The organism is Rhodococcus sp. X156 (assembly GCF_004006015.1).
GTDB lineage: Bacteria > Actinomycetota > Actinomycetes > Mycobacteriales > Mycobacteriaceae > X156.
Map to the genome: position 1 here is coordinate 2,983,475 of NZ_CP034766.1, position 230,686 is coordinate 3,214,160.

The following is a 230,686-nucleotide window of genomic DNA, read 5'->3' on the forward strand; positions in this document are numbered from 1 at the left end:
GGGCAGCTCGACGGTGCCGTTGGTGCCACCGTCGACGGTGCGCACGGGCACGGTCAGGGACGCCTCGGCGGCGTCAGCCTTCTTGGTGTCGATAGCCATCAGAGGGCACCACCCTTCACTGCGGACTTGACGAACACGAGTCCGCCCTTGTTGCCGGGAACGGCGCCCTTGATGAGCAGCAGGCCGGCCTCGGCGTCGACGCGGTACACGGTCAGGTTCTGCGTGGTGACCCGCTCGTTGCCCATCCGACCCGCCATGCGCATGCCCTTGAACACGCGACCGGGGGTGGAGGCGCCACCGATGGAGCCGGGCGAGCGGTGCACGCGCTTCACGCCGTGTCCCGCACCCAGGCCGTGGAAGCCGTGGCGCTTCATGACACCGGCGGTTCCCTTGCCCTTGCTGGTGCCGGTCACGTCGACCACTGCGCCATCGGCGAAGAGGTCGGCGGTGATCTCCTGGCCGACCTCGTAGCCGGAGACGTCCTCCATGCGGAGCTCGACGAGGTGGCGACGAGGCGTGGTGCCGGCCTTGGCGAACTGGCCCGCAACGGGCTTGATCACGCGGCGCGGGTCAATCGCGCCGAAGGCCAGCTGCACAGCGTTGTAGCCGTCGTTCTCTACGGTTCGCACCTGGGTGACGACACAGGGCCCAGCCTGCACGACGGTCACCGGGACGATCCGGTTGTTCTCGTCGAACACCTGGGTCATGCCGAGCTTGTTGCCCAGGATGCCCTTCATCTTGTTCTCAGCCATCGGTCCTGTCTCCGCCGTCACTGGATGTTGACGTCGACGCTCGCCGGAAGGTCGATGCGCATGAGCGCGTCCACCGTCTTGGGCGTCGGGTCGAGGATGTCAATGAGGCGCTTGTGGGTGCGCATCTCGAAGTGCTCGCGCGAGTCCTTGTACTTGTGCGGCGAGCGGATGACGCAGTACACGTTCTTCTCGGTCGGCAGCGGCACAGGACCGACCACGCGTGCACCCGTACGGGTGACGGTCTCGACGATCTTGCGCGCGGACGCGTCGATCGCCTCATGGTCATAGGCCTTGAGCCGGATGCGGATCTTTTGTCCCGCCACGCTTGCCCTCTTCCTTGCTTGCCGCTTTCGCGGCAACTCACTGTCGTATGAACGCCATGCGGTGTGTCAGCGCCGACCAGCAGGCTGCGCTGTTGTTCTCGAACTGTCGGTACGACGAGCCCATGCCCGACGACATCGACCATCCACCAGCACGGGAACCACGCGCAGGCGCAGCACCGATCCACTCGCGATGTTCAACTGTCGGGCCCGCCGGTACACGCGGTCGGGTGTGTCGCGTTCACGCCCGAGGACTGAAGTGCCATCCTACGGGGATCACCCGGCGCCAGCTCGGCGTCTATAGCCGAAGCTCACACATACCCTGCCCACCACGGACAGCCATGGGATCCGCGAGGAACCCACGACCCATCACGTCGTGTCAAGGCAACCGCACCAGTATGCACGACGCGCCCTCGCACATCAAACCGCCTCCGGCCGCGGCACTCACGCCGGCGGCACCGCGCCGGATCGGGGTCAGCACACGGTCGTGCCTGCTCAGCCGGTGCGGCGCCCGGTCTCGTGGATAACATCTGTGGGCCCACACGCGATGAGACAGGATGTCCGCTTCCCTACCCCCTGCTGCGTCCGGAGGACCCCGTGCCCGTCGCGACGCTGAACGGCATCCGGCTGAGCTACGCGGTGTCCGGCGAGGGGCCGCTGGTGGTCCTGGTGATGGGCAGCGGAAGCCCGGGGCGAGTGTGGGACCTGCACCAGACGCCCGCCCTGGAGGCGGCCGGCTACCGGGTGGCCCGGGTGGACAACCGAGGCATCGCGCCCAGCGACGAGTGCCCCGAGGGCTTCACCATCGCCGACATGGCTGCCGACACCGCCGCGCTGATCGAGCACCTCGGCTCCCCAGCGGCGGTGGTGGGCACCTCGCTGGGGGCCCGGATCACCCAGGAGCTGGCGCTGACCCGCCCCGAGCTGGTGTCCCGGGCGGTGCTGTTCACCGCGCACGCCCGGCTGCGTCCCGCCCAGGCCGCCCTGTCGGCGGCGGAGGCGGAGCTGGCCGAGACCGGGCAGCGGGTGTCCCCGCGGTACTCCGCAGCGGTCACTGCGGCGCTGAACCTCTCTCCCCGCACGCTCGCCGACCCGTCCACCTGCCAGGAGTGGCTGGACGTCCTGGAGTTCTCCGCCGCCACCGGCGGGCCCGGGACGGCCGCACAGCTGCGGCTGGACAACGGCTTCGACCGCCGGAGCGCCTACCGCGGCATCCGGGTGCCCACGATGGTCGTGGCCTTCGCCGACGACCGGGTGATCGACCCCCAGCTGTGCCGCGAGGTGGCCGACGCCATCCCCGGCTGCCGTTACGAGGTAGTTGCCGACGCAGGGCACTTCGGCCTGCTGGAACGCCCCGAGCCGGCGAACGCCCTGCTGCTGGAATTCCTTTCCGGCCGCTGACCACAGGAGGAAGCGACATGCCCGATCCGACCGACGGTGTGACCGTGCAGGGGGTCGAGAAGCGCTTCGGTGACGTGCGCGCCCTGCGCGGCATCACCTTCTCCGCCCCGCGCGGCTCCGTGCTGGGGATTCTCGGTCCGAACGGCGCGGGCAAGACCACCGTGGTCAACGTGCTGACCACGCTGCTGCGCCCCGACGCCGGCACCGCCACGGTGGCCGGTTTCGACGTGGTCCGCCAGGCCGCGCAGGTGCGGCGCGCCATCATGGTCACCGGCCAGTACGCCGCGCTGGACGAGTCGTTGTCCGGCCGGGAGAACCTCGTGCTCTTCGGCCGCCTGATGGGGCTGGACAAGCGGTCCGCGCGGGTCAGGACCGCGGAGCTGCTGGCCGACTTCGACCTGGTGGAGGCGGCGGGACGCAAGGTGGGCGGCTACTCCGGAGGCATGCGCCGACGCATCGACATCGCGTGCGGGCTGGTGGTGCGACCGGACGTGGTGTTCCTGGACGAGCCGACCACCGGTCTGGACCCGCGGAGCCGCCAGTTCGTGTGGGACCTGGTGAGCCGGCTCAAGGACGACGGCATCACCACCGTCCTGACCACCCAGTACCTGGACGAGGTGGACGTGCTCTCGGACAACATCGTGGTGATCGACAAGGGCACGGTGGTGGCCGAGGGCACCGCTGACCAGCTCAAGGAGCGCACCGGCACCAGCTACTGCGAGATCGTCCCCCTGCACACCACGGACCTGCCGCAGCTGCTGGCCGCGCTGGGCCCGCTGGTTCCCGCGGGCACCGCGGCGGTGCCCGCGGGTGACCGGGTGTCCATCCCCGCTCCCCAGGGCGCCACCACCCTCGCCGAGGCGCTGCGCCGGCTGGACGCAGCGCAGGTGGAGATCGCCGACATCGCGCTGCGGCGGCCCTCCCTGGACGACGTGTTCTTCGCCCTGACCGCGCCGACCGACGCCGAGACAGACCAGGACAGCGCCGCCACGGACACCCCCGCCGCGCCACGGGCCCGCCCAGCGGGGTCCAGCCCAGCGGGGTCCAGCCCAGCGGGGTCCAGCCCAGCGGGGTCCAGCACCGGAAACCTGGGCGACGGCGACCCCGGTGACGCACAGGTCAGCGATCGCGCGGCTGGTGGCGGTGAGGTGTCGGCGGAGGTCGGCGCGGGTGCGTCCCCGCCGTCGGGGCGCCGCGACGGCGGCGGCCCGGCGTGAGCGCCCCGGTGGCTTCCCGCGACAAGCCCGCCCCCTCCCCCCGCCCGCTGCACCACCACGCTCGGCCGGCGCCCGGCGGGCTGTCGCAGTGGCTGACCCTGGCCGGTCGGCACACCCGGGCCATGGGCACCAACGGCGAGCTGGTGGTCTCCCTGGTCGCGCCGCCGATCTTCGCGCTCGGCTTCGACCTGCCGCTGCGCTCCATCATGGATTCCCAGGGCGTCGACTACGGGCAGTTCATCACCCCGATCATCGTGCTGCAGGCGATGAGCTTCATCGCGGTCTCCTCCGCCGTGCGGGCCGCCTACGAGTCGGTGAACGGCATGACCACGCGGATGCGGACGATGCCGGTGAACCCCGCGGCTCCGCTGGCCGGGCGAATGACCGCCTCGGCCGTGCGGGTGGTGGTGTCACTGCTGTCCGCGCTGCTGTCGGGCTACCTGTTGGGCTTCCGCTTCGAGAACGGCGTGGACAACGCGGTGCTGTTCTGCGGCTTCGCCTTCGTCATCGCCCTGGTGCTGTCCATCGGGGCTGACGCGCTGGGGACCCTGTCGCACAACCCTGAGGCGACCAGCCAGATCCTCACGCTGCCCCAGCTGGTGCTGGGCATGCTCTCCACCGGCTACGTGCCCGAGGAGGGCTTCCCCGAGTGGATCCAGCCGTTCGTGCGCAACCAGCCGGTGTCGCACTTCTGCGCAGTGATGCGGTCGCTGGCAGAGGGCACCGGGGACACCACGCACGTGCTGCCCGCGCTGCTGTGGCTGGGCGGGCTGGCCGCGGCCTTCACGCTGGCCTCGGTGCACGCCAACCTGCGGAGGGGCTAGCCGATGAGCACTGTCACCCCACCCAGTCGCACCCCGTGGCCGCCCAGCCCCACGCCGCGCCCGGCCGTCACCCCGCCCGAGCCCACCGGCGCGCTGGCCTTCCTCGTGCCCACCCGGGCCGCACCCGAGCGGTCGCTGCGAGCGCTCGGACCGCAGAGCCTGCTGCAGGCCCGGCGGCTGCTCACGCGGTGGCTGCGCGACCCCTTCACCACCATCCAGGCACTGGTCTACCCCGCCGTCACGCTGGTGATGCTCTGGGTGGTGCTCGGTGACTCGATCGCCGACGCCACCGGGCAGGACGCTCTGGACGGGCTGGTGCCCATGACCGCGCTGGTGGGCACCATGGCCGGGGCGGTGGCGGGAGCGGTGTCGCTGATGGGTGAGCGCGACTCAGGGCTGGTGGGCAGGTTCTGGGTGATGCCGGTCAACCGGGCAGGGCCGATCGTCGGCCGTCTGCTCGCCGAGATGGTGCGCATCCTGCTCACCACGGTGATCATCGTCGCCGTCGGGCTGCTGATCGGCTTCCGCTTCGACCGGGGACTGCTGGCCGGGCTGGCCATGGTGGGGATGCCGCTGCTGTTCGGGCTGGGCTACTCCACCCTGGCCACCGCGGCCGCGCTCTACAGCCGCCGGACCACCTTCGTGGAGATGCTGTCGCTGGCCACCACCATCCTGATGTTCTTCAACACCGGGTTCGTGCCGCTGGACGCCTACCCCAGCTGGCTGCAGGGACCGGTGCAGTACCAGCCGATGTCCTGCGCGGTGGACACCATGAAGGCGCTGGCGGTGGGCGGACCCACGCTCACCCCGCTGCTGCTGCTGCTCGCCTGGACGGGCGGGCTGGTGGTGGTGTTCGGGTGGCCGGCCATCGTCGGCTACGGCCGGGCTGCGGGAAGTGCGCGCCGCTGAGCCGTCCTGCTGAGCCCGCACAGCGAGGGCGCCCGGCGTGATCGCCGGGCGCCCTCGCTGCGCAGTCGTCAGCTCGCCGTGCCGCGGGCGTCGGCCTCCATCGCCTCGACGAGGCTCTTCGGCCGCATGTCCGTCCAGCTCTCCTCCACGTAGCTGACGCACTCCGCGCGGGAGGCGGTGCCGAACGCCACGGTCCAGCCCGCGGGCACGTCGGCGAACTCCGGCCACAGCGAGTGCTGGTTCTCCTCGTTGACCAGCACCCGGAAACGGCCGTCCGCGTCGTCGAATGGGTTGCTCACTTGCCAGCTCCTTCTCGTTGTCACCTGTTCCGTGCCTGGCCCCGCGGGCCGCACGGCCGATCTGCTGGGCTACACGTGCCGCGCCACCGCGGTGAGCACCTGCTCCCAGAGCTCCATCAGGGCGTCGGCCTCCGCGGCGGGCAGCACGCCCTCCGGGTGCGACAGCTGCGCCACGTAGGTGGGCCCGTCCGGCCCGTCCTCCACCAGCGTCTGCAGGTCGAGCACCGCCTGGGCGGGCAGCTCGCTGCGGGCGGTGGTGAAGATGCCCTCGGCCTGCAGGTCCGGCTGCCAGGCACCCTGCGCGCCCAGGCCTGCCCCCTCGGGCAGCCGGATCCGGCCGACGTAGTTGAAGACGACCTGCGGCTCGCCCAGGGGACGCAGCTCAGCCGCCGTCTCGGGGTTGAGGTAGCGCAGCATGCCGTAGCCGATGCCGTGGTCGGGGACCGCCGCCAGCTGCTGGTGCACCCGCCGGACCGCGTCCGCGGCAGCGAACGGGTTGCCGGAGGCGACCTCGTCCAGCTCCACCCCCCGCAGGTCCACCCGCGCGGGGTACATGGTGGTGAACCACCCTGCCGTCCGGGAGAGGTCCGCACCCTCCACCAGGTGCTCCTCCCGGCCGTGACCCTCCAGGGTGAGCAGCACCGACCGCTGCCGCACCCCGCGCCGGCGCTGCCACAGCGACACCGCGGTGGCCAGGGTGGCCACCAGCACGTCGGGGAAGGTGCCGCCCAGCTCGGCCGTCGAGGCAGCCAGCAGCGGTCGGGTGACCGCCACCGGCAGCCGCAGCTCGGTGCGCCGCAAGGTCCGCGCCACGTCCACGCTGAGGTCCAGCGGGCGGGTGCCGAGCGCCGGTTCCGCCGTGTCCAGCACCGAGCGCCACCGCGCCAGCTCGGCGACCCGCTCGGGCGTGCGCGCCGCAGCGGTGAGGCCCCGGGTCCACTCCTGCAACGAGGAGCCGGTGTGCATCAGCTGCACTGGCTGGCCGGCCTGCACCTGCTCACCGGCCGTGGCGAAGTCGGGGACCAGGAAGCGCCAGGAGACGGCGTCGACCACCAGGTGGTGCGCGGCCACCAGCAGTCGCCCTGCGGTGCCCGGCTCGGCCGGGGCCAGCCACAGGAAGCGCACCAGGGGCCCCCCGCTCACGTCGGTGGTGGCGACGGCGTGGTCGTAGGCGTCCCGGGCGGCGGCGGTGAACCCGGCGGTGCCCGGCTCCGCCCCGGCGGGGAGCTCCACCCGCTCGACCAGCTCGGCGGCGCGCAGCTCACCCACCGGCGGCACCCACAGCGCCTTGCCGGCAGGCGCAGGGCCGCCCCGTGCGGCGTCCACCTGGGTCAGATCCACCTGGGCCGGGTCCACCAGGCGGGCACGCAGGGCCGGGTGCGCATCGAGCACGGCCTGCACCACCTGCTCGAGCTGGGTCGCGGGCAGCCCCGGCGGCAGGGTCAGCAGCATCGGCATGTGGAACCAGCGGTAGTCGCCGCCGCGCTCCACCATCTTGGCCGCCACCGGGGTGAGCGGCACCCAGCCCGATCCGTCGTCAGCGCCCTGCTGCGCCTGCGGCCCCCCGGTCGCCGGCTGGGCCTGCGCCCGGGCGAGCGCCGCCGCGGCGAGGTCAGCCACGGTGGGGCTGTCCACCACGTCCCTGGCCGTCAGCTGCAGGCCGGCGGCACGGGCGCAGGACACCAGCTGCATCGAGCCGATGCTGTCCCCGCCGAGGCCGAAGAAGGAGTCGTCCAGCCCCACCTTGTCGTGGCCGAGCAGGTCGGCGATCAGCTCGGCCAGCACCTGCTCCACCGCGCTCTCCGGTGCCCGGTACTGCACCTCGTCGGTGCCCGGCACCGGCAGTGCGGCCCGGTCGACCTTGCCCGACGGTCCCAGCGGCATCTGCGCCAGCACGGTCACCACGGTGGGCACCAGGGAGGCGGGCAGCCGCGCCGCCACCGCTTCCCGCAGCTGCTGCGGGTCCAGCGGCGCGCCGTGGCCGTCGGCGCCTCGGTGGTCGGCGCTCACGTAGGCGGCCAGTGCGGTGGCCGTGCCCGCCTGGCGAGCCACCACCACCGCGCGCGCCACCCCGGGCTGCTCCAGCAGCACCGCCTCCACCTCGCCGGGCTCCACCCGCAGCCCGCGGATCTTCAGCTGCAGGTCGCTGCGGCCGACGTACTCCAGCGCCCCGTCCGGACGCCAGCGCACCACGTCACCGGTGCGGTACATCCGCGCTCCGGCCCCGGTGAAGGGGTCGGCCACGAAGCGCTCGGCGGTGAGCCCCGGCCGGGCGGCGTAGCCGCGGGACACCTGCTCGCCGGCCAGGTACAGCTCCCCCTCCGCCCCCACCGGAACCGGCTGCAGCGTGGGGCTGAGCACGTAGGCACGGGTGTTCCACACCGGTGTGCCGATGGGCACCGCGCCTGCGGCGCCGCCAGCGGCCACCTGCGAGGTGGCGTCCACGGTCACCTCGGTGGGCCCGTACAGGTTGACCACCTCGGCGCCGAACACCCGGGCCGTCCTGCTCGCCAGCGCCTGGGTGAGCGTCTCCCCACCGGAGAACACCCTGCGCAGGTGCAGCTCGGTGCCGGCCCGCTCGGCGGCGTCCACCACCAGGCTGAGCACGCTGGGCACGTACTGCACCACCGTCACGCCCTGGGTGGCGATGACGTCGAGCATGTACTCGGCGTCGACGTGGCCCTCCGGTGCCGGCACCACCAGGGTGGCCCCCACCGCCAGTGGCGCGAACAGCTCCCACACCGAGGCGTCGAAGGTGTGCAGGGTCTTCTGCAGCACCACGTCCTCGGCGTCGAGGCCGTGCTCGGCGCACAGCCACCGCACCTGGTTGACGATCGAGCGGTGCTGCACGGTCACCCCCTTGGGCCGCCCGGTGGACCCGGAGGTGAACAGCACGTAGGCGGCGTTGCCCGGCCGCAGCGGCGCGGTGCGGTCGCTGTCTCGCAGGGGCGCGGCGGACAGCCCGGACAGGTCGAGCTGGTCGACGAGGACCGTGGGCACGTCCGGCAGCCGCTGCCCCGGGGTGCCGGAGGTGGTGAGCACGCAGACGGGCTGCGCGACCCGGACCATGTCGGCCAGCCGGTCGACCGGGTGGGTGGGGTCGAGCGGCAGGTAGGCGCCTCCGGCACGCACCACGGCGTGCAGCGCCACCAGCAGCTCCACCGACGTCTGCATGGCCACGCCCACGGTGCTCTCCGGGCCCACGCCCAGCGACACCAGGTGCCGGGCCAGCCGGTTGACCACCGCGTCCAGCTCCCCGTAGGTCAGCGAGCGGTCCGGCAGCACCACCGCGGTGCGGTCCGGGTCGACGTGGCCGAACAGCTCCGGCAGCGTCTGCTCGACCACCGCGTGGTCGGTGTCGTTGAAGGCGTGCAGCACCCGGGCCCGCTCCCCCTCGGCCAGCAGGTCGAGGCTGCTGACCGCGGTCTCCGGCGCCTGCGCGGCGGCGTGCAGGACCGTCTGCAGCTGACGGCCGATCGCGGTCACGGCCTCGGGGCCCACCACGTCGGGAAGGTGCTCCAGGACCACCCGCAGGGAGTCCTCGTCGAAGCAGGCGAGGGTGAGCGGGTAGTGCGTGGCGTCCGCGCCACGCACGCCCTCCACCGTCATCCCGTCCACGGACCCCGCCGCCTGCGCCCCGGCCGCGTCGATCGGGTACGACTCGAACACGGTCAGCGTGTCGAACACCGCCCCGTCGCCGGCCAGGTGCTGGATCTCGCTGAGCCCGACGTGGTGGTGCTCGAGCAGCTGAGCCTGCTCCTGCTGCAGCCGGTGCAGCAGGTCGGCGAGGGTGTCGCCCGGCTCCTGGCGCACCCGGACCGGCAGCGTGTTGATGAACAGCCCGACCATCTGCTGCACGCCGTCCAGCTCGGGCGGGCGGCCGGAGACCGTGGCCCCGAACACCACGTCGTCCCGCCCCAGCAGGCGCCCGAGCACGACGCCCCAGGCGGCCTGCACCACCGTGTTGGTGGTGACGCCCAGCCGGGCGGCGGTGGTGCGCAGCGCGGCGGTGTCCTCGGGGCTGAGCCGGATCTCGGTCTTTCCGGGCTCGCCGGTGTTGGCCCGGTGCAGCGCCCCGAACAGGGTGCTCGGGGAGTCCAGCCCGGCCAGCGCCCGCGCCCACGCCTGGCGCGCCTGGCTCGGGTCCTGGCGGTGCAGCCACGCCAGGTAGTCCCGGAACTGCCGCGCCGGCGCCAGCCCCGCCGCGTGGCCGTCGGTGGCGTAGAGGGTGAGCAGCTCGCTGATCATGATGGGCATGGACCAGCCGTCCAGCAGGACGTGGTGGTTGGCCACCGCCAGCTCCCAGCTGTCCTGCTCCAGGTGCAGCAGCAGCAGGCGGACCAGGGGCGCGGCGTGCACGTCGAAGCGGTCGGTGCGGTTGGCGCCCAGCAGCTCCTGGCGACGTGCCTCACGCTGCGTCGCGTCGAGACCGGTGAGGTCGACCACCTCGAACGGCACGGCCACGTCGGTCACCACGACCTGCACCGGCGGGCCGGCGGAGGTGGCGTCGAAGGCCACCCGCAGGTTGGGGTAGCGCTGCAGCAGGGCGTGCGCGGCGCGCCGCAGCCGGTCGGCGTCGACCCGCCCGGACAGCTCCAGCACCACCTGGGCGGTGTAGAGGTCGACCGATCCCTCCGCGATCATCGCGTGGAAGAGCATCCCGGCCTGCAGCGGGGTCAGCGGCAGCACGTCGCTGAGGGTGCCGTGGCGCTGCTCCCACCCGTCCACGTCGGCCTGCGTGGCTGTGACCAGCTGCAGGTCCGAGGGGGTCAGCTCCCGGTGCTGCCCGGCCAGGGCAGCCGCGGCCACCGCCTCGCTGGCCTGCTCCCAGAGCTGGGCGAAGCGACCGACTGCTGCTTCGTCGAGCAGGCCGGTGGCGTAGCCCAGGTGCACCGCCAACCGCTCCTGCCCGTCGCGGACCTCCACGGAGAGGTTGGCCTCCAGCGCCGCCGCGGCGGCCATCGCCCGCAGCGGCGGACGGTGTGCGCCGACGGCGTCCGCGGTGGGCATCCAGCCGTGGTCGGTGACGCTGTCGTCGGCCTCCCCGCCGAAGCGGCCGAGGTAGTTGAAGGTGATCTGCGGCTCTGCCAGGCCGTCGAGCTCGCCGGCGGTGGCGGGGTTGAGGTGGCGCAGCAGGCCGTGCCCGACTCCCTTGTCCGGGACCGCAGCCAGCTGCTCCTTGACCGCCTTGACCGCGCGCACGGCCTCAGCGGCATCGGCACGGGCGGCGAACACCGCGTCCAGGTCGACCCCCGCGACGTCCAGTCGCACCGGGTGCACCGCGGTGAACCACCCGACGGTGCGGGAGAGGTCAGCGCCGGGCAGCAGCTCGTCCTGGCGGCCGTGGCCCTCCAGCCGCACCAGCGTGGACGTCGAGTGCTCTCCGCGCTCGCTGCGCCACCGGGCGACGGCCAGCGCCAGCGCGGTGAGCAGCCCGTCGTCGACGCCGCTGCCGAAGCGGTCCGGGAGCACGTTGAGCAGGGCGTGGGTGGCCGGCGGGCTGAGCTCGACCTGGTGCTCGGCGACGTCGGCGCTGGTGTCCACCTCGGGGTCCAGCGCCCGCCGGCCCAGCGGGGCCTCCGGCTCGGCCAGCATCGTCCGCCAGTACTCCAGCTCAGCGACGCGCTCCGCCGAGCTGGCCTGCTCGACCAGGGCGTGCGCCCAGGTGCGCAGCGAGGTGCCCACCTCGGCCAGCACCGGCGTGCTCCCGCCGGCCTGCTGGTACCAGGCGTCAGCGAGGTCGGGCACCAGAACCCGCCAGGAGATGGTGTCGACCACCAGGTGGTGCACCACCACGAACAGCCGACCCGACCGGTGCGGGCCGCGGTCGAACCACAGCAGCTCCACCACCCGGCCAGCGCGGACGTCCAGCCGCTCCAGCGCCCGGGCGTAGGCCTGCTCCACCACGGCGGTGAAGGCCGGGGAGCCGGGCTCTGCCTCGGTGGGCACGTGGGTGAGGACGTCCTCGGCGCGGACCGCGCCCACGGGGGCCACCTCGAGCTCCTCGGCGGAGAGCAGCCGGGCGCGCAGCCCGTCGTGGCGGTCGAGCACCGCCTGCACGGTGCTCAGCAGACCGTCGCGGTCGGCCCCCACCGGCAGCGACAGCATCGTGGGCATGTCGAAGGCGTCGAAGTCACCGCCGCGGCCGAGCACCCAGCGCATCACCGGGGTGGTGGGCAGCCGCCCGACACCGCCGCCAGGCAGCTCGCGGTGCCCGGCCAGCTCGGCGGCCTCGGCGAACCGGGCCACCCGGGCGAGCTCGGCCACGGTGCGGTGCTGGAAGAGATCGCTGGCCTTCAGCTGGACCCCGGCCGCCTTGGCCCGCGCGACCACCTGGATGGCGACGATGGAGTCACCGCCCAGGGCGAAGAACGACTCGTCCACCCCGACCGACGCTACGCCGAGCACCTCGGCGAACACCCGCTCCAGCGCCAGCTCCAGGTCAGTCGCCGGGGCCCGGCCTGCGCTGTCGGTGACGGCCAGCTCCGGCTCCGGCAGCGCCCGCACGTCGAGCTTGCCCGCCGGCGTCAGCGGGACAGTCGGCACCGGCACCACCGCGGCCGGAACCATGTGCCCGGGAAGCACCCGGGACAGGTGCTCCCTCAGCGCGGTGGTGTCGAGCTCCGCGCCGGGCGCCGGGCTCACGTAGGAGACGAGCACGGTCGCCCCCGCCGGCCCGGGCCGGTCCACCGTGGCGGCGAAGGCCACCTCTAGTCGCTGGGCGAGGACCGCGTCGATCTCCCCCAGCTCGATGCGGAAGCCGCGGATCTGCACCTGGCGGTCGGCCCGGCCGGCGTACTCCAGCTCGGGCTCGCCCGCCGGGCCCAGCACCCACCGCACCACGTCCCCGGTGCGGTAGGCCACGCCGCCTGCCGGCATCGGGCCGGTGCCGGCGCAGGGGTTGGCCACGAACCGCCCGGCGGTGAGCGAGGGCCGCCGCAGGTACCCGCGGGCCACTCCCGCGCCGCAGACGTAGAGCTCGCCGGGCACGCCCAGCGGCACCGGGCGCAGCCGGTCGTCGAGCACCAGCAGGTGCCCACCGCTGAGCGGGCTGCCGATGACCACCGGTTCCCCGGGGCGCAGCGGGTGGCTGAGGCTGGCCACCACCGTGGTCTCGGTGGGCCCGTAGGCGTCCAGGAAGCGCCGGCCTGGGGCCCAGCGCGCCACCAGCGCGGCGGGAACCGCCTCACCACCCACCACCACGGTGCGCAGCTCGTCCAGCCTGGTGGGGTCGACGGTGGCCAGCGCCGCGGGTGTGCTGAAGGCGTGGGTGACGTGCTGCGTGCGGAGCAGCTCGGTCAGCTCCTCCCCGGCGTAGCTCTGCCGGGGCACCAGCACCATGGCCGCCGCGGCACCGATCGCCATGGTCAGCTCCAGCACGGAGGCGTCGAAGCTGGGTGAGGACGAGCCCAGGGTGCGCGAGCTCGCCGTCGTGCCGTAGCGCTCGCGCTGGCTGGCGGTGAGGTCGGCCAGCCCGGTGTGGGTGACCAGCACGCCCTTGGGCACCCCAGTGGTGCCGGAGGTGTAGATGACGTAGGCGAGGTTGCGCGCGCGCAGGGGGCGGCGTCGGTCGGCGTCGGTCACCGGCCGCGCGGAGCGCTGGGCCTGCTCGTGCGCGCACTCCGCGGAGTCCAGCAGCACCCAGGGCAGCAGGGTGGGCAGCGCGTCGGCGTGCTGGGTGGTGGTGACCCCGATCCGGGCGCCGGAGTCGGTGAGCATGTGCGCCACCCGCTCGCTGGGGTAGGTCGGGTCCACCGGCACGAACGCGGCGCCGGTCTTGGCCACCGCCCACACCGCCAGCACCGACTCCACCGATCGGGCGATCCCCAGGGCCACCACGTCCTCCGGTCCCACCCCACGGTCGATCAGCAGCCGGGCGAGCCGGTTGGACTGCTCGTCGAGCTCGCGATAGGTGAGCACCCGGTCGCCGTCCACCAGGGCAGGACCGTCGGGGTTGGTGGCGACGGCGGTGGCCATCAGCTCGGGCAGCGTGCGGGTCTGCTCCCCCGGCGCCCCGGACACCGGCACCAGCTGTTCGGTCTCCCGCGGGTCGAGCAGGTCGATGTCGCCCACGGTGAGGTCGGGCTGGGTGGCGAAGGCCTCCACCACCCGCAGGAAGCGCGCGCTGAGCTGCTCCACGGTGGCGGCGTCGAAGAGTGCGGTGGCGTAGGTGAACGACGCCTCCAGCGCGGTGGGGTCCCCGGTGTCGTCGGTGACCTCACCCAAGGTCAGCTGCAGCTCGAACTTGGCGACGTCGAGCTCACCGGGGAAGGGCTCCGCCCGCAGGCCCGCCACCTCCAGCTCCGGCACCTCGTCCTCCACCACCGACAGCGCCACCTGGAACAGCGGCGGGTGGGCGGTGCTGCGGTGCGGCGCGAGGGTGTCCACCAGCTTCTCGAACGGCACCTCGGTGTGCGTGAACGCCGCCAGGTCGGCCGCGCGGACCTGGCCGAGCAGCTCGTGCACCGTGGTCGTCGGTGCCACCTGCACCCGCAGGGCCAGGGTGTTGACGAACATGCCCACCACGTCGTCGAGCACCCGCTGCCCGCGGCCGGCGATGGGGGTGCCGATGACCACGTCGGTGGTCCCGCTCAGCCGGGCCAGCAGGGTGGCCAGGGCGGCGTGGGCGAGCATGAAGGTGGTGACGCCGCGGCGGCGGGCCGTGGCCCGCAGCTGCCGGTAGAGCTCGGTGTCCACCCGGAAGGTGTGCGTGGCACCGGCGAGGGACTGCACCGCCGGGCGGGGCCGGTCCATCGGCAGGTCGAGGGTCTCCGGCAGACCGGCCAGCGTCTGCTGCCAGAACGCCAGCTGCCGGGCCACCGCCGAGTCCGGGTCGGACTCCTCGCCCAGCACGTCCCGCTGCCACAGCGCGTAGTCGGCGTACTGCACGGGCAGCGGCAGCCAGGCCGGCGGCTGCCCGGCCGTGCGGGCGGCGTAGGCCAGCATCAGGTCGCGGGTCAGCGGGGCCAGCGAGGAGCCGTCGGCGGCGATGTGGTGCAGCACGAGGACCAGCACGTGCTCGGTGGAGCCACCCACCGCCAGCAGCGCGGCGCGCAGCGGGGGCCGGGCCGCCACGTCGAAGCCCTCGGCCATCAGCTCGGCCACCCGGCGATCCAGGCCGTCGGCGGCGACCTCCTGCACGTGCAGCTGCACCCCGGCGTCCTCGGCGCTGAACACCAGCTGGTGCGGGGTGGGCCCGTCGCTGGGATAGCAGGTGCGCAGCGTCTCGTGCCGCTGCACCAGGTCGCCCAGCGCAGCCCGCATCGCGTCGGGGTCCACGGCGCCGGTCAGGCGCACCGCCAGGGGGATGTTGTAGGCGGGCGAGGTGGTGTCGAACTGGTTGAGGAACCACATGCGCAGCTGTGCGGAGGACAGCGGGACCTGCGCAGGGCGAGGACCGGCCACCAGCTTGGGCCGGGCGTGCCCACCCGCAGCGTCGGTGAGCTCACGCTGCACCCGGCGGGCGAGCTCGGCCACGCTGGGTGCCTCGAAGAGGTCGCGGACGCCCAGTGCGCAGTCCATCGCGTCGTTGACCCGGGCGATCACCCGGGTGGCCGACAGGGAGCTGCCGCCGAGGTCGAAGAACCCGGTGGTCACCCCCACCCGGTCCACCCCCAGCACCTCGGCGAACACCCCGGCGACGACCTCCTCGACCGGGTCGCGGGGGGCCACGTCGGCGGTGGAGGCCGCGAGCAGCTGCGGCTCCGGCAGCGCCGACCGGTCGAGCTTTCCGTTGGCGCTCAACGGCATCCGCGGCAGGACGGTGACCACCGAGGGCACCATGTAGGAGGGCAGCCGCTCGGCCAGCTGCTCGGTGACCGCCACCGGGTCGAGGTGGTGCTCGGCCACCCCGGCCGCGGGAGCGACGTAGGCGGCGAGCTGCTCACCGAGCCGCTCGTGGCTGTGCACCACCGCCACCGCGGCACCGACGCCCTCGATCGCCAGCAGGGCCGACTCGATCTCGCCCAGCTCGATCCGGAAGCCGTGCACCTTCACCTGGAAGTCGCTGCGCCCGACGTACTCCAGCTCACCGGTCCGGGTGGAGCGGACCAGGTCGCCGGTGCGGTACATCCGCTCGCCGGGAGCGCCGTACGGGTCGGCGACGAAGCGGTCGGCCGTCAGCTCCGGCCGGTGGTGGTAGCCCCGAGCCAGCTGCACCCCGGCCAGGTACAGCTCACCGGTGCTGCCGGGCGGCACCGGGTGCAGGCGCCCGTCGAGCACGTGGCGACGCACGTTGGCCTCGGGGACGCCGATGGGCACCGCGCCCGCCTCGTCCGGCCCGCAGTGGTGCCAGGTCACGCTCACCGCAGCCTCGGTGGGGCCGTAGAGGTTGTGCACCTCGGTCCCGGCCGCGGCGGTGGCGGCCTGCAGCCGGGCGACGGTGCCGGCGGAGAGGGCCTCACCGATGCACAGCACCGCGCGCAGGTCCGGCAGCGGCAGGGCTCCCTCGGCGTCGGTCACCGTGTCCAGGAAGGCGTCGAGCAGGGACGGCACGAAGTGGGCCACGGTGGCACGGTGGCGGGCCATCAGCTCGGCCAGGTGCGCCGGGTCGCGGTGACCGTCCGGGCGGGCGAGCACCAGGCAGGCACCGGCGGTCAGCGGCCACCACAGCTCCCAGACGGAGAGGTCGAAGGTGGCGGGGGTCTTCTGCACCAGCACGTCGTGGGTGTCCAGCGGGAAGCGCAGCTGCTTCCAGCGCAGCTGGTTGACCACGGCGGCGTGCGGCACGGTGACGCCCTTGGGCCGGCCGGTGGAGCCGGAGGTGTAGATGACGTAGGCGGGGTGCTCGGCGCGCAGCGGCGCCAGGCGGTCGGCGTCGGTGATCGGGTGCGGGGCGGCATCCCGCAGCGCCTGCTGCACCGTCGGCTCGTCCAGCACCAGCACCTGCTGCCCGGTGAGGACCTCGGCCAGCTCAGCCAGCTCGGCGGAACCACACAGCACCACCACCGGCCGTGCGCTGTCCAGCACGTAGCTGGTGCGCTCGTGCGGGTGGTCGGGATCCAGCGGCAGGTAGGCGCCACCGGCGGTGACCACCGCCTGCATCGCCAGCACCAGCTCGGGTGAGCGGCGCAGCGCCAGGCCCACCGTGGTCTCCGGCCCCACCCCGGCCTGCACCAGCAGCCGGGCCAACCCGTTGACCCGGGCGGCGAGCTCGCCGTAGGTCCAGGCCTGCTCGTCGGCCGAGCGCAGGGCCACCGCGTCCGGCGTGGCCAGCGCCTGCGCCGCCACCAGCTCGGCCAGCGTGGTCTCCGCCGGACCGAGGTCGCGCGTGGTGTCGTTGGCCTGCACCAAGGCGCGCCGCTCGGCCGCGGAGAGCAGCTCCAGGTCGCCCAGCGGGCGCTGCGGCTGGGCCAGTGCCTCCTCCACCAGCCGGGTGAAGCGCTCGGCGATGCCCTGCACGGTCTCCGGCTGGAACAGCGCCCGGGAATAGGTGAACACCGCGTCCAGCCCGTCCGGCGCACCGTCGGCGGTGAACCGCTCGCTCACGATCAGGTGCAGGTCGTACTGGGTGTTGTCGGTCTCCAGCTCCATCGCCGAGACGTCCAGGCCGGGCAGCGCCAGCTCCGCGCGCTGCAGGTTCTGGAAGGAGAAGCCCACCTGTGCCAGCGGGGCGTAGGCCTGGGTGCGGGCGGGGTTCAGCGCGCTGACCAGCTGCTCGAAGGGCACGTCGGCGTGGGAGAAGGCATCCAGGTCGCCGCTGCGGACCGTGGCCAGCAGGTCGGCGAGGCCACGGTCCAGGTCCACCGGCGACCGCAGCACCAGGGTGTTGACGAACATCCCGACCAGCGGCTCCAGCGCGGGCGCTCCCCGGCCCGCGACGGGGGTGGCCACGGCGACGTCGGTGCTGCCGCTGAGTCGGGCCAGCAGCGCCGCGAACGCGGCGTGGGTGGCCATGAAGGTGGTGGCACCGTGGCGGCGGGCCAGCTCCACCAGCCCCTGGTGTGCGGCAGCGGGCAGGGTGCAGCGCACCGACCCGCCGTCGGTGGACTGCACCGCAGGACGCGGGTGGTCGGTGGGCAGCTCGAGCAGGTCCGGCAGGCCGGCCAGGTTCTGCGACCACCACCCGATCTGCGCGGCCGCCGGGGACTCGGGGTCGTCCGGGTCGCCGAGCGCGGCCCGCTGCCAGAGCGCGTAGTCGGCGTACTGCACCTCCAGCGGAGTCCACCGTGGAGCGATGCCCTCGCGGCGGGCGGTGTAGGCGGTCATCACGTCCACCGCCAGCGGGACCGCTGACGTGCCGTCCGTCGCGACGTGGTGGATCACCAGCACCAGCACGTGCTCGTCCTCGGCCAGCCGCAGCAGCCCGGTGCGCAGCGGCACGGTCCGCGTCACGTCGAAGCCGGCGGCAGCCAGCCGCAGGGCGTGCTCGCGCAGCTGCGCCTCGGTGACGTCGACCGGGGTGAGCTCGGTGGGCACCAGGTCGGCGGGCAAGACCTGCTGGTACGGGCCGTCGCCGTCGCCGGGGTAGACGGTGCGCAGCGTCTCGTGGCGCTGCAGCACGTCGCGCAGCGCGGCGCGCAGCACGTCCAGGTCCAGCGCGCCACGCAGCCGCACCGCGATCGGCACGTTGTAGGCCGCGGTGTGCGGGTCGAGCTGGTTGATGAACCACATGCGCTGCTGGGCCAGCGACAGCGGCAGGCGATCGGGGCGCTCGATGCTGCCCAGCACCGGCCCGCTCGCTGCGCCGTCCTCGGCCAGCGCCGCCACGGCGAGCGCAAGCTCCGCCACCGTGGGCGCCTCGAACAGGGTGCGCACCCCCACCGGGACGTCCAGCAGCTCCCCGAGCCGGGCGCTGACCCTGGTCGCCACCAGGGAGTTGCCGCCCAGGTCGAAGAAGCTGTCGTGGGCCCCGATGCGCTGCACCCCGAGCACCTCGGCGAAGACCTCCGCCACCAGCCGCTCCATCGCCGTCGCCGGCTCGCGGTCGGCGTCGCTGTCCACGCCCAGCGGCAGCGCGGGGTCCAGCCGGTTGCGGTCGAGGGCACCGCTCGGCGTCAGCGGCAGCTCGTCCACCGCCACCACTGCGCTGGGGACCAGGTAGCCGGGCAGCCGGGCGGCGACGAGGGCCAGCAGCGCCGGCACGTCGACGACAGCGCCGGGCACCGGCTGGACGTAGGACACCAGCGCCGTGTGGCCCGCAGCGTCGAGCACACCCACGGTGGCCGAGACAGCGACCTCGGCGGCCTCGCCCAGCACGGCGTCCACCTCACCGGGACGCACCCAGACACCACGGACCTTCACTCGCGGCTCGCTGCGCCCGACGCGCTCGACCGTCCCGGCCCGGGTGCGGCGGACCACGGCACCGGTGTTGACCATCCGCTCCCCCGGCTGCCCGTAGGGGTCGGCCACGAAGCGCGCGGCGGTGGCGGCGGGCGCGTGGTGGTAGCCGCGGGCCAGAGCGGGCCCGGCGACGTACAGCTCGCCCGCGACGCCCACGGGCACCGGGCGCAGTCGCCGGTCCAGCACCATCAGCCGGACCCCGCGCAGCGGTGCACCGACGCTGGTGGCCGCTGCGGCCTCGTCGCCGTGCAGCGCGGCGGTGATCGCGGCGACCACCCCGGTCTCGGCCACGCTGAAGGCGGTGCGCAGCTGCCTGCCGTCCGGCTGGGCGGCATCGGGCAGCCAACGGGTGAGCAGGTCGGGGGCCCACTGCTCCCCCAGGACGAGCACCGACTCCACCGCCGTCAGCTCGCCGGGGTCGGTGCTGCGCAGCACGGCGGGGACCGCCACCAGGTGGGTGATGCCCTCCTGCTGCACCAGCTCGGCGAGCTGCGCCCCCAGGGGTGTCGCCGCCGGAGCCACCACCAGGGTGGCGCCGGCCGTGAGGGCGCTCAGCTGCTCCACCAGCGCGGCCTCGGTCCCGGTGGCCGCGGTGTGCAGCACCCGGGAACGTGGTCCGGCTCCGGTGCGCTCGGCCAGCTCGGTGGCGAGCTGGTCCAGGCCGCGGTGGGTGAGCACCGTCAGCCGCGCCGCAGGAGTGGACTCGTGGCTGCTGGGGGAACCGAGCACCACGTGCGCGGCGCTGTCCGGGTGCAGCGGTGCCCGCCGCTCGGCGTCGGTCAGCGGGACGCTGGAGCTCGCCTCGACGGCGGCCACCACCTCACGGGAGTCCAGCACCACCCAGTCCTGGGTCTCGGGCCAGCCCGGGGTCTCGGGCAGCGCGGTCCGGTGCTGGCTGGCGGTCACGCCCACGACCAGGTCCGGCCGGGTCGTCAGGTCCGCCAGGCCCTCGAGCTCGGCCTCCGGGTCCAGCGCGAGCACTGCTGCCCCGGTCTTGGCCACCGCCCACGCCGCGAGCACGGCGGGTGCGCTCCGGGGCAGTGCCACGGCCACCAGCCGCTCCGGCCCTGCGCCGTGGCCGAGGAGCACCCGAGCCAGCCGGTTGGACTGCTCGTCGAGCTGGCGGTAGGTGAGGGTGTGTCCGCCGTCGCGCACCGCGGGAGCGTCCGGCACCCGGGTGGCCACAGCGGTGAACAGCTCGGGCAGGGTGCGGGCCTGCTGCGCCGGCTCGCCGACGCCGCGGAACGCGCTGCGCTCCTGCTCGTCGAGCAGGTCCACGTCGCCGATCACCACGTCCGGGTCGGCGACCACCGCGGCCGCGACCCGGCTCAGCCGCCGCGCGAGGGCGGCGATCGTCTCGGGGTCGAACAGGTCGGTGGCGTAGCTCAGCGCCGCGTCCAGCCCGGCCGGCGCGCCGGCGTCGTCCAGCTGCTCCACCACGCTCAGCTGCAGGTCGAACTTGGCCACCTCCAGCCCGGCGTCCACCTCCGACACCCGCAGACCGCTCGTCTCGAACACCGGGGCCAGGTTGTTGTCCAGCGACAGCGCCACCTGGAACAGCGGCTGCCCGGACCCCGAGCGGGGCACCTCGAGCGCGTCGACCAGTCGCTCGAACGGCACGTCGGCGTGGCCGAAGGCGTCCAGGTCGAAGTCCCGCACCGTGTCCAGCAGGTGGCTGAAGGGCGCGTCGGGGTCGACCGCGGTCCGCAGCACCAGGGTGTTCACGAACATCCCGACCAGGTCGTCGAGCTCGGGGCGACCGCGCCCGGCCACCGGGGTGCCGATGCAGATGTCGGGCTCGGCGCTGAGCCGGTTGAGCAGCACCGCCAGCGTGGCGTGCAGCACCATGAACAGGCTGCTGCCGGTGCGGGCGGCCAGGTCCCGCAGGCCACGGTGCACCTCGGCGTCCAGCCGGAACCCGAGGGTGGCTCCGTGCAGCGACGGCGTGGCGGGGCGGGGCCGGTCGGTGGGCAGGTCGAGGGTCTCCGGCACCCCGCGCAGCCGCTCCGCCCAGAACTGCACCTGGCGCGCCACCAGGGACTGCGGGTCGTCCTCCTCGCCGAGCACCCGGCGCTGCCAGGCCGCGTAGTCGCCGTACTGCACCGGCAGTGGGTCCCAGCCCGGCTGCTCTCCCGCCCGGCGGGCGTCGTAGGCGAGCAGCAGGTCGCGCAGCAGCGGGGCCAGCGAGGCGCCGTCGGCGCTGATGTGGTGGGTGACCATGGCCAGCAGGTGCTCGTCGTCGGCGGTGCGCAGCAGGGCCATGCGCAGCGGCACGTCCACGGCCACGTCGAAGCCGCTGCCCGCCATCAGCCGCAGCTGGTGGGTCGCGGCCGCCGTCGGGTCCTGCTCGGTGCGCAGGTCCACCAGCGTGATGCGCTCGGCCAGCTCCTCGGCCGGGACCACCACCTGGTGGGGCTCGACCGTGCCGGCGGGGAACCGGGTGCGCAGCGCCTCGTGCCGGTCCAGCACGTCCACCACCGCGGCCTGCAGCGCAGCCTGGTCGAGCTCACCGGCCAGGCGCACCGTGAGCGGCAGGTTGTAGGCGGGCGAGGCGGTGTCGTACTGGTTGAGGAACCACATGCGTTGCTGCGCCATCGACAGCGGCAGCGGCTCGGCGCGGTCCACCGGCACCAGCGGCGCCGCCGTGGCGGCGACCCCGACGCGGTCCTGCAGGTACCCGGCCAGGCGATCGACCGTGCGGTGCTCGAACAGGTCGCGCACGGACATGTCCGCGTCCAGCGCGGTGTTCACCCGGGCCACCACCCGGGTGGCGGACAGCGAGTTGCCGCCCAGGTCGAAGAAGTCGTCGTGCACGCCCACCGCGGAGGTCCCGATGACGGCCTCGAAGATGCTGGCGAGCAGCCGCTCCAGCTCGGTGGCCGGCGGCACGTGGTCCCGGCGCAGGGAGTCCAGGTCCGGGGTGGGCAGCTCGTTGCGGTCGAGCTTGCCGTTGCTGTTCAGCGGCATGGCGGCCAGCACGACCACGACGCCGGGAACCATGTAGTCGGGCAGCGCAGCCTCGCAGGCGAGGCGCAGCTCGTCGGGGTCCGGCTGGTGGCCGGGGACGGCCACCACGTAGCCGACCAGCAGCTCGGTGGAGCCGGCCATGCGCACCGCGGCGGCCGAGCCGGCAACCGTGGGGTGCCCGGCCAGCACAGCCTCGACCTCGCCGAGCTCGATGCGCAGACCACGAAGCTTGACCTGGTCGTCGGTGCGGCCGATGAACTCCAGCTCGCCGTGCTTGTTCCACCGCACGACGTCGCCGGTGCGGTACATCCGGCTGCCCGCGGGGCCGAAGGGGTCGCTGACGAAGCGGTCGGCGGTCAGGTCAGGCCGCCCGAGGTAGCCACGGGCCAGCTGGGTGCCGGCGAGGTAGAGCTCACCGCCCACCCCGGTGGCCACCGGGCGCAGGCGGCGGTCGAGCACGTAGGCGTCGGTCTGCCGGATCGGCGAGCCGATGGGCACCACCGACCTGATGGGGTGCTCCAGCGGTGAGTAGGTGGCACCGACGGTGAACTCGGTGGGCCCGTAGGTGTTGCACAGCCGGGCGGTGCTGACCTCCCGGAACCGGCGGACCTGCGCCAGGGTGAGCACCTCGCCGCCGGCCACCACCTCGACCGCGGAGGCGAAGACGTCGCCGAAGTCTGCGGTGAGCAGCACCTCCAGCATGGAGGGGACGAACTCGAGCACGGTCACCTGCTGCTCGGTGATGAGCCGAGCGAGGTAGTCGGGCTCGCGGTGCCCGCCGTGGCGCGCCAGGACCACGGTGCCGCCCACCATCAGCGGAGCCAGGCACTCCCACATCGAGACGTCGAAGGTGTACGGGGCCTTCTGCAGCACCCGGGAGCTCGCGTCCAGCCGGTACTGCTCGATGGTCCAGTGCATGTGGTTGGCCAGGCCTGCGTAGGTGCACGCCACGCCCTTGGGCCGGCCGGTGGAGCCGGAGGTGAAGATGACGTAGGCGACGTTGTCGCCGCGCAGCGGTGCGGTGCGCTCGGCGTCGCCCACCGGGTCGCCGGAGAGCCCCGACACGTCGAGCTCGTCGAGCTTCAGCACGCCGTGGGCGGGGTCCAGCTCGTCGAGGTCCGCGGGCAGCTGGGTGCGCGCCTCGGTGGTGGTCAGCAGGCACACCGGTCGCGCGGAGTCGAGCACCAGCCGGATGCGCTCCTCCGGGTGCTCGACGTCCACCGGGACGTAGGCGGCCCCGGTCGTGAGGACGGCGTGGATGGCCACCATCGCCTCGACCGAGCGGGGCAGCGCCACCGCCACGCGGTCCTCCGGCCCCACCCCGGCACGGATGAGGTGCCGAGCCAGTCGGTTGGCGCGCTCGGCCAGCTCGCGGTAGGTGACCTCGATGCCCTCGTGCACCAGCGCCACCGCGTCCGGGCTCGCCGCAGCGGCAGCGCTGAAGGCGGCCATCGGGGCGTCAGGGGCGTCAGGGCCGTCAGGGGCGTCAGGGCCGTCCTGGTCACCGCAGACGTTGGCGGCGCTGACCACCCCGGCCAGCTGCTGGGCCAGCTGCTGGGCGAAGGCGAGACCGTCCGCTCCGCCCAGGCGCCCCGGGGCCAGCTGGGTCAGTGCGGCGGTGACGGCAGCATCGGCGCCGAGCCCCATCACCGCGAAGCTCTCGGCGAGCTCGGCCGAGCGCTGGTGCAGCTGGCGGTGGGTGATGTCCGCGCCCTCGTGGGAGAGCACCACGCCCTCCGGGTCGACCTGTGCGGCGACGTCGAGCAGCTCGGGCAGCGAGCGGGCCAGCAGCGAGTCCCCCACCGGGGCGGCCGCCAGGGAGGGCGCTGCGGGAACGGGCGCTGCGGTCACGGGGGCTGCGGTCACGGGGGCTGCGCCGGGGCGTGACCCGCCGCGAGACTGCGTCGCGGCGCGCTCCTCGGCGGTGCGGATGTCGATGTCGCCGACGGCCCGCGTGGGCTCCGCGACGACCTCGCTGAGCACCCGGACCAGGCGCTCCCCCAGCGGAACGATGGTGTCCCGGTCGAAGATGTCCGTCGGGTAGTCCAGGTGCCCGGCCATCCCCGCGGAGTCGCCCGCTCCGCCCGGTGTGCCGATCAGGGTGAAGCCGAGGTCGGCCTGGGCCTCCACCTCGTCGGTCGCCAGCACCTCGATGGTGAGCCCGGCGAGCTCGACCACCGGCCGGTCGAGGTTCTGGAAGCTGAGCATCACCTGCGCGAACGGGGCGAACGAGCTGGAGCGGGTGGGCGAGAGCTCGTTGACCACCAGCTCGAAGGGCACCTCTGCGTTGCCGAACGCGGCCAGGTCGTCCTCGCGCAGGCGAGCCAGCAGCTCGGTGAAGGGCTGGTCGGGGTCCACGTCGGCGCGCAGCACGATGGTGTTGACGAACATGCCCACCAGCTCGTCCAGCGCCGCGTCGCCGCGGCCGGCGACCGGTGTGGTGACGGCGACGTCGCGCTCGCCGGTGAGCTGGGACAGCAGCACGGCGAGGGCCGCGTGCACCACCATGAACGGCGTGACCTGGTGCAGCCGGGCCAGCTCCTCCAGCGCGCTCACCGTCTCGGCGGGCACCTGGAAGTCCACCATCGCGCCGGCGCCGGAGCGCCGGGCCGGGCGGGGGCGGTCCAGCGGCAGCTCCAGCACCTCGGGCAACCCGTCCAGCGCCGCACGCCAGTAGGCCAGCTGCTCGGCGGCGAGGGAGTCCTCCTCCCGCGGGTCGCCCAGCACCTCGCGCTGCCACAGGGCGAAGTCGGCGTACTGCAGCGGCAGTGGCGCCCAGCCCGGTGCCTCGCCCTGCGCCCGCGCCGCGTAGGCCACCGTGAAGTCCCGGGCCAGCGGTGCCATCGAGGCCCCGTCGGCGCTGATGTGGTGCACCACCATCACCAGCACGTGCTCGTCCTCGGCCGGCCGCAGCAGCGCGAACCGGCTCGGCGGGTCGCTGCGCACGTCGAAGCCGCGACCGGCAAGATCGCGCACCCGCTCGCCCAGCTGCTCCGGGCTGACCGGTTCCACGGGCAGCTCGACCGACACCTCCTGCGGCGCCAGCACGCGCTGGCTGGGCTCGTCGCCGACCACCGGGTACACCGTGCGCAGCGACTCGTGCCGCTCCACCACGTCACGCACCGCGGCCTGCACCGCGGCCTCGTCCAGGCGCCCACGCAGGCGCAGCGCGAGCGGGATGTTGTAGGCGGCGGCCTCGGGGTCGAGCCGGTTGAGGAACCACAGGCGCTGCTGGGCCAGCGACAGCGGCACCACCGGCGGCCGGGTGCGGGCGAGCAGCGCCGGACGCGCCCCGCCCGCACCGGCGATCTCGTCCATCCGGGCGGCGAGGCCCTCCACCGTGGGTGACTCGAACAGCGCGCGGACCCCGGCGTTCACCCCGAGACGGGCGTTGAGCCGACTGATCACCCGCGTCGCCAGCAGCGAGTTGCCGCCCATCGCGAAGAAGTCGTCGTCCAGCCCGGCTCGCTCGGCCCCGACCACCTCGGCCAGCTCGGTGGCGACCGTCCGCTCGGCCAGCGTCCGGGGAGCACGGTAGGAGACCTCGTTGGTGAACCACCGCGGCGCGGGCAGCGCCCGTCGGTCGATCTTGCCCGAGGGGGTCAGCGGCATCGCCTCCACCGGCACCACGGCGGAGGGCACCATGTGGGCGGGCAGCAGGGCGCCGGCCTGCGCCGCGACGTCGCGCGGCTCGAGCGTGGCCGCCTCCCGCGCCGTCACCCAGGCCACCAGGATCGGCTCCCCCGACGGCGCGGTGACCGTGCCGGCAGTGGCCGCCTCCACGTCGGGGTGACGCAGCAGCGCGCTCTCCACCTCGCCCAGCTCGATGCGGAAGCCGCGCACCTTCACCTGCTGGTCCTTGCGGCCCAGGTAGTCGATCTCCAGGCCGTGCGTGCCGCGCACCCAGCGCACCACGTCGCCGGTGCGGTACATCCGCTCGCCCGGCCCGCCGTGCGGGTTGGCGACGAAGCGCGACGCGGTCATGCCCCGCCGGTCGTGGTAGCCGCGGGTGACGCCCAGGCCCGCGAGGTAGAGCTCACCCGTGGCGCCCACCGCGGCGGGCTGCAGCTGGTCGTCGAGCACCAGCGCCGTGGTGCCGCGGACCGGCCCGCCGATGGTGATGCGGTCACCCGCCTGCAGCTGCTCGGACAGCGTGGTCACGATCGTCGTCTCGGTCGGCCCGTAGGCGTTGACGAAGCGGCGACCGGGTGCCCACCGAGCCAGCAGCTCCGGCGAGCATGCCTCCCCGCCGACCATCAGGCACTCCAGGGCCTCGCCCACCTGCTCCGGGTCGAGCGAGGCCACCGCGGCCGGGGTGGCGAAGGCGTGGCTGACCCGGTGCTCCCGCAGCACCCGTGCCAGGTCGGCGCCGCCGTAGACGGTCGGCGCGGCGATGACCATCGTCGCCCCCGCCCCGAACGCCATCAGCAGCTCGAGCACGGAGGCGTCGAAGGACGGTGAGGCGAAGTGCAGCGTCCGCGAGCTGCCGGTGGTGGCGAACCGGACGCGCATCTCCTCGGCGAAGGGCGCCAGGCCGGTGTGCGGCACCACCACACCCTTGGGCTGGCCGGTGGTCCCCGAGGTGTAGATGACGTAGGCGGTGTTCTCCGGCCGCAACGGCGCCCGCCGCTCGGCTGCGGAGAGTGCGTGCCCTGGCAGCGTGGCGGCCTCCGCGGCCAGCTCGCCGGAGTCCAGCGCCAGCCAGGAGCAGTCCGCGGTCAGCCCGGTGAACGCCGAGGCGTCCGCGGCGCAGGTGATCCCGAGCGGAGCCCCGGAGTCGGTGAGCATGTGCTCGATCCGGCCGGCGGGGTAGCCGGGGTCCACCGGCAGGTAGGCACCCCCGGACTTGCTCACCGCCCAGATGCCCAGCACCGACTCGATCGAGCGGGTGATGCCGAGCGCGACGACGGTCTCCGGGCCGACTTCGCGTGCCACCAGCGCCCGCGCCAGCTGGTTGGACCGCTCGTCGATCTCGCCGTAGGTGATGGACCGCGCGCCGTCCACCACGGCGACCCGGGACGGGTCCTGGGCGGCGGCCCGCGCCAGCAGCTCGGGCAGGGTCGGCGCGAGAGCATCCTGCGCCGATCCAGGTGGGACCACCGCGGCGCCCCGCACCCCGAGCAGCTCGGCCCGCTCCGCGGCACTGAGCAGGTCGACGCTGCCGACCGTGCGCTCCGGCGCCGCGACCACCGCGGCCAGGACCCGGTGCAGCTGGGCCAGGAGCCGCTCGGCGGTGTCCGGCTCGAACACGTCGGTGGCGTAGCCGAGGTCCACGTCTATGCCGGCCGGACGACCGTCGGCGTCCCAGGTCTCGGCGAGGTCCAGCGCCAGGTCGAACTTGGCGCCGCCCAGGTCCACCGGGTCCACCTCGACCCGCACGCCGGGCAGCTCGAGCCGGGCAGCGGCGTTGTTCTGGTACCCCAGCATCACCTGGAACAGTGGGGAGTGGGCGGTGGAGCGGGCCGGCTGCAGCTCGTCCACGAGCCGCTCGAAGGGCACGTCGGTGTGCTCGAACGCCTGCAGGTCGGTGTCCCGGACCCGGTGCAGCAGGCTGCGGAAGCTCTCCTGCTGGTCGACCTGGGCGCGCAGCACCACCGTGTTGACGAACATCCCAACGAGGTCGTCCAGCGCCGCCTCGCCCCGGCCGGCGACCGCGGTGCCCACCGGTACGTCGGTGGTGCCGCAGAGCTTGGCCAGCAGCACCGACAGCGCAGCGTGCACCACCATGAACGGGGTGGCCCCCTGCTCGTGCGCGAGCCGCTCGACGGCTGCGTGCAGGTCCGCGTCCAGCCGCGCCGTGCGGTGGTCTCCGCGCATGGACCGCACCGCCGGACGGGGTCGGTCCAGCGGCAGGTCCAGCACCTCGGGCAGCTCGGCCAGGGCGCTGCGCCAGTAGGTCAGCTGCTGGTTGAGCAGCGAGCCGGGGTCGTCGTCGGTGCCCAGCACCGTCCGCTGCCACTGCGCGAAGTCGGCGTGCTGCACGGCCAGCGGGGTCCACTGTGGATCAGTGCCCTGGCTGCGCGCGGCATAGGCGGCGCCGAGGTCGCGGGCCAGCGGGGCGAGGCTGAACCCGTCCGCGGCGATGTGGTGCACCACCAGCACCAGCAGGTGCTCGATCGGTCCAGCATCGGCCGGTCCAGCAGTGGCCGGTTCAGCACTGGCGAGGCGCAGCAGCTGGGCCCGCAGCGGCACGTCGGTGCGCACGTCGAAGGCAGCTCCGGCCAGCTCGGCCACGCGCTCGGCCACGTCCGCCGGGTCGACCACCTCGGCGGTGTCCAGCTGCAGCGCCACCTCCTGGGCTGGCACCACCCGCTGATAGGGACCAGCGTCGTCCTCCGGAAACACCGTGCGCAGGGACTCGTGCCTGGCCACGACGTCGGCCAGCGCCTGGCCCATCGCCTCCGGAACCAGCTCGCCCACCAGCCGCACCACGACCGGCATGTTGTAGAGGGACGACTCCGGGTCGAACCGGTTGAGGAACCAGATGCGCTGCTGGGCCAGCGACAGCGGCGGTCGCTCGCTGCGTGGCTGGGCCACGAGGGGTGGCCGGTCGCTCGCTCCGGAGTCCTCGGCCAGGCGAGCGATCGCCTCCACCGTGGGCCGCTCGAAGACGTCGCGCACCCGGATCGAGCACCCCAGGGCGGCGTTCACCCGGCTGACCAGCCGGGTGGCGAGCAGGGAGTTGCCGCCCAGGTCGAAGAGGTTGTCGGTGATCCCGACCTGCTCCGTACCCAGCAGGCGGGCGAGCACCTCGGCCACGGAGCGCTCGGCGGGGGTCCGCGGCGCGACCTGTGGACGGTCGTCGGCCTCCAGCGCCGGCTCCGGCAGGGCGCGGCGGTCCACCTTGCCGGTGGCGTTCAGCGGCAGGGCGTCGAGCACGACGAGCGTGTGCGGGACCATGTACTCCGGCAGCCGCTCCCGGAGGAAGCCGGTCACCTCGGCGACGTCCGGTTGCTGGCTGCTGGCGCGGGTGACGTAGCCGACCAGCCGATCCCCTGCCGGCCCGTCCCACACCGCCGCCACCGCGGCTCCCACCGCGGGGTGCGCGGCCAGCGCGGCCTCGACGTCCCCCAGCTCGATCCGCACACCCCGGAGCTTCACCTGGAAGTCGCTGCGGCCCACGAAGACCAGCTCGCCCTGCCGGTTGGCGCGGACCAGGTCGCCGGTGCGGTACATCCGCTGCCCGTCCCCGGCGAAGGGGTTGGCCACGAAGCGGTCGGCGGTCAGGTCCGCCCGGCCGGCATAGCCCCGGGCCAGCTGGACACCGGCCAGGTACAGCTCGCCGGTGCTGCCCTGCGGGACCGGCCGCAGCCGCTCGTCCAGGACGTGGACCTCGGTGTCGCTGACCGGCACCCCGATCGGCACGGCCGCGTCGTGGTCCGCCCCGTTCCGGGTCTGGTGGTGGGTCACCCCGACCGCGGCCTCGGTGGGGCCGTACTCGTTGTGCACCTGCGCCGCTGACAGCCCGGCCACCCGGGCGACGAGCCCGGTCGTCAGTGCCTCACCACCGCAGATGACCGTCCGCAGCGACGGCGGCACGCCCGCTCCGTCCTCGGCGTGCTCGACGAACGCGGCCAGCAGCGCGGGCACGAAGATGGCCAGGGTGACTCGCTCGGTGTCGAGCAGCGAGTGCAGGTAGGCCGGATCGAGGTGCCCGTCCGGCCGGGCGAGCACCAGCCGACCGCCACCGGTGAGCGGCCCCCAGATCTCCAGCACCGACATGTCGAAGGCGAACGGCGCCTTGTGCACCACCACGTGCTCGGCGAGCCGGTAGGCGCAGTCCATCCAGCGCAGTCGGCTGGCGATGGCCCGGTGGCTGATCGCCGCACCCTTGGGCCGCCCGGTGGAGCCGGAGGTGAAGGTGACGTAGGCCAGGCTGTCGGGGTGCGGCGCCCGGCGCTCGGCGTCGGTCAGCGGCTCACCAGACAGCTCGTGCAGGTCAAGCCCGGTCAGGTCGATCACCGGGCGTCCCGCGGCGAAGCCCACCGCGGTGCCCGGGGTGAGCAGGCACAGCGGCGCCGCCGTCTCCACCACGTGGGCGTTGCGGACGTCAGGCTGGCTGTGGTCGATGGGGACGTAGCCGCCACCGGCCTTGACCACCGCCAGCATGGCCACGACCACCTCGACGGAGCGGGGCGTGACCACGCCGACCAGCACGTCCGGACCCACACCGAGCCGGACCAGCATGCGGGCCAGCCGGTTGGCGCGGACGTCCAGCTCGGCGAAGGTGAGGGTGGCACCGTCGCAGGTCAGCGCGGGTGAGTCCGGGCGCGCGTGCACCTGCTGCTCGAAGAGCCCCGCCAGGGTGGACCCGGCCCCGTCCGGCTCGCCGCGGCCCCGGCTGCTCGCACCCGGTGCCCCGGCCACCACCACGGTCCCCTCGCCGGCGGCCGTCTCGGCCGCGGCCCGGACCTCCGCGAGAAGCTGGGGCATGCGCGGCAGCAGGGTGCCCAGCCGGGTCGGCGCCAGCTCGGTGATCAGCGCGTTGAGGGTCAGGGTGAGCAGCGCCTCGCTGCCCATCGCCGCACCCGCCATCATCTCCACCAGCTGGCGGTAGCGCTCGTGCAGGGTGCCCAGGTCCACCGCCTGCTCGCCCAGCACGCAGGCCGGTCCGCCCGGGTGGCGCTCGGCGGCGACGGACAGCAGGGCAGCGAGGTCGCCGGGCTCGTCCCGCGGCGCGGGAGGAACCGCAGCGGGGGCCTCCGGCTGCACCGCCGGGGCCGGGACGGCTGCCGGAGTGTCCGCTGCCGGGGTGTCCACGGTGAGCTCGGCCAGCGGTACCTCCGGGTTCTCGCTGACCTGCTCCAGCAGGTGGACAAGGCGGTGGCCGAAGGTGCGCATGGTCTCCTCGTCGAACAACGCGGTGGCGTAGGTGATCGCCAGGTCCAGACCCGCCAGTGCGGCGTCGTCATCGATCCGATCAGCGACCTCGATCGCGAGGTCGAGCTTGGCGTCGTGGCCGGAGAGGTCCACGGTCTCGGTGCGCAGCCCCGCCAGCTCCACCTCGGTGGTGGTGAAGTGCTGGTGCGACAGCAGCACCTGGAACAGCGGGTTCCACGCCGGGGAACGGGTGGCGCCCACCTCGTCGACCACCCAGTCGAAGGGCACCTCGGCGTGCTCGAAGGCGTCCAGGTCACCCGCGCGGACCTGGGCGAGCAGCTCGGTGAACGTGGTCGGTGCCCGCAGGTCGGTGCGCAGCACCAGGGTGTTCACGAGCATGCCCACCAGGTCCTCGAGCGCCGGGTCCCCGCGGCCGGCGACCGGGGTGCCGACGGCGACGTCACCGCTGCCCGAGAGCCGGGACAGCAGCACGGACAGCGCCGCGTGCACCACCATGAACACCGTGGCGCCCTGCTCGTGCGCCCGGGCGACCAGGCTGGCGGCCAGCTCACGGTCGACACCCAGCCGGACGGTGGCACCCCGGGGGTCCGGCACCGCCGGCCGTGGGCGGTCGGTGGGCAGCTCGAGCAGGCCGGGCAGGCCGGCCAGGCGCTCCCGCCAGAAGGCCAGCTGCGCGGTGGCGGTGGCAGTCGGTTCGGCGGGCTCCCCGAGCAGGCCGCGCTGCCACAGGGCGTAGTCGGCGTACTGCACGGGCAGCGGCGACCACGTGGGCGCGCGGCCCTGCACCCGCGCGTCGTAGCCAGCGCCGAGGTCGCGGGCCAGCGGGCCCAGGGACGCCCCGTCCGCGGCGATGTGGTGCACCACCACCACGAGCAGGTGCTCAGCTGGGTTGGTGGTGAACAGCCGGGCGCGCACCGGGGCGTCGGTGGTGACGTCGAAGCCGCGCCGGGTGAGCTCCGCCACCCGCGCCGTCAGGTCCGTGGCCTCGACGGGCACCGGAGCGAGGTCGACGTCCGCACTGGCCGCCGCGGTGGACAGCACCTGCTGCTCGGGCGCCAGCTCACCGTCGGGGTACACCGTGCGCAGCGACTCGTGGCGCTCGAGCACGTCTGCCCACGCCCGTGCGAGTGCCTCGGTGTCCAGCGCGCCGCGCAGGCGCAGCCCCATCGGCACGTTGTAGACCGCGGAGTCGGGGTCGTACTGGTTGACCACCCAGAGCCGCTGCTGGGCCGGGGCCAGCGGGACGTGGGCCGGGCGGGGAGCTGCCGCCAGCGCCGCGCCCACCCCGGGCGTGCTGGCGCCCTCGGCCGTCGCCGCGCGCAGGAACTGGGCCAGCGCCGCCACGGTGGGGTGCTCGAACAGCGCGCGCACCCCCACGTGCACCCCGCAGGCCGAGCCCAGCCGGGCCACCACCTTGGTGGCGGTGAGCGAGTCACCCCCGAGGTCGAAGAAGGAGTCCGTGGCGCCCACCTGCTCGAGCCCGACGACCTCGGCGAACACCGACGCCACCAGCTGCTCCTGCGCGGTGCGGGGCGGCACGTGCTCGCCGTTGGCACCGGCCAGGTCCGGCGCCGGCAGCGCGCTCCGGTCGAGCTTGCCCACCGGCGTCACCGGCACCTGGTCGATCTCCACGAAGGCCGCGGGCACCATCGCGCTGGGCAGCAGCGCGGCCACGTGCGCGGAGAGCGCCGCAGAGTCCACGCCGTCGCCGTTGACGGGCAGGACGTAGGACACCAGTGCCGTGCTGCCCGAGCCGAGCCGGTGCCCGACCGTGACCGCGAAGCGCACGGCGGGGTGGGTGCTCAGGACGCCGTCGACCTCGCCCGGCTCGATGCGCTGGCCGCGGATCTTCACCTGGGAGTCGCTGCGGCCGACGTGGCTGAGCTCCAGCCCACCCGTGCCCGGCGTCCAGCGCACCAGGTCGCCGGTGTCGTACATCCGGCTGCCGGCAGGTCCGTACGGGTTGGCCACGTACCGACGGGCGGTCAGCCCCGGCGCGGAGTGGTAGCCGCGGGTGACTCCGGGACCAGCGACGTAGAGGTGGCCCTCCACCCCCACCGGCACGGGCCGCAGGCGCTGGTCGAGCACCAGCAGGTGCACCCCGCGCAGCGCTGCTCCGATGGTCACCGGCGCGCCTGCCCGCATCGGCACGGAGGCGGTGGCCAGCACGGTCGTCTCGGTGGGGCCGTAGGCGTTGTGCAGGTGCAGCCCGGGCGCCCATGACGCCACCAGCTCGGCGGGCACCGTCTCTCCGCCGACCACCACGTGGGCCAGGCTCTCTCCCACGGCCGCCGGGTCCATGGAGCGGAGCACGGCCGGGGTGAGGAAGCCGTGGGTCACCCCGGAGGTGCGGATGAAGTCAGCCAGCTCGGCGCCGGCGTAGACGTCGGGAGGGGCGATCACCAGGGTGGCGCCCGCCCCGAGGGCGAGCAGCAGCTCCAGCACCGAGGCGTCGAAGGACGGCGAGGCCACGTGCAGCGCTCGCGCGGCGGGGGTGAGGTCGAAGGCCTCCCGCTCGCTCTGGCAGAGGCTGGCCAGTCCCTCGTGGGTGACCACCACGCCCTTGGGCCTGCCGGTGGTGCCGGAGGTGTAGATGACGTAGGCGGCGTTGCCCGGCCGCACCGGGCCGGGCGGCGCGGCTGGTGCCGACGGCTGCTCGGCGCCGGCGGGGCTGAGCTCGTCCACCCCCCACCAGGTGACCAGCTCGGGCAGCCGGCTGCGGTGCTCGGCCAGGGTCAGCCCGAGCACCGCTCCGCTGTCGCCGAGCATGTGCTCGATGCGCCCGGCCGGGTAGCCCGGGTCCACCGGCACGTAGGCACCGCCGGCCTTGGCCACCGCCCAGATCGCCACCACCAGCTCCAGCGACCGCGGCAGGCCGAGCGCGACGAAGACCTCCGGCCCCACGCCGCGGGCCACCAGCGCGCGGGCCAGGTGGGTGGAGCGCTCGTCCAGCTCGCGGTAGTCCACCGACCGGTCGCCGTCCACCACAGCCACGGCACCAGGGTCGCGGGCGGCGGCCGCGGCGAAGATCTCCGCCAGGGTCCTGGGCGGCAGCGGCTCCGCTCCGCGCACGTCCACCAGGTGGGCCAGCTCGGCGTCGGTGAGCACCTCCACCTCGCCCACCCGGCGCTGCGGGTGCTCCGTCATCGTGGTCAGCACCTGCAGGAAGCGAGCGACCAGCTGGTCCACCTTGGCGTCGTCGAACACCGACGGCGCCACCTTCAACCGGAAGTGCAGCTCGGGGTCCAGCAGCGTCACCAGTGCCACTGGGTAGTGGGTGGCGTCGTGCACCTGCACGTCCTCGACAGCCAGGCCGCTGCCGGCGGTGCGGGCGGTCAGCCCGTCCCGGTCCACCGGGTAGGACTCCAGCACGGTGAGGGTGTCGAACAGCGCCGGGGTGCCGGCCGCCTGCTGGATCTCTGCCAGCCCGACCGCCTGGTGGTCGAGCAGGGCGGCACCCTCCTCCTGCAGCCGGCGCAGCAGCGCCTCGACGGTCTCTGCGGGCTGCAGCTGGGCGCGGACGGGCAGGGTGTTGATGAACAGCCCCACCATCTTCTCCACGCCGGGCAGCTCGGGCGGTCGGCCGGCCACGGTGGAACCGAACACCACGTCCTGGCGTCCGGTGAGCCGGGACAGCAGCAGCGCCCAGGCCGTCTGGACCACCGTGTTCAGGGTGACTCCGGCAGAGCCGGCGAGCTCACTGAGCCGCGCGCGGAGCGCAGCGGGCAGCATCACGTCGTGGTCCACCGGCGCCTCGGCACCGGCGCGCGGATCAGCTGAGGGAGCGAGCAGGGTGGGTTCGCCGACGCCGGTGAGCACCTGCACCCACTGCTGCAGCGAAGGGGCGCTGTCCTGCTCGGCCAGCCGGGCCAGGTGGTCGCGGTAGGAGGGCGCCGGCTCGGTGGCCGCGGTGCCGGTGTAGCCGGCCAGCAGCTCCTCGAGCACCAGCGGGATGGACCACCCGTCGATGACCAGGTGGTGGGCGGTCAGCGCCAGCGTCCAGTCGGTGGCACCGGCACGCACCGCAGTCATCCGCAGCAGCGGCGGGGTGGTGACGTCGAAGGGGCGCCGCCGCTCGGTGGCGAGCAGCCGGTCGAGCTCTGCCGCCGGGTCTGCCACCCCCGTGACGTCGTGCTCTGACCACGGCAGCGTGACGATGCCGGCCACCAGCTGCACCACGGTGCCGTCGGAGCGGCTGACGAACCCGCCCCGCAGCGCGGCGTGCCGGTCGAGGAGGGACTGTCCGGCAGCGTGCAACCGAGCCGGGTCGACGTCGCCGCGCAGGCGCAGCAGGATCTGCGCGGTGTAGCCGTCGGAGTCGGTGCCGGCCAGCGCGGCGTGGAAGTGCAGCCCACGCTGCAGCGGGGCGAGCGGCCAGACGTCCTGCAGCCCGGGCAGTCGCTGCTCCCACTCCTCCAGCTCCGCCTGGGTCACGTCCACCAGCGGGGTGTCCGACGGGGTGAGCCCGCCGGCGCCCTCGGTGCGCAGGTGCTCGGCGAGCGCGTCCAGCGCCTGCTCCCAGAGCAGGGCCACCATGCGGGCGTCCTCGTCCGGGAGCACGCCGCGAGCGTGGTCGAGGGTGGCCACGATGCGCGCCCCCTCGGGGGTGCTGCGGGTGAGGGCGTTGACCTCCAGCACCGCGGCGAGCGGCATCGCGTCGCCGCGCACGGCGCTCATGCCGTCGAGCTCGGGGTCGGGCTGCCAGCCGCCGTCTCCGCGCTCGGCCCAGTCCGTCCGCCCCAGGTAGTTGACGATCACCTCCGGGGTGGGCAGCCCCGCCAGGCGTCCGGCGGCCACCGGGTCGTGCTGGGCGGACAGGCCGAAGCCGATGCCGTGGTCGGGCACCGCGAGCAGCTGCTCCTTCACCGCCTTCACCGCGCCGCCGGCCGCGGGTCCCCCGGCGAGTGCCTCGTCCAGGTCCACCCCGGTGAGGTCCAGCCGCAGGGGGTAGGTGGAGGTGAACCAGCCGACGGTGCGGCTCAGGTCGGCGCCTGGGGCGAGCCACTCCTCGCGGCCGTGGCCCTCCAGGGTGACCGCCACCGGAGCGACGTCCGCTCCGCGCCCGCGCTGCAGCTGCGCGACGGCCTGCCCGAGCGCGCTCAGCAGCGCCACCTCCACCCCGGCCCCGTAGGCCTGGGGCAGCACGGCGAGCAGGGTCGCGGTGGTCTGCGCGGACAGCTGGACCGTGCTGCGCCCGGCCGTGGCGACGGTGTCCAGCTCGGGATCCAGCGCCCGGGAGCCCAGTCCCGGGCCGCCCGGCTGCAGCGTGTGGACCCAGCCGTCCACCGCGTCGCGGACCCGGTCAGAGCCCGCCTGCTCCACCAGCGCGGCGCCCCAGCGGCGGAGGGAGGTCCGCTCCGTGGGCACCGTGGGCGGCTGTCCCGCAGCCACCTCAGCTGCGGCGGCCGCGAGGTCGGCCACGAGCACCCGCCAGGACACCCCGTCGACGACCAGGTGGTGGGCCACCAGCAGCAGCCGGCCCCCCAGGCCGTCCACCCCCGGGAACCACACCACCGCCACCATCGCCCCGGACACCGGGTCGAGCCGGTCTGCGGCGGCGGCGAGCTCGTGGGCGTGCCGGTCCGCCCACGCCGACCCGGTGAAGTCGGCGTCCGTCGGCGCCGTCCGCAGCAGCACGGGCGTGACCGGACCGGTCGGCTCGGGCACCACCAGGTGCGGGGTCGCACCCAGCACCAGCCGGGCCCGCAGCGCGTCGTGCTGGCGGAGCACCTCCGCCAGCACGGTGCGCAGCAGCGGCTCGTCGACGTGGTCGGGCAGGGTCACGGTGACGGCCTGGCTGTAGCTGCGCAGCGCCTCCACCGGTCCAGCTCCCAGGGTGCGCAGCGCCAGCGGCGTCAGCGCGACCTCGCCGGCGGCGCCGCCCGGCAGCTCCGCGAGCTCGGTGGCCGCGGGCTCCACGAGCTGGGCGACCTCGGCGAGGCGAGCCACCGTGCGCAGCGAGAAGACCTCACGGGCGCTCACCGCCAGCCCGGCCTCGCGGGCCCGGGCGGAGAGCTGCATGGCCACGATGCTGTCGCCACCGAGGCTGAAGAAGCTGTCGTCCACCCCCACCCGTGGCACACCGAGCACCGTGGCGAACAGCTCGGCCAGCGTGGTCTGCACCGGTCCAACCGGGGGGCGGTAGCCCGCGTCGCTGCGGGGGGCTGAGGGATCGGGCAGCGCGCGGCGGTCCACCTTGCCGTTGGGGTTGACCGGGAGCTCGTCGAGCACCACCAGCTCTTCCGGGACCATGTACTCCGGCAGCACGGCGCGGGCCGCCGACAGCAGGTGCCCCACGTCGGGCTGCACGCTGCCGCGGCCCACGACGTAACCCACCAGCCGCGGACCCAGCGGGGTCTCGCGGACGGCGACCACGGCCTGCCCCACGCCCGGGTCAGCCGCGAGCACCGACTCCACCTCGCCGAGCTCGATGCGGTAGCCCCGCAGCTTCACCTGGTCGTCGGTGCGGCCCAGGTACACGAGCTCGCCCTCGGCGCTCCAGCGGACCAGGTCGCCGGTGCGGTACATCCGGCTGCCGGCAGGGCCGAACGGGTCGGCCACGAAGCGCTCGGCGGACAGGTCGGGCCGGCCCAGGTAGCCGTGCGCCAGCTGGTCACCGGCCAGGTAGAGCTCCCCGGCCACCTCGTCCGGCACCGGACGCAGGCTGGTGTCCAGGACGTGGCAGCGGGTGTTGGCGACGGGCCTGCCGATCGGCACCGCCTCACCGTCGGCCCAGCTGCGCGCGGGATCGACCACGGTGTGCGTGGCGTGCACCGCTGCCTCGGTCGGCCCGTAGAGGTTGTGCAACCGGGCACCGCTGCGCTGGGTGAACCGTCGGGCGAGCGCGGGCGAGAGAGCCTCGCCGGCGGCAAACACCCGGGTGAGCGACGTGGTGTCCGCTGCACCGGCGTGGTCCAGGAAGGCAGCCAGCATGGTCGGCACGAAGGACGTGGCCGTCACCCCGTGCCGCTCGATGGTGCGCGCCAGGTACTCGGGGTCGCGGTGCCCGTCCGGCGCGGCCACCACCAGCCGTCCTCCGGTGTAGAGCGGGACGAACAGCTCCCACAGCGAGACGTCGAAACCTGCCGGCGTCTTGAGCAGCACCACGTCCTCCGGGCCGAGGCGGTGCTCCTGGGCGAACCAGCACAGCTGGTTGGTGATGGCCCGGTGCGAGACGGCCACCCCCTTGGGCAGCCCGGTGGATCCGGAGGTGTAGATGACGTAGGCGGTGTTCTCCCTGCGCAGCGGTGCGCTCCGGTCGGCGTCCTCGATCGCCCGCGTCGGCAGGTCGTCCAGGGCCAGCCGGTCCACCTCCACCGCGGTGGTGCCCGGTGGCAGCGCTGCCGCGTCAGCGGCCCGGGTGAGCACGCAGACCGGCCCGGCCGAGCGCAGCACGTGCGCGGTGCGCTCCGCCGGGTGGTCCGGGTCCAGGGGCACGTAGGCACCGCCGGCCTTGAGCACCGCGTGGATGGCCACCACGAGCTCGGCGGACCGACGCATCGCCACACCTACTCGCGCCTCCGGGCCCACCCCGAGCCCGATCAGGTGGCGGGCCAGCTGGGTGGACCGTCGGTCGAGCTCGCCGTAGGACATGGTGGCACCGTCGGCCAGCAGGAGCGCGGTGCGCTCGGGGGCACGGGCCACCTGGGCGCGCACCGGGGCCAGCAGGTCGTCAGCGCCCACCCCGCTGGTGGTGTCGTTGCGGGCCGCCAGGGTGCGTCGCTCGCCGGCGCGGAGCAGCCCCACCGACCGCAGGGTGCGCCCGCTGGCGCCGCCCACCAGGTCGGCCAGCAGGCCCAGGAACCGGTCGCGGTGGCGCTGCAGCTCCGCCTCCGTGTACCGGTCCGGGTTGGCCTCCAGGTCCAGGTTGAGGCTGGTCTTGTCCGCCGCGGGGTAGACGTTGACGTTGAGGTCCTCCACCGGACCGGTGGAGAGGATGTGCAGCCGGCCCTGTGCCGTGCCCAGCACCAGCTCCCGCTGGAACAGCATCAGGTTGACCATCGGTCCGAAGTACCCGCGCTCGCTGCCCTGCACCCCGGCGTCCCGGAGGATGTCCTCCGCCCGGTGCTGCTGGTGGCGCAGCGCTCCACCCAAGCTCTGCCGCACCGAGCTGAACAGCTCCTCGAGCGTCTGCTCCTCGTCCAGGCGCACCCGCACCGGGACGATGTTCGACACCATGCCGCCACCCCGCCGCAGCACCGCAGTGGTGCGTCCAGACACCGGCAGGCTGAGCACCACGTCGTCGCGGCCGCTCATCCGGCCCAGGTAGAGCGCGACCGCGGCCACCAGCACCGGCGACACCGACACGCCCAGGTTCCGCGCGTGCCGGCGCAGGCCCTCGGTGGTCGGGGCCGGCACCGGACCGATGACGTTGCGCCGGCGGGCGCTGGCCGGTGCGCGGCGGCGGGACAGGGTGAGCGGGTCGCCCAGGCCCTCGGTCTGTGAGCGCCAGTACTCGCGGTCGCGCTGCTGCCGCGCGGAGCCCTGGTAGGCCTGGTCGATCCCCAGCAGCGTGGACAGGTCGGTCGGGGGCTCCTGCCTGCCCTGCACCCGTGCGGCCAGCTCGGTGTAGACCTCCGCGATGCGGGTCAGCATCCGCATCGAGGCGAACCCGTCGAAGGCGAGGTGGTGCACCCGGGTGTACCAGAGGTGGTGTCGCTCGCCCACGCGCAGCACCGCCACCTGCACCAGCGGCGCCCCCACCAGCTGCACCGGCTGCTCCTGGTCGGCGCGCATCCAGCGGTGCGCCGCCGCCACGGGGTCGTCCTCGGCGCGCAGGTCCAGCACCACGCAGGGAAAAACGTCCCCGTCGATGGGCTGCACGTGCTGGTGCGGCACCCCGTCGACCAGGCTCACCCGAACCACCATCGACTGCTGCTCCAGGGCGGCACGGGCGTGGGCCGCCAGCAGCAGCTGCGGATCTAGCTGCCCATAGATCTCGACGTACTGGGCGATGACCACCGGAGTGGCGGGATCCATCTGCTGCATGAGCCAGATGCCTCGCTGCGCCGATGACAGCGGCAGGACGGACGGGCCGATCGTCTCGATGGTCGTGTCATGCGCGGGAAGCTCCCCACCCATTCAGTGCCCCCTAGCCTGACGTCATGGGTCATCACGCGGCCCTCCCCCCCTGTACAAGGAGCGACGCCTTGAGTACTATCTGCAAAGTAGGTCATCCGACCTCTTGTGGGCACTTGCGCCACTGGACGTCGGAGGGCCTATTTGTCGTGCATGGACGGACGGATGTCTATCGACTGGGTCGGTCGCCCCGTTACACCCTGGTCCGTGGAGCGAATGCCGCTGGCGCCGAACAACAGGTCCCGCACGGTCTGGTCAGATCACGACTGCATCGCCGTCCCGAGAGTAGAGGCGTTCGGCGGGCGTCGCACCCGCAAAGCCACGATCAGCCACACAGTTGCAGACCTGTGACCGAAACACGCAAAGGGGCGCCCCCGTCGATGACGGAGGCGCCCCTCGGCGCTGCAGCTGGAGACCAGCCGCTTGGTGTTACTTGGTGATCTTGGTGACTCGGCCGGCGCCGACGGTACGACCACCCTCACGGATGGCGAACCGCAGACCCTCGTCCATGGCGATCGGCTGGATGAGCTTGACGCTCATCTCGGTGTTGTCGCCGGGCATGACCATCTCGGTGCCCTCGGGCAGCGTGACGACGCCCGTGACGTCCGTGGTCCGGAAGTAGAACTGGGGGCGGTAGTTGTTGAAGAACGGCGTGTGCCGCCCGCCCTCGTCCTTCGACAGGATGTAGACGTTGCCCTCGAACTCCGTGTGCGGAGTGGTGGTGCCGGGCTTGACCACGACCATGCCGCGCTCGACGTCCTCGCGCTTGATGCCGCGGACCAGCAGGCCGACGTTGTCGCCCGCCTGGCCGCTGTCGAGCAGCTTGCGGAACATCTCGATGCCGGTAACGGTGGTCTTGGTGGACTTCTCGCGGATGCCCACCAGCTCGACCTCCTCGTTCACCTTCAGCTCGCCACGCTCGATGCGGCCGGTGACCACGGTGCCGCGGCCGGTGATGGTGAAGACGTCCTCGACGGGCATCAGGAACGGACGCTCGGTGTCGCGGACGGGGTCCGGCACGCTCTCGTCCACGGCGTCCATGAGCTCGACGATCTTCTCGGACCACTCCGGGTCGCCCTCGAGGGCCTTGAGCGCAGAGACGCGGACGATCGGGGCGTTGTCGCCGTCGAACTCCTGGTCGCTGAGCAGCTCACGGACCTCCATCTCGACGAGCTCGAGGATCTCCTCGTCGTCGACCATGTCCGACTTGTTCAGCGCCACCAGGATGTAGGGGACGCCGACCTGACGGGCGAGCAGCACGTGCTCACGCGTCTGGGGCATGGGGCCGTCGGTCGCCGCAACCACCAGGATCGCGCCGTCCATCTGGGCCGCACCGGTGATCATGTTCTTGATGTAGTCAGCGTGACCGGGGGCGTCGACGTGCGCGTAGTGACGCTTCTCGGTCTGGTACTCCACGTGGGAGATGTTGATCGTGATGCCGCGCTGACGCTCTTCCGGCGCCTTGTCGATCTGATCGAAGGCCGAGGCCTCGTTCAGGTCGGGGAACTTGTCGTGCAACACCTTGGTGATGGCAGCCGTCAGCGTGGTCTTGCCGTGGTCGACGTGACCGATGGTGCCGATGTTCACGTGCGGCTTCGTCCGCTCGAACTTCGCCTTCGCCACTGAATGTCCTCCTGGACTTGCGCGCTGCGCCTTGTGGCACAGCAGGTCTGGTTGTCTGAATCGTGTAGTGCTGGTGTTCGTCGTGCTCGTGCTAGCGCCTGCGCACAGCTGAAATCACTGCTTGCAGACTATCGTCCCCGATGGGTTACTCCCCCGTCGCCTTGGCGATGATCTCCTTGGCCACGTTGGCCGGGACCTCGGCGTAGGAGTCGAACACCATCGAGTAGTTTGCCCGGCCCTGCGTGCGGGACCGGAGGTCACCGACATAGCCGAACATCTCCGACAGCGGCACGAGCGCCTTGACGATGCGCGCACCACTTCGTTCCTCCATGGCCTGGATCTGGCCACGGCGGGAGTTGAGGTCGCCGATCACGTCGCCCATGTAGTCCTCGGGCGTGATCACCTCGACCGCCATCAGCGGCTCGAGGATGACCGGGCCGGCCTGACGAGCAGCCTCCTTGAGCGCCATGGAACCGGCGACCTTGAAGGCCATCTCGGAGGAGTCGACCTCGTGGTAGGCACCGTCGAGCAGGGTCAGCTTGATGTTGACCAGCGGGTAGCCGGCCAGGATGCCGTACTGCATGGCGTCCTGCGCACCGGCGTCGACCGACGGGATGTACTCGCGGGGGACGCGCCCACCGGTGACCTTGTTCTCGAACTCGTAGAGCGCGCCGTCCTCCGAGGTGAACGGCTCGAGCTTGATGATCACCTTGGCGAACTGGCCGGAGCCACCGGTCTGCTTCTTGTGCGTGTAGTCGTACTTCTCGACCGTCTTGCGGATGGTCTCGCGGTACGCCACCTGCGGCTTGCCGACGTTGGCCTCGACCTTGAACTCGCGACGCATGCGGTCCACCAGGATGTCCAGGTGGAGCTCGCCCATGCCGCCGATCACGGTCTGGCCGGAGTCCTGGTCCAGGTGCACCTTGAAGGTCGGGTCCTCCTCGGCGAGCTTCTGGATCGCGATGCCCAGCTTCTCCTGGTCGGACTTCGTCTTCGGCTCGATCGCCACCTCGATGACCGGGTCCGGGAACGTCATCGACTCGAGGATGACCTGGTGCTGCGGGTCGCACAGCGTGTCACCGGTCGTGGTGTCCTTCAGACCGATCACGGCGTAGATGTGACCGACGCTCGCGTTGGGGACCGGGTTCTCCTTGTTGGAGTGCATCTGGAAGATCTTGCCCAGACGCTCCTTCTTGCCCTTGGTGGAGTTGACCACCTGGGCACCGGAGTCGACCCGCCCGGAGTACACCCGGACGTAGGTCAGCTTGCCGAAGAAGGGGTGCACCGCGATCTTGAACGCCAGAGCCGCGAACGGCTCGTCAGCGGCCGGCTTGCGGACGAGGAGCTCCTCCTCGTTGCCGGGCGCGTGGCCCTGCACCGACTCGACGTCCAGCGGGGACGGCAGGTAGTCGACCACGGCGTCGAGCATGGGCTGCACGCCCTTGTTCTTGAACGCCGAGCCACACAGCACCGGGTACAGCTCGCTGGCCACGGTGAGCTTGCGAATCGCCCCCTTGACCTCCTCGACCGTGAGGTCCTCGCCACCGAAGAACTTCTCCAGCAGGGCCTCGTCGGACTCCGCGACGGTCTCGAGCAGCTCCTGGCGGTACTGCTCGGCGCGCTCGGCGAGGTCCGCCGGGATCTCCTTGACCTCGTACTTCTCGCCCAGCTTCGTCTCGCCGGTCCAGACCTTGGCGTTCATCTCGACCAGGTCGACGATGCCCTCGAACTGGTCCTCGGCACCGATCGGCAGCTGGATGACCAGCGGCTTGGCGCCCAGGCGGTCCTTGATGGTGTCGACCGTGTAGTAGAAGTCCGCGCCGAGCTTGTCCATCTTGTTGACGAAGCAGATGCGCGGGACGTCGTACTTGTCGGCCTGGCGCCAGACCTGCTCCGACTGGGGCTCGACGCCCTCCTTGCCGTCGAAGACCGCCACCGCGCCGTCCAGCACGCGCAGGGAGCGCTCCACCTCCACGGTGAAGTCGACGTGACCCGGGGTGTCGATGATGTTGATCTGGTTGTTGTTCCAGAAGCAGGTCACCGCGGCAGAGGTGATCGTGATGCCGCGCTCCTGCTCCTGCTCCATCCAGTCAGTCGTCGAGGCACCGTCGTGGGTCTCACCGATCTTGTAGTTCACACCGGTGTAGAAGAGGATGCGCTCGGTAGTGGTGGTCTTACCGGCATCGATGTGCGCCATGATGCCGATGTTGCGGACCTTGTTGAGGTCGGTCAGCACTTCCTGTGCCACGAGTGTGGTCCCCGCTTACGTTCATCGGTGGGTCAGCGGTGAGGTGATCACACACAGACCCTGGTGGTGGTCGATCTTCTTGTGCAGCACGTTCTGGTCGAGAAGGTGGTGGAGCTGCCCGGGGCCTGGGCCCCGGACCGGCTCACCAGCGGTAGTGCGCGAAGGCCTTGTTCGACTCGGCCATCTTGTGGGTGTCCTCGCGACGCTTGACCGCCGCACCGAGGCCGTTGCTGGCGTCGAGCAGCTCGTTGGCGAGGCGCTCCACCATGGTCTTCTCGCGACGGGCGCGAGAGAAGGTGACGAGCCAGCGCAGCGCGAGGGTGTTCGCACGGCCGGGCTTGACCTCGATCGGGACCTGGTAGGTGGCGCCACCAACGCGGCGGCTCTTCACCTCGAGGGCCGGCTTCACGTTCTCCAGCGCCTTCTTCAGGGTCAGCACGGGGTCGGTGCCGGTCTTCTCGCGGCAGCCCTCCAGCGCACCGTAGACGATCGACTCCGCGATCGACTTCTTGCCGTCGAGCAGGATCTTGTTGACCAGCTGGGTGACGACCGGGGATCCGTAGACCGGGTCGTTGACCAGCGGGCGCTTCGGTGCGGGGCCCTTGCGAGGCATTAGCTCTTCTCCTTCTTCGCGCCGTACTTGCTGCGGCCCTGCTTGCGACCCTTGACGCCCTGGGTGTCAAGGGAGCCGCGAATGATCTTGTAACGCACACCAGGGAGGTCCTTCACGCGACCGCCTCGCACGAGCACCATGGAGTGCTCCTGCAGGTTGTGGCCCTCACCGGGGATGTACGCGGTGACCTCGACCTGGCTGGTCAGCCGGACACGAGCCACCTTGCGCAGAGCGGAGTTCGGCTTCTTCGGGGTGGTGGTGTACACGCGAGTGCACACGCCACGACGCTGGGGACTCCCCTTCAACGCCGCCGTCTTGAGCTTGGCGACCTTGTCCTGGCGACCCTTGCGGACCAGCTGCTGGATGGTGGGCATAGACCGGCTTTCTCGTATTGATGCGATCGGTGCGATCGTGGCTTCTCTGTACGTGACGTCGTTGGTGCTCGTGCAGCCTTGTCCCCGCGGTCGGGCGTGTCGGACTCCCCAACAGCAACATCCTGCGCGGAGACCTCGTGCTCACGGTCTCCCGGAATGGACGGGCACACTGCAATCCCGACCGAGGCCGGGCACGACCGCCAACGATACCTTTTCAGTTGCGGTGAGGTCAAAATGACCCCGCTCCGCGCTCCCTGTCGGCGCCACCGTGGGCCCCAGGCAGAGTGCCTGGGGCCCACGGGGTGGCACCAGCTCGGAGGTCAGCGGTAGTCGCTGCCGCCGAACCCGTAGTCGTCCAGCGGGACCGCAGCGCCCGTGCCGGTTCCGAAGGCGTCGGGCGAGTAGTACCCGTCGTCGAAGGACGGCATGGCGTAGGCGGCCGCGCGGGCCTCCTCGGTCGGCTGCACCTGGATGTTGCGGTACCGGTTGATGCCGGTACCCGCCGGGATCAGCTTTCCGATGATCACGTTCTCCTTCAGGCCCACCAGCTTGTCCCGCTTGCCGTTGATGGCGGCATCGGTGAGCACGCGGGTGGTCTCCTGGAAGGAGGCCGCCGACAGCCACGACTCGGTGGCCAGCGACGCCTTGGTGATGCCCATGAGCACCGGACGGCCGGCGGCCGGCTCGTTGCCCTCGGCCACGACGCGCCGGTTGGACGCCTCGAACTCGCTGCGCTCGGTGAGTGAACCGGGCAGGAACTCGGTGGCACCGGAGTCGATGATGGTCACGCGACGCAGCATCTGCCGCACGATCACCTCGATGTGCTTGTCGTGGATCGACACACCCTGGCTGCGGTAGACCTTCTGGACCTCGTCCACCAGGTGCATCTGCACCTCGCGGGGCCCATCACGCGCAGCACCTCGTGCGGGTCGGACGCGCCCTCGAGGAGCTGGTCGCCCACCTCCACGTGGTCACCGTCCTGGAGCACGCGCTCGGTGCCGTCGACCGCGATGGTCTTCAGGCGCGAACGCTTGGACAGCTTCTCGTACACGACCTCCTCGCCCCCGTCGTCGGGAACGATGGTGATCTTGTAGAAGCGGTCGTTGTCCTCCAGCCGGATGCGCCCGCTGACGTCGGCGATCGGGGTCTTGCCCTTGGGCACCCGTGCCTCGAACAGCTCCTGCACACGCGGCAGACCACCGGTGATGTCGTCACCGCCGACGCCACCGGTGTGGAAGGTGCGCATGGTCAGCTGCGTGCCGGGCTCACCGATGGACTGTGCCGCGACGATGCCGACGGCCTCGCCCACGTCCACCAGCTTGCCGGTGGCCATGGAGCGGCCGTAGCAGGTCGCGCACACGCCGGTGGCCGACTCGCAGGTGAGCACGCTGCGCACCCGCACCTCGGTGACACCGCCGTTGAGTAGCGTCTCCAGCGCGGGGTCGCCCAGGTCCGAGCCCGCGGGCACGACGACGTTGCCGTCGGCGTCCACCGCGTCGGAGGCCAGCGTCCGTGCGTAGGTGCTGGTCTCCACGTGGGCGTCGCGCACCAGGGTGCCGTCGGGCTGACGCTCCGCGATGGTCATCATGATGCCGCGCTCGGTGGCGCAGTCGACCTCGCGGACGATGACGTCCTGCGACACGTCCACCAGACGGCGGGTGAGGTACCCGGAGTCGGCGGTGCGCAGCGCGGTGTCGGCCAGACCCTTGCGGGCGCCGTGGGTGGAGATGAAGTACTCCAGCACGGACAGACCCTCGCGGAAGTTCGCCTTGATGGGACGGACGATGTTCTCGCCCTTGGTGTTGGCCACCATCCCTCGCATGCCGGCGAGCTGCACGACCTGGTTCATGTTTCCTGCCGCACCCGACTTCACGATCATCGGGATCGGGTTGTCGTCGGGGAAGTTGGCCTCCATCGCGGCGGCCACCTCCTCCTTGGCTGCGGTCCAGATCTTCTCGAGGTCGCTCTGCCGCTCGGGAGCGGCGATCTTGCCCCGGGCGAACTTCTTCTCGATCTCGTCGGCCTGCAGCTCGTAGCCGTCCAGGATCTGCTGCTTGTTCGGCGGCACCAGGACGTCGGAGATGGCCACGGTGACACCCGAGCGGGTGGCCCAGTAGAAGCCGCAGTCCTTCAGCTTGTCCAGCGTCTGGGCCACGACCACCATCGGGTAGCGCTCGGCGAGGTCGTTGACGATCGCCGCCTGACGCTTCTTCGGCATGGCCTCGTTGACGAACGGGTAGTCCGCCGGCAGGAGCTGGTTGAAGATCACCCGACCGAGCGACGTCTCCGCCACCCACGGGTCACCCGGCTTCCAGCCCTCCTCCAGCATCCGCGGCTCGTCGGCCTTGGACGGGCGCAGGTCGCTGACCCGGATGCGGGTCATCGCCTGCACCGACAGCACGCCACGGTCCATCGCCATGATCGCCTCGGCCGGCGTGGAGAACACGCCGCCCTCGGCCACGTCGGCGCCGGCGAGGCGCTCACCCGGAGCACCGTCGACGATCCGGGTGAGGTGGTAGAGGCCGGTGACCATGTCCAGACGCGGCATGGCCAGCGGGCGACCCGATGCCGGCGAGAGAATGTTGTTCGACGACAGCATCAGGATGCGTGCCTCGGCCTGGGCCTCGGCACTCAGCGGCAGGTGCACCGCCATCTGGTCACCGTCGAAGTCGGCGTTGAACGCCTCGCACACCAGCGGGTGCAGCTGGATGGCCTTGCCCTCGACCAGCTGGGGCTCGAAGGCCTGGATGCCCAGACGGTGCAGGGTCGGCGCGCGGTTGAGCAGCACGGGGTGCTCGGAGATGACCTCCTCGAGGACGTCCCACACCTGGGCGCGACGACGCTCGACCATCCGCTTGGCCGACTTGATGTTCTGCGCGTGGTTGAGGTCCACCAGCCGCTTCATCACGAAGGGCTTGAAGAGCTCCAGCGCCATCAGCTTGGGCAGACCACACTGGTGCAGCTTCAGCTGCGGACCGACGACGATCACCGAACGGCCGGAGTAGTCCACGCGCTTGCCCAGCAGGTTCTGGCGGAACCGACCCTGCTTGCCCTTGAGCAGGTCGCTCAGGGACTTCAGGGGCCGGTTGCCCGGACCAGTGACCGGACGACCGCGACGACCGTTGTCGAACAGGGCGTCGACGGACTCCTGCAGCATCCGCTTCTCGTTGTTGACGATGATCTCGGGCGCGCCGAGGTCGATCAGTCGCTTGAGGCGGTTGTTGCGGTTGATCACGCGGCGGTACAGGTCGTTCAGGTCGGAGGTTGCGAACCGGCCACCGTCGAGCTGGACCATGGGACGCAGGTCCGGCGGGATCACCGGGACACAGTCCAGGACCATGCCCTGCGGGTTGTTGCGGGTCTGCTGGAACGCCGCGACCACCTTGAGTCGCTTGAGCGCGCGCAGCTTCTTCTGGCCCTTGCCGCTGCGGATGGTCTCGCGCAGCAGCTCGGCCTCCGCGTCGATGTCGAAGACCTCCATCAGCTTCTGGATGGACTCCGCACCCATGGCCGAGGTGAAGTACTCGCCGTAGCGGTCGACCAGCTCGCGGTGCAGCATCTCGTCGATGACGAGCTGCTTGACCGACAGCTTGGTGAAGGTGGTCCAGATCTCGTCGAGACGGTCCAGCTCACGACCGGCGCGGTCGCGGATCTGGCGCATCTCGCGCTCGCCGCTGTCCTTGACCTTGCGGCGGACGTCGCTCTTGGCGCCCTCGGCCTCGAGCTCGGCCAGGTCGGCCTCGAGCTTCTGGGCCCGGGCCTCCAGGTCGGCGTCACGCTGGTTCTCCACGGTCTTGCGCTCGCTGACCATCTCGGCCTCGAGGGTGGAGAGCTCGTTGTGGCGCAGCTCGGTGTCGACGCCGACGATGACGTAGGCGGCGAAGTAGATGATCTTCTCGAGGTCCTTGGGGGCCAGGTCGAGCAGGTAGCCCAACCGGGACGGAACGCCCTTGAAGTACCAGATGTGGGTGACCGGGGCGGCGAGCTCGATGTGGCCCATCCGCTCGCGGCGCACCTTGGCACGCGTCACCTCGACGCCGCAGCGCTCACAGATGATGCCCTTGAAGCGGACACGCTTGTACTTGCCGCAGTAGCACTCCCAGTCCCGGGTGGGACCGAAGATCTTCTCGCAGAACAAGCCGTCCTTCTCAGGCTTGAGCGTGCGGTAGTTGATGGTCTCGGGCTTCTTGACCTCGCCGAAGGACCAGTGGCGGATGTCGTCTGCCGTGGCCAGTCCGATGCGTAGCTCATCGAAGAAGTTGACGTCGAGCACGTCGCTTCCTTCTCCCTTGGGGGTAGTGGCGCTCATGGTGCGAGCGGCCTAGGGGTGTGGACTTGTCCCTCCTCCGGTGCAGCCCGCGTGGGGCTGCACCGGAGGAAAGTGGTCGGCTCACCGGGTGAGCCAAACCTGCTGAGGCGGTTCGCCGCCTCAGTTCACGACGTCTTCGACGGTCACCGACTCGTTGCGGGAGAGGTTGATGCCGAGGTTGGCAGCAGCACGCTCCAGGTCCTCGTCGTCACCCCCGCCCATCTCGATCGCCGCGCCGTCACTGGAGAGCACCTCGACGTTGAGGCACAGCGACTGCAGCTCCTTGAGGAGCACCTTGAACGACTCCGGGATGCCCGGCTCGGGGATGTTCTCGCCCTTGACGATGGCCTCGTAGACCTTCACACGACCAAGGACGTCGTCCGACTTGATCGTGAGCAGCTCCTGCAGCGTGTACGCCGCGCCGTAGGCCTGCATCGCCCAGCACTCCATCTCACCGAAGCGCTGGCCACCGAACTGCGCCTTACCACCCAGCGGCTGCTGCGTGATCATCGAGTACGGGCCGGTGGAGCGGGCGTGGATCTTGTCGTCCACCAGGTGGTGCAGCTTGATGATGTACATGTAGCCAACTGCCACCGGGTACGGGTACGGCTCACCGGAGCGACCGTCGAACAGGGTGGCCTTGCCGTCGCCCTTGACCATCATCTCGCCGTCCCGGTTGGGCAGCGTGGACCCGAGCAGCCCGGTGATCTCGTTCTCCCGAGCACCGTCGAACACCGGGGTGGCCGTGCGGGTGCCCGGCTCCGCGGAGTAGAGCTCCTCGGGCAGCTTGCTGGCCCAGTCCGGGTCGCCGTTGATCTGCCAGCCGGTCTTGGCGATCCACCCGAGGTGGACCTCCAGGATCTGGCCCAGGTTCATCCGTCGCGGAACACCGTGGGTGTTCAGGATGATGTCGATCGGCGTGCCGTCGGGCAGGAAGGGCATGTCCTCGGCGGGCAGGATCTTGCCGATGACGCCCTTGTTGCCGTGCCGGCCGGCGAGCTTGTCGCCGTCCTGGATCTTGCGCTTCTGGGCCACGTAGACGCGGACCAGCTCGTTCACGCCGGGGGGCAGGTCGTCGTCGTCGTCGCGGGAGAACACCCGGATGCCGATAACCTTGCCGGTCTCGCCGTGGGGCACCTTGAGGCTGGTGTCGCGCACCTCGCGGGCCTTCTCGCCGAAGATCGCGCGCAGCAGCCGCTCCTCCGGGGTGAGCTCGGTCTCGCCCTTGGGCGTGACCTTGCCGACCAGCACGTCACCAGGCTGGACCTCGGCGCCGATGCGGATGATGCCGCGGTCGTCGAGGTCGGCCAGCACCTCCTCGGAGACGTTCGGGATGTCCCGGGTGATCTCCTCGGCACCAAGCTTGGTGTCGCGGGCGTCGATCTCGTGCTCCTCGATGTGGATCGAGGTGAGGGTGTCGTCCTGGATCAGCCGCTGGCTGAGGATGATCGCGTCCTCGTAGTTGTGACCCTCCCACGGCATGATCGCCACGAGCAGGTTCTTGCCCAGGGCCATCTCGCCGTTCTCGGTGCAGGGACCGTCGGCCAGGACCTGGCCGGACTCCACCCGCTGACCCTCGTCCACGATGGGGCGCTGGTTGGTGCAGGTGCCCTGGTTGGAGCGGGCGAACTTGCGCATGCGGTAGGTCTGGCGGGTGCCGTCGTCGGCCATCACGGTGACGTAGTCGGCCGAGACCTCCTCGATGACGCCAGACTTGCTGGTGACGATGACGTCACCGGCGTCCACCGCGGCCCGCAGCTCCATGCCGGTGCCGACCAGCGGTGCCTCGCTGCGCACCAGCGGGACCGCCTGGCGCTGCATGTTGGCGCCCATCAGCGCGCGGTTGGCGTCGTCGTGCTCCAGGAACGGGATCATCGCCGTGGCGACCGACACCATCTGGCGCGGGGAGACGTCGATGTAGTCGACGCCGTGCGGGTCGATGTAGTCGACCTCGCCACCCTTGCGGCGGACCAGCACGCGCTCGTCGGCGAGGTTGCCCTCGGCGTCGAGCGTCGAGTTGGCCTGCGCCACGACGAAGCGGTCCTCCTCGTCAGCGGTGAGGTAGTCCAGCTGGTCGGTGACGTGTCCGTCGACGACCTTGCGGTACGGCGTCTCGATGAACCCGAAGGGGTTCACCCGCGCGTAGGACGACAGCGAGCCGATCAGGCCGATGTTCGGGCCCTCAGGGGTCTCGATCGGGCACATGCGGCCGTAGTGGCTGGGGTGCACGTCGCGGACCTCGAAGCCGGCGCGCTCACGAGACAGACCACCCGGGCCCAGCGCGGACAGGCGACGCTTGTGCGTCAGTCCGGACAGGGGGTTGGTCTGGTCCATGAACTGGCTCAGCTGGGAGGTTCCGAAGAACTCCTTGATGGCCGCCACGACGGGACGGATGTTGATCAGGGTCTGGGGCGTGATCGCCTCGACGTCCTGGGTCGTCATCCGCTCGCGCACCACGCGCTCCATCCGGGACAGACCCACGCGGATCTGGTTCTGGATGAGCTCGCCGACGGTGCGCAGGCGCCGGTTGCCGAAGTGGTCGATGTCATCCACCTCGACCGGGACCTCGACGCCGCCGGGGGCGGTCATCGTGGTCTCGCCCGCGTGCAGGCGCACCAGGTACTCGATGGTGGCGACGACGTCTTCCTCGGTCAGCGTGCTGCTGGTGACCGGCTGGCCCGCGTTGAGGCCGAGCTTCTTGTTGATCTTGTAGCGGCCGACCTTGGCCAGGTCGTAGCGCTTGTCCTTGAAGAACAGGTTCTCCAGCAGGGTCTGCGCGCTCTCCCGCGTGGGGGGCTCGCCCGGACGCAGCTTGCGGTAGATGTCCAGCAGGGCCTCGTCGGTGCCCGCGGTGTTGTCCTTCTCCAGCGTCGCCATCAGGATCTCGCTGAAGCCGAAGCGCTCGGTGATCTGCTCGGTGGTCCAGCCCAGCGCCTTCAGCAGCACGGTGACCGGCTGGCGGCGCTTGCGGTCGATGCGCACACCCACGGTGTCGCGCTTGTCGACGTCGAACTCCAGCCACGCACCGCGGCCGGGGATCACCTTGACGCTGTGCACGTCCTTGTCGGTGGCCTTGTCGACCGCGTGGTCGAAGTAGACGCCCGGGGAGCGCACCAGCTGGGAGACGACGACACGCTCGGTGCCGTTGATGACGAACGTGCCCTTGTCGGTCATCATCGGGAAGTCACCCATGAACACCGTCTGGCTCTTGATCTCGCCGGTGTTGTTGTTGATGAACTCCGCGGTGACGAACAGGGGCGCCGCGTACGTCATGTCCTTGTCCTTGCACTCCTCGACGGAGGCCTTGACCTCGTCGAAGCGCGGGTCGGAGAAGGACAGCGACATCGAGCCGGAGAAGTCCTCGATCGGGGACAGCTCCGTGAGGATGTCCTCGAGGCCACCGGACTCGGCGTTGTCGCCCCGGGAGAGCGCCCGCTCGCGCCACACCGGCGAACCGATCAGCCACTCAAAGGAGTCGGTCTGCAGGTCGAGTAGGTCTGGCACCTCCAAGGGCTCTTTGATCTTTGCGAACGAAACCCTCTTGGGGGCACCAGGGATGCCTACAAGCTTTGACTGGTCAGCAGGACCGGTCTTCTCGGGAGTGGTCTTGGTCTGGCGGGAGACTGCCAAGATGCATCCTTCCAGCACCTCATGCGGGCCGTCGCTGCTCGGACGGCCGCTGCTTTGTCGACACTGAACGACGGCTCTACCATGGGCAGATCCCTCGTCCAGACTCTGTTGCGGGCGGCCTGCTCTCGACCCCGGGTGTAGCTGATTTTGGGGTGCGGACAGCAGGAGACCAGCGCAACGTTGGAGTTTAGCCCCTGTTTCGGCCGTTGTCGAGTCGGGCAGCCTCGATCCCACGCAGTCAAGCTGCGCGCGCAGGCACAAGCGTGGACGCCACCTGCCGGTGCGTCAAGGGCGCCACGCGCGGCGTGTCGGGTCCCGGCGACGACCCGGGACCGGGGCGGGCCCGGGCGGCGCGGCGTGATCAGGCCTCGGTGAGCCCGGACAGCAACCACTGCCCGTTGTCCCGCAACAGGTTTGCCGTGAATCGGTAGCCGCTGGCCTGCAGGGCCTGACCGTTGTTGTCGGCGTTGATCACCACGAAGGCGATCACCTCGGCGCGGTCGCCGCTGAGCAGCCGGACCCCGTTGGAGACCACGGTCGCGCTGGTGGTGGTCTTGGCCTGGGTGGCCACCTTGCGGATGTTGTCCCGGTTGGAGTTGTACTGGTTGGCCATCTCCGGCGTCATCAGCTTCACCGCGGCGTCGAAGTCGGCATCCAGCGTGGTGTGGCTGTAGGTGTAGGCGGTCTTCAGCACGTTGGCCGCCGCAGCGTTGACCTCCTGGGTGGCCGGCTGGTCCACCAGCGCGGTGTTGGCGGTGTCGCCACCGTCGCCGGAGCTGTTGTGGATCACCGAGGTGACGGCGAGCACGACCGCCGCGACCAGCATGAGCGCCACCAGGGCGGACACCGCGATCCACCGCGGGTTGCTCAGCGAGGTGCGGGACGGTCGGTTCCGCCGCTGCCGCGGGCGAGCACTGGCCGGCTGCGCGGAGCCTGCCGAGGCCGCTGGGCTCTGAGTGGTGGTGCTGCTGGGGTCCGGCCGGCCGGTGTCCGCGGAGCTGGGAGCTGCCGTCGTCGAAGCGTGCGGCTGCGGGTCCTGCGTGGTGGGGCGGGCACGGGTGCCAGCCACCGCCGGGCGGCGCCGGGGGGTGGGACGGGGTCCCGGGCCCTTGCGGTTCACCGGTGGCATCGGTACGTGCTCCTCTCGCAGCTGCTCGGACGGTGGTGGCGGCGGGTGCCGGTCACTGTCCGGCCTGCGTCGGCTCGTTGGGCTGCAGGTTGGAGACCTTCCAGCCATCTGCGGTGCGGACCATGGCCAGGGTCAGCGCCAAACGCTGCTTCTGGCCCGTTCCGCCGGCCTGCTCCGAGCCACCGGGCGCGGCGGCCGGGCTGCTGGGCGCAGGTGCGGCGCTGGGATCGGTCGAGCCGCCGGGGGCCGGCGCTGGGGTCGGGCTCGGGGCGGGAGCTGGCGTGGCACTGGTGAAGGTGGTGTCCACGAAGACCAGCGCGCTGGCCGTGCCGGCGCCGGAGTCGAGCTCGGTGAGCGCGGCGTTGGTGACCGTCGAGGTGACGGAGCCCTTGGTCTGCGCGATCCGCTGGGTGAGCTGCGCCTCCTGCTGGGCGTACTGCTCGGCCAGCTCCCCGGTGATGGCGTTGCGCCACGCCTGCAGGGTGCCCTGCGGGTCTCCGCCGTTCACCGTGGTCATGGTGGCCCCGACGCTGCGGGCGGCTTCCACGGCGGCGTCGCGATCGGCGGTCACCGACGTGGGGCCGGACTCGCTGAAGCTGTCCACGGTGTACCAGATCGCTCCGCCCAGCAGGGCAGCCGCGACCACGACCGCGGCTGCTGCCGTGGCGACCTTGGTTCGTCCGGGCTGGCGATCCCCGGTGCCCCGGCCGTCGTCGCCTGCACCGTCCTCGGCCTCCGTGGCGGTGCCGGCGCTGCGGGCGCTGCGGGCGGCGGTGCCGGTCGCGTCGCCGGACTTCTTGCTCAGGTCAGGAGCAGCTGGCTCCCCCTGTGCGGCTCCCGTGTCGTCGGTGGGGGCCCCGCCGTCCTGGCGGCGGCCGTGGTTGCTGTCGTCGACGCCGTCAGCGTCGAGGCGTGATTCATCCATTGCCATACATAGTGCCGGACTTCTCCGACATGCTCCGTTCTTCGATCAGTGCGCTGCGGACAGCGCCAGGGTGAGCAGTCCGGCGCCACCCCGAGAGGATCTCACGACCCGAAGATCAACCGGTTGAGCAGGCCGGAGAGCTGGTTCACCAGCACCCCGGAGTCCTGGCTCAGCGCGCCGCTGTTGTAGCCGGCACCACCGGACTGCACCGGCGGCAGCACCGGGCTGCCGGGCTGGGCGACCGCGTGCTGGGTGCCACGGACCGAGATGGGGCTGCCGTTGGGCTCTGCGCAGTAGGCGTTGGTGTTCAGCGGGGCCTTGTCGTAGTAGTCGTTGAACGCGGGGTTGGCCGCGCGCTGCCGCTCCAGCTCCTGGTAGGTGCCCTCGTAGCCGGCGGTGCACGGGAACGGGTCGTTCACGTTGAGCACCAGGCCGAAGTGGGCGAAGCCGTCGCCCGGTGCGCTGGTGAACCCGGCGGCCGCCACGGCGGGCAGCAGCTGGTTGATCGCCCGGAGGCCATCGGTGCGGGCCGAGGTCACGGTGGTGACCGTGCCGAGGTTGGCCACCGTGTTGGCCAGCGACGCGGAGCTGCTGTCCAGCAGGGCCCCCACCTCGCTGCCCGCGGACTGCCCGGTGGTGATCAGCCGGCGCAGGTCGGGGTCGCTGGCCTGCAGCTGCTGGGTGACCAGCTGCAGGTCCCGGCTGAAGCCGATGATGGAGGAGCCCTCGGAGCGCTGGGTGTCCAGCACGGTCTGGGCGTCGCTGATCAGCCGCAGCGTCTGCGGCTGGTTGTCGATCGCGGTGGTGGTGAGCAGGTTGCCCTGGTCGAGCAGGCGCTGCAGCGACGGGCCGAGGCCGTTGAAGGCGGTGCCCAGCTCGGAGACGACCGTGCGCAGGGACTCCACCGGCACCGACCGCACCAGCTGGTCCACGCTGCTGAGCAGCTTCTCGGTGGTGACCGGGACCGCGGTGCGATCCATCGGGATCACTGAGCCCGAGCTGAGGAATGGCCCCTCGTTGGTGTTGGGCTGCAGATCGACGTACTGCTCGCCCACCGCGGACCGGTTGGCCACCACGGCCTTGAGGTCGGTGGGGATGTCCGGGGTGTTGTCGTTGATCAGCAGCTCCACCGACACACCGCGGTCGGTGAGCGTGAGCGGCCCGACCGTCCCGATGGCCACGCCACGATAGGTGACCTCGGCGTTCTCAAAGATCCCGCCGGAGTTCTGCAGCTCCATCTGGACGGAGTAGCCCGAGGACCACAGGTACTTGTCCAGCCCCACGTAGCGCACCCCGGTGAAGGTGATGCCGAGGATGGTGATGACCAGGAAGGCGACGAGCTGCCACCTCACCAGCTTGCTTCTCATGGTGCCCCCTGGGCGACGGTGGCTTGGGGCAGGGGCAGCGCCGGCAGACCCAGCAGGGTCGGGTCGAGCACGCCGTTGCTGATGATCGTGCCGAGGTTGAGGTCCGCGGTGAGGTTGAGGTTGACGAAGTTGCCCGCGACCGTGTCGATCGCGGCGTCGGTGAACGGGAAGGTCAGCAGGATCTCCAGGGACTTGGCCAGGTTGTCCCCGGAGTCGGCCAGGGACCGCAGCGTCGGGGAGAGCGCGTTGAGGTCGGCCACCAGGCTGTCCCTGCTCCGGTTCACGACGTTGGTCGCCACCACGCCCAGCTGGTCCAGCTGACGCAGGAGCAGCGTCAGCTGCGGCCGCTGCTCGTCCAGCGTCTGCACTCCGGCGGGCAGCTGGTCCAGCGCGGTGGTCAGGTTGACCCGCTGGCTGTCCACCGTCTTGGAGAGGGTGTTGAGGCCGTCCAGCGCCCGGTTGATCTCCCCGCGCTGGGTGTTGAGGCCGCCGATGAGGATGTTGGTCTGCTCCAGCAGCGAGCGGACCTCCCCCTCGCGTCCGCTGAGGGCGGAGTTGAGCTCGCGCGTGATGGTCTGCAGCTGGGCGACGCCGCCGCCGTTGAGCAGCAGGGACAGCGCGCCGAACACCTCCTCCAGCTCAGTTCCACGCGTGGTGCTCGCGAGCGGGATGGTGGCACCGTTGCCGAGCTTGCCCGTGGCCTGCTCGCCCTGCGGGGGCGAGAGGGTCACGTACTTCTCCCCCAGCAGGCTGGTCTGGTCGATCGAGCCGATGGCGTTGGCCGGCAGGTCGACGTCTCCGTTGAGCTTGAGCTTGACCTGGGCCGTCACCCCGTCCGGGGCCAGGTCGATGCTGTCCACGCGGCCCACGTTGACGTCGTTGACCTTGACGTTGGACTGCGGCACCAGGTCGAGGACGTCGGTGAAGTCGACCGTCACCTCGTAGGGGTTGGCGCCGAGGTCCGCGCCACCGGGCAGGGGCACCCCGTACAGGCCGCTGAACCCACAGCCGGTGCTGAGCAGCACCGCCGAGACCGCGGCTGCGGCGCTGGTGCGTGCCTTCGTGCTGATGCGCATCACTGCCCTCCCACGAGCGGTAGCGCCGGCGCGGCGGGCGGCCCTGCGGCTCCGTCGACCTCCAGGAAGTGCGGCGTCGGAATGACCAGCTTCCCGCCCTGCCCGTCGGCGATCGTCTTGCAGTAGTCGGTGATGGGCCCGACGTTGCCCCCCAGCGAGTCGTAGATCGCGTTGCCGGGGGCGAGCCGGCCCGGCTGGATCAGGTTGCAGATCAGCAGGCCGGGGTTGGACAGCTCGTTGAAGTTCAGCCGGGTGTCCAGCGTGCCCGATCCCGCGTTGTAGGCACTGATCAGGTTGGTGGCGGCGATCGGCGCGGTGTCGAGCACCTCCGCCAGCGCTCCCCGTTGCTTGGCCAGCACCCCGGTGATCGCCGACAGCCCGTCGAGGTTGCTGCTCAACGACTGCCGGTTGTCCCGCACGAAGGTGGCCACGTCGCCCAGTGCCAGCGACAGCTGCTGCAGCGCCAGGCCCAGGTCGGTGCGCTCGTTGGCGAGGAAGCCGGAGAAGGAGGCCAGCTGCTGGGCGAACTGCTGCACCTGGGCGTCGTTGGCGGCCAGCGTGGTCACGAACGTCTGCAGGTTGGTGACCGTGGAGAACAGGTCACCACGGGAGTTGGCCAGCGTGCTCACCGCCTGGGAGAGCTGGTCGAACGTCGCACCCAGCGCCTCACCGTTGCCCTCCAGGTTCGCCGCACCGGTGTTGAGCAGGTTGGTGAGGGCGCCGTCGGCGTTGGCCCCGTTGGGCCCGAGCGCAGTGGCCGTCTTCTCCAGGCTTGCCGACAGCTCGTCCAGCTCCACCGGAGTGGCCGTGCGGTCCCGGGGGATGACGTCGTTGTCGGCCAGCTTGGGCCCGCTGGTGTAGGTGGGCAGCATCTGGATGTATCGGTCGGCGACGACCGTCGGCGCCACGGCAGCCGCCCTGGCGTTGGCGGGCAGTGGCACGTCCGGGTCGAGGCTGAGCACGACCTTCACCTGGTCGCCCTCCGGCTCGACCGAGTCCACCTTGCCCATCTTCACGCCGAGCACCCGCACCTCGCTGCCCGGGTAGATGCCCACCGTGGTGCCGAAGTAGGCAGTCACCTTGGTGGAGGCCGGACGCAGGAACGCCCACCAGACAGCGGTGGCGACCACCAGCACGACGACGAGACCCAGCACGACGGGCCGGACTAGTCCACGACCACGCACGTCAGTTACCCCCTGACTCGGTGGAAGGAATGGTGCCGGTGTTGACCGAGGGCGGAGCGCTCTGTCCGCCGGCGAGCTGAGTGATCTCCGGCAGCAGCAGGTTCGGCACGATCGAGTCGAACCAGCGGCCGTTGCCGAGGGCGTTGCCGAACAGCCGGTAGTACGGAGCGAGCAGCGCGAGGCCAGTGTCGAGGTTGCCGAGGTTGGCGGTGAGGATGTTGACCACCCCCTGCAGCTGGCCGAGCACCGGCCCGAGCTGCGCCCGGTTGTCGTTGACCAGGCCGACCAGCTGCTGCGACAGCGACTGGGTGTTGGTCAGCAGGGCCGAGATGGCGTCCCGACGCTCGTTCAGCGCGGCCAGCAGCGTGCTGCCGTCGTTGAGCAGGGCGGCGAACTGGGCGTTGCGGTCGGCCAGGATCTGGCTGGTCTGCTTGGTGGCACCCAGCAGGGTGGTCAGCTCCTTGTCCCGGCTGGACACCGTCTGGGACAGCCGGGTGACTCCGTCCAGGGCCGAGCGGATGTTCTCCGGGGTGCCCTCGAACGCCTGGGTGAGCGCCTGGAAGCTCTGCGCCAGCTGGTTGGTGTCGATGTCGCCGAGGGTGTTGCCCAGGCCGGAGAACGCCTCGACCACGTCGTAGGGCGCGACCGTGCGGTCCCGGGGGATGGACGCGTTGGGGTCCGCGTTCTCAGCGCCCAGCGGGTCCAGCGCCAGGTACTTCTGGCCCAGGATGGTCTTGATCTTGATGGCCGCGGTGGTCTCGTTGCCCAGCCAGGCGTCCTTGACCTGGAAGCTGACCACCACGTGGTCACCGTCGAGCTTGATGTCCTTGACCGAGCCCGACCGCACACCGGCCACCCGCACCTCGTCACCGGTCTTCAGACCCGCTGCCTCGCTGAAGTCTGCGGTGTAGACGGTGCCGCCACCCACGATGGGGAGGTTGTCGCGGAAGATCACCGCAGCCAGGATCAGGGCCATCACCACCAGGGCGATGACCCCGCTCACCGCGGGGTTGCGCTTGCGTTGTCCAGCCATCACTGCCCCTGCTTGTAGCACCGCGGAGCGGTGTTCGTGTAGATCGGCAGCTGCGTGCTCGCGATGCCCGTGGGCAGAGCCAGCGGCGGGACGCTGCCGCCCAGACCGAAGGAGATGTCGGCGCTGCACAGGTACTGGTTGAACCAGGACCCGTAGCTGGCGGTGCGGTTCACGCCGTCGAGCTTGGTCGGCAGGTTGACCAGGAAGGTGTTCACCCGGGCCTCGTTGCGGTTGAGGTTGGCCGAGACGTCGCCGAGGGCAGCGATGCTGCTCTGCAGCGGCGACCGCGCCGGCCTGAGCAGCGCGGTGGTGGCGTCAGCCAGCTGGGACAGCGAGGAGATCGAGGACGTGATGGCCTCGCGGTCCTGGGAGAGCCCGGAGACCAGCTGCTGCAGCGAGACCACCAGCGAGCTCACCTTGTCCGAGCGCTGGTTGACCGTGTCCAGCACGGTGTTCAGGTTGCCGATCAGCTCGCCGATGACGCGGTCCTTGTCGGCGATGCTGTTGGTGAGCGTGGCGGTGTTGGCCACCAGGCTGTTCACCGTGCCGCCCTCCCCCTGCAGGACCTGGATGATCTCGTAGGAGAGCTGGTTGACCTGGGCCGGCTCGAGGGCCTGGAACAGCGGCTTGAAGCCGCCGAACAGCACCGTGAGGTCCACCGCGGGCTCGGTCTGCTCGACCGGGATCACCCCGCCGTCGGCCATGCTGCCGCTGCTGGCGCTGTCGCCCTGGCCCACAGCGATGTAGCGCTGGCCGACGATGTTGCGGTAGCGCAGCGTGGCCGTGGCGTCGGCGGGGATGGTGCGGTTCTTCTCCAGGTCCATGTTGACCTCGGCGAGCCGCTTGTCCTTGATCTTGATCTTGCTGACGCGACCGACCTTCACGCCGGAGATGCGCACGTCGTCACCGACGTTGAGCCCGGTCACGTCGGTGAAGACGGCCTTGACCGCCGGTCCGCCGCCGGAGCCGCTGTTGGAGATGGTGGCAGCGAGCAGACCAGTGGCCAGCAGGGTGATCAGGATGAACGCCCCCAGCTTGAGCAGGGGTGGCACGAGACTCTTCACTTGATCGTCACCTCGTTGCCCCGCAGCGCCGGTGCACCGACGAGCGCGCTCCACCCGGGCACCTCGGCGGGATCCGTTCCGTTGGCCTGGGCGAAGATCGTGGCGAGCAGCTCCTGCTCCGACACCGAGCCGGCCACACCCAGCCCGGCGCTGTCCGTCGGCAGCGAGGACGCCTGGAAGTCGGCGTTGGTGGACGGTGGCTTGTAGGCGCCGTCCTGGACCGGCCCGCCGGGGTACTGCGGGAAGTTGCCCACGGCCGGATCCACGATCGGGTAGCAGGCCGGGCCGCGGTCGTCGGTGATGTTGGGCTCGTCTCGTCCGGGCACGTACTTGCCTCGACTCTTGGTGATCTCCAGCTTCAGGTTCAGCCCCGGCCGGGCACTCCCCTTACCCAGGGTGCCGTCGATGTTGGGCACCAGCCGGGCGAACTGGTCGAACACGCAGGGGTACTGGGGCGAGAAGCGCGCCAGCAGCTCCAAGGTCTCCACGGAGTCGTTGCTCAGCCGGATGATGTTCGCGCCGTTGGCGTTGAGGAAACCGGTGAGGTTGGCCGAGGTGGCCGTGACCGTGGAGTACAGCAGGTCGAGGTTGTTGCGCTGGTCCACCACCGTGTTGGTGGTGGTGGTCAGGTTGGCCAGCGCCTGCAGCAGGTCCGGCGCGGCAGCGGTGTAGGTGTCGGCGAAGTCGGCGAGGCCGCTGATGTCGGCCTGCAGGGCCGGCAGCTCCCGGTTGAGCGAGGTGACCAGGGTGTTCAGCTGCGACAGGTTCTGGCCGAGCTGCTGGCCACGACCATCGAGCGCCTGGGCCACTGCGCCGAGCGTGGAGTTGAGCTCAGCCGGCGGCACGGCCCGCAGCACGGGGAGCAGGCCGTCCAGCACGCGCTGGATCTCCACGGTCTCCTGGGTGGTGTCCTGGCGGATCACGTCACCACCGCTGATCGGCTCGGCCTGGGCGGCGGGCATCACCAGGGACACGTACTTGTCCCCGAACAGCGTCTTGGGCAGGAAGCGCGCCGTGACGTTGTTGGGGATGAGCTCAGCCTTGTCCGGCTGCAGCGCCAGGGTCAGCTCGGCGCGGCCGTCAGCGGTGGTGATCTCCCGGACCTCGCCCACGATCAGCCCGTTGAGCTTGACGTCGGCCTCGGGCAGCAGCTGGTTGCCCACGCTGTCGGCGGTCATGGTCACGCGCACCACGGAGACGAACTTCTTCTGGTAGATGAGCACCGTGAGCACCAGCCCACCCACGATGAGCAGCACGAACAGCAGGCCCAGCAGCTGACGTCCCCAGGACGTACCGGTCCTCATCCCGCGATCCTCACCGACGTGGTGGTGCCCCAGATGGCCAGGCTCAGGAAGAAGTCCAGGACCGAGATGGCCACGATCGCCGTGCGCACCGCCCGGCCCACGGCCACACCCACGCCGGCGGGACCGCCGCTGGCGTTGTAGCCGTAGTAGCAGTGCACCAGGATGATGACGACCGCGAAGACCAGCACTTTTCCGAACGACCAGAGCACGTCTATCGGTGGCAGGAACAAGTTGAAGTAGTGGTCGTAGCTACCTGTCGACTGTCCGTAGAACAACGTCGTGACCGTCCGGGACGCCAGGTAGGACATCAGCAGGCCGATGACGTAGAGCGGCACGACCGCCACGAACCCGGCGATGATCCGGCTGGTGACCAGGAACGGCAGGCTGGGCACGGCCATGACCTCGAGGGCGTCGATCTCCTCGGAGATCTTCATGGCGCCCAGCTGCGCGGTGAAACCGCAGCCGACCGTGGCCGACAGCGCGAGACCAGCCACCAGCGGGGCGATCTCCCGGGTGTTGAAGTAGGCGGAGATGAAGCCGGTGAAGACCGCGCTGCCGATCTGGTTGAGCGCGGCGAAGCCCTGCAGACCGACCACCGTCCCGGTGAACACCGACAGCGCGGCGATCACGCCCACCGTGCCGCCGATCACCGCGAGCGCGCCGCTGCCGAAGCTGACCTCGGCCAGCAGGCGCAGCACCTCCTTGGAGTACTTGCGCAGCGTCTGCGGGATCCACAGGAGCGCACGCACGTAGAAGGAGAACTGGTCGCCCAGGTCCTCCAGCGCGCCCCGCGGTCGATCGACCGCCCGCTTGACGCGGTAGGTGAAGTTGGTTGGTGCGGTCACGGTGCCTAGGACCCCTTTGCCGGAACTACCTGCAGGTAGATCGTCGTCAGCACGAAGTTGACGAAGAACAACAGCAGGAAGGTGATGACGACCGACTGGTTGACCGCGTCGCCGACGCCCTTGGGCCCGCCGGAGGGGCTGAGCCCCTTGTAGGCCGCGATGACGGCGGCGATCAGTCCGAACAGCAGCGCCTTGATCTCACTGATGTAGAGGTCGGGCAGCTGCGCCAGCGCTGAGAAGGACGAGAGGTACGCCCCCGGCGTGCCGCCTTGCATGACGACGTTGAAGAAGTAGCCGCCGACGACGCCGACCACGCTGACCATGCCGTTGAGCAGCACTGCGACCAGCATTGCAGCGAGCACGCGAGGAACCACCAACCGGGCGATCGGATCGACTCCGAGCACCTTCATCGCGTCGATCTCCTCGCGGATGGTCCGTGAGCCGAGGTCGGCGCAGATCGCCGATCCGCCGGCACCGGCCACCAGCAGCGCAGTGACGATCGGACTCGCCTGCTGGATGATCGCCAGCACGCTGGCGGCGCCGGTGAACGACTGCGCGCCGAGCTGGCGGGTGAGCGAGCCGAGCTGCAGCGCGATGACCGCGCCGAACGGAATCGCCACCAGCGCGGTGGGCAAGATGGTGACGCTGGCGATGAACCACGACTGCTGGATGAACTCGCGGAACTGGAACGGCCGCCGGAAGAGCCCGCGCGCGATGGCTGCGGTGAGCTCGGCGACCTGCCCGATCTGCCGCAGCGCGTTGGTCCCCGGCAGTGGCTTGGAGGTCTGCGACGTCACTCGTCATCCCGCTGGTACGAGCGGCGGGCGGACCCGTCGGAGGCGCCCCCGGTCGCGGCGGGAAGACGGACGGTGGAGTCCGGGTCGGCAGAGCCGGCGCTGTGCCGGCCGCCGTTGCGCTCGTCCGCACCCTCCGCGCCATCACCCTGGTAGTCCTGGCTGTAGCCCTGGTCCTGCGGGTACTGGTCCTGGTTGTAGCCCTGGTCCTGGCTGTACCCCTGGTTCTGGGAGTACTGGTCCTGGGAGTAGCCCTGGCCGTTGCCGGCCTGGCGGCGCTCGTACACCGCACGGTCCTCGTCGGAGAACGAGTCCAGGATCCCGCGCTGGGCCTGCTCGGGCAGGGTGTGCAGCATCCCCATCACGCGCTCGCGGCGGCGGTGCACCGCCTGCCGGTCCGGGCTGCCGGGAGTGGCCTCGATCTGCGGGACGATGCCGCGCACGTCCTCGCCCGAGCCGTCGTGGTGACCGGCGTCGGCCATGGCCTGCTCCTCGGCCATCTGCGACTCGTCCTTCTCCTCGCTCATGCCGATGGGGCCGATGCGGCGACCGTTGAGGAACTGCTCGACGACCGGCTCCTCGCTGGTCAGCAGCACCTCGCGCGGACCGAACATGACCAGGTGGCGGCGGAAGAGCATCCCGAGGTTGTCCGGGACGGTGCGGGCCACGTTGATGTTGTGCGTGACGATGAGGATGGTGGCGTCGATCTGGGCGTTGATGTCGATCAGGGTCTGGCTCAGGTAGGCGGTGCGCACCGGGTCGAGACCGGAGTCGGGCTCGTCGCAGAGGATGATCTCGGGGTCCAGCACGAGGGCGCGGGCCAGGCCGGCGCGCTTCTTCATGCCGCCGGAGATCTCGCCGGGCAGCTTCTCCTCGGCGCCACTGAGGCCGACCAGCTCGAGCTTCTCCATCACGACGTTGCGGATGTCGGACTCGTTCTTCTTGGTGTGCTCGCGCAGCGGGAACGCCACGTTGTCGAAGATCGTCATCGACCCGAACAGCGCACCGTCCTGGAAGAGCACCCCGAACATCTTGCGGATGTCGTAGAGCTCCTTCTCCTTGCACTGCAGGATGTCGGTGCCGTCGATGACGATGCTGCCCGTCTCCGGGCGCAGCAGACCAATGATCGACTTGAGGAACACGGACTTGCCGGTACCCGAGGGTCCCAGCAGCGCACTCACCTCGCCCGCAGGCAGCGTGAGCGTGACGTCCTGCCAGATCTTCTGACTGCCGAAGGACTTCGTCAGTCCCTCGACGGACACCTCGACGCCCATCGCACCTCCAAGGTCAACCCCCGCGGGGCACCACTGATCCCGGGGCAAGTTGCCCGAGTCACCAAGCCCAACGACGGGACGGCACAGTAGTTACTGACGGGTTCACAAGTGGTTCCTCGTTGCCCGCTGACAGAAGCGGCGAGAGCGGCCTCCACAGGTGGAGGCCGCTCTCGCCGGCAGGTCGGGCTCTCGCCCGGGTGCCCCTCTCCGCGTCAGCAGGACGCGGGCGAGGGGCGGAGAATCACTTGACGGAGACGGATGCGCCCGCGCCCTCGAGCTTCTCCTTGGCCGCCTCGGCGGCCTCCTTGCTGACCTTCTCCAGGATGGCCTTGGGGGCGCTCTCCACGAGGTCCTTGGCCTCCTTCAGGCCCAGGCCGGAGACGACCTCACGGACGACCTTGATGACCTGGATCTTCTTCTCGCCAGCGCCCTCGAGGACGACGTCGAACTCGTCCTGCTCCTCAGCGGCCTCGACGGGGGCAGCGCCACCGGCGGCGGCCACGGCCACGGGGGCAGCGGCGGTGACCTCGAAGGTCTCCTCGAACTTCTTCACGAAGTCGGAGAGCTCCAGGAGGGTCATTTCCTTGAAAACGTCGAGCAGCTCGTCGTTGCTGAGCTTCGCCATGGTGGCGGTCCTTCCTAGTCAGTTCTGCTGGGGATCGTGCGGTGTGTGCAGAGCGGGTGGTGCGAGCCGTCAGGCGTCGGCCGGTGCGTCGGCACCGGTCTCGGCGGACTTCTTGTCCTGCAGGGCGGCAGCCAGGCGGGCCATCTGCGAGACCGGGGCGTTGAACACGCTCGCGGCCTTGCTCATGTTGCCCTTCATCGCGCCGGCCAGCTTGGCCAGCAGCACCTCGCGGGACTCCAGGTCCGCGATGCGGTCGACCTCGTCGGTCGACAGCGCGCGGCCGTCCATGTAGCCGCCCTTGATGACCAGCGCCTTGTTCTCCTTGGCGAAGGTCTTCAGTGCCTTGGCTGCGTCAACGGGCTCGCCGGTGACGAACGCGATGGCGGTCGGGCCGACGAACAGGTCGTCGAGACCCTCGACACCAGCCTCGGCGGCTGCACGACGAACCAGGGTGTTCTTGGCGACGGAGTAGGTGGAGCCCTCGCCCAGCGCCTGCCGCAGCTTGGTGAGCTGGCCGACCGACAGACCGCGGTACTCGGTGATCACGGCAGCGCTGCTGCCGCGGAAGCTCTCGGCGATCTCCGCGACCGCGGTGACCTTCTCGGACTTTGCCATGCCTTGCCTCCTCTCTGTGGATCTCAGGTCCGCAGGTCGCCGGGAAACCGGCGCAGACATGACAAACGCCCCGGGCGCAGGGCGCACGGGGCGTATCTCGACAGCCGAAGCTGTCGCACCTCGTCCTCCTGCGCGGGCCGTCCGGTGCACTCCGGAACCTTCGCCGCACTCCTGGTGAGCGCGGTGACCTGCGGTCTTCGGTGGAACTGGGTGAATCCTACCTGACGTTTCCGGGGCGAACGACCACCCCCGCGCACACCTGCCCGAGACGCACAGGAGGGGCAGGCCGTCGGCCTGCCCCTCCTGGTGCTGCTGTGCGCTCCCGCGCCGCCTGAATCAGGCGGTGGCGGTCGCCGCGGTGTCGTCGGCGAGGAGGTTGCGCGTCAGCGCCGGGTCCACCGGGATGCCCGGTCCGGTGGTCGTGCTGACGGTGACCTTCTTGAGGTAGCGACCCTTGGCCGCGGCCGGCTTGGCCCGCAGGATCTCGTCGAGGGCCGCGGCGTAGTTCTCCACCAGCTGCTCGACCGGGAAGGACGCCTTGCCGATGACCAGGTGCAGGTTGGCCTGCTTGTCGACGCGGAAGTTGACCTTGCCGCCCTTGATGTCGGCGACTGCCTTGGTGACGTCGTTGGTCACGGTGCCGGTCTTCGGGTTGGGCATGAGCCCACGCGGACCGAGCACGCGGGCGATGCGCCCAACCTTGGCCATCTGGTCGGGAGTGGCGATGGCGGCGTCGAAGTCCAGCCACCCGCCCTGGATCCGCTCGATGAGGTCCTCGGCGCCCACGGCGTCGGCACCGGCGGCCTCAGCCTCGGCAGCCTTCTCGCCGGCGGCGAACACGATGACGCGGGCGGTCTTGCCGGTGCCGTGCGGCAGGTTGACCGTGCCACGCACCATCTGGTCGGCCTTGCGGGGGTCGATGCCCAGTCGCAGGGCCACCTCGACGGTGGCGTCCATCTTCTTGCTGGAGGTCTCCTTGGCAAGCCCTGCAGCCTGGAGCGGCGTGTAGAGGTTGTCGGCGTCGACCTTCTCGGCGGCCTGGAGGTAGGCCTTGCTGCGCTTCATGGTGCTGTCCTTCTTCTGTGGTCAGTGGTGGTTGCGGGCCGGCGCTGGCCCTCCCACCCGTTCGGGGAGCCGGAGTGGCTCGCTCAGCCCTCGACGGTGATGCCCATCGACCGGGCGGTGCCGGCGATGATCTTGGTGGCGGCATCGAGGTCGCCGGCGTTGAGGTCTTCCATCTTCGTCTGGGCGATCTCCTGGACCTGCGCCATGGTGACCTTGGCGACCTTGGTCTTGTGCGGCTCGCCCGAGCCCTTGGGCACACCGGCCGCCTTGAGCAGCAGTCGGGCCGCCGGCGGGGTCTTCAGCTTGAAGCTGAAGGAGCGGTCCTCGTAGACGGAGATCTCCACGGGCACCACGTTGCCGCGCTGGGCCTCCGTGGCGGCGTTGTACGCCTTGCAGAACTCCATGATGTTGACGCCGTGCTGACCCAGCGCGGGGCCGACCGGCGGAGCGGGAGTGGCAGCGCCGGCCTGGATCTGGAGCTTGATGAGCCCGGCGAGCTTCTTCTTCTTGGGGGGCATCCTGTACTTCCTGCGTTGCGGGGCAGCCGGGTTCGCCGGTCGCCACTGGTGTGGACTTGGTGATGTGGTGGCGCAGCCGAGCAGTCGCGCTGCGCGCACCCCTCTCCGAGACTAGTCCCGGATCAGATCTTGGAAACCTGGGTGAACGACAGCTCGACCGGGGTCTCGCGCCCGAAGATCGAGACCAGCACCTTCAGCTTCTGCTGCTCGGCGTTGACCTCGCTGATCGTGGCAGGCAGCGTCGCGAACGGGCCGTCCATCACGGTGACGGACTCGCCGATCTCGAAGTCCACCTCGATCGCCGGCTTGGTCGCCTCGTCCGCCCCCCCGGTCTTGCCGGTCTCCGCGGTCTTCTTGCGGTCCTGGGCGGGCAGGAGGAACTTGATGACCTCGTTGATGGTCAGCGGGGACGGCCGCGAGGTCGCCCCGACGAAGCCGGTGACGCCCGGGGTGTTGCGCACCGCGCCCCACGACTCGTCGTTGAGCTCCATCCGAACCAAGATGTAGCCGGGCAGCACCTTGCGGCTGACCTGCTTGCGCTGGCCGTTCTTGATCTCGGTGACCTCTTCGGTGGGCACCTCGACCTGGAAGATGTAGTCCTCCACGTCCAGGGTCTGCACCCGGGTCTCGAGGTTGGTCTTCACCTTGTTCTCGTAGCCGGCGTAGGAGTGCACGACGTACCAGTCGCCGGGAGCGCGGCGCAGGGCGGCGCGCATCTCCTCGACCGGGTCGACCTCTTCCTCGACGACGTCGGCGACGGCAGCGTCCTCCTCGGGCGCGCCAGCAGCGGCGTCGCCCTCGGCGACAGCGAGGTCGGTGTCCTGCACGGGGGCCTCGTCGGTCGCCTCGGGCTGCGCCGTGGCCTCGGCCACGAGCGCGTCGGCAGCCGCTACCGACTCCGGAGCCTCGGACTCCGAGGTCTCGACAGAGTCGGGCAAGCCGGCCTCGGGCTGGTCAGCCATGTTCTGGCCGCCCTCGGGGGTGCTCACGTGTGGACTCGCTTCCTCTCGTCATGTGCAGTACTTCCGGCTGGCGCCTGTCTCCAGGATCCACCGTCAGTCCCCGCCGCTACGGCCAGGTCGGCCGAGGTGGCGTGGTCGATCAGCCGAACACCGTCAGCACGGCCTTGGCGAACGCCAGGTCCAGCAGGTAGGTGAGGGCCACCATGAAGGCGACGAACACCAGGACGACGGTCGTGTAGGTGATGAGCTGGTTGCGGGTCGGCCAGATCACCTTGCGGAGCTCCGCCACGACCTCGCGGAGGTAGCGGATCACCCGAGTGGCGGGGTTGCCGCTGCTCGTCTTCGTCTGCTTGCTCGCCGCCGGGGTGGGTCGACCCTTGGTGCCGGCCCGCTCAGCGTCGGGCTTGCGGGCCCCAGCGGTGGCGGGCTTGCGGGTGGACCGGGCTGCCGGGCTGCGACGCTTGCCTGCCGGCCGTGCGGCCGCCGTGCTCACGTCGTCGGAGTCGTCCTCCGAGCCCAGCCCGGCCGCAGCGTCGGGATCGGTGTGCGAGTCACCTGCTGCGGCGGTGTCACCTGTCTCCGAGCCTTCTACCGGCTCGGGTGTGACGTCGTCGCGATCGTCGCTCACCGTCGTCCTCCAGTCGCTGCAATTCAGGCGCAGGGGCGACAGGACTTGAACCTGCAACCTGCGGTTTTGGAGACCGCTGCTCTGCCAGTTGAGCTACGCCCCTACGACCAACGCTCTGCGCCGGTCGCGCCGAAGCGTCCATGCCCTGGCCCGAGGCTCGCAGCATCCACGAGGTGGACACCTGAGATTCGGGCAGCACACGAACGCCCCAGAAACGTCAGTGTACGACACCACGGTGCTTGGATTCCAACTCGCACCCACTGCCTCGGGCGCGGACACCGGGCGGAGCGGCGAAACGGCTGGTCAGGCCAGGCGCAGCAGCGCGATGGAGCGGCCGAACACCCGCTGGCCCTGCACGGCGACCGAGACTGCGACGGTGGCGGTGCGGGCATCGGGGTCCAGCTTCTTGACCACACCGGAGATCTGGACGACCACGGCCTCGTCGGCAGGGACCACGACCGGGCGGGTGAAGGTGACGGAGTAGTCGAGCACGGAGCCGGGGTCACCCGTCCAGGCAGTGAGCACCCGGGCGCCCAGCGCCATGGTGAGCATGCCGTGGGCGATCACGTCAGGAAGGCCGACGGCCGTGGCGACGGCGGGGTTCCAGTGGATCGGGTTGAAGTCGCCGGAGGCCCCGGCGTAGCGCACCAGGTCGGCGCGGGTGAGCGGCACCTGCAGCGTCGGCAGCTCGTCGCCGACGGAGACCTGGTCGAAGGTGCGCACGGGCACGGCTACTCCTCGTTCTCTGCGGCAGTGCCGCGAGCGACGACGGTGGAGTAGGCGGTGACCACGGGTGAGCCGTCCTCGGCGTGCACCTCGGTACGGGTGGTGACCAGGTCGTTGCCCGCCACCACCCGGATGGCGTCCACGACGACGGTGGTGGACAGCCGGTCGCCGGCCACGACGGGACGGTGGTGGACGAACCGCTGCTCCCGGTGGACCACCTTGGTGAAGTCCAGGCCGAGATCAGGATCAGCCATCAGGCGCAGCTCGGCGCCCATGGTGAGGATGATCGGAAAGGTCGGAGGCGCAACAAGGCCCTGGTATCCCAGGGCCTGTGCTGCTGCCTCGTCGTGGTGGGCCGGGTCGGTTGCACCGACGGCCGTCGCGAACTCGCGGATCTTCTCCCGGCCGACCTCGTAGACCTCGTCGGTCCCGAACTGTCGACCCACGTAAGCCGTGTTGACGCCCACCCCGTGTCTGCCCTGCTGCTGCGGCGCGCTGTCGCGCGTCAGCTCAGCGGGTCTCGCGGTGGGTCTTGTGGGTGCCGCAGTTGGAGCAGAACTTCTTCATCTCCATGCGGTCGGGGTCGTTCCGACGGTTCTTGCGGGTGATGTAGTTGCGGTGCTTGCAGTCCTCGCAGGCCAGCGTGATCTTCGGGCGGACGTCAGTGGCGGCCACGGGGTGCCTCTCTTCGGTGGATCTGGGAACGAAACGGTCATGTCCATCGTACGTCTGCGCCGTGCGACAGATCCTTGGGTAGCGATGGCCGGACTTGAACCGGCGACACAGCGATTATGAGTCGCTTGCTCTGCCAGCTGAGCTACACCGCCATGCGGCCTCGGGCTGCGCCCTCGACCGCGACAGCCGAACAGCGCTGCCCTCGCGGGTGGCGGCTGATCCAGCGAGCCCCTTTACGGAATCGAACCGTAGACCTTCTCCTTACCATGGAGACGCTCTGCCGACTGAGCTAAAGGGGCGTGCCTCGTGGTGCTGGGCGTGAGCCGCGCACCGGGTGAAGCGGTGTGAAGATTACACAGACGGGTGCCGATTTGCGAAACCGGTCCCCCACTTGCCGGTCGCCAGCGTACCGACGACCACCGCAGAACCCGGCGACCAGCGACGATGCCCCAACCAAGCGCTTGCTACCTCGCGAGGGGTAGATTCCGGCAGGACGTCGACGTCCGTCCGGAGCACTCCGCCGCGGTCGTCGCAGAAACACGAGAAAGAGGCTGCACCCGTGAACGCAGGGCACATCAACGAGGCGTACATCGTCGACGCGGTACGCACCCCAGTGGGCAAGCGCGGCGGCGCCTTTGCCGCCACGCACCCCGCTGACCTGGGGGCCTACGCCCTCAACGCCCTGGTCGAGCGCAGCGGAATCGACCCGGGCGCCGTCGAGGACGTCATCTTCGGCTGCGTGGACACCATCGGTCCGCAGGCCGGTGACATCGCCCGCACCGCATGGCTGGCCGCCGGACTGCCGGACCACGTGCCGGGCACCACCATCGACCGGCAGTGTGGATCGTCACAACAGGCGGTGCACTTCGCGGCACAGGCAGTGATGAGCAACACCGCGGACGTCATCGTCGCCGGCGGTGTGCAGAACATGAGCGCGATCCCGATCTCCGCAGCGATGTACGCCGGCGAGGCCTACGGCTTCGGTGACCCGTTCTCCGGCTCCACCGGCTGGCAGAAGCGCTACGGCAGCCAGGAGGTCTCGCAGTTCCGCTCCGCGGAGATGATCGCCGAGAAGTGGGGCCTCACCCGCGAGCAGATGGAGGAGTTCTCCGTCGGCTCGCACGAGAAGGCGCTGCGCGCGCAGGCCGAGGGCCGCTTCGACCGCGAGATCGTCGCCGCCGGCGAGGCCACCGCCGACCAGGGCCCCCGCCAGCCCAACTGGGAGAAGATCCGCTCGCTGCCCACCCTGGTGCAGGACGGGCGGCTGACCGCGGCGCTGGCCAGCCAGACCTCCGACGCCTCGGCCGCCCTGCTCATCACCAACGAGCGGGGCCTGAAGACCCACGGGCTCACCCCGAGGGCCCGGATCCACCACATGTCGGTGCGCGGCGCCGACCCGGTGTGGATGCTGACCGCACCGATCCCCGCCACCGCACACGCGATGGAGAAGTCGGGCATGAAGCTCGACGACATCGACCTGGTGGAGATCAACGAGGCCTTCGCGTCGGTGGTGATGGCCTGGGGCCAGGAGACCGGCTACGACATGGCCAAGGTGAACGTCAACGGCGGCGCCATCGCCCTGGGGCACCCGCTGGGGGCCACCGGCGCCCGGCTGATGACCACGATGCTGCACGAGCTGGAGCGCACCGGTGGGCGCTACGGCATGCAGACGATGTGTGAGGGCGGCGGCCAGGCCAACGTCACCATCATCGAGCGGCTGGGCTGACCCACCCGCACCTGCCCCCGCCGAGCCCCCGACCACATTTGGTCGGGGGCTCGGCTGCGTCGTGGGCACCGATCGGCGCACCTGCTCCGTCTCCCCGCCGGAACAGGTAGACAGGACGCGTGCCCGGACACGTGCGGCGGTGGCTCCGCGAGCTCCCTGTGCTGGCGCGCGTGCTGCTGGGGGTCCTGCTGGCCGCTGCGGTGGTGCTCGGGCTGGCGCTGTGGCGCGGGCGGGACGTCACCGAGGCGGCCCAGCTCGCGGCGGGGATGGCGGTGCTGGCGGGCAGCCTCGCGCTGGTGACGGGCGGGCGGTGGCCAGGGGGGCGTGGCTAGCGGGACGTGGCCAGGCGACCTGGCTGGAGCACGCGATAACGCGAGCCAGAAATGACGCTCCAGAAATGACGCTGCGGGCCCCTCCCGGAGGAGGAACCCGCAGGTCAGACATGGTGGCAGGTGTAGGGTTCGAACCTACGTAGGCGATGCCGGCGGATTTACAGTCCGCTCCCTTTGGCCACTCGGGCAACCTGCCGTAACACTTCCTCTCCGCGACGCCGGCACTGGTCCGGGTCCCGCTTCAAGGGGTGCGCAAGGCAGACTACTAGACCTCGGTACGGGTCCGCCGCACCGGGGTAGGTAGTGCCAGTGCCGGCTCCGCGGGAGGTCCTCCCACGGCAGCCCAGTCGCTCGAGTGAGGAGCCCTTCATGGCCGATGCGTCCTTCGACGTGGTGAGCAAGGTCGACCGCCAGGAGGTGGACAACGCGCTGAACCAGGCGGCCAAGGAGCTGTCCCAGCGCTTCGACTTCCGCAACACCGGCGCCGGCATCGAGTGGGCCGGCGACGAGGCCATCACCATCACCGCGAGCACCGAGGACCGGGTCAACGCCGCCCTGGAGGTGTTCATCGAGAAGCTGGTGCGTCGCGGCATCTCCATGAAGGCCTTCGACGCCGGCGAGCCCACCGCGTCGGGCAAGACCTTCAAGATCACCGGCAAGCTGGTCGAGGGCATCGACAACGAGCACGCCAAGAAGATCACCAAGGCCATTCGCGACTCCGGCCTGAAGAACGTGCAGGCGCGCATCCAGGGTGACGAGCTGCGGGTGAGCGGCAAGAAGCGCGACGACCTGCAGGCCGTCATCGCGCTGCTCAAGGACGGAGACTTCGGCGTCGCCCTGCAGTTCGTGAACTACCGATGAAGGGGATCGTGCTGGCGGGGGCAGCGGCACCCGGCTGCACCCGATCACGCAGGCGGTGAGCAAGCAGCTGCTGCCGGTCTACGACAAGCCGATGATCTACTACCCGCTGTCGGTGCTGATGCTCGCCGGCATCCGCGAGGTGCTGATCATCTCCACCCCGCACGACCTGCCGATGTTCCGGCGACTGCTGGGCGACGGCTCGCAGTGGGGCATGGACCTGTCCTACGCCGAGCAGGCTGCGCCCAACGGGCTGGCCGAGGCCTTCATCATCGGCGCCAACCACATCGGCAGCGACGACGTGGCACTGGTGCTGGGCGACAACATCTTCTACGGCCACGGCTTCTCCGGAAAGCTCCGCGAGCACACCGCGGGCCTGGACGGCTGCGTGCTGTTCGGCTACCCGGTGCGCGACCCCGAGCGCTACGGCGTCGGGGAGATCGACGCGGACGGCACGTTGCTCTCCATCGAGGAGAAGCCGGCGAAGCCCAAGTCCAACCACGCCATCACCGGCCTGTACTTCTACGACGGCGACGTGGTGGACATCGCCAGCGGGCTGCGGCCGTCGCCGCGCGGCGAGCTGGAGATCACCGACGTCAACCTGCACTACCTGGCCAAGGGCAAGGCCCGGCTGGTGGACCTGGGTCGCGGCTTCGCCTGGCTGGACACCGGCACGCACGACTCCCTGCTGGAGGCCGGCCAGTACGTCCAGGTGATCGAGCACCGTCAGGGCATCCGGGTGGCGTGCCTGGAGGAGGTCGCGCTGCGGATGGGCTTCATCGACGCCGACGCGTGCATGGCCCTGGGCAGCGCGCTGGCCAAGTCCGGCTACGGCCAGTACGTCATGCAGGTCGCCCAGTCCTTCGGGGCGACCCAGCCGGCCTAGGGCCGCCGGGCGCCAGCCTCAGGGCAGCTGCTTGCCCGCCATCCGCTGCAGTCGCTCGATGCGCTCCGCGATGGGCGGGTGGGTGGAGAACAGCCGTGCCGCCCGGTCGCCCACCCGGAACGGGTTGGCGATCATCAGGTGAGACTGGCTGGTGAGCGCGGGCTCGGGCGGCAGGGGGCCGCCTGGGTGCCCAGCTCCAGCTTGCGCAGGGCCGAGGCCAGGGCCAGCGGGTCGCCGGTGAGCTCGGCGCCGGAGGCGTCGGCCTGGTACTCCCGGGAGCGCGACACCGCCATCTGCACCACGCCGGCGGCGATGGGGCCGAGCAGCGACACCAGGATCATCACCAGCGGGTTGGGGCGGTTGCCGCCGTTGCCGCCGAAGAAGCTGGAGAACATCGCCATGTTGGCCAGCCCGGTGATGACCGAGGCCAGCGCGCCGGCCACCGAGGAGATGAGGATGTCGCGGTTGTACACGTGCGACAGCTCGTGGCCCAGCACTGCTCGCAGCTCCCGGTCGTCGAGCAGCTGCAGGATCCCGGTGGTGCAGCAGACCGCGGCGTGCCGGGGGTTGCGGCCGGTGGCGAACGCGTTGGGTGCCACGGTGGGGCTGACGTAGAGCCGCGGCATCGGCTGGTGCGCCACGGTGGCGAGCTCGCGGACGATGGCGTACATCCGCGGCTGCTCCGCCTCGGTGACCGGCCGGGCGTGCATGGCCTTGAGCGCCAGGGTGTCGCTGCGGAAGTAGACGTAGGCGTTCATTCCCACCGCGAACACCACCGCGACGAGCAGCGCGGTGCGGCCGAAGAGCCCGCCGACCAGCACGATGAGCGCGGACATCGCACCCAGCAGCAGGGCCGTCTTCAGTCCGTTGGCGTGCCGGTGCATCCTGCCCAGTCCCTCCGTGTCCCCATGTCTTGCTTGCTCACCACGACAACGCCGGGTCGCAGGCGTCAGTTCCCTGGTGGGGGCACCTGCGCCACCAGCTCGGCCAGCACGTCGCGCTCGGCCACCAGCTCCACCACGGCGGCGCTGCCCGCGGGGTCGACGCCGGGATAGTCGTGCGCCGGCGACCAGTGCAGCGCGTCGAACGGGCACGCGTCCACGCAGATGCCGCAGTACATGCACTGCCCGTAGTCGATGGCGAAGCGTTCCAGCACCGGCCGGGCCCGCGCCCGGGAGCGGCCGGCGGCGTCGCGGTCGGGCTGCTCGGTGCTGGACTCGATGTGGATGCACCAGTCGGGGCACTCGCGGGCGCAGATCATGCAGCTGGTGCAGTTCTCCGCCAGCAGCGCGATGACCCCGCGGGCACGATCGGGCACGGTCACTGCTGCTCCTCCCCGGGCTGCTCCCACTGCTGCCCCGGCACACCAGGGGCGCTGGCCCGACGGCGGCCGGCCGACGTGGGCGCGGCACCCTCCCCCGGCTCCATCCGGCCCGGCCACGGCCGCACTCCGCGCGAGGCGAGCACGGTGTCCTTGCGCAGCGGGTGCAGGCCGGCGCCGGGGGCCAGCAGCAGCGGTCGCAGGTCCGGGTGCCCGGTGACCTCCAGGCCGGCCATCTCCGCGGCCTCCCGCTCGTGCCACGCCGCGCCGGCCCACACGCCGGTGATGCTGGGCAGCTCACCGTCGACGGCCACCGTGGTGCGCACCAGCAGCCCGCGGCACCCGGCCGGCACCACCACGTGCGCGGTCACCTCCCAGCTCGCACCGCTGCCGCCGGGCCCGCCGGCGTCGTGCACGGCGAGGTGGTCGAACATGCTGCAGCCCAGCTCGTCGCGGGCGACGGTGGCGGCCCGCACCCACTCCGGCAGCGGCACCTGCGCGGTGTGCTGGTCGAAGGACTCGGTCACCTCGCCGACGCCCAGCGCCTGCACCAGGGCGCGCGCCAGCCCGGCGTCACCGACGCTCACGCCGCCGCCCGCTCCGCGAGGACCACCGGCGCCAGGGCACGCAGCCCGTCGAGCACCGCCTCCGGCCGGGGCGGGCAGCCGGGCACCGAGACGTGCACCGGCACCAGCTGGTCCACGCCCTTGGTGACGCTGTAGGAGTCCCAGTACGGACCACCGGTGGCGCAGCACGCCCCGATGGATACCACGTAGCGAGGTTCGGGCAGCCGCTCGTAGGCCGCGCGCACGGCGCCGGCCAGCACGTCGGTGACGGTCCCGGACACCACCAGCACCTGTGCGGTGGGCGCACCGGGCGGCGGCTCGGCCTGGGTGAGCGGGGTGCGGGAGCCGTCCTGCAGGGCCGCCATCACCTCCACCCCGCAGCAGGCCAGGCCCAGGTCGAGCACCTGCACCGTGAGCGCCACGCCTGCCACCTCGACCGTTGTCTGCACAGCGCCGAGAGTAGTGGAGCCGCGGCGCAGGTCCCTGGCGCGCGGGTGCCCGGCTGGCAGGATGCAGCCATGAGCCAGCCGAGCCCCAGCGTCGGGGTGCACACCGAGGTCTCCGACCGCGTCGCGGTGATCACCGTGAGCGACCCCGAGCGGCGCAACGCCCTCACCCTGCAGCTGTCCGAGGACCTGGCCGCGGCGGTGCAGGCCTGCGAGGCCGACGAGGACGTGCACGCCGTGGTGGTGACTGGGGCAGCACCGGCGTTCTGCGCCGGCGCGGACCTCAGCGCGCTCGGCGCGGCCAAGGAGGAAGGTCTGCGGCGCATCTACGCCGGCTTCCTGGCCGTGGCCCGGTGCACGCTGCCCACGGTGGCCGCGGTGAACGGCGCGGCCGTGGGCGCTGGGCTCAACCTCGCCCTGGCGGCCGACGTGCGCCTGGCCGGACCCCGCGCCCGCTTCGACGCACGCTTCCTGCAGCTGGGCATCCACCCCGGCGGTGGCATGACCTGGATGCTGCAGCGCGCGGTCGGTCCGGCCACGGCACGCGCCATGGTGCTCTTCGGCGAGATCTGTGACGCCGACGCCGCGGTGGCCAACGGGCTGGCGCTGGCCCGGCACGAGGACGTGGTGGCGGCGGCGGTGCAGCTGTGCGCCGCGCCGGCGGCCGCGCCCCGCGAGCTCGTGCTGGCCACCAAGGCGACGATGCGGGCCACGGGGGTGCCGGGCGCGCTGGACACCGACCTGCACGCCACCGCGCTGGCCGCGGAGCTCGGCCCGCAGGTCTCCTCGATCACGTCCCCGGAATTCACCGCCCGCCTGGCGGCGTTGCAGCAGAAGATCAGCAGCAAATCAGCTAGGCCACAGTGACACTGGTCACACCCGGTTGGACGGCGCGACGGCCGTAGGATACCCAGGAGCAGCACCTTGACCGTCCCACGTATCGTCGTGGACTGGTCCAGGTGGCCGGAGAGTACCCCGGCCTCGTGCGATGCAGGATGACGGCCCGGAAGGGGTCCCTTTCTCGATGACTACCGATATCTCGACCGACACCGGTCTGCCCCGTGAGACCCGCGAGATCGACCGCGTGGTCATCCGATTCGCCGGTGACTCCGGTGACGGCATGCAGCTGGCAGGCGACCGGTTCACCTCCGAGGCGGCAGCGTTCGGCAACGACCTGGCCACCCAGCCCAACTTCCCGGCCGAGATCCGGGCCCCCCGCGGCACCCTGGCGGGAGTCTCGAGCTTCCAGATCCACTTCGCCGACTACGACATCCTCACCGCCGGCGACCGCCCCGACGTCCTGGTGGCGATGAACCCCGCCGCGCTCAAGGCCAACATCGGCGACCTCCCCCGCGGCGGCACGCTGATCGTCAACACCGACGAGTTCAGCAAGCGCAACCTCACCACGGCCGGCTACGCGGCCAACCCGCTGGAGACCGACGAGCTCCACGACTTCGTGGTGCACCCGGTGGCCATGGCCACGCTGACCCGCGGCGCGGTGGAGTCGACCGGGCTGTCCAAGAAGGACGCCGAGCGCGCGAAGAACATGTTCGCCCTCGGGCTGCTGTCCTGGATGTACCACCGCCCGGTGGAGGGCACCGAGGCGTTCCTGCGGGAGAAGTTCGCCAAGATCCCCGCGGTGGCCGAGGCCAACGTGCTCGCCTACAAGGCCGGCTGGAACTACGGCGAGACCACGGAGGCCTTCGCCACCACCTACAAGGTGGCTGCCGCCTCGCTGCCCAAGGGGACCTACCGCCAGGTCACCGGCAACACCGCGCTGGCCTACGGCCTGGTCGCTGCCGGCAAGCGCTCCGGCCTACCGGTGTTCCTGGGCTCCTACCCCATCACCCCGGCGTCGGACATCCTGCACGAGCTGAGCAAGCACAAGAACTTCGACGTGACCACGCTGCAGGCCGAGGACGAGATCGCCGGCGTCGGCGCGGCGCTGGGTGCGGCCTTCGGTGGCGCGCTCGGGGTGACCACCACGTCCGGCCCCGGCCTGGCGCTCAAGAGCGAGACCATCGGCCTGGCCGTGATGACCGAGCTGCCGATGCTCATCATCGACGTCCAGCGCGGAGGCCCCTCCACGGGTCTGCCCACCAAGACCGAGCAGGCCGACCTGCTGCAGGCGATGTACGGCCGCAACGGTGAGTCGCCGGTGCCGATCGTGGCACCGCAGTCCCCCTCGGACTGCTTCGCCGCCGCCCTGGAGGCCGCGCGGATCGCGATCACCTACCGCACCCCCGTGCTGCTGCTCTCCGACGGCGCGATCGCCAACGGCTCCGAGCCGTGGGCGGTGCCCGAGGTGGACGACCTGCCCCGCATCGACCCCGCGTTCGCCGAGGCCCCCGCCGGTGGCGACGCCGCAGCCGGCGTGGGCCTGGGCAAGTCCGAGTTCGCTCCCTACGAGCGCGACCCAGAGACGCTCGCCCGCCCGTGGGCCATCCCCGGCACCGCGGGCCTGGAGCACCGCATCGGCGGCCTGGAGAAGTCCAACGGCCCCGGCGCCATCTCCTACGACCCGGCCAACCACTCGCTGATGGTCCGGCTGCGCCAGGCCAAGATCGACGGCATCACCGTGCCCGACGTCATCGTGGACGACCCCAGCGGCGCGGCCACGACGCTGGTGCTCGGCTGGGGCAGCTCCTACGGCCCCATCGGTGCCGCTGCCCGCCGGGTGCGCAAGCTCGGCACCCCCATCGCCCAGGCGCACCTGCGCCACCTCAACCCGCTGCCGGCGAACCTCGGTGAGGTGCTCCGCCGCTACGAGCGGGTGGTTGTTCCCGAGATGAACCTCGGGCAGCTGTCCATGATGCTGCGTGCGCGCTACCTCGTGGACATCCAGCCCGTCACCAAGGTGGCCGGGCTGGCCTTCCTGGCCGAGGAGCTGCAGGACGTGCTCCTGGAGGCCGAGGCCGGGACCCTGGCGGCGTCGGAGGCCGCCAAGAACACGGACGCGCGCGCCGCTGCCGCAACCACTGGAGAGGTTTCCGCATGACCGCCACTGTCGGCAATGACCTGGGACTGACCGCTCTCGCGGGCATCCCGACCACGGACACCCCGCAGAAGGCCAAGGACTTCACCTCCGGCTCCGAGGTCCGCTGGTGCCCCGGGTGTGGCGACTACGCCATCCTGGCCACCATCCGCGGCTTCCTGCCCGAGCTGGGCCTCAAGCGCGAGAACATCGTGTTCGTCTCCGGCATCGGCTGCTCCTCACGGTTCCCGTACTACCTCGAGACCTACGGGATGCACTCCATCCACGGCCGCGCCCCGGCCATCGCCACCGGCCTGTCGGTGTCGCGGCCGGACCTGTCGGTGTGGGTGGTCACCGGTGACGGCGACGCGCTGTCCATCGGCGGCAACCACCTGATCCACACCCTGCGCCGCAACGTGAACCTGAAGATCCTGCTGTTCAACAACCGGATCTACGGCCTCACCAAGGGGCAGTACTCCCCCACCTCCGAGGTCGGCAAGGTCACCAAGTCCACCCCGATGGGCTCGCTGGACAACCCGTTCAACCCGCTGTCGCTGGCGCTGGGCGCCGAGGCCACCTTCGTGGCCCGGGCGATGGACTCCGACCGCAAGGGCCTCGCCGAGGTGCTGCGCCAGGCCGCCGAGCACCGGGGCACCGCGTTCATCGAGATCTTCCAGGACTGCCCGATCTTCAACGACGGCTCCTTCGACGTCCTGCGCAAGGGCGAGGAGGCGCCGCACCGGCTGATCCCGCTCAGCCACGGCGAGCCGATCATCTTCGGCCCGGACGGCGAGCACTGCGTCGTCCGCGACGGGTTCAGCCTGAAGGTGGTGGACACCAACAGCGTGGCCGCGTCGGAGATCGTGGTGCACGACGCCACCACCGACAACCCCGAGTACCACTTCGCGCTGAGCCGACTGTCCGACCAGGACCTGAACCACACGGTCACGGGTGTCTTCCGGCGGGTCACCAAGCCCACCTACGACGACTCGGTCCGCGAGCAGGTGCAGACGGCCAAGGACGCCCGGCCCGGCGGCGACGAGGCCCTGCAGGGCCTGCTGTCCGGCAAGGACACCTGGACCGTGGCCTAGCAGCCCGACCACCCCGCACCACCCTGGACCGGCCCCCTCGTGGGGCCGGTCTATTTTTGTCCTGGTGAGCCACGACCAGCCCCGACCCGCGCGCACGGCGGCCCAGACTGGGCTCCTCATGGGGTTCGGCGCCTACGGGATGTGGGGGCTGTTCCCAGCCTTCTTCCCGCTGCTCAAGCCCGCGGGCGCGGTGGAGATCCTCGCGCACCGGATGGTGTGGACGCTGGTGTTCATGCTGGGGCTGCTGGCCCTGACCGGGCGGCTGGCCCGGCTGCGGGGCATCCCGGCCCGCACCTGGCTGATGGCCGCGGCCGCCTCGGTGCTGATCGCGGTGAACTGGGGCACCTACATCTACGCGGTGAACTCCGACCACGTGGTGGAGGCGGCGCTGGGGTACTTCATCAACCCGCTGCTGAGCGTGCTGCTGGGTGTGGTGGTGCTGCGGGAGCGGCTGCGTCGCTGGCAGCTGGTGGCGCTGCTGGTGGCCCTGTCGGCGGTGGTGGTGCTCACGGTGGCCTACGGGCGGCCGCCGTTCATCGCGCTCACCCTGGCCTGCTCCTTCGGCCTGTACGGGCTGGTGAAGAAGACCATCAGGCTGGATCCGCGCACCAGCCTCACCGCGGAGGGCATCGTGGTGGCGCCGCTCGCGGTCGGCTACCTGGTGTGGCTGCAGGTCAGCGGAGAGTCCACCTTCACCACGCACGGGGCGGGCCACGCGCTGCTGCTGGTCACCGCCGGGGTCGTCACCGCCCTGCCGCTGCTGCTCTTCGGCGGCGCTGCCCAGCGGGTGCCGCTGGTGACCATCGGCATGCTGCAGTACCTCACCCCGGTGCTGCAGCTGTGCTGGGGACTGCTGGTGGTGCACGAGACGATGCCCGCCTCGCGGTGGGCCGGGTTCGTCATCATCTGGGTGGCGCTGGCGATCTTCACCGCCGACGCCGTGGTCACGGCCAGGCGGTCAGCGAGATCGCGGTCAGCACCAGCTCTGGCGACGTCGTCCATCGTCCCCTGAGCTCGGTGAGCGGCACGCCGTCCACCACCGGGCCGGGCACCAGCAGCCGGGTGGTGAAGGTGCCCGCGGCCGGGTCGATGCTGATGTGGGCGTCCTCGAAGCCCAGCCAGCGGCCCGTGAGCGGGAACCAGACCTTGTAGGTGCTCTCCTTGGCGCTGAACAGCAGCTTGTCCCAGTGCACCCCCGGCGGCGCCTGCGCCAGCCACTCGCGCTCGACGGGCAGGCTGATCACGTCCAGCACGCCGTCGGGCAGCGGCCCGTGCGGCTCGGCGTCGATGCCCACGCCGTGCACGTGGGCGGCCAGCGCCACCGCGGCGCCGCGGTAGCCCTCGCAGTGGGTCATGCTGCCCACCACCCCCGCCGGCCACTGGGGCGCGCCGCGGTCACCGGGCAGGATCGCCGCGGCCGGCACCCCGAGCTGGGCCATCGCCTGGCGGGCGCACCAGCGCACGTCGGCGAAGTCGCGCCGACGGCGCTGCACCGCTCGCTCGATCCGCTCGCGCTCGGTGGGGAACAGCTCGCGCTCGGGGGGTGGGCCGAAGGTCTCCTGGGTGGCGACCGCGGCGTCGACGATGCGCTCGATCACGGCGGCGGCGGCAGGATCTGGCGCAGCACCCCGGGCTGGGCGGAGCGGCGCTTCCACTCCCGCGGGTAGCCCAGCGAGACCTCCTCGAAGCGCACGCCGTCGTAGTGGGTAGTGCGCGGGATGTGCAGGTGCCCGTAGACCATGGCCACCGCCCCGAAGCGGGTGTGCCAGTCGGCGGTCAGCTCGGTGCCGCACCACTGCGCGAACTCCGGGTAGCGCAGCACGTCGGTGGGGGTGCGCACCAGCGGCCAGTGGTTGACCAGCACCACCGGGTTGGTCACCGCGGCCAGCCGGCGCTCGGTCACCGCGACCCGCTCGCGGCACCAGTCGTCGATGCCCGCGTGCGGGTCGGGGTGCAGCAGGAACTCGTCGGAGCACACCACGCCGGTGGAGTGGGCGTAGGCCAGCGCCTCCTCCTTGGTGGAGGTGCCGGCCGGCCGGAAGGTGTAGTCGTAGAGCAGGAACAGCGGAGCCACCGTCACCGGCCCGTCCGGCCCGCGCCACACCGGGTACGGGTCCTCCGGGGTGAGCACCCCCAGGCTGCGGCACAGCGCCACCAGGTGGTCGTAGCGGGCCTGGCCCCGCAGCCCGGCCCCGTCGCCGCGCTGGGTGGTCCACAGCTCGTGGTTGCCCGGCACCCACACCACCCGGCGGAAGCGGTCGGTGAGCAGCCGCAGCGCCCAGGCGATGTCGTCCACCCGGTCGGCCACGTCGCCGACCACCAGCAGCCAGTCCTGCTCCCCCACCGGGCGCAGGCTCTCCAGCACCGCCTTGTTGTCGGCGTGCCCGACGTGCAGGTCGCTGATCGCCCAGACGGTGCTGGGCGCGGCGGCCAGGCTCACCCGCCCGCTAACCCGTCCGGGCGACGGTGTAGTCGACCAGCCGCCGCAGCGCGGTGTTGGCCGGCCCCTGCGGCAGTGCCGCCAGCTCGGCGTGCGCGGCGTCGGCGTAGCGGCCCAGGGTGGCCTTGGCCGCCACCAGCCCGGCTGAGCGGGACAGCAGCTCCAGCGCCTCGTTCACGTCGGCGTCGTCGGTGACGGGGCCGTCCAGCAGCACCCGCAGCCGCTCGGCGTCCGGGCCGGACTCGGTGAGGGCGAGCAGCACCGGCAGGGTGTGCACGCCCTCGCGCAGGTCGGTGCCCGGCGTCTTGCCCGACTCGGTGGAGTCCGAGGCGATGTCGATGATGTCGTCGGAGATCTGGAACGCGGTGCCCACCGCCTCGCCGAGCCGGTGCAGCCGCTCCACCTGCTCGTCGTCGGCGCCGGAGAACATGCCGCCGTAGCGCCCGCAGGTGGCGATGAGCGAGCCGGTCTTCTCCGCCACCACGCGCAGGTAGTGCTGCACCGGGTCCTGGCCCTCGGCCAGGCCCACGGTCTCGCGCATCTGGCCGGTGGCCAGCTCGGCGAAGGTCTCGGCGATGATCCGCACCGCGTCGGGGCCCAGCCGGGCCACCAGGCGCGAGGCGTGCGCGAAGAGGAAGTCGCCGGCGAGGATGGCGATGCTGTTGTCCCAGCGGGCGTTGGCGCTCACCGCGCCACGGCGCATGGTCGCCTCGTCCATCACGTCGTCGTGGTAGAGCGTGGCCAGGTGGATCAGCTCCACCACCCCGCCCGCGGTGACCACGTCGGGCGAGCCCGCGTCCGGGCCCAGCTGGGCCGCCAGCAGCGTGAACAACGGCCGGAAGCGCTTGCCGCCGGCGCGCACCAGGTGCAGCGCCTTCTCGGTGATGAAGAGGTCGCCGGTGCTGAGCTCGGTGGTCAGCAGCTCCTCGACCGCGTCGAGCCCGCCCTGCACCGCCTCAGCAAGAGCCGGGTCACCGAGGTCGACACCGGCCACTCGGTACTGGCCGGCGAACCCCTGCTCAGTCGCGCTCAAGGACATGCCTCTCTCAGGACGGGAGGCTGCTCATGAACGACTGAACAGCCGACAGGTCAAGCACCGGCCCAGGGACAACCCCCAGGACGAGGGTGCCGAGGAACCCGATACCAACGGCAACGGTAGTAAATACCCCCGGCACCGTGACGGTCGGCCCGTCCACGGCGGGTTCGCTGAAGAACATCAGCACGATCACGCGGAGGTAGAAGAAGGCCGCCACGGCGCTCATCAGCACGCCCACGACCACCAGCGGGGCCATCCCGTCCTGCAGGCCGGCGGAGAACACCCCGAACTTGGCGATGAACCCGCCGGTGAGCGGGATGCCCGCCAGCGAGAGCATGAGGAACGCGAAGATCCCCGCCACCAGCGGCGAGCGCCGGCCCAGCCCGCTCCACTGCGACAGGTGCGCGGCCTCTCCCCGGGAGTCCCGCACCAGCGTCACCACCCCGAGGGCCGCGATCACGGTGAGCCCGTAGACCAGCAGGTAGAACAGGGTGGCGGACAGCCCGTCCGGGGTGATGGCGATGGTGCCCACGAGGATGAAGCCGGCGTGGGCCACCGAGGAGTAGGCGATCAGCCGCTTCATGTCGGTCTGGGTGATGCCGATGATGGTGCCGACCACCATGGAGATGATGGCCACCGCCCACATCACCGGCCGCCAGTCCCACTGCACCCCGGCGAAGCCCACGTGCAGCACCCGCAGCAGCGCCCCGAAGGCGGCCACCTTGGTGCAGGCCGCCATCAGCGCGGTCACCGGGGTGGGGGCGCCCTGGTAGACGTCCGGGGTCCAGGTGTGGAACGGGCCGATGCTGGCCTTGAAGCACAGCCCCACCAGCAGCATGGCCAGCCCCGCGAACAGCAGGATGTCGGAGCGGTCGGTGCCCGAGGCGGCCGTGGCGATGTCGGCCAGGCGCACCGAGCCGGCGTAGCCGTAGAGCAGGGCCAGGCCGTACAGGAAGATCGCGGACGCGAACGCGCCGAGCAGGAAGTACTTCAGCGCCGCCTCCTGGGAGAGCAGCTGCCGGCGCCGGGCCAGCCCGCACAGCAGGTACAGCGGCAGCGAGAGCACCTCCAGGGCCACGAACATGGTGAGCAGGTCGTTGGCGGCGACGAAGGCCATCATCCCGGCCAGGGAGAACAGGGTGAGCGGGAAGACCTCGGTGTGGGTGGACCGGGCGCCGGCCTCCTGCCGCGACTGGACGGTGCCGGCGGTGACGTCGGAGAGGAAGGCCCCGCCGGGCTCCACCGAGCGGTCGGCGATGAGCAGCACCGCCGCGGCGGCCAGCACCAGCAGGCTGCCCCACAGGAACAGGGCGGGACGGTCCACCGTCAGCGTCCCCGCCAGCGTCTGCACGTCGGTGCGGCCGCTGGCGGAGGCGTGCAGCGCCAGCGCCACCCCGGCCGTGACCAGGGCGGCCAGGGAGAGTCCGACCTGCGCCGCCCAGCGGGAGCTGCGGGGCACGAAGGCCTCCACCAGCACCCCCAGGCAGGCCGCCGCCAGCAGCACCAGCAGCGGGCTGATCGCCGCGTAGTCCACCGACGGCGCCTGCACGGTCTCCTGGGCCAGCACGTGCTGGGTGAGCGGGACGTCCTGGACGAGCACGGGAAGGTTCTGGATGAGCACGGACATCAGCGCTGGCCTCCCTGGGCGGGCACGGTGACGGCCTCGGGCGCCACGCCCAGCTCGGTGAGCGTGGCGCTCACCGACGGGGTGATGACGTCGAGCACCGGCTTGGGGTAGAAGCCGAGCAGCAGGATCAGCGCCACCAGCGGGGCCACCGCGGTGACCTCCAGCCCGGTGACGTCACGCAGCCGCCCCTTGGCCCGGGCGGCCTCCACCCCGGCACCGCCCTCGGGCCCCTGCATCACCCGCTGGTAGACCCACAGCGAGTACAGCGCGGCGAGGATGATGCCCACGGTGGCCAGGATCGTGTACACCGGCTGCGTGGGGTAGGAGCCCAGCAGCACCAGGAACTCCGACACGAACGAGCTGGTCCCCGGCAGCGCCAGCGCGCACAGCGCCGCCAGCAGGAACAGCCCGGCCAGCACCGGGGTGGCACGCGCCATGCCCCGGTAGTCGCTGATCCGCCGGGACCCGCCACGAGCGATCACCATGCCCACCACCAGGAACAGCAGGCCGGTGGCCACCCCGTGGTTGACCATGTAGAGCACGGCGCCGGTGGCCGACTGCTGGGTGAAGGCGAACACCCCGAGGGCGATGAAGCCGAAGTGCGCGACCGAGGTGTAGGCCACCCAGCGCTTGAGGTCGGTCTGGCCCACCGCGACCAGGGCCCCGTAGAGCACGCCCAGCACCGCCATCACCAGCACCAGCCAGGCCAGGCTGCGGCTGGCGGAGGGGAACAGCGGCAGGCAGTAGCGCAGGAAGCCGAACGTGCCCACCTTGTCCAGCACGCCCACCAGCAGCACGGCCGAGCCGATGGGGGCCTCCGCGCCGGCGTCAGGCAGCCAGGTGTGCAGCGGCACCAGCGGCGCCTTGATCGCGAAGGCGAGGAAGAAGCCGAGGAACAGCCACACCTGGGTGCTGTGCGGGATCTGTGGCGCCACCGCCACCAGCTCGCGCCAGTCGAAGGTGCCGGTGCCCAGGATCTTGGACGACTCGACGTACAGCCCGATAAGCGCGGCCAGCATCACCAGGCCGCCGAAGAGGGAGTACAGGAAGAACTTCATCGCCGCGAACTGCCGGCGCGGCCCGCCCCACCGCCCGATGAGGAAGTACATCGGCACGAGCATTCCCTCGAAGAACACGTAGAACAGGAAGACGTCGGTGGCCAGGAAGACGCCCATCATGAACGTCTCCAGCACCAGCAGGGTGGCGAAGTAGCCGGCGAAGCGGCTGCCCGCGGGCAGCTCACCCTCGATGGTGCCGTGCTTCCACGACCCCAGCAGCACCACCGGGACCAGCACGCCGACCAGGGCCACCAGCACCAGCGCGATGCCGTCCAGGCCGAGGGCGAAGTGCACGCCGAAGGCGGGGATCCAGTCGGCCGACAGCGCCATCTGCAGCCGTGAGCCGTTCGCGGCCTCGGTGGTGGAGTAGCCCGCCCAGACCACCGCCACCAGCGCCAGCTCCACGAGCGCGGTGCCCAGCGCGGCGACCTTGGCCGGGGCGTCGCCCACGGTGCGGCCCAGGGTGAGCACCAGGGCGGCGCCGGCCAGCGGCAGGAGCAACAGGGCCAGGAGCAGGGCCGAGGAGCTCATGTGCTGCTCACCATCAGCAGTGCGGCGACGATGACCACCGTTCCTCCCAGCATCCCCAGTGCGTAGCTACGGACAAACCCGGTCTGCAGCCGCCGGGTGCGGGAGGACGACCCGCCCAGCAGCGCGGCCCCGCCGGTGACCACCCCGTCCACCCCACGGTTGTCCACGAACACCAGCGCCCGGGTGAGCCAGGTGCCCGGCCGGGCGATGAGCGCCTCGTTGACGGCGTCGGCGTAGAGCCCCGCGCGGGCGGCGGCGACCGGGGCCGACACCCGGGTGGGGCGCTCCAGCGGCACCGGCCGGCGCCCCACCGCCAGCCAGCCCAGCAGCGCACCGGCGACCGAGAGCAGCAGCGTCAGCGTGACGATGGCCCCGGCCGACAGCGGCGCGTTCTCGTGGTGCTCGACCAGCTCGCCCAGCGACGGGGTGAGGAAGCCGGCCAGCCGCTCGCCGTGCACGAGCACGTAGCCCGCCCCCACCGACCCGACGGCCAGCAGCACCATCGGCACCGTCATCACCCAGCCGGGCTCGTGCGGGCGCAGCTGGTCGCCCGCGGCGGTGCGCAGCTGCGCCCAGCGGGCCTCGCCGAAGAAGGTCATCAGCATCAGGCGGGTCATGTAGAAGGCGGTGAGGAAGGCACCCAGGACGGTGACCAGCCCGAACACCCAGCCCTGCCACCCGCTCTGCGCGAACGAGGCCTCGATGATGGCGTCCTTGGTGAAGTACCCGGACAGGAACGGGAAACCGATGATGGCCAGGTACCCGAGCCCGAAGGTGGCGAAGGTGACGGGCATCTGCCGCCACAGCCCGCCGAAGCGGCGCATGTCGGTCTCGTCGTGCATGGCGTGCATGACGGACCCGGCACCGAGGAAGAGGCCGGCCTTGAAGAAGCCGTGCGCCAGCAGGTGCGCGATGGCCAGCGCGTAGCCCGCGGTGCCCAGCCCGACCGCCAGGATCATGTAGCCGATCTGGCTCACGGTGGAGTAGGCCAGCACCTTCTTCAGGTCGTCGTGGGCGCAGCCGGCGATGCAGCCGATGGTGATGGTGACCGCGCCGATGATCATCACCACCAGCCGGGCCGAGCTGCTCTGGTCGAAGATCGGGTTGCACCGGGCGATGAGGTACACCCCCGCGGTGACCATGGTGGCGGCGTGGATGAGCGCCGACACCGGCGTGGGGCCCTCCATGGCGTCGGGCAGCCAGGACTGCAGCGGGAACTGCCCGGACTTGCCGCAGGCGCCCAGCAGCAGCAGCAGGCAGATGGCCACCACCGTGCCGGGGCTGCGGGCGGCGAGGTCGGCGATGCCACCGGTCTCGGCGAAGATGCCGGCGTAGCTGACCGTGCCCAGGTTGGTCCAGAGCAGGAAGATGGCCAGCGCCAGCCCGACGTCGCCGACCCGGTTCATCAGGAAGGCCTTCTTGGCGGCCGTGGCCGCGGACGGGCGGTCCTGGTAGTAGCCGATGAGCAGGTAGGAGGCGACGCCCACGCCCTCCCAGCCCAGGTAGAGCACCACCAGGTTGTCCGCCAGCACCAGCACCACCATGGCGGCGATGAACAGGTTGAGGTAGGCGAAGAACCGGCGCCGGCCGGGGTCGTGGTCCAGGTAGCCCACCGAGTACAGGTGGATGAGGAAGCCGACGCCGGTGATCAGCAGCACGAAGGTCAGCGAGAGCGGGTCGATCCGCATCCCGAAGCTCAGCTGGTAGGAGCCGACGCTCATCCAGTCGAAGAGGGTGACGTCGGTGACCGGTGAGCCGGCGTCCCGCTCGGCGAACAGCGCCGCGCCGTAGCCGAGCGCGGCGAGCACGGTGGCGCACCCCAGCCAGTGGCCCCAGCGGTCGGTGCGACGCCCCCCGAGCAGCAGCACCACCGCACCCAGCGCGGGCAGCGCCACCAGCAGCCACGCCGCCGACTGCAGCCCGCTGGCCTGGGTGGAGGCGGTCGCCGGCAGCTCCGCGGCCAGGGTGCCCAGCGCGTCCACCGCTGCGTGTGTCCCGTTCATCCGTCCCCGCCCCCGTCAGTACTTCAGCAAGCTGGCGTCGTCGACCGAGGCCGAGCGGCGTGAGCGGAACATCGCCATGATGATCGCGAGCCCGACGACCACCTCGGCGGCAGCCACCACCATGACGAAGAACGCCATGAGCTGGCCGGAGAGGTTGCCGTTGATGCGGGCGAAGGTGACCAGCGTCAGGTTCACCGCGTTGAGCATCAGCTCGATGCACATGAACACCACGATGGCGTTGCGGCGCACCAGCACCCCGACGGCGCCGACCGCGAACAGCAGCGCCGACAGCAACAGGTAGTAGGCCGGGGTCACTGCTCCTCCTCCCGCGTGCCGTCGCCGGTGAGCTGGTGCGGGTCGCGGCTGTCGTGGCGGCTGCGGACCTGGGCGAGGTCCCGGGTGAGCCGCTCGGTGGCAGTGGCCTCGATGATCGCCGAGATCGACTCCGGGGCGACCGAGCCGTCCGGCAGCAGGGCGGGGGTGGCCACGGAGCTGGTGGTGGCGAACACCCCAGGCCCGGGCAGCGGGGAGATGCGGTCGCCGCGCAGCCGAGCCACCACCCGCTCGCGCTGGCTGGACTTGTCCTGCGCGCCCCTGCCGACGTAGGCGAGCACCATCGCGCCCAGGGCGGCGGTGATCAGCAGCGCGGACGTGAGCTCGAAGGGGAACAGGTAGTCGGTGAACAGCAGCCGGCCGATCTGCCCGACGTTGCCGCCGTCGGCGTCGTTGGCGGCCGTCAGCCCGGTGGCGTGCACGTCGGTGAGGGCGCGGGCCAGCGCCGCGACCACCAGCACCGCGAAGCCCAGCCCCAGGCCGATGCCGGCCAGCCGGTGCCCGCGCAGCACCTCCACCACCGAGTCCGAGGCGTCGCGGCCCACCAGCATGAGCACGAACAGGAACAGCATCATGATGGCGCCGGTGTAGACGATGATCTGCACGAAGCCCAGGAACGGGGCCTGCTGCACCAGGTAGAGCACCCCGAGGCTGAGCATGCTCATGGCCAGGAACAGCGCCGAGTGCACCGCGTTGCGGGCCAGCACCATGCCCAGCCCACCGGCCAGGGCGAGCGGGCCGAGGATCCAGAACACCACCGCCTCGCCGGTGCTCACCCCGCTGGCGCCCTGGGCCAGCAGGGTGGTGGTCATGGCGGTGCCGCCCATCACGCCCGCCCCGTCCCGGGGCCGCGCACGGTCGGCTCACCCTCGGCGGGCTCCCGGGCCAGGCGAGGGCCGTTGACGTAGTAGTCCTGCTCGTCCTCGCCCAGCCGCATGGGGTGCGGGGGTTGCTCCATGCCGGCCAGCAGCGGCGCCAGCAGGTCCTCCTTGGTGTAGATCAGCGCCTGCCGGTTGTTCTCGGCCAGCTCGTACACCGGGGTCATGGTCAGCGCCCGGGTGGGGCACGCCTCCACGCACAACCCGCAGCCGATGCAGCGCAGGTAGTTGATCTGGTAGTCCGCGCCGTAGCGCTCCCCGGGCGAGTAGCGGACCGCGTCGGTGTTGTCCGCACCCTCCACGAAGATGGCGTCGGCCGGGCAGGCCCAGGCGCACAGCTCGCAGCCCACGCACTTCTCCAGCCCGTCCGGGTGCCGGTTGAGCTGGTGGCGGCCGTGGTAGCCCTTGGCGGGGATCTTCACCTCCTCCGGGTACTGCTCGGTGGCGGCCTTGGTGAACATCGTCGCGAAGGTGAGGCCGAAGCCCCTCACCGGGTCAAGCAGACCCATGGCGGTCCTCCCTGCTGGTGCCGGACGGGGCGGGATCGGGGTCGGGCTGGTCGGAGCGGGCGGAGACCCGGCCGCGGCGCTTCGCCCGCAGCGCCCCGGGCTGGGCCGGCACGTCGGCGGCCGGGCCGCTGACGGCCGTCTGCTCGGCCCGCGCGATCCCCGGGTGCGGCGGGACCACCAGGTCCAGCGGCGGCACCGGGAACGACCCGACCACCGGCGGCTGCCCGTCGTCGTCGGGCACCGAGCGGTCGGGCACCAGGAAGGCCACGGCCAGCAGGATCACCAGCCCCACGCCGCCGATGACCAGGATCGTGGTGGCGGAGACGTCCTCGCTGCGCTGCAGGGCCCGCACCGTGGCCACCGCGACGATCCACAGCAGGCTGAACGGCACGAGCACCTTCCAGCCCAGCGCCATGAACTGGTCGTAGCGGAAGCGGGGCAGGGCACCGCGCAGCCAGATGAACAGGAACAGGAAGCCGATGGTCTTGACCAGGAACCACAGCAGCGGCCACCAGCCGGTGTTGAGCACCCCGTCGCCCACCGCCGACAGCGGCCACGGCGCCCGCCAGCCGCCCAGGAACATGGTGGTGGCCAGCGCCGAGACGGTGACCATGTTGACGTACTCGGACAGGAAGAACAGCGCGAACTTCAGCGACGAGTACTCGGTGTGGAAGCCGCCGACCAGCTCGCTCTCGGCCTCGGCCAGGTCGAACGGAGCCCGGTTGGTCTCCCCGATCATGGAGACCACGTACACCGCGAAGCTGCCCAGCAGCACCACCACGAACCAGCGGTCGGCCTGCGCGCCGACGATGGCCGCGGTGGACAGCGACCCGGTGTAGAGCACCACCGCCACGATGGACAGGCCCATCGCGATCTCGTAGGAGATGACCTGCGCCGCCGAGCGCAGCGCGCCCAGCAGCGGGTAGGGCGAGCCGGAGGACCAGCCGGCCAGCACGATGCCGTACACCCCGACCGAGGACGCGGCCAGGATCACCAGCACCCCCACCGGCAGGTCAGCGACCTGCAGCAGGGTGGGCTCGCCGAAGATCGAGACCTCGCCGCCGAGCGGGATGACCGAGAAGGCCACGAACGCGGGAACGGTGGAGATCACCGGCGCCAGGAAGTAGACCCACTTGTCGGCCAGCAGCGGCCGGATGTCCTCCTTGAACGCCAGCTTGAGCCCGTCGGCCAGCGACTGCAGCAGCCCGAACTTGCCGGTGCGGTTGGGCCCGTACCGGTTCTGCATCCGCCCGATCATCCGGCGCTCCCACCAGATCATCAGCAGCGTCATGAGCAGCAGCAGGACGAAGACGCCGACGACCTTGACCAGCACCAACCAGATCGGGTCGTCCATCAGCACCTCGGTGCCCGGGGTGACCAGCCCGCCCTCCGCGCGGATCATGCCCGCAGCCCCTCGTGCGGCTCCCCGACCGGGGCGACCGCCACCGACACCACGTCACCGTGACCGGAGCGCAGGCCGGTGCCACCCGGTATCCACACCACGCCGTCGACCACCTCCGCCAGCTCGACCGGCAGGGTGGTGCCACCGTGGCCGTCGGCCAGGGCCACCAGGTCACCGGCCAGCGCGCCGAGGCCGGCCGCGGTCGCGGGCGACATCACCGCACGGGCCGGGCGCCGGGTGCCGGCCAGCGCCGGCTCGTTCGACTGCAGTGCCGCGTCGTCCAGCAGCCGCCGCCAGGTGGCCAGCACCGCCTGGCCCACTCCCGGCCGGGCCGCGGGTCGGCTCGGCGCGTGCGGTGGCGGCGGAGCCTGGCCGTGGTGCGCCGCGCCCAGCCGGCGCAGCTCGCCGGCGGCGGCGGCGGGGGTCTGGGTGAACAGGTCCACGTCCATCTCCACGGCGAGGGTGTCCAGCACCCGGCAGTCCGGCAGCAGGGTGCTGCCGTCCACCGTGGTCTGGAAGGGGCGCTCGCGGCCCTCCCAGTCGAGGTAGGAGCCGGCCTTGTGCACCGCCGGCGCCACCGGCAGCACCACGTCCGCCCGCTCGGTGGCCTCGCTGCGGCGCAGCTCCAGGCTGACCACGAACTGCGCACCGTCCAGGGCGCGGCGGGCCAGCGCGGGATCGGGCAGGTCACCCAGCTCCACGCCGCCGACCACCAGCCCGGCCAGCTCACCGGCAGCGGCCGCGGCCAGCATGGCGCTGGTGTCGCGGCCGGGCTCGGTGGGCAGGGTACCCGGGGCGAGCCGCCAGACCTGCTCGCAGTGCGCCCGGGCCGCGGGGTCGGTCACCGCGAAGCCGCCGGGCAGCAGGGTGGGCAGCGCCCCGGCCGCCAGCGCGCCCCGCTCCCCGGCGCGCCGGGGCACCCAGGCCAGTCGCGCACCGGTGCGGGTGGCCAGGGCCAGCACGGCCGTCAGCAGGCCCGGCACCTCGGCGGCCCGCTCGCCCACCAGCAGCACCGCGCCGTCGGCGGACAGGCTCTGCCCCAGCTCGGTGTCCAGCTGCTCCAGGGCCGCCACCTCCCCGCCCGGCACCGCGGGCACCAGCCGGCCGCCGGTCTTGGCCACGGCGGGGCTGACCCAGGAGCCTAGGTGCGCCACCACGGCCTGGTGCTGGTGCACGGCCTTGCGCAGCCGCAGGAAGACGATGGGCGACTCCTCCTCCGGGTCGAGCGCCACGCACAGCACCGCGGGGGCGTGCTCGAGGTCGGCGTAGGTGACCCCGCCGGTGTCCGGCGTGCTGCCCACCACGTGCGCGGCCAGGAAGTCCTGCTCCTCGGCGGAGTGCCGGCGCGCGCGGAAGTCCACGTCGTTGCTGTGCAGCGCCAGGCGGGCGAACTTGGCGTAGGCGTAGGCGTCCTCGGTGGTGAGCCGACCACCGGCCAGGGTGCCCACCCCGCCGGAGTCCCGGGCGGCCAGCAGCCCCTCGGCCGCGGTGCGCAGGGCGTCGGTCCAGGACGCCTCGTGCAGCACGCCGTCAGTGCCGCGCACCAGCGGCGTGGTGATGCGCTGGTCGTCGGTGAGGTAGCCGAAGCCGAAGCGGCCCTTGTCGCAGGTCCACTCCTCGTTCACCTCCGGGTCGGCCCCGGCCAGGCGGCGCTGCACCGTGCCGCGGCGCCAGTCGGTGCGCTGGGCGCAGCCGGACGCGCAGTGCTCGCACACCCCGGGCGTGGACATCAGGTCGAAGGGCCGCGAGCGGAACCGGTAAGAGGCGCTGGTGAGCGCACCCACCGGGCAGATCTGGATGGTGTTGCCGGAGAAGTAGCTGTGGAAGGGGTGCCCGCTGGCCGTGCCGATCTGCTGGTGGGCGCCGCGCTCGAGCAGGTCGATGAACGGGTCGCCGGCAATCTGCTCGGAGAAGCGGGTGCAGCGCTGGCAGAGCACGCAGCGCTCCCGGTCCAGCAGCACCTCGGTGGAGATGGGGACGGGCTTGGGGAAGGTGCGCTTGGTCTCGGTGAAGCGGGACTCGGTGCGCCCGTGGGCCATGGCCTGGTTCTGCAGCGGGCACTCCCCGCCCTTGTCGCAGACCGGGCAGTCCAGCGGGTGGTTGATCAGCAGCAGCTCCATGATCCCGGCCTGGGCCTTCTTGGCCACGTCCGAGCTGTGCTGGGTGCGCACCACCATCCCGTCGGCGACGGTCATGGTGCAGGAGGCCTGCGGCTTGGGCATGGGCCGCCCGCCCATCTCCACCTCCACCAGGCACTGCCGGCAGGCGCCCGCGGGATCGAGCAGCGGGTGGTCGCAGAAGCGCGGCACGATGATGCCGAGACGCTCGCAGGTGCGGATGATCAGCTCGCCCTTGGGCGCGTCGACCTGCGCACCGTCGATCTCCAGGCGGACGTGCCCCTCGGGCACCGGCGGTGGCTCGGCGGCGGGCTTGTCCTGCGCAACGGTCATCGGAGGGCTCCTGCCAGCTGCGGGTCTGGGGACGGGCCGCCGCCGGGCTGGGCGGCACACAGGTCGAGGAACTCCTGCCGGAAGTGCTTGATGCCGCTGGTGATCGGGCTGACGGCGCCGTCGGCCAGCGCGCAGAAGCTGCGGCCGAGGATGTTGTCGCACACGTCCAGCAGGGTGTCCACGTCCTCGGGGGTGCCTCGGCCGGCCACCATCCGGTGAAGCACCTGCTCCAGCCAGTAGGTGCCCTCCCGGCACGGGGTGCACTTGCCGCAGCTCTCGTGCTTGTAGAACTCGGTCCACTTCATCACCGCCCACGGCACGCTGACGGTCTCGTTGAACACCTGCACCGCGGTGGTGCCCAGGATGGTGCCCGCCTCCACCGCGCCCTCGAAGTCCAGCGGCACGTCCAGGTGCTCGGCGGTGAGCAGCGGGGTGGAGGAGCCGCCCGGCGTCCAGAACTTCAGCGGGATCCCGTCCTTCATCCCGCCGGCCAGCTCCAGCAGCTGGCCCAGCGTGGTGCCCATCGGCACCTCGTACTGGCCGGGTCGCTCCACGTGCCCGGACAGCGAGAAGATCTTGGGTCCCGGCGACTTCTCCCGGCCCATGCTGCGGAACCAGTCGCTGCCGCCGTTGACGATGAACGGGATGGTGGCGATGGTCTCCACGTTGTTCACCACGGTGGGGCTGGCGTAGAGCCCGGAGGTGGCGGGGAAGGGCGGCTTGAGGCGGGGCTGGCCGCGACGGCCCTCCAGCGAGTCCAGCAGCGCCGTCTCCTCGCCGCAGATGTAGGCACCGGCGCCGGCGTGCACCACGATCTCCAGGTCGAAGCCCGAGCCCAGGATGTCGGTGCCCAGGTAGCCGGCGGCCCGGGCCTCGTTCACGGCGTGCTGCAGCCGCCGGATGCAGTGCAGCGCCTCCCCGCGCACGTAGATGGCGCAGAAGCTGGCCCGGATGGCGTAGCTGGTGATGATGGCGCCCTCGATCAGCGAGTGCGGGTCGGTCATCATCAGCGGGATGTCCTTGCAGGTGCCGGGCTCGCCCTCGTCCGCGTTGACCACCAGGTACTTGGGCTTGGCCGCGGGCCCGCTGAGCTGGCCGGGCGCGGCCTGCGGGATGAAGCCCCACTTCATCCCGGTGGGAAAGCCCGCCCCGCCGCGTCCGCGCAGCCCGGAGGCCTTGACCAGCTCGATCAGCTGGTCGGGCTCGGCGGCCAGCGCGGTGCGCAGGGCGGTGTAGCCCTCCAGCTCGGCGTAGGTCTGCAGCGTCCACGACCGCGGGGAGGACCAGCGGCGGGTGAGGACCGGGGTGAGCGGATCGGTCATGACTTCTTCTCCGGGACGGGAAGCGGGGGAGCACTGTCCGGCAGGGCGGGGGCCTGCCAGCCGTTCTCCTGGGCCTGCACCACGCCGCGCAGCGTCTCCGGGGCGGCGGACGGTCCGTGCAGCTCCGGGTCGCTGGTGAAGAACCCGGCCAGCTGCAGCTCGGCGTCGCGCAGGTCGGTCAGCGGCGCTCCCCGGCTCGGGTCGGGGCGCTGTCCGCTGCGCAGGGCCCGCACCAGCTCCAGCGCGGTCTGCGGCGTCTGGTTGTCGAAGTACTCGTAGTTCACCTGCAGCACCGGGCCCAGGTCGCAGGCGGCCAGGCACTCGGCGTGCTCCAGGGTGATCGATCCGGGCGCACCGGGAACGCCGGCCGTCTCCTCGTGGCCCAGCAGCGCCCCGTCCTGGCCCAGCTCGGCCTGCAGTGCCTGGTAGATGTCGTCGCCGCCGAGGACCGCGCACAAGGTGTTGGTGCACACGCTCACCAGGTGCTCGCCGCACGGGCGCCGCTTGTACATCGTGTAGAAGGTGGCCACCGCGCGCACCTCGGCGGGGGTGAGGTGGAGGTGGTCGGCGCAGAAGGCGATACCGTCGGGGCTGACCCAGCCCTGCACGCTCTGCACCAGGTGCAGCATCGGCAGCAGCGCGGAGCGGGCCTGCGGGTAGCGGGCGATGATCTCCTGCGCCCGGTCGTGGGTGAGCGCGTCGAAGGTCTCCCCGGTACCCGGATCCCCTGCGCCCGGATCCCCGGTACCCGGATCCCGTGCGCCGGGGAACCCTGCCTCGTGCCGCTGCGCCTGGCTCATCGGTCCACTCCTCCCATCACCGGGTCGAGCGAGGCCACCGAGGCGATGACGTCGGCGACCAGGCCACCCTCGCTCATCGCGGGCATGGCCTGCAGGTTCACGAAGCTGGGGTCGCGCACGTGGGCGCGCAGCGGCCGGGTGCCCCCGTCGGAGACCAGGTGCACGCCCAGCTCGCCGCGCGGGGACTCGATGGAGGTGTAGACCTGCCCCGGCGGCACCCGGAAGCCCTCGGTGACCAGCTTGAAGTGGTGGATCAGCGACTCCATGGACTGGCCCATGATCGTGCGGACGTGCTCCAGGGAGTTGCCCAGCCCGTCGCTGCCCACCGACAGCTGCGCGGGCCAGGCGATCTTGCGATCGGCCACCATCACCGGCTGGCCGGCGAGCCCGGCGAGGCGGTCGGTGGCCTGCTCCACCAGCTTGAGGCTCTCCCGCATCTCCTGCACCCGCAGCCGGTAGCGGGCGAAGCAGTCGGCCTCGGTGGCGGTGGGGACGTCGAACTCGTAGCTGTCGTAGCCGCAGTAGGGCTCGATCTTGCGCAGGTCCCAGGCCAGGCCGGCCGAGCGCAGCACCGGCCCGGTGACGCCCAGGGCCAGGCAGCCGTCCAGCGGCAGGTAGCCCACCCCTTCCAGCCGGTTGCGCCAGATCGGCTGGCCGGTGAGCAGGGTGTCGTACTCGGGCAGCCGGCGCCGCATCTCCACCAGGAACTCCGCCACCTTCTTCTCGAAGCCGGCGGGCAGGTCGCGGGCGATGCCGCCGGGGCGGACGAAGGCGTGGTTCATCCGCAGCCCGGTGAGCTCCTCCAGCAGGTGCAGCACCGTCTCCCGCTCGCGGAAGCCGAAGGTCATCGCGGTGGACGAGCCCAGCTCCATGCCGCCGGTGGCCAGGTACACCAGGTGCGAGGCGACGCGGTTGAGCTCCATCAGCAGCACCCGTGCGGCCTGCGCCCGCTCGGGCACCTCGATGCCCAGCAGCTTCTCCACCGCGAGGCAGTACGCGGTCTCGTTGAACAGCGGGGACAGGTAGTCCATGCGGGTGACGAAGGTGGTGCCCTGCGTCCAGGTGCGGGCCTCGATGTTCTTCTCGATGCCGGTGTGCAGGTAGCCGATCACCGAGCGCAGCTGGGTGACCGTCTCGCCCTCCAGCTCCAGCACCAGGCGCAGCACGCCGTGGGTGGACGGGTGCTGGGGGCCCATGTTGATGACGATGCGCTCGTCGGCGCCGATGTCGGAGTCGGCGGCCAGGTCGTCGGTGAAGGTGTCCCAGTCCGCGCCGGTGACGGTGTAGACGCGGCCCTCGGTGGTCTGGCGCTCCCCCGCCGGGCTGGGCTGCGGACCCTCGTCGGTGGCGGTGGTGGTGTGGGTGTCGTAGGTGGTGCTGGTGGCCGAGCCGTCCGCGCGGGACTGGCCGCCGCCGGAGTCGGGCACGGTGCCCTCCGCCGCCTGCCGGGTGTCCGCGCCGCCGGTGTCGGAGGTGCCGGGCCGGGTGGTGTCCCGCTCGGCCTCGGGACTGGTGTCCCGCTCGGAGCTCGTGTCCCGGCTCATGAGTACGCCCTCCGCTGCTCGGGCGGGGGGATCTCCGCACCCTTGTACTCCACGGGGATCCCGCCCAGGGGGTAGTCCTTGCGCTGCGGGTGCCCGGCCCAGTCGTCGGGCATGAGGATGCGGGTGAGCCCGGGGTGACCGTCGAAGACGATGCCGAACATGTCCCACACCTCCCGCTCCTGCCAGTCGGCGGTGGGGTAGACCTGCACCACGCTGGGCAGGTGCGGGTGCTCGCTCATTCCCCCGCTGCCGGGCACGTCCAGGGCCACCTCCAGGCGCACCCGGTGCCGGAAAGTCATCGACGCCAGGTGGTAGACCACGTGCAGCCGCTGGTCCACCGGCTGGTCCCCGTCGAACCCGTAGTCCACGCCGGACACCGACGAGCACAGCTCGAACCGCAGGGCGGGCTCGTCGCGCAGCACCCGGCACACCTCGAGCACCGTGTCCGGGCGCAGGTAGTAGGTGATCTCGCCGCGGTCGACCACCACCTGCTGCACCGCCTGGTCCAGCCCGCGCTGCGCCAGCGCCGCCAGCAGGTCGTCGGTGACCTGGTCGAACCAGCCCCCGTAGGGCCGTTGCGCCGGCGCCGGGCTGTAGGCGGGCAGCCGCAGGCCGCCGTAGCCGGAGGTGTCCCCCGACCCACGGATGCCGAACATGCCCTGCCTGGCGCGGCCGGCCACCAGTCCGCCGCGCTCCTGCCGCTCCTCCTCGGCGCCGCCGCTGTGGCCGGAGGAGGCCAGGCCGCCGTGCTCGGCGACGTCGGTGGGCTCCGGAACACCCTGGCCGGGCGTGCTCACAGCTGTCCCTGGGTGGGCTGCTCGGCGGAGGCCCGGTAGCCCTTGGCGTAGCGAACCGAGGACGGCACCATCTCGGTGCTGCTGCCGCTGGCCAGCCGCTCGGCGGCGCGGACGGGGCCCAGCGGCTCGTCCATGATCGTGGCGTGCAGCTTGAGGATGGCGTCGATGAGCATCTCCGGCCGCGGCGGACAGCCCGGGAGGTAGATGTCCACCGGAACCACGTGGTCCACGCCCTGCACCACCGCGTAGTTGTTGAACATCCCGCCCGAGGAGGCACACACGCCCATGGCGATCACCCAGCGCGGCTCGGGCATCTGGTCGTAGATCTGGCGCAGGACCGGGGCCATCTTGTTGGTGACCCGGCCGGCCACGATCATCAGGTCGGCCTGGCGCGGGGTGGCGCTGAAGCGCTCCATCCCGAAGCGGGCCAGGTCGTAGCGGGAGCCGCCCACCGTCATCATCTCGATGGCGCAGCAAGCCAGCCCGAAGGTCGCCGGCCACACCGAGCTCTTGCGCGACCAGTTGACCAGCTTCTCCACGCTGGCCAGCACGATCCCGTTGGGCAGCTTCTCCTCAAGTCCCATGCTTGCCTCCGCCACTCTCAGGTCCGGCCACGGTCAGTTCCAGTCCAGCCCGCCGCGGCGCCACACGTAGGCGTAGGCGATGCCCACCGTGCCGATGAACAGGACCACCTCCACCACGCCGAAGAGCCCGATGGCATCGGCGGACACCGCGAACGGGTAGAGGAAGACCATCTCGATGTCGAAGAGGATGAACAGCATCGCGGTGAGGTAGTAGGCCACCGGCATGCGCCCGCCGCCGGCCACCGGCTGCGGCGAGGGCTCGATGCCGCACTCGTAGGAGTCGAGCTTGGCCCGGTTGTAGCGGCGGGGCCCGACGAACGGTGCCACCGCCACCGAGAAGAGCGCGAAGGCCGCTGCCAGCGCGGCCATGACGACGAGCGGGATGTAGGGATCGAGCATCGCCAACCGCCCCCTTTCGGCAGTGCCACCGAACCGTCGCCTCCGCAAAAGCGACGCTCACCACATGACGCACCTCACAGTACGCAGAGCATTCGCCCAGAACGCCAGTAGGGGTGATCTAAACCACATTCCGTGTCGTGGAGGCCCCATCTCGCCTGGTCGGGGGCGGGCAGGATACTGGTCCGATGCCAGATTCCGCAGCCCTTCCTCGCTCCACCGACGTGCTGGTGGTCGGCGCCGGACCCGCCGGCTCCGCCGCCGCCGCGTGGGCTGCCCGGGCCGGCACCGAGGTGGTGCTGGCCGACGCCGCCACCTTCCCGCGGGACAAGACGTGCGGGGACGGGCTCACCCCACGAGCCATCGCCGAGCTCGACCGGCTGGGGCTGGGCGAGTGGGTGGCCGCGCACGGCACCAACCGCGGGCTGCGGGCGGCCGGCTTCGGCCAGGAGCTGCTGCTGCCGTGGCCCGGCGGCTCGCTGCCCAGCCACGGCTCGGCGGTGCCCCGCACCGAGCTGGACGACCGGATCCGCGCCGTGGCGGTGGCCGACGGTGCCACCGAGCTGCAGGGCGCGCGGGCGGTGGACGTGGTGCGGGACGGGTCGCGGGTGTCGGGAGTGTGCTTCCGGCTGGCCGACGGGGCGACCCACGAGGTGTCCTGCCGGCGCCTGGTCGTCGCTGACGGCGCCCGCTCGTCGCTGGGCCGCGTGCTGGGTCGGCAGTGGCACCAGGAGACCGCCTACGGCGTGGCCGCCCGCAGCTACGTGCGCTCCGGGCGCAGCGACGACGAGTGGATCTCCTCGCACCTGGAGCTGCGCGACGCCGAGCACAACCTGCTCTCCGGCTACGGCTGGGTGTTCCCGCTGGGCAACGGCGAGGTGAACCTCGGGGTGGGCACCCTGGCCACCGCCAAGCGCCCCGCCGCCGTGCGGCTGCGGGCCCTGGTGGACCTCTACGCCGAGGCCCGGCGCGCGGACTGGGAGCTGGAGGGGCCAGTGCGCCACGTGGCGTCGGCGCTGCTGCCGATGGGCGGCGCGGTGTCCCACGTGGCCGGGGCCAACTGGGCGCTGATCGGCGACGCTGCCGGCTGCGTCAACCCGCTCAACGGCGAGGGCATCGACTACGGGCTGGAGACCGGCCGCCTGGTCGCCGACCTGCTCGCCGACACCGTCGACCTCTCCCTCGCCTGGCCGGCGCTGCTGCGCGGGCACTACGGCACCGCGTTCTCCATCGCCCGCCGGCTCGCCGGGCTGCTCACCCTGCCACGGTTCCTGCCCGCCGCCGGGCCGGTGGGCATGCGGTCCACCGCGCTGATGACCGCGGCGCTGCGGGTGATGGGCAACCTGGTGACCGACGAGGACCGCGACCTCACCGCGCGAGCGTGGCGGCTGGCCGGGCGCGCGTCGGTCCGGCTGGACGCCCGGCCGCCCTTCCCTGCCGACGACCTGCGGCGCTGACCGGACAGCGGCTCCCCGGGGTCGCTCGCGGGGCTCGGTGCTGCATCGCTCGCGGGGCTCGGTGCTGCATCGCTCGCGGGGCTCGGTGCTGCATCGCTCGCGGGGCTCGGTGCTGTATCGCTCGCGGGGCTCGGTGCTGTATCACTCGCGGGGCTCGGACGGTCTCCCTCCGCCCGCCTCCGGGATGCCCGACAGCTCCTCCTGCTCCTCGCGACGGGACGCCCGCTCGGAGTGCATCACCTGGTCCTGCTCGTCGGTGGGGTCCGGCGTGAACAGGGTGCCCGGCACCGGCACGCCGGCCATGCCCAGCTTGTTCATCCGCTTGGGCACCGGCGCTCCCTGGTACTCCAGCGGAACCGGGTGCCCGGAGCGGTCCACCTCGCCGAGCGGCTGGTGCACCTCCACGAACGCGCCGTTGGTGTCCCGCCGGATGATGCCGGTCTCCACCCCGTGCTGCAGCACCTCCAGGTCGGAGCGCTGCAGCCCCACGCAGTAGCGGTAGGTGATCCAGTAGGCCACCGGCGGCACCACGAGCAGCCCGATGCGGCCGGCCCAGATCAGCGCGTTGATGGACATGTCGAACTTCAGCGCGATGATGTCGTTGGCACCGGACAGCAGCAGCACCACGTAGAAGGCCACGGCCATCGCCCCCAGCGCGGTGCGGACGGGGGCGTCCCGCGGTCGCTGCAGCAGGTTGTGCGGCAGGTTGTCGGGATGGGCGAGCCGGCGCTCGATCCACGGGTAGGCGAACATCAGCCCGAGGACCACGCCCAGCAGCAGCGCGACGAAGAACGGCTGCGGAATGGTGTAGCTGCCCAGGTAGATCTCCCACGGCGGGAAGACGCGCGCCGCCCCGTCGGTGAAGCCCATGTACCAGTCGGGCTGCGAGCCGGCGGAGACCTGTGACGGGTCGTAGGGCCCCAGGTTCCAGATCGGGTTGATCTGCAGCAGGCCGCCCATGCCGGCGAGCACGCCGAACACGATGCCGAACCACCCACCGCCGCTCAGCGCGAACAGCGGCACGATGCGCACCCCCACCACGTTCTTCTCCGAGGCGCCGACCCCGGGGAACTGCGTGTGCTTCTGGTACCAGACCAGTGCCAGGTGCGCGGCGATGAGGGCCAGCAGGATGCCCGGGATGAGCAGCACGTGGGCGATGTAGAAGCGGTCGATGATGATGGTGCCGGGGAACTCGCCGTCGAAGACCAGCCACTGCACCCAGGTGCCGATCACCGGGATGGACAGCATGATGGCTCCGGCGATCCGCAGGCCCGTGCCGGAGAGCAGGTCGTCGGGCAGGGAGTAGCCGGCGAAGCCCTCCACGATGCCCAGGACCAGCAGCAGCGACCCGATGACCCAGTTGGCCTCGCGGGGCTTGCGGAACGCGCCGGTGAAGAAGATCCGCAGCAGGTGCACCACCATGGCGGCCAGGAACAGCAGCGCCGCCCAGTGGTGGATCTGGCGCATGAACAACCCGCCACGCACGTCGAAGGAGATGTTCAGCGCGGTCTCGTACGCCCGCGACATCTCCACCCCGCGCAGCGGGCCGTACACCCCGTCGTAGGTGACCTCCGCCATCGACGGGTCGAAGAAGAACGACAGGTACACCCCGCTCAGCAGCAAGATGATGAAGCTGTACAGCGCCATCTCGCCGAGCAGGAACGACCAGTGGTGCGGGAAGACCTTGTTGATCTGCCGGCGCATCCCGCCGGCGAGGTGGTATCGCTCGTCGGTCCAGGTGGCCTGGGCGGCCAGGCGACGCTGGGCCTTGGACTCGCCCTGATCAGCGTGGGCGCGGTCGGTCGTGGCGCGGTTGGTCATGGTGCGGCTCCTGAACGCAGGTTCACCCGGCAAAGCTGCGCCGCCGACCACGCGCTGTTGCGCTGCTGGACCCGCCAGCGACCACTCCACGGTAACCCCGGCCCACGGCCAGGCGCCGGGTGAGAAATCACGCCTGAACTGGGCGGATGCACCTCTCAACCACCCCGCAACCGGACAGCGAGGTCGCTACCGCCCGGCAGGGCTGAGACCGCGCACGCAGCGTGCGCAGCCGGTCCGGACCGCTAGGGCTTGACCGCGCGGTGCAGCGCCACGATGCCGCCGGTGAGGTTGCGCCACGCCACCGAGCCCCAGCCGGCGGCCTGGATCTGCGCCGCCAGCTCGGCCTGGTGGGGCCACTCCCGGATCGACTCCGCCAGGTAGACGTAGGCATCGGGGTTGCTGCTCACCGTGCGGGCCACCGCAGGCAGCGCGCGCATCAGGTACTCCAGGTACAGGGTGCGAAACGGCGTCCAGGTGGGGGTGGAGAACTCGCAGATGACCAGCCGACCGCCGGGCTTGGTCACCCGGGCCAGCTCGGCCAGGCCCTGCTCGTGCGCCACCACGTTGCGCAGCCCGAAGGAGATGGTGACCGCGTCGAAGACCTCGTCGGCGTAGGGCAGGTGCAGCGCGTCGCCGGCGACCATCGGAACGCCCCGGGAGGCACCGGCCCGCAGCATGCCCTGGGAGAAGTCGGTGGCCACGCACCAGGCGCCGGAGCGGGCCAGCTCCACCGTGGACACTCCGGTCCCCGCGGCCAGGTCCAGCACCAGCTCGCCCGGCTGCGGCGCGAGGGCCTCCCGGGTCAGGCGGCGCCAACGGCGGTCCTGGGCGAAGGAGAGCACCGAGTTGGTGAGGTCGTAGCGCTTGGCGACGCCGTCGAACATCACCGCCACGTCGCGCGGATTCTTGTCGAGCCCAGCTCTTGCCACCCCGGAGACGTTACCTGGGGTCGGTGCGGCCGGAGCCGCCAGAGGGACCTGTGCCGGAGTGCCGGGCACCGCTGCCAGGACCGGCGACGCGGCGCAGCACCAGCAGCAGTCCCCCGGCCACCCCCCACGCCAGCACCACCAACGAGCCCGCGGGCAGCAGGGCCAGGCCGGCGTTGCGTCCGGCCACCCGCACCAGGTCGGGGTCCGCCAGGGAGTACTCCACGTCGATGCGCTGCCCGGCGGACAGGCCCGTGGGGTAGAGCACGCCCAGCTTGGGGCTGTGGGTGACACCGTCGGGGGTGATGAAGCTGATGGCCGCGAACACCGGGGTGACCGAGAGCACGTCCGCGGTGGCCCGTCCCTCGTCCCGGCCGATGGTGACGTCGTTGCGCACGGCACCGGCGACCATCAGCACGGCCATGGCCGTCACCGCCAGAGCCAGCACGACGATGGTGCGGCGCAGGCGCGTCAGGGTCCGGTTGCTCACGAGGGGCGAGAGTAACCGGCTGTGGTCGCGCAGGTCGGGGGCGGCGGCTCGGGGCGGGGGCAACATCACGCGTGGGCGACTCCTACGCTGAACCGGTGATTCCTGCCCCCGACGCGCCCGCACGGCTGATGGTGGTGCGCACCCGGCTGCTGCCGAGCTTCCGCGGGGACCTCCTCGACCTGCTGCCCACGCCCGACGGCGTGTGCGCGTGGGTGCGTGACGGCGACGGCCTGGTCGGCTGGGGCGAGGCGGCGCGGGTGCAGACCTTCGGCGCCTCCCGCTACCGCGACGCCGCGCAGTGGTGGCAGCAGCTGTGCGCCCGTGCCCAGGTGCAGGACGAGGTGGGCGCCCCGGGCTCCGGGCTGGTGGCGTTCGCCTCGATGGCCTTCTCCGACTCCCCTGGCAGCTCCGCGCTGGTGGTGCCCCAGGTGGTGGTGGGCCGCCGGCACGGACGCACCTGGATCACCGAGATCGACGCCGGCGCAGGAGCGCCCGGGGTCGACGCGGTGTCCGCGGCCGGCCCGGTGGTGCCCGTCACGGCGCCGCGCGGGCTGCACCAGCCCGCCGGCACCGACTCCGTGGTCCGCTGGCGGGGCGCGGTGGCCGAGGCGGTGCGGCGCATCCGCGGCGGTGAGCTGCAGAAGGTGGTGCTGGCCCGCGACCTGCACCTGCAGGCCGCCGCGCCGCTGGACTCCCGCTACGTGCTGGCGCGGCTGGCCCGGAGCTACCCGCAGTGCTGGACCTTCGCCGTGGACGGGCTGGTCGGCGCCACGCCCGAGCTGCTGGTCCGCCTGCAGGGCGAGGAGGTGTCCTCCCGGGTGCTGGCGGGCACCACCTGGCCTCGGCCGGACAGCACCAGCGCCGAGCTGGCCGCCGAGCTGCTGGCCTCGCCCAAGAACACCAGCGAGCACCGGTACGCGGTGACCTCGCTGCTGGAGTCGCTGCGCTCGGTGTGCACCGAGGTGCAGGCCGACGACGTGCAGGTGCTGCAGCTGCCCAACGTGGCGCACCTGTCCACCACCGTGCGGGCGCGGCTGGCCCGCTCCGGGGCCGGTGTGCTGGAGCTGGCCGAGGCCCTGCACCCCACCGCTGCGGTGGGCGGCACCCCCACCAGCGCGGCCACCGCGCTGATCGCCGAGCTGGAGGACATGGACCGCGGCCGCTACGCCGCCCCGGTCGGCTGGGTGGATGCCGCGGGCAACGGTGAGCTGGGGCTAGCCCTGCGCAGCGCGGAGATCGCGGGGCCCCGCGCACGGCTGTTCGCCGGCGGCGGGATCGTGGCCGAGTCCGACCCCGACGACGAGGTCAACGAGACCGACGCCAAGCTCTCCGCGGTGCGCGACGCGCTGCAGGCGGAGCAGTAGCCCGGCCCGCACCGCGCAGACCCCAGCCCGCGAGGGCTGAAGCCCGGAGCTACAGCGTGTCCTTGAGCAGGTCGGCCGCGGGGAAGGGCACCGGCAGCGGCGTCTTGGCCGGGGGCACCCCCTCCAGCGCGGTGGCCAGCACCTGGCCGCCGAAGCGCACCAGCCCCAGCTGCCGCCGCAGGTTGGGCGACTGGGCGCGACGGGCGTAGCCGCACAGGGTGCCGTAGAGCGTCTGGTCGGCACGCCGCACCGGCACCCCCACGTACGCACCGGGCATCCCCATCCGCTCCAGCCCCAGCCGGGTCAGCTCCTCGCGCAGCACCACGTACTCGGGCACGGCGGAGACCACCGAGGCGACCTGTGGGGCCTCGCCGGCCACCATGACCCGGCAGAAGGTGGCTCCCCAGGGAAGCGACATGCCGGGGCGCACCAGGCCCTCCGGGTAGACCGCGACGGTGGTGTGGATGTCACCGTCCAGGCGGTTGAGCATCCAGACGTCGAGGCCGACGTTCTCGCGCAGCATGGTCAGGACGTCGGTGGCGGTCTCGGTGACGTTCTCCCAGGGTCGGACGTCGACTGCGGCGATCCGGGTGCGCGGGGTGACGGGAGCGGTGCTGCTCTTCACGGGGCTCTCCAACTGCTTGGGTGCCCCTCCCAGTCTCACCGCAATCTCACGACCGTGCCACCCCCGGGCGGTTCACGTGGTCGGAACGCGCAACCGGCTGTGCAGGACGCGAAGGTCGGTCCGCGTGGTGGCCACCTCCAGCACACGCAGCCTGGGCGAGCTCACCCCTCGGGGCGCCTCGACCAGCTCCGCAGCCAGCTCCACCAGGTCCACCCGGCGGTGGGCCACCCCGTGCGCGGCGCACAGCGCGCCCAGGTCGGTGCCGTGCGCAGTACCGAAGACCCGCTCGAAGGCACCGGCGTGCTCGGGCGCACCCTGCTCCAGCAGCCCGAAGATGCCGCCGCCGTCGTCGTTGGGCACCACGATGGTCAGGTCGGCGCGCGGCTCCTGCGGCCCGGCGAGCAGCCCCCCGCTGTCGTGCAGGAAGGTCAGGTCACCCATCAGCGCCACGGTGCGCGAGCCCGGCACGTGGTGGCCCGCGGCGTGGGCCAGCGCAGCCCCGAGAGCGGTGGACACCGTGCCGTCGATGCCGGCCACCCCGCGGTTGGCCAGCACCCGCACCCCCGGCTTGGGCAGCCCCGCGTAGGCGGCGTCGCGCACCGGGTTGGACGAGCCCAGCACCAGCAGGTCGCCCGAGCGCAGGCTGTCGGCCACCACCCGGGCCACGTGCAGTCCGGTGGCGGAGCCGGCCGCCAGCCAGGTCGTCAGCTGCTGCGCCACGTGCTGCTCGGCCGCGCTGGAGGCGCGGGCCCAGCCCTGCGTCCACTCCTGGCTGGGCGCGCCGCGAGCCACCACCCGAGTGCCCACCGAGCGAGCGGTGCCGGCGACGTCGGTCCAGGCGGTGCCCTGGGTGACCACGTGCACCGCGACGTCGTCAGCGCCGAGCAGGCTCAGCACCGGGCGGTGCAGGGTGGGCCGGCCGGTGACCACCACCTGCTGCGGGCGCAGCCGTGCCGTCGCGCCGAGCGCGAGCGGGTGCACCGGCAGCACCGGGGCGGGCGCGGAGGGCTCGGCCACCGTGGGCACCGCGGCCAGCTCGGGCAGCGCCACGGCCCCGTCGCCGGCCACCACCAGAGTGGGCACGGACAGGTCGACGTCCACGGGGGCGTCCACCCGGGCCGGGGCCACCGCCGACCAGGGCCCGCCGTCGGCGCGACCTGGCCAGGGCACCGGGCCCAGCGGCCCGTCCGGCACCAGCGGCTCGCGCAGGCCCACGTTGAGGTGCACCGGTCCGGCGTTGCCGTCGCGAGCGCCGGTGGCCGCGGCGAGCACACGGCACACCGCCGAGCGCCAGCGCGCGTTCTGCCCGGTCTCGTGCTGGGGGCCCGGGTTGTCGGTGGCCGGGCTCAGCGTCACCCCGAGGCGCACCGTGTCGCCGAACATCGCGTCTTGGCGCACGGTCTGGTTGGCCCCGGTGCCCAGCAGCTCCGGCGGCCGGTCGGCGCTGAGCACCACCAGCGGCACCCGGGAGTGCGAGGCCTCCAGCACCGCCGGGTGCAGGTTGGCCACCGCAGTGCCGGAGGTGGTGCACACCGGCACCGGGGTGGCCGACGCGCGGGCCAGGCCCAGGGCGAGGAAGCCGGCGCTGCGCTCGTCGATGCGCACGTGCAGCCGCAGCTGCCCGGCGCGGTCGGCCTCGTGCAGCGCGTAGGACAGCGGGGCGTTGCGCGAGCCGGGGCACAGCACCGCCTCGCGCACGCCGCCACGCACCAGCTCGTCCACGAGCACCTGAGCCTGCACGGAAGACGGATTCACACCAGAGAGACTGGCAGAGATGGCTGGCGGCTCTGCGACGTGGCAGCGTTAGCCGGGTGCGAACCGACTTCGATCCCGCCGAGACGGGCACCAGACGCTTCTACCAGCTGATGACCTCGGTGGTCGTGCCCCGGCCCATCGCCTGGGTGTCCACCCGGTCCGCGGCGGGCGTGGACAACCTGGCTCCGCACAGCTTCTTCACCGTCGCCGGGGTGGCACCGCCGGTGGTGCAATTCACCTCCGTGGGGCGCAAGGACAGCCTGCGCAACATCGAGGCCACCGGTGAGTTCGTGGTGTGCCTGACCCCCGAGCCGCTGTTCGAGCAGGTCAACGCCACCGGTACCGACTTCGACGACGACACCAGCGAGTTCGACACGGTGGGCCTGGTCCGCGAGCCCAGCCGCACCGTGGCCCCGCCGCGGGTGGCGTCCTCACCGGTGGCGCTGGAGTGCCGGCTGCGGCAGGTGGTGGAGGTGGGCAGCTGCTTCCTCGTGCTGGGCGACGTGCTGCACGCCGCGGTGCACACCGAGACCCTGGGCGAGGACGGGTTGCCCACGCTGGACCGGCTGGCGCCGCTGAGCCGGCTGGGCCGCGACGAGTGGGGGGCACCGCCGCAGGTCCGCGAGATCACCCGCATCCCCGTGGAGCAGTGGCCGGGCCACTACCGGAAGGGGTGATGCCCCGCCGCGGGCAGCAGGGGTCCGCTCCAGCACGCTGGTGGGCGGTGATCCGGCGCTGGCTGCCGCTGGCCGTGGCGACGGCTGCGGTGGTGGCGGGCCTGGCGCTGCTGGGGGTGCCGTCGCCGGCGCTGGTGGGCGCGCTGCTGGTGGGCATCGTCTTCGCCCTGGGCGGGCACGCCCCCGCCCCGGTGCCGTCCTGGGCGATGCGCGGGGCGCAGGCCGTCCTCGGCGTGGTGATCGGCGCGCTGGTGCGCAGCGAAACCTTGGTGGCGGTGGGCCACTCCTGGCTGCCGGTGCTCGGGGTGAGCCTGGCCACCCTGGCGCTGAGCGTGGGCGGCGGGCTGCTGCTGGGGCTGCACCGCGACGTGGACCCGCTCACCGGGTCGCTGGCGCTCACCGCCGGCGGCGCCTCCGGGCTCACCGCGATCAGCCGGGAGCTGGGCGCCGACGACCGGGTGGTGGCCGTGGTGCAGTACCTGCGGGTGGTGCTGGTGATCGCGCTGATGCCGCTGGCCGTCGCGGTGGTGTTCCACCCCGGTGGTGGCGCCCAGCCGGAGGCTGCCGCAGGTGCCCCCTGGTACCTGGACGTGGCGTTCCTGGTGGTGTGCTGCGCGGTGGGGCTGCCGCTGGGTCGGCTGGCGCACCTGCCGGCGGGTGCGCTGCTGGGCCCGCTGGCCGTGGCTGCAGTGCTCACGGTGGCCGGCTGGTCGTTCGACGCCACCGCCCCGGCCGCGCTGGCGGTGCTGGCCTACGTGGTGATCGGCCTGCAGGCGGGCCTGCGCTTCACCCGGCAGAGCCTGCAGCAGATCCGGCGCATCCTGCCGCTGGCGGTGCTGCTCATCGGGGTGGTGCTGCTGGCCTGCGCGGCGCTGGGTGCCCTGCTGGCCGAGCTGGCCGGGGTCAGCCAGCTCACCGGCTACCTGGCCACCACCCCGGGCGGGCTCTACGCGGTGCTGGCCACCGCGCGCGACGGCGGGGGGGACGTCACCTTCGTCCTCGCCGTGCAGGTGGTGCGGGTGGTGCTCATGCTCGCCGTCGCTCCGGCCCTGGCTCGGGGGCTCGCGCGGCTGCTCAGGCCACCCCCGGCGGGGGCCACGCCGGGTGGCCCGCCGCCAGCCGGGCGTGGGCGCGACTGATCCGCTCCCGCCACCAGTGCTCGCGGTCGGGGGCCACCGCCAGCGCCTGCAGCCGGTCGAGGTCGGGGTGCACCGAGCGCACCGGCAGCACCCCGCCCACCGGGCGCACCGGCGCGGTGACGTCCTCGGTGAGCAGTCCGCCGGTGGCCAGCCCGCAGGCGTGCTCCAGGTCCGGCAGCGCCGCCGCCGCCGCCAGGCCGGCGCCGATGCCCACCGCGGAGTCCAGCGCGCTGGAGACCACCACCGGCAGCCCGTGCTCGCGCCGCAGCACCCTCGCCAGGGCCAGCACCCGCCGCATCCCGCCCAGCGGCGGCACCTTGAGCACGGCCACGTCGGCCGCGCCGGCCTGCGCCACCCGCAGCGGGTCCTCGGCCCGGCGGATGCTCTCGTCGGCAGCCACCGGCACGTCGGCACCGGCCGCGCGCAGGCGCACCCGCAGGTCGGCCAGCTCCGCCACGCTGGCGCAGGGCTGCTCGGCGTACTCCAGCGGACCCTGCTCGTGCAGCGCCACCAGTGCGCCCAGCGCCTCGTGCGGAGCCCAGCCGCCGTTGGCGTCCACCCGCACGGTGGGCACCAGCCGGCGCACCGCCGCCACCCGGGCCAGGTCGTCGGCCAGGGCCTGCCCGCGCTCGGCCACCTTGACCTTGGCGGTGGTGCAGCCGGGGAAGCGTGCGAGCACCGCGGGCACCTGCTCGGCCGGCACCGCGGGCACGGTGGCGTTGACCGTCACCTGCTCGCGCAGCGCCGGCGGCGGGCCCCACCACGCGGACTCCAGGGCGGCGGCCAGCCACCACGCCGACTCCGCGTCGTCGTACTCGGTGAACGGGGCGAACTCCCCCCAGCCAGCGGGCCCGCGCAGCAGCGACACCTCCCGCACGTCGATCCCGCGGAAGCGCACCTGCAGCGGCAGCGCCACCACGTGCAGCTGCGCGACCACCTCGTCCAGGCTGGGCAGTGGCACGGCACTCGGAGAGACGGCGCTCGACATGCCCCTCATCCTGCCCATCCGGCGGCGCTGACGGGTGCTGTGGGCCGGAAACCCGGCGGCGGCCCCGAACTAGGGTGATGGCCATGACCTTCGACCCCAGCGTGTGGCGCACGGTGCCCGGCTTCGACGACCTCACCGACATCACCTACCACCGGCACGTCACCGACGGGACCGTCCGCGTCGCCTTCGACCGGCCCGAGGTGCGCAACGCCTTCCGGCCGCACACCGTGGACGAGCTCTACCGCGCCCTGGACCACGCCCGGATGACCTCCGACGTGGGCTGCGTGCTGCTCACCGGCAACGGCCCCAGCCCCAAGGACGGCGGGTGGGCGTTCTGCTCCGGCGGCGACCAGCGCATCCGGGGCCGCAGCGGCTACCAGTACGCCGGCGGTGACACCGCGGAGACGGTGGACCCCGCCCGCGCCGGCCGGCTGCACATCCTGGAGGTGCAGCGGCTCATCCGCTTCATGCCCAAGGTGGTCATCGCGGTGGTCAACGGCTGGGCGGCCGGCGGCGGGCACAGCCTGCACGTGGTGTGCGACCTGACCCTGGCCAGCCGCGAGCACGCCCGGTTCAAGCAGACCGATGCCGACGTGGGCAGCTTCGACGGCGGCTACGGCTCGGCGTACCTGGCCAAGCTGGTGGGGCAGAAGAACGCGCGGGAGATCTTCCACCTGGGGCGGGCCTACACCGGGGAGCAGATGCAGCGGATGGGCGCGGTGAACGAGGTGGTCGACCACGCCGAGCTGGAGGCCACCGCCATCCAGTGGGGCGCGGAGATCAACGGCAAGTCCCCCACCGCGCAGCGGATGCTGAAGTACGCGTTCAACCTCCCCGACGACGGGTTGGTGGGCCAGCAGCTCTTCGCCGGCGAGGCCACCCGGCTCGCCTACATGACCGACGAGGCCGTGGAGGGCCGGGACTCCTTCCTGGAGAAGCGCGACCCGGACTGGTCGCCCTACCCCTGGTACTTCTGAGCACCCCGACACCGCTCACCACCTGAAAGGTGTTGCCGTAGTGGAGATCCTGAACAGCCGCATCATCCTGCGCCCGGCCGACCCGGAGGCGTCGGTGCGCTTCTACCGCGACACCCTGGGCCTGGCCATCGGCCGGGAGTTTCCCGGCGGCACGGTGTTCTACCTGGGCCAGGGCCTGCTGGAGGTCTCCGGGCACGGCTCGGACACCGACCGGCAGGGCTCGGCCAGCACGGTGGTGTGGCTGCAGGTGCGTGACCTGGCCGCCACGGCCGCCGAGCTGGCCGAGAAGGGGGTGACCATCGACCGCGAGCCCCGGCAGGAGCCGTGGGGGCTGCACGAGATGTGGGTGCGCGACCCAGACGGGGTGCGGCTGGTCTTCGTCGAGGTTCCCGCCGACCACCCGCTGCGGCGCGACACCCGCTCGTGACCCACCCGCTGCGGGCGCTGCCGGTCCCCGGTGGGGCCGCGGTGCTCGACCTGCTGCCGGTGCTGGCCGCGGCGCTGCAGGGTGCCGGCCCCGCCTGGCTGCCCGTCCCCGCCGGAGACGCGCGGGAGACCGCCCGGCTGGCCGGGGCGCTGGCGGTGGACACCCCCATCGCCGAGGAGGTGGCGCTGGTGATGGCCACCTCCGGCTCCACCGGCACCCCCAAGGGCGCGATGCTCTCCGCCGCGGCGCTGCGGGCCAGCGGCGCCGCCACCCACGACCGCCTCGGCGGGCCCGGCTCGTGGCTGCTCGCCCTGGCCCCGCACCACGTGGCCGGCATGCAGGTGCTGCTGCGCAGCGTGCTGGCCGGCACCACCCCCACCGTGCTGCCCACCGCCGACGGGTTCGACCCCGCGCTGCTGCCCCCCGCAGTGGCGGCCATGGCCCCCGGACGCCGCTACACCTCTCTGGTGCCCACCCAGCTGGTGCGGGCGCTGGAGCACCCCGAGGCCACCGCCGCGCTGGCCGAGCTGGACGCGGTGCTGCTGGGCGGTGCCGCCACTCCCCCGGCGCTGCGCACCGCCGCCGAGCAGGCGGGCATCACCGTGGTGCTCACCTACGGGATGAGCGAGACCTGCGGCGGCTGCGTCTACGACGGGGTGCCGCTGACCGGCGTGCGGGTGCGCATCGAGGACGGCCGGGTGCTGCTCGGCGGCGCACCGCTGGCCCTGGGTTACCGCAACCAGCCCGAGCACCCCGCGTTCGCCGAGCGCGGCTGGTTCCGCACCGACGACGCCGGCACCCTCACCGACGGCGTGCTCACCGTGCACGGGCGCCTGGACGACGCCATCACCACCGGCGGGCTCACCGTGCTGCCGCAGGTGGTGGAGGCGGCGCTGGCCACCCACCCGGGCGTGCGAGAGTGCGCAGTGGTGGGCGTGCCCGACGAGCAGTGGGGCCAGCGGGTGGTGGCGGTGGTGGTGCCGCACAACCCGGCGGCCGCGCCCACCCTGGCCGAGGTGCGCGCCCACGTGGCGCTGACGCTGGACCCCACCGCCGCCCCCAAGCAGCTACACCTGGTGAGCGCGCTGCCGCTGCGCGGGCCCGGCAAGGTGGACCGGCGCGGCCTCGCCGACCAGCTGGGCGCGACCGAGCACTAGCCCCCAGGCGGACAGGGGACGCGGACCGTCGGCGCCGCCTGAGAGAATCAGCCCATGGCCACCACTGCTGAATGGATCGAGGGGGCCCGTCCCCGCACCCTGCCCAACGCGATCGCACCGGTGATCGTGGGAACCGGTGCCGCGGCGGCGCTCGGGCACGACGGCGCGCCGGGTGCGGTCTGGTGGAAGGCGCTGCTGGCCCTGGTGGTGGCGCTGGCGCTGATCATCGGCGTGAACTTCGCCAACGACTACTCCGACGGCATCCGCGGCACCGACGACGAGCGGGTGGGCCCGCTGCGCCTGGTGGGATCCAAGGTCGCCAGCCCGCGTGCGGTGAAGCTGGCCGCCCTGGCATGCTTCGCCGTCGCCGGCGTGGCCGGCCTCGCCCTGGCCCTGTCCAGCGCCTGGTGGCTGATCATCGTGGGCGCGTTCTGCATCGCCGGCGCCTGGTACTACACCGGTGGCAAGAACCCGTACGGCTACAGCGGTTTTGGCGAGATCTCGGTGTTCGTGTACTTCGGGCTGATCGCCGTGCTGGGCACCCAGTACGTGCAGGCGGAGCGCATCGACTGGGTGGGGGTGCTCGCAGCCGTGGCGGTCGGCGCCTTCTCCAGCGCCGTGCTGGTGGCCAACAACCTGCGCGACATCGCCTCCGACACCGTCGCCGGCAAGCGCACCCTGGCCGTGCGGCTGGGCGACCCGGGCACCCGCGGGCTGCACGCCGCGCTGCTGGCCGTGCCCTTCCTGGTCAGCGTGGCGCTGGCCTTCGCCACCCCGTGGGCGCTGGTGGGCGTGCTGGCGCTGCCGCTGGCGTGGAAGGCCAACGCCCCGGTGCGGCAGCGGGCGATGGGGCTGGCGCTGATCCCTGCGCTGCGCGACACCGGCCTGGCCATGCTGGCGTGGTCGGTGCTCACCGGGCTGGCGCTCGGCCTCGCCTGACGGTCCGGCGCACTCCCGCCTGCTCGGTTCCGGTCAGCGCGGCCAGGCTCCCGTGCTGGTGAACTCCGCCAGCTGCGCCGTCGCCGGGCCCAGGTCGAGGCCCTCGGCGGCCACCCAGTCGTCGTCGAAGTAGGTGGCGGCGTAGCGCTCGCCGGCGTCGCACAGCAGGGTCACCACGCTGCCGCGCTGGCCGCGCTCCACCATGTCCGCCACGAGGCTGAACGCGCCCCACAGGTTGGTGCCGGTGGATCCGCCCACGCGGCGGCCCAGGGCGCGGCTGGCGTGCCGGGCGGCGGCGATGGAGCAGGCGTCGGGCACTCGCTCCATGCGGTCGATCACCTGCCCGACGAAGGACGGCTCCACCCGGGGGCGACCGATGCCCTCGATGCGGGAGCCACCCGCGCGGACCAGCTCCGGCTGGTCGCTGCGCCAGGCGTCGAAGAACACCGAGCCCTCCGGGTCGACGACACACAGCCGGGTGGCCAGCCGCCGGTAGCGCACGTAGCGGCCGATGGTGGCGCTGGTGCCGCCGGTGCCCGCGCCCACCACCACCCAGGTGGGCACCGGGTGCTCCTCCAGCCGCATCTGGGTGAAGATCGACTCCGCGATGTTGTTGTTTCCCCGCCAGTCGGTGGCCCGCTCGGCGTGGGTGAACTGGTCCATGAAGTGCCCGCCGCCGCGGGTCGCGCTCTCCTGCGCCAGCCGGTGCGACTCCGCGTAGAGGGTGGACGGGTCCGACACCAGGTGGCAGCGGCCGCCCTGCTCCTCGATCAGCGCCAGCTTGGCGGGGCTGGTGCGGGCGGGCACCACCGCGACGAAGGGCAGTCCCAACAGCTTGGCGAAGTAGGCCTCGCTGATGGCGGTGGAGCCGGAGGACGCCTCGATGACGGTGGTGCCCTCGCCGACCCAGCCGTTGCAGATGGAGTACAGGAACAGCGACCGGGCCAGGCGGTGCTTGAGGCTGCCGGTCGGGTGGGTGGACTCGTCCTTCAGGTACAGCTGCACGCCCCACTCCTCGGGCAGCGGGTAGCGCAGCAGGTGGGTGTCGGCGCTGCGCTGGGCGTCGGCCTCCAGCAGCCGCACGGCGTTGTCCACCCACGCCCGGGAGGCGGAGCGGTCGACGACCTCCGCGGCCTCGGCCATCGCTCAGCCGTCCCCGCGCAGCTGGGCGCGCAGGTGGGCCTTGTCCTCGCGGCGGCGGGCGCCCACCACGTCCAGGTCGCCGGCCAGCCGCACCCGCATGCGGGCCAGCAGCACGTACGACAGCGGCAGCTGGATCACCACGCCGATGGCCAGGGCCACGATCAGCGGGATGGTCACGTCAAGCAGGGCGGCGGCGCCGAGCAGGATGGCCACCACGACCACGACGATGAGCAGCCGCGCGCCGGTGTAGGCCAGCACGTTGAGCATCAGGGAGCGCTTGGCCACCCGGACGTCGGGCTGGGGCTCGGCGGCCGCCGAACGGGTGCTGGACCGCTGCTGCGCAGACGCAGATGCCGGGGACGAGGAGGACGGGGAGCTGGGGTCAGAGTGCGCCACGAGTCCAGGTTACGCGGGCCGGACGTATGCCCGGGACGTCCCTTTTGCCCCTTACTTGCTCTTTACCAGCGCACAACCACTCGAGTACCTGGAGGTTTCGCTGTCACTATGACGGCGCACGTCCGAATCGTCTGGAATGCTGGAGGCACCCCATGGCACTCACACCACTGGTCACCACGTCGCGCTCGGAGCGTTTGCTGACCCCCGGAGAGGTCGCCACCATGTTCCGGGTGGATCCCAAGACCGTGACCCGTTGGGCCTCGGCCGGTCGACTCGGCTCCATCCGCACCCCGGGTGGCCACCGCCGCTTCCGGGAGTCCGAGGTGCAGGCGCTCATCACCGCGCTCACCACCGAGCCGACCAGCGACGCGGTCTAGGCCTCCGGCCGGGGGTCGCCGGCAGCGTCTGGCAGACGGGCTAGCCTGGCACCAGGAGGTGCGCCCGTGCTCTACCTAGCTGCCATCATCGTGCTCGTCGCCCTGACCGCGCTCTGCTGGAAGGCGTTCGGCCCCCAACAGCCGGCCAGGCCCACCCGCAGCCGCACCACGCGGGTGGTGGGGCCCGACGACGACCCGGACTTCCTGCGCCGGCTCGACCCAGGAAGCAACGGGCGCCGGGGCAACGGCGAGACCGACTCGATCCCCCCGCCAGACTGATCACCACCACCGAACGCCGCTCAGCCCCGCGCTGGGCGGCGTTCGGCGCTCCGGGGGCAACCCCAGCCGTGTCGCCGCCACCGCTACCGACCACTCGGTAGCGGTTGCAGACTCCCTGGGCGCCGCTAGGGCGTACTTGCAGACGCCCCTACCGGGCGGCGAAGGCAGGGAAGTCGTCGGCGATGGTGGCCGCCAGGTCCAGCATGGCCGCGCGGGTGCCCAGCCGCAGCCGCTCCAGGTCGACCTCCGCGCCCTCCTCCAGGTGCGGGTCGAACGGCAGCACGTGCACCGCGCGGCACCGGGCAGCGAAGTGCTCCACCAGCTTGTTGACGTCGACCTTGCCCGACCCGGCGCGCACCGCGTTGATCACCGCCACCGAGCGCCGCACCAGGTCCTGGTAGCCGTGCATGTCCAGCCAGTCCAGGGTGGCCGCCGCGCTGCGGGCACCGTCGATGGACGTGGAGCTGACCAGCACCAGGCAGTCGGCCTCGTCCAGCACCCCCTTCATCGCCGAGTGCATCAGCCCGGTGCCGCAGTCGGTGAGCACGATGTTGTAGAAGTGCTCGAGCAGGTCCACCGTGCGCCGGTAGTCCTCCTCGCTGAACGCCTCGGACACGGCTGGGTCGCTGTCGCTGGCCAGCACCTCCAGCCGGGAGGGCCCCTGCGAGGTGTAGGCGCGCACGTCGCTGTACCGGGTGATCCGGTGGGCGTCGCGCAGCAGGTGCCGCACCGTGGCCGCGGTCTCCAGCGGGATCTTCTGGCTCAACGTGCCGCGATCGGGGTTGGCGTCCACCGCGACCACCCGGTCGCCGCGCAGCGAGGCGAACGTGGAGCCCAGGGTCACCGTGGTGGTGGTCTTGCCCACGCCGCCCTTCAGGCTGAGCATGGCGATCTTGTAGCAGCCCTGCAGCGGCTGGTTGATCCGCGCCACCAGCTCGGCGCGGGCGAGGTCGGCGGCGCTGGGACCGAGGTTCACGGTGCGCCCGGACGCCAGGTACACGGCCTTGCGCCAGCCGCTGCGCGGCACGCTGCGCGGCTGGGCCAGCAGTGACGCGGCTGAGAGGTCCTCCACCGTGAGCGTGCGCTCCCCGGTGCCCCGCGGGGTCTGGTCGGGCACAGCGGGCTGTGGCGGCACGGCGTAGGAGTAGCCCACCGCGGGCTGCTGCGGCACCTGCAGCGGCGGGGCCGCCTGGGGCGGGGCCGAGGGGTGCGGGTCCCGGGGCGAGCCCTGCGGGGACAGCGGCGTCGGCATCGGCCCGGTCTGCAGGGCCGCGCCGCCCCGGCTCGCCGAGTGCGCCCCGCCCCCGCCGTGCGCGCCGGCCGGGGGCTCGCGGCGCTCCCGCGGGGAGGTCTGGTGCTGGGGTGGTTGGGGCGGATTGGCGGAGGACTCTGCCCACCCCGGCGATGCCGGGCCTGGGTCCTGCTGGTCACTCACCCGTGTTGCTCCCCTCGCTGCGCTCGGTGGCCACACACCCCGACGTGTGCTGCCGCTGGTCGCAGCGGCAACGCAGGCCAGCACCAACGCTATCGAAGACTGCGCTGGCGTGTGGGAAACCTCGCACAACCCCCGAACGGCAGGACGAACGACGACGCACCGCGGCTCAGTGCCGCGGTGCGTCGTTGTGCCAGAGGTGAAGTGGCGGTCAGTTGAGCCCTGCGTAGGAGTGCAGGCCGGACACCACCATGTTGATGAAGAAGAGGTTGAACATCATCACCGCGAGGCCGGCGATGTTGATCCAGGCCGCGCGGGTGTTGCGCCAGCCCGCGGTGGCGCGGGCGTGCAGGTAGGCCGCGTAGAGCACCCACGCGATGAAGGCCGTCGTCTCCTTGGGGTCCCAGCCCCAGAACCGGCCCCAGGCTGCCTCCGCCCAGATGGCGCCCAGGATGACCCCCGCGGTGAACAGCGGGAAGCCAAAGATGGCGGTGCGGTAGGCAACCCGGTCGAGCGCGGCGTCGGTGGGCATGCGCAGCGCGAGCCGGCCCAGCGCCGAGGAGCCCTCGCTGCCTGCCGGGTGGCGGCGGCGCAGCAGGAACAGCAGGCTGGCCACGCCGGAGACCATCATCACCGCGGTGGAGGCGGTGATCACCGAGACGTGGATGACCAGCCAGTACGAGCGCAGCGCCGGCACCACCGGGGCGGTGCGGGCGTACAGGACGGTGCCGGCCAGGAACATCAGCAAGATCACCGGGGCGAGCAGGAAGACGGTCAGCTGCCGCATGCCGGGCTTGCGGATCACCACCAGCCACGCCGCCACCGCGATGGCGCACATCAGCGAGACGAACTCGTACATGTTGCCCCAGGGCGCCCGGCTCGCCGCCATGCCGCGCAGCACCAGGGAGGCGACGTTGAGCAGCATGCCGAGCGCCACCAGGGCGACTCCCATGCGGCCGAAGCGCTCCGAGACCGGACGGGTCGGTGCGGCCTCCACCCGGCCGGGGCCGGTCGGCGTGCTGCCGGCGCCGACGAGCGCCTTCTCCCGGGTGCGGGACCCGGCGGCCCGGGACTGCAGCACGCCGTTGCGCGAGCCGGCGAAGTCCACCAGGACGAAGACCAGCGCCAGGATGTAGACCGCGATCGAGGAGCCGAAGGCGAGGTCGCTGTAGCGCGACAGGTCAGGATCGATGGGCATTAGGAGCGACCGTCCTCTGGATCGGGTGACTGTGACGCGGGCTCGGTGGAGCCGGACTGGGTGCTGCGGGAGTGCGCGGCGCTCTTGTCGGGGCCGTCGGTGCTGACGAGCTCCTCGGAGAGGTGAGTGAACTCCTCGCCCCAGCCCGCCTGGTCGGTGCGGGCCAGCCCCCCTAGCTCGATGACGGTACGGCCTGTCGGGGTCCCGTCGGTAGCGGTGGCCGGGGTGAGCCTCGCCCAGACCCGGCGCCGCTTGACCAGCAGCGACACCATCAGGCCCGCGGTCATGGTGAGCGCGAAGACCAGCACGTACATCTGCGCCGGGTCGTGGGAGGTCTGCAGCGAGACCCACTCCTCCACGCCGTCGAGCTTCACCGTGGTGCCGTCGGGCAGGGTGGCCAGCTCGCCCGGACGCAGGTTCACCCGCTCCTCCTTGACCAGCCGGCCGTCAGCCGCCAGCTGCGGGTCCAGGGAGAAGATGGACGAGGCCTTGCCCGCGTCCAGGCCGGTGTCGCCGCGGTAGATGTCCACCGCGACGGCCGGGTCCCGCAGGTCGGGGAACGACGAACCCAGGATGGTGCCGTTGAACAGCGCGGTGGGGGCGAACAGACCCTCGATGGCCAGCTGGTTCTTGCGGCGCTCCTCCGCGCTGGGGTACATCCCGGCCGGTGGGTCGATCCGCAGCGCACCCTCGGACAGCAGCGTGGTGGCGTCGGCCGGGCGAAACTGCACCATGTCGGTGCGGGTCTCGCCGTTGGGGTAGGTGACGGTGAACCGCGGGGCGTAGCCGTGGCCCAGCAGGTACACCCGCTCACCGCCGAGGCGCAGCGGTGAGTTCACCTTGAGGTCGTAGGGGCGCCAGGTGTTGGTCTGCAGGTCCTCGCCGGTCTGGTAGCTGACCTTGGCGTGGAAGGAGTCGGCCTGACCGGTCTCCAGGTAGTGCGCCTCGAAGGACTCGGTGCGCACGCAGAACGGCTCGAGGCCGGTGCCGTCGGCGCTGAGCCCGGCCCGGAAGGAGTCGTAGGCCGCCGTGGAGGTGTTGCAGAAGGTGGAACCTCCGCCACCGTCGGCGATGGAGATGACCTGCCCCTCGTAGCCGAACAGCTTGCCCGCGGCGATGCCCACCAGCAGGCCCACCAGCGACAGGTGGAAGACCAGGTTGCCGGCCTCGCGCAGGTAGCCGCGCTCGGCGGAGATGGTCACCGCCCCGCTGGCCTCGGTGCGCCGGACGGTGCGCCAGCGGCGCAGCCGGCCCTGCACCAGCGCCGCGGCGCCGTCCACGTCGGTGGCCATCTCGGCGGTGTGGTGGTGCGGCAGCCGGGCCAGGTTGCGGGGAGTGGCCACCGGCTCCGAGCGCAGCACCCGGAAGTGCTCGACGGTGCGCGGCAGGATGCAGCCCACCAGGGAGATGAACAGCAGCACGTAGATGGCGGCGAACCAGGGGCTCGCGAAGACCTCGAACAGCCCCACCCGGTCGAACAGCGGGCCCAGCACCGAGTGCTCGGCGATGTAGTCGGCGACCTTGCCCTCGTTCAGGCTGCGCTGGGGCAGCAGCGCGCCGGGGATGGCCCCCAGCGCCAGCAGGAACAGCAGGATCAGCGCGGTGCGCATGCTCACCAGCACGCGCCAGGCGTTGCGGACGAGCTCCCAGGCTCGCCGGGGGGCGCTCGGTGGGGACGCCGGCGCGGGGCGCGGGCGGTCCTCAGTCACAGTCATGGCCGCTCACTCATTCGGAAGCTCGTTCATATCGGGAGGGTCACTTCGGCGATCGGCCCGTCACGCAGCCAGCCGACCAGGTCTGTCCAGGTGCCGGTGACCAGGGCGACGCCCACCGCCACCAGCGCGATGCCGCCGACCACCTGGATGGTGCGGGAGTGCCGGCGCAACCAGCCCACGCTGCGCAGCGCCCGGGTTGAGCCCAGCGCCAGCACCACGAACGGCAGCCCCAGGCCCAGGCAGTAGGCCACCACCAGCACCACGCCCCGGGCCGCGGTGGCCCCCTCGGTGCCGGCGGCCACCGACAGCACACCCGTCAGCGTGGGGCCCAGGCACGGCGTCCAGCCCAGGCCGAACACCGCGCCCAGCAGCGGCGCGCCCACCAGGGCGGGGATGCGCCGGGGCTCGGGGCGGGTGTCGCGCTGCAGGGCGGGCACCAGGCCGACGAAGACCAGCCCCATGACGATGGTGACCACCCCGCCCACCCGCTGCAGCACCTCGGTGTTCAGCCGCAGCACCGAGATGAGGCCGAACACCGACACGGTGGCCAGCACGAACACCACGGTGAAGCCGGCGACGAACAGCCCGGCAGCCCCGGCCACCCGCCAGCGTCCGCTGGTGCGCACCTTGGTGTCGGTGGCGGTCACGGCCGGGGCGTCGGCGCCCACCACGCCGGCCAGGTAGGACAGGTAGCCCGGCACCAGCGGCACCACGCACGGCGAGGCGAACGAGACGATGCCGGCCAGCACGCACGCCGCGAGCGCGAGCAGCAGCGGCCCGGTGGCCGCGGTGCTCTGGAAGCTGTCGCCGATCCCCTCGGCCAGCACGGTCACGGCGACTCGGCGGCGAGCCGGGTCACCACGGGCAGCAGGTCGTCGGCGGTGAGGGTCTGCAGGAACACCGCCGCGACGCGGTGCTCGCGGTCCAGCACGATGGTGGAGGGGATGACGCTGGTGGGGTACTTGCTGCCCAGCGCGATGAGGCTGCGCATGGACGGGTCGTAGATCGACGGGTAGGTGATGTTGTTGTCCCGGACGAAGTCGCGCGGCTTGTCCTGCTGCGGGTCCTTGACGTTGATCCCGAGGAACTGCACGCCGGTGTCCTTGGTGTCGGCGTAGACCTTCTGCAGGGTGCCCGCCTCGGCCCGACACGGGCCGCACCACTGGCCCCACAGGTTGATCACCACCACCTCGTCCTGGAACTGCCCCAGCGTGATCTGCTCGCCGGTGAGCAGGTCCGGACCGGTCAGGTTGCCAATGGTGCCGCGGGTGTCGGCGGGGTCGTAGGTCAGCGTGGTCTTGCCGCCCGGCGAGACGAAGTCGAAGGTGCCGCCCTGGGCCACCGCGTCCTGCCCGGTGGCACAGCCGGTGACCAGCACGGTCAGCCCGGCCAGCAGCGCCGTCCACACCTTGGCCCGCACGGCGGTGGCGCGGCGGGGCGTGCGGGTTGCGGGCGCAGTCATGCCCCGGTGACCCGGGGGTCGGAGGCTCCGGCGGGCTCGGAGTAGACCATGTCCACGATCTCGTCGCCCTCGAAGACGAGGCTGGTCAGCGAGGCCAGGCCGCACTGCCGCCGACGCGGGTCGTGCCAGAGCCGCTGACCCTGCACGAAGCGCCGCAGGGTCCACACCGGCAGCTGGTGGCTGACGCACACCGCCTCGTGCCCCTCGGCGGCGGCACGGGCGCGGTGCACGGCGCCGAGCATGCGGTGGGCGATCTCCAGGTACGGCTCGCCCCACGACGGGGTGAACGGGTCGCGCAGCTTGCTCCAGTGCCGCGGCCGGCTCAGCGCACCGTCACCCACCGCCACCCGCAGGCCCTCGAACTGGTTGCCGGCCTCGATCAGCCGGTCGTCGGTCTCGATGGTGAGCCCGTGCGCCTCGGCGACCGGCGCGGCCGTCTCCTGCGCCCGCTGCAGCGGGGAGGCCAGCACGTAGGTGACGTCGTGCCCGGACAGCGCCGAGGCCACCTTGCGGGCCTGGGCCTGCCCGGTCTCGGACAGCCGGAACCCGGGCAGGCGGCCGTAGAGGATGCCGTCGGGGTTGTGCACCTCACCGTGGCGGACCAGGTGGACGATCGTCCTGGGCAGCGAGCCCTGGGTCGGCGAGCCCTGGGGCAGGGGGCTCTGCGGCAGGGCGGTCTCGGGCTTGCTGGCGGGGCTCACTGGCCTGCTTCCTGTGTGGCCGCCGCAGCGGCGCGGGCCGCTGCCGGCAGGGCATCGGCGATCACCTCGAAGGCCTCGTCGTCCAGCGCCGCGGAGACGAACCACGTCTCGAAGGCGCTCGGCGGGGCGTACACGCCGCGCTCCAGCAGGGCGTGGAAGAACGGGGCGTAGCGCCACGTCTGGGTGGCCCTGACCTGGTCGTAGTCGCGCACCGGCGCGTCGGTGAAGAAGACGCTGAACATGCTGCTGGCGCGCTGCACCTGGTGAGCCACGCCCTCGGCGTCCAGCGCGGAGCTGATCAGTGCCTGCAGCCGCTCCGAGCTGCGGGTGAGGCCGGCGTAGACGTCGGCGTCGGCGGCGCGCAGGTTGGCCAGCCCCGCGGCGACGGCGACGGGGTTTCCGGAGAGCGTGCCCGCCTGGTAGACCGGGCCGGCCGGCGCGAGGTGGCTCATCACGTCGGCGCGGCCACCGAACGCAGCCGCAGGCAGGCCACCGGACATCACCTTGCCGAAGGTGTACAGGTCACCGGCCACACCCTCCACCCCGTACCAGCCCGAGGCGGAGGTGCGAAAGCCCGTCATGACCTCGTCCATGATCAGCAGGGCGCCGTGGTCGGCGCACAGCTGCTTGAGCCCGGCGTTGAAGCCCGGCTCCGGCGGCACGGTGCCCATGTTGCCGGCGGCGGCCTCGGTGATCACGCAGGCGATCTCGCTGCCCCGCTCGGCGAAGGCCGCGCGCACGGCGTCCAGGTCGTTGTAGGGCAGCACCAGGGTGTCGGCGGCCTGGGCGCCGGTGACGCCCGGCGAGGTGGGCAGCCCCAGGGTGGCCACGCCGGAGCCGGCGTCGGCGAGCAGCGCGTCCACGTGGCCGTGGTAGCAGCCGGCGAACTTGACGATGACGCTGCGACCGGTGAACCCCCGGGCCAGGCGCACGGCGCTCATGGTGGCCTCGGTGCCGGAGTTCACCAGGCGCACCTGCTCCACCGGCTCCACCCGGCGGACGATCTCCTCGGCCAGCTCCACCTCGCCCTCGGTGGGCGCGCCGAAGGACAGCCCCTGCGTGGCGGTGCGCTGCACGGCCTCCACCACGGCGGGGTGGGCGTGGCCCAGGATCATCGGACCCCACGAGCAGATCAGGTCCACGTAGCGGGCGCCGTCGACGTCGGTCAGCCACGGGCCGGCGGCGGAGGCGATGAAGCGCGGGGTGCCACCGACACCGGTGAAGGCCCGCACCGGGGAGTTGACCCCGCCGGGGGTGACGTCCGACGCCCGGGCGAACAGCGCCCGGGAGCGGGGTCCGGCGAAGGGGTCGGCAGGGGGCTGCGCGGCATCCCGGTCATCGTGCTTGGAAACAGTCACCAGGCCATTGTCCCAGTCCGGAACGGCCTGCGGCGGCTGGGGCCTGAGATCCTCACCACCGGCGCTGACCAGGGGTGGAAGCCCTGCGCGAAACCCCACACCGACCTCACCCGTGCCATGATCGAGATCACTGTGCATCGGTCCTTCAGCCGCTCGACGGCTGGCTGGTCCCTCCCTCGGATGACCCGACCCGGAGACCCAACCGGAGACCACGATGACCAAGACAGATGAGCCGACCCAACCGGACACCGGCCGCTCCCCGCTGGCCCGCGGCTTCCCCTTCTTCGCCATCATCGCAGTGGCGCTGCTGGCCCTGCTCGCCGGCGGGTTCGGCGGCAGCTACCAGGGCAAGCTCACCGAGGTCCAGAAGAACGACAACGCCTCGTACCTGCCAGCCACGGCGGAGTCGACCAAGGTGGGCGAGGAGTCGGCCCGCTTCCTGGACGTGGAGGCCCTGCCCGGCTTCGTGGTGTTCCACCGCGAGACCGGCCTGACCGACCCCGACCGCGCCAGCCTCACCCAGGCCCTCGACGCCATCAAGGGCGTCGACGGCGTGCAGACCGCCGCCGTCACGGCGCCGCAGGTCTCCGTCGACGGCACCACCGCGTCCATCTACGCGCCGCTGGTGGCCAAGCAGGCCGGCGTGGGCGTGCCGGGCGACGAGCTGGTCACAGTGGAGGAGGACCTCCTGGCTGCCGCCCGAGCCGCGGTGACCGACGACCCGGGCTCGGCCGACCTGGCGGTGCACTCGGCGGGCCCGGGCGGGTTGCTGGTGGCCTTCATCGACGCCTTCAGCGGCATCGACGGCGTGCTGCTGGTCGCCGCAGGTTCGGTGGTCATCGCCATCCTGCTGGTGGTCTACCGCTCGCCCGTGCTGTGGTTCTTCCCGCTGTTCTCCGCACTGCTGGCGCTGGGCCTGTCGTCCATGCTCATCTACTTCCTGGCCGACGCCGACGTGGTCACCCTCACCGGGCAGAGCCAGGGCATCCTCTTCGTGCTCGTGCTGGGCGCGGGCACCGACTACGCCCTGCTGCTCATCTCCCGCTACCGCGAGGAGCTGCACAGCTGTCCCAGCCGAGCCGACGCGATGATCCGGGCCTGGCGGAGGTCGGCGCCGGCCATCGTGGCCTCCGCGGTCACGGTGATGGTGGGCCTGCTGTGCCTGACCTTCTCCGAGCTGCGCTCCAACCAGGGCCTGGGCCCGGTGGCCGCGATCGGCATCGCCTGCACGCTGCTGGTGATGATGACCTTCCTGCCGGTGGCGGTGGCCCTGGCCGGGCGCTGGGTGTTCTGGCCCCGCATCCCGCGGGTGGACCGCGCCGCCGACCTGGCCACCCACGGCCTGTGGGGGCGCATCGCGGCGATGGTCGGCCGCCGCGACCGTCCCGCGTGGGTGGGGGCCACGGTGGCCCTGCTGCTGTGCGTCACCGGCATGGGCGCGCTGCAGACCGGCACGCTCAGCGCCTCCGAGGGCTTCACCAACCGCCCGGACGCCGTGGTCGGCCAGGAGCTCTACGACGCTGCCTTCGCCCGGGGCACCGGGGCCCCGGCGGTGATCACCACCAACGCCAGCGCCGTGGCTGAGGTGACCGCGGCGGCCGCCCAGGTGCCTGGCGTGGCCACCGCACCCGGCTCGGTGTGCGTGCAGGAGGACTACGCCAAGCTCGCCGCCCTCGGCGCCGGCTCCGGCGGTGCGGCCCCCGCGGCGGCGGCCCCCGCGCCCGGTTGCGTGCCGCCGGAGCTGCAGGTCACCCCGATCGACGGGCGCACCGTGGTCAACGCAGTGCTCGCCGACTCCTACGACTCCCCCGAGGCGCTGAACACCGTGGAGAACCTGCGGACGGCGCTGCACGCGGTGCCCGGCGCCGACGCCCGGGTCGGGGGCAGCTCGGCCAGCACCGTGGACGTGCAGGCCGCAGCGGTGCGCGACCGCAACCTCATCATCCCGGTGGTGCTGGTGGTGATCCTGCTGGTGCTCGCGCTGCTGCTGCGCTCGCTGCTGGCGCCGGTGCTGCTCATCGCCACGGTGGTGCTGTCCTTCGCCGCCACGCTCGGCGTGTGCGGGTTGGTGTTCGACCACGTCTTCGACTTCCCCGGCGCCGACCAGGAGTTCCCGCTGTTCGCCTTCGTCTTCCTGGTGGCCCTGGGCATCGACTACAACATCTTCCTGATGACCCGGATCCGGGAGGAGTCGCTGAAGCACGGGACGCGGGAGGGCGTGCTGCGCGGCCTCGCCGTCACCGGAGGCGTCATCACCTCGGCCGGGGTGGTGCTGGCCGCGACGTTCGCGGTCCTGGGAGTGCTGCCCGTGGTGTTCCTGGCCGAGCTGGGCTTCGCGGTGGCCTTCGGCGTGCTGCTGGACACCATCGTGGTGCGCAGCATCCTCGTCCCGGCTCTCTCGCACGACATCGGACGATCGATCTGGTGGCCATCGGCCCTCGCGAGAGCCGGCAGGTGAAGGCCCGTTTCGTGCCGGCACCCGAGCGACGCGCGGACCCCATGCACTGCGTGCCGACCTCACCCCGGGACGGGGACGGGCTCAGCCCCGGACCAGCCCCGGTAGCGCGCCGGCCGACCACAGCCGGCGCAGCCCGTCCACGACGAGCAGCCCGGCCAGCACCACGCAGCCGATGGCCCCGCCCAGCCACGGACCGGAGTAGAAGGTGACCGGCTGCACGGTGGTATCGGCGGTGTAGGGCGGGAAGTCGGCCACCTCGATGCCGCGGCTCCAGCACCAGACGGCAACGACGACGAGGACCACCGCGAGCACCGCCTGCACCACGGCGACCAGCACTGCCCAGGTGCGCCTCACGGGTGCACCACCTCCTGCAGCGCCGAGCGCAGCGCCCGGTCCTTGCGCGCCCACGCCTGCACCAGCCGACCGTCGGCGAGCTCCAGGCCCACCCCCACCCGGTGTCGGGGGACGCTGTGCGACTCCCCCAGCGCCCGGGCCAGCTCCCACGGCTCGAGCTCGTCGTCCCACGCCCGCTCACCGGGCTCGTCGAAGATGGCGGCGATCTCGCGCACGGGCAGCTCCTCGGTGCCCTGGCGCAGCACGGTGGGGGTCAGCTCGACCGTGCAGTGCCTGCGGGCGCCCACCACCTGCAGCGCGGCGATCCCGGCCAGCAGCAGCGCGATGGCGATGAGGGTGAACCAGTGCACGGGCACGTCCAGACCCAGCTCCAGCAGCACCGCCAGCAGGCAGAGCGCGGGTCCGTAGGCCACGGTGCGCCACCGTCCGCCGGGCTCGGCGAACAGCAGGGGCGAGGTGCTCACCGGCCTCGGGTGGGGGCGAGGAACTGCTTGGCCCCCTCGGAGTAGGTGCACACCACGGCGCAGGCGACGAGCAGCGCGTTGACCACCTGCAGCAGCGCGTCCAGCGGCTCTGCGCCGCTCACGGACACCGCGGTGGACACCACGTTGAGCACGGCCACCACGGTGAGCACCACCCTGGCCCACGCCGACCCCACGGCCAGGCGCCAGAGCAGGAAGAGCACCAGCGCCACCCACACGACGCTCTGCAGCACCACCGCGATCACCACGACAAGGTCGGGGTCCACGGTGGCCAGGTCGGGATTGCCGGACAGCTGCGCGTCGACCTCCTCGCGCAGGGCGGTGCGGGCGGTGCCGAAGGAGACCACCACGCCGATGACGCCGACCACCAGGCTGGCCAGCCAGAGGTAGACGGCCAGGCGCAGCTCGTGCGGCAGCGGAGGCCGGGGCGGGCGCGGGGCGCGGCCCGGCGGCGGGCCGCCCTGCCAACCCGGCGGCGGGCCGCCCTGCCAGCCTTGCGGCGGGTACTGCCCGCCCGGACCGGCCGGGGGTGGACCGTTCACCGCACCCACCCGGCGACCTCGGTCGCCCAGTAGGTCAGCACGATGTCGGCCCCGGCGCGGCGGATGCTGGTCACCGACTCCAGGATCGCCCGGTCCCGGTCGATCCAGCCGTTGGCCGCGGCGGCGGCGATCATCGCGTACTCGCCGGAGACCTGGTAGGCCGCCACCGGCAGCGGTGAGCGGTCGGCGGTCTCGCGCAGCACGTCGAGGTAGGACATGGCCGGCTTGACCATCACCATGTCGGCGCCCTCGGCGATGTCCAGGTCCACCTCACGGCGAGACTCCCGCCGGTTGGCCGGGTCCTGCTGGTAGGTCTTGCGGTCCCCACGCAGGGTGGAGCCCACCGCCTCGCGGAAGGGCCCGTAGAACGCCGAGGCGTACTTGGCCGAGTAGGCGAGGATGGCGGTGTCGGTGTGACCCACCAGGTCCAGGCCCATCCGGATGGCCTCCACCTGCCCGTCCATCATCCCGCTGGGGCCGACCACGTGCGCACCGCTGGCGGCCTGCACCGCCGCCATCTCCACGTAGAGCTCGAGGGTGGCGTCGTTGTCCACGCTGCCGTCCTCGGCGAGCACGCCGCAGTGGCCGTGGTCGGTGAACTCGTCCAGGCAGGTGTCGGCCATCAGCACCGTGTCCTCGCCCAGCTCCTCGCGCAGCGCCCGCAGGCCCACGTTGAGGATGCCGTTCTCGTCGATGGCACCGGACCCGGTGGCGTCACGCTCCGCGGGCACGCCGAAGAGCATCAGCCCGCCGACGCCGGCCGCGGTGGCCTCCACCGCCGCCGCGCGCAGCGAGTCCAGCGTGTGCTGGACGACGCCGGGCATGGACGCGATCGGACGGGGCTCGGTGAGCCCCTCGGCCACGAACATCGGCAGCACCAGCTGCTGCGGGCGCACGGCGGTCTCTGCCACCAGCCTGCGCATCGCGGGGGTGCGGCGAAGTCGGCGGGGTCGGTCAATGGGAACCACGGGTGGCCTCCCCTTCTCTGGCTAGCGCCTGCTGCGGACCTTCTTGCGGGGCGGCGGGAGCGCGCCCTCGGCCCGAAGCCGGGCCGCGTGCTCGGCGAGCGCGTCCACCAGCGACGGGATGTCGGCGGTCTCTGGCTGCACGTCCACCCGCAGGCCGAACTCCGCAGCAGTCTCGGCGGTCTTCGGTCCGATGCAGGCAACGATGGTGCGGGCGTGTGGCTTCCCAGCGATGCCCACCAAGTTGCGCACCGTGGAGGAGGAGGTGAAGCAGACCGCGTCGAAGCCACCGGTCTTGATCATCTCGCGGGTGCTGGCCGCCGGCGGCGCCGCGCGCACGGTGCGGTAGGCGGTGACGTCGTCGATCTCCCACCCCCGCAGGCGCAGGCCCTCGGCCAGCGTCTCGGTGGCGATGTCGGCGCGGGGCAGCAGCACGCGGTCCACCGGGTCGAACACGTCGTCGTAGGGCGGGAAGTCGGCCAGCAGGCCCACGCTGGACTGCTCGCCGGAAGGCAGCAGCTCAGGGTGGATGCCGAAGCTGCGGACCTTCTCCGCGGTGGCCTCGCCCACGCAGGCGATCTTCACGCCGGAGAAGGCGCGCGCGTCCAGGCCGAAGTCGGCGAACTTCTCCCACACCGCACGGACGGCGTTGGTGGAGGTGAACACCACCCACTGGTAGCGCCCGTCCACCAGACCCTTGACCGCGCGCTCCATCTGGGCGGGGCTGCGGGGCGGCTCCACGGCGATGGTGGGGACCTCGACGGGGACGGCACCGTGGGTGCGCAGCCGCTCGCTCATCACGCCTGCCTGGTCCTTGGTGCGGGGCACCAGCACCTTCCAGCTGTACAGCGCCCGGGTCTCCCACCAGGAGAGCTTGTGCCGCTGGGTGACGAGCTTGCCGATGGTGAGCACCAGCGGGCCGGGCAGCGCGCCGCCGACCTCGTTGAGGGTGGCCAGCGTGGCGTCGAGGGTGCGCTGGTTGCAGGTGGTGCCGTTGGTGGTGATGGACACCGGAGTCTGCGAGGCCATGCCGTGCTCGACCAGCGCGCTGGCCGTCTCGGCCAGGTGGCCGGAGGTGGCGTTGAGCACCAGCGGGCCCGGGGCGGCTGCCACGGCCGCCCAGTTCACGTCACCGCGCACGTCGACCACGGTGTGCTCGGAGCCGATGGCGATGCCGGCGTAGGTGGGCACCGCGGTGGCACCGGTCAGGCCGGGCACGAACTCGAACTGCACGGAGGTGCGGGCCACGGCCTGCGCCTCGGCGACGACGGAGTCGGTGGACAGCGGGTCCCCAGCGACCAGGCGCACCACGTCGTGGCCGGCCTTGGCCTCGGCCACCAGCGCCTTGGCGACCTCGGCGGGCTCGCCCACGGCCGGGCGGACGTCGGCCACGGGGCCCTCGCCCTCGGCCGGCTCGGGCAGCGCGGTGCCGATCAGGTCAGCGACCCCGGTGGCCACGTCGTGGTCGAGGAAGGCCATCCTCGAGTGGGCGAGGACCGTTTGCGCCCGGACGGTGAGCAGCGCCGGGTCGCCTGGTCCGGACCCGATGAACAGGATCCGTCCAGGAGTGGTCTTGCGGGCTCTGCTCATGGGTGACTCTCCAGTGAGGGTTGTGGCTCTACAGGTGGTGCTTCGACGAGGTCGCGGGCGCCGAGGTCGAGCAGCTCGGCAGCCACCGACTCGCCCAGTGCGGTGGGATCGGTGAGTGCACCGACGCCGGACGCCCGCAGCACCTCAGATCCGTCGAGCGCTGCGACGCACGCTCGCAGCGAGATCTCCTCGATGATGCGGCCGTCGTCGGTGAGTGACTCGACGACCTCCGCGACTGCGCCGACGGGGGCCGTGCAGCCGGCTTCCAGCGCGGCGAGGAGCGCGCGCTCGGCCACAACCGTGGCACGTGCGGAGCGATCTTCCAAAGTTGACAGAAGACCGACGAGGTCCTCCTCCCCCGCACGGCACTCGATGGCCAGGGCGCCCTGCGCCGGGGCGGGCAGCATCTGCACGGGGTCGAAGGACTCGGTCACCTCACCGAGGCGGCCCACCCGGGACAGCCCGGCACGGGCCAGCACGATCGCGTCGAGCTCACCGTTGTGCACCCGGGCGAGCCGGGAGTCGATGTTGCCGCGCAGCGGCACCACGTCCAGGCCCAGGCCCAGGGCGTGCAGCTGGGCGATCCGCCGCGGCGCGGAGGTGCCCACCGTGGACCCGGCGGGCAGCTGGCCGAGCACCAGGCCGTCGCGGGCTACCAGGGCGTCGCGGGAGTCCTCGCGCACCGGCACGGCCGCCAGGACGAAGCGGGGGTCCTCGGCGGTGGGCAGGTCCTTGTAGCTGTGCACCGCCACGTCGACCTCGCCGTCGGCCAGGGCCTCGCGCAGGGCGGCGGTGAACACCCCGACGCCGATCTGCGCCACCGGGGCGGCCGAGGCGTCCCCGGCGGTGCGCACCACCACCAGCTCGGCCGGCTGGCCGTGCGCGATGAGCGCGTCCCTGATCGTTCCTGCCTGGGTGAGGGCCAGGTGGCTCCCTCGTGTACCGATTCGCAGTACTCCCGTGCTCACAGCTCTCCGTTCCCGTGGTGTCGTGCGGGGTCGGCGCTCGAGATGTACTCGGCCAGCGTCGCCTCGTTCATGGCTGCCTCGGTCAACGCGCTGTCCAGGACCGTGGGGACGTCGCTGGGGACGTCCGCGGCGATCGAGGGCGGTACGACCGTGTGCGTGTTCGTGGTGGGCGGACCCGTGGTGGGCGGGTTCGTGGTGGAGGCCGCGACGGCGTCCACCGCGCCCGGCCCGAGCTCGAAGAGCTCGCGCAGCGCCTGGGCGTAGGTGTCGCCGCCGGGCGCGGCGGCCAGCTGCTTCACCCGCACCGTCGGGGCGTGCAGCAGCTTGTCCACCACGCGGCGCACCGCCCGGCCCACCTCGTCGCGCTCGACGTCGCCGAGCGTGGGCAGGCGGGTCTCCAGGCGGAGCAGCTCGGCCTCCACCACCTCCGCCGCGCGCCGACGCAGCGCGGTGACGGTGGGGGTGACCTCGGCGGCACGCTGGGCGGCGAGGTAGGTGGACAGCTCGGCGGCCACGATGGCGCGGGCGGCATCCGTGTCGGCCGAGGCTGCGTGGGCCTCCGGCGCGCGCTGCAGCGCCTCCAGCCCCACCAGCACCACGCCAGGCAGGTCGGCCACGGCGGGCTCGACGTCGCGGGGCAGGCCCAGGTCGCAGATCACCAGGAGACCACGGTCGGGTGAGCGAGCGGCCAGCGCCCGGTGGGCCTGGGCGAGGGTGACCACCGCGCCAACCGCGCCGGTGCAGGTGACCAGCACGTCGGCGTCGGCCAGCACCGCAGGCAGCTCGTCCAGCCCCACGGCGCGTGCCTCCACGTTGCCCTCGGCGGCGGTGGCCGCCAGGTTCGCGGCACGCTCGGGGGTGCGGTTGGCCACCACGATGCTGGCCACCCCGGCGCGCTGCAGCAGCGCGACCGCCAGGCCGCCCATCGCCCCGGCACCGAGCACCACGGCCCTGCGTGCGCTGAGGTCGTCCGAGCCCAGGGCCTTGGCCGCCCGCTGCAGCGCCACCGAGACCACCGAGGCACCGGCGGAGTCGATGCCGGTCTCGGAGTGCACCCGCTTGCCCACCCGCAGCGCCTGCTGCGCCAGCTCGTGGATGGTGCGGCCGGCGGTCTGCTCGGCGTCGGCGGCGGCGTAGGCGGACCGGATCTGGCCGAGGATCTGCTGCTCGCCCACGACCATGGAGTCCAGGCCGCTGGCCACCGAGAACAGGTGCTCCACCGCCGACTCGCTGTAGCGAACGTAGAGGTGACGGGTGAGCTCGGCGACGTCGGACTGCGCGTGCTCGGCGAGCAGCTCGCCGACGTCGGTGAGGGCACCGTGGAAGGCATCGACCACCGCGTAGATCTCCACCCGGTTGCAGGTGGACACCAGCAGCGCCTCGGAGATGTGGGGGGAGCGCAGCAAGCCCTCCAGCAGCTTGGGACGCTCACCATCGGTGACGGCGACGCGCTCCAGCATGGTCACGGGGGCACTGCGGTGCGACATCCCCACGAGCAGAACACTCACGGCACAATCACCGATCCATCTCCTCCAGACCTCGTCTGCTCTGTAGCTCCGGACTGGCCGGCCTGTTGGGTGCCCGCGGCGCGCCCGGCGGCGCGCCGGGCGCCGTGGAAGGAGAGCACCTGCATCTCCACGGCGAGGTCCACCCGCCGCACGTCCACGGTCTCGGGCACCTGCAGCGCCACCGGCGCGAAGTTGAGGATGCAGCCGACTCCGGCTGCCACCAGTCGGTCACACACCTGCTGCGCCGCGGCGGCGGGGGTGGCCACCACCCCGATGCTGATCTCCAGCTCGGCACACACGGCGTCGACGTCGTCGAGGTGCCGGATCTCCAGCTCACCCAGCCGGGTGCCCACCCGCGCGGGGTCGTTGTCGAACAGCGCGGTCACGGTGAAGCCGCGGTCAGCGAAACCGTCGTAGCCGGCCAGTGCGTGGCCGAGGTTGCCCACGCCCACCAGGGCCACCCGGTGGCGGCGGTTCAGGCCCAGCGCCTGCTCGATGCGGCCGACCAGGCGGGGCACGTCGTAGCCCACCCCACGGGTGCCGTTGGAGCCGAGGAAGGACAGGTCCTTGCGCAGCTTGGCCGAACCGACGCCGGCCAGCGCGGCCAGCTCCTCGCTGGAGACCGTGCGGGTGCCCGCCTCGACCAGCGAGCCCAGCACGCGCAGGTACAGCGCCAGCCGCGCCACCGTGGCCTCAGGCACCGCCCGCACCTCCTCGCCCGACCCCTGCTTGGGGCGCGAGGCGCCGACGGTAGACTCGCCCGCCTCTGCGGTGGCGCCAGCACGCGGCATCGTGCGAGGAGCACTCGGCTCGGTCACGATCAACTCCTCGCACGGGTGGGCTGGGCGAAAGCAGGACGTGGGCACACGGGTGCGCCGGTCGGGACGCAGCTCCGCCCGGGGGGCTGAGGGGGTCTCAGAACCCACGGTAACCGCTTGTGAACGCCTGCACAAAGTCGTGGCGGTGTGTGCTGCAGCGCCCGTGACCTGCGCCGCACTCGCCGCCGCCCTGCTGCCCACACCCGGTTCTGCGCCTGGTCTGGGACGTTTCCGCCCTTTCCCTGCCGGTTCGCCGCGCCACCCGACCGCGTTCGGTGCGACCGAGGTCACCTCGCCGTCGGCGGAGCGGACGCCGACGGGCGCCCCGGCGATGGCCGGGGCGCCCGTGGTGTGCGCTCGTTCGTTGAGCCGGGGAGGCTCAGCTCACTTCATGGCCGGCGGCATCAGCACCTGGCCGATGGCGAAGACCGTGGCGTTGGCGGTGGGGATGTTGCCGCAGGCGACCGGCACCCGGTTGATCAGCGGCGCCTGCGCGGTGCCGGTGATGGTGACCGACTCACCCTCGACGGACTTGACCGAGCCCGCCTTGACCAGGCCGGCGGCGTCGTAGCGCTGGGGCACGACGTGGTAGGTCAGGATCTTGGTGAGATCACCCTTCGGGTCCTTCAACAGGGTGTCCAGGGTGCCCGCCGGCAGCGCCGCGAACGCTGCGTCGGTGGGCGCGAACACGGTGTAGGCGGCGTCCGGCTTGTTCAGGGTGTCCACCAGCCCGGCCGCCTTGACGGCGGTGACCAGGGTGGAGAACAGCGGGTTGGCCGAGGCCGCGGTGGCGACCGGCTGGTTGACCATGCCCTCGGGCGAGCCCGGACCGGTCTTCGGCACGCTGGAGCACGCGGGTCCGAAGATGTCGGCAACCGTGGTGACCCCGCTGCTGGAGGCGGCTGCAGCCGCCGAGGACGGTGCCCCCGAGCTGGAGGCCGCCGCCGAGGTGGTGGGCGCCGCGGAGGTGGTCTCGGTGGAGGCCTCCTCCGAGTTGCTGCAGGCGGCGATGGACAGGGTGAGTGCCGCGAGCGCACCGACAGCTGCGAGTCGCTGAGTCTTTCTCATGTCATGTCCTCCTGGTTCGTGCGAGCCCGGTCTTTCCGGGCCGTCTGATCAGGTCTTCGTGCCTCGCAGTCACTCCGGTTCGATCCGGTGGCATCACAGTTGGGTAACGGACTTCGCGGTCAGTCCAGAGTGGACAGTGCAGGGCCGTCCCACCGTCCGCCCTGGGCGACCTGCCGCTCACGCCACGGTGAACAGCGCGCTGTGCCACCCCGAGGCCCCGTCGGGGAGGGTGGCCGCCCGCTCCTGCACCTGCAGGTTGCCCTCGGCATCGGTGGCCCGGCAGGTGACGGTGTGGCTGCCGGCCCCCACGTCAGGCAGGTCGATCCGCCACATGCGCCAGGTGTCCCTGCCCACCTCGGTGCCCAGCCGGGCCGGCAGCCAGGGGCCGTCGTCCAGGCGCACCTCGACGGAGCGGATGCCCACCCCCTGCCGCCAGGCGGTGCCGGTGACGGTGACCCGGCCCGCCGGGACCTGCTCGAACCCGCCGGGGCTGGTGATCTGCGACTGCAGCTTGATCGGTGCCCGCTCGGCGTAGCCCCGCGGAACCCAGTAGGCCTTCTTCTGGGCGAAGGTGGTCAGCTCGATGTCGGTGATCCACTTGGTGGCCGAGGCGTAGCCGTACACACCCGGCACCAGCATCCGCACCGGGAAGCCGTGCTCCACCGGCAGCGGCTGGCCGTTCATGTTCACGGCGAGCATCGCCCCACGGTCGGGCTCGAGGACCGTGGCCAGCGGGGTGCCCGCCGAGTACCCACCGATGGCGGTGGACAGCAGCTGGTCGGCGCCGGCCTGCACCCCGGCCTCCAGCAGCAGGTCGCGCAGCGACACCCCGACCCAGGCGGCCGACCCCACCAGGTCCCCACCCACCTCGTTGGACACGCAGGTGAGCGTCACGCGCCGCTCCTCCAGCGGCCGGCTGACCAGCTCGTCGAAGCTGAGCGTGATCTCGCGATCGACCATCCCGTGGATGCGCAGCGACCAGTCCCGGGCCGAGACCTGGGGCGGCGAGAGCGCGGTGTCCACCCGGTAGAAGGTGTCGTTGCTGGTGGTGAAGGGCAGGCCGCCGTCGGCGACGAAGTCCACCCCGGCGGGCAGCGGGGGCAGCGGCTGGGCAGCCGCGCGGGTCCCCACCACCGACGCGTCCACCTTCGACAGCACCGCCTGCCCGCCGAGTCCGGCCACGCCAGCGCCGACGGCGACCGCGGCCGAGGTGCCCAGGAAGCTGCGCCGGGACACCTCCGCGCCGTCTTCGCGCACGGCGGGCGCGGCCGCCGCCCGCAGCAGGGTGAGGAGCACGGACACCGCGACCACCGCAGCCACCAGCGCAGAGAGCACGCCCACCCGCGCGGTGTCCGGTCGGTCGAGCACGGCCAGCGCGCCGACCACCCCGAGCGCGACCAGCACGGCCACCCCGGCCGCCACCCGCACCCGGGTGAGCAGGCCGGCGACCGCGCCCACCAGCAGCAGCACGATCCCCATGCCGACGAGCAGGGCCTTCTTGTCGTTGCTGCCGAACTGCTCGATCGCGAAGGACTTGGCCCACTCCGGCGTGCGGTCGATCGCCGCGTTGCCCACCGCGAGGTAGGGAGAGGACTCCGGGTCGACGAGCCCGGCGAACAGGTGGGCGACGGCGAGCGCCGCCACCACCGCCAGCACGCCAGCGACGGCGGCCACGGCGGCGACGAGGGCCGGGCGACGGGGGCGCACGGACGGCGAGCGGCCAGGCGTGCTCGGCCCAGCTGAGGTGGGCGCGGGTGAGGTCATGCTGCGGGTTCGCACTGGGACGCTCACCCGGTTCAGCGCCGCAGGTCAGGCGGGCCGGGGCTAGGGCGCGCCGGCCTCCGGGTGCCCGGTGGCCGCCGCGAGGTCGCGGCGCAGCCGGGGCTCGTCCACGTCGAAATAGCTGTGCTCACGCCCGTCCAGCAGCACCACCGGCAGCCGGTCTCCGTACTCGGCGCGCAGCTCGGGCTGGGTTGTCGCCGCCTCGTCGACGTCCACCGCGCTCCACGGCAGCCCGAAGTCGGCGCACACCGCCGCCAGCTCCTCGGCCGCCGTGGTGCACGCCGAGCACCCCTGCCGCGTGAGCAGCTCCACTCGCACCATCAGCCACCTTCTCCTGCCGCCCGAGGCGGCCCCACCGTCGCGTCCTGACGCCATCCAGTGAACACGCCGCGAACCGCAGGGCGAGCCCCGGGCTGCAGCCGCGGAAGAGCCACCACCGGTGTCCCAGGGAGGCGTCTTGTACCACCTGATCGTGACGGGCGGATGAAGGCGATGGACATCACCGCTATGATTCTGCCCACGCCCGTTGGATCGGTCGCGGGAGACCGCGGCGCGGACAAGGTGCACGTCGGTGGCAGCGACGGACCGTTGCAGACAGGGGAGCAGGTGGAGCAGGTGTCCTCACTCGGCAGCAGCACTCGGGCAGGACGGGTCACCGACACGGTCGACGTGCAGGGTGGCCTGTCCGCATGAGCAGCACAGCAGCGTCGCTCGCGGTCACGTCCACGCACGGCGAGGACACCGGCGAGCCGGGGGCTGACCTGCGCTTCGTGTCCCCGCCCGACGAGTCCGTCGCAGCTGTGGCGGTGGAGATCGTCGCGGCCCCAACGGTTCTCGATCTGCCTCTGGTGCTGGTGCCGCAAGCGGCCCCCGACGTGGCTGCCACCGCGGGAGTGCTGGCGGACATCGACCGGCGGACCACCACCGCCCCGCTGCTCGGCGCCCGCCCGGAGCGCACGCCCGAGGAGGAGGAGCAGGTCCTCGCCACCTGGGAGCTGGTGCGAGCCGCCCAGGCCGGTGACACCGATGCTTTTGGCCAGCTCTACGACCGCTACGTCGACATCGTGTTCCGCTACGTGCTGTTCCGGGTGAACGACCGCACCCTGGCCGAGGACCTCACCAGCGAGACCTTTCTCCGCGCCCTCCGCCGAATTGCCTCGATCACCTATCAGGGCAAGGACGTGGGGGCGTGGTTCGTCACCATTGCCCGCAACATCGTTCTCGACTACATGAAGTCGAGTCGGCACCGCCTGGAGTTCAGCACCGCGGAGATCTTGGACTCCGACAGCGCCGATGACCCCGAGGACGAGGTCATCACGGCGAGCATCGTGGCCGAGCTGCTGGACTGCGTGCGCCAGCTCGGCGACGACCAGCGCGAGTGCATCGTCCTGCGGTTCCTGCAGGGGATGTCGGTCTCGGAGACGGCTGCGGCCATGGGTCGCAACGAGGGCGCGGTCAAGGCGCTGCAGCATCGCGCCGTGCGCCGGCTGGCCAAGCTCGTGCCCGACACCTTGCGCTGACCCACCGGCAAAGTGTCTTTTACCTTTCGTAACACCTTTCTTCTGGTGATCCCGCTCAACGGAAAGTGACGGCCGTCCCCGTATCTGTTGCACAGGGCGCTCGTTTTCTCTGTGAAGGTGCGAGGAACCATTACCTGGTTGCCCGATCGGCTGCTTGGTGGGGTCCACAGCACGCGAGGAAAGCGTCAGCCGTGCGAGAGGGAGCGAGGTCAGGCGTGTGGCCTGAACGCGAGATTCTCAACGAACACCAGCTGCGGCTCGTGCCGACTGCGTCCGAGGACACGGTGGTGGCCGCGCTGGTCGCCGCCGGCCCGGCTCTCGACCCGTCCCGTGCCGCCCGCTCCCGCATGCAGCGCCGGTTGCTCGCCGCCCTGCGCACCGCTGACCGCACCGGCGCGGACCGCACCGCCAGCGAGTCGCTCCGGCTCGCGGTCTCGCACTAGCAACCCCGGGCGGGGGGGCTGGCCCCGTGCCGCTCCTCCCCCGCAGCCGCCCGCGCGCCCTTCCCGCCACTCAGCCGGTCTCGTTGACACGGCCCTCTGGCGCTGTGCGGCGACGGCTAAGGTGGGTGCACGCGGTCGCTCGTCGCCCGAGCACTGCCCGGACGTTCGCTCGGCGACGTTCCCCGTGGTCGGAGCAGAGGGAGTCGGGAGGTGCGCTTGCCTCGAGAGAACAGACGGTTCGGCCGTGCCGTTCCCAGTCCCGCGCAGATTCGTGCGGCCATCGCCGGGGAGGCCAGCGCGACTGCCGGGCTCAAGGCGGCCAGGCGCGCCCGGGCCGTCAGCGCTGCGGAGCCTCCGGACGCAGCGGCAGGCCTCGAGCTCGGCTCCGGCCAGGACACACCCGACACGCCGGTCCCCGATCCCCCGCCGCCGGTTCCCCGGGACCTCACCGCGGCCGCCTTCTTCGACGTCGACAACACCATGGTGATCGGCGCCAGCATCCTGCACTTCGCGCGGGGGCTGGCCGCACGCAAGTACTTCACCGCCGGCGACGTGATGGGCTTCGCCTGGCACCAGGTCCGCTTTCGGGTCAGCGGCAAGGAGCACGTCGCCTCGGTGGCCAGCGGCCGCGAGCAGGCGCTGTCGTTCGTGGCCGGACGGGAGACCGCCGAGATCCGCCGCCTCGGCGAGGAGATCTACGACGAGCTCATCGCCGACAAGATCTGGACCGGAACTCGGGCGCTGGCACAGCTGCACCTGGACGCCGGCCAACAGGTCTGGCTGGTCACCGCCACCCCCGTCGAGCTGGCCGAGATCATCGCCCGCCGCCTCGGCCTCACTGGAGCGCTGGGCACCGTGGCCGAGAGCGAGGGCGGCAAGTTCACCGGTCGCCTGGTGGGCGACATCCTGCACGGCACGGCCAAGGCGCAGGCGGTGCGCTCCCTGGCCGCCCGCGAGGGCCTGGACCTGCGTCGGTGCACCGCCTACTCCGACAGCCACAACGACGTGCCCATGCTGTCGGTGGTGGGCAACGCGGTGGCGGTCAACCCCGACCAGGACCTCCGCGAGGTGGCCAAGGCCCGCGGCTGGCAGATCCGGGACTTCCGCACCGGCCGCAAGGCCGCCAAGATCGGCGTCCCCTCGCTGCTGGGCGCCGGCGCCGTGGCCGGCGCCGTGGCGGCCGGGATGAGCCACCGCCGCGGCGCCTGAGCGCAGCCGAGCGGCCGTCGGCCCGAGGTCGACTCAGCCCAGGAACACGTTGCGCCGCTGGGAGAGCAGCCGGTAGAGCGTCTGCTGGATGGTGTCGCGCACCTGGTCGGCCAGGTCGAAGACCATCATCGGGTCCTCGGCCGCCGCCGGGCCGATCGACGCCGTGTCGATCGGCTCGCCGAACTCGATGTACCACTTGGTGGGCAGCGGCAACAGCCCGAGCGCACCCAGGTGTGGAAACAGCGGCGTCACCGGGAAGTAGGGCAGCCCCAGCGCCTTGGCCGCCACCGTGAGGTCGCCGATCTTGGGGTAGATCTCCTCAGCACCGACGATCGAGCAGGGGATGATCGGCGCCCCCGCTCGCAGAGCCGACGCGACGAAGCCGCCGCGGCCGAAGCGCTGCAGCCGGTAGCGCTCGGAAAAGGGCTTGCCGATGCCCTTGAAGCCCTCGGGCCACACCGCCGCCAGCTCGCCGGTCTCCAGCAGCCGCTGTGCGTCCGCGGCGCAGGCCAGCGTGTGCCCGGCCTTGCGGGCCAGCGAGCCCAGCACCGGCGTCTCGAACAACAGGTCGGCGCCCAGCATCCGCAGCGGGCGGTGGGCGGGATGGTGGTCGTGCAGAGCCACCGCGGTCATCAGGGCGTCCAGCGGAATGACCCCGGAGTGGTTGGCCACCACCAAGGCGCTGCCGGTGTCGGGGACGTTGTGCAGCCCGGTGACGCTGACCCGGAACCAGGAGTCGAACAGCGGCCGCAGCGCGGGCACCAGCACGTGGTCGTTGAGGTCGGGGTCGAAGCCGAACTCGTCGACCGGGTAGGCCCCGTCCAGCCGGCGCCGCAGGAAGGCAGCCACGCCCGCGAGGTGCCCGGCCAACCCACCGGCAGGCTCGCTCCCCACTCCGTCGGCGTCGCGGTCCGCCCCGTGCGCGGGCCCCGCGTCGTGGTGCAGCGGAATCACCTTGGCGCTCATCTCAGCAGTCCCCCCACCGTCGTTGCTCCCGCGGTCAAGGTTCGCACAACGGGCTGGTCGGTGAGCGGACGCAGTCCCTGCGCGCGCAGGAAGCTGTCGTAGGCGTCGGCAGTGCTCCACCGCGGACGGAAGCCCAAAGCCCCCCGCACCCGGCTGGTGTCCAGCACACGGCCGTAGGTCAGCAGCGCCACCTGTGCAGCCGAGAAGCTCACTCGTCGGGTACCGCGCAGCACCCGGCCCACCGGGGCCAGCGCGGGCACCGGCAGCGGCAGCGGCACGCGTCCGGCCCGGCGCACCGCCTGCGACAGCGTCAGCACCCCGTCAGCGGCCACGTTGAACACCCCGGGCACGCCGACCGCGGTGGCCAGCTCCAGCGCCGCCAGGGCGTCGTCGGAGTGCAGCATCTGCAGCCGGGCGTCGAAGCCCAGCGGGGTGGGCACCACGGGCATGGTGAGGTGCTCCGTCAACGGGCCTCGCACCTGCGGGCCGACCAGGTCCGCCAGGCGCAGCACGCTCACGGCCACGTCGGTGCGCCGGCGGGCGAAGGTGCGCACGCAGCTCTCCACCTCGACGGCGTCGGCGGCACCGCGGCTGACCACGGAGTGGGCCGGCTCGTCCTCGCCGAACAGAGCGGGATCGCGCGGCCCGGCGCCGTAGACGGCGGCGGAGGACACCACCACCAGCCGGCGCACCCGCGGTGCGTGCTGGCAGGCCGCGAGCAGCTGCAGGGTGCCCAGCACGTCCAGGCGGGCGCCGCTGCGCTCGTAGCCGGGGCGCTGCGGGCCCTTGTGCACCCCGGCGTGCACCACGGTGTCCACCTCGGCCTGCTCGAGCAGCGTGACCAGCGCGTGGTCACCCAGGTCGGCCTGGTGGAACTCGCTGCGGCCCAGGGACCGCCGGTGTGGGCGCACCGCGTCCACCGCGATGACGCGCTGCACCGACTCGCGGTGGGCGAGCCGGGTGGCCAGCTGGGACGCGAGAAAACCGCTGCCGCCGGTGACCAGCACCACGCGGGGCGGCTCGGCCGGCGCGCTCACCCCCGCACTCCGGCCGGAGGCGCAAGACAGCCCGCCACCGGAGGTGCGGGGTGCTGGGCGACCAGCACTGCACGGGGTGACGGGCTGCGCCGCACGCGAAGTCGCGTAGGGCTACTTGCCGAGCTTGCGGCGCTGCACACGGGTCTTGCGCAGCAGCTTGCGGTGCTTCTTCTTCGACATCCGCTTGCGTCGCTTCTTGATCACTGAACCCATGTGGGTATGTCCTCGCCGTCTGTAGGTAGTTCGTTCGAGCCTGTCAGGTGCACGGGCGGTTGAGCTCAGGCGCCAACACAGCACCAACTGCGCAACACCTTACTAGGCCCTGGCGCTTCGCCTGACCACGGTATCCGCTCGGGTCCCTGCCGGCACGGTCAGCCCGCGTCGAAGTAGGACGTCTCCAGGTAGGCGTGAACTGCTGCGGCGCGCACCCGGAAGGACCGACCCACCCGCACGGCGGGCAGCTCGCCGCTGTGCACCAGGCGGTACACGGTCATCTTGGACACCCGCATCACCTTGGCCACCTCGGCCACGGTGAGGAACTGGGTGTCGGCCAGCGCGGCGGGCCCGTCGCCGGAACCCCCGATCGGGCTCGTGCTTCGAGAAGGGCCCACACCTTCGGGGCCGGATCGTTCTGCAGACATGGTTACCGACTTCCGGCACGTGTCGCGCCGTCGGGCTTCCCCTCCGACGGAACGGGACACGCACGTGCTTGTCCGAGCCTAGCGGGACGGCTGGGGTTTGTGGGATGAGTGTGGTCAGGACTTCGAGGGTGCGCCGAGCTGCACGGAGCGGTCGCGTGCCGCCTCGACCGCCGCGTACATCGCAGCTCGCACCCCATGGTCCTCCAGTGCGCGGACTCCGGCAGCGGTGGTGCCTCCCGGGGAGGAGACGCCCTCGCGCAGCAGCACCGGGTGGGTGCCGGTCTCGCGCAGCACGGTGCTCGCGCCCAGGGCCGACTGGGTGGCCAGCTCGGTGGCCACCGCCCGGCTCAGCCCGAGCATGACGCCCGCGTCGACGAGCGCCTCCACCACGAGGTAGAAGTACGCCGGCCCGGAGCCCGACAGCGCGGTGACCGCGTCCTGCTGGCTCTCCGGCACTCGCACCACCCGGCCCACCGCGCTCATCAGCTCCTCGGCGAGGTCCAGGTGCGCCTCGGTGGCGGCCCGGCCCGGCGACAGCGCGCTCATCGCCTGGCCGACCACCATCGGGGCGTTGGGCATCACCCGCACCACCGGGGTGCCGGCAGGCAGCTGCCCCTCGAAGGTGGTGGTGGGCAGCCCGGCGCACAGCGACACCACGAGGGTGGTGGGGTCGATCCCGGCCAGCTCGCCCAGCAGGGCGTCCACGTCCTGCGGCTTGACCGCGACGAACAGCACGTCGGCGTGCGCAGCGGCCTCGATCGGCGTGACGGCCCGCACGCCGTGGCGCGCCTCGAGCTCGGCAGCCCGCTCGGCGTAGCGCTCGGTGAACACCAGGTCGTCGGGAGCACGACCCGCCCGCAGCAGCCCGGCCAGCAGGGCCTCACCGATCGTTCCCGCACCCAGCACCGCAACCCTCGTCATGGCTGCCATGGTGTCATGCGCGGGTGGTGCGTCAGCGGCCTGGCAGCGGCGCAGCGGGAGCTGGCGCCATCGCCAGCTGGCGGGCCTGGCAGACCATCGTTCCCTTGGAGTCGATCACCACCGCGTCGCCGTCGAACCAGGTGCCGCCCACCACGCTGGTGCTCATCTCCACCCGCAGCCAGCCGGGCGCGGGCTGCGCGCGCAGCAGCGCGGTGAGCTGGACGGTGGGTGCCCAGCCCTGCCGGCCCAGGTTGAGGGTGACCGGCGGCGCGACGTCGCCGGCCATCAGCGCGAACAACGCGTCCGGGTCCTCGCCGGTGGGGCGCACCCAGAGCCGGATCACCGGGTCGCTGGCCACCTCGCCGCGCAGGTACGCGGCGGTCGTCGGGTCCACCCGCATCTCGCAGGCCTTGGACACGTTCACGATGTCGCCCATCGGGTGGGCGCGGACGTCGATGGTGTCCGACGGCGGATCCACCGGCAGCTCCTGCAGCGGGTGCGCCCGCTCGAACGGACCGGCGCCGGTCTCGGCCGGGCCCAGGGTCACCACCACCTGCACCGCGGTGCGCGCCCCCTGGCGCAGCTGCACCTCCACCAGCGACACGGTGCGGCCGCGCTTGGTCACCACGGCCCGCAGCTGCACCGCACCGGGGTCGGGCGGGCTGAGGAAGCTCGCGGACACCGCCAGCGGCTCCACCCCGGCCACGCCCAGCGCCTGCTCGGCGGCGTGGGCGCACAGGGCGAGCAGCAGGCCGCCGTGGGCCTTGGGTCCGATCGTCCAGAGCTCGCCGAGCTGGGCGTGGAACAGCTGCACGTCAGGGTTGTCGCTGGGGTCGGCCGTCAGCTCGAGGGCGGCGCGAAACGGTGCGTTCATGCCCCATCCCTATCACTGCCGCCCGCGCCACCGGCGTCGTGGGCCGCAGTGAGGCTGAGCCCCGGAGTCAGCGCTTGAGGTGGCGGCGCGCGAAGGCGAGCGCCTCGGCGAGCATCGCGGCCCGGTCGCGCCGGGTGCGGGCGGACTGGGAGTTGATCTCCAGCACGGCCACACCGTCGAACCCGGTGGCGGCCAGCGTCTCGCAGACGTGGGCGCACGGCTGGCTGCCGTAGCCCGGCACCAGGTGCTGGTCCACGGCGGCGCCGTCCCCGTCGGCCAGGTGCAGGTGCGCCAGCCGCGAGCCCATCCTGGTGGCCATGGCCACGGCGTCGGTGCCCGCCGTCGCGGTGTGCGAGAGGTCCAGGGTGTAGTGCGGGTACCCCACCTCGGTGGGGTCGATGGACGGCGAGAACGCGGAGATGGACGGGCCCGGCCCGCCCCCGCGGCGAGCCAGCCGCTCGGCACCGGAGGCACCGGCACCGAAGAAGCGGTCGGTGCGCAGCGGGAACATGTTCTCCACCGCCACCACGAGGTCGCTGCGCTCCTCGAGCTCGGCGACCTGGTCGGCGAAGCCGTCGGCGTAGCGGCGCTGCCAGCGGAACGGCGGGTGCACCACCACGGTGCTGGCACCCAGCACGGCCGCGGTGTCCACCGCCCGGTCCAGCCGCGCCACCGGGTCGGAGCCCCACACCCGCTGGGTGATGAGCAGACAGGGAGCGTGCACGGCCAGGACCGGCACGCCGTACCGACGGATCAGCCGGCCCACCGCGGCGGGGTCCTGGCTGACCGGGTCGGTCCACACCATCAGCTCGACGCCGTCGTAGCCCAGGTCGGCGGCCAGCTCGAAGCCGCTCTCCACCGACTCGGGGTAGACCGAGGCCGTGGACAGCGCGATGGGGATGGGCCGCTGCGGCGCGGACCAGCTGCTCTCGGAAGTCATCTGCCAGTCACCTGTCGTCATCCGCCGGCCAGCGTCACCAGGGCGGGGCTCATGGTCACCACGAGACCCACCACGATCGACAGCGGCGTGCTCATGAGATCTTCCCCCCGATGACCGAGCCGGACAACCAGAACGGTACCGGTGGTGGCCACGGCGGCAAGACCAACCGCCGCGAGCGGCCAGGTCTGCCACAGCCAGCGGAACACCAGCCACGCCAGCACCCCCGCCAGCACGGCCAGCGCCAGCTCGGCGCACACCTTCGCGGCACCGGTGGTGGGCGCAGGGGTGGTGGGCGCAGGGGTGGTGGGCACAGCAGCAGCGGCCGGCTCGGCGGTGGTTGCGGGTTCAGCAGCAGGGTCCGGCGCTGGGTCGGGGCGACGGCGGCGTCCGCCTGGCGCGACCGGGGCACGGCCGTTGCGAGCCAGGAGCTCGGCGACCGTCACCGCCGACGTCGGCTCCTGCTCGTGCGTCCCCCCGGCGCGCGTCACAGCCCGTTCTCAGCCCGGTCCAGTCGACGCAGCACCATGCCCTCGCGCAGCGCCCAGGGGCAGATCTCCAGCTCCTCGAGCTGCAGCGCCCGCATGGCCGCCTCGGCCACCAGCGCCCCGGCCACCAGCTGGTAGGACCGGGAGCGGCTCACGCCGTCGACCTCGGCGAGGTCGGCGCCGGACATCCGGGTGATCAGCGGGACCAGCTGGTGCAGGCCCTCCGCGGTGAGCACCCGGCGGACCCGCGGCCCGGCTGCCGACGGGGCGGCTCCGGTGAGGCGGGCCAGCGAGCGGAACGTCTTGGAGGTGGCCACCGCCTTGTCGGGACGGCCCTGGTCGTTGAGCTCCTTGGCGGTGCTGCGCAGCTCGGAGTCCAGCCACTCGCGCAGCGACTCCACCTCGGCCCGCGTGGGCGGGTCCTGTCGCAGGTGGTCCACGGTGAGCCGCCCGGCACCCAGCGGCAGCGACAGCGCCAGGTCGGGCACCTCGTCGATGCCCAGCGCCAGCTCCAGCGACCCGCCGCCGATGTCCAGGCCGAGGATGCGCCCGGCGCTCCAGCCGCACCAGCGGCGCACGGCGAGGAAGGTCAGCCGCGCCTCGTCCGGTCCGGACAGGACCTGCAGCGACACCCCGGTGCGGTCCCGGACGGCGTCCAGCACCTCGATGCTGTTGCCCGCGTCGCGCACGGCGGAGGTGGCGAAGGCCATCATCTCCTCGCAGCGCGAGGTCTCGGCCACGGCCGCGGACTCGCTGACGGCCGCGCAGAGCCGGTCGACGCCGTCGCGGGAGATGTGCCCGGAGCTGTCCAGGTACTCGATGAGCCGCAAGTTCGTCTTGGTCGAGCTCATCGGCGTGGGATGGGCGCCACGATGGGCATCCACCACCTGAAGGTGCACAGTGTTCGAGCCGACGTCCAGCACCCCTAATCGCACGGGCCACACGGTAGCCGGTCTACCGTCGGGTGCTGTGACCGCCAGTGCTGAAGTGGCCTCGGGCTTCCCCCGGGAGTGGGTGGAGCTCACCGATCCGGACGATCCCGAGCACCAGGTTCGGGCTGACCTGACCTGGCTGTTGTCGTCCTGGACCTGCGTGTTCGGCACCCCCGCCTGCCAGGGCACGGTGGCGGGGCGGCCCGACGACGGCTGCTGCTCGCACGGCGCGTTCCTCAGCGACGCCGACGACCGCGACCGGCTCGCCGCAGCGGTGGCCGAGCTGACCGAGCAGGACTGGCAGCTGCACCGCGAGGGCCTGGGGCCGCAGGGCTACCTGGAGGATGACGACCTCGACGACGAGCCGGCGCTGCGCACCCGCCGCACCGACGGCGCGTGTGTGTTCCTCAACCGACCCGGATTCGCCGGTGGCCCCGGGTGCGCGCTGCACCAGCTGGCGCTGCGCCAGGGCCGCCCGCCCATGGAGACCAAGCCCGACGTCTGCTGGCAGCTGCCGATCCGCCGGACCGAGGAGTGGGTGACGCTGGCCGACGGTGCCCAGGTGCTGCAGACCACCGTCGGGGAGTACGACCGGCGCGGCTGGGGCGAGGGTGGGGCCGACCTGCACTGGTGGTGCACCAGCTCCCCCGACGCCCACGTCGGCACCGAGGCGGTGTGGCAGTCCTACCGGCTGGAGCTGATCGGGCTGCTGGGCGCGAGCGTGTACGACGTGCTGGCCGACCTCTGCCGCCGCCGCGCCGGGCTCGGGCTGGTGGCGGTGCACCCGGCCACCAGCACGGCCCAGGACCGGCCGCCCCGCACCGGCTAGGACTGCAGCTTGTAGCCCAGCCCGCGCACGGTGAGCAGGTGCACCGGGTGGGCGGGGTCGGGCTCGATCTTGGCGCGCAGCCGCTTGACGTGGACGTCCAGGGTCTTGGTGTCGCCCACGTAGTCCGCGCCCCACACCCGCTCGATCAGCTGCCCGCGGGTCAGCACGCGGCCGGCGTTGCGCAGCAGGTACTCCAGCAGGTCGAACTCCTTGAGCGGCAGCGACACCTCCTGCTCCCCCACGTGCACGGTGTGCCGGTCGACGTCCATCCGCACCGGCCCGGCCCGCAGCACCGGCTCGCCCAGTGGCTCCGGCTCGGGCTCGGTGCCGCGGCGCAGCACCGCGCGGATGCGCGCGATCAGCTCGCGGGCGGAGTAGGGCTTGGTCACGTAGTCGTCGGCGCCGATCTCCAGCCCGACCACCTTGTCGATCTCGCTGTCCTTGGCGGTCACCATGATCACCGGGACCCTGGAGCGCTGGCGCAGCTGCTTGCACACGTCGGTGCCGCTCATCCCGGGCAGCATCACGTCCAGCAGCACGATGTCGGCGCCGTGCCGGTCGAACTCGGTCAGCGCGGCCGGGCCGTCGCCGGTCACCACGGCCTCGAACCCCTCCTTGCGGAGCAGGAAGGCCAGCGGCTCGGCCAGCGACTCCTCGTCCTCCACGATCAGCACCCTGGTCACTGCGGCTCCTGTCCCGGTGCGTCGTCCCTGTGCGGCTCCGGCGCGGGCCGCGCCGGAGCCTCCTGGTCTGGTCCACTGTGCGCGCCAGGAGCGGGTCCGTCGTCCTCCACGCGCGCGGGCAGGCGCAGGGTGAACGTCGACCCGGTGCCCGGCCGGCTCCACAACCGCACGTCGCCGTTGTGGTTGGCGGCCACGTGCTTGACGATGGCCAGGCCCAGCCCGGTGCCGCCGGTGGCCCGCGAGCGGCCCGGGTCCACCCGGAAGAACCGCTCGAACACCCGCTCGTGCAGGTCCGGCGGGATGCCCACGCCGCGGTCGGTGACGCTCACCTCCACGCGCCCCTCGCGCAGGGCACGGCTCACCGAGACCGCTCGTCCCGGCGGGGAGTAGGAGATGGCGTTCTCCACCAGGTTGGTCAGCGCGGTGAGCAGCAGCCGGCGATCACCCGAGACCTCCAGCCCCCGGGGCGCGTCGGCGGTCACCTCGATGCCGGCCGCCTCCGCGCTCAGGCGGGTGCGCTCGAGCACCTCAGCGACCAGCGCGTCGACGTCGACGATCTCCAGGCCCGGCAGCCGCTCCGCACCCTGGAGCCGGGACAGCTCGATCAGCTCGGTGACCAGCGCGCCCAGCCGACGGGCCTCGTGGTGCAGCCGGCCGCCGAAGTGCCGGACCGCCTCGGGGTCATCGGCCGACTCCAGCAGCGCCTCCGCCTGCAGCGCCATCGCTCCCACCGGCGTCTTGAGCTCGTGGCTGACGTTGGCCACGAAGTCGCGGCGGGCGGCCTCCAGGCGCACCTGCTCGCTCTCGTCGTTGGCGTCGATCACCACGAACCGGCGACCGGAGTCGGTGAGCAGGCGCTCGCGCAGGTGCACCGTCATCGGGGTGCGGCGCAGGTGCGTCTCCGGCCAGGAGAGGTCGAGCTCGGTGGTGCGGCCGTGCTCGAGCACCGTGCGGGCGGCCGCGGCGACGGAGGGCTCGAGGCGGCGGTTGACCACCACCCCGAGCTGCTCGGCCCGCGGGTTGTGCAGCAGCACGTCACCGAAGTGGTCGACGACGGCGATGCCGGTGAGCGAGGACTCGAACACCTGCTGGAGCACCTCGCGGACGGTGATCCCCGCCGCGGCCACCCGGCGCTGCTCCTGCCGGCGCAGGCCCAGCATCACCAGCACGCCGAGCAGCCCGCCCAGCACGGCGGCACCGACCGCGAGCAGCACGGCACTGAGCACGGTCACAGGCGGATCGTACGTTCCGGCGAGGAGCGCTCAGCACCACCCAGAGTCACCACAGGTCCCTGTCCAGGGCCTTGATGGCGTACGTGCACGCACTGTTCACCTGCTGTTCGACCGACCGTCAACCAGTGCTCGGTGCTAGCCGGCCTTGCCCTGGTTGGCCACTGCCGCCGCACCCGCGGCGGCCGCCTCGGGGTCGAGGTACTCCCCGCCCGGCACCACCGGCTTGAGGTCGGCGTCGAGGTCGTAGCGCAGCGGGATGCCGGTGGGGATGTTCAGCCCGGCGATGTCGTCGTCGGAGATCCCGTCCAGGTGCTTGACCAGCGCACGCAGGGAGTTGCCGTGCGCGGCGACGAGCACCGTCCTGCCCGCCCGCAGGTCCGGCACGATGGCCGACTCCCAGTAGGGCAGCAGCCGGGCGACGACGTCGGCCAGGCACTCCGTCAGCGGGCCGCCGTCGATGTCGGCGTAGCGCGGGTCGGTGTCCTGGCTGTACTCGCTGCCCGCGGCGATGGGCGGCGGAGGGGTGTCGTAGCTGCGGCGCCAGAGCATGAACTGCTCCTCGCCGAACTCGTCCTTGGTCTCCTGCTTGTTCTTGCCCTGCAGGGCGCCGTAGTGGCGCTCGTTCAGGCGCCAGTCCCGGCGCACCGGGATCCAGTGCCGGTCGGCCGTGTCCAGCGCCAGCGCGGCGGTGGTGATGGCACGCCGCAGCAGCGAGGTGTGCAGCACGTCGGGCAGCAGGTCGTGCTCGGTGAGCAGCTCCCCGCCACGCACGGCCTCCGCGCGGCCCTTGTCGGTGAGCGGGACGTCCACCCAGCCGGTGAACTGCCCGGAGGCGTTCCACGTGCTCTCACCGTGGCGTAGCAGGACAAGGGTTCCGGTACTCGCTGGCGCGCTCATGCCCACATCTTGACAGACGGCGCGGGCCCACCGATCCGTGGACCGGTGGGCCTGCGCCGAGCCGAAGCGGGGGCCGGTGCCTCAGACCGCGGCCTGCTTGGCGCGCAGGTCCTTGCGCAGGATCTTGCCCGCCGCCGACTTCGGGATGGCCTCCAGGAACTCCACCTGGCGCACCTTCTTGTACGGGGCGACCTTGCTGGCCACGAAGTCCATCACCTCCTCGGCGCTGAGCTCCGCCCCGGGCTGGCGCACCACGAAGGCCTTGGGCACCTCCTCGCCCTCGGCGTCGGTCACCCCGATGCAGGCCGCGTCGGCGATCTTGTCGTGGGTGAGCAGCAGCGCCTCCAGCTCCGCCGGCGGCACCTGGTAGCCCTTGTACTTGATGAGCTCCTTGACCCGGTCGACGATGGTGACGTAGCCCTCGGCGGAGACGGTGGCGACGTCCCCGGTGTGCAGGAAGCCGTCCTCGTCCAGGGTGACCGCGGTGGCCTCCGGGTTCTCCAGGTAGCCCAGCATGATGTTGGGCCCCTTGCACCACAGCTCGCCCGGCGCGCTGGTCCCCTCGGCGGGCACCTCGATCTCCGTGCCGTCGGCGTCCACGATCTTGCACTCCATGTTGGGCAGCGTCAGTCCCACGGTGCCGAGCGGGACGTCGTCGCGGTCGTCGGGCATGGAGTGGCTGACCGGGCTCATCTCGCTCATGCCGTAGCCCTGGCGCACCTCGCAGCCCAGCCGCTCGGCCACCTTGTGGCCCAGCTCGGCGTCCAGCGGGGCCGCGCCGGAGAACACCACCTTGATGGAGGAGGTGTCGTGCTCCTCGACCATCGGGTGCTTGGCCAGCGCCACCGCCACCGGAGGGGCGATGAAGACGTAGGTGCACTGCTGCTCGGCGATCACCCGCAGGAAGTCGGCCAGGTCGAACCGCGGGAGGGTGACCACCGTGGCGCCGCGCGCCAGGCTCGAGTTCATCAGCACGCTCATGCCGTAGATGTGGAAGAACGGCAGCACCGCCAGGACCTTGTCGTCGGAGGTGAGGCGGATCATCGAGCCGCTCTGCTCGACGTTGGCCACCAGGTTGCGGTGGCTGAGCATCACGCCCTTGGCCCGGCCGGTGGTGCCCGAGGAGTAGGGCAGCACCGCGACGTGGGTGGCGGGGTCGAGCTCGACCTGCGGCGGCGGTGCCCCGGTGCTCAGCAGCTCCCGCAGCGAGGTGCGGTCGGGGTGCACGTCCGGGGAGCCGTCGATGAGGACCACGTTCTCCGGGGCGATGCCCACCGTGGCGGCGGCGTCGTCGGCCTGCGGCAGGAACAGGGAGATGGTGAACAGGTACTTCGCCTTGGCGTCGCTGAGCTGGCTGGCGATCTCGCCGGCGGTGTAGAGGGAGTTAATGGTGGTGGCCGTGCCCCCCGCGCGCAGGATGCCGTGGAACACGGTGGCGAAGGCGGGGACGTTGGGGCACAGCAACCCGGCCACGTCGCCCTGGTGGAAGCCCCGCTGGGCGAGGCCGCCGGCGAGGGCGTTGACCTGCCCCACGAGCTGGCCGTAGGTGGTGACCGCACCGCTGGTGCCGTCCACCAGCGCCGGCCGCGCCGCCAGCGCCTCGTCCTCGGCAACCTTCCCGAACAGGAAGTCGAACAGGCTGGTGTCGGGGATCTCGACGTCGGGGAAGGGGCTGTGGAAGCTCATCGCACTCCTCAAGGTGATGGTGGTGCACATCACATTACGGGAGTGGTGGTTTGTCCGCTTCGTCGATGAGGTGGGTGAAGGCCTGCAGGTTGCGCAGCGACTCCCCGCGGGAGACCCGCCACGCCCACTCCCGCCGGATGGAGGTGGCGAAGCCGAGCTCGAGCAGGGTGTTGAAGTCACCGTCGGCGGCCTCGAGCACCTGCCCCAGGACGCGGTCGAGCTCGTCGGAGGTGACGTTCTCCCTGGCCACCTGGCCCACCAGGTAGATGTCGCCGGCCTTGTCGATCGTGTAGTGCACCCCGAAGAGGTGCCGGTTGCGGCGCAGCAGGAACTCGTGCACGCCCTCCCGGTTCTCGTCGGGGTGGCGGCAGACGAACGCCTCGACCCGCAGGCCGTGGTTGCCGATGGTGAGCATGCAGGTGGTCTGCAGCCGGGCCTCCCCCGGCAGCACCACCAGGAACAGCTCCGGGCTCTGCCGGGTGTAGTCCAGCTCCCGGTCGATCAGCGTGGTCTCGATGACCTCCGCGGTGCGCGCCGGACCGGACCGGCCGGCCGTGGTGCCGTCGGAGGTGGTGGTCTCGCTCATGCGCGCACCCCGCTGACCCGGCGGGCCCGCAGGCTGCGGGGGGCGGAGCGCACCGGGGCGCTGGGCAGCGGCGGCATCATGGCCCTCGCCTTCGCGTAGGTGTCCAACAGGGCGTCGGCCGTGCGGTCCCAGGAGAACTGCGCGGCGTGCTCGGGGGCTGCCGTGGCCAGGGCCTGCCGGCGAGCGGGGTGGTCGACCACCTGGGCGAGGGCGTCCGCCCAGTCCTGGGTGCGGTGGGTGGGCACGAGCAGCCCGGTGACTCCGTCGCGCACCGCCACCCCCAGCCCGCCGACGTCGGCGGCCACCACCGGGGTGCCACAGGCCTGCGCCTCCAGCGCCACCAGGCCGAAGGACTCCGAGTGCGAGGGCACCGCCACCACGTCGGAGGCGCGGTAGACGTCGGCCAGCTGCTCGGGCGGCTGCGGGGGCAGGAAGGTGACCGAGCTGGTGATCCCCAGCTCGGCGGCCAGGCCCACCAGTGACTCCGGCTGCTCCAGCCCGCTGCCGGAGGGCCCGCCCACCACCAGCGCGCGCAGGCGGCGACGGGGGTCGCGACGCAGTAGCTCGGCCACCGCTCGCAGCAGCACGTCCGGCGCCTTCAGCGGCTGGATGCGGCCCACGAAGCTGAGCACCACCTCGTCGCCGGCGATGCCGAGGGCGGCCCGGGCGGCGGCCCGGTCGCCCACCCGGAAGCGCTGCAGGTCCGCGCCCGGGGCGATGGTGTCCACCCGGGCGGGGTCGGCGTCGTAGAGGTCGATGAGCTGGCTGGCCTCGGCGGAGGTGTTGGCCACCAGCCGGTCGGCCTCGGCCACCACCTGCTGCTCGCCGATGAGGCGCACCTTGGGCTCGGGGGCGTCGCCGGTGGCCAGCGCGGCGTTCTTCACCTTGGCCAGGGTGTGCGCGGTGTGCACCAGCGGCACCCCCCAGCGATCCCTGGCGAGCCAGCCCACCTGCCCGGAGAGCCAGTAGTGGGAGTGCACCAGGTCGTAGTAGCCGGCGTCGTGGCGCGCCTCGGCGCGCAGCACCCCGGCGGTGAAGGCGCACAGCTGCGCAGGCAGCTCGTCCTTGTCCAGCCCCGAGAAGGGGCCGGCGACGACGTTGCGCACCAGCACGCCGGGGGCGGCCTGCACCACGGGCGGGGCCGCCGAGGACGTGGCCCGGGTGAAGATCTCCACCTCCACGCCCCGGCGCGCCATCCGCAGCGCGGTCTGCAGGACGTAGACGTTCATCCCGCCGGCGTCACCGGTGCCGGGCTGCTCCAGCGGAGAGGTGTGCACGGACAGCACGGCGACCCGACGGGGAAGGGCCTGGTCGCTGGTCACCCGACCATCTTGCCTTCCGCGCCCCGCAGGGGCGACGCCGAGGGGCTGCGCCCTGCGTCACCCACGGGGTCCACCACTGCGTCGTCGCTGCCGTGCAGCAGCACCACGGCGGGGCTGGTGGGGTCCCCGGCGTGCCGGTAGGCCAGCCGCGTCTCGTCCGCGCTCACCGCGTCCGCAGAGTGCATCCGCACAGGGTAGGCGTCGCGCCCGGCGCCGGGGGGCTGCCCGTCGCTGTCCCCGGCGGCCTAGATTCGGCCCATGAGCACTGAGCCCAGCAGCCCGTCCGACCACGGCGACGCCCCCTCCCGCCCGCCGTCCGGCCGGCGCACCGCGGTGGTCACCGGCGCCAGCTCCGGGATCGGGGCGGCCACCGCCCGGGTGCTGGCCGCCGCCGGCTACCACGTGGTGCTGGGCGCTCGTCGCGTCGAGCGCTGCCAAGCCATCGCCGCCGAGATCGACGGCACCGCGCTCGCCCTGGACGTGACCGACCAGGAGTCGGTGGACGCCTTCGTCGCCGCTGCCGGCCCGGTGAGCGTGCTGGTGAACAACGCCGGTGGCGCCAAGGGCCTGGCCCCGCTGGCCGAGGCCGACCTGAACGACTGGCGCTGGATGTGGGAGACCAACGTGCTGGGCACGGTGCGGATGACCAAGGCGCTGCTGCCCGCGCTGGTCGCCTCCGGCGACGGCCTGGTGGTGACGGTGACCTCCACGGCGGCGCTGGAGACCTACGACAACGGCTCGGGCTACACCTCGGCCAAGCACGCCCAGGCGGTGGCCCACCGCACACTGCGCGGCGAGCTGCTGGGCCAGCCGGTGCGGTTCACCGAGATCTGCCCGGGCCTGGTGGAGACGGACTTCTCGCGGGTGCGCTTCAAGGGTGACGAGGAGCGGGCGGCCGCCGTCTACGCCGGCCTCACCCCGCTGACGGCCGAGGACGTGGCCGAGGTCATCGGCTTCGTGGCCACCCGGCCGGCGCACGTGGACCTCGACCAGGTGGTCATCCGGCCGCGGGAGCAGGCGTCGTCCATGCGGGTGCACCGCAGCTGAGCTGCGCAGACCAGCACCGCAGCTGAGCTGCGCAGGCTAGAGCGCCGACAGCTGCTGCCACTGCGGCCAGGTCAGTGCCCAGTCGTAGATGTCGCCGTCGGCGGCGGAGAGCGGGATCGAGGTGTTGGTGACCTCCACCGGGTCGCCGAACATGGCGGAGTGGAAGTACTTCTCCGCGTCGGCGAGCGACTCGTTGATGCAGCCGTTGGACACGTTGGCCGCGCCCTGCACACCCACGGTGTTGGGGTTGGCGTGGATGAACTCGCCGTTGTTGCTGATCCGCACCGCCCACTTCTCGCGCACGTTCTGGTAGCCGGCGGGGATGTTGGTCATCAGCACGTCGGCCAGCTTCTCGGTGACCACGTGCACACCGCTGCGGGTGACGTTGCGGGGCAGGTCGCCCTTGCCGTAGCTGACCGGGAAGTCGAACAGCACCGCGCCCTCGCGCAGCACCACCAGGCGGTGGCTGGCGGCGTCGGCCTTGACCACCTGGCTGCGGCCGATGGTGAAGTGCGAGGTGAGGTCGGAGCTGCCGTAGCTGCCGCCGCCGAGGTCCACCCCGTAGAGGGTGACTCCCACGTCCACCACGGTGCCGGGGGTGAAGTAGGCCTTGGGGCGCCAGTGCGCGCGCGAGCCCTCGGCGGTGTCCGGCAGCCACGCCCAGGAACCCTCGGTGGGCACGCTGGTGCGCACCGATAGGCCGCGCTCGGCGGTCGCCTTGTCGGCGACCGGGTCGCTGAACTGGACGACGATCGGGGCGGCGATGCCCACCACCGCGTCGTCACCGATGTTGATCTGGGCGCTGGTGGTGTCCCGCGGGGCCAGGGTGCGGAAGGAGCCGGTGATCGCCGAGGTGTGGCCCGCGGGGTCGCTGGCCGTGCCGGACCAGGTGTAGGTGTTGCCGTAGCCGAGCGCCTCGCCGGCGGTCCAGGTACGGCCGGCCGGGTCGAGCACCCCGGACACGGTGGCGCCGGTGGAGCTGCTGAGCACCACCTCGTGCAGGGTGCCGTCGAGCACCGAGACCGACACCGGTGTGGTCGGCAGCACGTCCTGGGCACCGGCGGCCGGGGCCTGGGTCACCGGGACCGTCACGGCAGCACTGCTGGGGGCGGGGCCGTCGGCCGGGCCGGTGCCCGGCAGGGGTGCGGCGGTGCACCCGGTGAGCACCACCAGCAGCATGGCGAGCGCGGGAAGCCTGCGCCACCAAGAGGTCACGCAGACGCTTCCTGACATGCGGCGACGATACCTCCGTGCCTGCTCAGAGCCGGCAGCCCACCAGCACAGGCTCGGGCTCGAGCTCCACGCCGAAGGCGTGCCGCACCCCGTCGCGGACCACCCGGGCGAGGGCCAGCAGGTCGGCGGTGCTGGCGTGGCCGCGGTTGGTCAGCGCCAGGGTGTGCTTGGTGGACAGCCGGGCGGGCGCGTCGGCGTCGGGGTAGCCGCGGTGGAAGCCGGCGTGCTCGATCAACCAGCCGGCGGAGAGCTTGGTGCCGGCCGCACCCGGGTAGCGCGGCACGTCCGGGCCGGTGCGGGCCAGCACCTGCGCCAGCTGCTGCTCGTCGAGCACCGGGTTGGTGAAGAAGGAGCCGGCGCTCCAGGAGTCGTGGTCGCCAGCATCGCTGACCATGCCCTTGCCGCGGCGCAGCCCCAGCACGGCGTCGCGCACCTGGGCGGCGGGCAGCCGGGCACCCGGCTCGGTGTCGAGGGCGGCGGTGAGCTCGCGGTAGGTCAGCGCAGCGCTGGCGCCGTCGGCTCGCAGCGCCAGCTCCACCGCCAGGACCACGGCGTGGTCGGTGTGCTTGAGGGCACTGGTGCGGTAGCCCAGCGCCAGCTCGGCGGGCTCCACCCAGCGCACCTGGCCGTCGGTCCGCTGCAGCAGCTGCACCCGCTGCAGCACCGAGGAGATCTCCACGCCGTAGGCGCCGACGTTCTGCACCGGGGTGGCGCCGGCCCTGCCGGGGATGCCGGACAGGCACTCCAGCCCGCCCAGCCCGTCGGCGACCGTCTTGGCCACCACGGCGTCCCACGGGGTGCCGGCGGCGACGTGCACGGTCACGGTCTCGGACCCGGAACCTGCGGGGTCGGCCGCGGCCGTGCCACAGCTGCGCACCTCGTCGGTGGCCACCCGCACCACGGTGCCGGCGAAACCGGCGTCGGCGACGACGAGGTTGGACCCTCCGCCCAGCACCAGCAGCGGCTCCCCGGCGTCGTCGAGGGCGCGCACGGCGGCGACCACGGCGTCGGTGGTGGTGCAGTGCAGCACGGTGTGTGCCGGCCCACCGCAACGCAGCGTGGTCATGGTGGCGAACGGCACGTCATGCTGGGCCTGGGCGCCGGCGGCCTCGACCTGACGGAGCAGCTTGGGATCGAGCACGACTCCGAACGGTAGCGTGCCGGGTATGTCACGCCGCATCGAGCACGCCGCCACCTACGACCGGAGTCCGCAGCTGCTGCACACGGTGCTGCTGGACGAGGCGTACTGGCGCGCGCGGGTGGAGGCGGTCGGCGGCCCCGCAGCCTCGCTGGACTCGGTGGAGCGTGTCGACGGCGGTGTGGAGGTTCGCCTCACCCAGTCCATCCCGGCCGAGCACCTGCCCAGCGTGGTGCGCAAGCTGCGGTCCGGGGACCTGCTGGTGCAGCGCATCGAGCGGTGGGGCTCGCTGGACGGCTTCTCGGCCTCCGGCAGCTTCCGGGCCAGCGTGCCCGGCACCCCCGTCACCCTGGACGGCGCCCACGCGCTCAGCGGCGACGACGCCTCGACCACCAGCCGCACCACCGGCACCGCCAAGGTCGCCGTCCCGCTGGTGGGCGCCAAGATCGAGAAGATCATCGCGGAGAACATCGCCGAGCTGCTGGTCATCGAGCAGCGCTTCACCGTCGCGTGGCTCGCGCAGCGGTAGGGCGTCCGGAACCAGCGCACGGTCACGTCACCCGCGGCACCACCGGCATCAACCGGTTGCGCCGCAGCGATCGATGGATCACCCACGCCCCCGAGGTGCGGGACGCGCTGGCCGGCGGCCCGCTGGTGGTGGACCTGGGTTACGGGGCCAGCCCGGTGACCACGGTGGAGCTGGCGGCGCGGCTGCGCACCGTGCGCCCGGACGTGCGCGTGGTGGGCCTGGAGATCGATCCGGCACGCGTGGCGGCTGCCCAGGCCGCGGCCACCCCGTGGGTGCAGTTCCGCCGTGGCGGCTTCGAGCTGGCCGGTCTCCGGCCGTCGCTGGTGCGCAGCTTCAACGTGCTCCGTCAGTACGACGAGACGGACGTGGCGGCGGCCTGGCGGCGGATGTGCGCCGGGCTGGCCCCGGGCGGGCTGGTGGTGGAGGGCACCTGCGACGAGCTCGGGCGCCGCTGCGCCTGGGTCACCCTGTCCGCAGGGGGTCCGCAGACGCTCACCCTGGCGTGGGACCCGTTCGACCTGGCCACCCCGTCGGAGATCGCACCCCGGCTGCCCAAGGCGCTGATCCACCGCAACGTCACCGGCGAGCCGGTGCACCGGCTGCTCACCGCGGCCGACCGCTGCTGGGCGCACGCCGCCCCGCACGCGGTGTTCGGCCCGCGGGTGCGGTGGCGCCGCACGCTGGAGCTGCTGCGCGCCGAGGGCGTGCCGGTACGGGCCCACCCCGGCCGCCAGCGTGACTGCGTGCTCACCGTGCCGTGGGCCGCGGTGGCGCCCACCCTCGCTGGTGGTGCACCGGCCGGGGTCCGCCGCGTCCTCACAACCGCTCCCCCGCACCGGCCGGCACGGGCCACTGGGACAATGGCGTCATGACTGAACGCCGCTACGTGCTCACCCTCGGGTGCCCCGACCGGACCGGCATCGTGGCGCGCATCTCCACGTTCCTGGCCGAGGCCGGCGGCTCCATCATGGAGGCCGCCTACCACGCCGACGCCGACTCCGGCTGGTTCTTCACCCGCCAGGTGGTGCGGGCCTCCTCCATCCCCTGGACCGTGCAGGAGCTGCGGGAGCGCTTCGCCGTGGTCGCCGGCGAGCTGGGCCCGGAGGCGGAGTGGACCCTGGCCGACAGCGCCGAGGTCAAGCGGGTGGTGCTGCTGGTGAGCAAGGAGGCGCACTGCCTGCACGACCTGCTGGGACGCATCCGCGGCGGCGAGCTGCAGGCCACCGTCCCCCTGGTGATCGGCAACCACCCGGACCTGGCTCCGGTGGCCGAGGCGCACGGGGTGGACTTCGTCCACGTGCCCTTCCCGCGGGACCCGGCCGAGCGCGGTCCGGCGTTCGAGCACGTGCAGCAGCTGGTGGACTCGTTCTCCCCGCACGCCATCGTGCTGGCCCGCTTCATGCAGGTGCTGCCGCCCGCGCTGTGCGAGCACTGGGCGGGACGGGCACTGAACATCCACCACAGCTTCCTGCCCTCCTTCGTCGGGGCGCGGCCCTACCACCAGGCGTTCACCCGCGGGGTGAAGCTCATCGGGGCCACCTGCCACTACGTCACCGCCGAGCTGGACGCCGGGCCCATCGTCGAGCAGGACGTGATCCGGGTGAGCCACGCCGACGACGTCGCCGACATGGTTCGGCAGGGCCGCGACATCGAGAAGCTGGTGCTGTCCCGCGGGCTGCGCTGGCACCTGGAGGACCGGGTGCTGGTGCACGGCAGCAAGACGGTCGTGTTCAGCTAGCACCGTGTTCAGCTAGCACCGTGGTCAGCTAGCACCGTCTGCCACTGGTGCTGCTCCTACCTGCAGGAACGGTCGTTGTCGAGCGAGCAGCCCTCCGTACCATCGGAGCAATGCGCGGCGCGTTCGACGTCTGGCAGCGGGGTGTGCGCGCCTACCTCGCCGCCGATCCCGGGCTGGCCCGCCTGCGCAGCGCCTCGGGCGTCACGCTGACGCTGGTGCTGGCGCTGCTGGTGCTCATCGTCGGCGCCAGGCTGGCCGACCAGCCGTTGCCCGTGGCCCTGCTCGGCGCGGTGGTCGGCACGCTGATCGCGGGGGCCAACCGCGAGCACACCGTGCGGGCCCGAGCCGTCACCACCGTGTTGGCCGCGCTGCCTGCGATGGCGTCGGTGACCCTCGCCGCCACCCTGAACGAGTGGCGCTACGCCGCCGACCTGGGTTTCGTGGTGGTGCTCTTCCTGGCCACCTGGGCGCGCCGCTTCGGGGTTCGGGGCGTGGTGCTGGGGATGGCCGCCTTCGTCGCCTACTTCTTCTCTCTCTTCCTGCACACCACGGTCAGCGAGGTGCCGCGGCTGCTGCTGTCGGTCCTCGTCGGCCTGGCCCTCGCCCTGCTGGTGCTCACCGTGCTGCTGCCCAACCGGCCGACGACCGAGCTGCACCGGCTGATGGCGGCCCTGCGCGCGGCCTGCGCGCTGGCGGTGGAGGCGGCCGTGCAGAAGCAGGCGCCCGACGCCGCCCACGACGCCCGCGGGGCCCAGCGACGGGAGCGGCACCTGCGCCGCCAGCTCGACCACTTGTCCACCTCGGCGCTGCTGATCGAGTCGTGGCTGGACACCTACGGCGCCGACCTGCACGCCACCGCCGGTGGGCAGCCGTTGTCGTTGGCGGTGTTCGACGCCCAGCTGTCCACCGAGCAGCTCGTGGACACGCTCATCCGGTCCGGCACCACCGACACCTGGATGCCCGAGCAGCTGGCCGCCGTGGACGACGTTCGGGTGAGCCTGCGCGAGGGCTCGTCGGCCGACCAGCTGGACGAGGCCAGGCGCCACGTGCACGGCTTGGCCGACCAGGCCGACACCCGAACGCCGGCCGGGCTGGCGACCTACCTGGCCGCGCACACCGTGGACGCTCACCTGACCGTGCGCGACCTCGCCCTGGACCGCGACCCGGCGTCCGGCGAGCAGGCGCCTGCTCCGGCCGAGAGCCAGGGCACCACCGCGCGGCGCCTGCCCCTGCCCCGCCGACGCGGTCACCACCTGCGGTGGCACGAGCCGCACCTGCTGCCCACCACCAAGGCTGCGCTGCAGGTGGCCGCCGCCGCCGTCGTGGCCACCGTCGTCGGCGACCTGGTCTCCCCTGAGCGGTGGTACTGGGCGGTGCTGACCGCCTTCGTGGTCTACAACGGCACCCAGAGCCGGGGCGACATCCTCACCCGCGCCTGGGAGCGCGTGCTCGGCACCTTCTTGGGCGTGCTGGCGGGAGTGGTCCTGGGGGCCCTGGTCGGGCGCCACACCACCGTCCAGCTGGTGCTGCTGGTGGCCTTCGTGTTCATCGCCTTCTACTCCCTGCAGATCTCGCGCACCGTGCAGGCCTTCTTCCTCACGATGATGCTGGCGATGCTCTACGGCCTGCTGGGGGTGTTCAGCGTCGACGTGCTGGCGCTGCGCCTGGAGGAGACCGCCGTGGGCGCGGCGATCGGGGTGGCGGCCGGATACCTCATCCTGCCCACCCGTACCCGCGACACCGTGGTCCGCAGCATCGACCACTACCTGGACACGCTGAGCACCGTGATCCGGGGCAGCGTCGAGCAGGCGCTCGCCCCGGCCGGTGATGTGGACCTCCTCGGGCAGGGACGCGACCTGGACAAGGCGCTGCAGGGGGTGAGCACGTCCGCGACCCCGCTCACCCGCTGGCGCACGGTCCGCGTGAATCGGGGCATCCGGCAGTGGGTGCGGGTGCTGCGTGCCTGCGACAGCTACTCGCGGGTGCTGGCGAGGGCGGCGTACGCGCTCTCCTCGGGGGTGCCCAGTCCCGCACCGAGCCCGGTGGGCGACACCACCCAGCCACCGCGTGCGGGTGCAGATGCGGCGACCACCGTTGGCGACCGACCGGCTGGTGCGCTGCGTGCCGTGAGCGAGGAGGTCGACGCACACGTCAGCGCGCTGCAGGCGCTGCTGCACGGAGAGCCGGTCCAGCCGGTGTCACCGGTGCGGCCGGCGCTGGAGGACGTGCTGGGCGACCGAGTCCCTGCCCACGGCCGGGACGGGTCCCTGGAGACGGCTGTGTTCGCGCTGACCCGGATCGACCGAGCGATGCTGGAGCTGCTGCCCCGGGACCCAGCTGAGTAGGCGCCTACCAGCGGGGGCGCTGGACCTCTTCCACCTTGGGGCGGACGTCAGCCAGGTAGACCCCGATCGCGACCACGCCGATCAGCCAGAGGAAGGGCACCTGGACGAGGACGACCGCGGTACCGACGCCCACGATGGCCAGCCACTTGTTCTTGGTCAGCTTGTCTGCCGCGGTGAACGCGTCCGGACGCTGCCGGATGGCGTGCACCAGGGAGAACAGGCCGGCAATCGCGACGCAGACCTGGAGCGCGAGCAGGACGTATCCGGCGCCGGGGAGCATGCACCGATGATACGTGCCGGAGCGGCCTGGCGGCGAAGTTGCTGTGCCGTCGGCAGAGCCGAGCCGCGGGCTCCCGGCAGACATGCCTCAGCCCCCCGGGATCGCCGGGGGGCTGAGGTACGAGAGCGGCCGGATCAGCTCTTGGTGCTGCTGCTGGTGCTCGTGCCGCCGGTGGTGCGCGCCGTCGCCGTGTTCTGCGCCTTGGTGGCGGTGTTCTTGGTGTCGGTCGCCGTCTTCGACGCGGTGGACGCCGTCTTGGTGGCAGTGCTGCGCGCCTTGCCCGCCTGGGCGCTGGCCTTGCTGGCCGCACCGCTGGCCTTGCTCGCCGTGGTGCTCGCCTTGCTCGCCGTGGTGCTGCGGGCGGCGCTGGCCTTCTTGGCCACGGTCGGCTTGCTGTCGGTGGTGCTCTTGGCGGAGGCAGCCTCGTTGGCCGTCTTGCGGGCGGTCGAGCGGATCTGGTGCGCGGTGTCCGCACCGGCCTCGCTCACCGCGGCGTTGGTGCGGCCGGTGACGCGCTCGGTGGCCCGGGCGGCCCGCTCGCCGATGGAGCGGGTCTGGCGCGCCACGGTGCCGAGCACCTCGTTGGTCAGGCCGCGGGCGTCCCCGGCGGCGTCCTCGGCGCGCTCCAGCGCCTCCTCGAGCTGGGGCTGCTTGCGCACCTTGGCCAGCAGGTCCTCGCCCCGCTCGGCCAGCGACACGTAGATCCCGGCCGCCACCTGCACGTAGGCGTCGGCCACCTTGCGCAGCTCCTCGGGGTCGAGCCTGGTGCGCAGCTCGGCGAGCTGGGCGTTGATCTCCTCGGGCAGGTCGAAGACCCGGTCACGGGCGGTCTCGACGCTCTCCTCGGCCCGGGAACGGGCGTTGAGCACAGCCTCGGTGACCGAGGTCAGGGCGTAGTCGCCGGCACCAAGTGCGGCGAGAAAGGGGGTCTTGGCCTGGTCAATGTTGTTCGGCATGTCGTGGCTCCTCAGGGTCAGGCGTGGTCGGTGGGTGGGGCGATCTGCTCGGCTGCGACGTTCTCCCGGCGGAAGGAGTCGTAGATCTCGATGAGCATCTGCTTCTGCCGCTCGGTGATCTGGGTGTCGGTGAGCACGGCGTCCAGGACGGGGCTGGCGTTCTTCTCCTCGAGAATCCCGGCCTGGACGTAGAGCACCTCAGCCGAGACCCGCAGCCCCTTGGCGATCTGCTGCAGCACTTCCGCGGACGGCTTGCGAAGCCCGCGCTCGATCTGGCTCAGGTACGGGTTGCTCACTCCCGCGAGCTTGGCCAGCTGACGCAGGGACACCTGCGCCGACTCGCGCTGCGCGCGGATGAAGCCTCCGAGGTCCTGCACCGCGGCGGTCACCGCGGCTCCTGCTGCCGCCACGATCTCTTCGGAAGCGGCTGCGCCCTCCTGGAAGGTCTCCGCAACACCCGACTCCCTCGGCTTGCGCCCGTTGTCGTCAGACATTGTGTTCACCTCCTGGTCAAGGACTCAGCAAGAACGCTAACGCCTTGTGCTAACTATTGCAAGCACTCTGCTAGCACTCCGGCGTGAGGTGAACCACACCGTCACGCTCAGCGATCGCGCTAAAACGGCTGATCACAACCGCGCTGCCCCAACCCGCTCTGGGCCAGGCAGGCAGCGAGTGGCCCGCGGTTGCTAGCGGCTCGCCACCCGGCGGTACCGGTTCACGGCCAGCGGAAGGAACACCACGACGATGGCCAGCGAGGTGAGCAGGGAGTACAGGACGTCGTGCTGAGCGGGCCACCCGGTGGGCACCGCGAACTGTGCCGGAGCGCTGTTGCCGAACAGGCTGCGCGCGGCGGACGCCACCGCGGTCACCGGGTTCCACTCGGCAATCGCCCGCAGCGGCCCGGGAAGGCTGGCGGCGGAGACGAAGGCCGAGGAGATGAAGGTGAAGGGGAAGAGCCAGATGAGCCCGGCGCTCTGGGCCACCTCCACGTTGCGGGCCAGCAGACCCACCCAGGCGCCCACCATCGACATCGCGAACGCGAACAGCAGCAGCAGCGCGAAGGCCAGCACCGCCTCGCCGACGCTGCCGTGGATGCGCCAGCCCACGACCAGCCCGCACAGCGCCATCACCACCAGGGTCACCGCGCTGAGCACCAGGTCGGAGGCGGACCGGCCCAGGATGACCGCCATCCGCGACATGGGCAGCGACCGCAACCGGTCGATGATGCCCTTCTGCAGGTCGTTGGCCAGACCGACGGTGGTGAACGCGGCGTTGAAGGCCACCGTCTGGGCGAAGATGCCGCCCAGCAGGAACTCCCGGTAGGACTCCCCACCCAGGCTGCTGCCGAACACGTAGGAGAACAGCAGCACGAACATCAGCGGCTGGACGGTGGCCCCGATCGCGAGGTCGGGGATGCGCACGATGGTGATGAGGTTGCGCCGGGTGACGACGGCACTGTCGCGCAGCGCCTTGACCGGGGTGGTCACTGCGGAGCTCCTTCGGTGGTGTCGGTCGCGTGGCCGGTGAGGGAGAGGAACACGTCGTCCAGGGTGGGGCGGTTGAGCGCCACGTCCAGCACGGTGATCCCGATGGCGTCCAGCTCGCGCAGCACCCGCACCAGGGTGGCGGAGCCCCCGTCCACGGTGACCCCGAGGTGACCGGTGTCCGCATCCACCGCCGGCTCGCCCGACCCGAGCCCGGCGAGCACCTCCAGCGCCTTCGGCTGGTCCTCCGCCGAGGCCAGCTCGATCTGCAGGCGCTCGCCGCCCACCTCGTTCTTCAGCTGGTCGGCCGTGCCGCGGGCGATCACCTTGCCCTTGTCGATGACCGCGATGCTGTGCGCGAGCTGGTCGGCCTCCTCCAGGTACTGGGTGGTGAGCAGCACGGTGGTGCCGTCCGCCACCAGACCGGTGATGACCGCCCACATGTCCAGCCGCCCCCGGGGGTCGAGGCCGGTGGTGGGCTCGTCCAGCACCACCACCGGGGGCCTGGCCACCAGGGCCCCGGCGAGGTCCAGGCGACGGCGCATGCCGCCGGAGTAGGTCTTGGCGGGGCGGTCGGCGGCCTCCTCCAGCCGGAAGTCGGTGAGCAGCTCCCGGGCGCGCGCCGTGGCCTGCCGGGTGGGCATGCCGTACAGCTGACCCACCATCCGCAGGTTCTCCAGGCCGGTGAGGTGCTCGTCCACCGCCGCGTACTGGCCGGACAGCCCGATCTTGCTGCGCACCTCGTTCGCCTGGCGCACCACGTCCAGTCCCGCCACCTGCGCGGTGCCGGAGTCTGGACGGAGCAGCGTGGTGAGGATCCGGACCACGGTGGTCTTGCCCGCACCGTTGGGACCGAGCAGCCCCAGGACCGTGCCGGTGGGCACCTCCAGGTCCACCCCGTCCAGCGCGCGCACGCCGCCACGCCTGCCGCGGTAGATCTTGACCAGTCCCTCCGCCTGCACGGCGAGCTCCTGGACTCCGGTGGTGGTCGCGGTTCTGGTCATGCCGTCTCCTCGCGCGGGTGCCGTGTGCTCGACACCACAAACGTAGCGAGGGAGGGGGACAGTTCTCGCCCCATTTTTCGTCCAGCGAGCCGAGCGCACGGGCTCGGCGCCGCCTCGGCCGTTGCCCTGCACGGGCATCCGTTGCGAGGATGTCCCGATGACGACGGTGCTGATGCGAGCTGGTGGCCCTGGTGAGGACGGCGCGGCGCTGGCGGTGCGGGCATGAGCGCACTCGTCGACATCCCGTTCGCGACGGCCGACGGTCGCCAGGTCTCCCTGGCCGATCACGCCGGCGAGGTGGTCCTCGTCGTCAACGTGGCGTCCCGGTGCGGCCTGACCCCGCAGTACGAGGCGCTGCAGGGCCTGCACAGCAGCCTGCAGGCGAGGGGCCTGACGGTGCTGGCCTTCCCGGCCAACAACTTCATGGGCCAGGAGCCGGGCACCGACGCCGAGATCGCCGACTTCTGCTCGACGCAGTACGCCGTCACCTTCCCGGTGCTGGCCAAGATCAGCGTGGTCGGCGACGACCAGCACCCGCTGTACGCCGAGCTGACGCGCCAAGCGCCGGCGGCCGCGGGCACGTCGGACTTCCGCGACAACCTGCGGGCCGCGGGGATCGAGCCCACCGAGGACCCGGACGTGCTCTGGAACTTCGAGAAGTTCCTGGTCAGCAAGCAGGGTGAGGTGGTGGCGCGCTTCGCGCCGTCGGTCGCACCCGACGCCCCCGAGATCGTCCGCGCCGTCGAGGCGGAGCTCGCCCGCTGAGACGGGGCCCGGAGCCGGGTCAGCCGAACAGCAGGTCCGACACGGCGTAGATGACCAGGCCGGCCAGTGCACCGACCACGGTGCCGTTGATGCGGATGAACTGCAGGTCACGACCCACCTGCAGCTCGATCTTGCGGCTGGTCTCCTGCGCGTCCCACCGGGCCACGGTGTCGGTGATGACCCCGGTGATCTCGTCGGCGTAGTTGCTCACCACGTACCGCAGGCTGCCCTCCAGCCAGCCGTCGACCTTGCCGCGCACCGCCGGGTCGTCGGCCAGCCGGGCACCCCAGGAGGCGACCAGGTCGCGGGCCCGCACCCGCAGCTCGCTGGAGGGGTCCTCCACCGCGTCCAGGATCATCCGCTTGGCGGTGCCCCAGGCGCTGGCCACCACGTTCTGCACCTCGGGGTGCTCCAGGATCTGCTGCTTGACCGACTCCGCCCGGGCGATGGTGTCCGGGTCGTGCTGCAGGTCCTCGGCGAACTCGGCCATGAACTTGTCCACGGCCTTGCGCATCTGGTGCTCGGGGTCGTCGCGCACCGCGCGGGCGAAGTCGAGCACCTCGCGGTGCAGCCGGTCGGCGAGCATGTCGTCCAGGAAGCGCGGCGACCACGCCGGCGCCTGCTGGCTGACCACCCGCACCACCGTGTCGTGGTTGACCAGCACCCAGTCGTAGGCCCGGTCGCAGATGAGGTCTACCAGGCGCTTGTGCTTGCCGTCGGCGAGCACCTCGGCCAGCAGCTTGCCCAGCGGCGGCCCCCAGGGGCGGTCCACCAGGCGGCGCACCAGGGTCGCGTCGATCACCTGCTGCACGTCCTCGTCCCGCAGCACCGTCACCGCGCCGCGGGCGAGCACCGCGGCCTCGGCGGTGATCCGCTCGGCGTTGGCCGGCTGGGCCACCCAGCGGCCGAGCCGCTCGGGCACCCGGGCCGCGCGCAGCTTGTCCACCACCACGTCCGGGGCCAGGAAGTTGGTGCCCACGAAGTCGCCCAGGCTCGCGCCGAGCTGGTCCTTCTTGCGCGGGATGATCGCGGTGTGCGGGATGGGGATGCGCAACGGGTGGCGGAACAGCGCGGTGACGGCGAACCAGTCCGCCAGGGCACCGACCATGCCCGCCTCGGCTGCGGTGCGCACGTAGCCCACCCAGCCGCCGGCCCCGATCGACTCCTGCCACCGGGCGAAGAGGAACACCACGGTGGCCGCCACCAGAAATCCGGTGGCCACCACCTTCATCTTGCGCAGGTCAGCACGCTTGGTCTCGTCGTCCAGGGTGAGGTCCACGGCGTTCATCCTCCCAGGTGCGTGGCGGAGGCAGCGGGCCGGCGAGGCGAGCAGGCAGGATGGCGCAGGTGATGCCGCCTCCCCAGCTGGTGCCCCACCTGCAGCCGTTCGCCTCGACGATCTTCGCGGAGGTGACCGCGCTGGCCACCGAGCACGGGGCGATCAACCTGGGGCAGGGCTTCCCGGACACCGACGGCCCCGCCGCCATGCTGGAGGCAGCGCGCGCAGCCATCGCCGCGGGCCACAACCAGTACGCCCCCGGACCGGGCATCCCCGCGCTGCGCCAGGCCGTCGCGGCCGATCGCGCCACCCGCTACGGGCTGCACCACGACCCGGACACCGAGGTGCTGGTGACCGTGGGGGCCACCGAGGCGATCACCGCCGCGGTGCTGGCGCTGGTGCGTCCGGGCGAGGAGGTGGTGATGGTCGAGCCCTACTACGACTCCTACCCGGTGGCCGTGGCGGTGGCCGGTGCCACCCGGCGCACCGTGGCGCTGGTGCGCGACGGCGACCGGTTCGCCCTGGACCTGGACGCGCTGCGCGCGGCGGTGAACCCGGCCACCCGCATGCTGCTGGTGAACTCCCCGCACAACCCCACCGGCACGGTGTTCACCACCGAGGAGCTGGCGGCCATCGCCGAGCTGGCCTGCGAGCACGACCTGGTGGTGCTCACCGACGAGGTCTACGAGCACCTGGTCTACGACGGGCGCGTGCACCGACCCCTGGCCGGGCTGCCCGGCATGGCCGAGCGCACGCTGTCGGTGTCGTCGGTGGCCAAGACCTTCAGCGCCACCGGCTGGAAGACCGGCTGGGTGTGCGGGCCCGCCGAGCTGGTGGCCGCGGTGCGCACCGCCAAGCAGTTCATGAGCTTCGTCGGCGCCACCCCGATGCAGCACGCCGCCGCCCACGCCCTCACCCACGAACAGGCCTGGGTGCAGCAGCTGCGCATCGACCTGCAGGGCAAGCGCGACCTGCTGTCCACGGCGCTGGCCGAGGTGGGCTTCCGGGTGCACCCCAGCGAGGCCAGCTACTTCGTCTGTGCCGACGCCGCGCCGCTGGGCGAGACCGACGCGGTGGCCCTGTGCAGGCAGCTGCCGGTGCAGGTGGGGGTGGCGGCGGTGCCGGTCAGCGTGTTCTGCGACTCCCCCACCCGGGAGCAGCAGCCCTGGCGCCAGCTGCTGCGGTTCGCCTTCTGCAAGCGTGACGACGTGCTGCACGAGGCCGCCCGACGGCTGCACGCGCTCAGAGCATGCTGATCTTCTTGTACAGCCGCACCGAGGGCCCGCCCACCAGGCCGACCTCGTCCAGGAACGCCATCAGCTTGGCGGCGCTGTCGCGCAGCCGCGCGCGGTAGTGCTCGTTGGTCCTGGCCGCCGCCATCGCCCGCTTGGGGTCGAGCCCGGCCGCCGCGTACACGTCCGGGTGCACCAGGCTGGTGGTGATGAAGTAGGCGCCGGCGGCCAGCATCGCGCGCTCGCGGGCGCGCTGGGCCGCGGACATGCCCTGCACCCGGCGGGCGATCTCCTCGCGGGCGAAGCGCATGTGCCGCGCCTCCTCCAGCACGTGGATCTTGGCCGTGGTGCGGGTGATCGGCTGCACCCGCTCATCCCGCATCCAGTCGCGCTGCATCACGTCGAGGATCTCCTCGGCCACCAGGATGCCGGCGTAGGCGGTGGCCCCCACCGCGGTGGCCTTGAAGACCCGGCCCAGCTCGAGGACGGTGCGCGAGGGCCGGTAGGCGGGAGCGCCGAAACGTTCGGCGGCGCGGGCGAACATGATCGAGTGGCGGCACTCGTCAGCGATCTCGGTGAGGGCAAACTGGAAGTGCGGTGTGGAAGCGTCCTGCCCGTAGATGTCCCGCACCACCATCTGCATGAGGATCATCTCGAACCAGATGCCGGTGCTCATGATGGAGGAGACCTCGTGCTTGGTCAGCGTGACCTGCTGCTCCAGGCTCATCTCCTCCCACAGCGACGTGCCGTAGAGGGTGCTCCACTCCGGCGTCAGGCCGAAGAGGTGGTCCGGGACCGGCGCCTGCCAGTCGACCTCGACCATCGGGTCGTAGGACTTCTTGGCCGCCGAGGACAGCAAGCGGCTGGCGATCTCCTGGCGGTCGGTCACCTTGACGCCCCGCGACGCGCTGCTGGTGGTGGTGCTCGACATGTGGTTCTCCCCGGCGCCCGGACGTACCCCAGCCGTGTGCACGCCCGGTCGCACTCGCGACCACCCGCCCGGTATGAAGCACATCATGTGATTGGATGTAACTGCTAACATGAGTAACATGAACCATGACGGCGATGCTGTCAAGGCTGAGCGGACCGATAGCCCCTCCGCCCCAAGGCCCCAGGGGCCGCGGCCTGCTGTTCCGGCCACCTGGGTGAAGACCATGACCTCCGCCGCAGCCACGGCCGCCGCGGTGGTGGACGAGGCGCGCTCGGCGCGGGTGGCCATCGACGGGCGCAAGAAGCGCTGGGACGAGCACAAGCGCGCCCGGCGCGAGGAGTTCGTGGACGGCGCGCTGGCAGCCATCCGGCGCAACGGCCCCCAGATCGGCATGGAGGACATCGCCGGCGAGCTGCAGGTGTCCAAGACGGTGCTCTACCGCCACTTCACCGACAAGAGCGACCTGGTCGACGCGATCCTCACCCGCATCGCCCAGACCGTCGCGCTGCCGCCGCTGCTGGCCGAGCTCTCCCAGGAGCGGGCCGACTTCGACCAGGCGCGGGCGCTGATCGGCGCCTACGTGCGCTCTGTCGCCGCCGAGCCCGAGCTGTACGGCTACGTGTTCACCCACAACCAGGAGGTGGGTGGCGCGGAGAGCGTGGTGGCCACCACCGAGCGGGTGATCGCCGAGGCGCTCTCCGGGCTGGTCGGTGACCGGCTGCGCACCATGGGCATGGACTCCGGCGGGGCGCAGCCGTGGGCCTACGGAGTGGTGGGCATGGTCCAGCTGGCCACGCACTGGTGGCTGGACAACCGCACCATGTCCTCCGACGCGCTGGTGGACTACCTGAGCATGCTCGTCTGGGGCGGGCTAGAGGGTGTGCTGCGTGCCGACGGCGCCCCCGCCAAGTTCGTCCCCGCCGCGGCGTCCGACCCGACCAGGCGGCTGCTCGGCGGACCCCTCACCCCTGATCCCGCCCCTGACCCGGACGCCGATCCCGACCAGAAGGACAGCCACGGATGAGCACACCGGAGGAGCACGACGATCCCGCGGGCTACCAGGGTCCGGCAACGGCGGCGCACGACGAGCACGAGCACGCCGTGGACCTCACCCTCTCCGGGCACTTCGAGCCCATTGGCGGCACATACTCCTGGTACGGCCGGGTGCGCGGGCTGCCGCAGACCCCGAGCGGGACGACGCTGACGGTGCGCACCGACGCCGCCGAGGCACAGGTGGTGGTCACCGAGCAGGACCTGTGGGGCAACCACCTGGTGCGGGGCGTCGGCGCGCCCCCGTTCGAGGCCTTCGACGCCACCGTCCTGGACTAGGCGAGGCGGTAGAACCGCCACAGGTCGTGCTCGACGGGCAGGGTGTCCACCGAGGTGAACCCCGCCTGCCGCGCGTAGTCACGCATGGTGCTCTCCCGCATGACGGTCCCGGTGGCGGCCGAGCCCGGCGTGCTCATGCTGTCGGGCAGGCACACCGACAGGCTGAAGCCGTACATCAACCGCTCCACCAGGTCACCCGGCGGAGCGAAGGCGCTGGCCACCTTCATGTCGGCCACCAGCACGGCCCCGCTCGGCGCGGCCAGGGCACGCATGGCCGCCAGCGCCGGCACGGGGTGCGGCAGGTCGTGCAGGCACTCGAAGGCGGTCACCAGGTCGTAGCCGGCCTCCGCCCGCACGGTGGCGACGTCCTGCTCCCAGACCCGCACCCGCCCGTCCAGGCCGGCCTCGGCCACGTTGCGCCGGGCCAGCTCCACCGAGGCAGGGTCCAGCTCGAAGGCGTCCACCTGCACCCCGGGCAGGCCCTGCGCCAGCCCGATGGCCGACCACCCGCCGCCGCACCCCACGTCGGCCACCCGCGCCGGCGGGTCGGAGTGCAGCCTCAGCTGGACGTCGGGCAGGGTGGCCAGCCACTCCTGCGCGAGCAGGCCGAGGAAGCCGGGGCGGTTCAGGTCGGCCTGGGACTCCCGCATGTCGGTTCCGAACGCCGACCAGGGAACGCCCGTGCCGGCACGGAAGGCCTCCGCCACCGCGGGCACCTGCGCCGCCGCGGCCACCAGCTGACGGGCCAGCGGCGCCAGGTAGCTGAGGTCGTCGGCGCTGGCCAGCACCTGACCCACGCCCGGCTTGAGCCGGTAGCGCCGGTCGGCCGCCACGGCGGAGCTGGCGGCGAGCTCGACCAGGCCGGTCACGGCCTGCTGCTCCAACCACTCCCGGGCTCCCCGCTCGCCGGTGTCGGTGGCCGCGGCCAGCTCGGCGGAGGACAGCGGCGGAGAGCCGTCCAGGCAGCGGTAGTAGCCGAGCCGGTCGCCCAGTGCCACCGCCATCAGGTCGAACATCCCGGCGGCTGAGCTCATCAGCCGTTCAGCGACCTCGGTCGCAGGATCCATGGCGGACCACCTCGCAGGACGGGTACGTCCTGCCAGTGTCCTCCGCTGGTCGAGCAGCACAACCCCTGGTCGACGGCGCTCCCGGCGCGCTCAGCGGCCCTGGAACTCCGGGCTGCGCTTGTCCCGGCGGGCCTGCTGCCCCTCGGCGAAGTCCGCGCTGGTCCAGCAGCGCTCGAACTCCGCCACCTCCCAGTCGGCGTTGGTGTCGGCCTCTCGTGCTCCGTCGGCGGTGAGGCCGTTGAGCACTCGCTTGGAGTAGGCCAGGCTCAGCGGCGCCAGGCTGGCGCAGTGCGTCGCCAGCTCCAGTGCGTCGGCGAGGCCGCCCTCCCCGTCGGCCAGCCCGCTGCGCAGCGCCTCGGCTGCGGTCACGGTCTGCGCGGTGAGCATCATCCGCCGGGCCATCCCGCCGCCGGCGAACATGGCCAGCCGGCGCAGCGTCCAGGCGTCGGCGGCCAGGCCGAGCTTGGCGGTGGGCACCCCGAACACGGCGGTGGGCGCGGCCACCCGCAGGTCGCAGCACACCGCCAGCTGGGTCCCCGCGCCGATGGCCGGCCCGTTCACCGCGGCGATCACCGGCACCTGGGCGTCGGTGACCGCCCGCAGCATCGCGCGCAGGGCGTCGAGGAACCCGTCGCCGTACACCCCGCCGAGGTCGGCGCCGGAGCAGAAGCTGGTGCCCGCGCCCGTGATCACCAGCGCGCGGGCACCGGCCTCGACGCTGCCGGTCACCGCCTCGCGCAGCTGGTCGCAGACCTCGGTGCTGAGGGCGTTGCGGCGCTCCGGCCGGTCGATCTCCAGGACGGTGACGCGGCCGTGGTGGCTGGTGTTGATCATGGGTTCCAGTATCGCCCTGCCTGGTTCGGCCCTGGCCGGGTGGTTCGGCTACTTGGGCAGGGCGCGCCCGCACACCGCGGCAACCACCCGCTGGTAGCCGGAACCGGTGACTCGGACCAGGGCGTCGAGGGCCTTGGCGTCGGAGCCGATGAGCACGCGCGGCCGTCCGGCGCCGACTCCCCTGAGGATGACGCGTGCGGCGGTCTCGGGCGTGGTCTTGGCCAGCTTGGCGTCGAAGAACTCCGCCAGGATCTTGGCGTCGGAGCCCACCGCGGCCGTGCTGTTGCGGGCGATGCCCGTCTTGATGCCCCCGGGGTGCACGCAGGTGACCTTGACGGGGTGCTTGTTGATGAGCATCTCCTGGCGCAGCGACTCGGTGAAGCCGCGCACGGCGAACTTGGCCGAGTTGTAGGCGCTCTGGGTGGGGATGGACAGCAGCCCGAACAGGCTGGAGACGTTGACCAGGTGGCCGTCGCCGGAGGCGATGAGGTGGGGCAGGAACGCCTTGGTGCCGTTGACGACCCCCCAGAAGTCGACGTCCATCACCCGCTCGATGTCCTTGAACTCGGTGACCTCGACGTCGCCGCTGAAGGCGATGCCGGCGTTGTTGAACAGCAGGTTGACCACGCCGTAGTGCGCCGCGACGGCGTCGGCGTACTCCAGCACCGCCGAGCGCTCGGCCACGTCGAGGTGGTCGGAGCGCACCTGCGCCCCCAGCCCCTCGCACTGGCGAACCGTCTCGGCCAGGCCGGCACTGTCCACGTCGGACAGGGCCAGCCGGGCGCCCCGGCTGGCGAGGTCCAGCGCCAGCGCGCGGCCGATGCCCGAGCCGGCTCCGGTGATGACGGCGACCTTGTTGGTGAAGTCGGTCTTCATGCTGACGCCTCCTCGGCGGTCGGGACCGGCTGCGCGGGTGCAGCTGTGGACGGCCCAGCGGTGGAGCTGACGGCGGCGCGGCGGGTGTAGCGGTAGGCGTCCAGGTCGAAGCTCTTGGTGGCCTTGCGGAAGGCGAAGGTGAAGTCCGGCCACAGGGTGGTGTTGTTGCCGTGCGCGTCGAGGTACCAGCTGGCGCACCCACCGCGCATCCACACCGTGGGGTCGAGCTTGCGCTGCAGCATGGCGTTGTACTCCTGCTGCACCTCCGGGCGGACCTCGACGGTCGCGATGCGCTCCCGCGCCACGGTGTCCACCGCGTCCAGCACGTAGCTCAGCTGCGACTCGATCATGTAGACCATCGAGGTGTGCCCGAGGCCGGTGTTGGGTCCGACCAGGAAGAACATGTTGGGGAAGCCGGTGACGGCCGAGCCCTTGTAGGCCTGCATGCCGCGCTCGGCGAAGTGCTCGGCCAGCGTGCGCCCGTCGGCTCCGACGATGGTCTCGTAGGTGGGTGAGTCGGTGACGTGGAAGCCGGTGGCCACCACGATGGCGTCCACCTCGCGCACGGTGCCGTCCTTGGTGACCACCGCGTTGCTGGTGACCTTGTCGATGCCGTCGGTGACCAGGTCGACGTTGTCGCGCTGCAGGGCCGGGTACCAGTTGTTGGAGATGAGCATCCGCTTGCAGCCGATGCGCCAGGTGGGCGTGACCTTCTTGCGCAGCTCGGCGTCGGGCACCTGCTGGGCCATGTGCTTCGAGGCCACGCGCTGCAGGATGCGGGTGAGGCGCGGGTCCTTGGCCAGTGCCACCACCTGGGTCTCGCGCATCGCGTAGATCAGGCCGCGGGAGAGCTTCTGGAAGCCGGGCACGTGCCGGAACGCGAAGCGCTCCACCCTGGTGTACTCGCGGTCGAACCGGGGCAGGATCCACGGGGCGGTGCGCTGGTAGACGTCCATGTGGGCCACCTGCGGCGCGACGGCGGGCACGATCTGGATGCCCGAGGCGCCGGTGCCGATCACCGCCACCCGCTTGCCGGTGAGGTCGGAGTCGTGGTTCCAGCGAGCGGAGTGGAAGATCTCGCCGGTGAAGTCCTCGATGCCGGCGATGTTGGGCAGCGCGGGCTCGCACAGCGCGCCGACCGCGCTGATGACGGTGGCCGCCGACCAGCGGCCCTTGGACGTCTGCACGTCCCAGCGCTGCGTCTGGCTGTTCCAGCGGGCGGACTCCATCTCGCAGCCGAAGACGTGCTTGTCCAGCACGTCGTAGCGGCGCGCGGTCTGCTCCAGGTAGTCCTGGATCTCCGCCTGCCGGGAGAAGCTGCGGCTCCACTCCGGGTTGAGCGCGAAGGAGTACGAGTACAGGTGCGAGGGCACGTCGCAGGCAGCACCGGGGTAGGTGTTGTCGCGCCAGGTGCCGCCGACGTCGGCGCCACGCTCGATCACCACGTAGTTGTTCTTGCCCGCCTGGGTGAGCTTGATGGCGGCACCGAGACCGGAGAACCCGCTGCCGATGATGAGCACGTCGACCTGCTTCGCCTGGGACGGCGCGCGGTCCTGCGCGGGCGTCGCGGCTGCGTCTGTGGCTGTTGTCATGTGGCAACGGTAAACCACTGTTGAACGACGGTCAATAACTGTTGAGCAGGATTCAGTAGGGTGGTGGCGTGCCCACCGACAAGCGAACCCGGCTCAGCCCGGGAGCCCGCCGCGCCCAGCTCATCGCCCTCGGCGCGGAGATGCTGGCCGAGCGCCGCCTGGAGGAGGTGGGCGTGGAGGAGATCGCCGACCGGGCCGGGATCTCCCGAGGGCTGCTGTTCCACTACTTCGCCTCCAAGCAGGACTTCCACCTGGCCGTGGTGCGGGAGATGGCCGCCGCCATGCTGGAGCGCACCGCACCCGACCCGGCGCTGCCGCCGCTGGAGGCGCTGCACAGCTCGCTGTCGGCGTTCATCGACTTCGTCAGCGAGAACCGCAGCGGCTACGTGTCGCTGCTGCGCGGCGCGGCCAGCGGGGACGAGGCGATGCGTCAGGTCTTCGACGACACCCGGGCCGAGATGGCCAGCCGGACCCTCGCCCAGACGCCGGTGCTGGGCATCCCCGCCGGCCCACGCACCCGGCTGGCGGTGCGCGGCTGGATCGCCTTCACCGAGGAGGCGGTGATCAGCTGGTTGGCCGAGGACGACCTCTCCCGCGAGGAGCTGATCGACCTGATCAGCCAGGCACTGACCGCGCTGCTGCTCGGCGCCGCCCCGCAGTGAGGCCCGCCCGCCTGCCGCCGGGCCGGCTCAGGCGGTGAGGCGCGCGGCGACGAGCTTGCTGGCCTGCTCGATGTAGTCGATGCCGGTCTGCCGGTCGGGCTGGTGCTGGGTGAACACCACGAGCAGGATCCGGTGCCCAGCCGCGGTGACCACGCCCATGCTGGTCACCGCCCACTGGTTGTCGTCGTCGGAGTTGGGCAGCCAGCCGTTCTTCACCGCCGTGGTCGCCCCGGGATCGGCCGCCGCCGTCACCCCCCAGCGCTGGTCGGCTGCCACCGACTGCATGAGGCCCAGCGCGTACTCCCGGTTCTCGGTGTTGAGCACCGACGTGGAGGCGGTCAGCGCATCGAGCAGCGCGACCTGGTCCTGGGCGCTGGTGGTGGTGAGTCCAAAGAAGCCGGAGGCACCGACCTCGGTGCTGCGCAGGCCCAGCCGCTTGCTCACCGTCGCGAGCCCCGGTCCGCCACCCAGGCGGTCGAAGAGGGTGGTCGCCGCGTCGTTGTCGCTGATGGTGATCATCCGCGTCGCCAGGTCCTCCTCGGACGCGCTCAGCGGCCGACCGGCATCCTGCGCCTTGAGCAGCGTTCCGATGAGGATCTCCACCTTGACGGCGCTGGCGGTGACCATGCCGGCCGAGGCGCCGGTGACCACGCTCTGCCCGGTGCTCAGGTCCCGAGCGGCGATGGAGACGTCGGCCGAGCGCGTGATGCCGAAGGAGCGGTCGAGCTGGGCGAGCTGCGCCTGGAAGGCCGTCTCCGCCGCCTCGGTGCCGGAGGTGCCGGCGCGCTCGGCGGCGCGGGTGGTGGTCTCCGGAGTGCTCGTGGGGGGCGCGCTGGTCGGTGCGGCGGGGACCGGCGAGGCGGTGACGCTGGGTGCGACCAGGACGTCCTCGTCAGTGGTGCGGGCGACCGGACCACTGGACTGCGACAGCGCGGCGGAGCAACCCGTGGCGAGCAGCGGGAGGACGAGCGCGGCGACCACGGTCGCGCCGACGGAGCGTCGTGCCATGCGTCCACTCCGTTCCGATCACCGGTTCCCTGCCGTCCTCTGCGGCGAGGATATCGGGGGAACCTGCCCGAAGCCTGGCAGAGCTCGCGGGCCACGCCGGAGCGCGACCGTCCTCACACGAGCCCAGTGTCTCCGATCAGGTCACCAACGGCGAAGGTGATGCCCATGGCGGCTCCGCCACCGACCACCAGGCGGACCATCGCCGGCACGGCAGGGGCGCCGCCCAGCCGGGCGCTGATCCAGCCGGTGATCGCCAGGGCCACCAGCACCACCACCACGGTGACCGGCACGCGCCAGGTCGCCGGTGGCAGCACGATGGCCAGCAGGGGCAGGATCGCGCCGAGGGTGAACGACAGGCCCGACGCCCCCGCGGCGTGCCAGGGGTTGGCCAGCTCGTCGGGGTCGATGCCCAGCTCCACCTCCGCGTGCGCGCCCAGCGGGTCGCGCGCGGTGAGCTCCTTGGCCACCCGGTGGGCGGTCTCGTCGCTGATGCCCTTGGCCCGGTAGAACCCGGCCAGCTCCTCCAGCTCGGCCTGCGGCATCTCCGCCAGCTCCTGGCGCTCCCGGTCCAGCAGGGAGCGCTCGGTGTCGCGCTGGCTGCTCACCGATACGTACTCCCCCAGCGCCATGGACACCGCGCCGGAGACCAGGCCGGCCACACCGGCGGCGACGAGGGGGCCGCGGCTGGTCGCCGCCCCGGCCACACCCACCACCAGTCCCGCGGTGGAGACGATGCCGTCGTTGGCCCCCAGCACGCCGGCCCGCAGCCAGTTCAGCCGCGAGGAGAGCTGCCCGGGGCGGTGCGGCTCGCCGGAGTGCGCGTGGCTGCGGCGTCCGTGCGGCGCGGACGCACCGCCGGCGGCGCCACGCGAGGGCCCGGGAGTCACCCCGTCCACGGTAGGCAGCGGCCGGGGACCCGACCAGCAAGGCGAGGCTTACCGGGCTGCTAGCCCAGCACCAGCACCGCGGCGCAGAACACGACCACGACCACCAGCGCTGCCACGTCGAGCAGCCCCAGACGGGCCTTCTGCGCGGTGAGCTGGCCGGTGCCGCCGCGGGCGGTCACCGCATCGCCCAGCTCGGCGGCGCGGCGCAGCGAGACCGCCATGGCCGCGCTGAGCATGTCCAGCCCCTCCGTCATCAGCTGGTCCAGCGACCGCCTGCGCCGTCCCTCGGGCACCGGGCGCAGCCGCTGGGCTGCCCGCAGCACCGACCACTCCTCGGCGAACAGCGGCACCGCCCGCAGGCACAGCCCCACGGTCACCGCCCACTCCTCCACCGGCAGCCGCAACCACTTCAGCGGGCGGGTCAGCCGGGCGAACGCCGGGGCGATGTCGCCCATGGGCGTGGTGAGCCCGACCATCAGGGAGATCCCCAGCAGGACGAAGGCCAGCACGGTGACGCGCACGTAGATCAGCAGGGCGCCGAGACCGACGGTGACCGGCCCGAGCGTCACCTCCGGGGTTCCGCCGGCGGGCACGTTCAGCAGCGCGCCCAGCCCCAGTGCCAGCCAGAACCACCACGGCACGTGCGGCAGCACGGCGCGCGGAACTCGGGCGACCGCGATGAGCACGGCCAGCAGCACGGCGGTGGCCCCGAGCGCCGGCCAGGACGGCACGAAGGTGAGGGTGAGGCCGATCAGGACGACGCACACCAGCTTGGTGCCCGCCCACAGCCGGTGGACCACGGTGTTGCCGGGCACCTGCCGCAGCAGCGTGGGTGAGCTCATCGCCGGGCCTCCCCGAGCACCGGGCGGGGCTCGTCGCTGAGCCGGCCGCGGTGCAGCCGCACGGTGCGCGAGCACACCGCCTCCATGCCGTCGAGGTCGTGGGAGATGACCACCACGGTGAGCCCAGCCTCGCGGCGCAGCCGGGCGAGCAGCTCCACCAGGCCGCGCTGGCTGGGCACGTCCAGGCCGGCCAGCGGCTCGTCCAGGACGAGGACCCGGGGGCGGTTGGCGAGCAGGCCGGCCAGCGCGACCCGCCGCAGCTGCCCACCGCTGAGCTGGTCCACCGGTCGGGCGGTGAGCAGCGGGTCCAGGCCCACTGCCGCCAGCGCCTCGCCCACGGCGGACCAGTCGGGGTGGCTCTCGGTGCCCGTGGCGGCAGCGACGTCGGCACCCACGGTCGGGCGCAGCACCTGCAGCCGGGCGTGCTGGAACGCCAGGGCGACCGCGCCGACCTGCTCGTGCACCGGCCGGCCGTCGAGCAGGCACTGCCCGGCGGTGGGCTGCACCAGCCCGGCCAGCACCCAGGCCAGGGTGGACTTGCCGGAGCCGTTGCCGCCGACCACCAGCACCCCCTCGCCCTCGCGCACGGTGAGGTCGACCTCCGCCAGCCCACGCTGCGCCCAGGGGGAGCTGACGTCGTAGGTGTGGCTGACGCCGCGCAGCTGCAGCAGGGGCCGGCCGGTGGCCGGCGGCGCGGGTGTCAGCGCGGGGCGGGCTCCCTCGCTGAGCCAGGCGGCGGGGGCGTCCACCACCCGGCCCTGCACCAGGTGCACCACGTGGTCGGCGCCCACCGTGTCGGCGGCGCGGTGGGTGACGTGCACGACGGCGATGCCGTGGGTGTGGGCGAGCTCGCCGAGCAGCGCCACCAGCTGCTGCCGGCCCTCGGCGTCGACCATGGCGGTGGACTCGTCGGAGAGCAGCAGCGCGGGCCGGCGGGCCAGCGCGGCGGCCACGGCGAGTCGTTGCAGCTCCCCGCCGGAGAGGGTGCTGGTGTCGCGGTCGCCCATGCCCGCCAGGCCCACCGTGCGCAGCAACCCGTCGACGTCCACCGCGGTGCCCTCCGGCAGGCCCCACACCACGTCGTCGGCCACCCGCACGCCCAGGATCTGGCTCTCCGGGCGCTGCAGGATCATCGCGGTGCCGCCGTGGGCGCCCAGCCCGCTGCTGCCCGGCCGCAGCACGGCGCCGTGGCTGGGCGCGCGGCCCGCCAGCAGACGCAGCAGGGTGGACTTGCCCGAGCCGTTGGCGCCGACCACGGCCACCAGCTCACCCGGGCGGACGGTCAGGTCGACGTCGGTGAGCACGGCGCGCTCGGTGCCGGGGTAGGTGAACCCGACGCGCTCCAGCGACACCGGTACCGGTGCCACCGTGTCGTCGCCGGGCTGCTGTCCGGTGGCCGGACCCTGCAGCGGGTCGGGCGCCGCGGCCAGCTCCATCCGGTGCACCACCGCGCCCAGCAGCGACCAGGTGACCCAGGTGCCGAACGCCAGGCTCACCCCGACGACGGCGGGCACGGTGAGCCACCAGTAGTCGATCATCGTCTGGGTGCGGGCGTCGACGTCGGCGGCGAGGTCGGCGAACGGGGCGAACCCGGCCAGCATCTCCATCGCCCCGTGCACGCTGTTGGCCACCGAGTCCAGCACCAGCTGCCTGGTCTGGCTGAACAGCAGCAGCAGCAGGTCCACCAGCACGCCCAGCACCGGCACCGCGAGGAGGACGTAGAGGGCGGCGGTGAACCCACCGCGACCGCGACGGCGGACGTCGCCGACGAGCCCGCCCAGCAGCACGCCTGCCCACACCCCGGCCAGCGCGCCCGTGCCCGCCAGCGCGAAGGCCACCACGGTGGCGGCGACGGAGGCGCCCAGCAGCGCGCGGAGGCGGTGGCGGTAGGCCACCAGGCCCATCGGGACGGCGCCGACGAAGGTGAGGGCGCTGGCCGCCGGGATCACCGTGGCCAGCACTCCGAGCCCAGCCGTCATGGCCGCCATCACGCCTGCGGTGGCCAGCTCCACCGGCTGCAGCGCGCCTCGCGGTTGCCTCGGGTGGGACCGGGATTCCAACACGTCGCCAAGTCTGCCATCGCCGCCTTACAGCCAACTGAGCCCCGGCTGTTCCGCAGTCCTGTCCACGGAGCCCGTCGCGGCGCAGAATCGAGACCACCCCGTCGACCACAGGAGCCTCGTTGACCACACCACGCACCACTCCCGCCTCGCCGCGCGTCGTCGTGGGCATCGACGGATCAGCGCCGTCGGAGCAGGCCCTGCGGTGGGCCCGCTTCCTGGCCGACACCACCGGTGCCGGGGTGGAGGCAGTGGCGGTGTGGCGGGCGCCCTCCACCTACGGCTGGGCCGGCATCAGCCGACCGGAGATCACCCTGGGGTGGGACCCCGCGGCCGACGCACACCGACTCGTGGTGGAGACGGTGCAGAAGGTGTTCGGCACGCCCACCTTCCCCGGCCTGACCGTCACGGTGCGCGAGGGCAACACCGTCGAGGTTCTGCTGGAGCTGAGCGGCGAGGCCCAGGTGCTGGTGGTGGGCAGCCGGGGGCGGGGCGGGTTCAGTGGCATGCTGCTCGGCTCGGTCAGCGCCGCCTGCGCCGAGCACGCCACCTGCCCGGTGATGGTGGTGCACGGAACCACCCCGCCCCCGCCGCGTCCGTGAGCTGAGTGCCCATACGAGTCGCGGTGGCAGGTCAGACCCTCAGGCCGCCCAGTAGCCGAGCATGGGCTCGGTGCCGACCAGCTCTGAGCCCTGGTAGATAGTGAGCGCCGAAGAGGACAGCACGTAGCGACCGCCACCGTTGTCGGCGACGAACCCGTCTCCAGAGGGGACGGGATCGTCGATCTCGATGGCGGACAGGTCCCGCAGGCGCATCCCCTTGTAGTAGTAGCGGCCCGCCCCGGTGAGGCACACGACCACCTCCGAGCTCGGGGTGTAGCCGATGGCCACGGCTGGGTCGGAGGCGTTGCACCGCGCTCCCCGCTCGGCGAAGCCCTGTCGGTCCGCCCCGGCCAGCGTGGGCTCCCCCGTCGAGGGGGCAGTGCTCGTCGAGGGGGCAGTGCTCGTCGGCGCCGCCGTGCTGGTGAGGACCCGTCGGCTCGTCGGCGGTGGCGCGTAGGTGGTCGTGGCGTCCGAAGGTGCGGAGTACCTGGGCTGGGCGGCGTAGCTGGGTGCGGCCCCGCCGGTTGCACTGGAGTACTGCTGGTATGCCGACGAGGTGTCGTCGCTGGCGAACGGCGCGAGAACCACCAGCAGCACGGCGATGGCCACGGCCAGGACCGCCAGCTCCAGGTAGCCGATGATCAGCCCGGCCAGCGCCATGCCCTCGCCGCGCTCACCGGTCCGTCGGATCTGCCGGCGAGCGACGTGGCCGAAGATCACGGCGAAGGGTGCACCCGTGCCCGCTACCAGGCTGAGCACCAGCGACGCGATCGCCATGCCGTTGGTCGGCGGCAGTAGAACCACCGACGAGCCGTACGGGTCGGGCCGGTAGCGGCCGGATTCATCCCCCTGGTGCTCGGCTTCTCGGTGGTCGTCCGACTGGCGGTCGTCCAGGCGCGGATCACGGTCGTCGTTCATCAAGCCCCCCGGGTTCGCGGACCGCCCAGCCCCTCGTAGACACCTGAGTCAGCACCGCCGCGCCAGCCTAGAGCCCCGCTGGGCCGCGAGGGCGTTGGGGCACAAGCGAACACCCGGCGGCAGCACCGGGAGCCGCACCCCCGCCCCCTCGCTACAGTGACTCATGTCACTAGATACGGGAGGCAGCGATGCTCGAGATCCACGGATTCTGCGACGACCGGTTCGCCGGGCTGCGCTCAGCTTTGCAGGACAACGTCACCTCGGGGGCTGAGCTGGGCGCGTGCCTGGCGGTGACCATCGACGGCGAACCGGTGGTGGACCTGTGGGGCGGCTGGTCGGACACCGAGCAGACCGTGCCGTGGGAGCGCGACACCATCACCAACGTGTGGTCGTCGACCAAGACGGTGACCGCCCTGGCCGCCCTGGTGCTGGTCGAGCGGGGCGAGCTGGACGTCTACTCCCCCGTGGCGCGGTACTGGCCGGAGTTCGCCGCCAACGGCAAGCAGGACGTGCAGGTGCGCCACCTGCTCTCGCACACCTCCGGCGTCTCTGGGTGGGACGCGCCGTTCGCCATTGAGGAGATGTACGACGCCGAGGCGGCCGCGGCCCGCCTGGCCGGACAGGCGCCGTGGTGGGAGCCGGGCACCGCCTCCGGCTACCACGCGCTGAACTACGGCCACCTCGTCGGTGAGGTGGTGCGGCGCGTGACGGGACAGTCGCTGGGTCAGTTCGTGGCCACCGAGATCACCGGCCCGCTGGGCGCCGACCTGCACATCGGCCTGCCGGCGAGCGAGCTCGGCCGGGTCTCCGACGTGGTGCCCCCACCGCCGCTGGGCCTGGACTACAGCACCATCGACCCCAGCAGCGTGATGATCCGGACGTTCACCGGGCCGGTGGCCGACGCCCGCGCCAGCTGGACCGACGCGTGGCGCACGGCGGAGATCGGCGGCGCCAACGGCCACGGCAACGCCCGTGCGCTGGCGCGCATCCAGTCGGTGATCGCCTGCGGCGGCGAGGTGGACGGGGTGCGACTGCTCTCCCCCGCCACCATCAAGCTGATCTTCGACCAGCAGTCCGACGGCACCGACCTGGTGCTGCAGACGCCGCTGCGCTTCGGCATCGGCTTCGCCCTGCCGCACCCGACGTCGGTGCCCTTCGTGCCGGACGAGAAGGGCATCTGCTTCTGGGGCGGCTGGGGCGGGTCGCAGGTCGTCATCGACACCGAGCGCCGGATGGTGGTGTCCTACGTGATGAACAAGATGGGCGCGGGCCTGCTGGGATCGGACCGCAGCGCCCAGTACGTCTCGGCGGCGTTCGCGGCGGTGTGACCGCGGCGCGGCCGGAGCGGCTGCGGCTCGGAAGAAAGAAGGACGTGGTGGCCAGGGCCGGGATCGAACCGGCGACCCTCCGCTTTTCAGGCGGATGCTCGTACCAACTGAGCTACCTGGCCGGATGCGACCGGAGTCATCCGAACGCCTGGCGACCCTGACGGGACTCGAACCCGCGACCTCCGCCGTGACAGGGCGGCGCGCTAACCAACTGCGCTACAGGGCCATGCTTGTGGTGCTTGTACAACCTACCGTGCTCATCGAGAGTGTACTGCCGTACCCCCTACGGGATTCGAACCCGCGCTGCCGCCTTGAAAGGGCGGTGTCCTAGGCCGCTAAACGAAGGGGGCGCACTGGTTTCCCGGCTGGGCCACCAGCGGTGATTTCCACCGTCCAGCTTTCCGTTGGGGAGCGGAGGAAGCATAGGACACCTTCGGCGTGGTTCCCAAACCGGGTGGTCAGCGGCCTGCTGGCGAGCGTTTGCGCAGGTGGCTTGGCCCCGAACTTGCCGCGCGCCCGCCGATCGGGTGCGCTGGGTGACATGAGCGACACTTTTGACGTCATCGTGGTGGGCGCCGGGGCCATCGGGGAGAACGCCGCGGGGCGCGCCGTGCAGGGCGGGCTGTCGGTGGCGATGGTGGAAGCGCAGCTGATCGGCGGGGAGTGCTCCTACTGGGCGTGCATGCCCAGCAAGGCCCTCATCCGCACCCCGCAGGCGGTGCACGACGCGCGGGCCCTGCCCGGGGTGACCGCCTCGTTCGACCCGGCCGCGGTGCTGGCCCGGCGCAACCAGTTCACCCACGACTGGGACGACGCCAGCCAGCAGGAGTGGGCCGAGGGCGCCGGCATCACCGTCGTCCGCGGCACCGCGCGGCTCACCGGGCCCAAGGAGGTGCAGCTGGACGACGGCCGCCGGCTCACCGCCACCCAGGCCGTGGTGCTGGCCACCGGCAGCGTGCCGGCCGAGCCACCCATCGACGGCCTGGCGGACACCGAGCACTGGGGCTCGCGGGAGGCGACCTCGGCCCAGGCGGTGCCGGAGAGCCTGGTGGTGCTGGGCAGCGGGGTGGTGGGCTGCGAGCTGGCCCAGGCCTACGCCCGGCTCGGCTCGGCGGTGACCATGCTGGTGCGCGGTGACCGGGTGCTGCCCAAGGTGGAGCCGGCGGCCTCGGACCTGGTGCGCGCCGGCCTGGCGGCCGACGGCGTGGACCTGCGGTTCGGGGTGAACCTCACGCGGGTGCACCGCGACGACGACGGTCTGCTGCTCCACCTCGACGACGGCAGCGAGCTACGGGCCGAGCAGCTGTTGGTGGCCACCGGACGACGCCCGGCCACCGACGACGTCGGCGTGGAGACGGTGGGCCTCACCCCGGGCGAGACCCTGCACGTGGACGACAGCGGGCAGGTGCAGGGCGTGGACGGCGACTGGCTCTACGCCTGCGGCGACGTCACCGGCCGCGCACCGCTCACCCACCAGGGCAAGTACGACGCCCGCGTGGTGGGCGACGTGATCGCCGCCCGGGCCAAGGGGACGGTGGACGCCGCGCCGTGGAGCCGCTACGCCGCCACCGCCGACCACGCCGCGGTGCCGCAGGTGGTGTTCACCGACCCCGAGGTGGCCTACGTGGGCAGGACCGCCCAGGAGACCGAGCGGGCCGGCATCGCGCACGACGTGGTGGAGATCGACATCGCGGTGGGCGGGTCCTCGCTGTACGCCGACGGGTACACGGGCAAGGCGGTGATGGTGGTCGACCGCGAGCGCCAGGTGCTGCTGGGCGTGACGTTCGCCGGCCCGGGCGTCGCGGAGATGCTGCACGCGGCGACCATCGCGATCGTGGGCGAGGTGCCGCTGCACCGGCTGTGGCACGCCGTGCCGTCCTACCCCACGGTCAGCGAGGTGTGGCTGCGCCTGCTGGAGGCCTACGGCCTGTAGGGGCGTCTGCAAGTACGCCCCACCGGCCCGGCACCCGTCCGCAACCGCTACCAAGCCGGGCCGCCACCAAGCCCGGCCAGCCGCTACGACTCCAGCGCCTCCGCCACGGCGGGCCCGAGCACCTCGGCGGCCCGCCCGCGCACCACCAGGTCGGCGATGCCGTCCAGCGGGGTGGGCTCGTCGTTGATGATCACCAGCGCCGCGCCCGCCTTCACCCCCTGCACCGGCAGGTCCGCCGCCGGGAACACCTGCAGCGAGGAGCCCACCGCGATAACCAGGTCGGCGGCGCTCACCAGCTCCACCGCCTGCTGCACCACCCCCGGGAAGAGCATCTGCCCGAAGGACACCGTGGCCGACTTCACCAGGCCGCCGCAGACGGGGCAGTGCGGGTCCGGGTCGCCGGCCTCCACCTGCTCCTCGCCCCACGTGTACGGCGCGGTGAACCCGCAGCCGTCCGGCGTGCCGTCGCGCGGGGCGAGGCCGATGCACATCACCTCGCGAGCGGTCCCGTGCACCTCCACCACCGGCGAGCTGCCAGCCAGCTGGTGCAGACCGTCGATGTTCTGGGTGATGACGCCCGCGGCGTGGCCGGCCTCCTCCAGCTGGGCCAGTGCCCGGTGCGCGGCGTTGGGCTGGGCGTTGTGGGCGAAGAACTCCCGCCGCATGGCCCAGCTGTTGGCCCGCACCTGCGCGGAGGCGACGTACCGGTCGAAGGTGTACTCGCTGGGGTCGTAGCGGGTCCACACCCCGCCGGGTGAGCGGAAGTCCGGGATCCCGGACTCGGTGGAGATTCCGGCTCCGGTGAAGGCCACCGCGCGCCTGCTGGTGCGCAGCAGCTCGACCAGGCCCGGAGCGTCGTACCCAGGCATCGCTTGCATGGCTCAAGTGTCCCAGGCGGCGCTCGCGCGCCGGTGGTGGGCACACGCACGAGGGCCCCGGTGGCCGAGACCACCGGGGCCGCTGGAGGTGTTGATGGCTGGGCACCAGCCCGCCTACTCATGTGCCGAGTGAAGGCAGTGCGCTAGGCCGTCGAAGCGGCATGCTCAGCGCCACAAGGGGATGCGATACACGCGGGCGAGTGGGCAGCCATCGTCGTTGTCAACGTCGTCTGCTATGTCATCACCGTCCTCGTCATCGTCTCCTCCTGGGGGTGGTGACAGCTCACGTCACCACGTGGGTCGCAGCTCCCCCGCTCGAGGCGGAGACCGCTGCCTGCACTGGGCGCTCATCGTGGTGTCCCGCTGGCCGGACAGTCTCTGCGCGGCCAGGACGGCACCGGAGTGCTCGGGCGCTCGGTACAGCTGGTCGATCATCGTTGCTCGGGTGTGCATCGGGACTCCTGCGTCCGTGCCCGGGTGGCGAGCCAGCGAGCTCAGGCGTTGGTGAGCTGCTTGGCCTCGCCCTGGTCCGGGCTGATCACCTGGATCTTGCGTGGCTTGGCCTTCTCCGCGACCGGGATGGTCAGGCGCAGCACCCCGTCCCGGTAGACCGCCTCGATGCGGTCGGTGTCGAGGGTGTCGCCCAGGAAGAGCTGACGGCTGAAGACCCCCCGCGGGCGTTCAGCAGCCACCATCTCCCGGTCGGAGCTTCGAGCCGGGCGTTGCGCGTGCACCGTCAAGGTGTTGCGCTCCACGTCCAGGTCGATCGAGTCGGCCTGCACGCCAGGGAGGTCGAACTCCACGACGAAGGAGTCCCCCTCCCGCCAGGCGTCCATCGGCATCGCCGTCGGACGGGCAGCGGTGCCCATCACCTGCTGCGTCAGGCGGTCGAGCTCGCGGAACGGATCGGTTCGCATCAGCATCTTGCCTCCACCTCCAGTGTCCGGTTCTCGGTTCCGGTGTGCAAGTTATCTGCATCACCCGGCACAGGTTTTTTATAGCACCGCCCTCAGCGGCTAGGCAAGGGGGTACCGCTCCCCCTCCGCCGCGCGGCGAGCAGCCTCGCGGCCTACCTTCGCCAGCACTGGGGCGATGAGCCGGCCCAGCGCTTGCCCGGCAGGAGGGAGAAGCCGTGACCGTGGACCTGGCCCACGACGTGACCGGCCGCGCCGACGCCCCGGTGGTGGTGCTGCTGGGGTCGCTGGGCACCGACCGCACCGTGTGGGACCCCCAGCTGGGGCCGCTGGCCGAGCACCTGCGCGTGCTGCGGGTGGAGCTGCGCGGCAACGGCGCCTCGCCCGCCCCGGAGGGCCCGTACACGATGGCCGAGCTGGGGGGTGACGTGCTGGCGCTGCTGGACCGCCTGGAGCTGCCCCGCGCCCACCTGGTGGGGCTCTCGCTGGGCGGGATGGTGACGCAGTGGATCGCCGCGCACTCCCCCGAGCGAGTGCACACCCTGAGCCTGCTCAGCACCTCCGCGCACTTCGACGAGCCGCAGGCCTGGCGCCAGCGGGCGGCGACGGTGCGCCAGTCGGGCTGCGCGGAGCTGGCCCCGACCGTGGTGCAGCGGTGGTTCACTCCCGAGCTGGCCCAGCGCGACCCCGCGCTGGTGCGGCGCTACGTGGCGATGGTCGGCGCGACCGATCCGCAGGGCTACGCCGGCTGCGCCGAGGCGATCGCCGGCTGGGACGGGCGCGCCGACCTCGGCCGGATCACCGCCCGCACCCTGGTGGTGGCCGGGGCGGACGACCACGCGACGCCGCCGTCGCACCTGGAGACCATCGCCGACGGGGTGGCCGACGCGCACCTGCACGTGCTGACCCGCGCCGCGCACCTGTGCAGCGTGGAGCAGGCCGGCGCGGTCACCCAGCTGCTGCTGGACCAGCTGGTCGGCGAGCACGCCGGCCGGGCCCAGGCGCACGCGGTGGGGCTGCGGGTGCGGCGCGAGGTGCTGGGCGCTGCCCAGGTGGACTCCGCGATGGAGGCCACCACGGAGTTCAGCGCGCCGTTCCAGGACTTCCTCACCCGGGTGGCCTGGGGCGACGTCTGGCACCGCCCGGGCCTGAGCCGGGCCACCCGCTCGGCCGTCACCCTGGCCGCGCTCACCGCGCTGGGCAGCGAGGCAGGAGCTGGCCGTGCACGTGCGGGCGGCGCTGCGCAACGGGCTGTCCTCGGAGGAGATTGCCGAGGTGCTGCTGCAGACGGCCGTCTACGCCGGACTGCCCCGTGGCAACCGCGCCTTCGCGGTAGCACAGAATGTGATCACCGCTACTGCCGGCTGATCCACGGTGCCTGTGCGTACCGGTGTGGCGCCCGCGCAGCGGAAGTGCGAAAGTAGCCGTAACACCGTGAGCCCGCTCACAGTCCGATGAGGAGCGTACTTAGTGCCTTGGCTCCATTCTGGGCGGATTGACGCTCCCCGTCGCCGCGCGCCCCAAGCGGTCCTCGCCCTGCTCGCGTCCCTGCTGGTGCTGGTGGGCGTGGCCAGCCCCGCCGCCGCCCAGCCCGACCCCACGCCGCCGCCCAACCCGGGCGACGGCCAGCTCAACGAGGCCGCCGAGGCCGCGCAGCGCAAGGCCGACGAGCTCACTCGCCTGGCGGGGCAGCTGACCTCCGCGCAGACGCAGCTGGTGGAGCTGCACAACCAGCTGGCGCTGACGATGGAGACCGCCAACAAGGCGCTGGTGGACCACACCGCCGCCCAGCAGGCAGCGACGTCGGCGGCCACCGCGGCCACCGTGTCCGGGCTGTCGGTGCTGCTGGCCAAGGCGTCCCTGGACGACGCCAACGCCCGGGCCGCTCGATTCGCCCTGGGCAGCTTTCAGCAGGGCAGCACCATCAGCTCGTTCAGCGCCTACATGGCGGCCAACAGCCCCGACGAGCTGCTCGACCGGGTGGCCCTGCTCAACGCCGTGGGCGGCAGCCAGCTCGAGGTGATGAAGGGCCTGGACGCCGCCCGCCAGTCCACCGCCGACGCCGACGCGCGAGCGGTGGCCAGCAAGGCCCAGGCCGACACCGCCGCGGCCGATGCCGGCAGGGCCAAGCAGACCGCCGACGCCGCCATGCAGCAGGCCAGCAAGGCCCAGGCCAGCCAGCTGGCGCGGGCCAAGCAACTGGAGAGCCAGGCGGCACGGGCGCAGTACGACCTGCAGGTGGCGGCGGACACCGCCAACGGCCTGCAGCGGCAGCGGGCCAGCTTCGAGCAGTGGGACGCCCAGCGCCGCGCCCAGCAGGCCGCCGCCGACCGCCAGGCGGCCGAGCAGGCCCGGCAGGCGATCGCCAGCATCAACGGCTCGCTGGAGAGCGTCCCGGCCACCCCGGCGGCGCAGGCTGTGATCCGCCGGGCCGCCACCCAGCTGGGCCAGCCGTACTCCTGGGGCGGCGGTAGCTACACCGGCCCCACGGTGGGCATCCGCGACGGCGGGGTGGCCGACACCTTCGGCGACTACGCCAAGGTGGGCTTCGACTGCTCCGGGCTGATGATGTACGCCTTTGCCGCGGTGGGCATCCAGCTGCCGCACTACTCCGGCTACCAGTACCAGTCGGGCCGGCAGGTGCCGCTGGCGGAGATGCAGCCCGGCGATATGGTCTTCTACGGCCCGTCCGGCATCCACCACGTGGCGCTGTACATCGGGGCGGGCAAGATGATCGAGGCGCCCGAGTCGGGCAAGTTCGTGACGGTGTCGAACGTGCGCACCGACGGTTTGGTGCCCTACGCCGTGCGGATGACCTGAGCAGTCCGGCTGACCTGAACCCGCACCTGCAGCGCGGCGGTGGGCTTCGCTAGGCTTCCCAGGGCGATCGGCCCTGCTGGGCTGGACGTCTCGGGCCTCTAGCTCAGTTGGTAGAGCTACGGACTTTTAATCCGCAGGTCGTCGGTTCGAGCCCGACGGGGCCCACCACGAGACAACCGCGCGACACCGCTCATGCGGCGACGACTCGTTGCCCGCTCACCTTGCTGCGGGGCAGGCGGCCGGCGCGGGAGTGGCCGGTCATGGTGCCGTCGGCGACCAGCACGTCGAAGTCGAGGTTCAGCCGCATCGGCTTGGTGATGCTCTGTCGCCAGGTGACCTGGTGGCCGCCTCCCCCGCCAGCCTTCACCTCGATGTCGGACAGCGGGACGGTCTCGGCCGCACCGGTGGCCGTGCCGCGCAGGCCGTCGCCGGCCCGCTCGAAGAGGTACTGGACCTTGAGCGTGCCGATGGGGGTCTTCAGCGCGAGGTCCCAGGTGCCGAGCACAGCGTCGTCGTGCACAGGTTTCTCCTTCGGGTGGCAGGGGTCAGAACGGGGTGGGCTCACGGTGCCCGGGGCGCCACACGATGCCGCGGCGCTCGTGCTCGAACATCTCCTCCACCGCGTGCGCGACGGCGGGCCCGTGCTCGCGGTCGAGCAGGTGCAGGGCCAGGTCCAGCCCGGAGGTGACGCCCCCGCAGGTGACCAGGTCGCCGTCGTCGACCACGCGGGCGCGAACAGCGTTGACCCCGGTCGCCTCCAGCACGTCCATGCCGAGGTGGTGCGTCACGGCGTGGCGACCCTCGATCAGGCCGGCCATCGCCAGTGCGAGCGCGCCACCGCACACCCCGGCGACCGTCACCGCAGGGTTGTCCAGCGCGCGGCGCAGCAGCTCGGCGGCGGCGCTGCCGGCGAACCGCGCGAGCAGGACGGGGATCGTCTCAGCGCCGTCGTCGGGGTCGCCCTCCACGGGCCCGGAGGCGCCGGGGACGACGACGTAGCCGGGGAGCTCGGGGTCGAGCGTGGCCGTCGCGGTGAACACCAGGCCGTGGGTGCCCGAGACCACCGGTCGCGGCCCCTCGGCCGACACCAGCTCAACGGTCAGCTCGCCGCCGACTGCGTCGCTACCGGCCGCCAGCACCTCGAACGGAGCGATGACATCAAGCGGGTCGAACCCGTCGAACAAGACGATCTGGGCGGACAGTGGCAAGGGGACTCCTCAGGATCGGCACCGTGTCCCCGCACTCTTGCAACGGGGAGGGTCCGCGAACAGTGGCCGTGTTGCCAGCTACCAACGAAATCTGGCCACCTCCCTCTGGGCGCCTTCTCGGCCGCACCTCCGTTGACGACCTGGCTAGCATCAGACGGTGCACACCGTCGTGGTCCTGGCTCTGCCCGACGTGATCGCCTTCGATCTGGCCACCCCGGTCGAAGTGTTCGGCCACGCTCGACTGCCCGACGGACGACCCGCCTACCGGGTCGTCGTCTGCGCGGAGCAGCCGACCGTGCAGGCGGGGCCGCTGCGCATCAGCGTTGACGCAGGGCTGGAGGCGCTCGCGCGGGCCGACACGATCGTGGTGCCGGGCCGCAACCGCCTCGACGCTCCGGCCAGCCCCGCGGTGCTCGACGCGCTGCGGTCCGGGGCCGGGCGCGGCACCCGCATCGCGTCCATCTGCGTCGGCGCGTTCACCCTGGCCGAGGCCGGGCTGCTCGACGGGCAGCGCGCGACGACCCACTGGCGCGCCGCCGAGATGCTGGCTCGCTCGTATCCGCAGGTCTCGGTGGACGCCGACGTGCTCTACGTCGACAACGGGGGCGTGCTCACCTCGGCCGGAGCCGCCGCCGGCCTGGACCTCTGCCTGCACATGGTGCGACGCGACCACGGCACCGCGGTCGCCGCCCACGTCTCCCGGGTCTCGGTCGCACCCCTGCACCGCAGCGGCGGACAAGCACAGTTCATCGTCCGCAACCCGCCGTCGTACCAGGTCGCCTCGCTGGAGGACGTGCTGGCCTGGATCGAGGAGAACGCCCACCGGGAGCTGACGCTGGCCGACCTCGCCGCTGCCGCGCACACCAGCGGGCGCACGCTCAACCGGCGCTTCCACGCGGAGACGGGCCAGAGCCCGATGGAGTGGCTCACCGGAGTGCGCATCCGCCACGCCCAGGAGCTGCTGGAGACCACCGACCACGGCGTCGAGCGCATCGCCCAGCAGGTCGGCTTCGCCAGCCCCAGCAGCTTCCGCACCCACTTCCGTCGGCTCGCGGGCACCAGCCCCAAGGAGTACCGCGCCACGTTCACCGGACGCGTGCGCCCCGAAGCCGAGGCAGAGCAGGCCGGGCTCAGGGCGTGAGCAGCGCCTTGATGGCCCGGCGCTCGTCCATCGCGCGGTATCCCTCGGCGGCCTCCTCCAGCGGCAGGGTGAGGTCGAAGACCTTGCCGGGGTCGATCTTGCGGTCCCAGATCAGCTGCACCAGCTCTGGCAGGTACCGGCGCACCGGGGCCGGGCCGCCGTGCAGGTGCACGCCGGAGAAGAACAGCTCCTGGCCGGGCAGCGCCACGTCGTGCGACACCCCGACGTAGCCGACGTGCCCGCCGGCCCGGGCGGAGCGGATGGCCTGCATCATCGACTCCTGGGTGCCCACCGCCTCGATCACGCTGTGCGCGCCGAGGCCTTCGGTCAGCTCCTTGACCTTGGCCACGCCCGCGTCGCCGCGCTCCTCCACGATGGTCGTCGCGCCGAAGTCCCGGGCCAGGGCCTGCCGGTCGGCGTGGCGGGACATGGCGATGATGTGCTCCGCGCCCAGCTGCCGGGCGGCGAGCACGCCGAGCAGGCCGACCGCCCCGTCCCCGACCACCACCACCGTCTTGCCCGGCCCCGCCGCGGCGGCGTCGGCGCCGAACCAGCCGGTGCCGAGGACGTCGGAGGCGGCGAGCAGCGACGGCACCAGCTCGGGGTCGGGCTGGCCCGGGGTGGTCACCAGGGTGCCGTCGGCGAGCGGGATGCGGGCCCGCTCGGCCTGCGTCCCGATACCGCCCATGCCCACCCTCTGCACGCAGTGCGACTGGTAGCCCGCCCGGCAGATCTCGCAGGTGTTGTCGGAGGCGAAGAAGGAGCCGACCACGAAGTCGCCCACCTGCAGCGTGCGCACCTCCGGCCCGATCTCCTCCACCACGCCGACGTACTCGTGTCCCATGGGGGCGTCCTCGACCGACTCGATGCCGCGGTAGGGCCACAGGTCCGACCCGCACACACAGGTCGCGGTGACCCGGATGATCGCGTCGGTGGGTTCGATGATCCGCGGGTCCTCGCGCTCCTCGACCCGGACGTCACCGGGGGCGTGCATCACGACTCCACGCATGGGGCCACTCCTCACTCTCGCGGGCTCTCGCCCCATTGAACGCCCGCCGGTGGTGCCCCGCAGACGTCAGCGGGGCCCGGACGGTCATGATGGCGCGGTGACGAGCACGCGCACCGTGGCAATCCTGGCCTTCAACGACATGGAGGTCCTCGACTACGCCGGGCCCTACGAGGTCTTCAACGTGGCCGGCGAGCTGAGCGACCCCGCCGAGTTCTCGGTGATCTCGGTCGGACTCACCGGCGCGGTCGCTACCGGACGCGGTGGCTTCACGGTGCAACCCGACCACGGCTTGGACGACTGCCCGCCCGCCGACCTGCTGGTGGTGCCCGGCGGCGCCGGTGCCCGCAAGCTCCAGTCCGACGACCGGCTGCTGGCCTGGCTGCGCGACCGGGCGGCCGAGGTCGAGATGCTGCTCTCCGTCTGCACCGGGTCGCTCGTGCTGGCCTCGGCTGGCCTGCTGCACCGGCGACGGGCGACCACGCACCACACGGCGTACGCCGAGCTTGCCGACCTCGACCCGACCGTGCAGGTCGAGCGCGGGCCGCGGTTCGTGCGCAGCGCGGACCGGCTGTGGACCTCCGCCGGGATCTCCGCCGGCATCGACCTGTCGCTGCGGGTCGTCCGCGAGCTCGCCGGGGCGCGGATCCACGACAACGTGGTCGCCGAGATGGAGTGGGGCTGGGGGTCCTGAGCGTCGCCGGAGTGGTTACCGGCGCCGGGTGAAGCCGCCCCGGAGCTCTGCCGCTGAACGCCCGCACACGCCAGCGGCCGGCCTCTCCGCGAGGAGAGACCGGCCGCTGAGGGGACTTGCTGGTTACGCGCCCATGTCCACGATGGCCGCGACGGGGCCGCCGCCCTCGGGGCCCTGGTGGGCCGCGGAGACGGAGACGAACACCGCGGGGTCACCGGTGACCGCGGCGGTCACGCCACCGACGCACGCCTTGATCTGGCGGTGCCAGTGCACGTCGGAGTCGTCGAGCATCGCGTTGCGGCGGCCGCGCACGGTGCCGTCCTGGCTCGCCTCGCACTTGAGGAACACGTTGACGAGCTTGCCGTCGAGGTCGCTGGTGCGCGGCCGCTCGGGCAGGTCTAGGCCGGCGTCACGGATGGCGTCCCAGATGCCGTCGGAGTCCAGCGCGTCGTTCATGACGCTGTGGCCCACCCGGTAGCGCCCACCGACACCGCGGGCGTTGCCCACCACGACGATCTGCGCGCGGTCGAGCTCCACGCCCGAGGAGCACGAGGCCACCGCGGAGTACAGCTCGCGGTTGTGCATGACGTCCTCGTCGGTCGGCATGTCGATCTCGCCGAGCGCGACGGCGATGCCCAGCGCGGTGCCGCCGTTGGACAGGTCCATCGACTCGTGGGTCTGCTCGGTCCACACCGTCTTGCCGCGGCTCTTGGCGTCGCGGATGGTGTGGATGGTCAGCAGCGGGGTCTTGGTCTGCACGTAGTGCACGTCGGCGGGGTCGCTGATGCCAGCCTGGGCCATCGCGTCCTTCACGGCAGTCGCGACCTTGGTGATCATCGCGGTGCGGCCGATGTCCTCGGGCAGCAGCTCCTCGCTCATCGCCACACCCACGGTCAGGCGGGGCTCGTCGGTCTGCGGGGCCTTCTCCGCCGGGACCGTGGCGAAGATGGTGGCGTGCGGGCTGATCACGCCGTCGGTGCCACCGGACCAGACGATGGGGATGTCGCCCACCTCGGTCGCGCTGCGGGTGCCCTTGGCCGCGATGACCTCGCGGAAGGCGCGGTCGGCGATGATGCGGGTGTAGTCGTTGACGCCACCGTTGCCCTCGGTCTTGCCGATCACCGCGATCACGCGGTCGGCCTCCAGGACACCGTCGTCGATGAGCTTGGCCAGCTCGCTCGCGTCGGAGACGTTGTGCAGCGGAACCTTGCGGACCTCAATTGCTTCGGGCACTGAGCTCTCCTCGGGGTTGGTGGATGTGGCGTTGATGGGTGTGGCGTTGGTGAGTGGAGCGGCCGGGGTCAGGGGGTCACGATCGTTCCTGCGGTCCCCGCCAGCGCACCGGCGATGTTGTGCAGGGAGGTGATGACCGAGCGCCCGCCTGCCTCGGCGAAGCGGCAGGCAGCATCGACCTTGGGGCCCATGCTGCCGCCGGCGAAGTGCCCGGCAGCGGCCAGGTCGCGCAGCTCGGCCGCGGTGATCGCACCGATGGGGCGCGCGTCGGGCGTGCCCCAGCCGATGATCGCGGCGTCGACGTCGGTGGCGATGACGAGCACGTCCACCGCCAGCTGGTCGGCGAGCACCGCGGCGGTGAGGTCCTTGTCGATCACGGCCTCCACGCCGCAGAGCTCACCGTCGGCACTGCGGACCACGGGGACCCCGCCACCACCGGCGCAGACCACCACCTGCCCGGCATCGAGCAGGGCGGTCACCGTGGCCGACTCCAGGCACTCCAGCGGCTCCGGGGAGGCGACCATGCGCCGCCAGCCCCGCTCACCGCGGTCCTCCCAGACCTGGCCGTGGTCGATCATCACCTTGGCCTCGGCCTCGGGGAGGTAGCGGCCGACGGGCTTGCTGGGCTCGGCGAAGTGCGGGTCGTCGCCGGAGACCAGGGTGCGCGAGACCAGCACCGCCGAGCGCGCCGAGCACTCGCGCTGGGCCAGGGCCTGGTCGAGCGCGTTGAGCACCAGCACGCCGATGGTGGCCTGGGTCTGCGCCCCGCACCAGTCCAGCGGCACCGGCGGCACCACCGCGGCGGCGATCTCGTTCTTCACCAGGAGGTTGCCCACCTGCGGGCCGTTGCCGTGCGTGAGCACCACCTCGGCACCGTCGGCCACCAGGTCGGCCACCGCGGCCATGGCCGAGACCACGGCCGCCCGCTGGTCGTCCGGGTCGGCACGGCCGTCGGGCGCGGTCATGGCGTTGCCGCCCAGCGCAATCAGTACTCTCACCTTGGCCACGCTAGCCACGGACCGTTGCCCAGGGCATCGGCAATGGTTGCCCAAACAATCACAGTCCTTGGTCACGTTGCCACGCCCAGCCGTCGGTAGCGGTCCAGCCTGGCGGTGCGCAGGTCCGTCGGAGTGCGGGTCAGCAACATCGCCAGCTCGTGCTCCAGCACCCCACCGAGCCGGCTCAGGAACTCCGCAGGCTCGTCCGCGGCGTCGGGGTGCTCGGCCACGATGCGGTCCACGATGCCGTTGCGGAGCAGGTCCAGGCTGCGCACCCCCTGGGCGGCCGCCATCTCGTCCGCCCGGTCGGTGGTGTGGAACCGGATGGCCGAGGCCCCTTCCGGGGGCAGCGGCGAGAGCCAGGCGTGCTGCGCGCAGAGCACCCGGTCAGCCGGCAGCAGCGCCAGCGCTCCCCCGCCCGCTCCCTCACCGAGCAGCAGGCAGATGGTGGGCGCGGCGAGGGTGGTCAGCTCCACCAGGCAGCGAGCGATCTCCCCGGCCAGGCCACCCTCCTCGGCGTCCTTGCTCAGCGCCGCGCCGGCCGTGTCGATCACGGTGACGAGGGGCAGGCCCAGCCCGGCGGCCAGGCGCATGCCCCGGCGCGCCTCGCGCAGACCCGCCGGGCCCAGTGGCTGGTCGGCGAACTTGCGGTCCTGGCCGAGCACCACGCAGGCGGCCGGGCCGAACTTCGCCAGGGCCAGCAGCAGCCCGGGCTCCTGCTCCCCCGCACCCGTGCCCTGCAGGGGAGTCACCGTGTTGGCGGCGACCTTCAGCAGGGCCCGCACCCCGGGCCGGGCCGGGTTGCGCGAGCGCTGGATGGACTCCCAGGCCGGCACGTCCGGCAGCTGCTCCAGCGGCAGGTTGGGCACCGCCGGAGGGGCCTCCCGCGGGGCGCAGAGCACGGCCAGCGCGTCGGCGGCGATCCGGCGCAGCTCCGCCGGCGCCACCACGGCGTCGATGAGCCCGCGGGCGGCCAGGTTCTCCGCGGTCTGCACGTCCGGGGGGAACTCCTCGCCGTAGAGCGCCTGGTACACCCGCGGGCCCAGGAACCCGAGCAGGGCGCCCGGCTCGGCCGCGGTGACGTGGCCGAGCGAGCCCCACGAGGCCATCACCCCGCCGGTGGTGGGGTGACGCAGGTAGACCACGTAGGCCAGCCCGGCGGCCTTGTGCGCCGCGATGGCCGCGGAGATCTTCACCATCTGCAGGAAGGCGACGGTGCCCTCCTGCATGCGGGTGCCGCCGGAGGCCGGTACCGCCAGCAGCGGCAGCCCCTCGGCGGTCGCCCGCTCGATGCCCAGGGTGAGCCGCTCGGCGGCGGCCACCCCGATGGAGCCGGCGAGGAAGCGGAACTCGCACATGATGATCGCGACGCGGCGACCCTCGATGGCCGCCTCGCCGGTGATCACCGACTCGTCCACCCCGGAGCGCTCCCGCGCCGCGGCCAGCTCGTCGTGGTAGCTCTGCTCCGGCTCGCCGTGCACGCCCCGGGGCGGCAGCGGCTCGGTGTCCCAGCGCTGGAAGCTGTCCGGATCGACCACCAGCTCCAGCAGCTCGACCGCCCCGAGCCGGCTCACGGCGCCGACTGCTCGAGCCAGGCGCGGATCTCCGCGCCGTGCTGGTCCAGGGTCGGGGGGGCCGTGTGCGTGGTGCGCACCGTGGTCTCCGACGCGTCCAGGCCCGCCGGCTTGTCGGAGATCTCCTGGAAGCGCAGCGGCGGCCCGGGCAGGGTGATGGGACCCAGCGCCGCGTGGTCCACCTCCACCAGCAGCCCCTGCGAGCGGGTCTGCTCCCAGGTGTAGACCTCCTCGAGGTTGCGCACCTTGCCCGCGGGCACCCCCAGCTCGTCCAGGCGAGCCAGCAGCTCGGCGCTGGGCAGCGTGCTGAAGGCCGCGTCCACCGCGGCGATCACCGCGTCGCGGTCACCGACCCGCTCGGGGTTGGTGGCCCACTCCGGCCGGTCCAGGCCGAACTCCGGGGCGAACCGCCGCCACAGCCCCTCGCTGCCCACGGCGATCTGCACGAAGCCGTCGGCGGCGTGGAAGAGGCCGTAGGGGCAGATGGACGGGTGGTGGCCCCCAGTGGGCTGCGGGACCTCCCCGGCCACGGTGAAGCGGGTGCCCTGGAAGGCGTGCACGCCCACGATGGACGCGAGCAGGCTGGTGCGCACCACCCGGCCGCGCCCCGTGGTGGTGCGGGCGTGCAGCGCCGCGACCACCCCGTAGGCCCCGTTCATGCCGGCCAGCAGGTCACCGATGGGCACGCCCACCCGGGTGGGCTCGGCCGCGGACGGGCCGGTGAGCGACATCAGCCCGGCCTCGCCCTGGGCGATCTGGTCATACCCCGGCCGGGTGCCCTCGGGGCCGTCGTGGCCGAAGCCGGTGATCGACAGGACCACCAGCCGCGGGTTCAGCTCGGCGAGCTGCTCCACGCTGAACCCCAGCCGGTCGAGCACGCCGGGGCGGAAGTTCTCCACCAGCACGTCGGCCCGGGCGATGAGCGCGGTGAGCGTGGCGCGACCGTCGTCGCTCTTGAGGTCCAGCGCGATGGACTCCTTGTTGCGGTTGCAGGACAGGAAGTACGTGGAGTGGCGCTCCCCGTCCGAGCCGTCCACGAAGGGCGGGCCCCAGCTGCGCGTGTCGTCCCCGCTGCCCGGCGACTCCACCTTGATGACCCGGGCACCCAGGTCACCCAGCATCATCGCGGCGTGTGGCCCGGCCAGGGCGCGGGAGAGGTCGACGACCAGGATGTCGGACAGTGGTCCCGTCATCAGGCCACCGCCCCGCCGTCGAGGAAGTCGTACTCCGCCGAGTCGGCGCCGCCGGAGAGCTGGGCGTAGCCGGGGCCGCGGTCGAAGAAGGCCTCGTCGCCGGTGCGGGCGCCCCGCAGCTCGGCGCGCAGCGCCTCGGTGGCCGCGACGTCCGCCTCGGGCGCGTCGGCGTCACCAGTGATCACCACGCCGTAGTCGGCGCGGGCGGCCTCCACGGAGACCTTGCCCCACAGCACGTCCCGCACGACGTGGTCGACGTCGCGGTCGAGCGGGTCACCCCAGCCGCCACCACCGGTGGTGCGGATGCGGATGAGCCCGCCGGCGGGCACGAACTCGGCGTCAGCCAGGGCGTCCACCACCCGCTCGTTCGGGCCACCGGGGTCGATGGTCACCGAGAAGGACTCACCGGCCTTGCCGCCCTTGACACCCCAGCAGGCCAGGATGGAGCGGTCGGCGATGGACATGAAGTGCGCGTCCTTGCGCATCCGGATGAGCTTCTCGTAGCCGAGACCACCGCGGAACTGGCCGGCGCCGCCGGAGTCCTTGGCCAGGCCGAGGCGCTCCACGATGAACGGGAAGCGGGCCTCGGTGAACTCCGAGGGCAGGTTCCGGGAGTCGGGCACCACGTGGATGGTGTCCTCGCCGTCGGCGTAGTAGCGCCCGCCGGAGCCGCCGCCGAGCACCTCCCGCATGAGGTAGGGCTCGCCGCTGTCGTCGTTGCCGTACACCCCGGTGTAGCGGATGGTCTCCTGGTCGGCCGGCATGCGGCCGTCCACGGCCTTGGCCACCACGCCGGAGAGCACGCCGAGCAGCCGCAGGATCACGAACGTCCGGGCGTTGGTCGGGGCGGGGAAGATCGGCGTGACCAGCGTGCCCGGCGGCGGGAAGCGCATGTCGATGAGGTCGACCACGCCCTCGTTGACGTCGAGCTCGGCCATCCGCTCGGGGGTGTCGGCCAGGTTGCGCAGCACCGGGGCCAGCCACTTCTTGAGGAAGTTGCCGTCGGCGTAGTCACCGCAGTGGTTGATCGGGCCCTTGGCCTGCGGCGCGGTGCCGGTGAAGTCGATGATGAGCTTGGGGCCCTCGGGCTCGTCCTCGCCGACCTTGGTCAGGGTGATCCGCTGGGTGTGCAGCTTGGGGTCGTCCACGCCGTCGTGCTCGGCGTAGTCCTCCCACGTCCACGTACCGGTGGGGATCTTGGAGAGGATCTCGCGGCGGTAGGTCTCGGTGGTGCCGGAGACGATGGCGTCGAAGCAGGCCTCGATGGTCTCCCGGCCGTAGCGGGTGAACAGCTCGGTGAGCCGGCGCGAGCCCATCAGGCAGGCCGAGCACTCCGCGTCGAGGTCGGCGGCCAGCGAGTCGGGCATCCGGGAGTTGCGGGTCATGATCGACAGCGCCGCCCGGTTGGGCACGCCGGCGTCCCACAGCTTGATCGGGGGGACCATCAGGCCCTCCTCGAACACGCTGGTGGCGTGGCTGGGCATGGAGCCCGGCACGCCGCCGCCGATGTCGTCGTGGTGGCCGAAGGCCTGCACGAAGGCGACCACCTCGGGGCCGTTGCCGTCGTCGTGGAAGACCGGCACGGTGACGCAGAGGTCGGGCAGGTGCCCGATGCCGCCCTCGGACTGGTACACGTCGTTGTGGAAGAACACGTCACCCGGACGCATCGTCTCCAGCGGGAAGTCCCGGGCGATGGGCTGCACCAGCGCGCTGTAGGACCGGCCGGTGAGCTTGCGCAGCAGGCGGTCGTGGATGCCGGCGCGGTAGTCGTGCGCGTCGCGGATCATCGGGGAGCGGGAGGTGCGACCGATGGCGGTCTCCACCTCCATCTCGATCGAGGCGAGGCTGCCGGCGACGATCTCCTGCAGCACCGGGTCGACCACGGTGGAGCCACCTAGGGTCTGAGTCTTCATGCCGAAACCTCCGCGGTGGTGGTGACGAGCAGGTTGCCGAAGCGGTCAACCCGCGCGGTGAAGCCCGGGTGCACGGGCACGGTGGAGCCGAACTCCTCGATGATCGAGGGCCCGTGGAGCACGTCGCCGGGGGCGAGGTCAGCACGCCAGTAGACGGCGGCGTCGACGTAGCCGGTGTCGCCGTCGAAGCACACCGCCCGGGTGGCGGTGCGGGCGCGCTCGGGGTTGCCGTCGCCGGCGGCCAGCTCGGCCAGGTCCGGGCGGCGGATCGGGCCGATGCCCGACACCCGCAGGTTCACCCACTCCACGGCCTGGGTGTCGTCGCCGCGGAAGTCGTAGCCGTACAGCGCGCGATGGGCGTCGTGGAAGGCGCCGGCCACGGCCTCGGCCACGTCGGCGTCGAGCACGCCGGCCGGCACCGGCACCCGCACCTCGAAGGCCTGCCCGAAGTAGCGCAGGTCCGCGGTCCGGTCGTAGCGGTGCTCGGCGGCGGGGAAGCCCTGCCCGGTGAGCGCGGTGCTCGCCTGGCCCTGCAGCTCGGCGAAGATCGCCTCCACCGCTGCCGGCTCGAGGTCGTCGTGGCGGCGGATGGCGGTGCGCACGTAGTCGTTCTTCACGTCCACGGTGAGCAGGCCGAAGGCCGAGACGTTGCCCGGGTTGGGCGGGACCAGCACGCCGCGCAGGCCGAGGATGTCGATCAGCCGGCACAGCAGCAGCGAGCCGGAGCCGCCGAAGGTGGCCAGGGTGAAGTCACGAACGTCCAGGCCCCGCTTGACGGTGATCTGGCGAACCGCGTTCGCCTGGTTCCAGGCGGAGATCTCCAGGATGCCGGTGGCGCAGGCCTCCGGGGTCAGGCCGAGCTCGGTGGCCAGCTCGGTGAGCCCGGCGCGGGCGGCCTCGGTGTCCAGGGGCACCTCGCCGCCGAGCAGGTGCGGGGGGATCCGGCCGAGCACCACGTGGGCGTCGGTGATGGTGACCTCGCGGCCGCCCTTGCCGTAGCAGAGCGGACCCGGGTCGGCGCCGGCCGACATCGGGCCGACCTTGAGCGCGCCCTCGGGCGAGACCCAGGCGACGGACCCGCCGCCGGCGCCCACGGTGACCACGTCGATCATCGGGATCTTGGACGGGTAGACCCCGACGCTGCCCTCGGTGGTGAGCGTGGGCTCGCCCTCGAGCACCACGGACACGTCGGTGGAGGTGCCGCCGCCGTCGCAGGTGAGCACCTGGTCGAAGCCGGCGTTGCGGGCGATCAGCGCGGCGCCGAGCGCCCCGGCCGCCGGGCCGCTGAGCACCGTGGTGATCGGCTGGTGCACGACCTCCTCGGCGGAGAGCACCCCACCGTTGGACTTCATCACGTAGAACGGCATGGGGGTGTCGCGGCCGGCGAAGCTGTTCAGCCGCTCGGCGATCGAGCGGACGTAGGCGGACACCTTGGGCTTGACCGCGGCGTCGACCAGCGTGGTCATGGAGCGCTCGTACTCGCGGTACTCGCGCAGCACCTGCGAGGAGATCGACACGACCGCCTTGGGGTGCTCGCGCGCGATCACCTCGCGCATCCGCTCCTCGTGCTCGGGGTTGGCGTAGGAGTGCAGGAAGCACACGCCGAGGGTGTCGATGCCCCGGTCGCGGAACCAGCGGGCGACCTCGACGGCCCGCTCCTCGTCGAAGGGACGCAGCTCGGCACCGGTGTGGTCCAGGCGGCCACCGATGGTCTTGACCAGGTGCGCGGGCACGATCCGGTCCGGCTTGACCCAGAAGTAGGAGTTGCCGTAGCCGTCGGGCACCGACTGCCGGGCGATCTCCAGCACGAACTCGTAGCCCTCGGTGGTGATGAAGCCGAGCTCCTCCACCTTGCCCTCGAGCAGCTGGTTGGTCGCGACGGTCGTGCCGTGGCTGACGGCGGCGAGGGCGTCGCCACCCTTGCCGAGGAGGTCGAGGACCTTGTGCACGCCGGCGATGAACCCCTCCGCGGGGTCGGCCGGCGTGGAGGGCGTCTTGGTGGTGGTGAGCTGGCCGGTGGTCTCGTCGAAGGCCACGACGTCGGTGAACGTGCCACCGGTGTCGATGCCGATGCGGATGTGGGGAGGCGTCATGGGTGCGAGTCAACTGGCACTACTCGCCAAAGTCGCTGGCAATAGTTGCCGAGGGTGCGGCACGGGTTTTAGCAGCGCTCCGGTGCGGCCGACCGACCAGCGGCGACTCCGAGTTAAGTCTGCGAGACAGGCCGGTAAACCCCCAGGCGGCGGGCCGCACGTCCATTGACACCCCCCTCGGGCGTTGGTCGAATGTCGCGTAGTTCGAGACGCCGTCTCTGGCCACTTCCCCTACCGCTCAGCACCGGGGCGCTGCCCGCGCCCGGGTGCACCGTCCACTGTGGCCGCTCGTCGTCGATCCCCGCGCACGTCCCCTTGTCGCCCCTGGAGGCTTCGATGACGACCCACCTCGCCCGTCCGCCCGCCCGCCCCCGCCGGCTGCGCCGCCACCTCGGCGCCGTCGCCGCCGGCTGCGCCCTGCTGCTGCTGACCGCCTGCGGGGGGACGACCGGTGCGGAGTCCACCGGTGGAGGCGGCTCCGGGGACGCGGCGGCGCCGCTGGTCTACGGCATCTTCGCGACGCCGCTGGAGGAGCCCTGGGACGGCGCGATCCACACCGCGCTCACCAAGGCCGCCGACGAGGGCAAGATCCGCTACAAGCACGTGGACAACCTGAAGACCTCGGACTCGCTGGAGCGCTCCCTGCGCGACGTCGCGCGCACCGAGAAGCCCGCCGCCATCATGGGTGACGCGTTCGCGGCCGAGGAGGCCGTGCGGAAGGTGGCCGCGGAGTTCCCGACCATCCCGTTCGTCTTCGGGTCCGGGGGCAAGCCCGTCGCACCGAACATGAGCGTCTTCGACAACTGGATGCAGGACCCCGCCTACCTGGCCGGGATGCTGGCCGGAGGCCTCACCAAGACCAACACCATCGGGGTGGTCGGGGCCATGCCCATCCCCGAGGTCAACCGGATCGTCAACGCCTTCGTGCAGGGCATCAAGGCCACCAACTCCCAGGCCACGGTGAAGGTGTCCTTCATCAACACCTTCTTCGACCCGGCGGCGGCCAAGCAGTCGGCCCAGGCCCAGATCGCCGCCGGTGCCGACGTCCTCTTCGCCGAGCGTGACGGCGTGATCGCCGCCGCCAAGGAGGCGAACATCCCGGTCGTCGGCATGATGACCGACCAGTCCGCGGACGGGCCCAAGCACGTGGCGACGTCGCTGATCTGGAACGTCAGCCCCACCGTGGAGGCCGTGATCAAGCAGGCCACCGGCGGGCCCGAGGCCGTCGACCTCGGCAAGTTCTCCTTCATGAACGTGGGCGGCAGCGCACTGGCACCCCTGAACACCGACGTGGTCGGGGGCATCCCCGACGCGCTGGCCAAGCAGGTGGCCGCCAAGGAGCAGGAGATCAAGAGCGGGGCGTTCGTCACGCCGGTGGACGAGAGCGCACCGGCCGGCTCCATCGTGGTCGCGGGCGAGTGAGCGCACCGGCAGCGCGTGCACCCCACCGCGAGGCCGGCCCCGGCGAACCCCTCATCGAGCTGCGCGAGATCGGCAAGCGCTACGGCGACCTGGTGGCCAACGACGGCGTGACGCTGTCGGTGGCCGCCGGCGAGGTGGTCGCCATGCTCGGGGAGAACGGCGCGGGAAAGTCCACCCTGATGAAGATCGTCTACGGGCTGGTGCGAGCGGACTCCGGGACCATCTGGATGGGCGGCCGGGAGCTGGCCATCAGCTCGCCCCGGGACGCCATGGCCGCCGGGATCGGGATGGTGACGCAGGAGTTCTCCCTGGTGGAGACCATGACGGTCACCGAGAACGTGGCCCTGTCCGGCATCGGTCTCGGCCGGGTGGACCTGCGCGCGGCCCGGCGCCGCGTGGTGGCGGCGATGGAGCGGATCGGGGTGTCGCTGGACCCGGACGCGCTGGTGTCCACGCTGTCCATCGGCGAGCGCCAGCGCGTGGAGATCGTCAAGGCCCTCTTCCACGACTGCCGGGTGCTGATCCTGGACGAGCCCACCGCGGTGCTGGTGCCGCAGGACGTGCGGGCGCTGTTCACCACCGTGGAGCGGCTGCGCGCCGCCGGCCTCGGGGTGCTGTTCGTCTCGCACAAGCTGCGCGAGGTGGCCGAGATCTCCGACCGGGTGGTGGTGCTGCGCAAGGGTCGGCTGGTGGCCACCCGGCGGACCGCCGACGTGGACGTGACCACCCTGGCCGCCCTGATGATGGGCATCGCCGGCGACGCACCGCCGCCGTCGACCGAGGCCGCCACGGCGGTGGGCCTGCCCACCGAGGCCACACCGACCGCACCCGCCGAGCCCACCCCGGCCGCGCCCGTGCGCCCGGCCGGGTCCGCCGAGGCGGAGCCGGTGCTCCAGCTGAGCGGGCTGTCGGCGCAGCGGGGCGGTCGCACGGTGCTCGACGGGGTGGACCTGGTGGTGCGCCCCGGGGAGATCGTGGGCATCGCGGGCATCTCCGGCAACGGGCAGACCGAGCTGATGGACGTGCTGTGCGCGGTGCAGGCACCGTCGCAGGGCACGATTTGCGTGGCCGGCACCGACGTGACGCGGCTGGGCAGCGGCGCTCGCCTGGCTGCCGGGCTCGGGCGGCTCACCGAGGACCGCAAGGGCAGCGTGGTGCCCACCATGAGCGTCGCCGACAACCTGGTGCTGGAGGACCTCGCCGCCTACACCCGCCGCGGGCTGCTCGACCGCCCCGCGGTGCGGGCGCACGCCGAGGAGATGATCGAGCGGTTCGCCATCCGGGCCAAGCCGGGCGACGCCATCGGCACGCTCTCCGGCGGCAACGTGCAGAAGGTCCTGCTGGCCCGTGCGCTGGCCCGCCGGCCCCGGGTCCTCGTGGTGGCCCAGCCCACCCGGGGGCTGGACGTGGGCGCCTACCGGTACGTGCACACCCAGCTGCAGCAGCTGCGCAGCTCCGGCGCCGGCGTGGTGGTGATCTCCGAGGACCTGGACGAGATCACCAGCCTCTGCGACCGGATCGCGGTGCTCTTCCGCGGCCAGGTCGTCGGCGAGCTCTCCGGCGCCGACGCCACCCCCGAGCGACTGGGCCTGATGATGGCCGGCGAGGCAGTGCACGTCATGAGCGAGCGAAGCGACGTGGGAACGACGTCATGAGAATGGTCCTACGTGGCCACGAGCCGCGCTGGGTGGCCCCCGCCGCGGTGGCTTTGGCCATCCTCGTCACCGTCGCCCTCACCGCCATCCCCATCCGCCTCGCCGGCGCCAACCCGCCGGCGGCGTTCGAGCGGTACCTGTTCACCCCGCTGAGCTCCACGGCAAACCTCTACGAGGTGCTGCTCACGGCCACCCCGCTGCTGTTCACCGGGCTGGCGGTGGCCATCGCCTTCCGTGCCGGCTACTGGAACATCGGCGCGGAGGGGCAGTTCCTGGCCGGCGCCATCGGCACCACGGCCATCGGCCTGGGCCTGCCCGACCTGCCTGCCCCGCTGGCCCTTCCGCTCGGCTTCCTCGCCGGAGCCCTGGGCGGCGTGCTGTGGGCGACCCTGCCCGCGTGGCTCAAGCGGCGCGCCAACATCGACGAGGTGGTCACCACGCTGCTGCTCAACCCGGTGGCCCTGCTCGTGGTGCAGGGCCTGCTGGTCGGGCCCTGGCGCAACTCCAGCAGCGGCTTCACCGACTCCAACCGGATCGGCCACGGCTACGACCTGCCGGCGCTGCTGCCCGGCACCCGGGTGCACTGGGGATTCGCCGTGGCCCTCGTGGCGGTCGTCCTCACCTGGCTGGTGATGTCGCGGACGGCGACCGGGGTGCGCATCAGGGCCGCCGGCCAGGCCCCGCAGGCCGCCGCGTTCAGCGGCATCGCCGTGGGCCGCCTGCAGTGGCGGTGTGCCCTGGTCTCCGGCGGTGTCGCCGGCCTGGGCGGCGCCTCCCAGGTGATGGGCGTGCAGCACCAGCTGACGGCGGGCATCAGCAACAGCTACGGCTACACCGGCGTCATCATCGCCACCCTCGCCGGGCTGAGCGCGGTGGGCGTGCTGCTGGTCGCCGGCCTGCTCGCCGACATCACCGTGGGCGCGGAGAACGTCTCTCTGGTGCTGCAGGTGCCCGCCCAGCTCGGCCGCGTGTTCAGCGCCCTGCTGCTGCTGGTCGTGCTCTCGGCGATGATGTGGCGCCGCTACCGCGTCCAGCTGCGCACCCACACCCGCCGGCGATCGCGGTCGAGCGCGGCCGAGGAGGTACCCGCATGAGCATCAACGTCCTCGCCCTCATCGGCGCGATGCTCACCATCGCCACCCCGCTGGTCTGGGCGGGCGTGGGCGAGCTGGTGGTGGAGCGCACCGGCATCCTGAACCTGGGCATCGAGGGCACCATGTACCTGGGCGCCTTCGCCGGCTTCCTGACGGCCGTGCGCACCGGCTCACCGTGGCTCGGGCTGCTCGTGGCCGTCGTGGCCGGGATGCTCGCCGGGGTGCTGATGGGTCTGCTCACCGTCACCCTGGGGCTCAACCAGCACGTCTCCGGCATCGGCCTGACCCTGCTGTTGGTGGCCTCCTGCGAGTTCACCTTCCGGCTGCTCTACGCCGGAGACCGCCCCACCATGGACCGCAAGTTCGAGGTGCTGCTGGCCGACGTGCAGGTGCTCAACCAGCACTGGCTCACCTACCTGGCGTTCCTGGTGCTGGCTCCTGGAGCCTGGTGGGTGCTGCGCTCGACCGGCGTGGGCTACCGCCTGCGGGCGGTGGGTGAGAACTTCGAGGCCGCCGAGGTGGCCGGCATCTCGGTGACCCGCACGCGCTACGCGGCGCTGGTGGTCGGCAGCGCCTTCATGGCCATCGGCGGGGCCTTCCTTACCCTGGCCGTGCTGGGCAGCTTCACCCTGGACATCATCAACGGCCGGGGCTGGGTGTGCATCGCGCTGGTGATCTTCGCCAAGTGGCGGGTGTGGCCGGCCCTGGGGGGTGCACTCATCTTCGCGGTGACCGACGCGCTGCAGCTGCAGCTGGCCATCACCGCCACGTTCAGCCAGATCCCCCGCGAGCTGATGCTGGCGCTGCCCTACCTGGCCGTGATCGCCGCCCTCTTCGTCTGGGGCCGCAAGGTCCGCTACCCCGCCTCCTACCTCAAGGCCTACCGCCGTGCCTGACTCCTCTGCGCCTGACTCCTCTGCGCCGACCCCACTGCGCCCGACCCCTTTGCGAACGGAAGCACCATGACTGACCCGACCCTGACCGACGAGGCCCTGCTCGCCCACGCCCTGGCGGCGGCCCGCACGAGCCTGGCCGAGGGTGGCATCCCGATCGGCGCCGCTCTCGCCCACGCCGGCGAGATCCTCGGGGTCGGCCACAACCGGCGGGTGCAGGACAACAGCGCCATCCGGCACGGCGAGACCGACTGCCTGGAGAACATCGGGCGGCTGCCGGCATCGGTCTACGCCGGCTCCACCATGGTCACCACGCTGTCCCCGTGCGACATGTGCACCGGCGCGATCCTGCTCTACGGCATCCCGCGGGTGGTCATCGGGGAGAACAGCAACTTCACCGGGGGCGAGGACCTGCTGCGCTCGCGCGGGGTGCAGGTGGTGGTGCTCGACGACGCCGAGTGCACCGAGATGATGGCGGCCTTCATCGCCGACCAGCCGCAGCTGTGGCACGAAGACATCGGCGAGCAGGGCTGACGGCCGGCCCGGTCCGGCGGGGTCCGGGCCGGCCGGGCACGAGCTAGCCGCGGGCCAGAGCGGTGCTGGTTGGGCTGGCCGCGAGAGCCTCGCCGAACGTCGTGGGTGCCCGCCCCAGCAGCCCGGACAGCACCCGCGGGTTGCCCACCAGGCCGTGCCGGTCGTAGTAGTCGAACATCGCCAGCAGGTCCTGGCGGGTCCTGGCGTCGAGCTCGGGCACGGTGGCCGACCAGTCCTCGGCGGACTGCGCACCGGCCTGCACGTCCCGGCCGAGCACGGCGCTCAGGCACGCGGCCATCGCCACGGTGTCCAGCACGGCCGGACCGCACAGCTCGTAGCTGGCGTGGGTGTGGCCCGCCTCGGTGAGCACCACTGCGGCGGCCTCGGCCACGTCGGCCAGGTCCACCGGGGTGAACGGCGCCGTGGTGCGGTAGGGCACGGTGAGCACCCCGGTGCGGCGCACCAGCTCCACCGCCACGTTCTGCGCGTAGCTGGCCGGCTGCAGGATCGTCCAGTCCAGCCCGCTGCCGCGCAGCACCCGCTCGCTGTCGGCCTTGCGCAGGTGGTGCGGCATGTCCGGCAGGTAGGGGGCGAGCACGCTGTGCAGCACGAACCGGCGGGCGCCGCACTGCTGCGCCGCCGTCACCGCGATGCGGGTCAGCCCCACCTCGTCCGGGTGCATGTTGGGGGCGACGTGGTACATCGCGTGGTGGCCGTCCAGCGCCGCCCGCACGCGCGCCGGGTCGCCGAGGTCCACCACCACCGCTCGAGCTGCCCCGGCGGCCAGCGCTGCCGGTCGTTGCTCCGCCCGCCGCACCAGCGCGGTGACGGCGAGCCCGCGGGCCGTGCAGGCTCGGGTCACCGCCAGGCCGGTCTTGCCGGCCGCCCCGCTCACCACCACGGTGGACGGGGCGGCTGCCGAGCGGGTCAGCGCCGTCGGCCGAGCAGACCGCCGACCAGCACTCCCACCAGGGTGAGCACCGCGCCGAGGACCGCGCCGGGCAGCAGGCCGTCACCGGCCAGCCCGGGCAGGCCACCGGCCGTGCTGGGGCTGCTGGGTGCGGTGAACACCCCGGGCTGGGTCACCGGGGCACCGGCATCCGTGGTCGCGGCGGCACCCGCCGGCGCGGCCACCGGGGCAGCGACCGGAGCGGCACTCTTGCCGGTGATCACGTCGTCCACGGCCTTGAAGAACTCACCGGCCATCTTCTTGGTGACGCCGATGAGCATGCGCTGGCCCACGCCCGCCACCGCACCGCCGATGACGGCGTCGGCGTCGTAGGTCAGCTGAGTGGTGCCGTCGCCGCCGTCGGCCAGCTTCACCCGCACCTCGGCGCTGACCGTGCCGGGACCGCCGGCCCCGGACGCCTTCATCAGGAACGAGCTCGGCTCCTCCTGCTCGCACAGCGTCACCTCGCCGGTGTAGGTGCCCTTGATCGAGGCGACCCCAGCGGTGACCACCATCGCGTACTCGTCCTTGCCGGTGGCCTCCAGGCGCTCACAGCCGGGAATGGTGCGCACCAGGACGGCCGGGTCGTTCAGCGCGTCCCAGACCTTGTCGACCGGGGCGTGCAGCTGGGCTTTTCCACTGACCTTCATCGTGTGCTCTCCTCTGAGTGGGTGCGGCGAAGCTCGAAGAGCTCGCTCGGCGAGATGGGCATCGCGGTGATCGGGAAGCCCTCGGCGTCCTCGATGGCCGAGGCGATCGCGGCAGAGGTGGGGATGACCCCAGCCTCTCCGGCGCCCTTGATGCCCAGCGGGTTCAGCGGTGACGGAGTCACCAGGTGGTCGATCTCGATCTTCTTGGGGACCTCGGTGACGTAGGGCATCAGGAAGTCCATGAAGGACGCGTTCTGCAGCTGGCCGGAGTCGTCGTAGGCCATCCGCTCAAACAGCGCCCCGCCCACTCCCTGGGCCACCCCGCCGTGGATCTGGCCCTCGACGATCCGGGGGTTGATCAGGTTGCCGCAGTCGTGCACCACGCAGTACCGCAGGATGGTGATCTCGGCGGTGTCCGGGTCGGTCTCCACCACCACCGCGTGGATTCCGGCGGCGAAGGTGGACTGCATCGGCGAGAAGAACGACCGGCCCTCCAGGCCCGGCTCCTCCCCGTCGGCCACCGGCGGCTTGCTGGTGTCGCCGACTGCGAACTGGGTGGCCAGCGCCGAGGACTCGTCGAAGGCGTAGCGCAACGGGTTGGACAGCACGGCGATGGTGGCGAGCGAGACACCGGTGCCCGGAGCTCCGACCACCCGAACCGTCCCGTCCACGATCTCCAGGTCCGACGCGTCCACCTCCAGCGCCTCGGCGGCGAGCGTGAGCGCCTTGTCCCGCACCACCCGGGTGGCCAGCGCGATGGCCGAGCCGCTCATCACCGCTGCGCGGGAGGCGAAGGTGCCGACCGCATAGCCCATGCGGCGGGTGTCGCCGGTGACCACCTCGACGTCGGAGACCGCCACGCCCAGCTCGTCGGCGACGATCTGGGCGAACGCCGTCTGGTGCCCCTGGCCCTGGGAGGTCAGCCCGGTGGCCACCTTCACCTTGCCGGAGGGCTCGATGACCACGTGCCCGCCCTCGTACGGCCCCGCACCGGTGCCCTCCACGTAGCACCCGATGCCGATCCCCACGGTGCGTCCCTCGGCGCGGGCGGCGTCACGGTAGGCGGTGAAGTCGTCCCAGCCCACCAGCTCCTTGGCCTTGGCCAGCAGGGTGGGGTAGTCGCCCGAGTCGTAGATCAGCGGCCGACCGTCCTGGAAGGTCATCTGGTGGTCGTAGGGCATCTCCTCCGGCTGGATGAAGTTGCGCTCGCGCACCACGGTGCGGTCCAGGCCGAGCTCGGCGGCGATGGCGTCCATCGTGCGCTCCATGACGAACACCCCCTGCGGCCGGCCTGCGCCGCGGTAGGGGATCACGATGAGGGTGTTGGTGTAGAGGGAGTCGAACGACACCCGGTACGCGCCGGGCTTGTACGGGCCGAGCAGCTGGGTGGAGGTGTTGTGCGGGACGATCACGCCGTAGGGGATGTACGCGCCGTGGTCGTGCCAGAACCGGACGTCCAGCCCGAGAATGCGACCGTCGTCGTCGAAGCCGACCCGCACGTGGTGCAGCTGCGCCCGCTCGTGGGCGCTGGCCACGAAGTGCTCGCGCCGGTCCTCGGTGAACTTCACCGGCTGCCCCAGCACCTTGGCCGCCCACGGCACCAGCACCTCCTCCGGCCACGGGTGCATGATCTTGACGCCGAAGCCGCCACCGGTGTCCGGGGTGATCACGTCCACGTCGGCCAGCGCGAGGCGGAGCTTGGCGGCCACCGCCGCACGCACCCCGGTGGAGGTCTGCGTGGAGGTCCACATCCGCAGGCGCCCGGCCTGGGTGTCCCAGCGGGCGAGCACGCCGCGGCCCTCCATCGGGGTGGCGGCGGAGCGCTCGATGGACAGGTCCAGCTCCAGGGTGTGCGCCGCCCCGGCGATCGCGGTGTCCACGTCGCCCACGTTCTGCACGCAGCTGGCGGCGACGTTGCCCGGCACGTCCTCGTGCACCAGGTGAGTGGCCTCGCGGGCCGCCTCGATCCCCACCACGGGCTTGAGCGGCCGGTAGCTGACGACGATGCGCTCGACGGCGTCCTCGGCGACGTAGCGGTCGGTGGCCACCACCATCACCACCGGCTCGCCGACGTGGTTGACCTCGTCGCGCGCCAGGGCGTACTGGGTGCGCCCGTGGGTCAGCGAGGGGTGCGGGATGAGCAGCGGCATCGGCTCGGCGACGCGGTCGGGCAGGTCCTCGTAGGTGTAGACGGCCACCAGCCCGTCGATCTCCAGCGCACCGGAGACGTCCACGTCGAGGACCTCCGCGTGCGCGTGCGGGCTGCGCACGAAGGCCACGGCGAGGGCGTCGTTGCCGAGGTCGTCGAGGTAGGCGCCGTCGCCGCGGACCAGGCGGTCGTCCTCCACCCGGGCGATGGGCTCGCCGAACATCTTGGTGGTCACGAGGTCGCCCGCTCTCGCTGCAGCTTCGCGGCGCAGTGCACCGCGGCCACGATGTTCTGGTAGCCGGTGCAGCGGCACAGGTTGCCGCCGATGAGCTCGCGCGCCTGCTCGTCGTCGGGGTCGGGGTTCTCCCGCAGCCCGGCGGTGATGGTGGTGAGGAAGCCGGGGGTGCAGAAGCCGCACTGCAGGCCGTGGCAGTCGGAGAAGGCCTGCTGCACCGGGGAGAGGGTGCCGTCGGGCTCGGTGAGCCCCTCGACGGTGGTCACCTCGCCACCGTCGGCGGAGACGGCGAACATCAGGCAGGCCCGGGTGGGGGCACCGTCGAACAGCACGGTGCACGCACCGCACACGCCGTGCTCGCAGCCCACGTGGGTGCCGGTCAGCCCCAGGTCCTGGCGGAGGCAGTCCGACAGCAGCCGGCGCGCCGGGACTCGCACCTCGTGGGTGGTCCCGTTGACCGTGATTCGTACGTCGTGGAGCTCTTCAGTCATGCCGCGTTCCTTTCACGTGCCGCCTTGTGCGCCTGGGCGAGTGCGCGCCTGGTGAGCACGACGGCGAGCTGTCGCCGGTAGTCCGCTGTCGCGTGGATGTCCGGGTCGGGGTCGAGGTTGTCGCCGACGAAGCCGGCCACGTCGCCGCTGCCGTCGGCGCCACAGGCCTCGCTGAGGTCGAGGACCACCGGGGTGGCCGACACCGACAGGTACGCCGCGCGGGCGGAGCTGATGGCGCCGTCCGGCCCCAGCTGGACGTGGGCGGCGACGCCGCAGACGGCGTAGTCGCCGTGGCGTCGGGCCACCTCGACGAACGCGGTGCCGGCCGCCGGGTCGAGCACCGGGAAGCTGGCCTCCACCGCGAGCTCACCGGGGGCCACCGCCGACTCCATCGGGCCCAGGAAGAAGTCCTCGGCGGCCACCTCCCGCTCACCGGCGGCGGTGGCCACCCGCACCGTGCCCCCGAGCAGGGCCAGCACTGCGGTCATCTCCCCGGAGGGGTCGGCGTGCACGATGCTGCCCACCGTCGTGCCCCGGTTGCGGATGGTGGCGTGGGCGACCATCTGCAGCCCCTGGCCGAGCAACGGCTGAGCCGCGGCGGCGTCGGGGTCCCGCAGCACCGCGGCGTGCCGGGCGAGGGCCCCCACCCGCACCTGCCCGTCCGCCACCCGCACGTAGGCCAGCTCGGCCAGGCGGTTGATGTCCACGAGGTGCTGCGGGGCAGCCAGGCGCATCGACATGATCGGCAGCAGCGACTGGCCGCCGGCGAGCACCTTTCCGTCAGTGCCCAGCGAGTCGAGGGTGGTCAGTGCCTCCTCGAGAGACTCCGGCCGGGAGTACCCGAATGTGGACGGTTTCAACGACGATCGTCTCCTTGGGTTTCGGCGGTGCCGGGCACGACGACGGCGTCGGCGGCACGGCCTTCGGGGATGCGGTTCGGCTCCTGCAGCCCTTCCCGCAGGTGGGCCGGCGCGAACGGGCGGACGCAGTGGTAGAAGACCAGCACGATGATGGAGCCCAGGGCGATGCCGCTGATCGAGAAGCTGTCGGTGAAGTCCAGCGCCACTCCGCCGATGCCGGCGACGAGGCCCGCGGCGAGCGGGATGAGGTTCACCGGGTTCGCGAAGTCGACGCGGTTCTCCACCCAGATCTTGGCGCCGAGCAGGCCGATCATCCCGTAGAGCACCACCGTGACCCCGCCGAGCACGCCACCAGGCGTGGCGCTGACCACGGCCCCGAACTTGGGGCAGAAGCCGAGCAGCACGGCGACGGCGGCCGCCACCCAGTAGGCCGCGGTGGAGTACACCCTGGTCGCCGCCATCACGCCGATGTTCTCGGCGTAGGTGGTGGTGGGCGACCCGCCGACGGCGCTGGCCAGCGCGGTGCCGACGCCGTCACCGATGAAGGCGCGGCCGAGGTAGCGGTCGAGGTTCTCGCCGGTCATCTCGCTGACCGCCTTCACGTGGCCGGCGTTCTCCGCGACCAGCGCGATGACGGCAGGCAGCACCAGCAGGATGAAGGTCATGTTGAAGCTCGGCGCGTGCCAGCCGGCGACCGTCTCCGACCCGTCGGCGGCGAACAGCGACTTCTGCGGGAAGCCGATCCAGTCGGCGCTGCGCACGCTCGACCAGTCGATGCGGTAGTGGTCCACCGGGGTGTCGCTGGTCGGGGTGATCGAGTGGATCACCCCGAAGACGCGGTCGAACACCCAGGAGAGGGCGTAGCCCAGGACGAGGCCCAGGAAGATGGCGATCCGGGACCAGAAGCCGCGGAAGATCACGGTCGCGATCACCAGGAAGACCATGACGATGAAGCCGATCCACTGGTCCTGCGGCCAGTACACGCTGGCGACCACGGGTGCGAGGTTGAAGCCGATGAGCATGACGACGGCCCCGCTGACCGCCGGTGGCAGCACCTTCTGCACCACGCCCCCGCCGGCGAAGTGCACGATCACGCCGATCACCACGATCAGCAGGCCGGCGACCAGGATGGACCCGGTGACCTCCCGGGAGTTCCCGCCCTGGGCGCGGATCGCCGCGACCGCAGCCACGAAGGACGCCGAGGTGCCCAGGTAGGAGGGGATCTTCCCCTTCACGATGAGCAGGAACAGGATCGTCGCGACCCCGGACATCAGGATCGCGAGGTTCGGGTTCAGGCCCATGACCACCGGGAACACGAAGGTGGCGCCGAACATGGCCACCACGTGCTGGGTGCCCAGCCCCACGGTGCGGGGCCACGACAGCCGCTCGTCGGGACGAACCACCTCGCCTGGCGGTGGGGTCTTGCCCCCGTAAACCAGCTTCCATCCCACTGCGGACATCTGAGCCGTCCTTTCGGTTGCCGATCTACCCACATCGCAACGTCAACCGCCGCCTGTGATCGCGCTCACTCAGGACGTTATGGCGGCCGACAGCCTCGATCATGGGCAGATCTTGACGAAGCCCGCGGACACCGTCGGTAGTTGCGAGGAGAGCCAGAATCGCCGCTGGTTGTTTCCGCAGGGGGCCACGCATGTTGCTCGTTGATGACGAAGATGTCACACAGAGTGACCACTGAGCGGGTCTCCGCTGGTCGGTCGGCTACAGGCCGCGCATCTCCACCACGCGCAGCGCCAGCGCAAGGTCCAGGCGCAGGTTCGCGTCGGCGGTGAACCGGCCGACGATGCCCTCGAGCTTGCCGATGCGGTACCGCAGCGTGTTGTAGTGGAAGTGCAGGACCCGTGCCGTCTCGGCGACGTTGCAGTTGGTGTCCAGCAGCGCCTGCAGGGTCTGGCGCAGGTCCCTGGCCTCGTCGGTGTCCGCGGCGAGGGAGCCGAGCACCTCGCTGGCGAAGGTGTGCAGCTCGGCGCTGTCGCTGACCAGGGAGAGCAGCCGGTGCACCCCCAGGTTGTCGAAGTGCGCCAGCGCCCCGTTGCCCCGCATCCGGCGCCCCACCAGCACGGCCTTGCGGGCCTGCTCGTAGGCGTCCGGGAGGTCGGCGACCGAGCTGATCACCCGGCTGACCCCGGTGCTGAAGAGGTGCCGGCCACCACCGCGGTCGCCGGTGACCGCCGCGACCAGGTCGTCGAGGACGTCCACGGCGTTGTCCGCCCGGACCGGGATCAGGGCCACCACCTCGTGGCTGAACCCCACCACCGGAGCGGCCCGGTCCCGGCGGCGCACCACCTGCTGCCACGCGGCGGTGAGGCGCTCCTGCGGCTGCCGGGCCGAGGCCGGCGGTGAGGACGGCGCGTCCCCCGTGGTCTCCTCCTCGGGGTCGAGCTGGGCCACCACCACCACCATGCTGCGACGAACGTCCCAGTCCAGCTGCGCACAGTGCTCCGCCACCTGCTCCGGCGACCCGGCGGTGCCGGCGAGCACCTCCCGCAGGTAGTCGCCGCGGAACTTCGACTCCACGGCGGACACGGCGAGCCGCTTGGTGACGGCCAGCGCCACCACGGTGGCGGCCCGCTCCAGCGCCTGCACCGTGACCGCGCCCAGGCCGCCGGCGGGGGCGTAGGCGACGATCAGGCCGTGGTCGGTGCCCCCGGCGATCACCGGGGCCACCGCGATCTGGCCGGGCAGCTCGCCCGGACTCTCCTGCAGGCCGTGGCGCAGCCGCTCGGTGCGCAGCCGCCCGGAGGGGTCGAACAGCGGCAGGGCCTCCAGCGCGTCCCGGTCGGCCAGCCCTCCTGCCGTGGTCTGCACCCGGCCGTCGGGGGAGCAGATGAGCACCGCGGCCTCGAACAGCGCCGACACCTCGTCGGCGATCTGCGGCAGGTCACCGCCCTCCAGCACGATCGTGGTCAGGGCCCGGTGCGTGCGGTCGGCGACGTCCAGCGTCATCGACTGCCGGTCGATCAGGTGCATGAACACCTCCGACATCACCTCGTCGAACCCCACGTCGCGGGGGATGAGGAACAACGGGAAGCTCAGCCGCTCGGCGGCGTCGATCATCGCCCGGGGCAGCTCGTCGAGGTAGCGGCCCGCCTTGACCCCGAGTGCGGCCGCGCCGCAGCGCACGAGGCCCTCGACCAGGTCCACCAGGGCCCGCGGGTCGAACGGCTGCGCGGTGTCGCCGAAGCGGATGGGGAACCCGGTGGTCAGCAGCAGCACGTCCGGCTTCACCCACGGCAGGATGTCCGGCACCTCGATGACGTTGACGCCACGCACGTTGCGGTGCAGCCCGCTGGCCCCGCCGACCAGCGTCGAGCCGGCCAGGCTGGGCAGGGAGATCAGCTCGTGGACCGCCAGGGCAGCCCCGAGACGTGCTGGCAGATCCTGTGCCTGTGAGTCCACAATGTTGGCAACGTCTTCCATGGGGTGACCGTACTCGGGGGGGTTAGCGTCCAGGCATCATGCATATCCCTGGCGCCTCGAGCACGGCCATCCGTGCGGTGACCGCGGGACCGCTGCAACCTGCGCAGTGGCTCGGGGCGGTGGACGCTGCGCTGTACTTCGCCACCACCGGACCGGGCTCCACCGTGTTCGCGGTGCTCAGCCACGACGCCGTGCGCCTGCCCTGCGGGCTGGTGCTGGCCACCACCACGGCCGAGCTTCCGCTGGCCAGCCTCGCTCCGGCCCGCGCGCTGCGCGAGCACCAGGGCGTGGTGGTGGGCGAGGGCCGCATCGAGTGGCTCGGCCCGGACGGCGCGGTGACGGTGGTGGCCGCACGGCAGTGGTCGCCGCTGCGGGTCCGCCCAGGTGCACCCCGGCCGGGTGCGCTGACCGAGCTGCGGGCCCTGCTCGCCGGGCGCGAGATCGGTCTGGAGCCCCACCGGCTGGCGGAGCTCACGAAGGGCGCCACCGCCGCGGCCGTGGCCGGGCTGCTCGGCTGCGGGCCGGGACTCACCCCCAGCGGTGACGACGTGCTCGCCGGGTACCTGGTGGGCGCCGGCGCGTTCGGCCTGCCGGTCGAGGAGCTGCGGCGCTCGGTGGCCGCGCGCTCGGGCCAGGCCACCAGCGCGCTGTCGGCCCAGCTGCTGCGGCACGCCGCGCAGCACGAGGCCGTGGCCGAGCTGGTCGAGCTGGTCGCCGCGCTCACCCACTCCCCTGCCGAGCTGACCCCCGTCCTCACCCGACTGCTCCAGGTCGGCCACACCTCCGGTGCGGCCCTGGCCTGGGGCGTCCTGCTCGCCGGCGAGCGCGCCGGCCGGCACCACCCTGTTCTGTCTATCCCCCATGGAGGCCACCGGTGACTGTGCACCACGTCGAGGCACGACCAGGCGCGTACGCGGACTCGGTCACGCTGATGCAAGTCAGCCGAAAAGCCGGCGACACCGACGGCGCCGAGGGGGTGCTCGTGGCGATGGCCACCGAGCTCAACCTCGACCTGCTGCGCGGCATGGGCTTCGAGGAGCCCGACGGCATCGGCCCGAACGACCTGTTCGTCGCCGTGCGCGCCCGCGACGACGCCGCGCTGGCGCAGGTGCTCTCGGTGGTCACCGAGGCCCTGGCCGCCCGCCCGACCGCCTCGGGTGGCTCGTTCGCCGAGATGCCCCCGCGCACGGTGTCCGCCGCCGCCCGCAGCACCGGCCCGGCGCTGGTGCTCATCTCGCTGCCCGGCCAGCACGCCTTCGTGGAGGCGATGGACGCCCTGGACGCCGGCTGCGACGTGATGATCTTCTCCGACAACGTCAGCGTGGAGCAGGAGGTCCAGCTCAAGGAGGCTGCGGCCGCCCGGGGCCTGCTGGTGCTCGGCCCCGACTGCGGCACCGCCGTGGTCGGCGGGATCGGCCTCGGCTTCGCCCACACCGTGGAGCCCGGACCGGTCGGCCTCGTCGCCGCCTCCGGCACCGGCGCCCAGCAGATCCTGTGCCTGCTCGACGCCGCGGGCACCGGCGTGACCGCCGCGCTCGGGGTCGGGGGTCGCGACCTGTCCACCGCAGTCGGTGGGCGCTCCACCCGCGCCGCGCTGGTGGCCCTGGACGAGGACCCCGCCACCGAGCTCATCGTGCTGGTCTCCAAGCCGCCCGCCCCCGAGGTCGCCGAGGAGCTGGCCGCCTTCGCCGCCACGCTCTCCACGCCGGTGCAGCTGGCGCTGCTCGGGGCCGGCCGCCCCGACCTGACCGCGGCCACCGAGGACGCCCTGCGGGCGGTCGGCGCCGCGGTGCCGGAGTGGCAGCACTGGGCGGGCCCGCAGGCGCAGCCGCGCACCGGCGTCCTGCGGGGGCTCTTCGCCGGCGGCACGCTCTGCGACGAGGCCATGGTCATCGCCAGCGAGCGCTTCGGCGAGATCGCCTCGAACATCCCGCTGCGCCCGGAGTGGCGACTCGATCCCCGCACCCCGGCCACCGGGCACGCGATGATCGACTTCGGCGACGACGAGCTGACCGCGGGGCGCCCGCACCCGATGATCGACCCGTCGCTGCGCCTGGAGCGCCTGGCCAAGGAAGCCCTCGACCCGGACACCGCCGTCATCCTGATGGACGTGGTGCTCGGCCACGGCGCTCACCCGGACCCGGCCGCCGAGCTGGCCCCGGCGATCGCGGCGGCCCGGGAGAGCGGCGACGTCTCCGTCGTGCTCTCGCTGGTCGGCGCCAAGGGTGACCCGCAGAACCTCACCGCCCAAGCCCGTGCCCTCAACGATGCCGGGGCGCACGTGTTCACCTCCAACGCGCAAGCCGCCCGGTTCGCGTGCGACCTGATTGCGAGCCGATGATGACCGAGCTCCTGCGCCGCGACCCCCAGCTGATCACCGCCGGGGTCGACCTGTTCGCTGATGCCGCCCAGAGCCAGGCCGCGCGCGTCACGCGCGTCGACTGGGCGCCGCCGATGGCCGCGACCACCGACGACCTGGACGCCGTGCTCGCCGACGCCCGGCGCGTGGAGGCCAACGCCCTGGCGGTGCAGCGCATGCTGGCCGTCCGAGCCATGGTGGTCGACGTGGTTCCCGCCGCCGAGGCGCTCGGCCTCGGCCCCCACGACCTGCTGCACGCCGGCCCCCCGATCGACTGGGAGCGCGCCTCCGGTCCGATGCGCGGTGCGCTGATGGGTGCCGCCCTGTTCGAGAACCTGGTCACCGACCCCGAGGACGCGGCCGGGCTGCTCCAGCGCGGCGAGATCACCCTGGACCCCTGCCACCACCACGACGCGGTGGGCCCGATGGCCGGCGTGGTGTCGGCGTCCATGTGGGTCTTCGTCATCGAGGACCCCGCCACCGGGCGCCGCACCTACTGCTCGCTGAACGAGGGGCTGGGCAAGGTGCTGCGCTACGGCGCCTACTCCGAGGAGGTCATCACCCGGCTGCGCTGGATGTCCGCCGTGCTCGGGCCGGTGCTGCAGACCGCGATCCGGGCGCACGGCCCCATCGACGTGACCTCGATCCTGGCGCAGATGGTGCAGATGGGCGACGAGGCGCACAACCGCAACCGGGCCGGCACGCTGATGCTGCTGCGCGAGCTGATGCCGGCGATCATCGAGTCCGGCTTCCCCTCCGCCGACCTGGCCGAGGCCGCCCGCTTCGTCGCCGGCAACGACCACTTCTTCCTCAACCTGGCCATGCCCGCCTGCAAGCTGGCGCTGGACGCCGCCCGGGACATCCCCGGCTCCACCATGGTGGTGGCCATGGCGCGCAACGGCACCGACTTCGGCATCCAGGTCTCCGGCACCGGCGACCAGTGGTTCACCGGCCCCGCGCAGGTGCCCGAGGGCCTCTTCCTCGGCGACTACGGCCCGGAGGACGCCAACCCCGACATCGGTGACTCCGCCATCACCGAGACCGCCGGCCTCGGTGGCTTCGCGATGGCGGCGGCACCGGCCATCGTCCGCTTCGTCGGCGGCACGGTGTCCGACGCGCTGGCCAACACCCGTCGGATGTACGAGATCACCCTGGCCGAGCACAACATGTACTCGGTGCCGGTGCTGGACTTCCGGGGCACCCCGGCCGGCATCGACGTCACCAAGGTGGTGCGCACCGGCATCCTGCCGCAGATCAACACCGGCATGGCCGGCAAGGTCGCCGGCACCGGCCAGGTGGGCGCCGGCCTGGTCACCCCACCGGCGGAGATCTTCCCCGCCGCGCTGGCCGAGCTCGCCCGCCGCACCGCCTGACGCGGGCGGCCCTGCGCCTCGCCCGCCCGCCACCCTCACCCCGACCTGGAGGACCACCCATGTCCGACGACCTGTGCTTCACCCCCGCCACCGAGCTGGCGGCGATGCTTCGTCGCCGGGACCTCTCGGCTCGGGAGCTGCTGGACGCCCACCTCGACCGCATCGACCGGACCAACCCGCAGGTCAACGCCATCGTCACCCTCGACGTGGAGGGGGCGCGGGCGCAGGCCGACGCTGCCGACGCCGCCACGGCCCGCGGCGAGTCCACCGGTCCGCTGCACGGCCTGCCGGTGGCGCACAAGGACACCCACGTCACCGGCGGGATGCGCACCACCTGGGGCTCGCCCCTGCACCGCGACTTCGTGCCGGAGCAGGACGAGCTGGTGGTGGCGCGGCTGCGCGAGGCGGGCGCGGTCCGGGTGGGCAAGACCAACGTGCCGGAGTTCGCGGCCGGCTCGCACACCTACAACACGGTGTTCGGGGCCACCCGCAACCCCTACCGCCTGGACGTGAGCGCCGGCGGCTCCAGCGGTGGCGCCGCCGCCGCGCTCGCCTCGGGCATGGTCGCCCTGGCCGAGGGCAGCGACATGGGCGGGTCGCTGCGCAACCCGGCCGCGTTCTGCAACGTGGTCGGTCTGCGCCCCACCCCGGGGCGCGTGCCCAGCCACCCCACCCAGATGGGGTGGTCCACGCTCAGCGTGCAGGGCCCGATGGGCCGCACCGTGGGCGACGTGGCGCTGGGCCTGTCCGCCCTGGCCGGTCCGGACCCGCGGGTGCCCATCTCGCTCACCGAGGCCGGTGCGGGCTTCGCCGCCCCGATGCCCACGGAGCTCACCGGCCTGCGCGTGGCGTGGGCCCCCGACTTCGGCGGCCGCATGCCGGTCGACCCCGAGGTGCGCGCGGCCCTGGCCCCGGTCCCGCAGGTGTTCGAGAGCCTCGGCGCCCACGTGGACGAGGCCTGCCCGGACCTCGACGACGCCGACGAGGTGTTCTCCGTGCTGCGGGCGTGGCTGTTCGTCGCGTCCTTCGGCGACGTCGTCACGCGCCACCCGGACCAGGTCAAGGCGGCGATCGCCTGGAACGTGGAGCAGGGCCGCAAGCTCACCGGCCAGGACGTGGCCCGTGCGGAGACGCTGCACACCCGGCTGCACCACCGCATGGTGGAGTTCTTCGACAGCTACGACGTGCTGCTGGCCCCCACCACCCAGGTGGTGCCCTTCGACGTGGACACCGAGTACCCGGCGCAGGTCGACGGGGTGCAGCAGGACAGCTACCTGGGGTGGATGCGGTCGTGCTCCATGATCAGCGCGGCCGGCGTCCCCGCGCTGTCCGTGCCGGCCGGGTTCACCGACGACGGGCTGCCGGTGGGGCTGCAGGTCATCGGTGCACCCCGGGCGGACCGTCGGGTGCTCGAGGTCGGCCACGCCTTCGAGCAGGCCACCGGGGTGGGCCGGCGGCGGCCGACGCTCACCCCGTGAGCCCTGCGGTGGTGGCTCAGCCTGCGGGCTGAGCCACCACCGACGGCTCCGCCGACGCCGCACCGGCGTCCGGGCGAACCCCGCCCAGACCCTGCAGCCGCGGCTGCAGGAGCAGCAGCAGCGCGGGCAGCAGCACCAGGCGCACGACCGTCGCGTCCACCAGGATCGCCACCGCGAGCCCCACCCCCATCTGCTTCATCTCCACCATGCTGAGCGTGGCGAACACCGCGAAGATCGACACCATCACCAGCGCCGCGCTGGTCACCACCGAGGCCGTGCCTCGCACGCTGTCGGCCACCGCGGCCCGGTAGGGCACGCCCGCCCGCAGCGCCTCGCGCAGGCGGCTCAGCACGAACACGTGGTAGTCCATCGACAGACCCACCAGCACCACGAAGCAGAACAGCGGCACCCAGTCCACGATGGCTCCAGTGGAGGTGTAGCCCAGCAGCCCGTCCGCCCACGAGTGGGTGAACACCAGCGTGAGCACCCCGAACGCCGCCCCCACCGACAGCAGGTTGAGCACCGTCGTCAGCGCCGCCAGCGTGCGGCTGCGGAACGCCACCCCGATCATCGCCATGGTGAGCACCAGCACGAACGCGACCACCCACGGCAGGCTGCCGGACATGGCATCGCGCCGGTCGATGCCCTCGGCCACGTCCCCGCCCACGGCCCAGTCCCCGCCCACGGCCCAGTCCGTGCCCACCGCGTGCGGCAGCACGTCTGTGCGCAGCGTCCGGACCGCGGCCTCGTTCCCTGCTGCGCCCGCGGCGCCCGGCGCGGTCAGCGTGAGCACGCCCGTGCGCCCGTCCCCGCTCGTGCGGACGTCCTCGGTGGGTGTCCCCAGCCCGTCCTGCGCCGCGGCTGCGGCCACCTCGGCCAGCGTCCCCCGCAGCGCGGTGGCGTCCTCGCCGTGCAGCACCACCTCGATGCGCGGCCCCTCGACGGGGAACCGCTGCTGCAGGTGCTGAGCCGCCTGCACGGCGGGCAGGTCCTGGGGCAGCGTCTGCAGCGTGGCTTCGTGCACCCGCATCCCCAGCACGGGTGCGGCCAGCGCCAGCAGCACGAGGAACGCAGCGGCAGCCGCAGCGCGGGGGCGGGCCAGCACCGGTCGCAGCATCCGCCCGCTCAGCGCGCCGGAGCCCATCCGGTCGGTGAGCCGCCACAGCAGCGGCACCCGCGGCCGGTCCGCCGCGCCACCGAGCTTGACCAGCAGCGCCGGCAGCACGGTGACCGAGGTCAGCACCGACACCACCACCACCAGGATCGTGCCGACTCCCAGCCCGGTGAACACCACGTCCCGGGTGACCAACAAGCCCGACATCGCCACCACCACCGCGGCGCCGGAGACGACGATGGCCCGTCCTGCGGTGGCTGCGGCGACCTCGATCGCCTCCGTGCTGGTGCGCCCCCGGCGTCGCTCGTCCCGCTGGCGCTTGAGGAAGAACAGCGCGTAGTCCACCCCCACCGCCATCCCGATCAGCAGCACCACGTTGGCGACGCTGCCGGCGTCCGGGACCAGGTGGGACAGCGGCGCGTACAGGCCCAGCGTGAGCAGCACCGCGCTGAAGGCCAGCAGCACCGGGATGCCGGCGGCGACCACCGCGCCGAAGGCCACCAGCAGGATGCCGAAGGTGATGGGCAGCCCCAGCGCCTCGCCCGAGCCCAGGTCCTCCCCCACGCGCTCGTTGACCGCGGCGTCGAGCGACGCCGAGCCGACCTGCTCGATCATGAGCGCTGGGTGGCGGGCCTGGGCCTGCTCACCGGCGGTCAGCACCGTCTGGACGTGGTCGTCCGCCCCGGCCTCGTCACCGAGCAGGGTGACCGGCAGCAGCAGCGCACCGCGGTCCGCCGACCACTCCGCCTCGCCCACCGTCGCGATGCCGCTCCCGCCCACCAGGGCCTGTCGCAGCTCCGCCGCGGCCTCCTGCGCCTGGGCGGGGTCCAGGGTGCCCGCGCGTGCGGTGAGCAGCAGCGTCTCGACCTCCGGCTGCTGCAGCCCGGCGTCTCGGACGAGCTCCGCGGCCCGACCCGACTCGCCGACCACGGTGGCGGCGTCGGTGGCGGTCTGGGTGGGCACCAGCGCGGCGGTGGTGATCGCGGCCAGCACCACGACGAGCCAGCCGGCGATCGTCCGCCAGGGGTGGCTGATGCACCACCGAGTGATCGCGGTGACCGACGGGCGCCTGGCTGACCTGTCTCTGCTGGCGTTGCCCCTCATGGTTCCTGCCTCCCCTGTCCTGCCCCTGTTCTTGCTCTGCCTGGCTGTACTTCTCGTGGTGTCAAAGCCTGCGGTGTGCGGGGTGCGCTGACACGGGGGCCAGACCCCGAGGTGAAGGGGGGCCCAGGCCCCTGTTCCCGGTGGGCCAGCCGGGTGACGATGAACCGGTGACCGACCTCGATCCCCCGCCGACGCCCGACGCGGCGCGAGCGCCCGCCCGGGGCACCGGCGGCCGGCCGACTGCGGGCGGCGGCGTCACCTGGCGGCTGCGACTGAGCCTGCTGGCGCTGGCCTACGTGTTCCTGGCCGTGCCGGCCCTGGTGCTGCTGGTGGTGCTCAGCACGGCGCTCGGGCTCGCGGTGGTGGGCGTCGGCCTCGTGCTGCTGCTGCTGTTCGTGCCGCAGAACCGGCAGCTGGCCCAGCTGCACCGCCGCCTCGCCGGCACCGTGCTGGGGCGGCCCGTGGAGACCCCCGACTACCTCACCGCGCCGAGGTCACACCCGTGGGCGCTGCTGCGCACCTGGGCGCGCGACCCGGCACGCTGGCGCGACTACCTGTGGACCTGGGTGAGCACCACCCTGGGCTGGGCGCTCGCCTGGATCGCCCTGGCGCTGCCGCTGACCGTGGTGTTCTACCTGGTCGCCCCGTTCCTCTACGCCGTCACCCCCGACGGTGTCTTCGAGACCAACTACAGCGTGGTGCGCATCGACTCGCAGGCCAAGGCCTTCCTGGAGTGGAGCTTCCTGCTGGTGGCCGGGCCTGCGTGGTGGTACCTGCTGCCGGTGCTGGTGCGCTGGCGCGCCCAGCTGGACGAGGCGCTGCTGTCCCCCTCCCGGGCAGAGCTGCAGCGGCGGGTGGCCCAGGTGTCGCGGACGCGCACCGAGAGCATCGACCACTCCGCCTCCGAGCTGCGCCGCATCGAGCGCGACCTGCACGACGGCGCCCAGGCCCGGCTGGTCTCGCTGGGGATGAACCTGGGCATCGCCGAGCAGCTGTGGGACACCGACCCGGCCGCCGCCGCGCGGCTCGTCGCCGAGGCCCGCGGCGCCACCGTCTCGGCGCTCGGCGACCTGCGCTCGGTGGTGCGCGGCATCCACCCGCCGGTGCTGGCCGACCGGGGCCTGGCCGGTGCCGTGGAGGCCCTCGCCCTGGACATGGCCACCCCGATCTCGGTGTTCGTGGCGCTGCCCGGGCGCCCGCCGGCCCCGGTGGAGTCGGCGGTGTACTTCGGCGTGGCCGAGTGCCTGGCCAACCTGGGCAAGCACAGCGGCGCCACCCGTGCCTCGGTGACGCTCAGCCACGACGGCGCCCGGCTGCGGGCGGTGGTGGTCGACGACGGGCGCGGCGGGGCGCGGGCCGCTGCCGGCGGCGGCCTGGCGGGAGTCGCTCGGCGTCTGGCTGCCTTCGACGGCACGATGGATGTGCAGAGTCCCGCAGGCGGCCCGACCGCCGTGACCATGGAGCTGCCGTGCGCGTTGTCATCGCCGAGGACCACGCCCTCCTCCGGGACGGACTGACGCGGCTGCTGGTGGCCTCCGGGTTCGACGTGGTGGCTGCGGTGGACAGCGCTCCCGCGCTGGCGGCGGCGCTGGCCGAGGGTGCGGCGGACGTGGCAGTGGTCGACGTCCGCATGCCACCCACGTTCACCGACGACGGCCTGCGGGTGGCGATCGAGGCCCGCAAGGCCCGCCCCGGCCTGCCCGTGCTGGTGCTCTCGCAGTACGTCGAGCAGCTCTACGCCCGCGAGCTGCTGGCCACTGGCGAAGGGGCGGTGGGCTACCTGCTCAAGGACCGGGTGGCCGACGTGAGCGCCTTCGTCGAGGCCGTGCGCACCGTGGCCGGCGGCGGCACCGTGCTCGACCCGGAGGTGGTGGCCGCGCTGCTGTCGCGGGCTCGGGACAGCCACCCGCTGGGCCGGCTCACCGCGCGGGAGCGGGAGGTGCTCGCCCTGATCGCCGAGGGCCGGTCCAACGCGGCCATCGCCGGCCGGCTGTTCATCACCGAGAAGGCCGTCGGCAAGCACAGCGCCAACATCTTCGACAAGCTCGAGCTGTACCTGAGCGGCGACGACAACCGCCGGGTGCTCGCGGTGCTCGCCTACCTGCAGGGCTGACCGTCGTCTGGTCCAGTCCCGGTGGACGGGACCGGTCGCACCACGAAGTTCGCGCTCGTTAGCCTCTAGCAATGCCTGTGCGCCGTACCGAGCCTGACTTCACCCACCTCCTCTCCGCAGGCCGGATCGGTCCGGTGGAGCTGGCCAACCGGGTGATCCTGCCCGCGATGGACATGAACCTCTGCGACGACGGCGCCATCGTCGCCCACGACGTGGAGCACTTCGCCGCCCGCGCCGCCGGGGGCACCGCCATGATCATCACCGGCGCCTCCGCCGTGGCCTACCCGCAGGGCGCCACCAGCCGCAAGGAGCCCGGGCTGTCGGAGGACCGGTTCATCCCCGGCCTGAAGATGCTGGCCGACGGGGTGCACGCGGCCGGCTCGCTGCTGTGCGTGCAGATGACTCACCACAGCCGCATCGCCCGCATCGACACCCTCGACGGCCGGCCGATGCTGGTGGCGTCCACGCCGCAGGAGCCCCGGGACATGTCCGCGCTGCGGGACAACACCCGCGAGGAGCTGACCATGATGGCCGCCGTGGCCGGGGGCAACCAGCCCACGTACAAGGAGGCCACCGAGGAAGACATCGTCTGGGTGATCGACCAGTTCGCGCAGGCCGCCCGCCGGGTGATGGAGGCCGGTGGCGACGCCGTGGAGATCCACGTGGCGCACGGCTACCTGCTGGGCGGGTTCCTCTCCCGTGCCGACAACCGCCGCACCGACGAGTGGGGCGGCTCGCTGCAGAACCGCGCCAAGCTCGCCTGCAAGGTGATCGAGGCCGTGGTGGACATGGTGGGTGAGCGCCTCGCCGTGCTGGTGCGCGTGGCCGGCAAGGAGTTCGGCGAGGAGGGCTCGCTCACCACCGCCGAGGCCGTGCAGGCCGCCCAGCTGTTCGAGCAGGCCGGCGCGCACGCCATCCACGTCACCGGCTGGGCCCGCAACTCCTTCCGCGACTTCACCGAGGGCCCCCTTCCGGACAAGGTCGGCGCCTACCGCGACTTCGCCCGCCAGGTGAAGGCCGCGGTGTCCATCCCGGTGATCGCCGTCGGACGGGTGCTGCCCGAGGTCGGCGAGGAGATGATCGCCGCCGGGGAGACCGACTTCGTGGCCATGGGCCGTCAGCTGCTGGCCGACCCCGACCTGGTGAACAAGCTGCGGGCGGGCAACCGCAAGTCGGTGCGCCCGTGCATCAACTGCTACGTGTGCGTGGAGCAGAACTTCTGGGACGGCACCCCGGTGTGCGCGGTCAACCCCGCCCTGAGCAACGAGTCGGCGTCCACCTTCTTGTCCATCCCGTCTCCCCGGCACGTCGTCGTGGTCGGGGGTGGGCCCGGCGGCATGGAGAGCGCGCGGGTCGCCCGCGAGCGCGGCCACCGCGTCACCCTGCTCGACGCCGGCGACCGGCTGGGCGGCTCCGCGTGGTTCTCCCAGCTGACCACCCCGGCCAACGGCCCGCTGCTGGACTGGCAGCGCCACGAGCTGGAGCGGCTCGGCGTGGTGGTGCAGCTCAACCACAAGGCCACCGCCAGCTCCATCGCCGAGCTCAAGCCCAGCGTGGTGGTGCTGGCCACCGGCGCCCACCGCGGCGTGCCCGCGGTGCCGGGCGCCACCCTGCCGCACGTGCACACCGGCGACACCCTCCGAGCGCTGATGACGGGCAACGGCGACGCCGGGCAGACCGGTCCGCTGCTCAAGGCCTTCGGCTTCCTCGGCCGGACCAGCCGCATCACCCGCAACCCCGACCTCATCCGCGAGGTGACCAAGCGGTTCCTGCCGATGGGCAAGAACGTCACGGTCATCGGCGGCTCGCTGGTGGGCATCGAGCTGGCGGAGTTCCTCGCCGAGCGCGGCCGCAACGTCACCGTGCTCGAGGCCGGCAAGCACATCGGTCTGCCGATGGCCATGCCGCGGCGCTGGACCGCGGTGCGCCGGGCGGGCGAGCACGGCGTGACGATCGTGCGCGAGGCGGAGGTCACCGAGATCACCAGCGACCAGGTCCGCTACCGCGTCGGCGACCAGACCGCCTCGGCGCCCGCCGACCTGGTGGTCGTGGCCTCGAACGTCTCCGCCGGCGCACCCCTGGAGGCCGAGCTCACCGCGCGCGGCATCGAGGTGCACGTGGTGGGTGACGCCGGTTCCGTCGGCTACATCCAGGGCGCCATCCACTCCGCCTGGGCGACCGCCGGCAAGATCTGAGCCAGCCCGCTCCCGAGCGGCCGCGGCTCAGGTCAACAGGCACGCAGGTGTCCTGACGCTGCTTCGTCGC

At 72.3% G+C, this 230,686-nt stretch carries 182 protein-coding genes, 8 tRNA genes and 6 pseudogenes (1 of these 196 only partly in view); 58 read left to right on the top strand and 138 right to left on the bottom strand.

Annotated elements, in window-relative coordinates:
* The 3 genes in view from rplD to rpsJ are tightly spaced (at most 17 nt apart) and all read right to left on the bottom strand, a layout consistent with a single transcriptional unit that may run on beyond the window.
* On the bottom strand, positions 1-99 hold the start of the coding sequence (rplD, locus tag ELX43_RS14165; RefSeq protein ID WP_127783986.1) for a 50S ribosomal protein L4. Its footprint begins 633 nt before the window's first position; 99 of the gene's 732 nt are visible here — the first part of the coding sequence; it begins with the start codon at positions 97-99; the stop codon falls past the left edge of the window.
* Positions 99-752, bottom strand: a complete 654-nt coding sequence (rplC, locus tag ELX43_RS14170) for a 50S ribosomal protein L3 (protein ID WP_127783987.1) — start codon at positions 750-752, stop codon at positions 99-101. Before rplC ends, rplD begins: the two co-directional genes overlap by 1 nt.
* A 17-nt stretch (positions 753-769) precedes the next feature.
* Positions 770-1,075 (bottom strand): 30S ribosomal protein S10, encoded by a 306-nt coding sequence (gene rpsJ / locus ELX43_RS14175; protein ID WP_003938093.1) that lies wholly within the window; start codon positions 1,073-1,075, stop codon positions 770-772.
* 594 nt (positions 1,076-1,669) lie between these two features.
* Here rpsJ and ELX43_RS14180 point away from each other — a divergent pair.
* From ELX43_RS14180 to ELX43_RS14195, 4 genes and pseudogenes are all read left to right on the top strand, one after another.
* Positions 1,670-2,473 (top strand): alpha/beta fold hydrolase, encoded by an 804-nt coding sequence (locus ELX43_RS14180; protein ID WP_127783988.1) that lies wholly within the window; start codon positions 1,670-1,672, stop codon positions 2,471-2,473.
* A gap of 17 nt (positions 2,474-2,490) precedes the next feature.
* Positions 2,491-3,423 (top strand): annotated as a pseudogene (locus ELX43_RS14185) (ATP-binding cassette domain-containing protein); the annotation flags it as partial.
* A gap of 263 nt (positions 3,424-3,686) precedes the next feature.
* Positions 3,687-4,514, top strand: coding sequence for an ABC transporter permease (locus ELX43_RS14190; RefSeq protein ID WP_241249032.1), 828 nt, complete (start codon positions 3,687-3,689; stop codon positions 4,512-4,514).
* A gap of 3 nt (positions 4,515-4,517) precedes the next feature.
* Positions 4,518-5,423 carry an ABC transporter permease gene (locus ELX43_RS14195; RefSeq protein ID WP_127783990.1) on the top strand — a complete coding sequence of 302 codons (906 nt, stop codon included), beginning with the start codon at positions 4,518-4,520 and terminating at the stop codon, positions 5,421-5,423.
* 68 nt (positions 5,424-5,491) lie between these two features.
* Here ELX43_RS14195 and ELX43_RS14200 read toward each other — a convergent pair whose 3' ends face one another.
* The 31 genes and pseudogenes from ELX43_RS14200 to ELX43_RS14350 form a co-directional block, all read right to left on the bottom strand.
* A complete protein-coding gene (locus ELX43_RS14200) occupies positions 5,492-5,722 on the bottom strand; it encodes an MbtH family protein (protein WP_127783991.1) in 231 nt (76 codons plus the stop codon).
* A 69-nt stretch (positions 5,723-5,791) separates the two neighbouring features.
* Positions 5,792-39,892, bottom strand: a complete 34,101-nt coding sequence (locus tag ELX43_RS14205) for a non-ribosomal peptide synthase/polyketide synthase (RefSeq protein ID WP_127783992.1) — start codon at positions 39,890-39,892, stop codon at positions 5,792-5,794.
* Between the two features lie 426 nt (positions 39,893-40,318).
* Positions 40,319-41,512, bottom strand: a complete 1,194-nt coding sequence (gene tuf / locus ELX43_RS14210; protein WP_127783993.1) for an elongation factor Tu — start codon at positions 41,510-41,512, stop codon at positions 40,319-40,321.
* Positions 41,513-41,657: 145 nt separating this feature from the next.
* Entirely contained in the window at positions 41,658-43,760 is a 2,103-nt protein-coding gene (fusA, locus tag ELX43_RS14215; protein WP_127783994.1) for an elongation factor G, read from the bottom strand.
* A gap of 142 nt (positions 43,761-43,902) precedes the next feature.
* The gene (gene rpsG, locus ELX43_RS14220) at positions 43,903-44,373 is read right to left on the bottom strand and encodes a 30S ribosomal protein S7 (protein ID WP_127783995.1); all 471 of its coding nucleotides are present in this window, start codon (positions 44,371-44,373) and stop codon (positions 43,903-43,905) included.
* Complete coding sequence (rpsL, locus tag ELX43_RS14225) at positions 44,373-44,747, bottom strand: 30S ribosomal protein S12 (RefSeq protein ID WP_127783996.1); 375 nt, start codon at positions 44,745-44,747, stop codon at positions 44,373-44,375. Before rpsL ends, rpsG begins: the two co-directional genes overlap by 1 nt.
* A 320-nt stretch (positions 44,748-45,067) precedes the next feature.
* Positions 45,068-49,020: pseudogene (locus ELX43_RS14230) on the bottom strand (DNA-directed RNA polymerase subunit beta').
* A gap of 156 nt (positions 49,021-49,176) precedes the next feature.
* On the bottom strand, positions 49,177-52,704 hold the full coding sequence (gene rpoB / locus ELX43_RS14235) for a DNA-directed RNA polymerase subunit beta (RefSeq protein ID WP_127783997.1): 3,528 nt from the start codon (positions 52,702-52,704) through the stop codon (positions 49,177-49,179).
* A 343-nt stretch (positions 52,705-53,047) separates the two neighbouring features.
* Positions 53,048-53,533, bottom strand: coding sequence for a hypothetical protein (locus ELX43_RS14240; RefSeq protein WP_127783998.1), 486 nt, complete (start codon positions 53,531-53,533; stop codon positions 53,048-53,050).
* Between the two features lie 334 nt (positions 53,534-53,867).
* Entirely contained in the window at positions 53,868-54,740 is an 873-nt protein-coding gene (locus ELX43_RS14245; RefSeq protein ID WP_127783999.1) for a hypothetical protein, read from the bottom strand.
* A 101-nt stretch (positions 54,741-54,841) separates the two neighbouring features.
* Positions 54,842-56,107 carry an MlaD family protein gene (locus ELX43_RS14250; RefSeq protein ID WP_127784000.1) on the bottom strand — a complete coding sequence of 422 codons (1,266 nt, stop codon included), beginning with the start codon at positions 56,105-56,107 and terminating at the stop codon, positions 54,842-54,844.
* Positions 56,104-57,183, bottom strand: a complete 1,080-nt coding sequence (locus ELX43_RS14255; protein ID WP_127784001.1) for an MCE family protein — start codon at positions 57,181-57,183, stop codon at positions 56,104-56,106. Before ELX43_RS14255 ends, ELX43_RS14250 begins: the two co-directional genes overlap by 4 nt.
* On the bottom strand, positions 57,183-58,367 hold the full coding sequence (locus ELX43_RS14260) for an MCE family protein (protein WP_127784002.1): 1,185 nt from the start codon (positions 58,365-58,367) through the stop codon (positions 57,183-57,185). Before ELX43_RS14260 ends, ELX43_RS14255 begins: the two co-directional genes overlap by 1 nt.
* A 1-nt stretch (position 58,368) precedes the next feature.
* The gene (locus ELX43_RS14265; RefSeq protein WP_127784003.1) at positions 58,369-59,400 is read right to left on the bottom strand and encodes an MCE family protein; all 1,032 of its coding nucleotides are present in this window, start codon (positions 59,398-59,400) and stop codon (positions 58,369-58,371) included.
* Positions 59,400-60,464 carry an MCE family protein gene (locus tag ELX43_RS14270; protein ID WP_127784004.1) on the bottom strand — a complete coding sequence of 355 codons (1,065 nt, stop codon included), beginning with the start codon at positions 60,462-60,464 and terminating at the stop codon, positions 59,400-59,402. The genes ELX43_RS14265 and ELX43_RS14270 overlap by 1 nt, the downstream gene beginning before the upstream one ends.
* On the bottom strand, positions 60,461-61,768 hold the full coding sequence (locus ELX43_RS14275; RefSeq protein WP_127784005.1) for an MCE family protein: 1,308 nt from the start codon (positions 61,766-61,768) through the stop codon (positions 60,461-60,463). Before ELX43_RS14275 ends, ELX43_RS14270 begins: the two co-directional genes overlap by 4 nt.
* Positions 61,765-62,550: an ABC transporter permease gene (locus ELX43_RS14280; RefSeq protein WP_241249931.1), complete on the bottom strand. Its 786-nt coding sequence runs from the start codon at positions 62,548-62,550 to the stop codon at positions 61,765-61,767. The genes ELX43_RS14275 and ELX43_RS14280 overlap by 4 nt, the downstream gene beginning before the upstream one ends.
* A gap of 68 nt (positions 62,551-62,618) precedes the next feature.
* A complete protein-coding gene (locus ELX43_RS14285; protein WP_241249932.1) occupies positions 62,619-63,368 on the bottom strand; it encodes an ABC transporter permease in 750 nt (249 codons plus the stop codon).
* Positions 63,369-63,406: 38 nt separating this feature from the next.
* Entirely contained in the window at positions 63,407-64,681 is a 1,275-nt protein-coding gene (locus ELX43_RS14290; protein ID WP_127784008.1) for an ATP-binding cassette domain-containing protein, read from the bottom strand.
* Positions 64,682-64,922: 241 nt separating this feature from the next.
* On the bottom strand, positions 64,923-65,306 hold the full coding sequence (gene rplL / locus ELX43_RS14295; RefSeq protein ID WP_127784009.1) for a 50S ribosomal protein L7/L12: 384 nt from the start codon (positions 65,304-65,306) through the stop codon (positions 64,923-64,925).
* A 69-nt stretch (positions 65,307-65,375) separates the two neighbouring features.
* Positions 65,376-65,921 carry a 50S ribosomal protein L10 gene (rplJ, locus tag ELX43_RS14300; protein WP_127784010.1) on the bottom strand — a complete coding sequence of 182 codons (546 nt, stop codon included), beginning with the start codon at positions 65,919-65,921 and terminating at the stop codon, positions 65,376-65,378.
* Positions 65,922-66,257: 336 nt separating this feature from the next.
* Complete coding sequence (gene rplA, locus ELX43_RS14305; RefSeq protein WP_127784011.1) at positions 66,258-66,986, bottom strand: 50S ribosomal protein L1; 729 nt, start codon at positions 66,984-66,986, stop codon at positions 66,258-66,260.
* A gap of 83 nt (positions 66,987-67,069) precedes the next feature.
* Complete coding sequence (rplK, locus tag ELX43_RS14310) at positions 67,070-67,504, bottom strand: 50S ribosomal protein L11 (RefSeq protein WP_127784012.1); 435 nt, start codon at positions 67,502-67,504, stop codon at positions 67,070-67,072.
* Positions 67,505-67,626: 122 nt separating this feature from the next.
* On the bottom strand, positions 67,627-68,466 hold the full coding sequence (gene nusG / locus ELX43_RS14315; RefSeq protein WP_127784926.1) for a transcription termination/antitermination protein NusG: 840 nt from the start codon (positions 68,464-68,466) through the stop codon (positions 67,627-67,629).
* Positions 68,467-68,605: 139 nt separating this feature from the next.
* A complete protein-coding gene (gene secE, locus ELX43_RS14320; RefSeq protein WP_241249049.1) occupies positions 68,606-69,094 on the bottom strand; it encodes a preprotein translocase subunit SecE in 489 nt (162 codons plus the stop codon).
* 30 nt (positions 69,095-69,124) lie between these two features.
* Positions 69,125-69,197: transfer RNA gene (locus ELX43_RS14325), tRNA-Trp, on the bottom strand.
* A gap of 200 nt (positions 69,198-69,397) precedes the next feature.
* The gene (locus ELX43_RS14330) at positions 69,398-69,823 is read right to left on the bottom strand and encodes a MaoC/PaaZ C-terminal domain-containing protein (protein WP_127784013.1); all 426 of its coding nucleotides are present in this window, start codon (positions 69,821-69,823) and stop codon (positions 69,398-69,400) included.
* Positions 69,824-69,825: 2 nt separating this feature from the next.
* Positions 69,826-70,266 (bottom strand): MaoC family dehydratase N-terminal domain-containing protein, encoded by a 441-nt coding sequence (locus tag ELX43_RS14335; protein WP_241249052.1) that lies wholly within the window; start codon positions 70,264-70,266, stop codon positions 69,826-69,828.
* A 64-nt stretch (positions 70,267-70,330) separates the two neighbouring features.
* Entirely contained in the window at positions 70,331-70,495 is a 165-nt protein-coding gene (rpmG, locus tag ELX43_RS14340) for a 50S ribosomal protein L33 (RefSeq protein WP_127784015.1), read from the bottom strand.
* Positions 70,496-70,574: 79 nt separating this feature from the next.
* Positions 70,575-70,647, bottom strand: a tRNA-Met gene (locus tag ELX43_RS14345).
* A gap of 74 nt (positions 70,648-70,721) precedes the next feature.
* Positions 70,722-70,794: transfer RNA gene (locus ELX43_RS14350), tRNA-Thr, on the bottom strand.
* Positions 70,795-71,069: 275 nt separating this feature from the next.
* On the opposite strand from ELX43_RS14350, the gene ELX43_RS14355 reads away from it, so the two are divergent.
* The gene (locus ELX43_RS14355; RefSeq protein ID WP_127784928.1) at positions 71,070-72,221 is read left to right on the top strand and encodes an acetyl-CoA C-acetyltransferase; all 1,152 of its coding nucleotides are present in this window, start codon (positions 71,070-71,072) and stop codon (positions 72,219-72,221) included.
* Between the two features lie 119 nt (positions 72,222-72,340).
* A complete protein-coding gene (locus tag ELX43_RS14360) occupies positions 72,341-72,553 on the top strand; it encodes a hypothetical protein (RefSeq protein WP_127784016.1) in 213 nt (70 codons plus the stop codon).
* A 111-nt stretch (positions 72,554-72,664) separates the two neighbouring features.
* Here ELX43_RS14360 and ELX43_RS14365 read toward each other — a convergent pair.
* A tRNA-Tyr gene (locus ELX43_RS14365) sits at positions 72,665-72,749 on the bottom strand.
* Between the two features lie 173 nt (positions 72,750-72,922).
* Here ELX43_RS14365 and ELX43_RS14370 point away from each other — a divergent pair.
* Positions 72,923-73,414 (top strand): YajQ family cyclic di-GMP-binding protein, encoded by a 492-nt coding sequence (locus ELX43_RS14370; RefSeq protein WP_127784017.1) that lies wholly within the window; start codon positions 72,923-72,925, stop codon positions 73,412-73,414.
* A 55-nt stretch (positions 73,415-73,469) separates the two neighbouring features.
* Positions 73,470-74,297, top strand: coding sequence for a glucose-1-phosphate thymidylyltransferase RfbA (gene rfbA / locus ELX43_RS14375; RefSeq protein ID WP_241249062.1), 828 nt, complete (start codon positions 73,470-73,472; stop codon positions 74,295-74,297).
* A gap of 18 nt (positions 74,298-74,315) precedes the next feature.
* Here rfbA and htpX read toward each other — a convergent pair.
* The 4 genes and pseudogenes from htpX to nuoB all read right to left on the bottom strand — a co-directional run bounded on the left by htpX (position 74,316) and on the right by nuoB (position 76,633).
* Positions 74,316-75,181: pseudogene (gene htpX, locus ELX43_RS14380) on the bottom strand (zinc metalloprotease HtpX).
* A 65-nt stretch (positions 75,182-75,246) separates the two neighbouring features.
* Entirely contained in the window at positions 75,247-75,621 is a 375-nt protein-coding gene (locus ELX43_RS14385; RefSeq protein WP_206518024.1) for a 4Fe-4S binding protein, read from the bottom strand.
* Positions 75,618-76,205 carry an NADH-quinone oxidoreductase subunit C gene (locus tag ELX43_RS14390; RefSeq protein ID WP_206518025.1) on the bottom strand — a complete coding sequence of 196 codons (588 nt, stop codon included), beginning with the start codon at positions 76,203-76,205 and terminating at the stop codon, positions 75,618-75,620. Before ELX43_RS14390 ends, ELX43_RS14385 begins: the two co-directional genes overlap by 4 nt.
* Positions 76,202-76,633, bottom strand: coding sequence for an NADH-quinone oxidoreductase subunit NuoB (gene nuoB / locus ELX43_RS14395; protein ID WP_127784019.1), 432 nt, complete (start codon positions 76,631-76,633; stop codon positions 76,202-76,204). The genes ELX43_RS14390 and nuoB overlap by 4 nt, the downstream gene beginning before the upstream one ends.
* A 69-nt stretch (positions 76,634-76,702) precedes the next feature.
* Between nuoB and ELX43_RS14400 the strand changes: the two genes are divergently transcribed.
* The 4 genes from ELX43_RS14400 (at position 76,703) to rarD (ending at position 81,707) form a co-directional block, all read left to right on the top strand.
* A complete protein-coding gene (locus ELX43_RS14400; protein ID WP_127784020.1) occupies positions 76,703-77,497 on the top strand; it encodes an enoyl-CoA hydratase in 795 nt (264 codons plus the stop codon).
* Between the two features lie 157 nt (positions 77,498-77,654).
* On the top strand, positions 77,655-79,628 hold the full coding sequence (locus ELX43_RS14405; protein WP_241249071.1) for a 2-oxoacid:acceptor oxidoreductase subunit alpha: 1,974 nt from the start codon (positions 77,655-77,657) through the stop codon (positions 79,626-79,628).
* Positions 79,625-80,695, top strand: a complete 1,071-nt coding sequence (locus ELX43_RS14410) for a 2-oxoacid:ferredoxin oxidoreductase subunit beta (RefSeq protein WP_127784022.1) — start codon at positions 79,625-79,627, stop codon at positions 80,693-80,695. The genes ELX43_RS14405 and ELX43_RS14410 overlap by 4 nt, the downstream gene beginning before the upstream one ends.
* A gap of 118 nt (positions 80,696-80,813) precedes the next feature.
* Positions 80,814-81,707, top strand: a complete 894-nt coding sequence (gene rarD / locus ELX43_RS14415) for an EamA family transporter RarD (protein ID WP_127784931.1) — start codon at positions 80,814-80,816, stop codon at positions 81,705-81,707.
* On the opposite strand, the gene ELX43_RS14420 is transcribed toward rarD, so the two are convergent.
* The 17 genes from ELX43_RS14420 to ELX43_RS14500 all read right to left on the bottom strand — a co-directional run bounded on the left by ELX43_RS14420 (position 81,640) and on the right by ELX43_RS14500 (position 100,408).
* Positions 81,640-82,293, bottom strand: a complete 654-nt coding sequence (locus ELX43_RS14420; RefSeq protein WP_164860667.1) for a 4'-phosphopantetheinyl transferase superfamily protein — start codon at positions 82,291-82,293, stop codon at positions 81,640-81,642. The two genes, rarD and ELX43_RS14420, sit on opposite strands and share 68 nt — an antisense overlap.
* Positions 82,290-83,135: a metallophosphoesterase gene (locus ELX43_RS14425; protein WP_241249073.1), complete on the bottom strand. Its 846-nt coding sequence runs from the start codon at positions 83,133-83,135 to the stop codon at positions 82,290-82,292. Before ELX43_RS14425 ends, ELX43_RS14420 begins: the two co-directional genes overlap by 4 nt.
* Before the next feature lie 7 nt (positions 83,136-83,142).
* Positions 83,143-84,168: a polyprenyl synthetase family protein gene (locus ELX43_RS14430; RefSeq protein WP_241249076.1), complete on the bottom strand. Its 1,026-nt coding sequence runs from the start codon at positions 84,166-84,168 to the stop codon at positions 83,143-83,145.
* 13 nt (positions 84,169-84,181) lie between these two features.
* A complete protein-coding gene (gene nuoN / locus ELX43_RS14435; RefSeq protein ID WP_127784024.1) occupies positions 84,182-85,798 on the bottom strand; it encodes an NADH-quinone oxidoreductase subunit NuoN in 1,617 nt (538 codons plus the stop codon).
* A complete protein-coding gene (locus ELX43_RS14440; protein ID WP_127784025.1) occupies positions 85,798-87,387 on the bottom strand; it encodes an NADH-quinone oxidoreductase subunit M in 1,590 nt (529 codons plus the stop codon). Before ELX43_RS14440 ends, nuoN begins: the two co-directional genes overlap by 1 nt.
* Positions 87,384-89,306 carry an NADH-quinone oxidoreductase subunit L gene (nuoL, locus tag ELX43_RS14445; protein ID WP_127784934.1) on the bottom strand — a complete coding sequence of 641 codons (1,923 nt, stop codon included), beginning with the start codon at positions 89,304-89,306 and terminating at the stop codon, positions 87,384-87,386. The genes ELX43_RS14440 and nuoL overlap by 4 nt, the downstream gene beginning before the upstream one ends.
* Positions 89,307-89,405: 99 nt before the next feature.
* A complete protein-coding gene (gene nuoK / locus ELX43_RS14450; protein WP_127784026.1) occupies positions 89,406-89,705 on the bottom strand; it encodes an NADH-quinone oxidoreductase subunit NuoK in 300 nt (99 codons plus the stop codon).
* Entirely contained in the window at positions 89,702-90,550 is an 849-nt protein-coding gene (locus ELX43_RS14455) for an NADH-quinone oxidoreductase subunit J (protein ID WP_241249088.1), read from the bottom strand. Before ELX43_RS14455 ends, nuoK begins: the two co-directional genes overlap by 4 nt.
* Complete coding sequence (nuoI, locus tag ELX43_RS14460; protein ID WP_127784027.1) at positions 90,550-91,110, bottom strand: NADH-quinone oxidoreductase subunit NuoI; 561 nt, start codon at positions 91,108-91,110, stop codon at positions 90,550-90,552. The genes ELX43_RS14455 and nuoI overlap by 1 nt, the downstream gene beginning before the upstream one ends.
* Entirely contained in the window at positions 91,097-92,512 is a 1,416-nt protein-coding gene (nuoH, locus tag ELX43_RS14465) for an NADH-quinone oxidoreductase subunit NuoH (protein ID WP_127784028.1), read from the bottom strand. The genes nuoI and nuoH overlap by 14 nt, the downstream gene beginning before the upstream one ends.
* Positions 92,509-94,962: an NADH-quinone oxidoreductase subunit G gene (locus tag ELX43_RS14470; protein WP_127784029.1), complete on the bottom strand. Its 2,454-nt coding sequence runs from the start codon at positions 94,960-94,962 to the stop codon at positions 92,509-92,511. The genes nuoH and ELX43_RS14470 overlap by 4 nt, the downstream gene beginning before the upstream one ends.
* A complete protein-coding gene (gene nuoF / locus ELX43_RS14475; RefSeq protein WP_127784030.1) occupies positions 94,959-96,284 on the bottom strand; it encodes an NADH-quinone oxidoreductase subunit NuoF in 1,326 nt (441 codons plus the stop codon). Before nuoF ends, ELX43_RS14470 begins: the two co-directional genes overlap by 4 nt.
* On the bottom strand, positions 96,281-97,084 hold the full coding sequence (gene nuoE / locus ELX43_RS14480; protein WP_127784031.1) for an NADH-quinone oxidoreductase subunit NuoE: 804 nt from the start codon (positions 97,082-97,084) through the stop codon (positions 96,281-96,283). The genes nuoF and nuoE overlap by 4 nt, the downstream gene beginning before the upstream one ends.
* Positions 97,081-98,628, bottom strand: coding sequence for an NADH-quinone oxidoreductase subunit D (locus tag ELX43_RS14485; RefSeq protein ID WP_127784032.1), 1,548 nt, complete (start codon positions 98,626-98,628; stop codon positions 97,081-97,083). Before ELX43_RS14485 ends, nuoE begins: the two co-directional genes overlap by 4 nt.
* Complete coding sequence (locus ELX43_RS14490; RefSeq protein ID WP_241249933.1) at positions 98,625-99,284, bottom strand: NADH-quinone oxidoreductase subunit C; 660 nt, start codon at positions 99,282-99,284, stop codon at positions 98,625-98,627. Before ELX43_RS14490 ends, ELX43_RS14485 begins: the two co-directional genes overlap by 4 nt.
* 137 nt (positions 99,285-99,421) lie before the next feature.
* On the bottom strand, positions 99,422-100,009 hold the full coding sequence (locus ELX43_RS14495; RefSeq protein ID WP_127784034.1) for an NADH-quinone oxidoreductase subunit B: 588 nt from the start codon (positions 100,007-100,009) through the stop codon (positions 99,422-99,424).
* A gap of 33 nt (positions 100,010-100,042) precedes the next feature.
* Positions 100,043-100,408 carry an NADH-quinone oxidoreductase subunit A gene (locus tag ELX43_RS14500; RefSeq protein ID WP_127784035.1) on the bottom strand — a complete coding sequence of 122 codons (366 nt, stop codon included), beginning with the start codon at positions 100,406-100,408 and terminating at the stop codon, positions 100,043-100,045.
* 185 nt (positions 100,409-100,593) lie between these two features.
* Between ELX43_RS14500 and ELX43_RS14505 the strand changes: the two genes are divergently transcribed.
* On the top strand, positions 100,594-101,862 hold the full coding sequence (locus tag ELX43_RS14505; protein WP_127784036.1) for a geranylgeranyl reductase family protein: 1,269 nt from the start codon (positions 100,594-100,596) through the stop codon (positions 101,860-101,862).
* 141 nt (positions 101,863-102,003) lie between these two features.
* Here the strand turns inward: ELX43_RS14505 and ELX43_RS14510 are convergent, their stop codons facing one another.
* The 3 genes from ELX43_RS14510 to ELX43_RS14520 form a co-directional block, all read right to left on the bottom strand.
* Positions 102,004-103,683: a cytochrome bc complex cytochrome b subunit gene (locus tag ELX43_RS14510; RefSeq protein WP_127784037.1), complete on the bottom strand. Its 1,680-nt coding sequence runs from the start codon at positions 103,681-103,683 to the stop codon at positions 102,004-102,006.
* Positions 103,684-103,925: 242 nt separating this feature from the next.
* On the bottom strand, positions 103,926-104,612 hold the full coding sequence (locus ELX43_RS14515) for a demethylmenaquinone methyltransferase (protein ID WP_127784038.1): 687 nt from the start codon (positions 104,610-104,612) through the stop codon (positions 103,926-103,928).
* Positions 104,613-104,622: 10 nt separating this feature from the next.
* Positions 104,623-105,099, bottom strand: a complete 477-nt coding sequence (locus ELX43_RS14520) for a DUF3592 domain-containing protein (protein WP_346773856.1) — start codon at positions 105,097-105,099, stop codon at positions 104,623-104,625.
* 95 nt (positions 105,100-105,194) lie between these two features.
* Here ELX43_RS14520 and ELX43_RS14525 point away from each other — a divergent pair, with 95 nt between their 5' ends.
* Complete coding sequence (locus tag ELX43_RS14525; RefSeq protein WP_206518027.1) at positions 105,195-106,463, top strand: isochorismate synthase; 1,269 nt, start codon at positions 105,195-105,197, stop codon at positions 106,461-106,463.
* A gap of 49 nt (positions 106,464-106,512) precedes the next feature.
* Here the strand turns inward: ELX43_RS14525 and ELX43_RS14530 are convergent, their stop codons facing one another.
* Both ELX43_RS14530 and menD read right to left on the bottom strand, forming a co-directional pair.
* The gene (locus ELX43_RS14530) at positions 106,513-107,088 is read right to left on the bottom strand and encodes a GAF domain-containing protein (RefSeq protein WP_127784039.1); all 576 of its coding nucleotides are present in this window, start codon (positions 107,086-107,088) and stop codon (positions 106,513-106,515) included.
* A 72-nt stretch (positions 107,089-107,160) separates the two neighbouring features.
* Entirely contained in the window at positions 107,161-108,843 is a 1,683-nt protein-coding gene (gene menD, locus ELX43_RS14535; protein WP_127784040.1) for a 2-succinyl-5-enolpyruvyl-6-hydroxy-3-cyclohexene-1-carboxylic-acid synthase, read from the bottom strand.
* 56 nt (positions 108,844-108,899) lie between these two features.
* On the opposite strand from menD, the gene ELX43_RS14540 reads away from it, so the two are divergent.
* Together ELX43_RS14540 and ELX43_RS14545 are read left to right on the top strand one after the other, a co-directional pair.
* Positions 108,900-109,520 (top strand): flavin reductase family protein, encoded by a 621-nt coding sequence (locus tag ELX43_RS14540; RefSeq protein WP_127784041.1) that lies wholly within the window; start codon positions 108,900-108,902, stop codon positions 109,518-109,520.
* A complete protein-coding gene (locus tag ELX43_RS14545; RefSeq protein WP_127784042.1) occupies positions 109,520-110,659 on the top strand; it encodes an AbrB family transcriptional regulator in 1,140 nt (379 codons plus the stop codon). The genes ELX43_RS14540 and ELX43_RS14545 overlap by 1 nt, the downstream gene beginning before the upstream one ends.
* Here ELX43_RS14545 and ELX43_RS14550 read toward each other — a convergent pair.
* A complete protein-coding gene (locus ELX43_RS14550; protein WP_127784043.1) occupies positions 110,595-111,647 on the bottom strand; it encodes an o-succinylbenzoate synthase in 1,053 nt (350 codons plus the stop codon). The two genes, ELX43_RS14545 and ELX43_RS14550, sit on opposite strands and share 65 nt — an antisense overlap.
* A gap of 83 nt (positions 111,648-111,730) precedes the next feature.
* On the opposite strand from ELX43_RS14550, the gene ELX43_RS14555 reads away from it, so the two are divergent.
* Genes ELX43_RS14555 through ELX43_RS14570 form a run of 4 tightly spaced genes read left to right on the top strand, consistent with a single transcriptional unit; the run spans position 111,731 to position 115,147 of the window.
* Complete coding sequence (locus tag ELX43_RS14555; protein ID WP_127784044.1) at positions 111,731-112,624, top strand: 1,4-dihydroxy-2-naphthoyl-CoA synthase; 894 nt, start codon at positions 111,731-111,733, stop codon at positions 112,622-112,624.
* Between the two features lie 40 nt (positions 112,625-112,664).
* A complete protein-coding gene (locus ELX43_RS14560) occupies positions 112,665-113,051 on the top strand; it encodes a VOC family protein (RefSeq protein WP_127784045.1) in 387 nt (128 codons plus the stop codon).
* Positions 113,048-114,208, top strand: a complete 1,161-nt coding sequence (menE, locus tag ELX43_RS14565) for an o-succinylbenzoate--CoA ligase (RefSeq protein WP_127784046.1) — start codon at positions 113,048-113,050, stop codon at positions 114,206-114,208. The genes ELX43_RS14560 and menE overlap by 4 nt, the downstream gene beginning before the upstream one ends.
* A gap of 54 nt (positions 114,209-114,262) precedes the next feature.
* Positions 114,263-115,147: a 1,4-dihydroxy-2-naphthoate polyprenyltransferase gene (locus ELX43_RS14570; RefSeq protein WP_127784047.1), complete on the top strand. Its 885-nt coding sequence runs from the start codon at positions 114,263-114,265 to the stop codon at positions 115,145-115,147.
* Positions 115,148-115,180: 33 nt separating this feature from the next.
* On the opposite strand, the gene ELX43_RS14575 is transcribed toward ELX43_RS14570, so the two are convergent.
* Positions 115,181-116,290: a PLP-dependent cysteine synthase family protein gene (locus tag ELX43_RS14575; RefSeq protein WP_127784048.1), complete on the bottom strand. Its 1,110-nt coding sequence runs from the start codon at positions 116,288-116,290 to the stop codon at positions 115,181-115,183.
* A 3-nt stretch (positions 116,291-116,293) separates the two neighbouring features.
* A complete protein-coding gene (locus tag ELX43_RS14580) occupies positions 116,294-116,686 on the bottom strand; it encodes a DUF4229 domain-containing protein (RefSeq protein WP_127784049.1) in 393 nt (130 codons plus the stop codon).
* Between the two features lie 152 nt (positions 116,687-116,838).
* Here ELX43_RS14580 and ELX43_RS14585 point away from each other — a divergent pair, with 152 nt between their 5' ends.
* Positions 116,839-117,063, top strand: coding sequence for a BldC family transcriptional regulator (locus tag ELX43_RS14585; protein ID WP_127784050.1), 225 nt, complete (start codon positions 116,839-116,841; stop codon positions 117,061-117,063).
* Between the two features lie 66 nt (positions 117,064-117,129).
* Entirely contained in the window at positions 117,130-117,342 is a 213-nt protein-coding gene (locus tag ELX43_RS14590) for a hypothetical protein (protein ID WP_127784051.1), read from the top strand.
* A gap of 148 nt (positions 117,343-117,490) precedes the next feature.
* On the opposite strand, the gene ELX43_RS14595 is transcribed toward ELX43_RS14590, so the two are convergent.
* The 7 genes from ELX43_RS14595 to hemL all read right to left on the bottom strand — a co-directional run bounded on the left by ELX43_RS14595 (position 117,491) and on the right by hemL (position 125,130).
* Complete coding sequence (locus ELX43_RS14595) at positions 117,491-118,777, bottom strand: MinD/ParA family protein (RefSeq protein WP_241249091.1); 1,287 nt, start codon at positions 118,775-118,777, stop codon at positions 117,491-117,493.
* A gap of 208 nt (positions 118,778-118,985) precedes the next feature.
* Positions 118,986-119,972 carry a c-type cytochrome biogenesis protein CcsB gene (gene ccsB, locus ELX43_RS14600; protein ID WP_127784052.1) on the bottom strand — a complete coding sequence of 329 codons (987 nt, stop codon included), beginning with the start codon at positions 119,970-119,972 and terminating at the stop codon, positions 118,986-118,988.
* Positions 119,972-121,687: a cytochrome c biogenesis protein ResB gene (locus tag ELX43_RS14605; RefSeq protein WP_127784053.1), complete on the bottom strand. Its 1,716-nt coding sequence runs from the start codon at positions 121,685-121,687 to the stop codon at positions 119,972-119,974. The genes ccsB and ELX43_RS14605 overlap by 1 nt, the downstream gene beginning before the upstream one ends.
* Positions 121,688-121,713: 26 nt before the next feature.
* On the bottom strand, positions 121,714-122,520 hold the full coding sequence (locus tag ELX43_RS14610; protein ID WP_127784054.1) for a cytochrome c biogenesis CcdA family protein: 807 nt from the start codon (positions 122,518-122,520) through the stop codon (positions 121,714-121,716).
* On the bottom strand, positions 122,517-123,149 hold the full coding sequence (locus ELX43_RS14615; RefSeq protein ID WP_127784055.1) for a TlpA disulfide reductase family protein: 633 nt from the start codon (positions 123,147-123,149) through the stop codon (positions 122,517-122,519). The genes ELX43_RS14610 and ELX43_RS14615 overlap by 4 nt, the downstream gene beginning before the upstream one ends.
* The gene (locus ELX43_RS14620; RefSeq protein WP_127784938.1) at positions 123,146-123,805 is read right to left on the bottom strand and encodes a histidine phosphatase family protein; all 660 of its coding nucleotides are present in this window, start codon (positions 123,803-123,805) and stop codon (positions 123,146-123,148) included. Before ELX43_RS14620 ends, ELX43_RS14615 begins: the two co-directional genes overlap by 4 nt.
* Positions 123,806-123,846: 41 nt before the next feature.
* Positions 123,847-125,130, bottom strand: a complete 1,284-nt coding sequence (gene hemL / locus ELX43_RS14625) for a glutamate-1-semialdehyde 2,1-aminomutase (RefSeq protein WP_241249949.1) — start codon at positions 125,128-125,130, stop codon at positions 123,847-123,849.
* Positions 125,131-125,422: 292 nt separating this feature from the next.
* Here hemL and ELX43_RS14630 point away from each other — a divergent pair, with 292 nt between their 5' ends.
* The gene (locus tag ELX43_RS14630; RefSeq protein ID WP_127784057.1) at positions 125,423-127,666 is read left to right on the top strand and encodes an MMPL family transporter; all 2,244 of its coding nucleotides are present in this window, start codon (positions 125,423-125,425) and stop codon (positions 127,664-127,666) included.
* An 81-nt stretch (positions 127,667-127,747) separates the two neighbouring features.
* Here the strand turns inward: ELX43_RS14630 and ELX43_RS17675 are convergent, their stop codons facing one another.
* From ELX43_RS17675 to ELX43_RS14685, 11 genes are all read right to left on the bottom strand, one after another.
* The gene (locus tag ELX43_RS17675) at positions 127,748-128,020 is read right to left on the bottom strand and encodes a hypothetical protein (RefSeq protein WP_164860668.1); all 273 of its coding nucleotides are present in this window, start codon (positions 128,018-128,020) and stop codon (positions 127,748-127,750) included.
* Entirely contained in the window at positions 128,017-128,484 is a 468-nt protein-coding gene (locus ELX43_RS17680; protein WP_164860669.1) for a hypothetical protein, read from the bottom strand. The genes ELX43_RS17675 and ELX43_RS17680 overlap by 4 nt, the downstream gene beginning before the upstream one ends.
* Positions 128,481-129,044 (bottom strand): hypothetical protein, encoded by a 564-nt coding sequence (locus ELX43_RS14645; RefSeq protein ID WP_127784059.1) that lies wholly within the window; start codon positions 129,042-129,044, stop codon positions 128,481-128,483. Before ELX43_RS14645 ends, ELX43_RS17680 begins: the two co-directional genes overlap by 4 nt.
* A complete protein-coding gene (gene hemB, locus ELX43_RS14650) occupies positions 129,041-130,012 on the bottom strand; it encodes a porphobilinogen synthase (protein WP_127784060.1) in 972 nt (323 codons plus the stop codon). Before hemB ends, ELX43_RS14645 begins: the two co-directional genes overlap by 4 nt.
* A gap of 21 nt (positions 130,013-130,033) precedes the next feature.
* Positions 130,034-131,599, bottom strand: a complete 1,566-nt coding sequence (locus tag ELX43_RS14655; RefSeq protein ID WP_127784061.1) for a bifunctional uroporphyrinogen-III C-methyltransferase/uroporphyrinogen-III synthase — start codon at positions 131,597-131,599, stop codon at positions 130,034-130,036.
* Positions 131,596-132,567 (bottom strand): hydroxymethylbilane synthase, encoded by a 972-nt coding sequence (gene hemC, locus ELX43_RS14660; protein ID WP_127784062.1) that lies wholly within the window; start codon positions 132,565-132,567, stop codon positions 131,596-131,598. The genes ELX43_RS14655 and hemC overlap by 4 nt, the downstream gene beginning before the upstream one ends.
* Complete coding sequence (locus ELX43_RS14665; protein ID WP_127784063.1) at positions 132,564-134,075, bottom strand: glutamyl-tRNA reductase; 1,512 nt, start codon at positions 134,073-134,075, stop codon at positions 132,564-132,566. Before ELX43_RS14665 ends, hemC begins: the two co-directional genes overlap by 4 nt.
* Entirely contained in the window at positions 134,072-134,866 is a 795-nt protein-coding gene (locus ELX43_RS14670) for a redox-sensing transcriptional repressor Rex (RefSeq protein WP_127784939.1), read from the bottom strand. The genes ELX43_RS14665 and ELX43_RS14670 overlap by 4 nt, the downstream gene beginning before the upstream one ends.
* A gap of 411 nt (positions 134,867-135,277) precedes the next feature.
* The gene (locus tag ELX43_RS14675) at positions 135,278-135,961 is read right to left on the bottom strand and encodes a fasciclin domain-containing protein (protein WP_127784064.1); all 684 of its coding nucleotides are present in this window, start codon (positions 135,959-135,961) and stop codon (positions 135,278-135,280) included.
* 177 nt (positions 135,962-136,138) lie between these two features.
* Positions 136,139-137,725 carry a molybdopterin-dependent oxidoreductase gene (locus ELX43_RS14680; protein ID WP_127784065.1) on the bottom strand — a complete coding sequence of 529 codons (1,587 nt, stop codon included), beginning with the start codon at positions 137,723-137,725 and terminating at the stop codon, positions 136,139-136,141.
* Between the two features lie 60 nt (positions 137,726-137,785).
* Positions 137,786-138,064 (bottom strand): glutaredoxin family protein, encoded by a 279-nt coding sequence (locus ELX43_RS14685; protein WP_127784066.1) that lies wholly within the window; start codon positions 138,062-138,064, stop codon positions 137,786-137,788.
* Positions 138,065-138,226: 162 nt separating this feature from the next.
* Between ELX43_RS14685 and ELX43_RS14690 the strand changes: the two genes are divergently transcribed.
* From ELX43_RS14690 to ELX43_RS14705, 4 genes are all read left to right on the top strand, one after another.
* The gene (locus tag ELX43_RS14690) at positions 138,227-138,436 is read left to right on the top strand and encodes a hypothetical protein (protein WP_127784067.1); all 210 of its coding nucleotides are present in this window, start codon (positions 138,227-138,229) and stop codon (positions 138,434-138,436) included.
* Positions 138,433-139,263, top strand: a complete 831-nt coding sequence (locus tag ELX43_RS14695; RefSeq protein ID WP_127784068.1) for a sigma-70 family RNA polymerase sigma factor — start codon at positions 138,433-138,435, stop codon at positions 139,261-139,263. Before ELX43_RS14690 ends, ELX43_RS14695 begins: the two co-directional genes overlap by 4 nt.
* 260 nt (positions 139,264-139,523) lie before the next feature.
* The gene (locus ELX43_RS14700) at positions 139,524-139,706 is read left to right on the top strand and encodes a hypothetical protein (RefSeq protein ID WP_127784069.1); all 183 of its coding nucleotides are present in this window, start codon (positions 139,524-139,526) and stop codon (positions 139,704-139,706) included.
* A 210-nt stretch (positions 139,707-139,916) separates the two neighbouring features.
* Positions 139,917-140,915 carry an HAD-IB family hydrolase gene (locus ELX43_RS14705; RefSeq protein WP_127784070.1) on the top strand — a complete coding sequence of 333 codons (999 nt, stop codon included), beginning with the start codon at positions 139,917-139,919 and terminating at the stop codon, positions 140,913-140,915.
* Between the two features lie 33 nt (positions 140,916-140,948).
* Here ELX43_RS14705 and ELX43_RS14710 read toward each other — a convergent pair.
* The 9 genes and pseudogenes from ELX43_RS14710 to ELX43_RS14750 form a co-directional block, all read right to left on the bottom strand.
* Positions 140,949-141,785: pseudogene (locus ELX43_RS14710) on the bottom strand (lysophospholipid acyltransferase family protein); the annotation flags it as partial.
* A gap of 92 nt (positions 141,786-141,877) precedes the next feature.
* On the bottom strand, positions 141,878-142,918 hold the full coding sequence (locus tag ELX43_RS14715; protein ID WP_206518028.1) for an NAD-dependent epimerase/dehydratase family protein: 1,041 nt from the start codon (positions 142,916-142,918) through the stop codon (positions 141,878-141,880).
* Positions 142,919-143,029: 111 nt separating this feature from the next.
* Positions 143,030-143,131: an AURKAIP1/COX24 domain-containing protein gene (locus ELX43_RS14720; RefSeq protein WP_010241351.1), complete on the bottom strand. Its 102-nt coding sequence runs from the start codon at positions 143,129-143,131 to the stop codon at positions 143,030-143,032.
* A 158-nt stretch (positions 143,132-143,289) separates the two neighbouring features.
* The gene (locus ELX43_RS14725; protein WP_206518029.1) at positions 143,290-143,559 is read right to left on the bottom strand and encodes a helix-turn-helix domain-containing protein; all 270 of its coding nucleotides are present in this window, start codon (positions 143,557-143,559) and stop codon (positions 143,290-143,292) included.
* 114 nt (positions 143,560-143,673) lie between these two features.
* Positions 143,674-144,480 (bottom strand): pyrroline-5-carboxylate reductase, encoded by an 807-nt coding sequence (proC, locus tag ELX43_RS14730; RefSeq protein ID WP_127784072.1) that lies wholly within the window; start codon positions 144,478-144,480, stop codon positions 143,674-143,676.
* A 31-nt stretch (positions 144,481-144,511) separates the two neighbouring features.
* Positions 144,512-145,354, bottom strand: coding sequence for a thioesterase family protein (locus tag ELX43_RS14735; RefSeq protein WP_127784073.1), 843 nt, complete (start codon positions 145,352-145,354; stop codon positions 144,512-144,514).
* A 67-nt stretch (positions 145,355-145,421) separates the two neighbouring features.
* Positions 145,422-146,294, bottom strand: coding sequence for a sugar phosphate isomerase/epimerase (locus tag ELX43_RS14740; protein ID WP_127784074.1), 873 nt, complete (start codon positions 146,292-146,294; stop codon positions 145,422-145,424).
* A gap of 17 nt (positions 146,295-146,311) precedes the next feature.
* On the bottom strand, positions 146,312-146,782 hold the full coding sequence (locus ELX43_RS14745) for a hypothetical protein (protein ID WP_127784075.1): 471 nt from the start codon (positions 146,780-146,782) through the stop codon (positions 146,312-146,314).
* On the bottom strand, positions 146,779-147,714 hold the full coding sequence (locus ELX43_RS14750) for a Ppx/GppA phosphatase family protein (RefSeq protein ID WP_127784076.1): 936 nt from the start codon (positions 147,712-147,714) through the stop codon (positions 146,779-146,781). The genes ELX43_RS14745 and ELX43_RS14750 overlap by 4 nt, the downstream gene beginning before the upstream one ends.
* A gap of 34 nt (positions 147,715-147,748) precedes the next feature.
* Here ELX43_RS14750 and ELX43_RS14755 point away from each other — a divergent pair, with 34 nt between their 5' ends.
* Positions 147,749-148,540, top strand: coding sequence for a hypothetical protein (locus tag ELX43_RS14755; RefSeq protein ID WP_127784077.1), 792 nt, complete (start codon positions 147,749-147,751; stop codon positions 148,538-148,540).
* Here ELX43_RS14755 and ELX43_RS14760 read toward each other — a convergent pair.
* The 7 genes from ELX43_RS14760 to ELX43_RS14790 form a co-directional block, all read right to left on the bottom strand.
* Positions 148,537-149,223, bottom strand: a complete 687-nt coding sequence (locus tag ELX43_RS14760) for a response regulator transcription factor (protein ID WP_127784078.1) — start codon at positions 149,221-149,223, stop codon at positions 148,537-148,539. The two genes, ELX43_RS14755 and ELX43_RS14760, sit on opposite strands and share 4 nt — an antisense overlap.
* Complete coding sequence (locus ELX43_RS14765; protein WP_127784079.1) at positions 149,220-150,455, bottom strand: ATP-binding protein; 1,236 nt, start codon at positions 150,453-150,455, stop codon at positions 149,220-149,222. Before ELX43_RS14765 ends, ELX43_RS14760 begins: the two co-directional genes overlap by 4 nt.
* Positions 150,456-150,590: 135 nt before the next feature.
* Entirely contained in the window at positions 150,591-151,352 is a 762-nt protein-coding gene (locus ELX43_RS14770) for a phosphoglyceromutase (RefSeq protein ID WP_127784080.1), read from the bottom strand.
* An 81-nt stretch (positions 151,353-151,433) separates the two neighbouring features.
* Entirely contained in the window at positions 151,434-153,038 is a 1,605-nt protein-coding gene (locus ELX43_RS14775) for an AMP-binding protein (protein ID WP_127784081.1), read from the bottom strand.
* Between the two features lie 34 nt (positions 153,039-153,072).
* Entirely contained in the window at positions 153,073-153,624 is a 552-nt protein-coding gene (locus ELX43_RS14780; protein WP_127784082.1) for a YbjN domain-containing protein, read from the bottom strand.
* The gene (gene mshA / locus ELX43_RS14785) at positions 153,621-154,946 is read right to left on the bottom strand and encodes a D-inositol-3-phosphate glycosyltransferase (protein ID WP_127784083.1); all 1,326 of its coding nucleotides are present in this window, start codon (positions 154,944-154,946) and stop codon (positions 153,621-153,623) included. Before mshA ends, ELX43_RS14780 begins: the two co-directional genes overlap by 4 nt.
* The gene (locus ELX43_RS14790; protein ID WP_127784084.1) at positions 154,943-155,131 is read right to left on the bottom strand and encodes a hypothetical protein; all 189 of its coding nucleotides are present in this window, start codon (positions 155,129-155,131) and stop codon (positions 154,943-154,945) included. The genes mshA and ELX43_RS14790 overlap by 4 nt, the downstream gene beginning before the upstream one ends.
* 73 nt (positions 155,132-155,204) lie before the next feature.
* Between ELX43_RS14790 and ELX43_RS14795 the strand changes: the two genes are divergently transcribed.
* Entirely contained in the window at positions 155,205-155,993 is a 789-nt protein-coding gene (locus tag ELX43_RS14795; RefSeq protein WP_127784085.1) for an SDR family oxidoreductase, read from the top strand.
* Between the two features lie 36 nt (positions 155,994-156,029).
* On the opposite strand, the gene ELX43_RS14800 is transcribed toward ELX43_RS14795, so the two are convergent.
* Entirely contained in the window at positions 156,030-157,208 is a 1,179-nt protein-coding gene (locus ELX43_RS14800; RefSeq protein ID WP_241249102.1) for an Ig-like domain-containing protein, read from the bottom strand.
* Between the two features lie 43 nt (positions 157,209-157,251).
* Entirely contained in the window at positions 157,252-158,367 is a 1,116-nt protein-coding gene (locus ELX43_RS14805) for a UDP-N-acetylmuramate dehydrogenase (protein ID WP_241249117.1), read from the bottom strand.
* Positions 158,368-158,392: 25 nt separating this feature from the next.
* Here ELX43_RS14805 and ELX43_RS14810 point away from each other — a divergent pair, with 25 nt between their 5' ends.
* From ELX43_RS14810 to ELX43_RS14825, 4 genes are all read left to right on the top strand, one after another.
* Positions 158,393-158,893 carry a DUF2505 domain-containing protein gene (locus ELX43_RS14810; protein ID WP_127784087.1) on the top strand — a complete coding sequence of 167 codons (501 nt, stop codon included), beginning with the start codon at positions 158,393-158,395 and terminating at the stop codon, positions 158,891-158,893.
* Positions 158,875-159,765, top strand: a complete 891-nt coding sequence (locus ELX43_RS14815) for a class I SAM-dependent methyltransferase (protein ID WP_241249119.1) — start codon at positions 158,875-158,877, stop codon at positions 159,763-159,765. The genes ELX43_RS14810 and ELX43_RS14815 overlap by 19 nt, the downstream gene beginning before the upstream one ends.
* Positions 159,762-160,631 (top strand): formyltetrahydrofolate deformylase, encoded by an 870-nt coding sequence (gene purU / locus ELX43_RS14820; protein ID WP_127784088.1) that lies wholly within the window; start codon positions 159,762-159,764, stop codon positions 160,629-160,631. The genes ELX43_RS14815 and purU overlap by 4 nt, the downstream gene beginning before the upstream one ends.
* 110 nt (positions 160,632-160,741) lie before the next feature.
* Positions 160,742-162,976 carry an FUSC family protein gene (locus ELX43_RS14825; RefSeq protein WP_127784089.1) on the top strand — a complete coding sequence of 745 codons (2,235 nt, stop codon included), beginning with the start codon at positions 160,742-160,744 and terminating at the stop codon, positions 162,974-162,976.
* 4 nt (positions 162,977-162,980) lie between these two features.
* On the opposite strand, the gene ELX43_RS14830 is transcribed toward ELX43_RS14825, so the two are convergent.
* The 5 genes from ELX43_RS14830 to ELX43_RS14850 all read right to left on the bottom strand — a co-directional run bounded on the left by ELX43_RS14830 (position 162,981) and on the right by ELX43_RS14850 (position 166,700).
* Positions 162,981-163,256 (bottom strand): DUF2516 family protein, encoded by a 276-nt coding sequence (locus ELX43_RS14830; RefSeq protein ID WP_127784090.1) that lies wholly within the window; start codon positions 163,254-163,256, stop codon positions 162,981-162,983.
* Positions 163,257-163,390: 134 nt separating this feature from the next.
* Positions 163,391-164,212, bottom strand: coding sequence for a heparin-binding hemagglutinin (locus ELX43_RS17685; protein WP_164860670.1), 822 nt, complete (start codon positions 164,210-164,212; stop codon positions 163,391-163,393).
* 17 nt (positions 164,213-164,229) lie between these two features.
* Positions 164,230-164,706 carry a helix-turn-helix transcriptional regulator gene (locus ELX43_RS14840; protein WP_127784091.1) on the bottom strand — a complete coding sequence of 159 codons (477 nt, stop codon included), beginning with the start codon at positions 164,704-164,706 and terminating at the stop codon, positions 164,230-164,232.
* A gap of 192 nt (positions 164,707-164,898) precedes the next feature.
* Positions 164,899-165,699, bottom strand: coding sequence for an ABC transporter permease (locus tag ELX43_RS14845; protein WP_127784092.1), 801 nt, complete (start codon positions 165,697-165,699; stop codon positions 164,899-164,901).
* Entirely contained in the window at positions 165,696-166,700 is a 1,005-nt protein-coding gene (locus ELX43_RS14850) for an ATP-binding cassette domain-containing protein (RefSeq protein WP_127784093.1), read from the bottom strand. Before ELX43_RS14850 ends, ELX43_RS14845 begins: the two co-directional genes overlap by 4 nt.
* A gap of 222 nt (positions 166,701-166,922) precedes the next feature.
* Between ELX43_RS14850 and ELX43_RS14855 the strand changes: the two genes are divergently transcribed.
* Positions 166,923-167,465, top strand: a complete 543-nt coding sequence (locus tag ELX43_RS14855) for a glutathione peroxidase (RefSeq protein WP_127784094.1) — start codon at positions 166,923-166,925, stop codon at positions 167,463-167,465.
* A 19-nt stretch (positions 167,466-167,484) separates the two neighbouring features.
* Here the strand turns inward: ELX43_RS14855 and ELX43_RS14860 are convergent, their stop codons facing one another.
* Positions 167,485-168,753 (bottom strand): DUF445 family protein, encoded by a 1,269-nt coding sequence (locus ELX43_RS14860; protein WP_206518031.1) that lies wholly within the window; start codon positions 168,751-168,753, stop codon positions 167,485-167,487.
* Between the two features lie 50 nt (positions 168,754-168,803).
* On the opposite strand from ELX43_RS14860, the gene ELX43_RS14865 reads away from it, so the two are divergent.
* Entirely contained in the window at positions 168,804-170,000 is a 1,197-nt protein-coding gene (locus ELX43_RS14865) for a pyridoxal phosphate-dependent aminotransferase (RefSeq protein WP_127784095.1), read from the top strand.
* Here ELX43_RS14865 and ELX43_RS14870 read toward each other — a convergent pair.
* Positions 169,987-170,907, bottom strand: coding sequence for a diiron oxygenase (locus ELX43_RS14870; protein ID WP_127784096.1), 921 nt, complete (start codon positions 170,905-170,907; stop codon positions 169,987-169,989). The two genes, ELX43_RS14865 and ELX43_RS14870, sit on opposite strands and share 14 nt — an antisense overlap.
* Positions 170,908-171,130: 223 nt before the next feature.
* Between ELX43_RS14870 and ELX43_RS14875 the strand changes: the two genes are divergently transcribed.
* Positions 171,131-171,931, top strand: a complete 801-nt coding sequence (locus ELX43_RS14875) for a TetR/AcrR family transcriptional regulator (protein WP_127784097.1) — start codon at positions 171,131-171,133, stop codon at positions 171,929-171,931.
* On the top strand, positions 171,928-172,236 hold the full coding sequence (locus ELX43_RS14880; RefSeq protein ID WP_127784098.1) for a DUF4873 domain-containing protein: 309 nt from the start codon (positions 171,928-171,930) through the stop codon (positions 172,234-172,236). Before ELX43_RS14875 ends, ELX43_RS14880 begins: the two co-directional genes overlap by 4 nt.
* Here ELX43_RS14880 and ELX43_RS14885 read toward each other — a convergent pair.
* The 4 genes from ELX43_RS14885 to ELX43_RS14900 form a co-directional block, all read right to left on the bottom strand.
* Complete coding sequence (locus tag ELX43_RS14885; RefSeq protein WP_127784099.1) at positions 172,233-173,303, bottom strand: class I SAM-dependent methyltransferase; 1,071 nt, start codon at positions 173,301-173,303, stop codon at positions 172,233-172,235. The genes ELX43_RS14880 and ELX43_RS14885 overlap by 4 nt on opposite strands.
* Before the next feature lie 90 nt (positions 173,304-173,393).
* On the bottom strand, positions 173,394-174,137 hold the full coding sequence (locus tag ELX43_RS14890; protein ID WP_127784100.1) for an enoyl-CoA hydratase: 744 nt from the start codon (positions 174,135-174,137) through the stop codon (positions 173,394-173,396).
* 48 nt (positions 174,138-174,185) lie between these two features.
* Positions 174,186-175,013, bottom strand: coding sequence for an SDR family NAD(P)-dependent oxidoreductase (locus tag ELX43_RS14895; protein ID WP_127784101.1), 828 nt, complete (start codon positions 175,011-175,013; stop codon positions 174,186-174,188).
* Entirely contained in the window at positions 175,010-176,605 is a 1,596-nt protein-coding gene (locus ELX43_RS14900; RefSeq protein WP_127784102.1) for an NAD(P)/FAD-dependent oxidoreductase, read from the bottom strand. The genes ELX43_RS14895 and ELX43_RS14900 overlap by 4 nt, the downstream gene beginning before the upstream one ends.
* A gap of 68 nt (positions 176,606-176,673) precedes the next feature.
* On the opposite strand from ELX43_RS14900, the gene ELX43_RS14905 reads away from it, so the two are divergent.
* On the top strand, positions 176,674-177,267 hold the full coding sequence (locus tag ELX43_RS14905; protein ID WP_127784103.1) for a TetR/AcrR family transcriptional regulator: 594 nt from the start codon (positions 176,674-176,676) through the stop codon (positions 177,265-177,267).
* A 27-nt stretch (positions 177,268-177,294) separates the two neighbouring features.
* Here ELX43_RS14905 and ELX43_RS14910 read toward each other — a convergent pair whose 3' ends face one another.
* The 4 genes from ELX43_RS14910 to ELX43_RS14925 all read right to left on the bottom strand — a co-directional run bounded on the left by ELX43_RS14910 (position 177,295) and on the right by ELX43_RS14925 (position 182,067).
* Positions 177,295-178,275, bottom strand: a complete 981-nt coding sequence (locus tag ELX43_RS14910; RefSeq protein ID WP_127784104.1) for a serine hydrolase — start codon at positions 178,273-178,275, stop codon at positions 177,295-177,297.
* A 113-nt stretch (positions 178,276-178,388) separates the two neighbouring features.
* Complete coding sequence (locus tag ELX43_RS14915; RefSeq protein ID WP_241249950.1) at positions 178,389-179,051, bottom strand: VIT family protein; 663 nt, start codon at positions 179,049-179,051, stop codon at positions 178,389-178,391.
* Between the two features lie 170 nt (positions 179,052-179,221).
* Positions 179,222-180,004: an energy-coupling factor transporter transmembrane protein EcfT gene (locus ELX43_RS14920; RefSeq protein WP_127784106.1), complete on the bottom strand. Its 783-nt coding sequence runs from the start codon at positions 180,002-180,004 to the stop codon at positions 179,222-179,224.
* Positions 180,001-182,067 (bottom strand): ABC transporter ATP-binding protein, encoded by a 2,067-nt coding sequence (locus ELX43_RS14925; RefSeq protein WP_241249121.1) that lies wholly within the window; start codon positions 182,065-182,067, stop codon positions 180,001-180,003. The genes ELX43_RS14920 and ELX43_RS14925 overlap by 4 nt, the downstream gene beginning before the upstream one ends.
* A gap of 119 nt (positions 182,068-182,186) precedes the next feature.
* On the opposite strand from ELX43_RS14925, the gene ELX43_RS14930 reads away from it, so the two are divergent.
* Positions 182,187-182,666, top strand: a complete 480-nt coding sequence (locus ELX43_RS14930) for a universal stress protein (RefSeq protein WP_127784107.1) — start codon at positions 182,187-182,189, stop codon at positions 182,664-182,666.
* Between the two features lie 39 nt (positions 182,667-182,705).
* Here ELX43_RS14930 and ELX43_RS14935 read toward each other — a convergent pair whose 3' ends face one another.
* Positions 182,706-183,584: a DUF4190 domain-containing protein gene (locus tag ELX43_RS14935; RefSeq protein ID WP_127784108.1), complete on the bottom strand. Its 879-nt coding sequence runs from the start codon at positions 183,582-183,584 to the stop codon at positions 182,706-182,708.
* A gap of 188 nt (positions 183,585-183,772) precedes the next feature.
* Between ELX43_RS14935 and ELX43_RS14940 the strand changes: the two genes are divergently transcribed.
* Positions 183,773-184,912 (top strand): serine hydrolase domain-containing protein, encoded by a 1,140-nt coding sequence (locus ELX43_RS14940; RefSeq protein WP_127784109.1) that lies wholly within the window; start codon positions 183,773-183,775, stop codon positions 184,910-184,912.
* Between the two features lie 45 nt (positions 184,913-184,957).
* Here the strand turns inward: ELX43_RS14940 and ELX43_RS14945 are convergent.
* From ELX43_RS14945 to ELX43_RS14955, 3 genes are all read right to left on the bottom strand, one after another.
* Positions 184,958-185,034 (bottom strand) — tRNA-Phe (locus ELX43_RS14945).
* Between the two features lie 27 nt (positions 185,035-185,061).
* Positions 185,062-185,138 (bottom strand) — tRNA-Asp (locus ELX43_RS14950).
* Between the two features lie 51 nt (positions 185,139-185,189).
* Positions 185,190-185,262, bottom strand: a tRNA-Glu gene (locus tag ELX43_RS14955).
* A 191-nt stretch (positions 185,263-185,453) separates the two neighbouring features.
* Here ELX43_RS14955 and ELX43_RS14960 point away from each other — a divergent pair.
* Positions 185,454-186,845 carry an NAD(P)/FAD-dependent oxidoreductase gene (locus ELX43_RS14960; protein ID WP_127784110.1) on the top strand — a complete coding sequence of 464 codons (1,392 nt, stop codon included), beginning with the start codon at positions 185,454-185,456 and terminating at the stop codon, positions 186,843-186,845.
* Positions 186,846-186,928: 83 nt separating this feature from the next.
* On the opposite strand, the gene ELX43_RS14965 is transcribed toward ELX43_RS14960, so the two are convergent.
* Positions 186,929-187,723 carry a Sir2 family NAD-dependent protein deacetylase gene (locus ELX43_RS14965; protein ID WP_241249124.1) on the bottom strand — a complete coding sequence of 265 codons (795 nt, stop codon included), beginning with the start codon at positions 187,721-187,723 and terminating at the stop codon, positions 186,929-186,931.
* Positions 187,724-188,217: 494 nt separating this feature from the next.
* Positions 188,218-188,646, bottom strand: a complete 429-nt coding sequence (locus ELX43_RS14970; RefSeq protein ID WP_127784111.1) for an HSP20 family small heat-shock protein — start codon at positions 188,644-188,646, stop codon at positions 188,218-188,220.
* Positions 188,647-188,855: 209 nt separating this feature from the next.
* Between ELX43_RS14970 and pcaD the strand changes: the two are divergent.
* From pcaD to ELX43_RS14985, 3 genes and pseudogenes are all read left to right on the top strand, one after another.
* Positions 188,856-190,005 (top strand): annotated as a pseudogene (gene pcaD / locus ELX43_RS14975) (3-oxoadipate enol-lactonase).
* Between the two features lie 102 nt (positions 190,006-190,107).
* On the top strand, positions 190,108-191,457 hold the full coding sequence (locus ELX43_RS17810) for an NlpC/P60 family protein (protein ID WP_241249132.1): 1,350 nt from the start codon (positions 190,108-190,110) through the stop codon (positions 191,455-191,457).
* A 92-nt stretch (positions 191,458-191,549) separates the two neighbouring features.
* Positions 191,550-191,625: transfer RNA gene (locus ELX43_RS14985), tRNA-Lys, on the top strand.
* Positions 191,626-191,647: 22 nt separating this feature from the next.
* Here the strand turns inward: ELX43_RS14985 and ELX43_RS14990 are convergent.
* Both ELX43_RS14990 and ELX43_RS14995 read right to left on the bottom strand, forming a co-directional pair.
* Positions 191,648-191,977 carry a hypothetical protein gene (locus ELX43_RS14990; protein WP_127784112.1) on the bottom strand — a complete coding sequence of 110 codons (330 nt, stop codon included), beginning with the start codon at positions 191,975-191,977 and terminating at the stop codon, positions 191,648-191,650.
* Positions 191,978-192,002: 25 nt separating this feature from the next.
* Positions 192,003-192,659 (bottom strand): DJ-1/PfpI family protein, encoded by a 657-nt coding sequence (locus ELX43_RS14995; protein ID WP_127784947.1) that lies wholly within the window; start codon positions 192,657-192,659, stop codon positions 192,003-192,005.
* A 163-nt stretch (positions 192,660-192,822) separates the two neighbouring features.
* On the opposite strand from ELX43_RS14995, the gene ELX43_RS15000 reads away from it, so the two are divergent.
* Positions 192,823-193,806 (top strand): helix-turn-helix domain-containing protein, encoded by a 984-nt coding sequence (locus ELX43_RS15000; protein ID WP_127784113.1) that lies wholly within the window; start codon positions 192,823-192,825, stop codon positions 193,804-193,806.
* Here ELX43_RS15000 and ELX43_RS15005 read toward each other — a convergent pair.
* Positions 193,796-194,815: a zinc-dependent alcohol dehydrogenase family protein gene (locus ELX43_RS15005; protein WP_127784114.1), complete on the bottom strand. Its 1,020-nt coding sequence runs from the start codon at positions 194,813-194,815 to the stop codon at positions 193,796-193,798. The genes ELX43_RS15000 and ELX43_RS15005 overlap by 11 nt on opposite strands.
* 97 nt (positions 194,816-194,912) lie before the next feature.
* Between ELX43_RS15005 and ELX43_RS15010 the strand changes: the two genes are divergently transcribed.
* Positions 194,913-195,506, top strand: a complete 594-nt coding sequence (locus ELX43_RS15010; protein ID WP_206518032.1) for a DJ-1/PfpI family protein — start codon at positions 194,913-194,915, stop codon at positions 195,504-195,506.
* A 123-nt stretch (positions 195,507-195,629) separates the two neighbouring features.
* Here the strand turns inward: ELX43_RS15010 and ELX43_RS15015 are convergent, their stop codons facing one another.
* From ELX43_RS15015 to ELX43_RS15040, 6 genes are all read right to left on the bottom strand, one after another.
* On the bottom strand, positions 195,630-196,739 hold the full coding sequence (locus tag ELX43_RS15015) for a ring-opening amidohydrolase (protein ID WP_127784115.1): 1,110 nt from the start codon (positions 196,737-196,739) through the stop codon (positions 195,630-195,632).
* Positions 196,740-196,807: 68 nt separating this feature from the next.
* Positions 196,808-197,737: a carbamate kinase gene (locus ELX43_RS15020; RefSeq protein ID WP_127784116.1), complete on the bottom strand. Its 930-nt coding sequence runs from the start codon at positions 197,735-197,737 to the stop codon at positions 196,808-196,810.
* A 71-nt stretch (positions 197,738-197,808) separates the two neighbouring features.
* Positions 197,809-199,311 carry a carboxyl transferase domain-containing protein gene (locus ELX43_RS15025; RefSeq protein WP_127784117.1) on the bottom strand — a complete coding sequence of 501 codons (1,503 nt, stop codon included), beginning with the start codon at positions 199,309-199,311 and terminating at the stop codon, positions 197,809-197,811.
* Positions 199,308-200,504, bottom strand: a complete 1,197-nt coding sequence (locus tag ELX43_RS15030) for a CoA transferase (protein WP_127784118.1) — start codon at positions 200,502-200,504, stop codon at positions 199,308-199,310. The genes ELX43_RS15025 and ELX43_RS15030 overlap by 4 nt, the downstream gene beginning before the upstream one ends.
* On the bottom strand, positions 200,504-202,417 hold the full coding sequence (locus ELX43_RS15035) for a hydantoinase B/oxoprolinase family protein (RefSeq protein WP_127784119.1): 1,914 nt from the start codon (positions 202,415-202,417) through the stop codon (positions 200,504-200,506). The genes ELX43_RS15030 and ELX43_RS15035 overlap by 1 nt, the downstream gene beginning before the upstream one ends.
* On the bottom strand, positions 202,414-204,510 hold the full coding sequence (locus ELX43_RS15040) for a hydantoinase/oxoprolinase family protein (RefSeq protein ID WP_127784120.1): 2,097 nt from the start codon (positions 204,508-204,510) through the stop codon (positions 202,414-202,416). The genes ELX43_RS15035 and ELX43_RS15040 overlap by 4 nt, the downstream gene beginning before the upstream one ends.
* Positions 204,511-204,846: 336 nt before the next feature.
* Here ELX43_RS15040 and ELX43_RS15045 point away from each other — a divergent pair, with 336 nt between their 5' ends.
* The 5 genes from ELX43_RS15045 to ELX43_RS15065 all read left to right on the top strand — a co-directional run bounded on the left by ELX43_RS15045 (position 204,847) and on the right by ELX43_RS15065 (position 210,108).
* Positions 204,847-205,932, top strand: a complete 1,086-nt coding sequence (locus tag ELX43_RS15045) for a BMP family protein (RefSeq protein WP_127784121.1) — start codon at positions 204,847-204,849, stop codon at positions 205,930-205,932.
* On the top strand, positions 205,929-207,587 hold the full coding sequence (locus tag ELX43_RS15050; RefSeq protein ID WP_127784122.1) for an ABC transporter ATP-binding protein: 1,659 nt from the start codon (positions 205,929-205,931) through the stop codon (positions 207,585-207,587). Before ELX43_RS15045 ends, ELX43_RS15050 begins: the two co-directional genes overlap by 4 nt.
* The gene (locus tag ELX43_RS15055; RefSeq protein ID WP_127784123.1) at positions 207,584-208,681 is read left to right on the top strand and encodes an ABC transporter permease; all 1,098 of its coding nucleotides are present in this window, start codon (positions 207,584-207,586) and stop codon (positions 208,679-208,681) included. The genes ELX43_RS15050 and ELX43_RS15055 overlap by 4 nt, the downstream gene beginning before the upstream one ends.
* Complete coding sequence (locus ELX43_RS15060; protein ID WP_127784124.1) at positions 208,678-209,577, top strand: ABC transporter permease; 900 nt, start codon at positions 208,678-208,680, stop codon at positions 209,575-209,577. Before ELX43_RS15055 ends, ELX43_RS15060 begins: the two co-directional genes overlap by 4 nt.
* A 66-nt stretch (positions 209,578-209,643) precedes the next feature.
* Positions 209,644-210,108, top strand: a complete 465-nt coding sequence (locus tag ELX43_RS15065; protein WP_127784125.1) for a nucleoside deaminase — start codon at positions 209,644-209,646, stop codon at positions 210,106-210,108.
* Positions 210,109-210,151: 43 nt separating this feature from the next.
* Here ELX43_RS15065 and ELX43_RS15070 read toward each other — a convergent pair whose 3' ends face one another.
* The 7 genes and pseudogenes from ELX43_RS15070 to ELX43_RS15100 all read right to left on the bottom strand — a co-directional run bounded on the left by ELX43_RS15070 (position 210,152) and on the right by ELX43_RS15100 (position 218,880).
* On the bottom strand, positions 210,152-211,003 hold the full coding sequence (locus tag ELX43_RS15070) for an NAD(P)H-binding protein (protein ID WP_164860671.1): 852 nt from the start codon (positions 211,001-211,003) through the stop codon (positions 210,152-210,154).
* A gap of 32 nt (positions 211,004-211,035) precedes the next feature.
* A complete protein-coding gene (locus ELX43_RS15075) occupies positions 211,036-211,707 on the bottom strand; it encodes a carbon monoxide dehydrogenase subunit G (RefSeq protein WP_127784127.1) in 672 nt (223 codons plus the stop codon).
* Positions 211,704-214,079 (bottom strand): aerobic carbon-monoxide dehydrogenase large subunit, encoded by a 2,376-nt coding sequence (gene cutA / locus ELX43_RS15080; protein ID WP_206518274.1) that lies wholly within the window; start codon positions 214,077-214,079, stop codon positions 211,704-211,706. Before cutA ends, ELX43_RS15075 begins: the two co-directional genes overlap by 4 nt.
* A 17-nt stretch (positions 214,080-214,096) precedes the next feature.
* Positions 214,097-214,552 (bottom strand): annotated as a pseudogene (locus ELX43_RS15085) ((2Fe-2S)-binding protein); the annotation flags it as partial.
* A gap of 26 nt (positions 214,553-214,578) precedes the next feature.
* Positions 214,579-215,442, bottom strand: a complete 864-nt coding sequence (locus ELX43_RS15090; RefSeq protein ID WP_127784130.1) for an FAD binding domain-containing protein — start codon at positions 215,440-215,442, stop codon at positions 214,579-214,581.
* Positions 215,439-216,902 (bottom strand): solute carrier family 23 protein, encoded by a 1,464-nt coding sequence (locus tag ELX43_RS15095; RefSeq protein WP_127784131.1) that lies wholly within the window; start codon positions 216,900-216,902, stop codon positions 215,439-215,441. The genes ELX43_RS15090 and ELX43_RS15095 overlap by 4 nt, the downstream gene beginning before the upstream one ends.
* Positions 216,903-217,161: 259 nt before the next feature.
* Complete coding sequence (locus tag ELX43_RS15100; protein WP_127784132.1) at positions 217,162-218,880, bottom strand: PucR family transcriptional regulator; 1,719 nt, start codon at positions 218,878-218,880, stop codon at positions 217,162-217,164.
* Between the two features lie 38 nt (positions 218,881-218,918).
* Between ELX43_RS15100 and ELX43_RS15105 the strand changes: the two genes are divergently transcribed.
* From ELX43_RS15105 to ELX43_RS15120, 4 genes are read left to right on the top strand one after another with little or no spacing between them, the layout of a single operon-like run.
* Positions 218,919-219,758, top strand: coding sequence for a DUF2877 domain-containing protein (locus tag ELX43_RS15105; protein WP_127784133.1), 840 nt, complete (start codon positions 218,919-218,921; stop codon positions 219,756-219,758).
* Complete coding sequence (locus tag ELX43_RS15110) at positions 219,755-221,221, top strand: hypothetical protein (RefSeq protein WP_206518033.1); 1,467 nt, start codon at positions 219,755-219,757, stop codon at positions 221,219-221,221. Before ELX43_RS15105 ends, ELX43_RS15110 begins: the two co-directional genes overlap by 4 nt.
* A complete protein-coding gene (locus ELX43_RS15115; RefSeq protein ID WP_127784949.1) occupies positions 221,221-222,612 on the top strand; it encodes a DUF1116 domain-containing protein in 1,392 nt (463 codons plus the stop codon). Before ELX43_RS15110 ends, ELX43_RS15115 begins: the two co-directional genes overlap by 1 nt.
* Before the next feature lie 59 nt (positions 222,613-222,671).
* Positions 222,672-224,090 carry an amidase gene (locus ELX43_RS15120; protein ID WP_127784134.1) on the top strand — a complete coding sequence of 473 codons (1,419 nt, stop codon included), beginning with the start codon at positions 222,672-222,674 and terminating at the stop codon, positions 224,088-224,090.
* 16 nt (positions 224,091-224,106) lie between these two features.
* Here the strand turns inward: ELX43_RS15120 and ELX43_RS15125 are convergent, their stop codons facing one another.
* Positions 224,107-226,308, bottom strand: a complete 2,202-nt coding sequence (locus ELX43_RS15125; protein WP_127784135.1) for an MMPL family transporter — start codon at positions 226,306-226,308, stop codon at positions 224,107-224,109.
* 167 nt (positions 226,309-226,475) lie between these two features.
* On the opposite strand from ELX43_RS15125, the gene ELX43_RS18095 reads away from it, so the two are divergent.
* The 3 genes from ELX43_RS18095 to ELX43_RS15140 all read left to right on the top strand — a co-directional run bounded on the left by ELX43_RS18095 (position 226,476) and on the right by ELX43_RS15140 (position 230,616).
* Positions 226,476-227,825 carry a sensor domain-containing protein gene (locus ELX43_RS18095; protein ID WP_127784136.1) on the top strand — a complete coding sequence of 450 codons (1,350 nt, stop codon included), beginning with the start codon at positions 226,476-226,478 and terminating at the stop codon, positions 227,823-227,825.
* Positions 227,777-228,421: a response regulator transcription factor gene (locus ELX43_RS15135; RefSeq protein ID WP_127784137.1), complete on the top strand. Its 645-nt coding sequence runs from the start codon at positions 227,777-227,779 to the stop codon at positions 228,419-228,421. Before ELX43_RS18095 ends, ELX43_RS15135 begins: the two co-directional genes overlap by 49 nt.
* A 71-nt stretch (positions 228,422-228,492) precedes the next feature.
* Entirely contained in the window at positions 228,493-230,616 is a 2,124-nt protein-coding gene (locus tag ELX43_RS15140; protein ID WP_127784138.1) for an FAD-dependent oxidoreductase, read from the top strand.
* Positions 230,617-230,686: the final 70 nt, after the last annotated feature.

Excerpts from the sequence above, each read along its gene's own strand:
- ELX43_RS14935 (WP_127784108.1), bottom strand. The coding sequence starts at position 183,584 with ATGAACGACGACCGTGATCCGCGCCTGGACGACCGCCAGTCGGACGAC.
- ELX43_RS15055 (WP_127784123.1), top strand. The coding sequence starts at position 207,584 with ATGAGAATGGTCCTACGTGGCCACGAGCCGCGCTGGGTGGCCCCCGCC.
- ELX43_RS14870 (WP_127784096.1), bottom strand. The coding sequence starts at position 170,907 with ATGTCGAGCACCACCACCAGCAGCGCGTCGCGGGGCGTCAAGGTGACC.
- ELX43_RS14810 (WP_127784087.1), top strand. The coding sequence starts at position 158,393 with ATGTCACGCCGCATCGAGCACGCCGCCACCTACGACCGGAGTCCGCAG.
- ELX43_RS14410 (WP_127784022.1), top strand. The coding sequence starts at position 79,625 with ATGACCGCCACTGTCGGCAATGACCTGGGACTGACCGCTCTCGCGGGC.
- ELX43_RS14840 (WP_127784091.1), bottom strand. The coding sequence starts at position 164,706 with ATGTCTGACGACAACGGGCGCAAGCCGAGGGAGTCGGGTGTTGCGGAG.
- ELX43_RS15115 (WP_127784949.1), top strand. The coding sequence starts at position 221,221 with ATGACCGAGCTCCTGCGCCGCGACCCCCAGCTGATCACCGCCGGGGTC.
- ELX43_RS14290 (WP_127784008.1), bottom strand. The coding sequence starts at position 64,681 with ATGGGCGTCGAGGTGTCCGTCGAGGGACTGACGAAGTCCTTCGGCAGT.
- ELX43_RS14795 (WP_127784085.1), top strand. The coding sequence starts at position 155,205 with ATGAGCACTGAGCCCAGCAGCCCGTCCGACCACGGCGACGCCCCCTCC.
- ELX43_RS14880 (WP_127784098.1), top strand. The coding sequence starts at position 171,928 with ATGAGCACACCGGAGGAGCACGACGATCCCGCGGGCTACCAGGGTCCG.
- ELX43_RS14725 (WP_206518029.1), bottom strand. The coding sequence starts at position 143,559 with ATGTCTGCAGAACGATCCGGCCCCGAAGGTGTGGGCCCTTCTCGAAGC.
- ELX43_RS14830 (WP_127784090.1), bottom strand. The coding sequence starts at position 163,256 with ATGCTCCCCGGCGCCGGATACGTCCTGCTCGCGCTCCAGGTCTGCGTC.
- ELX43_RS14245 (WP_127783999.1), bottom strand. The coding sequence starts at position 54,740 with ATGGATGAATCACGCCTCGACGCTGACGGCGTCGACGACAGCAACCAC.
- ELX43_RS14775 (WP_127784081.1), bottom strand. The coding sequence starts at position 153,038 with ATGAGCTTCCACAGCCCCTTCCCCGACGTCGAGATCCCCGACACCAGC.
- ELX43_RS15075 (WP_127784127.1), bottom strand. The coding sequence starts at position 211,707 with ATGAAGGTCAGTGGAAAAGCCCAGCTGCACGCCCCGGTCGACAAGGTC.
- nuoE (WP_127784031.1), bottom strand. The coding sequence starts at position 97,084 with ATGAGCCAGGCGCAGCGGCACGAGGCAGGGTTCCCCGGCGCACGGGAT.
- ELX43_RS14675 (WP_127784064.1), bottom strand. The coding sequence starts at position 135,961 with ATGAGAAAGACTCAGCGACTCGCAGCTGTCGGTGCGCTCGCGGCACTC.
- ELX43_RS14655 (WP_127784061.1), bottom strand. The coding sequence starts at position 131,599 with ATGAGCAGAGCCCGCAAGACCACTCCTGGACGGATCCTGTTCATCGGG.
- ELX43_RS14405 (WP_241249071.1), top strand. The coding sequence starts at position 77,655 with ATGACTACCGATATCTCGACCGACACCGGTCTGCCCCGTGAGACCCGC.
- ELX43_RS14825 (WP_127784089.1), top strand. The coding sequence starts at position 160,742 with ATGCGCGGCGCGTTCGACGTCTGGCAGCGGGGTGTGCGCGCCTACCTC.
- ELX43_RS15095 (WP_127784131.1), bottom strand. The coding sequence starts at position 216,902 with ATGTCCGCAGTGGGATGGAAGCTGGTTTACGGGGGCAAGACCCCACCG.
- nusG (WP_127784926.1), bottom strand. The coding sequence starts at position 68,466 with ATGGCTGACCAGCCCGAGGCCGGCTTGCCCGACTCTGTCGAGACCTCG.
- nuoF (WP_127784030.1), bottom strand. The coding sequence starts at position 96,284 with ATGACCGATCCGCTCACCCCGGTCCTCACCCGCCGCTGGTCCTCCCCG.
- ELX43_RS14400 (WP_127784020.1), top strand. The coding sequence starts at position 76,703 with ATGAGCCAGCCGAGCCCCAGCGTCGGGGTGCACACCGAGGTCTCCGAC.
- ELX43_RS14890 (WP_127784100.1), bottom strand. The coding sequence starts at position 174,137 with ATGATCAACACCAGCCACCACGGCCGCGTCACCGTCCTGGAGATCGAC.
- ELX43_RS14910 (WP_127784104.1), bottom strand. The coding sequence starts at position 178,275 with ATGGCACGACGCTCCGTCGGCGCGACCGTGGTCGCCGCGCTCGTCCTC.
- ELX43_RS14205 (WP_127783992.1), bottom strand. The coding sequence starts at position 39,892 with ATGGGTGGGGAGCTTCCCGCGCATGACACGACCATCGAGACGATCGGC.
- nuoN (WP_127784024.1), bottom strand. The coding sequence starts at position 85,798 with ATGTCCGTGCTCATCCAGAACCTTCCCGTGCTCGTCCAGGACGTCCCG.
- ELX43_RS14545 (WP_127784042.1), top strand. The coding sequence starts at position 109,520 with ATGCCCCGCCGCGGGCAGCAGGGGTCCGCTCCAGCACGCTGGTGGGCG.
- ELX43_RS14495 (WP_127784034.1), bottom strand. The coding sequence starts at position 100,009 with ATGGGACTTGAGGAGAAGCTGCCCAACGGGATCGTGCTGGCCAGCGTG.
- ELX43_RS14485 (WP_127784032.1), bottom strand. The coding sequence starts at position 98,628 with ATGAGCCGGGACACGAGCTCCGAGCGGGACACCAGTCCCGAGGCCGAG.
- ccsB (WP_127784052.1), bottom strand. The coding sequence starts at position 119,972 with ATGCCCATCGATCCTGACCTGTCGCGCTACAGCGACCTCGCCTTCGGC.
- ELX43_RS14695 (WP_127784068.1), top strand. The coding sequence starts at position 138,433 with ATGAGCAGCACAGCAGCGTCGCTCGCGGTCACGTCCACGCACGGCGAG.
- ELX43_RS14670 (WP_127784939.1), bottom strand. The coding sequence starts at position 134,866 with ATGCCGCGTGCTGGCGCCACCGCAGAGGCGGGCGAGTCTACCGTCGGC.
- rplJ (WP_127784010.1), bottom strand. The coding sequence starts at position 65,921 with ATGGCAAAGTCCGAGAAGGTCACCGCGGTCGCGGAGATCGCCGAGAGC.
- rplC (WP_127783987.1), bottom strand. The coding sequence starts at position 752 with ATGGCTGAGAACAAGATGAAGGGCATCCTGGGCAACAAGCTCGGCATG.
- ELX43_RS14615 (WP_127784055.1), bottom strand. The coding sequence starts at position 123,149 with ATGACTGCGCCCGCAACCCGCACGCCCCGCCGCGCCACCGCCGTGCGG.
- ELX43_RS14255 (WP_127784001.1), bottom strand. The coding sequence starts at position 57,183 with ATGCGCATCAGCACGAAGGCACGCACCAGCGCCGCAGCCGCGGTCTCG.
- ELX43_RS14550 (WP_127784043.1), bottom strand. The coding sequence starts at position 111,647 with ATGTCGAGCGCCGTCTCTCCGAGTGCCGTGCCACTGCCCAGCCTGGAC.
- ELX43_RS14740 (WP_127784074.1), bottom strand. The coding sequence starts at position 146,294 with ATGACTTCCGAGAGCAGCTGGTCCGCGCCGCAGCGGCCCATCCCCATC.
- ELX43_RS14440 (WP_127784025.1), bottom strand. The coding sequence starts at position 87,387 with ATGAGCTCCTCGGCCCTGCTCCTGGCCCTGTTGCTCCTGCCGCTGGCC.
- ELX43_RS14970 (WP_127784111.1), bottom strand. The coding sequence starts at position 188,646 with ATGCTGATGCGAACCGATCCGTTCCGCGAGCTCGACCGCCTGACGCAG.
- ELX43_RS14570 (WP_127784047.1), top strand. The coding sequence starts at position 114,263 with ATGGCCACCACTGCTGAATGGATCGAGGGGGCCCGTCCCCGCACCCTG.
- ELX43_RS15035 (WP_127784119.1), bottom strand. The coding sequence starts at position 202,417 with ATGAAGACTCAGACCCTAGGTGGCTCCACCGTGGTCGACCCGGTGCTG.
- ELX43_RS14920 (WP_127784106.1), bottom strand. The coding sequence starts at position 180,004 with ATGAGCTCACCCACGCTGCTGCGGCAGGTGCCCGGCAACACCGTGGTC.
- ELX43_RS14895 (WP_127784101.1), bottom strand. The coding sequence starts at position 175,013 with ATGAAGACCGACTTCACCAACAAGGTCGCCGTCATCACCGGAGCCGGC.
- ELX43_RS14770 (WP_127784080.1), bottom strand. The coding sequence starts at position 151,352 with ATGAGCGCGCCAGCGAGTACCGGAACCCTTGTCCTGCTACGCCACGGT.
- ELX43_RS14680 (WP_127784065.1), bottom strand. The coding sequence starts at position 137,725 with ATGACCTCACCCGCGCCCACCTCAGCTGGGCCGAGCACGCCTGGCCGC.
- ELX43_RS14510 (WP_127784037.1), bottom strand. The coding sequence starts at position 103,683 with ATGACCAACCGCGCCACGACCGACCGCGCCCACGCTGATCAGGGCGAG.
- ELX43_RS14790 (WP_127784084.1), bottom strand. The coding sequence starts at position 155,131 with ATGCACTCTGCGGACGCGGTGAGCGCGGACGAGACGCGGCTGGCCTAC.
- ELX43_RS14780 (WP_127784082.1), bottom strand. The coding sequence starts at position 153,624 with ATGAGCGAGACCACCACCTCCGACGGCACCACGGCCGGCCGGTCCGGT.
- ELX43_RS14455 (WP_241249088.1), bottom strand. The coding sequence starts at position 90,550 with ATGGGCGGCACCGCCATGACCACCACCCTGCTGGCCCAGGGCGCCAGC.
- ELX43_RS14885 (WP_127784099.1), bottom strand. The coding sequence starts at position 173,303 with ATGGATCCTGCGACCGAGGTCGCTGAACGGCTGATGAGCTCAGCCGCC.
- ELX43_RS15105 (WP_127784133.1), top strand. The coding sequence starts at position 218,919 with ATGCATATCCCTGGCGCCTCGAGCACGGCCATCCGTGCGGTGACCGCG.
- ELX43_RS14500 (WP_127784035.1), bottom strand. The coding sequence starts at position 100,408 with ATGCTCGATCCCTACATCCCGCTCGTCGTCATGGCCGCGCTGGCAGCG.
- ELX43_RS15120 (WP_127784134.1), top strand. The coding sequence starts at position 222,672 with ATGTCCGACGACCTGTGCTTCACCCCCGCCACCGAGCTGGCGGCGATG.
- ELX43_RS14690 (WP_127784067.1), top strand. The coding sequence starts at position 138,227 with ATGAAGGCGATGGACATCACCGCTATGATTCTGCCCACGCCCGTTGGA.
- ELX43_RS14865 (WP_127784095.1), top strand. The coding sequence starts at position 168,804 with ATGGCGCAGGTGATGCCGCCTCCCCAGCTGGTGCCCCACCTGCAGCCG.
- nuoI (WP_127784027.1), bottom strand. The coding sequence starts at position 91,110 with ATGGGTCTGCTTGACCCGGTGAGGGGCTTCGGCCTCACCTTCGCGACG.
- ELX43_RS15060 (WP_127784124.1), top strand. The coding sequence starts at position 208,678 with ATGAGCATCAACGTCCTCGCCCTCATCGGCGCGATGCTCACCATCGCC.
- ELX43_RS14265 (WP_127784003.1), bottom strand. The coding sequence starts at position 59,400 with ATGGCTGGACAACGCAAGCGCAACCCCGCGGTGAGCGGGGTCATCGCC.
- ELX43_RS14960 (WP_127784110.1), top strand. The coding sequence starts at position 185,454 with ATGAGCGACACTTTTGACGTCATCGTGGTGGGCGCCGGGGCCATCGGG.
- cutA (WP_206518274.1), bottom strand. The coding sequence starts at position 214,079 with ATGTTCGGCGAGCCCATCGCCCGGGTGGAGGACGACCGCCTGGTCCGC.
- ELX43_RS14275 (WP_127784005.1), bottom strand. The coding sequence starts at position 61,768 with ATGAGGACCGGTACGTCCTGGGGACGTCAGCTGCTGGGCCTGCTGTTC.
- rpsG (WP_127783995.1), bottom strand. The coding sequence starts at position 44,373 with ATGCCTCGCAAGGGCCCCGCACCGAAGCGCCCGCTGGTCAACGACCCG.
- rplA (WP_127784011.1), bottom strand. The coding sequence starts at position 66,986 with ATGAAGCGCAGCAAGGCCTACCTCCAGGCCGCCGAGAAGGTCGACGCC.
- ELX43_RS14685 (WP_127784066.1), bottom strand. The coding sequence starts at position 138,064 with ATGGTGCGAGTGGAGCTGCTCACGCGGCAGGGGTGCTCGGCGTGCACC.
- ELX43_RS14505 (WP_127784036.1), top strand. The coding sequence starts at position 100,594 with ATGCCAGATTCCGCAGCCCTTCCTCGCTCCACCGACGTGCTGGTGGTC.
- ELX43_RS14575 (WP_127784048.1), bottom strand. The coding sequence starts at position 116,290 with ATGGCCGAGGCCGCGGAGGTCGTCGACCGCTCCGCCTCCCGGGCGTGG.
- ELX43_RS14875 (WP_127784097.1), top strand. The coding sequence starts at position 171,131 with ATGACCTCCGCCGCAGCCACGGCCGCCGCGGTGGTGGACGAGGCGCGC.
- ELX43_RS14860 (WP_206518031.1), bottom strand. The coding sequence starts at position 168,753 with ATGAACGCCGTGGACCTCACCCTGGACGACGAGACCAAGCGTGCTGAC.
- ELX43_RS14555 (WP_127784044.1), top strand. The coding sequence starts at position 111,731 with ATGACCTTCGACCCCAGCGTGTGGCGCACGGTGCCCGGCTTCGACGAC.
- rpsL (WP_127783996.1), bottom strand. The coding sequence starts at position 44,747 with ATGCCCACCATCCAGCAGCTGGTCCGCAAGGGTCGCCAGGACAAGGTC.
- ELX43_RS15005 (WP_127784114.1), bottom strand. The coding sequence starts at position 194,815 with ATGCGTGGAGTCGTGATGCACGCCCCCGGTGACGTCCGGGTCGAGGAG.
- rplK (WP_127784012.1), bottom strand. The coding sequence starts at position 67,504 with ATGCCCCCCAAGAAGAAGAAGCTCGCCGGGCTCATCAAGCTCCAGATC.
- ELX43_RS14195 (WP_127783990.1), top strand. The coding sequence starts at position 4,518 with ATGAGCACTGTCACCCCACCCAGTCGCACCCCGTGGCCGCCCAGCCCC.
- proC (WP_127784072.1), bottom strand. The coding sequence starts at position 144,480 with ATGACGAGGGTTGCGGTGCTGGGTGCGGGAACGATCGGTGAGGCCCTG.
- rplL (WP_127784009.1), bottom strand. The coding sequence starts at position 65,306 with ATGGCGAAGCTCAGCAACGACGAGCTGCTCGACGTTTTCAAGGAAATG.
- ELX43_RS15065 (WP_127784125.1), top strand. The coding sequence starts at position 209,644 with ATGACTGACCCGACCCTGACCGACGAGGCCCTGCTCGCCCACGCCCTG.
- ELX43_RS14940 (WP_127784109.1), top strand. The coding sequence starts at position 183,773 with ATGCTCGAGATCCACGGATTCTGCGACGACCGGTTCGCCGGGCTGCGC.
- ELX43_RS14850 (WP_127784093.1), bottom strand. The coding sequence starts at position 166,700 with ATGACCAGAACCGCGACCACCACCGGAGTCCAGGAGCTCGCCGTGCAG.
- ELX43_RS14250 (WP_127784000.1), bottom strand. The coding sequence starts at position 56,107 with ATGAGAAGCAAGCTGGTGAGGTGGCAGCTCGTCGCCTTCCTGGTCATC.
- nuoH (WP_127784028.1), bottom strand. The coding sequence starts at position 92,512 with ATGATCCGCGCGGAGGGCGGGCTGGTCACCCCGGGCACCGAGGTGCTG.
- ELX43_RS14900 (WP_127784102.1), bottom strand. The coding sequence starts at position 176,605 with ATGACAACAGCCACAGACGCAGCCGCGACGCCCGCGCAGGACCGCGCG.
- ELX43_RS14605 (WP_127784053.1), bottom strand. The coding sequence starts at position 121,687 with ATGACTGTGACTGAGGACCGCCCGCGCCCCGCGCCGGCGTCCCCACCG.
- purU (WP_127784088.1), top strand. The coding sequence starts at position 159,762 with ATGACTGAACGCCGCTACGTGCTCACCCTCGGGTGCCCCGACCGGACC.
- ELX43_RS15040 (WP_127784120.1), bottom strand. The coding sequence starts at position 204,510 with ATGACGCCTCCCCACATCCGCATCGGCATCGACACCGGTGGCACGTTC.
- rarD (WP_127784931.1), top strand. The coding sequence starts at position 80,814 with ATGGGGTTCGGCGCCTACGGGATGTGGGGGCTGTTCCCAGCCTTCTTC.
- ELX43_RS14490 (WP_241249933.1), bottom strand. The coding sequence starts at position 99,284 with ATGTTCGGCATCCGTGGGTCGGGGGACACCTCCGGCTACGGCGGCCTG.
- ELX43_RS14720 (WP_010241351.1), bottom strand. The coding sequence starts at position 143,131 with ATGGGTTCAGTGATCAAGAAGCGACGCAAGCGGATGTCGAAGAAGAAG.
- ELX43_RS14370 (WP_127784017.1), top strand. The coding sequence starts at position 72,923 with ATGGCCGATGCGTCCTTCGACGTGGTGAGCAAGGTCGACCGCCAGGAG.
- ELX43_RS14735 (WP_127784073.1), bottom strand. The coding sequence starts at position 145,354 with ATGAACGCACCGTTTCGCGCCGCCCTCGAGCTGACGGCCGACCCCAGC.
- ELX43_RS14965 (WP_241249124.1), bottom strand. The coding sequence starts at position 187,723 with ATGCAAGCGATGCCTGGGTACGACGCTCCGGGCCTGGTCGAGCTGCTG.
- ELX43_RS14470 (WP_127784029.1), bottom strand. The coding sequence starts at position 94,962 with ATGACCGTTGCGCAGGACAAGCCCGCCGCCGAGCCACCGCCGGTGCCC.
- ELX43_RS15100 (WP_127784132.1), bottom strand. The coding sequence starts at position 218,880 with ATGGAAGACGTTGCCAACATTGTGGACTCACAGGCACAGGATCTGCCA.
- ELX43_RS14855 (WP_127784094.1), top strand. The coding sequence starts at position 166,923 with ATGAGCGCACTCGTCGACATCCCGTTCGCGACGGCCGACGGTCGCCAG.
- ELX43_RS15125 (WP_127784135.1), bottom strand. The coding sequence starts at position 226,308 with ATGAGGGGCAACGCCAGCAGAGACAGGTCAGCCAGGCGCCCGTCGGTC.
- ELX43_RS15140 (WP_127784138.1), top strand. The coding sequence starts at position 228,493 with ATGCCTGTGCGCCGTACCGAGCCTGACTTCACCCACCTCCTCTCCGCA.
- ELX43_RS14585 (WP_127784050.1), top strand. The coding sequence starts at position 116,839 with ATGGCACTCACACCACTGGTCACCACGTCGCGCTCGGAGCGTTTGCTG.
- ELX43_RS15045 (WP_127784121.1), top strand. The coding sequence starts at position 204,847 with ATGACGACCCACCTCGCCCGTCCGCCCGCCCGCCCCCGCCGGCTGCGC.
- ELX43_RS17685 (WP_164860670.1), bottom strand. The coding sequence starts at position 164,212 with ATGCCGAACAACATTGACCAGGCCAAGACCCCCTTTCTCGCCGCACTT.
- ELX43_RS14630 (WP_127784057.1), top strand. The coding sequence starts at position 125,423 with ATGACCAAGACAGATGAGCCGACCCAACCGGACACCGGCCGCTCCCCG.
- ELX43_RS15030 (WP_127784118.1), bottom strand. The coding sequence starts at position 200,504 with ATGACGGGACCACTGTCCGACATCCTGGTCGTCGACCTCTCCCGCGCC.